The sequence below is a fragment of the Trinickia diaoshuihuensis genome, assembly GCF_003390925.1.
GTDB classification, from domain to species: Bacteria; Pseudomonadota; Gammaproteobacteria; order Burkholderiales; family Burkholderiaceae; genus Trinickia; species Trinickia diaoshuihuensis.
The window spans coordinates 284,735-449,171 of sequence record NZ_QUBS01000081.1; the positions used below are offsets into that span (position 1 = coordinate 284,735).

Here is a 164,437-nt window from a genome sequence, read left to right on the forward strand (position 1 = left end):
AAGCTCGCGCGCTTCCATCATTCTGGCGGGTGACAGCAGAGGGGTTTCGTCGCGCTTCATGTCCGTAATCGCATCCACAACACGGCTTATGTCCGTGATTACAGACAATACAGCATCGACGGAGGCCTGGTCAAGTCCGTAATGACGGACATTAAGCCGATAACGTCTATGATTGCGGACGTGCTGTCGCACGGTCCGTCCCTTCTTCGAGGCCGAGCCAGAAGTTGCAATGTGCGTCAATGAGGAGCTTTGGTTGCAAGCGCGTTACGGCAAGTGGGCAATGGCGACGGCGTTGCCGCGCAATCAAGTCATCAATAAATCTAAAGAATAACCCCCGCCAGCCGTTAAGCAGAAGCGGCGGATGCAAGCGAAAACCGAGGGCTCGCCCGCCGCTCGCGATTTTGCGTTAGTCACTCTAAGGAGACCAATTAATGAAGAAGCTTTTCCGGGCGCTGTTAATTTCCGCCGGCGTGGCGTTGGTTGCCACGGGTTGCGCATCGGGACCGCAGTACAAGGATGTCGCGTCCGCCATCCCGACGCTTGCCGCGGATCACGGCCGCATTTATTTCTTCCGCTCGGACAGCTTTGGCGGAGCGACGGTTCAGCCGGAGATCAAGCTCAACGATAAGGTCGTAGGCCGTTCGGTTCCGGGCGGATTCTTCTTTGTCGATGAAGAGCCGGGCGAATATACGGCCTCGACTACGACCGAAGTGAAGCGCGAGGTCAAGTTCGCGCTGCATGCTGGGGATACGAAATACGTGCGGACGTCCGTGAGCATGGGGCTGCTGGTCGGTCACGTCACGCCGACGCTCGATGACTCCGAAACGGCGCAGCAGGAAATCGAGACGTTGAAATACACGGGCACGCCGATCAGCACGGCGGCGAAGTAACCCGAAGTAAGCAAGACTGTGGCGGTGAGCGTTCGATGACCCTCGCTCACCGCCAAATCACCGGGCGTCACCACCCGGCTCACGATCCTAACGCTTAGCTCTTCGGCGCTACGTCGAAATCGAAGTACTTCTTCTCGATCTTCTTGTAGGTGCCGTCCTTCATGATGCCGTCGATCGCCTTGTCGACGTCCGCCTTCAGGTCGGTATCTTCCTTACGCAAGCCCATTGCCGCCGCGCCGCTCGGGATCGAGTCGCCCACTTGCTGGAATTGCGCGCCGCGCGGTTGCTTCAAGAAGCCCAGGTCGGCTTGCACCTTGTCTTGCAATGCCGCGTCGAGGCGGCCCGAGATCAAGTCTTGATAAACCTGGTCTTGGTTTTGATAGGGGACGACCTTCACACCCTTCGCTTCCCAGTTTTGCTTGGCGTAGGTTTCTTGAATCGTGCCTTGCTCGACGCCAACCGACTTACCCTTCAGCGAATCGGCAGACGGCAGCAGTCCCGAGCCCTTCTTCGCGACGAGCGCTGTCGGCGTATCGAACAGCGGCTTGGAGAAGGCGATCTGCTTTTCGCGCTCGGCGGTGATCGTCATCGACGACAGCACGCCGTCGAACTTCTTGGCCTTCAAACCCGGGATCATGCCGTCGAAGTCGTTTTCAACCCAAACGCACTTCGCATGCAGGCGCTTGCAGATTTCATTGCCGAGGTCGATGTCGAAGCCGACGAGCTTGCCGTCCGAGGCTTTCGATTCGAAGGGGGCGTAGCTCGCGTCGACACCGATACGAATTTGCTTCCAGTCTTTCGCTTGCGCCACACCGGCCGTTGCGGCAAGCGTGGCGATGGTCACGGCGGCTAACAATTTTTTCACGTTGACTCCTCGAGTGGTTCGATCCACCCCGATGCGGCAACTGTCGCATCGAGGCGCCGTTCTGCGCATCGCAGGCGGCCGGTGGTTATCCCAGGCTGCCGGAGGCCGGCAGCGCGGCGCACAGCATACCGCGCCAAAATAACGGCGCTGCTAGTAAAACACCGGATGGCGAGCCAATGCAACATCTCGAAAACCGCGCGGCACCGCATTGAGTCGTATACGCGACATTGCGTCGCCGGCGCGGAACGGTTAATCGAAGATCACTCGAACGTTGGTTTTGTGGCGTATTTCGAAGTAAATCAACGTGTTAAATCGCGATCGAACTCAAATGCCCATGCACAAATACTTGACGACGACGTATTCGTCGATGCCGTAGTGCGATCCCTCTCGTCCGAGCCCCGACTGCTTCACGCCGCCGAACGGTGCGACTTCGTTCGAGATGATGCCTGTATTGATGCCGACCATGCCGTATTCGAGCGCTTCCGCCACGCGCCATACGCGGCCGATGTCGCGGCTGTAGAAGTAGGCCGCCAAGCCGAATTCGGTGTCGTTGGCCAAGCGCACCACTTCGTCGTCGCTCGTGAACTTAAAGAGCGGGGCGACCGGGCCGAACGTCTCTTCCTTCGCGATCTTCATTTCCGACGTAACGCCGGTCAGAACGGTCGGTTCGAAGAAGTTATGGCCGAGCGCGTGCCGCTTACCGCCGATGGCGACGCGCGCACCCTTCGAGAGGGCATCGGCGATATGCGTTTCGACTTTCAGCAGCGCGGCCTCGTTGATGAGCGGCCCTTGCGTGACGCCGGGCTCGGTGCCGCGGCCGACCTTCAGTTGCTGCTCGACCGCCGCTTGCAGCTTGGCGGCGAACGCATCGTAGACCTTTTCGTGCACGTAGAAGCGGTTCGCGCAGACGCAGGTCTGACCGCTATTTCGGTACTTCGAGGCGATCGCCCCCGCGACGGCCGCGTCGAGGTCGGCATCGTCGAACACGATGAAGGGGGCATTGCCGCCGAGTTCGAGCGAAAGCTTTTTGACGGTCGGCGCGCATTGCGACATCAACAGCCGGCCGACACCCGTCGAACCCGTAAACGAGAGTTTGCGGACGAGGGCGTTGCTCGTCATTTCGGCGCCGATCGCTTTCGGATCGCCCGTGACGACGCTCAGCACGCCAGCCGGCACGCCGGCACGCTCGGCCAGCACCGCCAGCGCCAGCGCCGAGAGCGGGGTGGCCTCGGCTGGCTTGACGACGATCGGGCAGCCCGCCGCGAGCGCCGGCCCGACCTTGCGCGTGATCATCGCGGCGGGGAAATTCCACGGCGTGATGGCGGCGCACACGCCGATGGGTTCCTTGACGACGACGAGCCGCTTATCCGCCGTCGGGCTCGGAATCGTGTCGCCGTACACGCGCTTCGCTTCCTCGCCGAACCACTCGAGGAACGAGGCCGCATACTGAATCTCGCCTTTGGCCTCGGCAAGCGGCTTGCCTTGCTCGGCCGTCATGATCGCGGCGAGATCGTCGGCGTTGGCGATCATCAGGTCGAACCATTTGCGCAGCACGGCCGCGCGCGTTTTCGCCGGCTGCGCGCGCCATGCGCCCCAAGCGGCGTTGGCCGCTTCGATGGCGCCGCGCGTCTCCGCGGCGCCCATGAGGGGCACTTGCGCGAGCACGCGGCCCGTGGCCGGATTGCGTACTTCGAACGTCGCGCCGTTTCCGGCGTCTGCCCATTTGCCGGCGATGAATGCCTTCGTCGCGAGCAGCGAGGGGTCCTTCAGATCGATCGTTTCGATGTCCTGCATATCAACTCCAACGGCGTGAATCGAGTGTGCAAAAAAACGAGCTTACGCCATCGCGCCCACGCTTTCTTTCATCGCCTGTTCGAGCAGACCGAGCGCCTCGTCGAACACGGCCGTCTCGATGGTGAGAGGAAACAGGAAGCGAATGACGTTGCCGTAGGTACCGCACGCGAGCAACAGGAGGCCCAGTTCGAGCGCGCGTGCTTGCACGCGCTTGACGAACGCAGGGTCGGGCTTGCCTGTGCCGGGCTCGAGGAACTCGGCCGCAACCATCGCGCCCGGCCCGCGGACGTCGGCCAGTTGCGGAACGTCGGCGCGCAGCGCCTCCAGGCGGGCCTTGAGCTTATCGCCCAACTGCGTGCCGCGCTCGCACAGACCTTCCTCGTCGATCACGTCCAGCACCGCGTGTGCCGACGCCAGCGCCAGCGGATTGCCTGCATAGGTGCCGCCGAGCCCGCCCGGCGCCGCCGCATCCATCAAATCGGCCCGGCCGACGACGCCCGACAGCGGCATACCGCCCGCCAAGCTCTTGGCCATCGTGATCAGATCGGGGGCGACGTCGTAATGCTCCATCGCAAACAACTTGCCGGTGCGGGCGAAGCCGGTCTGCACTTCGTCGGCGATGAGGACGATGCCGTGCTCGTCGCAGATGCGGCGCAGACCGCGCACGAATTCAGGCGGCGCGACGTTAAAGCCGCCTTCGCCTTGCACGGGCTCGAAAATGATCGCGGCGACGCGGGCCGGTTCGATATCGGCTTTCAGCAACGTTTCGACGGCGGCAAGCGCGTCGGCGGTGGAGATGCCGTGCACGCGGTTCGGAAACGGGGCGTGATAAACGTCGGAGGGAAAGGGCCCGAAGCCGATCTTGTACGGCGCAACCTTGCCCGTGAGGGCCATGCCCATCAACGTGCGGCCGTGGAAGCCGCCCGCGAAGGCGATGACGCCCGGACGGCCCGTCGCGGCCCGCGCAATCTTCACGGCGTTTTCGACCGCCTCGGCTCCGGTCGTGAAAAAGGCCGTTTTCTTCGGATGAGCGATCGGCGCGCGGGCGTTGATCTTCTCGGCAAGCTCGACGTACGATGCGTACGGCACGATTTGATAGGCGGTGTGCGTGAAGCGCTCCAACTGCGCCTGAATGGCGGCCACGACGCGCGGATGCCGGTGCCCCGTGTTGACGACGGCGATGCCGGCGGCGAAATCGATGAAGCGGCGGCCCTCGATGTCCCACAACTCGGCGTTCTGGGCGCGCGCCGCGTAAAAATCGCACATGACGCCGACGCCGCGCGGGGTAGCGGCGTTTTTACGGGCCTGCAAATCGGAATTCTTCACGCTGTTCTCCTAGTCTCGCCGGATCGATGGGGCTTCGTCGGCGCTCGGTTCGGCCGACACGGTACGGCGACTATAGCCAGCTTTGGCTCTTAGCCTCAGAGCCATTTCTGCGAAGACGATGGAACCGCTTTGGGTCGCGGAACTCCTAGGCGCGGATCGTCTGAAAACGGCCTATATTGAGGAACACGTCCGCTTTGGCGGTACGACTTCTTCGATCGACGCTCGGGTTGCACGCGATGACCGCCTCTCTTCCCTCGTTGCCCGAGACCACGTTCCCCGAATACGAAGAGTTCAAGGCGATTCTCGACGCGGGCGGCCGGCGCCTCGCGGTGCGCATGGTTTCCCGCGTGAGCACGCGCGCGGGTGAGTTCCCCATCTACGTCGCCACGCTGGGCTCGCCCGATCCACAGGCGCCCGCGATCGGCTTTTTCGCGGGCATCCACGGCTTGGAGCGGATCGGCACCCAATTGCTGCTCGACTACATGCGGTGCCTCGTGGCGCGGCTCGAATGGGATGAACTCTTGCAAGACGAACTGCGCACGGTCCGGCTCGTATTCATGCCGATCGTCAATCCGGGCGGGATGTGGGCGATGACGCGCTCCAATCCGAACGGCGTCGATCTGATGCGTAATGCGCCGCAAAACGCGGAAGGCCGCGTGCCGTTTTTGGCGGGCGGCCAGCGCATCGGCGCTTGGCTGCCTTGGTACCGCGGCGCCAGCGGCGCGCCGATGGAGCTCGAAGCCGCGACGATGCTGCGCGTGGTCGAGGAAGAGTTGTTGTCGCGGCCGCTCAGTTTCGCGCTCGATTGCCATTCGGGCTACGGCTTTCGCGACAGCATCTGGTTCCCCTACGCGAAATCGACACGGCATATCGTGCATTTGCCGGAAATGTACGTGCTCAAGGCGATGTTCGAGCAAGCGCACCCGCACCACGGGTATCAGTTCGAGCCGCAAAGCATGCAATATCTCGCGCACGGCGACCTGTGGGACTACGCGTACGACAGACGGCGCGCGCCGTCGATCTTTCTGCCGTTGACGCTCGAACTCGGCTCCTGGTTGTGGGTCAAGAAGAATCCGTTGCAGATTTTGCGGCGCGAGGGGATGTTTCATCCGATCAAAGCCCACCGCACGGAACGTGTGCTGCGCCGTCATACGAACTTGCTCGACTTTCTCGCGCGCGCCGCCTACGCGTCGCAGCGGTGGCTTCCGTGCGGCGCGAGCCGCGACGTATTGATGACGCGCGCCGTAGAGCACTGGTACCGGAGGCCGCGGGCATGAGCGCCTGGATCTTGCTGCGGGGCCTCGCGCGCGAAGCGAGACATTGGGCACAACTGCCCGAGCGGCTGCGCTCGCGCGGTCTGAGCGGTGAGATCGTTTGCGCGGACTTGCCAGGCTGCGGCGAGTATGCGGATGAGCATGCCCCGGTCAGCCTCGCCGCGACCACGGATTTCGTGCGCGCACGGCTCGCCGCACGCGGGTATGCGCCGCCGTATCGCGTCATTGCTCTGTCGCTCGGGGCGATGGTGGCGGTCGATTGGGCGCAGCGTTTTCCGTTGGAGGTCGAGCGGCTCGTGCTCATCAATACGAGTTTGCGCCGCTACAACGACCCGTTTCAGCGGCTGCGCCCCAGCGCATGGCCGTTGCTTGCGCGCGCCGCCTTGTGCTGGCACGCACGCACGAGACGGCGTGCCGAATCGGCAATTCATACCCTGACGTGCCGGCGCGTGGACTCGCGCGAGGCCGACCTCGCCGCATGGAGCGCGATCTACGAAAGCGCGCCGCCGACCCGGCGCAATGCCTTTAGGCAAGTCGCGGCGGCGGCCCGTTTTCGCGGCGCCGCATCGGCCCCTTGCTGCCCGACGCTCGTGCTCGCCTCGCGCAACGACGCGCTCGTGCATCCCGCTTGCTCAGCGAAGTTGGCGGCGATATGGGGCGCGACGCTGATCGAGCATCCGTGGGCAGGGCACGATTTACCCCACGACGACTGCGCTTGGCTAGCGGACACCATCGCCGCATGGGCGGGGAATGCTTTGACTGTGGCGTTCCCCTCGCCGGCGCATCATCGCCCTCAAACGGCCGGGCCCATCCTAAACGCCGAGCATCGTCACCCGGAGGCAGCATGCCGTCGAAAAACGAAGAAGCCGTTGCTCATTTGCTCACGGACGTTGTCGAATATGCGCGCGGACGATGGTCCGAGCCCGCTTTTGGTCCAATCGAATCGTTTCTGACGTTTTACTACGAGCTCGTCGATGCGCAAGACCTGAAAAGCCGCGCGATTGCCGATCTCTACGGCGCCGCGATGGCGCATTGGCAAACGGCGCAGCGATTCGCGCCCGGCACGGCCGTGCTGCGCGTCTATAACCCCGTGCTCGACGAGCATGGCTGGCATTCCGATCACACCGTCATCGAAATCGTCAACGACGATATGCCGTTTCTCGTCGATTCGGTGACGATGGAGGTCAACCGCTGCGGCTTGACGCTGCATTCGGCCATCCATCCGGTCTACCGGGTGTGGCGCGACGCGCAAGGAGCGATTGCGCGGATCGAGCCGGGCGGGGCGCAAGATACGGAAGAAAGCGCGCCGAATCGGTCGCGGCTCGAATCGTTCATTCACTTCGAGATCGACCGTTGCAGCGAGGCGTCGAAACTGGCCGAGTTGCGCGCGAACATCGCGCGCGTGCTGGGCGACGTGCGCGCCGCCGTCGAGGATTGGCCGAAGATGCAGGCGGTGGCCAAGGAAACGATCAAGGGCCTGGCGGTGGGCAAAGGAGCCGAAGGGGGCGACGATGCCGCCGAAGCGCGCGCGTTCCTCGAATGGATGGTGGCCGACCATTTCACGTTTTTGGGCCTGCGCGATTATGCGCTGGTGCCGCACGAGGGGGGCTTCGCGCTGCGCGGCGTGGAGGGAACCGGTACGGGCATCTTGCGCGAAAGCCTGCGGCGCGCCGATGCGCCCGATCTCACGCCGTTGCCGCATGCGGCGGCGGCCATCATGGAGGAGGCTTCGCCAATCTTTTTGACGAAGGCCAACTCGCGCTCGACCGTGCACCGGCCGGGCTATCTCGACTACGTGGGCGTGAAGCTCTTTGGTCCCGATGGAAAATTGAGCGGCGAGCGCCGCATTCTGGGGTTGTACACGTCCACGGCTTATACGGGTTCGATCAACGATATTCCGATCGTGCGGCGTAAATGCGAAAACGTCATGCGGCGCGCGGGTTTCCTCGCGAAAGGCCATTTGCATAAATCGCTGGTGACGGTGCTCGAGCAATATCCGCGCGACGAGCTGTTTCAAGCGAACGAGGACGAACTGTACGACATCGGTCTCGGCATCTTGCGTCTGCAAGAGCATCAGCGTACGCGAATGTTCGTGCGGCGCGACCGCTTCGAGCGCTTCGTCTCGTGTCTGATCTTCGTCGCGCGCGAGAAATACAACACCGATCTGCGGCAACGAATCGCCAAACTCCTGGCCGATGCGTTCAACGGCACGAGCGTGGAGTTCACGCCGTTGCTCTCGGAGTCGCCGCTCGCTCGCATCCATATCGTCGTGCGGACGAATACGGGCGTGTTGCCCGATGTCGATACGCAAGAACTCGAAGCGCGGCTCGTACAAGCGACGCGCCGTTGGCAGGACGATCTCGCCGACGCGCTGCTCGAGCGCTTCGGCGAGGAGCAGGGCAATCGTCTGCTGCAGCGCTACGGCGATTCGTTTCCGGCCGGTTATCGCGAAGATTACGCGGCGCGCACGGCGGTGCGCGATATCGAGCTAATCGAAGCCGCGCATCGGAACGAGACGCTCTCGATGAACTTGTATCGGCCGATCGAGGCGGCTTCCCGGGCGTTTCGATTCAAGGTCTATCGCGCCGGGCAATCGATCGCGCTCTCGCGCAGCTTGCCGATGCTGGAACATTTGGGCGTACGCGTGGATGAGGAGCGGCCGTACCTTATCGAGCCCGCGGGTTCGATGCCGGCATGGGTGCACGACTTCGGCTTGGAACTGACCGACGATGTGGAATTCGACATCGAGCGCGTCAAGGCGCTGTTCGAACAGGCGTTCGCGCGCGTTTGGGGCGGCGAGGTCGAGAACGACGATTTCAATCGCCTCGTGTTGCGCGCTCAACTCGGCGCCCGCGAAGTGTCGATTGTGCGCGCCTATGCGAAGTACCTGCGCCAGGTGGGCTCGACCTTCAGCGACGCCTATATCGAACGCGCGGTGACAGGCAATCCGGCCCTCGCGAGAGGGCTCGTCGATTTGTTTCTCACGCGCTTCGATCCGGCGCTCGGACCCGAGCGCGCGGCGCGGACCGAAGCGTTGCTCAAGGGGATCGAGACGGCGCTCGATCAAGTGCCGAATCTCGACGAAGACCGCATCCTGCGGCAATTCCTCGGCGTCATCAACGCAACTATCCGCACCAACTATTTCCGTCGCGATCCGAACGGCGAGCCGCTGCCTTACCTTTCGTTCAAGCTCGACCCCTCGCGCGTGCCCGGCCTGCCGGAGCCGAAGCCGATGTTCGAGATCTGGGTCTATTCGCCGCGCGTCGAAGGCGTGCATTTGCGCGGCGGACGCGTCGCGCGCGGCGGTTTGCGCTGGTCCGACCGGCGTGAGGATTTCCGCACGGAAGTGCTGGGGCTGATGAAAGCCCAGATGGTCAAGAACACGGTCATCGTACCGGTGGGCTCGAAAGGCGGCTTCGTCGTCAAGAACCCGCCTGTTGGCGGCGATCGCGAAGCGCTCATGCGCGAGGGCATCGCCTGCTATCAGACGTTCTTGCGCGGCTTGCTCGACGTGACCGACAACCGCCAGGCCGGTGCGATCGTCGGACCGCCCGACGTCGTGCGTCACGATAGCGACGATCCCTATCTCGTCGTCGCGGCCGACAAGGGGACGGCAACGTTCTCCGATTACGCGAATGCGATCGCGCGCGAGTACGGTTTTTGGCTCGACGATGCATTCGCCTCGGGCGGCTCGGTCGGATACGACCACAAAAAGATGGGTATCACCGCACGTGGCGCATGGGAGTCCGTCAAACGCCACTTCCGGCAGATGGGCATCGATACGCAGACGACCGATTTCACCGTGGTCGGCATCGGCGATATGTCGGGCGACGTGTTCGGCAACGGGATGTTGCTGTCGCGCCATATCCGCCTCGTCGCCGCGTTCGATCATCGACATATCTTCCTCGACCCCGATCCGAATCCCGAAACGAGCTTTCTCGAGCGCGAGCGCCTGTTCGCACTTGAGCGTTCGAGCTGGGCCGACTATGATCCGGCGAAGATATCGCCGGGCGGCGGGGTCTACCCGCGCACGGCCAAGTCGATACCGGTCTCGCCAAGTATGCAGGCGGTGCTCGGCATCACTGCCGCTTCGCTGGCCCCGAGCGAACTCATTCGCGCGATCCTGCTCGCACCGGTGGACCTGCTCTACAACGGCGGCATCGGCACCTATGTCAAGGCGACGCGAGAAACGCACGCGCAGGCCGGCGATCGAACCAACGATGCCGTGCGTGTGAACGGCGCGCAACTGCGCGCGAAGGTCGTCGCCGAGGGCGGCAATTTGGGCCTGACTCAACTAGGCCGCATCGAATACGCACAGCAGGGCGGCCGAATCAACACCGACGCGATCGATAATTCCGCGGGCGTCGATTGCTCCGACCACGAAGTCAACATCAAAATCTTGCTCGGACTTGTCGTGGCCGATGGCGAAATGACGGAGAAGCAGCGCAACGCGTTGCTCGCGGAAATGACCGACGAGGTCGGATCGCTCGTGTTGCGCGACAACTATCAGCAGACGCAGGCGCTCGCGATAGGCGGCCGGTATGCCGCCGAGTCGTTCGAATCGGAGGTGCGGCTCATGCGCACGCTGGAGCGCGCCGGCCGCTTGAACCGCGCGATCGAGTTCCTGCCGAACGACGAGGATGTCGCCGAACGGCAAGCGGCCAAAGCCGGATTGACCTCGCCGGAGCGCGCGGTGCTGCTCGCTTACAGCAAGATGTGGCTCTACGACGCGCTGCTCGAATCCGATCTCCCCGAGGACCCGCTCGTCGCCGACATGTTGCGCGACTATTTCCCGAAACCGTTGCAGACGCGATTTGCCGATGCCGCGGCGCGCCACCCTCTGAAGCGTGAAATTCTGGCGACGCACGTGGCCAACGCGCTCGTCAACCGGGTCGGCTGCGCGTTCGTGCACCGGCTGCAAGAGGAGACCGACGCCGAGCCCGGCGATATCGTGCGAGCTTGCATGATGGCGCGGGACGTATTCGATATCGACGACATTTGGTGCAATATCGATGCCCTCGACAATCACGTGGCCGACGACGTCCAAGCCCGGATGTTCGTCGACGTGGCGCGGTTGATGGAGCGCGCGGCGCTTTGGTTCTTGCGGCAATTGCAAACCGAGCAGCGCGCTCGGGAAAGCGAGAACGTGCGCGCATTGATCGAGCGTTGCCGGGAGGCCGCGGCAAGGCTCGCGCCGCGTATGCCGTCGCTGTTGCCGAGCGTGGAGTTGCAGGCGCTCGACGAACGTCGTCAAGCGCTCGAACTGGCGGGCGTCGATTCGGAACTGGCCCGGCGTGTGGCCGGCGGCGAGATCTCGGTGGCCGTGCTCGACGTGGCGGAAGTGGCGTCGAACGTCGCCAAGCCGCTCGAACTCGTCGCGGGCGTGTACTTCGCGCTTGGCACGATGCTCGATTACGGGTTCATCGGCGAGCGCGCCAGTGCGCTGCCTACGCATACGCATTGGGACATGCTCGCCCGCGCGGCCGCGCTCGCCGAGTTGGCAAGGCTCAAGCGCGCACTGACAGTGAGTGCGCTGGCCCACGCACCCGAGCGGGCCGGCGCCGAGGCGATCGCCGCCGCGTGGCGCGATGAGCGCGCGCCGCAACTCGCGCGCTTTGCGCAGTTGATCGCCGAGCAGCGCGCATCGGGCGGGGCGAGCTTGTCGATGCTGCTCGTGCTGGTGCGTGAAATGACCGTACTGGAACGCGGATGAACATATCGACGAACGACCCGATGAACGGCCTATCCGAGGCCGCGAGCCAAGTGCCGCGCCTGACGAGCCTCTCCCACGGCGGCGGTTGCGGCTGCAAGATCGCCCCCGGCGTCTTGGCGCAATTGCTCGCGACGCAAGCGTTGCCGTCGCCAGCCGCCATGTTCCCCGATTTGCTCGTCGGCCGCGAAACGGCCGACGATGCGGCCGTCTACCGCCTCAATGACGAACAGGCGATCGTCGCGACGACGGATTTCTTCATGCCGATCGTCGACGATCCCTACGACTTCGGCCGGATTGCCGCGGCGAACGCACTCTCGGATTTGTATGCGATGGGTGCGCGGCCTCTGCTCGCGCTCGCGCTGGTCGGCATGCCGATCAACGTGTTGCCGCGCGAGACGATCGCCGCGATTTTGCGCGGCGGCGAAAGCGTCTGCGCGCAAGCGGGTATCCCGGTGGCGGGCGGTCATTCGATCGATTCGGTCGAGCCGATCTACGGACTCGCCGCGCTCGGCGTCGTGCATCCGGCGAACGTCAAGCGCAATAGCACGGCGCGCGTGGGCGATCGGCTCGTGCTCGGCAAGCCGCTCGGCGTCGGGGTTTTGTCGGCCGCGCTCAAGAAGGAGGTATTGGATCGCGCGGGCTACGCGGAGATGATCGACTCCACGACTCGCTTGAACCGCCCCGGTATCGCGCTATCCGGCATGCCGCAGGTCCACGCGCTGACCGATGTCACGGGCTTCGGACTGCTCGGTCACGCGTTGGAGCTTGCGCGCGGGGCGGGCGTCGGTATCCGTTTGCATTATCGCGACTTGCCCTGGCTCGCGGGCGTGCAGGCATTGGCTGCGCGCGGCATCGTCACCGGTGCCTCCGCTCGCAACTGGGCCTCGTACGCGGAGGAGATCGAGCTCGATCGCGATTTACCCGAAGTGGCACGCGCTTTGCTCACCGATCCCCAGACCTCGGGCGGCTTGCTCGCGGCGTGCGCGCCGGATGCGGTGGGTGACGTGCTCGCGTGTTTTCGCGCCGAGGGTTTTTCACGTGCCGCGGTGATCGGAGAGGTGATCGCAGGCGAGCCGCGCATCGTCGTGGCTTGACCCGCGGCGATCGGCGAGGGCACGCTGTCGGAATCGTTCGGTGAGAACGGAGTCAGATAAGGACGGCGCGCGCGGTGGCCGGTTGGCTGCATGCGCATCCTGTCATTGGCATTTCTTCCTCACGGCCCTATGCGTACATTGATCCTCGTCGTTCTTGCCTTTGTCTATTTGTGCGTTTCACCGGCTTATGCGGCTTCCGCGTCGGCTCCCGCCGCGGCGCAGCCCGTCTCCAATCCTTCCACGGTCGTCCTGACGCCGGATCAGGCCAAACATGCGCTGCAAGTGCTGGGCGACCCGAAGTCGCGCGCGCAAATGGAAGATACGCTGCGGGCCATCGCCGCCGCGGGCGCGCTTTCGATGCCGGCTGCCAGTACACCCGCTGCCGGTACGCCGGCCGCCGCATCGGGCGCCTCGGGCGTGTTGTCGGCGATCGCATCGAACGGGCTCGTGTCGCAGCTTTCGCATCAGGCAGTGCGCGCTATCCGTTCTACCGCGGTTTCGCTGCGTCATTCGGCTGGCGCGTTGCTCGACGTCCGTTCGGTGCGCGCCTGGTGGGGCTACGAGATCACGAGCACCCAGGGGCGCACGCAGTTGGAGCAACTGGCTTGGACGCTCGTGGCGACGTTCGTTCCGGCCTGGCTGGCCAGTTGGTTCTTCGCATGGGCGTTGCGCAAGCGTGTGACCGTCTTGGCGCTCGGTAAAGCCGAGGCCGAAGCAAGCGCGGACGCTCGAGGCGAGAGCGCGAATGCCCAGGCGGACGAGGAGGTGCGCACGCTGAACGCGAACGTGCCCGCGGCGAGCATCGACGAGCACGCCGTACGCGCGGCGCGCAATCAGCGCAACGCCGTGCACGCCGGCAAGCATTGGTCGCTCTTGCAACGTCTGCCCTATGCGTTGTTGCATACACTGTTGCAAGCCATTCCGCTCGCCGCGTTCGTCGGCGTGGCGATCGTCGCCATGTCGCTGCTGACCGACGACGGCACCCCCGAGGCGGATGTCGTCGAGACGCTCATCGAAATCTACGCGATCGCGCGCGCCGTGGTGCTGGCGAGCGGCTTTTTGTTCGCCGCCGATGCGCCGAGGCTGCGGATGTTGCCGCTCGGCGATAGCTGGGCCGCGTTCAGCGAAGGCTGGGTGTTGCGGCTCGTTATTGTGCTAGGCGTGGGCGTCGCTTTAGCCGAAACACCGGTCTCGCTCGGGCTCACGGCCGAGGCGCACCTCGGCATCGCCAAAGCCGTCGCACTCGTCGGGCACGTGATGATCGCGGTGTTGATCCTGCAGATCCGGCGCCCCGTCGCCGGTTGGATTCGATCGAAGTGCGCCACGTCCGGGCTCTTGCGCTTCTTTGCGAATTGGCTGGCCGATATCTGGGCGGCCGTGGCCGTTTTCATCGTTATGGCGCTATGGTTCATCTGGGCGCTCGACGTGCGCAACGGCTACCAAGCTCTGCTCGAGCACGGTGGGTTCTCGCTGTTGATTTTGGTCGGCGCGCGCGTTGTCGTGATCGTCACTTTCGGCGTATTGGGGCGTATCTTCAAGCCGCGCGACGGCGAGTCGCCGTCGATCGCGTTGCAGCGCGCTCAGCGCTACTATCCGTGGCTTCGGCGTTTCATCGGTCTCGTCATCGTGGCGGTGGCGGCCTCGCTTGTCTTGTGGGTATGGGACGTCCACGTATGGCGCATGTTTACGGGGAACTTCGTCGGCCGACGGTTGCTCTCGGCTGCCGTGACGATCGCCGTCGCGGGTTTTATCGCACTACTGGTTTGGGAATCCATCAACGTATCGATCGAGCGCCGGCTCCACCGTTGGACCGACGCCGGCGATCTCATGCGCGCCGCGCGCCTGCGCACGTTGCTGCCGATGTTGCGGACCGCGCTGTTCGTGGGTATCGCGCTCGTCGTCGGGCTGACGGGCTTGAGCGAGATCGGCGTCAATATCGGCCCGCTGCTCGCGGGCGCGAGTATTTTCGGCGTGGCGCTCGGCTTCGGTTCGCAAAAGCTCGTGCAGGATTTCATCACCGGCATGTTCTTGCTGATGGAAAACGCGATGCAGGTGGGCGATTGGGTGACGCTCGCGGGCGTATCGGGCACGGTCGAATATCTTTCCATCCGCACCGTGCGTTTGCGCGGGGGCGACGGCGCGCTCCATACCGTGCCGTTCAGTTCGGTCTCCACCGTGACGAACTCGAACCGGGGGCTCGGCAACGCGGCGGTCAAGGTCAGCATCGCCTACGGCGAGGACATCGAGCTGGCGAAGACGACGCTCGCCGAAATCGGCGCCGAGTTGCGCGCCGATCCGCAATTCAAGGACGGCATCGTCAGCGACTTCAGTTTCTGGGGCGTCGATCAGGTGGACGGCTCCATGATTACGCTCGTGGGCCAGCTTCAATGCCGCGACACGGCGCGGTGGCCGATTCAGCGGGAATTCAACCGGCGTATCGCCGAGCGCTTCCGCGAGCGCGGCATCGTGATCGCCAATCCGCTGCGCAATGTCCTCGTGCCGCCGCGAGAGGGGACTACGAAAGTGCATGACGTAGATCGCGCGCAAGCCGGGGAAAGCGAAAAGGCGCACGGCGATCCATCCGCCCCGAATGAGTGACGGCACGCCGGGCGTGCCTCTATACTGACGCGCGCGGTGCTCCCCGCACCTGCGTCAGCGAGCGGTTCTGTTAAACAAATCACGAAATCAAAGGAACGCCCATGCTTACTCGTACCATCCTCTCGATCGGCGCCATCGCGCTGACGGCTTGCGCGGCCACGGCCTCGAGCGCGCAAGACAACGATTCGGCTTTTGGCGCCGGCTACGGCTCGCATGGCCGGCACGTCAAGGTGATGATCATCTCGATGTTCGCGCCCGAAGGGCAGGTTTGGCTCGATCACCTTGGCCCGTGGGAGTCGATTCCCGTTGCCGGTCTGTCGCCCGACTATCCCGACGTTCACTGCAACAAGCAGGACGTTTGCGTGATGACGACGGGCATGGGTCATGCCAACGCCGCGGCGTCCACGATGGCATTGACGTTTTCTCCGCGCTTCGACCTGCGCCATACGTACTTTTTGATCGCCGGGATCGCAGGCATCGATCCGGCGCAAGGCACGATCGGCTCGGCAGCCTGGTCGAAATACCTCGTCGATTTCGGCATTCAGTGGGAACTCGATGGGCGCGAAATTCCCCCGGGCTGGAATACGGGCTACCTTGGGATCAATACGACGAACCCCAATCAAAAGCCGCCGCTCGACTACAAGACCGAGGTGTTTCAACTCAATGCGAAGCTGACCGATGCGGCTTACGCGCTATCGCGCAACGCCGTGCTGAGCGATAGCGCCCAAGCGCAAGCGGCGCGCGCGAAGTTCGGCTATGCGCCCGCGAATCAGCCGCCGGCCGTGATTCAGTGCGACACGTTGGCGGGCGATACCTGGTTCTCGGGCACGGACCTCGGCCAACGCGCGCGCGACTGGGTGAAAATCCTGACCGACGGCAAAGGCACCTACTGCACCACGCAGCAGGAAGATAACGCGACCTTCGAGGCTTTGACGCGCGCTGCCAATGCGCATCGCGTCGATCTGTCGCGCGTGGCCGACCTGCGTACCGGGTCCGACTTCGACCGTCCCTATGCGGGGCAGACGAGCGCCGACAACCTCTTGAACTACGCGGCGCAGGGCGGCTTCACGCCCGCGGTTCAGAACCTGTTCGCGGCCGGCAATCCGCTCGTGCAAGAGATTGCGACGCATTGGGGTGAGTGGCGAGACGGTGTGCCGCAACGCTAAGCGTGTCGTACGCGGCGGCGTATTGCCGCCGCGGTTCCAGTCGGTTTGTCCGGCAGCAGGTATCCCGTGTAGGAAAGGATCGCGCCGGTGTTGCCACTCTTGCGGAACGATTTCGCCCGACTGTTGCTGCTCCGTTCATGCGCCTCGTGACTGCGCTTCTCCCCGTGTTCGTCCTAGCGTTGGTCGCGGTTCTTAACGAGCGTCGAGCGGTCCCACATCGAACTACAAGAAAATCGCACTTATCTAGTGAGGAGATCAAGGTGGACAAGGGGAAATATGGCACCTTCTTCGCGAGTACTCTCGAGGAAGCAAAAATGCGCAACAATGGCGCGCTGATTTGGGGACCTTTCTTCGTGGATCAGGTTACGAAGGGTGGGCTGAGTAATGCAAACAATCTAAACTCGGAATACGGGGTGGTGGCGATCGTTAAATTCTGTGGTTTCATATTGGGTAACTTTCATAATGGATCCATGGTTGAGCGGCGCTATCTAATAGGAGAACAAGTAGTAACCGGAAATCACGCCGAGGACTGCTTCATGTCAGCTTGGGACGAGTTTGTCGAAACGAGGATTTACAAGGAAATAATAGCTCTCCAAAATAAAATGTCGATTGAAAGTGGTTGTGATCAGCCACCGTATATCACAATCAAGTTGTCCAGGTCGCCCTGCACGGAGTGCACGCAGAAGCTGATTAAATTCATAAAAAAGCAAGGGATTTCAATAAGATTGAAGATGCTGCAATTGTATTCGGGAGACGATGGCAAGCTCATCAATAGGTTGAATATTATCGGGTTGATGCGGCATGGCTATGCGGTGAAAGAATGGGCTGTTGCTAGCGAGAGAAAGGGGTACAGAGAGTTGACGAAGCGGAAACTCCCGCATGAAATGACTTATGCCACACTCATGTACGAGGCTGCGCGACTCGATAAAATTACCGATGAACTAGGGGCTGACGAGACGAGAGAGCCAACGCCGGATGAGGAATTGTTTCTGGAATTTCGTAGCTCTGTTCAGAATGCAAATTCTAATGTCTTAAAGGAAATTGAGGCTGCGTTGGAATTTTATTGTAACCCGCCATCAATAGCAAACATTCATAAGTCAAAGCGTAAAAAATATAAGGAGCTAATAAAGCACCTGGCGGTTCTTGAGCTTGATGATGACCTTGGCATTAAATCGCTATTAAGAGAAAAGCTTTTGATGCGCGACGAGCTTTACCTCATGGTAAAGACGAAGCCTTTCGATTTTTTACTTAAGCACGGCCCTCTTGGCGAGATTCCCATGGACGAGAAGCCCTAGCGAGTATCTATACTCGATAGGGCCGCGGGCGATGCAGATACAGCTATTCAACGGCTGGGGCGAAAGCAACTGCCGTTCAGGTCAAGGCGGCGTTGGCGCAGCGCTTACGGATTACCTACCCGCGTTACATAACCTGTTCTCGGCCGGCAATCCGCCCGTCCAGGAGATTGCGACGCATTGGGGAGAATGGCGAGACGGCGTGCCGCAGCGCTGAGCGTGTCGTACGCGGCGGCGGCATGTTGCCGCCGCGGTTCGAACGGCGTCCAGACGGGCGTGTCGCTATCCCAATGATCGAGCAAGGAAGGGGTTACGTCGAACATTTAGGACTCCTTATTGGAAGCGATGCGCGGTGACCGGTTTAGTTGCCGGCGCGAGCGAGTGCGACGCCCGTATTGCCTTGCTCGGTGAGCGCGACGCGAGCTGCTTGCGTTTCGCCGGCCAAGCTCAGATCGGGGTAGCTCTGCTTGTTCATCGAAGGCAGCGTGCCGTCGCGCCGGGCGGCGGCGACCTCGGCGCGCACTTCTTCACGCGTCTTGGTGCTCTTGCCGGCCCACGATTGATCTTGATACGAGCCGTTATGGCCGATACCGCCGTCGGCGAAGGCCGCGGTGCTGGCAAAAAGGGAAACGAAAAGGGCGGCTGCAAGGGTGCGCTTCATGATGTTGCTCCTGTTGTATCGAGTGCGTTGCCGGTGATCGGCGTCGCGGTAGGAGCAAATGTAGGCGCGTTCGATATCGGGATAAACCCGAGTTTTGCGAAATAATTTGTCGGGAAGGCGGAACAATCGATATTCGATGTTCCGCCGAGGACGTCAGACCACCCACTCCGTGAGGACCGGCGTATCGAGCGCCGGCGCGTTCTCGCGCTCTTCGGGCGTGCGCTTGCTGCAGACGGCGTCGAGGCTTTGACGGCCGCTCAGCAGCGGGCAGCGGTCGAATACTTCGGCCACCCAGTCCACGAACACGCGCACTTTCGGCGATAGGTGGCGGCTGTGCGGATACACCGTCGAAATCGGCATCGGCAACGGCTTCCACTCGGGCAGCACTTCCTTGAGCGCGCCCGAGCGCAGATGCGGCAACGCCATGTAGAGCGGTGCTTGAATGAGGCCGAAGCCCTCGATCGCGCACGTCAGATAGGCGTCGGCATCGTTCACGGACACGCACGCCGGCATTTTCACTTCGATTTCCTCGCCGTTCACGAGAAACGACCAATCGATGACGCGCCCCGTCCTACTCGAGAAGTAGTTGACGGCGTGATATTGGCTCAATTCTTCGAGCGTGCGCGGCTCTCCCGCGCGTGCGAGATATTCGGGGGACGCGCACGTGACGCACTCGAACAGGCCGATCCGCCGTGCGACGAGCGACGAATCTTGCAGCGCCCCCACGCGAATCACGCAATCGACCCCCTCTTGCAGCAGATCGACGGGCCGATCGGAGAAGCCCAGTTGCAGATCGATATCCGGGTAGCGCGTATGGAATTCGCACAACGATGGAATGACGATCGTGCGGCCGATGGAGCCCGGCATATCGACGCGCAGCTTCCCGCTCGGCTTTTTGCTGCCGTTTTGCAGGCTGCTTTCGGTTTCTTCGACGTCCGCTAGAATCCGCACGCAGCGCTCGTAATAAGCGGCGCCGTCGGGCGTGAGGCTCAAGCGGCGCGTCGTGCGGTGCATGAGGCGCACGCCGAGGTGCGACTCGAGGTTCTGAATGATCGTCGTGACGGACGCGCGCGGGAGATCGAGCGTTTCAGCAGCCTTCGTGAAACTGTTCGTGTCGACCACACGCGTGAATACCTGCATGGCCTGGAGGCGATCCATCTTCGTTCTCCAACTGAAGAATCAATGATTCACCGCTATTGTGCACTGACGCGCCATTCCGGACAGTCCCATCTAATGGGATCTATTGTTCGGGCGCGGTGAATTGTGTTGCCGGATTATAGGCATTTATCCGGAACTCTGCCGAACAGACAATTCGGGCATCGTGAAACTGTCGCGCCTTGCGCGTTTCGAACATGTCCACTACGCATTCCCGTGGTCTGACGGCCGGTTCGCCCTGGAGCGGGCAGCCGCTTCAGGTCGACGAAGCTCAGATCGCAGGCTATGAGAGCAATATTCAGGTACGGCTTTATCGCCGCGCCGGCGTAGGCTCATTGCCGGTCGTGCTTTATTTTCACGGCGGAGCTTTTGTCGGCGGATCGCTCGACGACGCCGAATTCGCCGCCCGGCATTTCGCGGAGCATTTACCTGTATTGGTCGTCTCGGTAGGCTATTCGCTCGCGCCCAAGCATCCGTTTCCCGCGGCGCTCGAAGACGCCTACCGCACCGCCCGCTGGGCCGCGGCGGCGGGCAAGTCGATCGGCGCGGACGGCAAGCGTTTGTTCGCCGCCGGCCATTGCGCGGGCGGCCATGTGGCCAACGGCCTCGCGTTCATGGCTCGCGACCGCGGCGACGTGCGCATCGGCGCGATCGCATTGTTTAGTCCCATGCTCGATCCGAGCATGACGTGCCTCGCGGACGAGCGCAAGGTCGAATCCGACATCTCGCCGCGGCAATGTTTGCTGAGCTACAAGGCGTATTTGCCGAAGGCGTCGCAGCGCATGCATCCGTACGCCGCGCCGCTCGAATCGGCGCGGCTCGCGGGATTGCCGCCCGCGTTTATCGCAACGGCGCGCAACGACGTTTTGCACGTCGAAGCCGAAACCTACGCCGCTCGCCTGATCGGCGCGGGCGTCCCGACGCAGGTCATGCGGTACCCGAATGCGACGCATGAACGAATCGCGTACGATCCGCAAGCTTTGCAAGATGCAGTCCGCTTTTTCGAGCGTCAGCTCCAGCCGCATGCTGTCACGGCCGGTTGATCTCGAACGTCATAGAACAAGTCATCACACCCCGGAGCCTCGACAATGACCAAGAAACCTTTTTCTCGTAATCGCATCGCCTACGCGGTCCTTGCCGTCGCAGCGGTTGCCGGTATCGGCGCCCTCAGCGCGATTCGCGTGAACGCGAGCGCGCCGGCGCAAGCGGCGCCGATGGAACCGGAAGTGGATGTCGCCACGGTGTTGAACCGTACCGTCACCGATTGGCAGACGTACTCGGGCCGGCTCGAGGCCGTCGATAGGGTGGACGTGCGTCCGCAAGTCTCCGGCACGATCGTGGCGGTCGAGTTCAAGGACGGTGCGCTCGTCAAGAAAGGGCAAACGCTGTTCGTGATCGATCCGCGTCCGTACGCGGCCGAAGTCGATCGCGCGAAGGCTCAGCTCGCTTCGGCCCAGGCGCACAACAGCTATGCGCAGACCGATTGGCAACGCGCGCAGCGCTTGATGGCCGACAACGCGATTGCCAAGCGCGACTACGACGAAAAGCAAAACACCGCGTTGCAGGCGGCCGCCGACGTGAAGGCGGCGCAGGCCGCGCTCGAAACGGCGCAGATCAACCTTGGCTACACGACGATCGTCGCGCCGGTCTCGGGACGCGTGTCGCGCGCCGAGATCACGGTGGGCAACGTCGTCTCGGCCGGTGCGAGCGCGGCGCCGTTGACCACGCTCGTGTCCGTCTCGCCGATCTACGCATCGTTCGACGTCGACGAACAGACCTACCTCAAGTACATCGGCCGCGTGCGTAACGGCGGCAATGTGCCGGTGGACCTCGGGCTCGCCGACGAAACCGGCTATTCGCGCAAGGGCGTCATCGCCTCCGTCGACAACCGGCTCGATACGTCGTCGGGCACGATCCGCGTACGCGGGCGCTTCGACAACGCCGACGGCACGCTCGTGCCGGGCTTGTACGCGCGCGTCAAGGTGGGCGGCGGCGAACCGCACCCGGCCCTGTTGATCGACGAAGCCGCGATCGGCACCGATCAGGACAAGAAGTATGTCCTCGTCGTCGATCCGAAGGGGCAGGTGGCGTACCGCGAAGTGAAGCTCGGCGCGGAACAAGGCAATTTGCGCGTCATCACGGCCGGCCTGGCAGCGGGCGAGCGCATCGTCGTGAACGGCATCCAGCGTGTCCGTCCGGGCGCGACGGTGCGCGCGCACATGGTGCCGATGACCGATGACCCGGCGGGCGGCGAAGGCGGTAATCCGACTGCCGACGCGGGCCGCGCTACCCAAGCGAAGAATTCCTGAGAATCGTGACTCAGATAGCGATATGAACATTTCTAAATTTTTTATCGACCGACCTATTTTCGCGGGGGTGCTCTCGGTCCTGATCCTGCTGGCCGGCGTGATTGCGCTGTTCCAGTTGCCGATCTCCGAGTACCCCGAAGTCGTGCCGCCGTCGGTCGTCGTCCACGCGCAGTATCCGGGCGCGAACCCGAAGGTGATCGCGGAGACCGTGGCCTCGCCGCTGGAGGAGCAGATCAACGGCGTCGAGAACATGCTCTACATGCAGGCGCAGGCGAACAGCGACGGCAATATGACGCTGACCGTCACGTTCAAGCTCGGCACCGATGCGGACAAGGCGCAGCAGCTCGTGCAAAACCGCGTGTCGCAAGCGTTGCCGCGTCTGCCCGACGACGTGCAGCGGCTTGGCGTCACGACGATCAAGAGCTCGCCCACGCTGACGATGGTCGTGCACTTGATCTCGCCGGACAACCGCTACGACATGACGTATCTGCGCAACTACGCGCTGCTCAACGTCAAGGACCGGTTGGAACGGATCTCGGGCGTCGGCGAAGTGCAACTGTGGGGTTCGGGCGACTACGCCATGCGCGTTTGGCTCGATCCGAACAAGCTCGCGCAGCGCAACCTGGCGGCGGCCGACGTCGTGAACGCCATTCGCGAGCAGAACGTGCAGGTGGCGGCCGGCGTGATCGGCGGCTCGCCGACGCTGCCGGGCGTGCCGTTGCAGTTGTCCGTCAATGCCCGCGGCCGCTTGCAGACCACGGAGCAGTTCGGCGCGATCGTCATCAAGACGGCGCCCGACGGCGCCGTCACGTATCTGCGCGATATCGCCCGCGTCGAGCTTGCCGCGTCCGAGTACGGCCTTCGCTCGCTGCTCGACAACAAGCCGGCCGTCGCGCTCGCCATCAACCAGCAACCCGGGGCGAACTCGCTCGCCATTTCGGATCAAGTCCGCAAGGACATGGCCGATTTGAAGAAGGACTTCCCGGCCGGCGTGGATTACAGCATCGTCTATGACCCGACGCAGTTCGTGCGTTCGAGTATCGAGGCCGTGATCCATACGCTGCTGGAAGCGATCGCGCTCGTCGTGATTGTGGTGATCGTGTTCTTGCAAACGTGGCGCGCATCGATCATTCCGCTCGTCGCGGTGCCCGTTTCGATCGTCGGCACGTTCTCGCTGCTGCTCGCGTTCGGTTTTTCGATCAATGCGTTGTCGCTGTTCGGGATGGTGCTGGCGATCGGGATCGTCGTGGACGATGCGATCGTCGTCGTGGAGAACGTCGAGCGCAACATCTCGGCGGGCTTGAGCGCGAGAGCGGCCACCTATCGAGCGATGCGCGAGGTGAGCGGACCGATTATCGCGATCGCGCTGACGCTCGTGGCCGTGTTCGTGCCGCTCGCGTTCATGAGCGGCCTGACCGGGCAGTTCTACAAGCAGTTCGCGATGACGATCGCGATCTCCACCGTGATCTCGGCGTTCAACTCGCTGACGCTTTCGCCGGCTCTGTGCGCGATCTTGCTGCGCGGTCACGATGCGCCTAAAGATTGGCTCACGCGAGCGATGGACCGTGTTTTCGGCGGTTTCTTCCGCGGCTTCAACAAGGTCTTCAAGCGCGGGTCGGAATCGTACGGCCGCGGCGTGACGGGCGTGCTCGGCCGCAAATCGCTGATGCTCGGGATCTACGCGGTACTGCTCGGCGCGACGGTGCTCGTCATGCACATCGTGCCGGGCGGATTCGTGCCGGCGCAAGACAAGGAGTATTTGATCGCCTTCGCGCAGTTGCCGAACGGCGCGACGCTCGATCGCAGCGAGCAGGTGATCCGCGACATGGGCGAGATCGCGATGCAGCAGCCCGGCGTCGAACACGCGGTGGCGTTCCCCGGCTTGTCGGTGAACGGCTTCACGAACAGCTCGAGCGCGGGCATCGTTTTCGTCACGCTCAAGCCGTTCAAGGAGCGCGGCTCTAGCGCGTTGTCGGCCGGTGCGATCGCGGGAGCGCTCAATCAGAAGTACGCGGGCATCAAGGGCGCGTTCGTTGCCGTGTTCCCGCCGCCGCCGGTGCTCGGCCTGGGTACGCTGGGCGGGTTCAAGATGCAAATCGAGGATCGCGGCGCGCTCGGCTACGCGCAACTCGACGCGGCGACGCAGGCGTTCATCAAGCGCGCGCAACAAGCGCCCGAGTTGGGTCCGCTGTTCACGAGCTATCAGATCAACGTGCCCCAGCTCAACGTCGATCTGGATCGCGTGAAGGCCAAGCAGCTCGGCGTGTCGGTGACGGACGTCTTCAACACGATGCAGATTTACCTGGGCTCGCTGTACGTCAACGACTTCAACCGCTTCGGGCGCGTGTATCAAGTGCGCGTGCAGGCCGATGCGCCGTTCCGCGCGCACCCGGACGACATCTTGCAGTTGAAGACGCGTAACGCCGCGGGCGACATGGTGCCGCTGTCCTCGCTCGTCACCGTTTCGCCGACGTTCGGCCCCGAGATGGTGGTGCGCTACAACGGCTACACCGCCGCCGACATCAACGGCGGTCCTGCGCCCGGTTATTCGTCGGGCCAAGCGCAGGGGGCAATCGAGCGCATCGCGAAGGAAGTGTTGCCGCGCGGCGTGAAGTTCGAGTGGACCGACCTGACGTATCAGCAAGTGCTGGCCGGCAACTCGGCGATCTGGGTGTTCCCGATCAGCGTGCTGCTCGTGTTCCTCGTGCTGGCCGCGCTGTACGAGAGTCTCACGCTGCCGCTCGCCGTCATCTTGATCGTGCCGATGAGCGTGCTGTCCGCGTTGGCCGGCGTATGGCTGTTGCGCAGCGACAACAACATCTTCACGCAGATCGGCTTGATGGTGCTGGTGGGCTTGGCATCGAAGAACGCGATTCTGATCGTCGAGTTCGCACGCGAACTCGAGCATGACGGACGCACGCCCGTTGCCGCGGCGATCGAGGCAAGCCGCCTGCGGCTGCGCCCGATCTTGATGACCTCGATCGCGTTCATCATGGGTGTGGTGCCGCTCGTGTTGTCCACAGGCGCCGGTTCCGAAATGCGCCATGCGATGGGTATCGCGGTGTTCTTCGGGATGTTGGGCGTGACGCTGTTCGGCCTCATGCTCACGCCGGTGTTCTACGTGGTGCTGCGGACGATGGCCGGCGGCAAGATCCATGTGGCAGGCAAGGACTCGCATAAGGAATCGGACCTCGAGCCCGAATTGACGGATGCTTGAGGCCAGGAGAAACATAAAGATGAAACGGTTTGATTCGGTTGCCGGCGCTTCGCGCCTTGCGCAGCGAGCCTTGGCGGGCGGGTTGTTGATGACGCTCGTGGCCGCGTGCTCGATGGGCCCGACCTACAAGCGCCCCGACGTCGATACGCCGGCCGCGTTCAAGGAAGCGCCGCTGCCCGCCTCCGAGGCGGGCACTTGGAAGAGCGCGGAGCCTTCGGAAGTGCTGGAGCGTGGCCAATGGTGGACGGTCTTCGGCGATGAGACGTTGAACAAGCTCGAAGACCAAGCGCTGGCGGAGAACCAGAACTTGAAGGCGGCCGCCGCCCGGTTGCGCGAATCGCGCGCCGCGCTCAACGCCGCTCGTTCGGCTTGGTTCCCGGAACTCGACGCGGGTTTCGGCCCGACGCGCGAGCGCGTTTCGCCCGCGTCGCAGGGGTTGCCGCAAAACGCCTATGTGCCGCCGATGACCCTCTGGCGCGCGCAAACGACGGTCTCGTACGAGGCGCCGCTGTTCGGCCGCGTGAGCGACAACGTCGCCGCCTCGCGCGCCGATTCGCAACAGCAAGAAGCGCTGTTCCGTTCCGTGCAGCTCGCGCTGCAAGGGGACGTGGCATCGAATTACTTTTCGCTGCGCGAACTCGATACGGAACTGGACCTGTATCGCAAGACGGTGCAGTCGCGTGAAGAAGGCCTGACGCTCGTCAAGCATCGCTACGATGCCGGCGAAGTCAGCGAGCTCGATCTGCAGCAAGCCACGAACTCGCTGGCGACGGCGCGCTCGGAAGCAGCCGGCGTCGAGCGGCAGCGCGCCGCCGCGGAACATGCGCTCGCCGTGTTGCTCGGCAAGCCGCCGGCGCAGTTCTCGTTCCCGCAGCAACCGCTCGTGCCCGTGCTCGCGCGCGTGCCGGCGGGTTTGCCTTCCGCGTTGCTCGAACGCCGTCCGGACATTTCGGCGGCGGAGCGGGCGATGGCGGCGGCTAATGCGCGCGTCGGTCTGGCGAAGTCGGCGTTCTTCCCGCAACTGAACGTGACGGGTGCTTTCGGCTATGAGTCGTCGGGCTTGAGCCAGTTGTTCCAGTGGTCGAGCCGTACGTTCTTGCTGGGCCCGTTCGCGGGTACGGCGCTGACGCTGCCGATTTTCGACGGCGGCCGCCGCAAGGCCGAACTTGCCCAGGCGCGCGCGCAATACGACGAACAGGTGGCGAACTATCGCTCCCAAGTGCTGACGGCATTCCGCGAGGTGGAAGATAGCTTGTCCGATCTGCGATTGCTCGACGATCAGATCCGCGCCCAGAACGATGCCGTGAATGCGGCCGCGCGCGCCCAGCATCTGTCGGAGGCGCAATACCGCGAAGGCCAGGTGAACTACCTCGACGTACTCGACAGTCAGCGCACGACGCTGCAGGCGCAGCGTCAGGCGAGTCAGTTGGCCGGGTCGCGGGCCGTGGCGACGGTCAATCTGATCCGCGCGCTCGGTGGCGGTTGGGGTGACGTCAAGCCGAACGATGCGCAGCAAGTGGCCAAGCAGTGAAGCAATGACGAAGTGAGGCAGTGCGCCGCTCCCGGAGCGTGGGGAGCGGCGCGTTTCGAATCGATAGGGCGGCCGGGCGCGCGCAGATCAAGTGGGCGACGGGCACCTGGTTCGTGCGCCGCGCGCGCACGAAGGATGCGAGGTAGAAGAGATGAACTCGACGGTCGTAGTGGAGGATGTCGCGCAAGGCGAGAGTTTCGAGCAATTCATGAGTTCGCTGCGGGATCCCGCGTTCGCGGCGCCGATCGTCTCGGCGCGGCGTTTCTCGGAAGCGCTGCATATCGACATGCAGACATTGGCGCGGCAAGCGGGCGTGCACCGCAACACGCTGAGCCGCACGCCGTCGTCCGAGAGCGTGCAGCGTTTTTTGCGCGAAGCGCTGCGCGTCATTCGCGCGGCCACCGATATTCACGGGTGCGTGAAGCAAGCGCTGTTTTGGTACCGCAATGAGCCGTTGTCGGAGTTCGAGTACAAGACGGCGGAACAACTGGTGGCGAGCGGACGGACGGAAGACTTGCTCAAGCACATCGTTGCGCAGGAAGTGCAGGCGGGCAGCTAGTCCGTCGAATCGAATCATCGCGTAAAAGATGAGGCGCCGGGAGCGAACAAATCGCGGTAGCCGCCATAGATCGTAAGCAGCATCGGCGGCAGTAGCGCGAGCGACGAGGCGAGCAGCGGCACCTGATGGGCCAGCAAGAGCGCATCGGCCACGGCGACCACGTAGATCAGCGTGGTGCGCCAGTTGCGCAAGGCGCCGTGCAAACTGGCTGCCATGGCGTCGAGCGGGCCCGCGTCGCGCAGCACGACCAAGGCGGGCGCGAACCAAGCCGCGGCCAGCGCGACGGTGAAGATCGGCAACGCGACGAGCGTCGCGATCGTGCCGCGCGGCCCCGGGCCGCCGTAACTGATCGACAGGTGATGCGGGCCGCTCGTGACGAACGACTTGAGAACCGATGCGTCGACGACGATGGCCGAGATCACATACCCGAGGACGATCAATGCCGCGGCGGTTACCCCGATCGCGAGCAGTGCGTAATGGTGTTGCGCGAGCGCGGCGATGAGATCGCGGGCCCTCGCGGGGCGTCCGATCCTCACGCGCTCTTGCGCGACCATCAGCATGCCGACGGCGAGCGGCGCGATCAGGACGATCGTGGGCCGAAGCAGCGGCACGTGCTTGCAGGCGAACGCGAATGCGGCGCAAGCGAGGAAGGTGCCGAGCCAGAGCATTGGCTGGATTCGAGCGGCGCGCCAACCGGTTTCTAGCCAATCGAAGATGTACATGGCGTCGAAGTGCAGGCCCTCGAGATGCGCGGGTTCGGGAGCGGGCCGCCGATGGGCGGTTTTGGAAACATCGGAGAGATAGTGCAGGCTCATGGCGATTCCTTTCTTTCGATGTTGCGTGAACGAGAAGGTTGAATAGGACTACTAACTAGTCAGCGGCCAGCCATGAAACGGCAACGACTGGTCCTGCTTGAATCGGTATTACAGGGTCTGTCCGTGTTCGTCGAGTCGGGCGGAAAGGGCGGAGATCTGGCGGCTCACATAGCGCGAGACGGCACGCCAGGTGAGTCGCGTCAGCCATATGCAGATCATCAGACCCAACGCACCGCCGATCAACAAGGCGAGCGCATAGCGCAACGTCATTGCCCCGAGCGACCATCCCATCGGCGCGACGATATGCACCATATCGTTATCGCTCTTGAGGGTGATTCCCTTATTCGGGTCGATCACGACCGAATCCGAACCGCTTTTGAGGGCGAGGCGGCTCGTATTGCCTTGCGCGTCTTGCTCGAATTGAACCCGCTCCGATCTGTCTCTATCGCGCACGTCCCATAGGAGCGTCTTGTCGTCGGTGTGGACGATCGAAACGGCCTTGCCGTCGTCGTCTTTGACCTCCATCGACTTCACTTCGCTCGTGGCGATACGGTATCGGTTATCGCCGGTTTTCGTCAGGAGCTTGTCGGTGCCGTTGCCTATCGCGACGATCTTCGTATCGCCGTCGCGGTTTTTGATTTCGAGCACGCCGTGACGTGTAACGATGGACGCCTTGCTGCCTTCGTCGAGCGCCAGCACGAAATGATCGCCATCCACTCTGACGGTGCCGAGATCGGGTGGCTGACCGTTCTCTTCGTCGCCTTCGCCGCTCGCCGTATTCGACGCCGAGTGCCCCGCTTCCCTGCTGACGTGGATGGAAGGCTTGTCGGCGAGTGGCCAGCCGAACATCTGATGACTGCCGACATAGACCGCGGCAAGAAGCCCTCCGACCGCGCATGCGCCCGAGACGACGTAGCCGACCGTCAGCAGCGCGAGATAAATGATGAACGGGACGAGCAAAATCAAATTGAGCAGGCCGAGCCCGGCGATCGAAGCGACGACGCGGGCCAGATTGCCGAACGAGCGGCGCGCTTGCCATTGACGGTAAGTGGCTTGCGCCTTGATCTCGCGCGCCAGTTTGTCCGGGTCGCCCAACGCGGAAATGACGTCCTCTTCTTTGCGTCCGGCCGCGATCGCGTCGCCGATATATTCGCGGTAATCGGCGACGATTTCCTCCACTTCCTGCCTGGGCAGGTTTCCCAAGCCTTGCCGCAAGCGTTGAATGAATGCGTCCTGCTTCATTGACGTTCCCCTTTGCCTTGTTCCATCCCGGGCCAGCCGAGCACACTGTTCACTTCGTCGACAAAATCGCGCCATTCCGCTTGCATTTCTTGCAAGCTGCGACGGCCCAGGTCCGTCAGCGTGTAGTACTTGCGCGGCGGCCCCGACGTGGATTCGACGAGATACGTCGAGACCCAAGCTTCCGCTTGCAGCCGGCGCATCAGCGGGTAGATCGTGCCTTCGCTGATCTCCATCGTTTGCGACAGCGTGGAGACGAGCTCGTAGGCGTAGCTGTCGCCGCGCGCGAGCACCGCCAGGACGCACATGTCGAGCGTGCCTTTCTTGAGTTGGGTCTTCATGCCGCGTTGCCGGATCGAGCGTGCCGGCCGTGCAGGGTGCTATGCATCGCAAGGTACTTTGTTTGACATGGTGCGAACTCTAGCAGGCAGTATTGTTTTATGCAAGGTACCGTGTGAAATAGAGGAGCGGGCCGCGCCGGCGGGGGCCGGCTCTTTCCCCGGCTCACCGGTAAAAGGCGGAAGGGGCGATGCCGAAGTGGCGCTTAAACATCGCGGCAAACGCGCTCTGGCTCGTGTAGCCGTGATCGAGGGCGACGGTAATGATCTTTTCGCCGTGCGCCAGACGCTCGAGCGCCAGGAACAGTCGCGCATGGCGGCGCCACCTTCCGAGCGTCATGCCCGTTTCGCGCTGAAAGGCGCGATGGAGCGAGCGCTCGGCCATCGACAGCTTGCGCGCCCACGAGGCGATTTCATGCGGGGCATCCGGCGCCTCGACGATCGCCTCGCATAATGCGCGCAAGCGGGCGTCGGTAGGCCAGGGCAGATACAGCGGGAGACGGTGGATCACCTTCAACTCGGCCAGCAGCAGGCGCATGAGCAAGTCGTCGCGGCTGCCCGGTGCGTAGTCGAGCGGTATCCGCACCGCATCCAGAATCAATTCGCGCAGCAGCGGGGGCACTTCGATCACGCAACTGCCGCGAGGCAAATCCGGCGCGGCACCCGGCTCGACGAAGACGGTGCGCATGCGCACGTTGCCGCTCATCCGCACCGTGTGCTCTAGCCCGGCGTCGAGCCAGACCGCCCGCGTCGGCGGCACGACCCAGCGGCCTTCCCGGGCTTCGATCGACATCACGCCCTCGACGGCATAGAGCAATTGCGCACGCCGGTGACGGTGCGTGGCGACGAATGCCCCATGCGGATAGTCGGCTGCAAGCGCGGCGACCGGCATCGGCGTGTCTTCGAATGGGACGTGAACGTCCGGGGCAGGCAGATGCGTCATCGAGTCGACCCGCGAATCGGCATGGCGACGGCAGGTGGCATTTTTGCGATAGATTCTGCCATTCTAGCGTCAGACAGACGGCATCGGCGTCGCGCATCCTCGTGGCTCGTCGAAACCCTGATTCCCTGAATCGCCGATAGATCGATCCGCCTCGGAGACCTCCATGCCCTTGTCATCTTTACGTGGCGCCCGTTACGCGCTGTTTCCCGTCATCGCCATCGCACTGTGGTCCGGCAACGTCGTCGTGTCGCGGTTATCCGCGCATACGATCCATCCGTATGCAATTACCTTCTGGCGCCTCGTGCTCGCCGTCGCGCTGATGAGCGTGTTCGTGCCCGTGGCGGCGTGGCGCAATCGGGCCGCGATTGCCCCGCAATTGCCGAAGCTGGCATTGCTTGGTTTCCTGGCGATGGCACTCTTTCAATGCTTGTCATACGAAGCCGCAAAGACGACGACGGCCGCGAATATGGCGGTCATGACCGCGCTCGTGCCGTTACTGACGATGCTCCTCGCCGTCGCGCTGCTCGGCGAGACGCCGACAGCGGGCATGGCGGCGGGCGGGGTGCTGTCTTTCTTGGGGCTGCTCTGGCTGATTACGGCCGGGCATCCGGGGACGTTGTTCGCGGGAGGCGTTCACATGGGCGACTTGCTGATGCTCTGCGCGAGCGGGGCATACGCCCTGTATGGCGTGTTGCTCAAGCGCTGGCATGTCGGCTTGCCGTCTTGGCAATCGACCTATTTCCAAGCGATCGCCGCGCTTTTGTTCATGCTCTTTCCGCTGTCGCGTCTCCCGCTTGCGCAGGTATGGCCCACGCGCGCGAGCTTGCCGCTCATTGCCTACGCCGGCTCGCTCGCATCGGTCGTACTGCCGTTCTTTTGGATGCAGGGGGTGAAGCTCCTCGGCCCCAGCCGGTGCAGCATTTATATGAATTTGCTGCCCGTCTTTACGGCGACGCTCGCCGTCGGCGCGCTCGGCGAACCTGTACATGCCTATCACCTCGTCGGCGGGGGCGTGGCGCTCGCCGGTGTCTTGCTCGCCCAGACGTGGCGCGCCCCGCTTGCGTTTCCGCGCGCGGGGCGGATCTCGTCTAGATGAGCGCGGCCTCTAACGACGGCCGCGCGATTCGGCTAAGACGCGTCGCAACTGAACCGATAGGTGTCGTCGAGTTTTTTGGGCAGCACGAGCGTGCGCAGATTGGCCGCGTGCGCCGCCGCGCATAGCGTGGCTTGCTCGCTCGCGGTGTGATACTTGTCCGCGTATTCGGCGTTCAGCACGGGCTTGTTGTCCCCGGTGAATGCGCCATAGTTGTCGCATTCGTTGCGCTCATTGCACTCCTCGTTGACGGCTAAATCGAACAACGGTTCGAGTTGCGCGATCTGATCCAGATCGTTTTTTAGCGCGACGGCGAGATTGCGCGCATGCGCCTCGTTCGCCAGGAACGTGTTGTAGTCGATCTGGTCTTGCGCGGTGAGCGGGAAGCCCGAGTTGTTTATATAGCCGTCGACGTTGTCGGGCTCGACGCCGTCGCATCCCTTCGATACGGCGAGATCGAGGCGTTGTTTCATGATCGAGCGGACATTGTCCGAGCGCACGTCGAGCCAGTTCTCGCCGACCCATTCGGGATCGAGCGGATTGCCCATATCGGTGCTCTTGAACTGGCCGAAATCGGGTCGCCAGTTTTCCGAGCTGCCTGCCGAGAAATAGCAGACGACCTTGCGGCCTGCATTGTGCAGCGATTGGATCGTCGCCGTATCCGTGTTGAAAAGATCGATGTCGTAGATCTTCACGTCATACGACGTATTGAGCTTCCCCTGCAATTGCCATTGCCATGTGTCGGATGCAACGGGCGTCCAGCGCGTCGTGGCGGCCTTGCGCTGTGCGGCGGCTGCCGCATGGCCGGACGCCGCATCGGATGAGCCGCCGCCGCAGGCTTGCAATAGCGCCGCGCATAGCACGAGCGCCGCGGCAACGGAAAGGGTGCGAGCAGTTTTCATCGAGACTTCTCCTTTTTTTCCGATCGCGCGGCAGATTGCCTTTCTCGATGCCGCACGACTGCGGTTAATGGAACGCGCTATCGTACAGGCGGCATGGGTACGCGTCCCGGAGAAGCACAAGACTTTACATTTACGCGCCGAGATCGTTTTTTCCGTGAGGCGGCGCATCGGGGTCGGTGTCGGGTACGACCTTGTCGTGCACGGGCTCGTACGGCCCTTGCTCCGGATGATCCTTGCCCTTCGGAGTGAGCGTTGTGTCCATGTTGCCGTGCGGGCGCTGCTCCACGCGCTCGGGCGTGACCTTCACGTCGCCGTCTTGTTGCTTGGCGCGGCGCGCGTCGGCCCGTTCGACGGGGTCTGCGGGTTCCTGGGATGGGCGATCGGTCATGGTTGCCTCGCGAAAATGAATGGGTCCGGCACCGGGAGATGCGGAGGATAGGGATTCGATCGCATGGACCATGCCGGAAACGCGCCTCGGGAGTGGCACTGATAAGCGCGCGGCTCGGTTCACGGTCGTCGGCTAATATGCTCGTTTGTTTCGGGTGCCCCAGCGCCCGAGGGTGGGCGGCCCATTCCCAGCCGAACGCCTGATTTCTCCCGCATTTGCTCGAAGGGACCCAAGCATGCTGATCAATTGCGCTGCCTACCAAGACGGCAAAAAACTAGCCGATATCGAAATCCATAAGATCAGCGATTACCTCGCCAAACCGGACTGCTTCGTTTGGGTTGCGTTGAAAGACCCCGAGCCGGGCGACCTCGAAACGATGAAGGAAGAGTTCGGGCTCCATGAGTTGGCCGTCGAGGACGTCCTGCATGGGCATCAGCATCCCAAGATCGAGGAGTACGGACAATCGCTGTTCGCGGTGCTGCATACGATCGAGATGGACGACGACGACGAGTTGCTGATCGGCGAAGTCGATGTCTTCGTGGGGCCCAACTACGTGCTCTCGGTGCGTAACAGGACGCGCCACGGCTTCCAGGAGGTGCGCGCGCGCTGCGAGCGCCAGCCCGATCTATTGCGCTCGGGCGCCGGTTTCGTGCTCTATGCGCTGATCGATAGTGTCGTCGATCGCTATTTCCCCATCTTGCAAGCGCTCGGGTCGAAGCTCGAGGAGATCGAAGATCGCATCTTCGAGAAGCACAGCTTGGCATCCTCGCGCGCGATCATCGAAGACTTGTATTCGCTCAAGCGCAGGCTGGTTACGCTGCAGCACCATATCGCGCCTTTGCTCGAAAGCGTGGGCAAGCTGACGGGCGGGCGCATTCCGCAAGTCTGCGTGGGGATGAGCGCCTATTTCCGCGACGTCTACGACCATCTCGAACGGATCGTGCGGACGATCGAGGGCCGCCGCGAAATGACGGTGACGGCCATTCAAGTCAATCTCGGCATGATCTCGCTCGCCGAGAACGAGGTGACGAAGCGTCTCGGCGCGTTTGCGGCGCTCTTTGCTGTGCCGACGATGATCGCCGGCATCTACGGGATGAACTTCCAAAGCATTCCCGAGCTCCATTACGCCTACGGGTATCCGATCTGCCTGGCGGCGATGCTCGCGATCGACGTGATTCTCTGGTGGCGGTTCAAGGCGGCGGGATGGCTTTGATGCATTCGCGCGCGTGGTTTAGTGCCCAATACCACCGAGGATGTCCGTCGCTTTATGGTCCGGGGGGACGCCGTCGATCACGATGACGTCGCCCGCGGAGTTTTCCGTGCGCAGCGATAGAATTTTTTGGTAGTCAGGCGAGCGATACCATTCGCGAGCACGGGCGAGGTCGGGAAAGGCAATCACGATCAAGTCTTCCGTCCAACGTCCTTCCAGGACTGTCCGCTCGCCGCCATGAATGATGAACTTTCCTTCGAACGGGGCGAGCGTATCGTCGATGCCTTCGAGATACGCTTTGATTTCGGGGCCTAGTTTGACGTCCCAAAGACGTGCGATCGCGTACGCAGCCATCCTCTTTCTCCTTTCGCTTGTGCTTGGCGGATCAACCGAACCGTTCGGGATCCTTCGGAGTCAGTTTGCTCGGTAGCGGTGCGCGCCTCAATTACCTGCCAGGTAATGAAATCGTCGCTCGCTCGAGGTCATTGCTCGGGCGACGGCGAGCGAAGGGATCCGTCAATGCGATGAGACGAACGCCGAATCGGCAAACGCTTCCGGAATGGCGAAGCTCGCTCTCATACGCTTCGTCTCCGCGGCCGGCGTCAAGCCGAACAGCCGCTTGAACTCCCTGCTGAACTGCGAGGGGCTCGTATAACCCACGGCATGGCTCGCGGCTTCCGCCGTCAAGTCTTGACGTACCATCAGCAGACGGGCCTGGTGCAGACGCGTCGTCTTCACGTACTGCATCGGCGATACCTGCGTGATCGCCTTGAAATGGCTGTGGAAACTCGGGACGCTCATTCCGGCTTCCCGCGCAAGTTGCGCGACGTCGAGCGATCCGGCATAGCCGGCGTGGATCAGGCGTAGCGATTTGCCTATCCTGCCGAATTGTCCACGCATCGCCAACGCCGCTCGCATCGAGCCGCCTTGCGGTCCGGTCAAGACTCGGAAATATAGCTCGCGCAAAAGGCTTGGACCGAGCACCGCCGCCTCTAAAGGCTCGCGCATCGCTTCCAAAAAGCGCAACACGGATCCCTGCATGGTTTCGTCCATCGGCGTCGACATCATGCTTTGCGGCGCTTGCGCCGATACGGCCGTGCGTTGGCCGTCGATTTGCGCGGTAAGCTCCGCCGCCATGGTGAAATCTAGGTGCAAATACAGTGCAAGCAAGGGACGCTCGCGCGTCGCATCGGTTTCCATGTTGAACGGCACCGGCACCGAAACGGCCAAGTAGTGACGTTCGTCGTAAAGATAGAGCCGATCGCCGAAGTAGCCACGTTTGCGCCCCTGGCAAACGATCACGATGCCGGGATCGTATAAAACCGGCGTCCGTGAAAGCGCGCGGTCCGAGCGCAAGATGCGCACGCTCGGCAATGGCGTGAGGTTGTAGCCTTCTTCGGGCGCCAAGTCGCGCAACAGCGCGACGATACGTCTTCCTTGGTCGCCGGCGGAGCCGGTTGACCGATGCCTCGGCGCGTGCTTCGTGCTCATAGTTTTATGCAAGAAAATCAGCGGAATTTGGCTTATTCAAGCTAGTTTACGAGATTAGTATGCATGCTCCTTTCGGTATTTAGGAGCCACTTCGATGTCATTCAATAAGATTTTGCTGATCACCGGCGTCAGCAGCGGCTTTGGCCGCGCACTGGCTCAAGAGGCGCTTGCGGCGGGACATAAAGTCGTCGGCACCGTCAGAAGCGCCGAGGCGAAGCGTGCGTTCGAATCGCTGTCGGACGGCGCCGCATTCGCTTATCTGCTGGACGTGACTGAATTCGATGCCATCGACGGAATCGTCGCGGAGATCGAGCGAAACGTGGGACCGATCGATGTCTTGGTCAATAACGCCGGGTACGGCCACGAAGGCGTTTTGGAAGAATCGCCGTTGGCGGAAATGCGCCGCCAGTTCGACGTCAATGTATTCGGCGCCGTGGCGATGATCAAAGCCGTGCTGCCCTTCATGCGCGAACGCCGGGCGGGCCACATCCTGAACATCACGTCGATGGGCGGCCATATCACCATGCCCGGGATCGCTTATTACTGCGGGAGTAAGTTCGCGCTGGAAGGGATCTCCGAAAGTTTAGCTAAGGAAGTGAGCCCATTCGGTATTGCAGTCACCGCGGTGGCACCCGGTTCGTTCCGCACCGACTGGGCGGGGCGGTCGATGACGAGGACACCTCGCTCGATCGCGGACTACGACGCGATCTTCGATCCGATCCGCAAAGCGCGCGAGGAAAAAAGCGGCAAGCAATTGGGCGATCCGCAAAAAGCGGCGCGTGCGATGCTTGCCGTCATCGATGCGGAGCATCCGCCCGTGCATCTATTGCTCGGCAGCGACGCGCTCGGGCTCGTGCGGGACAAGTTGTCGGACCTGTCCGACGAGATCCGCGCATGGGAGGCCGTCACGCTATCGACGGACGGCGGCGCGGTCTAAGAACAACGCCTAACGGCTTCGTGTCAGGCCGATTCGGCGACGATCTGCCGGATGGCCTGCTCGAATACTTCGGGCGGTTGGCCGCCGCTCACGAGATAGCGCCGGTTGAAGATGACGGACGGCACCGACTGGATGCCCATGGCCTGATATTCCTGCTCTTGCGCGCGAACCTCGTCGGCAAATCGATTGCTTTCGAGTACTTCGCGCGCCGCTGCGGCGTCGAGCCCAACAGCGCCTGCCGCTTCGACGAGAACGTCGTGATTGCCGGGGTCCTTGCCGTCGGTATGGTAGGCCTGCAGCAAGGCCTCCTTGAGCGCCACCTGTTTGCCTTCGATACCGGCCCAGTGAAGCAGCCGATGCGCATCGAACGTGTTGTAGACGCGTGTGCGCGAACCGAATTCGAAACCCACCGCCGCGCCGCGTTCGCGGATCATTGCCTGCGTTTCGGCAATCTGCTCCGGCGTGCGGCCGTATTTTTCGCCGAGGTATTCGATCACGTCCTGGCCGCCGGGCGTCATCGAGGGATTCAACTCGAACGGATGCATGACGATCTTGGCCTCGACCTCACCGTCGAGTCGCGCGAGCGCCTGTTGCAGCGACGAAAGCCCGATCGCACACCAGGGGCAGGCGACGTCGGAGACGAAATCGATTTGAATCGGTTGTGCTGTCATTGCCTTCTTCCGGAGAGGGTTTGGCGGGCTACTCAAGCGTGAGTCGGCCGATGCCGATATGGCCAAGCGTAACGCGAATGCCGGATCTTTGCAGGCGGGCATCCGAGGCATCGGCGCGCGCGCTCCCCGTGGCGCTTTTCTTGCCATTGCGAGCGAGCTCAGCGATTTCTTATCGTTTCCAGCAATCGGAATCCTTCGGGCCAATCGCCGAGACTGCTGACTGCATTCAGATGCCCCTTTGCCCCGGCGTCCGCAAGTTCGCTGCCCCACGTCTTCGCGCATGCACGCGCATAATCCGCGCTGCCGTAGGGGTCGTTTGTGCTCGACACGACAATGCTGGGGAAGGGCAACCGCGCTGCGGGAAGAGGCGCGAAGCCTGTCGCGGCCTCCCGAGGAAACGCTATCGATGCGGGATCGGGCACGGCGACCAGCAGCGCGCCCAGAACGGCTCGGGACGACTGCACCGCCCAATGCGCGACCGCGAGGCAGCCCAGGCTGTGCGCCACGATGACGGTTTGCGTGGCGTCTTGCGGGAGTTGCCGTTCTATGGCGGCCACCCAGTCATGGCATGCCACCTGATCCCAATCATCGACCGCTAGCCGTTGCCAATCGGGGTGCGCGGCTTGCCATAGGCTTTGCCAGTGCGACGGCCCTGAGTTGCCGATGCCGGGAACGATAAAAACGGGGGAACTCATTCGTCGAATCTCCATGAGCAAACGAGTGATGAGTGTAAAGGCACGAGAATTCGGGCAACATGGCAAATCGAATGAATTGACGGTCGAGTGCGATGGAATCGACGGAATTTCGAGGTGTTGACGAATGAAAGCAAAGTCCGTGGCGTTGGACCGGCTCGATTGGCGGATCCTGGAGGCGCTTCAGCGCAACGCGCGCATGACCAATACAGAGCTTGGCAAACTGATTGGCCTTTCGCAGCCGGCGGTAACGGCGCGCATCAAGCGGCTCGAGAAGGGCGGCGTCATCGAGGGTTACACGGCGCGTGTGAATCCCGGGCTCCTTGGCCGCGGTATCGGTGCGATGGTACGGATCAGGACCACGCATGCCGAGATCAAACGTTGCTTGCATGCGTTCGAGACGATGCCCGAAATCGTCGAGGCGCACCGGATCAGCGGCGAAGACTGTTTCATCGTGCGCATCGTGGTTGGAGAGATGGCCGAGCTTGAAGCCGCGATCGATTCGCTCGCGAGATTCGGTCCGGTTACGACGTCGGTCGTGCTGGCAAGTTATCCGCCGAAGCCCATCGCGCAAGCGTAGGCCGAATCGAGTCTGCAGCAATAAGATAGCCGGAGAAGCGCGTATGACCGTGGAGTCTGAAGACGTACTGACGGCACAACTCGCAGCACTCGCCAAAGAATCTTGCTGGTTCCGGCCGGCGCTCGTCGCCGTTCGCGATTTAGGCTTGTCGTCGTGGTGCATTGGGGCTGGCGCCGTTCGCAACCTCGTTTGGGATTGGCTCCATGGGTTTGACGATCGTTCCGCGCTGGCCGATATCGACGTGGCCTACTTCGATCCGATAGAGGTTGGCGCAGACCGAGATGCCGCGCTCGAACGTCAACTCCATGCTGTCTATCCGGGGTTGCGTTGGGATGTCAAAAACCAGGCAGGCGTACACCTATGGTACGAAGCGAAATTCGGGCATCCGGTGCGGCCTTTCGGATCGTTGCAAGACGCTGTTGCTTCATGGCCCGAGTTCGCGACATGCGTCGGCCTGGCGCTGCGTGCCGACGATTCGGTCGAGGTTGTCGCACCGCATGGATTGAGCGATCTCTTTGCGATGGTCGTTCGCCATAATCCGATGCGAGTGGGCGTCGAAACATTCCGCAAGCGCGTGCAGACGAAGCAGTATGGCGCGCGGTGGAGCCGGGTTACTGTTATTCCGAGTTAACTTTGATGAAGACACATCGCATTCATTGCTTTGGCCGTACCGATGAGAGCGGCAACCCTGCCATCGTGGTCGAAGGCGCTACGCTGACCGAGTCCGATAGGCACGCGTTCGCCCGCACGCAAGATGCGAGCGCGACGGTGTTCGTCGACTCGAACGCTGCGGGCGAGGTCCAGCTCGACTATTACTATCCGCACATGCGCAGCCCACTTTGTCTCCATGCGACGCTTGCGGCGAGCGCGGTGTTCTTCGGGCGCGATGCCGATGCGGGATCGATCCGGTTTGTCACGAGCGTTCATCGGCAGACGCTCGAAGTCGCACGCGTCGATGAAAACATCTTCATTGGCGCGAAGGCGCAGCCTTGCCCGGCGGTGACAGTGGGCCTAGCCGAAACGGGCGCGTTGCTGCGCATCGCAGCGGCGGACGTGGCCGGTATACGCGGGCCGGCATCGATCGGCAGTCCTAAGCTGCTCGTCGAGGTCGCGGATCGATCGTTGCTCGATTCCTTGCGTCCCGATCTCGCCGGTATTGCCCAGTGGAGCCGAACGCACGGCATTTCAGGCATCTATGCCTATTGCAGCGTGCGCGACGGCGTCTACGCGGGGCGGAACTTCAATCATCTCGAACCTCGTTTGGAGGATGCCGCAACTGGGGTGGCTGCCGGGGCGCTGGCGTTGGCGCTGGAGCGAAGCGTTACGTTGCTGCAAGGCGATGGGCTCGGCCGGCCGTGCACGCTCGTCGCGCGGTACGTAAATGGGGCGGTGCAGGTCGGAGGGCGCGCGGTTCGCGTCGCTGCCGATCGTGTCTTTATTGCTTGAGTGGATTCCAATGCAAGTATTTGTCGATGCGGATGCGTGCCCGGTGGTCGTTAAGGACATCTTGTTTCGCGCGGCGCGCCGCACCGAAGTGTGCGTCACCCTCGTGGCGAATCAGTATCTTCGTACGCCGCCCTCGCGCTTTATCAAGACGCTGCAAGTGCCGTCCGGTTTCGATGCCGCCGACGCGCGTATCGTCGAGTTGGTCGAGAAGGGTGACCTCGTGATTACGGCGGATATCCCGCTCGCGGCGGCGGCGCTCGATAAGGGCGCCTCGGTGCTCGATCCGCGCGGAAACTGGTTCACGCGTGAAAACATTCAAGAACGGCTGACGATGCGCGACGTCATGGATCAATTGCGCGCATCGGGCGTGGCGACGGGCGGACCGACGCCCTATACGCCGCAGGACGGCAAGACTTTTGCCGGTCAATTGGACCGATTTCTCGCGCGCAATGCGGCGCGCCCGGCTGCGGACGCCTCATAACCTGCCGTCAATCCTCCTCGCGTCGTTTGTCTTTCCCACATTCCAGGAGTCCCTCCCTCCCGGATCGACGGTACGGCTACCGCCAAATATTCGACTGATCTAACGTTGTCGATGCCGTTCCGTTCATACGATCCAACCGTTCCATTCGTCGCCTATCCGACGCAAAGGAGGAGATTATGTCGACCCTACCGAGGTTCTATCCCGAGATCATCGACGTCGCCGTGATGATCGATGGACCGCGCATTCTCTATCATCACGGGCCCAACAAAGCGCGCGATCACGTCGGCTTCAGTGATTACGTGCAACTCGGCCCGCATGGCGAGGGCGTCGGCTATGTCTACATGGTCTCCACTTGGTGGGACTCGCGAGGCGAGGGCGGTTCCGAGTTCCGCGTCTTCGGTAAGCCGGGGAATCGAATTCGGTGGCGAATTCAATCCCTCTCGATGGGCGGCGTCGCGGATGGGGTACCCGCCGATACCCATATGACGCCCGCACTAGCGGGCATGGGCCCGGAAGCCAAACCGGCCGTCGCGTATCGCCCCTTCATCAGAGGGTTCGTGATCAATAGCGGCGCGCAGAACATCACGCCTCCGAAGCAAGTGGTTGAGACCGTCAACAGTTGGCATGTCGATCCGTCGACCGGCAAAATCGCGCGCGCGCAATTGACGGATGTCTATTGGGAAGCCAAGGTTCTGCAAGAAGGACCGGTCGTCTACCACATGCCGTTCAATATCTTCTGCAACTGCAAGGACTGCAACGACGGTGACGATGACGGCGACGACGGTGGCCACGGCGGCGGGGGCGGGGGCGGTGACGGATGCGGCGGCTGGACGCACGATCCCTTCATCAACTGAGCCGGAGGATATCGGCGCCTCAGTCCTTCAAAAACAACTCATGCATCGGCGCAAAGTGCGCATAGAGCGGCAAAATAGCACCGCCCATCGCTCTCGCATCCGCGCCGATCGTGCCTTCGATCAACTGCGGTCTGACCATGCCCTCCCATTCGATCCGATCGAGTTCGCGCTGCGTGCGCCGAATGATTTCGCGCACGAGTTGACGGTCGATTTCGCCGTCGATCACGATCGCTTCCAAGTCGAGCAACGCCGTCGAAGCGGCGATCGTCATCGCAATGGCGGGGCAGGCTTCGTCGAGCCATCGTTCGGTGATGGCCCACACGTCGGCATTCAGCGCGCGATGATCGTGCGCCGCCGCCGCGGGCGCGCCCCTGGCGACGAACCGTTGCTCCAGCACGAACCCCGAAGCCGTATGCAGCAATTGCCGCGGAGCATGTCCGTTGCCCAGCGCCAGCGGCATCGAGCCCACCGCGCCCGCGTTGCCATGAGGGCCGCCATGCAAGCGCCCGTCGATCACGAGGCCGCCGCCGATGAAGGTGCCGACGAACAGGTACAGGAACGATCGGATTCCGCGCCCTTGGCCCATGACCAGCTCGGCGGCGCACGCGGCCGTGGTGTCCTTCGCGAATTCGACGGGCAGCCCGGTCAACGCCGCGATGCGCGCGCTGATGTCGATCGCGTTCCACGCCTCGAGCGCGGCGGGCGGCGCCCCTAGAAAATCTCGCCATCCGCCGAGCCAGAGCGGCGCGGCAACGCCGATGCCGACTACTTTGCTCGCGTGCGCGCCGAGCGTACCGGTCACGCGCGCGAGCTTGGTTTCGAGCGCCGGAAACAACATCTCGGGATCGGGATACGCGTATTCGAGCACGTCGCGCGTGCAGACGTGCCCCGTGAAATCCATGGCGAGCACGTCGAGGCTGCGCCGTCCCACTTTGATCCCGATCGTATACGCCCCTTCGGGGCGAAGCGCGATCGGTACCGAGGGCTGGCCGATGCGTCCGCGGACACGCGCTTGCTTCGCAAGCAGGCCGTCGTCGATGAGCCGATCGACGATCGTGGACACGCTTTGCATGCTCAGGCGCGTAAGACGGGCGACCTCGGCTTTAGGCAGCGGCCCGTGCAAGCGAATCGCCTGTAAGACGATGCGCTCGTTGAATTGGCGCATGCCGACTTGGTTCGACCCGACCGTCCTCGTGGCGTGCGGATGCGTTCGCGCGTTCATTTCGATGCATCCTCGCGCAAGGGCATGGATGGGTGCCGCGGCACGTGATGCGCGCCGCCCGTCGAGCGAGCCGTCATGCGATGGCCCTGACGTCGGCTTGCTTGGCGCCCGTCATGATCGCGACGGCATCGGACATATGAATGTCCTTCGTATTGACGAGCGCGGCGCGCCGCCCCAGCCGTTGGATATGGATGCGATCGGCGATTTCGAACACATGCGGCATGTTATGGCTGATGAGGATGACGGGCAGGCCGCGGTCGCGCACGCGCCGAATCAATTCCAGCACCATGTTGCCTTCCTTCACGCCGAGCGCGGCCGTCGGCTCGTCCAGGATGACGACGTGCCGGGCGAACGCCGCGCTGCGCGCCACCGCCACGCCCTGGCGCTGACCGCCCGAGAGCGTTTCGACCGCCTGCCGCATCGATCGAATGCCGATCTGCAGGTCTTTCATGTGCGAGGTGGCTTCCTCCAGCATGCGGCGCTTGTCGATCATTTTAAGCACCGAGCCGCGCCAGCCGGGCAGGCGCCGCTCCCGGCCCAGGAACAGGTTTTCCGCGATGGTCATGGCCGGAGCCACGGCCAGTTCCTGGTACACCGTTTCGATACCTTTTTCGCGCGCGTCGAGCGGGCTGCGAAATTTCACGGGGGCGCCGTCGAGCAGGATTTCACCCTCGTCGGGCACGGTCGCGCCCGAAAGCGCTTTGATCAGCGACGATTTGCCGGCGCCGTTATCGCCGATCACGGCGAGAATCTCGCCGGGCATGACTTCGAAATCACAGCCGTCGAGCGCGGTCACTTGTCCGTAGCGCTTCACGAGGCCGCGTGCTTGCAGCACGGGCGTCGCTGCGCGAGAGCTTGAGGTCGACATGACGTTTCCTTAGCGAATACGAGTGCGAGTACAAGTGCAAGTCCGAGTGCCGTTGCACGCGTGCGCCGCGATGCGGGTCGCGGCAAGCGCGCTTGCTCAGGCTTTGCGGTGCGTGAGTTTGTCGGCGGCCACGGCGAGAATCACGAGAATCCCGGTGATCAGCACTTGATAGACGGAGGAGACGCCGATGAGCGTGAGCCCGTTGCGGAACACGCCGACGATCAAAGCGCCGAGCAAGGTGCCCACCACCGATCCGCGTCCGCCGAACAGGCTCGTGCCGCCCAGCACGACTGCCGTAATGCTGTCGAGGTTGTCCGTCTGACCGGCTTGCGGGTCGCCCACGCCCGTGCGCGAGACCAGCAGCAGCGCCGCGATGCCGTAGATCATGCCCGAGAGCGAGTAGACCGTGAGCAAGATCCGCTGCGACGAGAGGCCCATGAGGCGCGCCGCTTCGGGGTTGTTGCCGAGCGCGTACAAGTGCCGGCCCGGCACGGTATTTTTGAGCACGAACCAAACGGCGAAGTACATGAAGAGCGCGAGCACCGTGCCGTACGTCACCTCGGCCGGCCCGACCCTGAACGTATTGCCGAAGAACATCATCGCATCGGGCAGGTTCGATATCGTCTCGGCATTCGAATAAAGCTGCGTCAACGCGAATGCGATGTTGAGCGTACCGAGCGTGACAATGAACGAGGGCAGTTTCACGCGCGTGACGAGCACGCCGTTCAGCAGACCGAACAGCGTACTGGCGCCGATGCCGCACAGGATGGCGAGCACGGGCGGCACGCCGAGCACGACCGCGAACTTCGTCATGATGATCGAGCCGAACGCCATCACCATGCCGCACGACAGATCGATGCCGGCGGTCAGCACGACGAGCGTTTGGCCGATGGCGATCACGCCGACGACGATCGTTTGCTGCAGGATCAGCGAGAAATTCTGAAACGAGAGGAAGCGATGACTCTGCGATACGAAGAAGGCACAAGCGGCGAGGAGGGCGATCAACGGACCGGCCTCGGCGAGGCTCGGCATGCGATGGCCGCGCGAATGAGGAACGGGGGCCGGCGCCAGCGGGCCGGCTGATTGAGTCGTCATGATGCGTCTTCTCCTACGATCGAAATGACTGACAGAGCCGGCGCGGGAGCGCACCCCCGCGCCGCGGCTGCTTATTGGCCCCAGCAGTTTTGCAGGCCGAACTTCGTATCCTTGCTGTCCACGCCCGGCATCGGCTTATCGGTAATCAACTCGACGCCCGTGTCGGTATAGCCGCTCACCTTTTTGCCGGTTTTCGCGTAATCGACGCCGGCGTCCACGCCGAGCGCGGCCATCTTGAGCGGGTACTGCTGCGCGGTCGCCGCGATCGCGCCGGCCTTGACGTTGCGTACGCCTTCGCAGCCGCCGTCGATCGATACGATCAGCACGTTCTTCTCTTTGCCCGCGGTTTGAAGCGCGCGATAGGCGCCGGCTGCCGCGGGTTCGTTGATCGTGTAGACGACGTTGATGTCGGGCGACTTTTGCAGGCAGTTCTCCATCGCCGCCTGCCCCTTCGACTGATCGCCGCGCGTATCTTGGCTGCAGACGATGCTCGGGTCGCCCGCCTTGACGCCGAAGCCTTTCAGGAACCCGTCGTGCCGCAAGATGCCGACGGAGATGCCGGGCGCGAGATCGAGCGTGGCGATCTTCGCCGGCTTGTTGCCGAGCGCCTTCTTGGCGTATTGGCCGATCAGCTCGCCGGCCTTGAAGTTGTTGGTGGCGAACAGGGCGTCCGTGGCGCTCTGCGGATCGGTCGGCGTATCGAGCGCGATCACCATGACGCCGGCGTCACGCGCTTTCTTGATCGACGGGACGATCGCCTTCGTATCGCTCGGTGTGATCAGGATCGCCTTCGCGCCGGCCGTCGTCATGTTTTCGAGCGCCGTCACTTGCGATGAATTGTCTCCGTCGAATCGGCCGGCGGCGGTCAGCAACTTTGCGCCGTCCTTCTGAGCAGCCCCTTGGGCACCTTGCTTCATCTTCACGAAAAACGGATTGGTGTCGGTCTTCGTGATCAGGCCGACGATCGGCTCGTCGGCGAGTGCGGCGCCGGCGCATAGAACCGAGGCAGCGGCGGCGCCGAGCATGAAGTGCCGGGCGGCGGCCAGACAGGGACGGGTTTTCATCGAACGCTCTCCTCCGGGTGATTGACAACGAATTGGCAGCACGTCGCTTCGGCTGCTCGATTAAATCAACTGCGTGGATTTAGTACAGCAGCGCGGGCGGCCGGAGTCAAGGACAGGGCTTCGGTGCAATGCGAGAAAGACAGGGCGGTATGAGGGCTTGGTGCGCCCGCCCCGGTGCGGGATGGAAAGCGATCGTGCAATGCAGCAACGAACGAAGCGGCTCAGGGAAAATCCCGAGTCGAACGCAGTGCGGTCCAGCGCTTAATCGGCTTTGTTTAGTGTTTATTTCGCCGGATCGCGAGCGCGGTCCCAAGGCGGGTCGTCGCCGAACGCCTCGACGAGGGAGTCCACGAAGCGGCGAACCCGCAGCGGAATATGACGCGAACTCGGATAGACGGCCTGCAGATCGAGGTCGGCCGCGCGATAGCGCGGCAGGACGGCGACGAGCGCGCCGCGGGCGAGGGCATCGCCGAACGCGAATGAGGGGCCGTAAGCTATCCCGCTTCCCGCCACCGCGGCGGCAACGAGGATCTGCATGTTGTTCGAGACGAGCCTGCAAGGGCCATCGAGCGTGTGGGCCCGGCCTTTCGTATCGTAGAGCGTCCAGTCTCCTGGCGAGACGGCGTCGCTGAACGCGAGCCGTTCGACGCGTGCCAGTGCGGCGGGGGTGCGCGGTGCGCCATGACGCCGCAAGAACGCCGGGGACGCGCACAGCATCATGCGGCAGCGCGCGATCCGCCGGGTAACGAGCGCCGGATCGGTCAACTTGCCGATGCGCAAGGCCACGTCGATGCCGCTGTCGAGGAGGTCGACGTAACGGTCGCCGAGGACGACTTCGACGTTGGCCTCGGGATGCTCGTTCAGGAAGCGGGCGACGACGTCGCCCAAATGCAGCGCGCCGAATGTCACGGGCGCCGCCACCCGCAATATTCCCCGAACCGTGCCATGGGAGGCGCTCGCTTCGCGATTCGCTTCGTCCACCGCTTCGAGGATCGATTTGCAGCGCAGGTAGTAGCCATGGCCGATATCGGTGAGCGCGAGCCGCCGCGTCGTACGCTGCAGCAGCCGCGCGCCGACCTGCGACTCCAATGCGGCGACATATTTGCCCGCCATCGCCGCCGAGATGCCGAAGCGGCGCGCCGCGGCGGCCAGGCTTCCTTCATCGACGGCGGCCACGAACAGGCCCATGCCGGTGAGTCGATCCATGCGGTCCTCCGGTCATTCGATCGCCGCGTTATCGATTCGCGGCGGAAAGGGGGACATTATCAACCGGTGGCGCGAAAGGCGAGCGAGCGTGCCTGACCGAACCGGTCAGGCGGCGGAATTCAAATGGAAAAACGATGGGGGAGGTGGGGCGGTCAAGCCGCGCGGGCGGGTTGCGCCGTCTCGGCGTTGTGTTTGGCAACGGCCGCACGCTTGGTCTTGCCCGCGCGCGACGGCGGCTGACAGGCTCCGCACACGACGTTGTGTTGCAGATCGTGCTTGTGCGCGACGAACTTGCCGCTGCAACGGCAGCACGGCGTGAGCTGCAAGATGTCGGCATCGAAGAAGCGTACGAGCGTCCACGCGCGCGTGAGATCGAGCACGGGTTCGGCATCGCTATGTTTGCAATGCTCGAGGTACAGGCGGTAGCCCTTGGTCAGCGCGTCCAAATGCGAGCAACCCGCTTCGTGCTTGAGGAACACGTACGTGTTGTAGAACAACGACGCGTGAATGTTCGCGAGCCACGTCATGTACCAGTCGGCCGAGAACGGCAACATCCCCTTCGGCGGCGATACGCCTTTGATTTCGCGATACAGGCGGATCATGCGATCGCGCGAGAGGGTCAACTCGCTTTCAAGCACCTGCATGCGCGCCCCGAGCTCGATGAGCGCGATGGCGCGGAACACTTCCTGGGCGTCTTCCGTGAGGCTCTTCTTCTGGACCATGGCGTAGCCTCGTCGTGTCACGCGAACTGCTCGGCCGGCTGGCTGGCGAGCAAAATCGCGGTGTGCGTGGCGGCCACTTCGGCATTTTTCGCGGTCTGCGTCAAAGCCGACAACATCGAGTGGTCGTTGAAGCGGAAGAAGCACAAGAGCTGATCGGAGGATGCCAGCTTCACGCTCTGCGCGAGCGAAAGCCCGGCCAGCAAATCGGCCAACTCCGACGACAGGCCAAGCCGGAACATGCCGATGGCCTTGTCCTCGCGCAGCATGCGCTGCGCGAGCATGATGTACGACAAATTAATTTCGCGGATAGAGTCCAGCGTTTCGCTGCTGCGGTCCATTTCTCACGTTTCCGAAGCCCCGTTGACCCAGTCCGGTATTTTCTACCGTGTAATTTTGTCGCTCGCGGGGACGACATCGTTTGCGCGACCCCGGTGCATTCTTTGATACAGGCAGTTACAACTTGTAACACCATGGGGGCCATTCTAAGAACCGCTTTTACCGAAATCAATCCCTTCCCAATAAAATGTAGGAAAAAAACACACGTAGGGTTTTCGGCAATTTTTTCATGCCGTTGTAACAAGAAAAGTTGACCGGTATCGATCAGCTCTTTTGCTTGCCGCAGGCAGCGGTGTGCCGTTCCCGCCTGCTATCCAGTGCGAGACGAAAACCAATAATGATGGTTAGGTAAGAATTCCCCATCCTGCCGGTCGGCCGATCGGCGTCCCGGTCAGGCATCATCCATGCAGACGCCACCACTGCGTGGCGAGGGGCCAGAGCAGCGTGATCCATGTTAGGGCGCAGGTAACGAGCGCGATGAGGACGGCCGCGCTGCCGCAATCCTTGGCTCGGCGCGACAGCTCGTGACGGTCGAGCGAGATGCGATCGACGACGGCCTCGATGGCCGAGTTTAGGAGTTCCACCAGTAGGACGAGCAGTACCGACCCGATCAGCATGACGCGTTCGACCGCGGTGACCGGCAGCAACACCGCGCAGGGCAGCAATACGACGGCTAACGCGACCTCTTGGCGAAACGCGCTTTCGGCCCGGAAGGTGGCGACGAGTCCGTCGTACGAATGTTTGAGCGCAAACAGGGCGCGCGTGATGCCGGTCCGCTTCGGGGGCGGTAACAGCGGGTTATGCGAGGAGGAGGGCTGCGATTTGCTTGGGCGGACCATCGGGCGTACCTATGATCGGTCGCGGGGGGTGCGGAACGCGCGGCCGATGTTGCTGAAAAGTGCGGCAAGTTTGTCACACTTATCTGCTATCCTAGGCGGTTTCGCGCAGCGAAACCCCGCAAAGCGTCGCCGACACCCCGAAGTTCAAGCGATTGTCGCAGGTCAAGGTTCGGACTATATAAGCGATGTATATCAATGAGCCCAAACGGGCGCGCGCGTGGTGGCTATCCATCGGCACGGGCCGCGGCCCTCGGCCGCATTGCGGGCCGCGCAAAGACAGCCGTCAATGCGGCGCCCCATCGTTCGGCTAGAAACGGTCCGTCAATGAAGAAATTCGCGCTATCGATTTACGTTTGTTCGGCTGTTTTGGCCGCCTGGCCGTCTAGTCCCTCGCTGCTTGCGGCTCCTCAGAGCGCCGCCTCATCCACGCCCGCCGCCCCGACCGCGTCTTCGTCCGCGGTCTTCAAATTCGCCACGCTCGGCGCCTATGAACCGCTTCATCTGCGCGGGCCCGACGATACGCGCACGATCAATGTCGGCGTCAGGCTCGATCGTGTCGTTACCGCGGCCACGTTGCGGCTGCGCTATACCTATTCCCCGGCGCTCGTCTTCCCGATTTCGCATCTGAAGGTGTCGATCAATGGCGAAGCCGTGGCGACGGTGCCGTTCGACAGCGAACACGCCGGGCAAATGATCACGCGCGATATCGCGCTGGACCCGCGCTTCTTGACGGACTTCAACCAGTTGAATGTCCAACTGATCGCGCACTACACGCTCGATCATTGCGAGGATCCCGACAACTCGGCGCTGTGGGCCGACATCAGCCCGAGCAGCGAAATCGTCCTCGATACTCAGCCGCTCAGACTGCCCGACGACCTGAGCTTGCTGCCCGCGCCTTTTTTCGATCGGCGCGATCCGCGGCAGTTGCGGTTGCCCTTCGTGCTGCCCGCCGCGCCCGACAATGCGACGCTTGAAAGCGCGGGTATCTTGGCCTCGTGGTTCGGCGAATTGGCCGACTACCGCCAGGCGCGTTTTACCGTCGCGACGGCGCTGCCCGCCGATGCCCATGCCGTCGTCGTCGGCACGCGCGAGCAGTTGCCGGCCGGATTGACCATGCCGGCGATCGACGGGCCGATGCTGATCATGGCCGACAACCCCGCCGCGCCCACCAAGAAGTTGCTGATCGTCACCGGCCGCACCGAAGCCGAGGTCAAACAAGCCGTGGACGCGCTCGTGCTCGGGAAAGCGGCGTTGACCGGCTCGCAAGCGAGCGTCGAGCATGTGGACATCGGGCCGCCGCGCAAGCCCTACGATGCGCCGCGCTGGTTGCCGATCGGGCGGCCGATTGCGTTCAAGCGCCTCGTCAACGATCCGAAACAACTGCAAGTGTCCGGCAGCCGCCCCGATGCGATTCGCCTGAATTTGCGCGTGCCGGCCGACTTGTATTCGTGGAGCGGACAGGGCGTGCCGCTCGATTTGAAGTACCGTTACACGGCGCCGACGGTGCAAAACAATTCGGCCCTGGCGATCTCGATCAACGATTTGCTCGTGAAGTCGTTGCGTTTGCCGCCGGCCGAGGACAAGGACGGCAAGGGCAGGCTGCAACTGCCGATCCTCGGCGGCACCGACGCGCGCACGGCCGACCTGCTCGATATCCCGGCGTTCCGGGTCGGCAGTGCGAATCAGCTTCAGTTGAAGTTCGACCTCGACTCGCAAAAGACGGGGCTGTGCCAAGGCGTTGCGCAAAATCCCGTTCGCGCCGCCGTCGATCCCGATTCGACGATCGATTTCTCGCATTTCGTGCACTACGCGCGGATGCCGAACCTCGCGTACTTCGCCAATAGCGGCTTTCCGTTTACGCGCTATGCCGATCTCGCGCAGACGGCCGTCGTCATGCCCGACCATCCGGCGCCGCAAGATGTCGAGACGCTGTTGACGGTACTCGGACACATGGGGCAGTGGACGGGCTTGCCCTCGCTGCGCGTGCAGGTGCTGCGCGCCGGGCAAGCCGCGAGTGTGCCGAACAAGGACTTGCTCGTCATCGGCGATAGCGGCTCGGGCGTGTTGCCGGCGGCTTGGCGTGCCGCATTGCCGCTCTCGATCGCTAGCGAGCCGAACGGGCAAGTCACGCGCACGGCGTTCTCGGTCAAGGAGTATTGGCGCGATGGCGTGCAGGTTCCCGAGGGCAGCGCGCGCCTCGGCGAGAGCGGCCCGATCGCGGCATTGCTCGGCTTCGAGTTGCCCAATAGCCACGGCCGCAGCGTCGTCGCCATGACCGGCACGTCGCCCGCGCGGCTCGGCGATCTGCTCGATGCGCTCCAGAAACCCGATCTCGTCGCGAAGCTGCAAGGCGACGTCGCGCTCGTCCAAGACGGGCGAATCGAAAGCATGCGCGTCGGCGATACCTATGTCGTCGGCTATGTACCGTGGTATGCGCAGATTTGGGGGCGTGCGATCCGGCATCCGGTTTTGCTCGGCGTGCTCGGCGCGATCGGCGGGTTGCTGCTCGCGATCGGCGCGTTTACCGCGTTGCAAGAATTGGCGGCGCGGCGCCGGGGGATCTGAACGATGGTGTCGATCGATCGGCATGGCACGCTCGGCAAAGCCCGGCGGTGGGCGCGCCGCGCCGCTACCGCCGGCCTTCTCGCGGGCTCGGCGGCCGCGGCGGCCGCGACGCCCGCGGCTTGTGCGCCTGACTGGCCGCGCTGGGACGAGTTCAAGCATGGTTTTTTGTCGGCGGACGGGCGTGTGGTGGACGTCGGTTCGGCCGACGAGCGCACGGTGTCCGAAGGGCAAGCCTATGCGTTGCTTTTCGCGCTGATCGCGAACGATCGCGCGACCTTCGACGAGGTCTTGCGCTGGACCGAGAACAACCTCGCGCAGGGCGACCTCACGAGTCACTTGCCCGCTTGGTTGTGGGGCCGCGACAAGGATGGCAGTTGGCATGTGCTCGACGCGAACGCGGCCTCGGACGCCGATCTGTGGATCGCCTACACGTTGTTGCAAGCGGGCCGGCTCTGGCATGAGCGCAGCTATACGGCGCGAGGCACCGTGCTTGCGCGGCATATCGTCGAGCAAGAAACGGCCACGTTGCCGGGTCTTGGTTTGACGCTGTTGCCCGGTCCGCAAGGCTTTCATCCGAACCCGGACGAATGGCGGATCAACCCGAGCTACATGCCGCTGCAGGTCATGCAAGGCCTTGCCGAAGCGCTGCCCGAGGACGCGCGGTGGAAGCGTTTGGCCGATTCGGCATCGGCTGTCGTGCTCGGTACGGCGCCGCAGGGGTTTGCGCCGGACTGGGCGCTTTACGGCGCGGGCCGCGGCTTCGGACCCGATACCGATACGCACGCGCAGGGCAGCTACGACGCGATTCGCGTTTACCTCTGGGCCGGGATGCTCGATCCCGCGCAGCCCGGCGCGAGTCAGGTGCTTGCGCGCCTGACGCCGTTCGCCGACTACATCGTCGAACACGGCGCGCCTTATGAGTCGATCGATACGACCAACGCTCAGGCCAAGCAGACGGGCAACAGCGGGTTCTCGGCGGCGGCGGTCCCGTTTTTGACGGCACTGGGTCGATCCGCCGCCGCCACGGCGCAAGCGGAACGCGTGCGGATGCTCGAAGCGCAGAACGCCCCCGGCTACTATTCCAGCGTGCTGACGCTGTTCGGCCTCGGCTGGCGCGACGGGCGCTATCGCTTCAAGGCCGATGGGGCGCTGGAGCTTCGTTGGCGAGCGGCATGCGCGAGCGAGGGACGATGACGGACCGCACGCGCTCGCGCGCAGGCAATTGGGTTCGCTGCGCCGTATTGGCCGCGCTGACCTGCTCGGCGGGCAGCGCGGCCGCGAGCGCCGAGACTCATGCGTCGGCGGCTGCCGCGCAACCGGCGACGCCCGAGGCGCGCCTGCTGGCGACGGCACGACTGTGGGCGGCGAAACACCGCGACGATCTCGCGTTGCAGGCCGTGCAAAAAGCGTTGCTGATCGCCCCCGACGATCCCGTGCTGCTCAGCGAAGCAGTGCGCATCGAGTTGCGCCTCGGCCAAGCGCAAGCGGCCGCCCAGGTGCTCGCGCGTTTGAAGGCGCGCCGGCCCGCGGCGGCGGCCACTTTGCAACTCGAGGACGAATACCGTTCCGCCACGAGCGGGCGGGGCGAGCTGGCGACGATTCGTTTGCTCGCCCGCAGCGGGCAGAGCGAGGAGGCGGTGCGCCGGTTGCAGGTGCTGTTTCCGCACGGTGCGCCGCCGGGCGCACTCGGTGCCGAGTACTACCGGATCTTGTCGGGTACGCCCGCCGGATACGCGCAGGCCATCGATGGCTTGCGCCGACGGGTGGCGGACGATCCGAGCGACACGGCGGCGGCGCTGACGCTCGTGGACCTGCTCAACGAGCGCGGCCCGACGCGGGCCGAAGCGAACCGGCTCGCCTGGTCGCTTGCGTTGCGCAAGGACGTGGACCATACCGAGGCGATGAACGCTTGGCGAAGCGTCTTGCAGTCGGCCGGCACGGACAGTGCGTATCTCGACGCCGTGCATGCCTATCTCGCGTTTGCGCCGGACGACAACGAGTTCAAAGACCGGGCGCAGACGCTCGACGCCCAGCGGCAGGCGCGCATCAAGCTCGAGCACGATCCCGACTATATCGCCGAGCAGCAGGGGCTCAAGGCGCTCGCGCGCGGCGATCTGCCCGCGGCCGACGCCTCGCTCGCTCGCGCCGCGAAGGCTCGATCGAACGACGCCGACGCGGTCGGCGCTCTGGGGCTCGTGCGGCTGCGACAAGGCCGGCACGACGAAGCGCGGGCGTTGTTCCTGCGCGCCGCGGCGCTCGCACCGGAGAACCGGTCGAAATGGGACGGTCTTGCGCGCACGTCGCTGGTCTGGGGCACGATTGCGAAGGGGCGCGAAGCGGCCGCGGCCGGCCGCCCGGCCGAAGCGCGCACGCAGGCGCAAGCCGCGCTCGCGCTCGACCCCGGCAACGCGCAAGCGAAGCAACTGTTGGCGGACGCTTGGCTCGCCGAGCGCAATTGGCCGGCTGCCGAGCCGTTGCTGCGCGAGTTGCTGGCGAACCGTCAATTGAATCTCGGCGCCGTCGAAGGGATGCAGACGCTCTTGCGCGAGACGGGGCGCGAGCACGAGATTTCCGGCCTGCTCGATGCGCTGAGCCAACGTTTCCGCGATGCGGCCGATCGGCAAGGCTTGGCCGGCTTGCGCGCGGACGCATTGACGCTTCAGGCCGAGCACCTCGTGGCGACCGGCAAGCTAGGGCCCGCGGCCGAGGACTACGAAAAAGCGCTGCGCCTCGCGCCCGACGCACCGTGGACTCGCTTCGCGCTTGCCCGTATTTATCGGGATCTAGGATTGCCTCAATTGGGGCGCGCCGTGATGGACGAAGGGCTCGATGCGCAAGCGTCGCCCGAAATGCGCTATGCGACCGCGCTTTATCGCAATTCGATCGACGACCTGAGCGGCGCGCAAACCGCGCTCGCGGGCATCGCTCCCGATGCGCGCACGCCGGGCATGCAAGCATTGGCGCGCAAGCTCGTTGCTCAGGCGGCGTTGCGCGAAGCCCGAACGGCGTTCGCGAACGACGACGGAGAGACGGCGCGGCGCGCGCTCGACACCGCGCGCGCCAACGGCAGCGACGACCCGTACGTGACCGCTTCGGTGGGTGCCGCGCTGATCGACGAGGGGCAACCCGAGCAAGGCCTCGCGCTGATGCGCGATTGGATGGCGAGCCATCCCCAAGAGACAGATGCCGACGTGAAACTTCGCTATGGCGACTTGCTCGGCAGCGCCGGACGCAACGACGCCTTAGCCGATTGGCTCGCGCGGTTGCGTCGCGAGCCGCATTTGACCGCGCAGCAAAACGCGCGGCTCGAAGATGAATCGCTGCGCCTGTTGCTGCGCGAAACCGATGCCGCGCTCGACGAACGGGATTTCCGCAAGGCGCGCCGCATCTTGACGCAGGCTAGCCCCGAGGGCAAACGCGACAAGCGATACGCGCTCGAGATGGCCGATCTCGAACGCGCGCAAGGCCACTATGGCGCCGCGCGCGCGGCGCTCGCACCTGTACTCGCGCAATCGCCCGACGATCCCGACGCGCGTCTGGCACTGGCCCGCGTGCTCGACGATAGCGGCCATCGATCGCAAGCCTTGGATATCGTCAGGTCCGTGCTCGAGACGGCGCCGCCCGACGATATCGATACCCGCCTCTCGGCCGCGCGCCGTTTGGCGGCGTTGCGTCGCCCGCGCGAGGCGCTCGCGCTGACGGATGCGTTGCGGCAAGCCTATCCCGACCGCCCCGACGTGACCGTCGAAGCGGGCCGCTTGGCGCAAGAGCTCGGCCGCTACGACGAAGCGGCGTCCCTGTTCCGGCGCTCGATGGCGCAAGAGCGGGCCGCCGGAGTGCTTTCCAGCGATCCGGCCGGCACGCCGGGGCAAGCGGCGATGGCCGATCTCGAACAGCGCCGCGATCCCGAGATCGAGGCCGGTTGGATTCCGGCGTTCAAAGCGGGCGATGCCGGTATTTCCGACTATCACGCGCAGCAGGTGCCGATCTACATCCAAGTGCCGTATCGCTACGAGGGGCATTTTTTCTTGCACCTGGACACGGTCCATCTCGACGCGGGTACGTTATCGATCACGGATCCGCCTTCGTATCCGGTGACCACGTTCGGGACGTATTCGGCATTCGCTCCACCCATCGATACGCCGGTCTATGTCACGCATCAGCAGGCGAGCGGCGTGGCGGTCGGAACCGGCTTCGTATCCGATGCTTGGCGCTTCGACTTCGGGACGACGCCGTTGGGCTTCCCGGTCCACTATCTCGTGGGGGGCGTGCGCTATCGCTTCGATGCGGGTCCGGGGAGTTTTTCGGTCAGCGCTTCGCGGCGGCCGCAAACGAGCAGCGAACTTTCCTATGCCGGACTGCGCGATCCGTGGACCAATGCGGTCTGGGGCGGCGTGCGGCGCGACGGCATCGACTTGCATACCGGCATCGACATCGGCCGCTCGAGCTGGTTTTCCGAACTCGGCGCGGGCGTGTTGACGGGCAAGCAAGTCGCGTCGAACCAGGAAGTGACGTTGCGCGCAGGGTTCACGACGCCCGTCTACCAAGGCCGCGACATGCGCGTGAGCGCGGGGCTCGTCGGCAACTTCTGGCACTACACGAACAACCTGCGCTTTTATACCTACGGCCAGGGGGGCTACTACAGTCCGCAGCGTTATACGTCGCTGGGCGTCCCCCTCGAGTGGTATGGCCGCCGCGGCGGCCTGACCTGGGATCTGACCGCCACGGTCGGCGCATCGAATTCCTACGAAAAGGATTCGCCGTATTACCCTAACGGACTGCCGAGTCCGCCGCCCGGCCTCTCTGGGCAAAATCCTGGCAGGAACCTCGTTTATTCGGGCGGATCCACGGCCGGGATGAGCCTCTCGTACGGCGTGAAGGGCGTGGTGCAGTACCGCTTCAACAACCGGCTCGTCGCCGGGCTCAGTTTCGATATCGACCATGCGCACGATTACGCGCCGAGTTCAGGGATGATCTACGTGCGATATTCGTTCGATGCCCGCAAGCCGGACACGAGCCTGTCGCCAAGGCCGGTCGGACTCTATTCGGATTATTAGGAACATGGAAGAAGGCAAGCAACCCGCGCCGCAGCGTGACGAGGTGCCACGGTCCGAAGGGGCGGACGCGGCTGCCGCGGGCTCGAACGTCAGCCGGGGGCTCGGCGTCTTGTTGCGCGACGCCGTCGGCGCCAGGGCTTCGACGGCTAGCCGGCTTGCGATCGAAGCGTTGCCCGACGAGGTCTCGCTGCTGGCGCCGGGCCACTTCTATGCGATTTATGCCAAGCCGCGCACGACGGCGTGCGACGCATTGATCTGGGGGACCGCGAAGGCCGCGCGTACCCGACACGTCACGATCGTGCTCTCGCGCACGCGCGGCCAAGCGGCGGCGCGGATGCGCGAATTGGGCTTCGGCACGGCTGGCGCCGCGAGCGGTTGGCCGCGCAATTTGAATGTGCTGGCCATGCCCGAAACCGCGCAAGCCGGCGAGGGCGCGGGCGCGGGCGCTTCCCTCGCGCCGCCGCCCGGGGCCCGCGTCGCATTCGCCCGCTTGTTCGGGGGGCTGCGGGCGCTCAAACGGTTCGGCTTCCGCCATAACGCGCTCTATTTGGTGGAAGGGGCGGAGCGCTGGCTGACATGGGGCGATCCCGATGCGCTCGCACGCGAGGCGGATCTGCTCGCGAACTGGTGCGCCGCGCGGCGGATCGCGCTCGTGTTGCTGCTCGATCCGTCGAAAATCGGCGGCGACGAAGGCGGTGATGCGACCACCGACGGTTTCATGAACGAAGAGCTCGCGCAGCAGCCGGGCTATCTGGAGTTTCACGGCGCTTGCGGCGGCGTGGCCCGGATGGGGCGCACGCACGGCGAGCTGCTGTGGCATGTCGAGTTCTGGCGCGCGGGGCGGGCCTTGGCCACCGGTGAGACGCGTGCGCTGCGCTTTACCGAGAATGGGCAGTTGAGCGTTGCGCCCGAGGTTGCGGAAAGCCAGGCGCAAACGGCGCTGCGGCTCGCGCGGGACGAATCGCGCGTGGTCGCGACGCGCGCGGTCGTGGGCAACGAAAACTGGGTACCGCCCGAATGGGAAATCGTCGACGACCAGCAAGCCGCGGTGGCGGCCTGCACGGGCGCGCAGGCCGCCACCGTCCTGCTCGATTTCCGCGATCGTTCCACCCTGGAGCCGCTGTGCGCGGCGGTACACACGCTGCGGCGCGAATGCGGCCGGGCATTGAAGATCGTCGTCGTCGAGCGTCGCGAGGCGCTGCGCCATCAATACGAGTTGCTGCTGCTCAGTCTCGGCGCCAACCTGATCGTCGGGCGCGAGTTGCCGTTCTCGCGCGTGCAGTCGCTGCTTCGCTCGCTGCAGGGACAACTCGATACGCGGCCCATTGCGCACGATTACCGCGCCGCATTGGCCGCGGCGCTGACCGACGAAGTGCGCGGCTATCTGCCGGTCGCGGCGTTTTGCGAACGTATCGAAGCCGTGCTTGCGCGGGGCGCCGTGCTCGATCTGCCTCACGTGCTCGCGAAGATCGCATTGCTGCCCGAGGTCGCGCATGCGCAAGCATTGCAGCATTGCGCGCCGCGCCGGGCGGGGGACGTGGCGACGGCGGACGCCGCGCATCTTTATGTGTTTTTGTTCGCGTGCCGGCTGCCCGATGCCGATATCGCTCTGGCCCATATTTTTACGGTGCCGGTCGAGCATCTGTCGGATCGCGTCGTCTACTTGGCCGAGGCCAGTATCGAGCGCGAGATCGCGGCGCTGGCCGAAGCGAACCGCCGTGCCCCGATCGCCGATTACAGCGATCTATTTCGTGCCGCGACGCCGGCGCCGCCGCATGAGCCGCGGCGCGGCGCGGCGGACGCGGCGGCGAGCCTCCCGGTATCGCCAAGCGATGCCGTATCCCAACTCGAAGCGGTCGAAAGCATGCTCGACAAGATCAATCGGGAAGGATCGCCGGCCCGCCGTCCGAAGCAGGCATCGGGCAACGGACCCGCCGCGGCCGCGGCGGCCGCGCAAGCACCCGCGCCGGGCGCGCCGATGCGCCGCCGCGCCGCGCAACCCTGGCCGATGCCGATGCGCGGCGAGGGAGATACGAAATGACGTTCTTCTTACTTCTTTGCTTCGCGGCCGGCATCGTCATTGCGGTACCCGTATGGATCGTCTCCCAGCGATTCGGGGCGCGCCGGGGATTGCAAGCCGCGCGCCGCTTCAACCCCGATGACGCCGTGCCTTGCGTGATCGAGCCCGTGGCGCTCAAAGGCCGCCTAATGCCCGATCTCGACGACGTGGACGGCGAATCGGCGCACGAGGAACAAGGAGAGGCGCGATGAAGACGGTTGCGCTCATATCGACGGTCGGCGGCGCCGGCAGGACGACCATGGCCGCCGCGCTGGCGGTGCTGCTCGCGCGACGCGGCCGCCCAGTCGCAGCCGCGGACCTGGATCCGCAAAACATGCTCGGCGCGCATCTCGGCCTCGATACGTTCGCTCGCGCGGGACTCGGTCAAGCGATGGCGGGACAGGGCGTGCCTTGGCAGGGCACGACGTGGCGCAATGCGGACGGCGTGTTGTTCGCGCCGCACGGAGAAACGACGCTCGCCGAGCGCACGGCCTATGAGGCGCGACTCGCGCGGGAGCCGCGCTGGCTCGCCGATGCGCTGGCGCGCATCGATTTTTCCGAGCGCGGCGTCGCGCTCGTCGATACCGCGCGCTTTCCGTCGCAGCAAGCGGCGCAGGCCGTGCGAGCAGCCGATTTGGTGCTATGCGTGACGCCACCCGAGCCGGCGGCTTGCGCGACGCTCGCGCGCTGCTTTCCGAGCTTGCGCCAAGCGGGCGCACTGGTGAAGGTCGTGGTCAATCGCCTGAACCCGGCGCGTGAAATGCAACGCGATGCGCTCGCATTGCTGCGCGCCGCGGTTGGCGACGCGCTCGAATTGGCGCATCGTGTCCATTTCGACGCCGCGATGCCCGAGTCGCTGGCTCGCGGCGCATGGCTTTTCGATGAAGCCCCGCATTCGCAGGCATCGCACGACTTGCACGGCCTCGCGAACTGGATCGACGCGTGGCTCGACGGCATTGTGGGCGTCGATACGGACGTCGATTCGGAGCAAGCGCGATGAAAGCGCGCATCTTCGGCGCATGGCGCGATGCCCGCATCCGCTTGATCGAGTGGGTCGCGCTCGGGCTCGGACTGCCCGCGCAACGTACGCCACTCGATTGGATCGTTCGGCTCGTCTTCAAGCCGCCGCCGGCCGGCCGGCCCGATTTGCCCAGACGCTGGGCGCGCGCGGCACTGCTCGGGCTCGCCGCGCATTGGGGCGTCCTCGATCCGCGCAGTTGGCGTTCATGGCTCTGGCGCGCGCTCGTGCGGCCGCCGCGGCCACGCGTGCAAACCGACGTGTCGCGCGCACGAGAGGCCTTCGATCGCATCGAACGCGTGTTGCTGCCGGTGGTGCTGGCCGTGCGCGGCGCATGGCGTCGTTTTGAGGCGCTCATCGCTCTGCTGCCGTGGCAGCGCTGGGGCGATGCGCTCGAGCGCGGGACCGAGCGCGTCGGCCACGTGCGCTGGCTGCTGCCCATACTCACCGTGGTGGGCGCCTTGCTTTGGATGGGCGTGGGGGCATCGCCGCTCCAGGCCGGCGGGCAAGTGGAGTTTTTTGCGTTGACGATCGCGGTTGCGCTCGTCGTACGCCGCTTCCCGGGGCGATTGCCCGTCCTGATTCTGGCGACGCTCTCGCTACTGGCGATGGGGCGCTACATCCTTTGGCGCGTGACCGAAACGCTGACGTTCAGAACGCCGATGGAGGCCATCGTCGGCTATGCGTTGTTTTCGGCCGAGATGTACACGTGGTTGATTATGACCTTCGGGTTGATCCAGACGGCATGGCCGCTCAATCGCACGATTGCGCGCTTGCCGAGCGATCCGTCCACGTGGCCGACGGTCGATATCTACATTCCGACCTACAACGAACCGCTCTCCGTCGTTCGACCCGCGGTATTCGCGGCGCAGGGCGTCGATTGGCCGTCGTCGAAATTGCGCGTCTATCTGCTCGACGACGGACGCCGTCCCGAGTTCGAAGCGTTCGCCCGCGAGGCCGGTATCGAGTATTTGACGCGTGCCGACAATCGCAATGCCAAGGCGGGCAACATCAACGCGGCGCTCAAGGTGACGCGGGGCGAATACATTGCGATTTTCGATTGCGACCACGTGCCCACGCGCTCGTTTTTGCAGATGACGATGGGCACGTTTCTGCGCGACCCGAAGTGCGCGATGGTGCAAACGCCGCACCACTTCTTCTCGCCCGATCCATTCGAGCGCAATCTGGGCACGTTCAACCGCGTGCCGAACGAGGGCAAGCTCTTCTATGGACTCGTGCAGGCCGGCAACGACCTGTGGAACGCGTCGTTCTTCTGCGGTTCGTGCGCGATCATCAAGCGTGGGCCGCTCGAAGCGGTGGGCGGCGTCGCCGTCGAGACGGTGACCGAGGATGCGCATACGGCTTTGCGACTGCATCGGCAAGGCTACACGACGGCCTATCTGCCGACGGTTCAAGCCGCGGGCCTCGCAACCGAAAGCTTGGCCGGCCACATCAAGCAACGCACGCGCTGGGCGCGCGGGATGGCGCAGATCTTTCGCATCGACAATCCGTTTCTCGGGCGAGGCCTCGGCTTTTTTCAGCGGCTCTGCTACGGCAACGCGATGATGCACTTCTTCTACGGCGTGCCGCGGTTGATTTTCCTCGTCATGCCGATGGCGTATCTGTTCTTCCAGCTCTATTTCATCAACGCGGCGGCCACGACGATCGCAAGCTACGTGCTCCCCTACATCTTCGTCTCCAACATCGCCAACTCGCGCATGCAGGGCCAATACCGGCACTCGTTCTGGGCCGAGGTGTACGAATCGGTTTTGGCTTGGTATATCGCTTTGCCCACGACGTTCGCGTTTTTCAGCCCGAAGCACGGCAAGTTCAACGTGACGGAGAAAGGCGGGCGCGTCGACGAAGGCTATTTCGATTGGAGCGTGTCCAAGCCGTATCTCGTCCTGCTCGGCTTGAATCTCGTGGCGTTCCTAGCTGGGGCCTACCGGCTCACGTTCAACGCGAACGGCGAGGGGCCGACGATTCTGATGAACATGGTTTGGACGATCTACAACCTCGCTTTGCTCGGCGCGGCCGTGAGCGTGGCGAGCGAGGCGAAACAGGTGCGCGTGACGCATCGCATCGCCATGCGCGTGCCCGCCACGCTGTTGCTGGCCGACGGCACCACGCTCGCCTGTATGACGAGCGACTATTCGACAGGCGGGCTCGGACTCGAATTGCCCGCGCAGGGAATGGCGTTCGATCGCGGGCAGACGCTGCATGTCACGCTGAGCCGCGGCGATCGTATCTTCCACTTCCCGGCTCGCGTGACGCGCGTCGCCGGTAGGCATTTGGGGCTGCAGTTCGAGGCGCTGACGCTCGAGCAGGAGCGGCAGTTCGTGCAGTGCACGTTCGGCCGCGCCGATGCCTGGCTGAGCGGCGAGGAGCGGCCCGAGGAAGATATGCCATTGGCGGGCTTCAAGGAGGTGATGCTGATGGGTGTCGAAGGGTATGCGCGCTTGGCGCAAGGGGCGATGCGTTCGGTGCGGTCGCTGCTCGCGCTCGACCGAGCCCGGTATTGAGCGCGATAAGGAAATCAGTTCATGACGTTTTGGAATCTTTATTTCATCCTAAAGCTGTATCTGTTCGCGACGGGGCACCTGAAGCCGCTATGGCTTGCCAACCTCGCGTTCGTTACGGCGCTGGCGTTGACGAGCCCGCTGCGGCGGCGCGTCTGGCGCATCGCGCGTTTTATCGTGGCGCTCGGCATCGGCGTGCCGCTCTTCTACTACGAGGCCATCGTGCCGCCGTTCTCGCGCGTCATCGAGGAGGCATCGGGTCTCGGATCGTTTACGGCCGGGTACTGGCTGGAGCTGGCCGGCCGCTTTCTGCCGCCGGCGCTCATCATCGCGGTCCTGGCCGTCGTACTCGGCCATTGGCTCGTGAACCGCTGGCTGCGCGTGGCGACGTTTGTCGTCATCGCATTGATTGCCGTACCGGTATGGCGTACGGCCAGCCTGGCGATCACGTCGGCGCAAAGCGCTTCGACAAGCGGCGCGCGCACGACTTCCGTCGTCGAACAGCCGCTCGACCATAACGCCGCGCTGGCGGCGTTCCGTACCGCGGAATCGCAACGTCAAGTCACGTTCGGCAAGCTGAGTGCCAATCCGAACGAACAGTTCGACGTGATCATCTTGCATATCTGCTCGTTGTCGTGGGACGACCTCGATGTCTCGAAGGCGCGCGAGAATCCGATGCTGAGCCACTTCGACTATCTGCTCACGAACTTCAGTACCGCGGCCAGTTATAGCGGCCCGGCCGCGATCCGCGTGTTACGAGCCAGTTGCGGGCAAGAGGCGCATGCGGACTTGTACAAGCCGGCGCCGCAGCAATGCTATTTGCTCAACGACTTGGCTCACGCCGGTTTTACGCCGCAGATTTTGATGAACCACGACGGGCACTTCGACAACTTCCTCGATTTGGCCAAGGAAAACGCGGATGTACAGGGCATTACCGTCGAATCGAACGCCAATGCCGCGGTCACGATGCACGCGTTCGACGGGTCGGTCGTGCACGACGACTATTCGACGTGGGCCAATTGGTACGCGCAGCGCGCGCAGACGCCCGGCCCCGTGGCGCTCTACTACAACACGATCAGCTTGCACGACGGCAATCGCGTGACCGGCAAGGAAAAGCTGACGAGTCTCGAGTCGTATCCCTATCGCGTCAATACGTTGATGAACGAGGTCGATCAATTGGCCGATCTCATCGCGAAGTCGGGCCGCCGCGCCGTCATCGTCTTCGTGCCCGAGCACGGCGCGGCGTTGCGCGGCGACGCCAACCAGGTTGCCGGGCTGCGCGAAATCCCCACCCCGCGTATCGTGCATGGCCCGGTCGGCGTGCGGATCGTCGGACTTCCGGGCGCGCACGGCCCGACCACCGTCATCGATACGCCCACGAGTTTCCTCGCGCTCGCGCAACTGCTGTCGAACCTGGTGTCGAATAGCCCGTTCAAGCCCGGCGTGGCGCTTTCGCAGTACGCAGCCGATCTGCCGCAAACGCAGATGGTCGGCGAAAACGAGGGGACCGTCACCATGAAGACAGCGGACGGCTACGCGGTGAAAACGCCGGACGGCGTATGGGTGAACCAAAAGTGACGATCGACGAGACGAACGGCCGAGGCTGGCCCATCAACGATATCGGCGGCCTCGCGCGCCACGTGCCCGAGGTCGATCCGAGCCGGTATTTCGACGAGCAGGCGCGTCTTGCCTACGAAGAAGCGCTCGTCAAATGGCCGGTGCTGGCGCGGTTGATGGGGCTCGCCGGCGACGGCGGCGAGCCGCAAGCCGGCGATCAGCGGGGCAATTCGGCCGATTCCACCGATTCCATCGATTCGGCCGGTCTCCAGTTTCCGTCGTCGGCGCGCTAACGCCATCGCGCTCGATGCCGACGAATTACGCGTCGACGATATCTTGCGCCGTGGGCGCCTCGGCGTCGCGCGTGACCTGCGCCACGAGCCGCTCCACCAGCCGGTCCACGTCGCGCTCCGCCGCCGCGATGGACTCATCGAGCCTCGCATCGCCGAACTCGTCGTATTCGATCGCGACGCAGTGCACGTCCTCGATCCCCATGTAGGCGAATGCCGTGGCCACGCTCGCTTCGACGTGATTGCGATGCGCCAGGCGCGGCGTATCGTAGCCGTAGTCGCCGCGCGAGCTTAAAAGCACGAGGCGCTTTCCTCGCCCCGCGAGCATCGGCCAGTACGGATCGCCCGCCCGGTTGCGATCGAAGCCGAATGTGCGGCCGACGCGAATGACGTTGTCGATGTAAGCCTTGAATGATGCGGGCGGCCCGAAGTTGTACATCGGCACGCCGGCTACAACGATGTCCGCCGCCAGCAACTCGTCGATGAGTGCATCGCTCGATGCCAGCACGGCGCGCATCGATGCGTCGCGCTCGGCCGGGGGGGTAAACGCGGCGCGGACCCACTCGCCGCTGACCGCGGCGGGCGGTGCGGCGGCCAAATCGCGGTACACCGTCGTCGCATCGGGCATCGATTCGCGCCAGCGCGCGACGAAACGCGCGGACAGGCGCCGCGTATGGGAACCATGCGGGTCGGTGCCGGACAGGCCGGCGCGGGCGCTCGAATCCAAATGAAGAATACGTGTCATGATGCTCGCTCGTGCTGAATGGATGGACGCATGCGAAACGTTGCCTCGCATCGGTCACGACTATACGAACGCGCGGTGCCGTGCGACAAACGAGGAATTTTCGTCGGCACACGCAAGAAAAACTCATCCGTCCGCGGCGATTGCAGCGCGGACGACGAATCGTTCACGAGCCTAACCGTTATGAGGAAGCTGCCGTCGTTGAACGCATTGCGTGCGTTCGAAGCCGTCGCGCGCCACATGAGCATGAAGCTGGCGGCGCAGGAGTTGGCGGTGACGCCGACAGCCGTCAGCCATCAAGTGCGCCAATTGGAAGAGACGATCGGCGCGCCGCTGTTCGAGCGGCGCGTGCGCTCGCTCGTCCTGACGCCGCAAGGCGCGGCGCTGTTGCCGGTGCTCTCGCAAGGCTTCGACGCATTCGAGGCGGCGCTCGGCGCGATCGCGCATGCGGCACCGCGCGAAACCGTCGCGATCAGCACGACGACGGCACTGGCCGCGTGCTGGCTGGCGCCCTGGATCGCATCGTTTTCCGCCTCGGCGGAGTTCGACCTGCGCATTCACTCGGCCGATACGACTGTGGCGATTCCCGGTGAACATGCCGACGTCGCGATTCGCTACGGAGCGGGCAGTTGGCCCGGACTCGTGGCCGAGCGGCTTTTCGACGATGCGTACGCGCCCGTCTGGCACCCGCGCTTGGGGCTGCGTCATCCGGACGATTTGCGCTCGCATCCGTTGATCCGCTCGGAGTGGCAGGCGAGCTTGCGCGATGTGCCCGATTGGACTGCCTGGGCGAATGCGGCCGGCCTGAAGCTCGGGCAGACGCGCGAACTGACGTTCTCCGACGAGTCGCATGCGATCGGAGCGGCTTTTGCGGGACAGGGCGTGGCGCTCGTCAATTTACCGCTCATCGAGCGCGAGTTGCGCAACGGCGATCTCGTGGCGCCGTTCGGCCCTATCCTGCACCGGTTTTCGTTCTGGCTCGTGTACCCGGATGCATCGAGCCGAAGCGGCAGTGCGCGCAAAATCGCCGCGGTGTGCGAATGGATACGCGCGCTGCCGCGACCGGACGTGCGCGGGCTATTTCGAGACCGCGAACAGCGTCAGGTTCATGAGCAGCTTGAACGCTTCGCCGAGCAGCACGGCGCCGGCGACGCCGGCGCACCAGAGGGCGAAGAACCATAGCCAGCGCGGTAGCGCGCCGCGCGGCTTAGTGATAGTGATGTTCGCCATGACGCACCTTTCCGCGGAAAACCCAGTAACCGAGCATCGTGTACGCGAGGATGATCGGCAAGATGACGACGGCGCCCGTCAGCGTGAAAGAGAGCGTGCGCTCGGGGGCCGCCGCTTGCCACAGCGTGACGGACGAGGGAATCGCATAAGGCCATAACGTGGCGAGCAGCCCCGCGTAGCCGACGACGACCAAGCCCATTGCAAGCAAGAACGGGCGCGTATGGTGACGCTCGCGCGCCGCGCGCCGCATGAAATACGCGCAGATCGCCACCAAGAACGGCGCGGGCAGCATGCGATGAAACCACTGTGCGCTGAACCAGCGAGCGGCAACGCCGGGCTCTTGCAACGGCGTCCAGATGCTGACGGCGACGATAAACGCGATCAGCACGAGCGTCAGCGGCCATACGAGCCGATGCAGGCGGCGCTGCAAATCGCCCTCGGTCTTTGCCACGAGCCAGCAGCACCCGAGCAGCGCGTAGGTGGCGACGACGCCGAGCCCGGTGAGCAGCCCGAACGGGGTGAGCCAGCCGAACGCATCGCCGGCGAACTCGCCGTTCGCAAGCGGAATGCCTTGCACGAACGCACCGAGCGATACCCCTTGGAAGAACGCCGCACCCGCGGATCCACCGATGAAGGCAAGGTCCCATAGATGCTTCGTGCGCGAGGCTTTGCCGCGGATTTCGAACGATACGCCGCGCAAGATCAAGCACGCGAGCATCGCGACGAGCGGCAGATACAGCGCCGACAGCACGGTCGCATAAACGAGCGGGAAGGCGCCGAACAGCGCGGCCCCGCCGAGCACGAGCCATGTTTCGTTGCCGTCCCAGACGGGGGCCACGGTGTTCATCATCAGATCGCGTTCGCGCTCGTCGGGGAAGAGCGGGAAAACGATGCCGATGCCGAGATCGAAGCCGTCCAAGACGACGTACAGCAGCAGGCCGAGCGCGATGATCGCGGCCCAGACGACGGTGAGATCCATGTTGATCCTCGAATGATGAATGTTCGATGGCGATGCGTGAATCGCTCAGACGGGAAGCGGTGCCGTGCGGCGGCCGCCCGAGCCGGCTTCGCGCGTATCCTCTCCGCCGTGGGCGATCTTCGGGCCCGCATGCATGAGCCGGAGCATGTAATAGACGCCCGTGCCGAACACGAGGAAGTACACGACGACGAAAGTCATCAGCGAGAGCCCGACTTGCTGGGCGGTGAGCGGCGAGACGGCCTGAGCCGTGCGCATGACGCCGTAGACGACCCACGGCTGACGGCCGACTTCGGTCGTGACCCAACCCGCGAGCAGCGTCACGAAACCGCTTGGCCCCATGAGGAGAGCGAACCGATGGAACCAGCGGGCGTCGTAAAGCCGGCCGCGCCGATCGAGCAGCCACGCGCCGACGGCCAACACGATCATCAAGATGCCGAGGCCCACCATCACGCGAAAGCTCCAGAACACGACCGTCGAATTCGGGCGTTCGTCGGGCGCAAACGACTTCAGGCCGCGGATTTCGCCGTCCCAACTATGCGTGAGCAAGAGGCTGCCCAGGTGCGGCACCGACAGCGCGTAGCGCGTCGTTTCGGCTTGCATGTCGGGTACGCCGAAGAGATTGAGCGCGGTGCCGTTCGTCTCGGTATCCCACAGCCCCTCGATGGCGGCGATTTTCGCGGGTTGGTGACGCAGCGTGTTCAGGCCGTGCTGATCGCCAACGAACGCTTGCAGCGGGGCAAGCGCCAGCAGCATCCACATCGCCATCGCGAACATCTTCTTGACGGCGGGATCGCGCCGGCCTTTCAGCAAATGCCATGCGCCCACCGCTCCGACGACGAGCGCCGCCACGAGAAAGGCCGCAAGCGTCATATGAACGAGACGATAGGGGAACGAGGGGTTGAAGACGATCTTGAACCAATCGACGGGAACGGCCTGGCCGTCGACGATCGCGAAGCCTTGCGGCGTTTGCATCCAACTGTTCGAGGCGAGAATCCAGAATGCGGACATCAGCGTGCCCACGGCCACGGTGAGCGTGGCGGCGAAGTGCGCGCGCGGGCCGACGCGGTTCCAGCCGAACAGCATGATGCCGAGAAAGCCGGCTTCGAGAAAGAACGCGGTCATCACCTCGTAGGTCAGCAATGCACCGGTGATCGGGCCCGCGAATTTGGAGAAGCTAGCCCAGTTCGTGCCGAACTCGTAGGCCATGACGACGCCCGATACGACGCCCATGCCGAAAGCGACGGCGAAGATCTTCGACCAGAACAGGCACAAATCCTTGTAATAGGCTTTGCCGGTTTTGAGCCACCGCCACTCGAGCACCGCGATGAAGCTCGCGAGCCCGATGCTCAGGGCGGGGAAGACGATATGAAACGAGACGGTAAAGGCAAATTGAATGCGCGCGAGATCGAAAGCGCTGAACGAAGACGTTTCCATAGCTGATACCTGATGCCGGTGACGAGCGACGCGCGCCGGCCGGTGTCGACGCGCACTGCATAAGCAGCCGGTCGCAAGCGTAGATCAGCGGAGGAAAAAATGCTGCACTGCGCGCAGGGCGCCTAAAGCGTGCCGCATGCGGCGATTTGCCGTATCGACAACGATTAACACCCTGACGGGCAAGCGAAAAATCGGTGCGCCGCAGCATCGGCGCGAAGCGGAGTGCGACGCAATGTGCGGCAATACACCGCGCGGACCGTCGCGCATCACTTGACCCATGTCGGCTGCGGCGAATGCGCTCCGGTGCTAGTGATTCACTCGGCCGGGCCTGGCGGCTCATGTCGGATTGCGGCTTACCCACGATATCGGCGCGGGCAAGCCAAACCGCCATGCCCGAGCATAGATATCCCGTTTTCCTGGTTGGGCTGTTTGACGGCGAGGTTGGCCGTCCGGCTGAGCCGCGCCGCCTGCTACAGCAGCGCAACGCCGCCTTGGCGCGGCTCGCATCGGCGCAGCGGGACGCCGGTGGACTTGGAGAGGACGACCAACTGCACGAAGCTGTTGACCGGCGCGAATGGAGCGAAAAAGGCGTCCATCACGTCGATGAACGCGCTGATGCTATTGCCCGAGAACGCCTGCTCGTCCACGGCTAGCATGATTTCGACGCCGCGCACGAGCGCGGGACACGGATCCATGACGATCCATTGCATCGTCGAGCGCGAGCCGATAAACGAGATGCCTTCGATCTGTCGGGCCGGCGCCGACGAGAGCGCGGCGTATTGGCGCAACAGCCGCTTGATTTCGTCGAGTCCTTCCGCGCTCAGCGACATCGCATGCGGCGTGAATTGCGAGATAAGACGCCACAGCGCGCCGTGACTTTGCTGGGCGCGGACGCTTTCCGTGGGGCGGCGTAGAAGGGCGAGCCGGCACGCCACCGAACCGCCCTCGATCATGAGGTCGCCGGCCGGCGAGCCGTACGGTAGGGTGGAAGGCAAGTTACGGTTCGTGCAGGTGACGTCCACGGCCACTTGCGGCACTGGGACGGCGGCCGGATGACCGTCGAGACCGACGAAGGCCAGCGTCGTGCGGCGAGCGTCGCGCTGCTGCGGGTCCTCGTCGGTGCGGGCGACCCAATACGGCCCGCCGGGCGCGCCGGCGCTGCCGTGCATGAGCCCGTGGAACGGCTGGAATGCGCCGGGGCCGGACGGCGACTGCTTTTCCGGATAGACGGCATCGATCGAATACACTTCGAAGTCGGACGTGCTCGTCGATTTCTGTACTTTGGGGGTGACGGCATACGCTTGCGTCAACGGATCGATCTTGATCGGTTCGGCCTTCGTCGCGAACAAGTTGACGATCGGCGTGCAAAAGAGCTTCAAGTGTTTCTCGCTCAATTGCGCCATGCGCTGCCCGGCCCATGACTCGTCGTGTACGCCCTCGATCGCGAGATACAGCGTCAGCGTCGTGCATGGCCCGGTCGCGGCCAGCATGGCGGCGGCATCGATATCGAGGAAATCGAACTTGTCGGGGAAGGCGAAGTACTCGCCGAGCAACCGGAATTGTGCGCTGGCCGGCTCGGCGTGTTCGACGAGCGCATCGTCTGCATCGAATCCCCCCGCTTTGACCGGAACGCATTCGAGCGTCGCCCAGCGCCCGTTGCCGTCGGCTTCGACGAAAGCTTTGGTGGCGCGCAGCAAGAGCGTATCGATCAGCGTCGTGACGATCTCACGCTGGCCATGTGCATGCAGGCGGATCGTCGGCGGCGCAATCGCATGGAGTCCCGCGCAGCCCGCGGCCTGAGCCAAGGTAATCGCAACGAGCCCTGATGTCTCGGGCGGCAGCGACGCATTGGCGGGGGCCACTGCGCTGCGCAGGTAGCGCGCGCTTTTGATGCGCATCGGAGCGAGCGTAACGTCGTAAGCCGTGCGAAAGCGGCACGGCCGGTCTTTCGTCACTAGGTCGGTGCCGCGAGCGATCGTGACCGGGCCCGACAAACCCTCGAACAGTCCTTCGATGTCGAACTCGACGATCGAACAAGACGGGAAAGGCCGCAAATAGTGCGGATACAGCGTCTGCAGCATCCCCTCGGTAAATTCCGGGTAGTCGTCGTCGAGGCGCGTATCGATGCGCGCGGCCAGCAAGGCGAACGACTGCAGCATCCGTTCGACGTGCGGATCGTCGGAATGCTCGCCCGACACGGCCAGCCGGGCGGCGATCTTCGGATAGCGCGTCGCGAACTCGTGCAACGAGCGGCGCAACATGGCGAGTTCACGTTCGTAATGCGGCAGCAGGTCTTCCATGGAAAATCCGAGTTTGAGAAAACGTGCCAATTTCCAGCCGCGGCATTGCGGCTATATCGGGCGACTCGAATATTACTACCGTTGGAAGCGCGAACCCGCCCGGCCGCGTGAGAAGCGCGGCCGGGCACGAAGCGGCGGTGAGGCGCGGCACTGAAACCGAATGCGCCGTTATTCGCCGGGTGCGTACAGATCGAGCAGTTTCAACGTGACGCCGTTGGTCCAGCCGAATCCGTCTTGCAGCGGATATTCTCCGCCGCCTCCGCCTCCCGCATTCGGGCCTTCGACAACGTATTTTTCAACGAGTTTTTGATCCGACGCATAAACCTGCTTTACGTCCGCCAGAAACCGCGTACCCACTTCTTTAGCGAATGAGCTGTCGCCGTAATGCTGCGCGCCCCTGAGCGTCAACCAATGCAGCGGCGCCCAGCCGTTCGGGGCGTCCCACTGCTGCCCGGTTTGGACAGTGGTCGTCGCCAAGCCGCGTGTCTGGAGCAATTGGGTTTCGAGCGTACGCAGCGTTGCATGCGCTCGGTTGGGCCACGCCGCGCGCACGAACAATGGGTACGCGGCCGCGGCCGATACCTTGCCGGTCAGCTTGCCGAGACGCCAATCGTAATCGCCGTAAAAGCCGCTCGGATTCCAAAGATATCGATTGATGGCGTAGGCGCGCCGCTCGGCTTTTTGAACGTAATCGGCCGTGCATCGGAAATCGAGCGACTGCGCGCACGCTTTGGCGATCGTTGCCTCCAGCGAAAACAGCAGGCTATTCAAGTCGATCGGAACGATCGACGTCGTGCGGATCGTCGAGAGCGTTTTGCCGTCGCCGAACCAGCGCGAGCTGAAGTCCCATCCCGATTCGGCGGCGGCGCGCAAGTCGCGATACACCTCCTTGGGATCGCGGCCGGGCGCTTGCTTGGCCGTCGCCACGTCTTCGGAGTAAGACTCGTCGCGCGGCGTATCGCGCTCGTCCCAATAGCGGTTCAACACCGTGCCGTCGTTCAATACCACGACATTGCGCGTGGCACCGCCGCGCGGCGTCGTCTCGGCGCCCTTCATCCAATAGGCGTATTCCTTCTTCAACTCGGGTAGGTATTTTTGGTAGGCGCGGTCTCCCTCGACCTTCGCGGCCAGTTGGACCATGAGCGCGAAAAACGGCGGCTGGGAACGGCTGAGGTAATAGGTACGATTGCCGTTCGGGATGTGTCCGAATTGGTCTATCTCGTAGGCGAAGTCGTCGAGCATATCGTCGACGAGGTCCTCACGCCCCGACTCCTGCAGGCCGAGCATCGTGAAATAGGTGTCCCAATAGTAGCCCTCGCGAAAGCGCCCGCCCGGCACCACATAGGGTTTCGGTAACGGGATCAGCGAGCTGTTCGGGGGGACATCGGCCGCGGTCGTCGTTCTCGTGAGCTTCGGCCAAAGCCAGTCGATGTGTTGACGCAGCGTCTGACCGCTCGGCGGTGTAATAACCGGCTCGCTCGGCAGCGTGAAATGCGCCAGCACGAATTGTTTGAGGTCGAAGCCGGGCTGATTTTTCGATTGTTCGTACTGCTGAACAATTGCCGCCGGATCGCTGTTGGGCACCGCATCCACGAACGTCTTTTGGTCGGGGAAGATTTGCTGCATTTGTACGGCGACGAATAGATCGCCATAGAGTTCGGACGGCGGGGGCGGCAAGGTTGCGGCCGCGGCCTCGGGCAACGGGGAGGCGGCGAGCCCGGCCAGCAGCATGAGACAGGCGAGACGCGACGTGCGCGTGCGCGCGGCGGCAAAACGCGGGCGGCGCGCGGGGGACGATTCGAACATGACTCCTCCATGAGATGGGATAGGTTCGTTCTTGGTCCCCTCGTTCTTGTGCGAATCGATGCGCTTGGCCGCGCGGCGGTTCGGCGATTTTGCCTCACCGGGAAATGAAAAGAAATCGATTGAAAAAATGAGCGCTGTAAAAGGCGTGGGATTTACTTCGGCTGATGCGCGATATGAACAGACAGTAACGTCTATCGCCGGCGGAGCAGTTTATTCGTCGGTTTTCGCATGCTCGGGGCGGGCAAAGAAACGGCGACGGCGTGCCGGTGCGGCAGGTCGTCGCATGCTTAGGTCTGATGAATCAACGACGGTTTTGGCGAGGTTGCTTGCGTAGGTCCTCACGCACGCGCTTCGTCACGAGCACGGGGAGGTAGTCGGTGATGCGGGCGCCGTCGCTGAAGGCCTGCCAGGTCTGCGACACCATCCGCGAAACGGTTTCGGGCGGGGCGCCTGTGTCGCTTGCAATGGATTGCACGAGGTCGTCCACGTTCGGTTGCGTCATATCGATCTCCGTGGTGAGCGCGCGGCGATCCTGTGCCCCGCACGCCTCTCGCTATTTAAGAGTGGTACGCGCGGCGTTGCCAATTGAATTCACCTATCGGTCCGACGAGGGCTCGTAGGCGCGCCGCGGCAGCCTGCCTGGCAAAACGGTGGGCATTGTTATTTATTATTAATCGACGATTTATCGAGTTGAAAATATATTGCGTCATGATTGACGGCTGCCATTCAAATCATTCGCGAATTCCGTAATGCTTTGCGCCACGATATCGGCGTGGCTGAGCAATACCCAATGCGCCGCATCGAGTTCGATGCGGCGGTGCGGGCCGAGCCATCGATCCAACCCTATCGATAGCGATGGTCCGACATAGCGGTCGCGCATCGGCACGATGAACTGAACGGGCGCATGGGCCGCGCGAGCGCGAGGTTTGCGGATCCGTTGGACGAAATTCGCGCGGTAGAGCCCGAGACCGTCGATGGCATTGCGAAGAAGGTCGGGGTCGGGCGTCGTCTTCAACCCTTCGGTTGCGCGTAGCCACGCAGGCCAAGTCGGTGCCCATAGCGCTCGCCACGCGAGTTCGGGCAATCGCGGCAACAGGAAGAAATAGATATAGCTCGATTGGAGCATCTGCCGCATGCTTTGAAGCAGCGCGCGAGCGGACTTCCATCGATCGCCCTCGCGCAGCAACACGCCGGCATAGTCGAGCGACGGCCCGGAGATCGAAGTGAACGAGACGATGCGCCCTTCGAACGCCGGGCTCGTGACGGCTTCCCAGCTTTGTACCGATCCCCAATCGTGGCCGACGAGATGAAACGGCCGCGTGCCGCAGGTCGCTTTAGTAACGGCGGCCAGATCGCCGGCCAACTGTTCGAGACGATAACCCGCAACCGTTCGCGGGGCCGACGACGCGCCCGCGCCGCGCACGTCATAGGCGATCACGCGGAAGCGCGCATCTAGCCGCGCACGCACGGCGTCCCAAACGCGCGCGGAATCGGGATAGCCGTGCACGAGTACGACGCACGGCGCATCCGGCGGCCCGCTCGCATAGACCGCAAGCGTCACGTCGCCGGAGCGAACCGTCGAGCGTTCCGTCACGCGCGGTGCAACCTCGTGGCGGGCTTCTACGATCATGCTTGCGTTTGAGACCGGGCGATCATGCGAGTTCGTACCGCGCGCGAACCGTCGCGCCCGCCGGCCGCTTCGACCGCCGCAACGACGGCATCGATACGCGCCAGATGTTTGCGATTGTCGTGATCCCAAGGATGGAAGCTAGGTTTGAAAAAACGCAGCCAATCGAGCGCGATATGGGGAAACACGCCACGCGGGCCGAACAGGAAGCGCACGAGGTTCCACACGCCGCGCACATGGCCGCCGCGGCGCCGGTCGGCGATCAGCAAGCGGACATGAAACCAGAACACGATCGTCCAGAACATCAGCGTGATCTGCAGCATGGCCCCGGCTCTGATCAAGTAGCGCTTCAGTCCCGGCCTGATCGCCGCGTTCCAGACGTCGAACGACACGGCCTTATGCTCCGTTTCCTCGAGCGCGTGCCATGTCCACAATTGCGCGTAGATGGGAACGTCGCTCGCGATCCGCGTATCGTCTTCGAGGACCATGCCGGCGAGCATCGCGGTGTAGTGTTCGAGCGCGACAGTTTGAGCGAGCTGGACCGAATGGGGCGCATTTCTACGGCCGAAATCGAGTAGCTTCACGACGTACTGCTCGAGCCGGGCGGCCGGAAGCCCCGCGGCCTCCAGCGCTTCGTTGTATTCGATATGCTCGCGCGTATGCATCGCTTCCTGTCCGATGAAGCCAAGCACTTGCTTCTTGAGCTCGGGATCGTCGATACGGTCGCGATAGTAGCGCACGCTGTCGATGAAATAACGTTCGCCGGCCGGAAACAGCAGCGATAGGGCGTTGAAGAAATGCGTCACATAGGACCCCGACGCGTGCCAGTCGCAAGCGCGCTCGGAGGGCAGGGGAAAACGCAAGTCGCGGCGGATGGGCATCGTCATGGCAGCTTGTTCTCCATGGTGGCGGCGTGCGCTTGCGCACTAGCGCGCTTTCGCGCGGCGCGGCTCAGACGCAATGCCGATCGAACGACGAGCGCTTGATAGGCTGACGGCAGCAGGCGCGCGAGCCAATCGGCAGCCCACGCGTCGCGTCCGATCAGTACGCGGCGCCGATTGCGGCGCACGCCGTCAAGAATCGCGCGGGCCGCCTGGTCCGCGCTCGTGATGAAAAGACGTTCGAAGTCTCGCCGGCCTTGCCGGTCATCTTCGATCAGAAAGCCGATCATATTCGATGAAATGCGGCTTCCGCGAGCGATGTTGGTTTTGATGCCGCCCGGATGAACGCAGGTCGCGGACACCCCGCATCGCAGAATGTCGAGTTCCTCGCGCAGCGATTCGGTAAAGCCGCGCACGGCGAACTTGGTCGCGTTATAGGCGCTCATGCCGGGCTGCGAGAACAAGCCGAACACGCTCGACGTATTGACGATATGGCCTTCGCCCGCGGCCTTCAAATACGGAAGAAACGCCTTGGTGCCATGCACGACGCCCCAGAAATTGATCGCGACGATCCATTCGAGGTCTTCGTACGCCATGCCTTCCACCGTACTGGAAAGTGCGACGCCCGCGTTGTTGAAGACGAGGTTTACGCGTCCGTGCTGCTCTTGCGCCGAACGCGCCCATGCGTACATCGCGGCGCGGTCCGCTACATCCACGACCGAGGTCGTGACGCGCAGCGCCGGCTCCTTCGACGCGCCGCCCGAGGACGCGGCGGCACGGGCCAAGGCCGCCGTCTCGGCAAGCGCGCGCTCGTCGACGTCGGCCAGCGCGAGATGACAGCCGTCCCGGGCCAGCGCCAACGCGAGCGCTCGGCCGATGCCGGAAGACGCGCCGGTAATGGCGGCAACTTTATCGTTGAACGTTTTCACGATGCGTGTCCTTAGGTCGGGTGGGCGGTCCGCGCGGCCCGGACATCGTTTCGATCGGTGGCGTCCAAGCCCGCTGGTCGATCGCTCGGCTCCGCATAGGCGAGATAGTCGGCCATGCGAAAGCGCCGCGTCGCTCGGCGAAAGCGCCAGGCGAATCCCGGCCAGAGCGTGGTGTTCTTGCCGGTCTTGGGATCGATGTACCAACTGTTGCATCCCCCGGTCGACCAGATCGCACGAGACAATTTGCGCTGAATCCGCTCGTTGTAGGCGCGCTCCACGCTGCCTCGCACTTCGATGGCCGCCGCGCGTTCGTCTTGCATGGCGCGCAAGGCACGCATGATGTATTCGACTTGCGATTCGATCATGAAGACCATCGAATGGTGACCGAGTCCCGTGTTCGGTCCCACGATCATGAAGAAGTTCGGAAATCCCGGCAGCGTCGTGCCGAGGTACGCATGTGCGCCGTCGCGCCATGCGTCGACGATGTCCACTGAGCCGCGACCCCGCACGAGACCGGGCGGAAACGGATCGGTGACGTGAAAGCCCGTGCCGTAAATCAGGCAATCCACGCGATGGAGCCGGCCGTCGCCGGTGACAGGCCCCTCGGGCGCGATTCGCACGATTTTATCGGTCACCACTTCCACGTTCGAACGAGCGAGGGCCGGGTAATAGTCGTTCGATATCAACACGCGTTTGCAGCCGATCGTGTAGTCGGGCTGAAGCGCTCGACGCAGTCCAGGGTCGTGTACTTGACGCCGCAAATGCCGTAGGGCGAGCTTTTGAACTTGCTTCATCAACGCGGGATGCACGGAGAACCCCAGTGCGCGCGACTCGAGTTGCCAATACAAACCGGTGCGGACGAGCTTTTGCGCGGCGGGAGAATGTTCGAACAGCCAGCGCTCCGCGCGCGTCACCGCGCGATCGGACTTCGGCATGATCCAAGGGGGCGTGCGTTGGAATAGCGACAAGCGCGCGACCTCGGGGGCGATTTGCGGCACGAATTGGATCGCGCTGGCGCCCGTGCCGATAACGGCAACGCGTTTGCCGTCGAGGCAATAAGCGTGGTCCCATTGCTGCGAATGAAACGCTTTGCCCTCGAACGTATCGATGCCCTCGATCTGAGGCAATGCGGCGCGCGAAAGTCCGCCCATCCCCGAGATCAATACGCGCGCGCGCAACCGCGTGCCGTCGGCGAAGCGCAGGCGCCAGCGGTGCGCCGCTTCGTCGAAGTCCGCCTGCCTGAGTTCCTTTCGAAAGCGCAGATGCGATGCGATACCGAAGCGCTCCGCGCACGCTCGCAAATAGGCGTGGATCTCGGGCTGCGGCGCGAACATGCGCGTCCAGCGCGGGTTCGGCGCGAAGGAAAACGAGTAGACGTGCGATTGCACGTCGCACGCACAGCCTGGATAGTGGTTGTCGCGCCACGTGCCGCCGATCGCATCGGCTTTTTCCATCACGACGAAGTCGTGCATGCCGGCTTGCTTGAGTCGAATGGCCATGCCGAGCCCGGCAAAACCCGATCCGATGATGGCAACGTCGACCGTCTCCATCCGCGCCCTCCCTGATTGGCGTCTATCGTTACATTGACCGATGTAAAGATACGACGCGCCGCGCTCCTCTTCAAGGACGCATTTAGACGCGAACTTCTATGAACGGCGGGCGGACAAGAGGGGGCCGCCGGTCAAGGGTTGCCGGCGGATTTCAAACGGCGAGCGACGCCCGTGCCGACTCCCGAACCGACTTACTCCCAGCGTTTGCGGCGTGAGCGCGGGGGAGCGGCGCGCGTGGCGCCCTCGATTCGCTTGTCGAGAATCGCCGATACGCGATCGGCCAAATACCCTTCGGAAGCCTCTTCGAGCGCGCGGTTCATTTCGCTCTCCACGAGCACCATCGCCAGCGGCCGCAAGCGCCAGATCGCATCGACGAGCGCCGGTACATCGGCGGGCGGCGGCAGGGCATCGGCGTCGTAGCGGTCGAGCCGCCGGACGACCAAATCCACGAGCGCTTTGGCCACTTGCTCGAAGTGCGGTCGCGAGAGGCGCACGGCTTCGAGCAGATCGGCGGCCGGCACGCCTTCTTTGACGAGCGCGGCGCCGGCATTGAGCACGGCGGGACTGCGCGCGACGAACTTCGTGCCTGACCGCTCCAGCAAACCGAGATTAAGTGCTTTAGCCAGCCGAGCAGGCGATACGTCGCCGAACAGTTTGGCCAGCGCGGCGAGCGAATAGGTTTCAGTTCGCTCATGCGACCAGCGCGAACCTATGGCGCTTTCCAGGCCGAGAATCGAGCGCAGGTCGTGGCCTTCCTCGATTGCTCGGATCAAATCCTGGATGTTCGCCAACGTGTACCCGCGCGCGAGCAGATGATTGATCAACGTCAGCCGCGCGACGTGCGTATCGTCGTAGACTGCGACGCGCCCGCGCTTGACCGGCGGCGAAAGTAATTCCCTATCCTGGTAAGCGCGAATATTGCGAACGGTTGTACCGGCGACGCGTGCGAGTTCGTCGACGGTGTATTCGTTCGGCTCGGAGGAGGGGGCGGTCGGCATGCGCGGATTGTAACTTGAGGTCACGGCGTTTCTGCTTCCTCGGACATTTCGCAGTTCCTTAGCGCCATCGGCGGGTTTTGAGCACGGTTATGGCTCGCTTTGGGATTTTCATCGTCGTAACTTAACGACGTGGTATCGTCCGCCCCGATTCCAGCCCCTACCTTGCACGAACACATGGGCTGCGACCGGATCTCGCATGCAACTTCCGCGAGGGTTAAACGGTCCGAGGTGCTGGCGTAAGTATCGATAGCGACAACAAAGGGTATGAACGGACTGATGAGACTCGAACAGATGACGGTCGTCGTCGTTGAAGACGACCCGTCTAGCAGAGAGTCGCTTGCGATGGTGCTCGAATCCGAGGGCGCGCGAGTCGTGGCTGCCGCCGATGCCGAGGAAGGCGTCGAGGCGGCGCTGAAAGTGGCGCCGGACGCCGTCGTGTGCGATATCGACTTGCCGATGATGGATGGTTTTTATCTGATCCAACGGCTGCGCGACGACGAAATCCGCAACGATCGCCCGCCCGCGGTGGCGGTGGCGCTCACGGGACATACGGACGAGGCCTACCGGCTGCGAAGCATCGGAGAAGGCTTTCATCACTTCATGAGAAAGCCGGCCGAACCCGAGCAACTCGTCTCGTTGCTCGCGGATGCCGTTGCCGCGCGAGCGCTCGGTTGATCTGCGACGCGCGCCGAGGTGGCTGAAGTTTTTGCAAAAGCGAATGTCAAAGTTGCTCTCGCAACGATAGACACGGATGCGAAGTTCGCTTGCATGGGCTAATTGGCTCAGGAATGCCGCGCGTCGCGCACGCGCGGCGGATGTCGCGCTCGCTTGCGTAAGCGCATGCATCATTCGGGCATGAGTTGTGCTTTTGTGTTTTCCCAGCGGCAACTAAATGTCGCATTTTTCAAAACGAAAACGCCGCCGACATGCGTCCGGATAGCTTCGCAAGCGACAACCACTCCTTATCCTCGCCCCCCGAACCGGTGGTGACGTCCGAGGAACGTCTGCGGATTCTGCTCGAATCCGTGCAGGACTACGCCATCTACTTGCTCGATACCGACGGCTGTATCGTCAGTTGGAACAGCGGTGCCGAGAAGATCAAGGGCTATACGGCGCAGGAGGTGCTGGGGAAACACTTCTCGATGTTCTATCCGCCCGACGACAGGAGGTGCTGGGGAAACACTTCTCGATGTTCTATCCGCCCGACGACGTCGCCAAGGGTACGCCCGAGGCCGAGCTGACCACCGCCGCGCGTACGGGCCGAGCGGAGGAGGAAGGCTGGCGCGTGCGCAAGGACGGCACGATGTTCTGGGCCAACGTCGTGATTCGAGCGGTCTATGCGTCCGATGGCGACGGCCGACGCTTGCGCGGTTTCGCGAAAGTCACGCGCGACATGACCGAACGCAAGCGGCTGCGCGAGCTCGAAGCCGCGAGCCAGCACATGAACGAATTTTTGGCCACGCTCGCGCACGAGTTGCGCAATCCGCTCGCGCCGGTCAGCAACGCACTGAGCGTCATGATGCTCGAGCCGCTCGTCAGCCCCACGTTGCGTCAGTGTCGTGACATGATCGACCGGCAAATCTCGCATTTGACGAGGCTCGTCGACGATTTGCTCGATGCCGGCCGCGTGACGACCGGCAAGGTCGCGTTGCGTTTGGAGCCGGTCGAGTTGTCCGATGTCGTCGTGCGCGCGATCGAGATGATTCGTCCGCATGTGGCGTTGCGTCAACAAGCGGTGGAAGTGCACGTGCCGCCGACGGGGATCATGGTGAACGGCGACAGCACGCGGCTCGTGCAAGTCGTGCAGGGACTGCTCAACAACGCCTCGAAGTTTTCCGAGCACGGCGGGCGTATCGGCGTCGAGATCGACAAGGTGGGCACGTTCGCGCGGGTGCGCGTGTCCGACGACGGCTGCGGCATCGAGGCCGCGGCGCTCGACTCGATCTTCGATTTATTCGTTCAAGCCGACAATCGATTCGAGCGCAAGGAAAGCGGGCTCGGTATCGGACTGACGTTATGCCGTTGGCTCGTGGAAATGCACGGCGGCTCGATCGAGGCGTCGAGCGAGGGCCTCGGGCGCGGCGCCACGTTTACCGTGCGGCTGCCGCTGTACGCGGTGCAAGGCGCCGCCAACGACGAAGGCATGCGCGGCAATGCGACGGAACGCGCCGAGTTGGGCGCCTTGGCGGTGCTCGTCGTCGACGACAACTGCGATTCGGCCGACAGCATGGCGATGTTGCTGCGCATGAAGGGACACCGCGTGCAAGTCGCGTACAGCGGTGCCCAGGCGCTGGACGCCGCCGAGCGCTCCGAGCGCATCGACGCCGCCCTCATCGATATCGCGATGCCGGGCGCCGACGGTTTCGCCGTTCTACGTCAGCTCAAACGCACGAAAGCGCTCGGCGATGCCTGCTTCGCGGCGATGACCGGTTTCGGTCAAGAGAGCGACGTCGCGCGTTCGCTCGATCAGGGCTTCGACTTACATCTGACCAAGCCCGTGCAATTGCCGCTGCTCGATACGTTGCTCGAGCGGGCGGGCGAGCGCCGGGCGCGGCCTTGATCTCGCGCGTGCCGCCGCTTGCGGCTCAACTCAAAGGCAGATCGATGTACTTCTTGAACGCGGCGCGTTGCGTAAGCCTTTGATACCAGCGCTCGAGGCTCGGCATCGGCGGGCGTTCGACGCCCGGCAGCCCGAACCAGCGCTTCGCGAATGCGCCAAGCACGATGTCGGCGATCGTGAAGCGGTCGCCTTCCGGATGAAAGCGCCCCTGCAGATGACCGTCGAGGATTTTCCAGCGCGCGATCAGCGTCTTCATGTTGGCCGCCAACGCTTCCATGTCGCGTTCTTCGGGCGGCGTGCGCACGAGGGCGATGAACACCGGACGCTCAGCGGGCGCCAAGGTCGAGAGCGACCAATCGAGCCAACGGTCGATACTCGCGCGCAGTTTGGGGTCGGCGGGGTAGAGCGAGCTCGACGCGCCGTATTGCATCGCTAGGTAGCGCAGGACCGAATTCGACTCCCACAGGACGAACGTGCCGTCCACGAGCGTCGGTATTTGGCCGTTGGGATTGAGTTCCCGATAGTCGGGGTCGTTGACGCGCCCGAACTGCAAGCCGGCATCGACGCGCTCGAAGGGGAGGCCCAGTTCATCGCAGCACCACAGCAACTTTTGCACGTTGACCGAGTTGGCTCGTCCCCAAATCTTCAGCATTTGATTTTTCCTCCGTAAGAAAGCGGCGCCGTCTAAAGCAAGCCGGCGCCGCGCGGTTTGTACAATACGCCGAATTCAGAACCTCAAAGCGAGGATTAACCCGCCATGGCACGCCTAATTCCCGACGATTGGAAGAACCTGGCCGCGACCGGCGCCGCCGAACGTGAGCGCGAAACTCTCGCGTTGCTCGAGCGCGCGCTGCCCGACGATTACACCGTGTATCACGGCGTGCATTGGACTCGCCTGAATCGGGCTTTCTCCGTATTCGGCGAAGCGGACTTCGTGGTGGTGAGCCCGGCGGGGCGCCTCATGCTGGTCGAACAAAAGGCCGGATTCCTGCGCGAGACGCCGAAGGGGCTCGTCAAGGTCTACCTGCAAACGGAGCGCAACGTCTCCATTCAGCTCGCCCGAACCGTCGAAAATCTGCACCGGCGGTTCACGGCGGCGTTCGGCGCCGGGACGTACTGTATCGAAGCGCTGCTGTTTTGTCCCGACTACATCGTCAAGAACGCCGCGATCGCGGGCGTACCGCCGGAGAGTATCGTCGACGCCACGCGCAAGGATCGCCTCGCCTCCGTCATCTTGGCGGCGCTGCCCGCCGACGAACCGAAGCTGCCCTGCGCGCAGAAAATCCACCATTTCTTGGCCGACGAATTGGCATTGACGCCCGATACGAGCGCGCTCGTCGGGCAAGCGGGCACGCTCGTTACGCGCCTGTCCGGGGGCTTGGCAACGTGGGCCCGCAAGCTCGCGTTCTCGCCATTTCGGCTACGCGTGATCGGCACGGCGGGTTCGGGTAAGACGCAATTGGCCGTGCAAGTCATGAAGGACGCGGCGGCGAACGGAAAGCGGGCCTTATATGTCTGCTTCAATCGGCCCCTGGCCGACCACATCGCCCGGGTGGCTCCGGAGGGCGTACGCGTCGCCAATTACCATCAGTTGTGTGATTGGGTGGCGCGCGACGTCGGAGCCGTGCAGGATTTCCGCGCACCCGACGTGTTCGGCCGGCTGGAGGCCGCGTTCGCCGATGCGCCAGTCGGGCAGCGCTGGCAGTTCGACGTGTTGATCGTGGACGAAGGGCAGGATTTCCAGGAATCGTGGGTGCAAGCGCTGTCGCGCCTCGTCCGGCCGGAGGGCGCATGGTGGTGGCTGGAGGACCCGCTGCAAAATCTCTACATGCGCGAACCGGTGGCGTTGCCGGGATGGACGGTGCTGACCGAGACGACGAATTACCGCAGCCCCCGCGACATCTTGGATTTCGTGCGAGAGAAGGTTGGCGCGGCGGTGCCGCATGCGTCCGGACTCACCGCGGGCAGTCCGTTCGACGGATCGCAAATATCGTTCATGACCTACGAGGGCGCCCAGGACGAAGCGGTCATCGACGCCACCAAGCGCGCCATCACCCAGGCGCTGTCATTGGGGTTCCGCAAGCAGGACATCGCCGTGCTTTCGTTCCGCGGCCGCGAGGGCTCGACGCTGACGGGTCTCGAGCATTTGGGCCCCCATCGGCTACGCAGCTTCACGGGCAAATACGATTTGTTCGGCAATCCTGAATATCGCGACGGCGACGTGTTGCTCGAATCGATCTATCGTTTCAAGGGGCAGTCGGCGCCATGCGTCGTATTGTCGGAGGTCGACTTCGAGACGTTCGACGAGCGCGCTGCCCGCAAACTCTTCGTCGGGGCCACGCGGGCCACCATGAAGCTCATCGTCGTCGCCTCGCGCCGCGCCGGCGGCTTGCTGGACGTCTCGGCTTGAGAAAGCACGCGCGGGCGCGGGCGGCCCGCGGTCATCTTGCGCGGACGATCGCGATAGTTTCGCGATAAATCGTGATGGCCGACGTGATGGCCGAAAACGTTTTCATGACGATCTGATAATTCATTGCGACTGATTTAGGCGTACGGGCTAATGATGCATTGCGGAATTGATCTTGATCAAAAAAATCGGGCGTTCTCCGTTATATCGTTGGTGTTTTCCCGTGCCCTTGCAATAGGGTGGATTTTAAAATCGCGCTCCTCCGCGCTCCTCCGCGCTGCACAAGGGGTGCGGCGTAATGACCGGGAGCCTGAAAAGTACGATTGTTGCATTTAGAAGTCGATCCGCCCCCGTAAATATTGGAAAACGATTTAGATTCAAGCGATGGTTCTGAGTCGGAAATTCGGCTCCATGTTTTCCCTAAAATCGCTTGTAGAATATTTATTCTATTGTTAGTCTGTCGTTGACCTCGATGCAGTGAAGAGGCAATGAAAGCGCAAACGGTTTTTCTGTTTCCGTTCCGTTTGCTACCGCACGATTCGCTGACTGTCCCCGGTTGGACGGTTCAATGCTTTGCGACGGAGTACACATGTCGACGGCCACCCCTGACCTAGTTGATCAATTTTGCGTAGGCGATGTCGTGACGCTGAAGGCGGGCGGTTCACGTATGACGGTCACGGCGGTTTCCAACGACGCCGTGCTATGCCAATGGTTCGACGAGCACGGGGAGTTCCGGCAAGAGACGTTCGTGCGCGAAGCGCTGGGACGCGAGCCGCGCTCGATTCCGCCCGGCCTCGTTCACGTTCGCCTTTATGCCGCCGCGATGGCCGGCTCCGTGGCGGCCGGCATACCGTTCGTCGAGGCGGCGCTGAAGTCCGCGCTTTGATGCGCGCGCCGGTGGCGGCGCGCCGGGCGATTACCGGCGGACACCGTCCTGCTTGGCTGCGCGCCGATCGATTCGCGCCATCAGGGCGGTCGAGAAAGCCGTCATTCGCGTGAGCTTGCGCTTGGCCGTCACTTCACGCGCCAAGCTCGCCGGCGGATTCGGCACATGCGCCCAATAGAGCGCGAGGAGCCAGCCGACGACGGTCCATCCCATGCATGCGTTGAAGAGCGCGAGCGTCAGGACGTCGTGGCGTTTGCGATGGTCCGCGATGATGGCCGGCAAGAAATAGATCGCCAGCGCAAACACCACCTCGACGACCTGTAGGGCAATTCGATCCAACATGATGGTTGCCTCGAAGGTGGGGTAGGACCGATTGTCGCGCGTTCCGTCCTTTTTTGCTCGAAGGCACGCTAGCTGCTCGCCCGGCTCGGTTCGGCCTTTACGTTTCCGGTTCAGCGCGTCACAAATCGGGACTATCATGTGCGCTTTGACTGCCACAGCCGACCGCCATGACTGCCCTTGATGCGAAGCAGCAAAACGCCGCGTCGATCGACCGCCCCGCATTGACCGAGTTCGTCGAGCGCAAATGGAACGACGAGATCGTTCACGCATTGACGGATTACATCGCGATTCCCGCTAAGAGCCCGGCGTTCGACGCCGATTGGGATAAGCACGGATACCTCGAACGGGTCGTTGCCGATGCTGCCGCATGGGCGCAGTCTCAGCGCGTGCGGGGGCTCAAGCTCGAGATCGTGCGCTTGCCCGGACGCACGCCGGTCATCTTCTTCGAAACGCCGGCCACGCGTTCGGGAAGTACCGATACCGTCGTGTTATACGGCCACCTCGACAAACAGCCGGAATTCGACGGCTGGCGCCGGGATCTCGGGCCGTGGACGCCGAAGCTCGAAGACGGCAAATTGTACGGGCGCGGCGGCGCCGACGACGGCTACGCGATTTACGCGAGCGTGTGCGCGCTGGCGGCGCTCGACGCGCAGGGCATCGACCGGCCCCGTTGCGTCGGTCTCATCGAGACGTGCGAGGAATCGGGCAGCTACGATCTGCTCCCTTATGTCGATGCGCTGCGCGATCGGCTCGGGAACGTCGGACTCGTGGTATGTCTCGATTCGGGCGCGGGCAACTACGACCAGCTTTGGCTGACCACGTCGCTACGAGGTCTCGTAGGTGGCTCTCTCGAAGTGCAGGTGCTCGACGAGGGCGTTCACTCGGGCAGCTTCGGCGGCATCGTCCCGTCGAGCTTCCGTATCATGCGGCAACTGTTCGAACGGCTCGAGGATTCGGCGACGGGGAGGCTGTTGCCGTCCGCGTTTCACTGCGAGATTCCGGCGAGCCGCTTGGCCGAGGCGCGCGCCACCGCCGATATTCTTGGCGACGAAGTCTGGAAGGTGTCGCCCTGGGCTTGCGGGCAAGACGGCAAGCCTGTCTTACCGGTGACGACCGATCCCTGCGAAGCGTTGCTCAACGCGACTTGGCGGCCCTCGCTGTCGGTGACGGGGGCGCAAGGGCTGCCGCCGCTCGAGAGCGCGGGCAACGTGCTGCGGCCGCGCACGGCGTTCAAGCTCTCGCTGCGCGTGCCGGCTCTCGTGGACGCGGCGCGCGCCGTCTCCGATCTGAAAGCGTTGCTCGAACTCGATCCGCCCTACAACGCCAAAGTCACGTTCAAGCCCGAGCCGGCCGCGGACGGGTGGAACGCGCCCGAGCTCGCGCCATGGCTCGCGACGGCCGTCAACGACGCATCGCGCGACTACTTCGGCGCCGATTGTGCGTTCATCGGCCAGGGCGGCACGATTCCGTTGATGAACGTATTGCAGCAGGGTTTCCCGAAATCGCAATTCGTTGTCTGCGGCGTGTTGGGCCCGAAGTCGAACGCGCACGGTCCGAACGAGTTTCTCCATGTTCCGTACGCGAAGAAGCTGACCGCGGCCATGGCGCAAGTGATTGCCGCCGCGCCTTGAATCGACCTTGTTCGCAAGCGGGCGCCGCGCGGCGCCCGCCGAGTCCCCCCCGCGACACGCAAATTAGCTGGTAACAACGGAGGAGTTCGACGTGGCGATATTGATTTTGGGCTTGCTCATTTTCATCGGCGTGCACTCGATACGGCTCGTCTCGCCCTCCTGGCGCGATGCCCGGATTGCGCGCTTCGGCGAACAAGGGTGGAAGGGCATCTATTCGGTCGCATCGCTCGTCGGATTCGTGTTGATCGTCTGGGGCTACGGCGTGGCGCGGCGTACCCCGCACCTGTTGTGGGTGCCGCCCGCCGGCATTCGCCATTTGACCGCGCTTCTCGTTGCCGTTGCATTTATATTGATCGCCGCGGCTTATGTTCCGGGAAATCGAATCAAGCGGGCCATTGGGCATCCGATGATGGCGGGCACCGCGATGTGGGGGCTCGGCCACCTTCTCGCGAACGGGACGCTCAACGCGATCGTCCTGTTCGGGGTTTTCCTCGTTTGGGGCACGGCCGGCGTGGTGATCTCCCGTGGCCGCGATCGCGCGGCGGGCGTGCGGTATCCGGCCGGCAGCGTGTCGGGGGACGCCAAGGCCGTGCTCGCCGGCCTCATCGCGTGGGCGCTCTTCGCGTTCGTGCTGCATCGCTGGCTGATCGGAATGAGCCCGCTCGCGTAGACGCGTCACCTACGCTTCACGCTTGAGCGACCGATCAGTCGATCACCCGGTCACTCGGTCATTCGGTCGCGAGCAGCGCTTGCGCGACCTCGCGGGGCGCCGACCCGACGGCCAATTCCGGCGTGCCGTGCCATTGCGCGCAACGGGCGAGCGCGCGGCGCATATCCGTGAGCAGCGATGCGCTCACGCGCACGCCCGGCTCGAGATGGACGGCTTTCAATTCGAAGATGCCCTGGGCGCGATGCGCCTTCGCGTCGACGCGTCCAATCAATCGCCCTCGATGCAGGATCGGCAGACAAAAGTAACCGTACTTGCGCTTGGCGGCCGGCGTATAGCATTCGATGGCGTAATCGAAGTCGAAGAGCGTCGAGGCGCGCTTGCGGTCCCACACCACCGGGTCGAATGGCGAGAGGACGGTGGTTACGGTGGAGCGCAGGCGGCCTTGCGCGGCGTCGTCGATCAGCGGGACCAGTTCGGCCGAAACGAAGGCGTCGTCCTTCCAACCGTCGACGCGCACCGGCACGGCTTCGCCGGCATCGGCCAACGCATGCAGTTCGGCCGTGTACTTGCGGCGCTCGATGCGGTAGTAATCGGCGATCCAATCGGCGCGCGCCACCCCGAGCGCGCGGCAGGTTCGCGCGACGAGCGTCGGCAGCACGCTGGCGGCCTTGGGCAGATCGCGCTTGTCGTCCCAATCGGGCAGCACCCGTTGCGCTACATCGTAGACGCGATGGAAATTGCGGCGCTCCGCGACCATCAGATGCCCGAGCGTAAATAGCACTTCGAGATGGCGCTTTTCCGGCTTCCAATCCCACCAACCGTTGCCGCGTCCCTCTGCGCGCTCGAAGTCGGCCGCACGAACGGGACCGTTTTCGCGCACGTGAGCCAGCAGCCGATCGATATCCTCTTGATGACGCCGGTGCCATTCGGCCGCGTATTTCCATCCCATCTTGCTCGGGTCGAGCATGCGGTGACGCATGAGGCCGTAGTCCTCGATCGGAATGAAGCACGCTTCATGCGACCAGTACTCGAACAGACGGCCCTCCGCCAATAGTTCGTCGAGCCATTGCGGCGCATAGGGGCCGATTCTGCTGAACAGGACGAGATAGGGGCTACGGGCCACGACATGAATTGTGTCGATCTGCAATTGCCCCATCCGTTCAATGGCGGCCAGGACGTCTTGTTTGACCGCTTTGCGGCGGGGCGGAGCAAGCAACCCTTGGGCGGCGAGATGAAGCGTGCGAGCGGCGGCAACGGACAGCGTGAGCATCTGTGGCGGATCGTTTTGGACTTGATCCAGGAGCGTACACCGGCTTTCGAAGATCGTGTGCGACGCCATGCGAAGCGCGATTCGAGCGCCCGTTCGAAGCATCGGCGCTAGACTGCCCCGAACCGAACGGTTAGGCGCAAAAAGCGAACGGGGATATGAAATGAGCTTGCACGAAGTGAAAGCACTACTTTTCGACGTGTTCGGAACGGTGGTCGATTGGCGGGGCGGAGTAGCGCGCGATGCGGCATCTTTTCTTTCCGAGTATGGCCGCGAGGGTGCGGATCCGTTCGCGTTCGCCGATGCATGGCGCCGCCGCTATTCGCCGGCGATGGAAGAAGTGCGCAGCGGGCGGCGCCCCTTCACACGGCTGGACGTGTTGCATCGTGAGAACCTCGAGGCCGTGCTGCCCGAGTTCGGCATCGATGCGGCGCGTGTGCCGGCCGAGGCGCTCGACGCGCTGAACCTCGCTTGGCACAGGCTCGATCCGTGGCCCGATTCGGTGCCGGGCCTCGCGCGGCTCAAGGCGCGCTATATGATCGCGCCGCTCTCGAATGCGAACATCCGGCTGATGCTCGATATGAGCAAGCGCGCGCAATTGCCTTGGGATGCGATTCTCGGCGCCGAAGTCGCCCAAGCCTATAAACCGACCGCGCAATCGTACTTGCGCACCGTCGAAATACTTGCGCTGCGTCCCGATGAGGTTTGCCTGGTGGCGGCCCACAATGGCGATTTGGCCGCGGCGCGCGGATGCGGATTGAAGACCGCATTCGTCGCTCGCCCAACCGAACATGGTCCCGCTCAAACGACGGATCTCGCCGCCGAGCAAGCGTGGGATGTCGTGGCACGCGACTTTATCGACTTAGCCGCGCAACTGGGGGCGTGACGCCGTCGCCGCTAGTGCTGGTGCGGCCGTGGGAAAAGCGGATAAGTCAGCAGTGCGACGCATCCCGCCACGAGCCACACGAACGACCACGAACTGGCGGCCAGCAAATGCGGCAGCAAAAACGGCACGAGGAACATCCCCGCATAGACGAGCGCGTTGGCCATGCCGAGTGCCGTACCGGCGCGGGCGGGGCCCGCGAGCGTGGCGAGTTCGGCGTAGGCGACGCCATGCCATGCGGACACGCACACACCCGCGAAAACGATCAATCCGACCACCAACGCAATCGATACCGCGTGTCCCAACGCCACGGCCGCTGACAGGGCGCAGAACGAGGCGGCCGCGACGAGGGTCGAGCCGCGCAGGTAGCCGCGGCGATTACCGCGACGGTCGGTATGACGCCCGCTCCACAGCCGCATGACGATCGCGCCGGCTTGCAGCGCGGCCATCGTGGCGCTGATCCCGGCGATGCCGAGATGGCCGAAGTCGTGCAAAAAGACGGTGGCGAACGTGAGCACGGCCAACTGCGGCATGCATAACACGCCGATGCCGAGCGCCACGCGCCAGATCCCGATGTCGCGCAGCGGCGTTCGCTGCGGCGCGAGGGTGGCGCCCGCGGCGGCGGCTGCATGAGGCGGCTCATGCAGCCAAACGATGGCAAGCGCCGCGGGCACCGCGCACAGCAACGCCAATGCGCTGTACACGGCGGCGAAGCCGTGCGCCGAGGCAAGCCATGGCAATAACGATGCGCCGATGCCCCCGCCGAGCGGTACGGCGGTTTGCCGGATGCTCATCGCGATGCCGCGCTCGCCTTCCTTGAACCAACTCATGATCGCGCGGCCGCTGGAGCCGTTGACGCTGCCGCCGAGTAAGCCCACCCAAGCCAAGGCGATAACGAGCAGCGGCAACGCGGGAACCGAGGCGGCCGACGGCACCATGAATAGCGCCATCGACAACAGCGCGAGCGCGGTTGCGAGCAGGCCCGCGATCAGAACGGGCCGGTCGCCGAATCGATCGGTGGCGACGCCCCACGGAAGCTCAGACAACGCAATGCCGAGGCCGGTGGCGCCGAGGGCGATCCCGAGTTGGGCGTTCCCGAGGTGGTACCCCGTGCGCATCCAGACCGCCGTGGTAGGAATCCCGGCCGCAGCGGCCGAAAATCCCGCGTTCGCCGCGACGCCGACGCCCAGCACCTTCCAGCGATGCGCGGCGCCGAACGTCTTGCGCGGCGCCTTGACGAGGTATTGCGTATCCATCCTTGAACTCCCATGAGTTTGACGGATGCAGTCTCGCACCCTATGATCATCCTGAAAATCGGATAATTTGAAATCGATCATCCGGAAATTCGGGACGATCGGGAGCGAGGGAATGAGTCAAACCAACTTCGACGTGGCCGCGTTGCGCAGCTTTGTCACGGGAATGGATTTGGGCAGCTTCGCCAAGGCTGCCGACCGAGTTGGGCGCTCCACGTCCGCGGTGAGCGCGCAGATCAGAAAGCTCGAAGAGCAAGTGGGGGCGCCGCTCTTTCGCAAAGCGGGCCGGGGCCTAGGGTTGACCGATGCCGGCGAGGTCATGCTGCGCTACGCGCGACGGCTCGTCGAGTTGAACGACGAGGCGGTCTTCGCGGCGCGCGGGACCGATCTCGAAGGGTGGGTGCGGCTCGGATTGCAAGAGGACTTCGCCGAATCGGTGTTGCCCGGCGTGCTGGGCCGATTCGCCCGAGCGCACCCGAAAGTGCGCATCGAGGCGCGTGTGGGGCGCAACGCCGATTTGACGGCGCGGCTCGATGCGGGCGAGCTCGATCTTGCATTGGTGTGGGACGACCGCGACGTGTCGGTGCAAGCGCGGCGGGCCGCCGGTCGAAGCGTGGAAGTGGCCAAGCCCCCGATGCGGTGGATCGGATCCGAGGCCTTGCAGTGGTCTCCCGGCGGCGAGGAACCGTTGCCGCTCGTGTTGTTCGACGGCGCTTGCATGGTCTGCTCGCTGGCGACCGACGCGCTCGATCGCGCGGGGATTGCCTGGCGCGTCGCGATGACTAGCCCGAGCCTCGCCGGCTTATGGGCCGCGGCCGCCGCGGGGCTCGGCATCACCGTGCGCACGCCGCATGGACTGCCCGCGTCCGTTCGCACGCTCGAGCCGGGCGAGTACGGCTTGCCGGCTTTGCCGTCGCTGGGATTGACGCTGCTGCGCGCGTCGAGCACGGCGCCGCCGCCCGTCGAGCAATTGGCGGCAATCGTCGTCGAGGCGGTGCGCGGCTATGCAAGCGCCGACGGCACGCAGGGCGTCGCGGCCTGAACGATCGACGCGGGCGGCTCGTCTACCCGCGCGTGCCTCTTGCAATTTCATCGCCGGCATCGGGGGCGAGCCGGCGCGTAATGGGAATCGAGCCGAGCGAACATAGGCCGACGACCAGGAACGACGGCCAGAAGTCGGACCATTGGGCATGGGTATGACCATGCAGCGCGCGTGCGATCTGCAAGACGATCCCGCCCACGGTCACCCCGAGGCCGAGCGACATCTGCTGGACGACGCTGCCGAGGCTCGTGGCGCGTCCGACGTCTTGGCTCCCGATTTCCGCATAGATCATCGAATTGAGGCTCGTGAACTGCAGGGCCGGGAAGAACCCCCCTAGCAGCACGACGAGCCAGATTATCCAGAGCGGGGTTCCCGGAAAAAACGTGCCGTAAGCCGCGATCGCGATGCCCGAGAAGACGGCGTTATAGATGAGCACTGTCCGGAAGCCGAAGGCGCGCAACACCGGAGAGGTCAGCGAGCGCATGAACATACTGCCGAACGCCGAGGCGCAGGTAATCGCGCCTGATTGAAACGCCGACATGCCGAGCCCTTCCTGCAAGGCCAGCGGCAACAAAAAGGGCACGGCGCCGAGCCCGATCCGAAACATCGATCCGCCGAGCACGCTCGCGCGAAAGGTCGGCACGGCGAGCAGCTTCAAGTCGAGGACCGGCCGCGGAGCGCGCTGCGCATGGAGCACGTACAAGGCGAGCAGCAGCGCGCCTGTCACGCACATCTCGTAGGCTGTGCGATCGGAGACGAGATCGCTGCCGATCAGCGAAAGACCGAGCAGCAATAACGATGCGCCGCTTGCGGAGAGCAGGAACCCGAGCCAGTCGAGCGGCCCGGGATGCGGTTCGTGCGTGTTGACGATATAGCGGTTCGTCAGATAGATGCCGAGAATACCGACGGGGACATTGACGAAGAAGATCAAGCGCCAGTGCAGATAGGTGGTAATGAAGCCGCCGAGCAGCGGCGCCGCGGCCGGCGCGAACATCGCGGGCAGACTTAGGTAGTTCATCGCGCGCACGAACTCGGTCTTGGGCACCGCGCGAAAGATGATGATTCGTCCGACCGGCACCATCATCGCCCCGCCGATCCCTTGCAGAAAGCGCGCGAGCGTGAAGACGTGCAGCGAATGGGCGAAACCGCAAAGGATGGAGCCGGCGACGAAGATGCCGATGGCCGTTCGAAACACCGTTCGCGCGCCGAAGCGGTCGGCGAGCCAGCCGCAGATGGGGATGAACACGCCGAGGCCCAGAACATAGCTCGTGATCGCCACCTTCAACGCCACCGGGTCGCTACCGAAATCGCGGGCCATCGACGGCAACGCGGTGACGATGATATTTCCGTCGACGGACTCCATGAACATGGCGCAGGCCACGATCAGCGGGGCGATAAAGGCTTTGATGGCAAGCGGCATGGACAAGCGGCGCTGCTAACTTCGAGGCATGGGCGAGGACGCGAAGCGTCGATTATGCGCCGAGTTTGGCGATCTTGCCTGGCCTTGCGTAGCCGTTGTTGCGTGCGCAACGAAAAGCCGGCCCGGCGGCGAGGCCGGGCCGGCCGCACCGCTCTTTAATGCGCGAACGAATGGCTGTTGATATACGACGCCAGGTTCGAGATGATGAAGCTGCCCCAGCCGGTCGGATAGTCCCAACCCTTCGCGGCCTTATACCCGTACCCCTGGTAGCCGTTGTTGCCGGAGATCACGTCATGCACGAGCGTCGGCGTCGATTTCACCGCGCTGTAGATACTCGAGGCGGGGAAACCCAGCGAGTTCGAATGCGCCGATTCCAACCGCGCCCACAATCCGACGAAGATCGGCGACGACAAGCTCGTGCCGCCGATCTGTTGGATCTGGCCGTAGTTGTAGACGAGCGCGCCCGAGCCTTGGGCGGCATCGAACGAGATATCGGGCACGGCGCGCCCGGTCGGCGTCGGGCTGACGCTCAGCGAACTCTGCCACGAAGGCCTCGATTCGACTTGGCTGATGCCGCCCGTCGAGGCCCATAGCTTGCCGTTGCCGTCGAGCCCTTCGTTCCACACGGTTTCGCTCGCCCACGCGCCGCTCGACGTGTAGAGCGTCGTGCCGCCGACCGAAATGACGTTCGGCGACGAGGCCGGCCACGAGATCGAGTAGGTGCTGCCGTCCGGATAGCCGCGGTTGTTGCATTCGTAGGCGCCTTCATCGCCCGAGGACACCGAGAACGTTTGCCCTTGCGCGACCGCCGTTGCGAAGATCTGATCCTCGGCGGCGACCGTGCCGTCCGCTTGCGCGTCGGTTTCGCACCAGCCCAGCGAAACGTTGATAACCTTCGCCGTGTTGTCGCTGACGGCTTGGTTGAACGCTTGCGTCAAGCCCGTGTTGCCGGAGGCGCTCTGGTCCGCTTCATAGAACAGCAACTGACTCACGGCGCCGCCCGCGGCCCCCACGACGTCTTGGCTATCGAGGTCCCATTCGCCTTGGCCCTCCTGGTCGTCGCTGTAGTCGCCGTTCGGATCGCCCGTTTGCACGGCCGAAACGTTCACGGTGGGCAGGTTGTTCGCCTGAGTGAACTGATTCAAGTCCTGCGTCGCTTGATACGCCCCGCCGATCGTGATGATGCCGACCGCGGTCTTCGAAGCCGTGGGCAGGCTCGTGGCGCCGTAGATTTTCGGCCATTCGGTCGGATAGTGGCCCGTCTCCGTGCCCGTGGCGAACGTCTTCGCTTGCGTCCGGGGACCTCTGACGGCCATCGTATGCGCGCGCGTCACGTTTTGCAGCCCGAGCACGGACAGGACGGTGCCGCCCAGTTCTTCAGGCACCTCGGCGGGCGCCGAATTGGCGAAGACCGTGCGCTCGCCCTTGCGGAAATGAACGAGCGGGGTGTTGAACGCCGTCTTGACCGATCCGGCCGTACCGTCGGCGGAAACCAAGAGCCGATTCTTCGAGACGCGGATATTGACGAAGCCGCTCTTGCGCAGGTACGCGACGACCTTTTGCACTTCGGCTTCGGTCGGTGCGTAGTCGGCAAGGAACTGCTTCTGCGTCAGGAAGTGATGGTACTGACTGTTGCCCTGCTCGTTGACGGCCAAACCAAGCGCCTTCAATCGGCTGAGGTTGCGCACGCGCAGGCTGACGACCACGTGTGCCGCTTCGCCCGCAGTCGCCTGTGCTTCAGGCGCCGCCGCGAACGTGCGCATCTGCGCCGGCGTGAGAAATGCCTTCGTTTCCGTCCCGACCCAGGTCGTGGGAGTGCTGGCCGCGTGAACCGGCAACGCGGCGACGACGAGCGGCAGTGCGAGCGCCGCGGTTTTGCAAATAGCTGGTACCGACCCCTTCGATTTAACTGTCGACTTCAATTTGAGCTCCTAGGATTGCAACGCCAAGAGACGCCATATCCGCGGGATAGCGGTGAGTCAACGGATTCAAAATTTGCTGCCGTCTCGAGCCATCGTTTCGATTGTGGAGTTAATAAAAACGCTCAACAATTTATTGAGCATTAATAACCTAACAAGCCAAAAAGGTGGCCGTGTAGCTGTTAGGAGTGGTAGTGGAAATGATGGTCTGTATGTGCTGCGAGCGCCTTGCGCTGTCTGGTCTAGGTCCGCCGACCCAAGCGGAGCCGATCCCGCTTGGTGCCGGTATATCGATTCTATAAATCGATATAAAAATATTTCGATTGATCGCTCCGGTATTTGCTTGTCGATTTCATTGCGATGCTGGTTGGCTTATCTTTAGTATTACCATTTCAAGAATATGGTGTCCGGCTTGTAATTTGCTTTTTCGTCTTTTTGCTCATGGCCGATCCGCATCATCGTAAAATCGGCCCAAATCGCGCTTGAGCGCGTGCAGCGCCGTATCGTCGAGGTAGATCATGTGACCTGTCGCGTAGTAGGTCGTGTGGACGTTCCCGCGTAGCGACGGCGGCAGGCCCATGTGAGAGAGGTCGTACTCGGTTGCAAAAAAGGGCGTGGCGAGATCGAAGTAGCCGTTTGCCGACAGGACCTTCAGATGGGGGTTTTGGCGTAGCGCTTGGGCGAGATCGGCCGCCGCGTAAGGCACCTCGAGCGATTCGCCCCACCACGCATGATGCTTCCAGTTCCAACTGTCGAGCACTTGGTCGTTGAAGACCCGGTAGGCGGTATCGCTCGTATAGCGTAGATCGCGTGCCAAATGCTCGTGAAAGGCCGCGTTGAACGCGCTCGAGATGTATTTTTCCGAAGGATCGTAGTCCGGCGACGAGGCGTCCTCGTCATAATCGATTCCCTCGAAGCGGCTGTCGTACCGCCCCAGGCTGCGCGCTTGACCGAGCAACAGTTGTTTGCGGAAATGTCCGGGCGACACGCGCAGCCGCGCCCTGACGACATAGGCGGCGTCGAGCCCCGTGTACAGGGCGATACGCGCGGCGATCGCGTCGCGTTCTTCATCGGGCAAGGCATCGCCTTTGGCGAGCGCGGCGGCGTACGGTCCTTGCGCGAAGTCGCGAACCTCGTCCAAGAAAGCGCTTAGATCGGCGGGCTTGGGCGCGCCGAGCTTGTCGTGGTACCAAGCCGTCGCGGCGAACGAGGGCAGGTAGCGGACATACATCAGATCGAGCCCCGGTGCGTGCATGCCCGAATTGAGCACGGACGAAAGCAGTACCACCCCGTTCAGCGAGATCTCGTGTTGTCCTAGGCGGTAGGCCAGCATGGCCGCACGCGCGGTGCCGTACGATTCCCCGATCAAGTATTTCGGCGAATTCCAGCGGTCGTTGACGGTCAGATAGCGGTCGATGAATCGGACGAAGGCATCGAGGTCGCCGTCCACACTCCAAAAATGCTTGCTGTTACCGTTGCCGGCGAACCGCGAAAACCCCGTGCCGACGGCGTCGACGAACACGAGATCCGTCTTGTCGAGCAACGAATCGGGATTGTCGGCCAGCGCATACGGCGCGGGCGGGGTCGCGCTCGGGCTCGACGTATGGACCCGCTTCGGGCCGAAAGAACCCATCAGCAAGAAGACGCTCGCGGCGCCCGGGCCCCCGTTGAATAGGAACGTGACCGGGCGCTTGGCGCTCGCTTCGCGCGAGCGTTCGCTAAGGCCGCTTGCCGTGTAAGCCACATAAAAGACGCTTGCCTCGGGCTGGCCTTTGTCGTCGCGCAGTACGAGGGTGCCCGCACGCGCCTGATAATCGAGCCGGCGGCCGTCCAGGCGCAGCGCGTGCTTCGTGACGACCGAGGTCTCGCGCGGCTCCGGCACGCTGTCCGCTGCCTGCACCGCGGAGGAAGGCTGCGGCGCACTCGCCGCCCTCTGTTCCGGCTCGGCTTGGGCATGGCCGGCGGCATACGCCTGCCCGCTCGGTCCCATCAGCAGCGCGAGGGTCATGGCGGCCGTCGTGGCCTTGACTAGGCACATCCGGGGCGGGAAGAGGGTAAAAGGCACGTGCATGGCCGCTCCTGGGGCGGGTGAACTTAGATAACATGTCGGCGACCGACACTCTCATGGCAAAGGCGTTTTCTCATGCCCATCTTCCCGCTGGCCACGAACGATTCCGCCGATGGAAAACGCAGACAACGCATCGCGACGCTGCTGCTCTACACGTTGCTCGTGGCGGTTGCGCTGTGGGTCATTCGCTCGTTCATTCCGTCGATCGTCTGGGCACTCGTGATCGCCATCGTCATCTGGCCATTGTTGCAGCGGTTGAGTTCCCCCAAGCAAAGTCCGGTTCGCGCGAGCGCCATCGCTTTCACGCTAACCACCGTCGTCGGCTTGTTCGTCGTGCTGCCGATCGTCGGCATCTTCACTCAGGTGCTGCATGAGACGCATCACCTCATGCAGTGGCTCACCGATATCGAGCAAAACGGTATCGCCGAACCCGGCTTCTTGAGGCAGATGCCGTTCGGCAAGCAGATCGCCGACTGGTGGCAGGCAAACCTCGCGCTTCCGTTGCAAGGATCGCCGGCCATGCAGGAACTGCGCGGCGGCCATGTCGCCACGGCGGGGCGCCAGTTCGGCAAACTCGCCGTGCGCGGCGTCGTGCATTTCGGCTTTATGCTGCTCACGCTGTTCGTCGTCTTGCGCACGGGCCCTCGTGCATCGGAACAAATCGGCAAAGCCGTGCGGCGCGTTTTCGGCGCCGACGGGACGCATTTGGCCACACGAATGGCCGCGGCCGTGCGCGGCACCGTGACGGGGCTGGTGGTGGTCGGTTTCGGCGAGGGGTTGCTGATAGGCATCGCCTATGTCGCCGCGGGCCTGCCGCACGCGGCCGAACTCGGGCTCGTGACGGCCGTCGCCGCGATGCTGCCGTTTTGCGCCCCGATCGCCTTCGGGCTCGCGGCGCTATGGTTGTTCGTGCATGGGCAGATGGCCGGGGCCGTTGCCGTATTGGCGACAGGCAGCGTCGTCGTATTTCTGGCCGAACATTTCGTGCGGCCGGGACTCATCGGCAGCACCACCCGGTTGCCGTTCCTGCTCGTCTTGTTCGGCATCCTCGGCGGAGCGGAGACGTTCGGCCTCGTCGGCCTGTTCATCGGTCCCGCATTGATGACCGTCCTGACGGTGCTGTGGCGCGAGGCGCTGCGCTGAAGCAGGGTTACGCGCTTGGCACGCGTTTGGAACGCCAAGCGCGTTATCGGGCCCGCCGCGCCGGGCGGGCTGAGGCGCAGCGTCTCAGACCTTCTCCGGCACCGGATTCCTGAAGCTCACATTGAGCAGATTCCACGCGGTGATCGAAATAATGACGAATCCCAGTTCCGCGATCTCTTCATCGGAAAAATGCCGGCGCAAGCGAGCGAAGGCCTCGTCGCTCGGGTCGGTGTGCGGTACGTTCGTGACGAGTTCCGCCCATTCGAGCGCGGCCCGTTCGCGTTCGTCGAAAAATGGCGCTTCGCGCCACCCGGCGACGGCATTCAAATGCCGAGGATCGGCCTCGCTTTTGATGAGATCGCGCCAATGCATGTCGATGCAATAGGCGCAGCCGTTGATTTGAGAAACGCGCAACTGGACGAGATCGATGAGGCGATGCCCGAGCAGGTCGCGGCGCAAGCCCGTCGAAAGCTGATACAGATGACGAAACGCCGAGGGCGCGAGTTGCGGATAGTTGATACGAGCGGTCAGAGTCATGGCATTGCCCTTCGATTGAAAGCGGAACGCCGCCCCATGCGGTGTCCTTGCATGGCAAGACGAGAACTTTCGCTTGCCTGTGACAGGGTTCGCCGCTTTTTTATTGCGCGGGTTGCTGCGGCACGCCCTTGAGCTTGTCGGGATTACGTATCGCGTAGATGCCGACGATGCGCTCGCCGTCCGTCGCAAAGGCCATGGCCGATTCGAGCTTGCCGTCCAGATAGCGCAGCAAGCCCGGTTCGCCGTTGATGAGCGCATGGCGGTAGACCAATTGCGGTCCGTTGCGCCGGGCCGTGACCCAGAAGAGATTGGCGATACGGAAGGCGCCGTGCAGCATCTTGAGGACGGCCGGCACCTTGCCGCCGCCGTCGCCCACGAGCTCGACGTCTTCGGCCAAGAGCGCTTGGATGGCGTCGCGCTCGCCGGAGCTCGCCGCGCGAATGAATTTCTCGACGACGCGCCGGTGCGCTTCGCGCGGGACGTCGAAACGCGCGCGCGTGCGCTGCACGCGTTCCGACGCGCGATGGACCATCTGGCGGCACGCAGCCTCGGTTTTGCCGAGCAGGGCCGCGATCTCGTCGTAATCGTGATCGAATACCTGACGCAGTAAAAAAGCGGCCCTTTCCTCGGCCGATAGGCGTTCCAGCACCCAGAGCAAGGCAATCGAAAGATCGCTCGCCAATTCGGCGGCCGTTTCGGGCGTGCGTTCGTCGCTCGCCTCGACGAGCGGCTCGGGCAACCACCATCCAACGTAGGCTTCGCGCTCGGCCTTCGCGGCACGCAACCGGTCGATCGAGAGCCGCGTGACGACGGTGACGAGCCAGGCCTCGGCCGAGCGCACCGCCGAACGATCGGTGTCGTGCTGCCAGCGCAGCCAGGCATCCTGAAGGACGTCTTCGGCGTCGGCGCGCGTACCGAGCATGCGGTAGGCGATCGAAAACAGTCGGGGCCGAAGCGCCGCGAACGGGTCGGATTCGGTGGGAGGGCGGGCGGGATCGGTCGTCATATCGGTCGCGGCTATCGGCGTGGAAGTACTGAACGAACCTTAGACGCGGTGCCCCGCCGTCTTGTGACAGATCCCTTCGCGATGACGGCTAGCCGCGGCTCGGCATCGTCAAGCCGAATTCTCGGGCAAGGATCTCGGGAAGCTCGTTCGATGTCACGGTACGCTTTTCGGTGCGGCCGTGCGAGACGATTTTGAAGCTGTCGCCGCCCAAGATCTTGCGTCCGGTCTCCGTCATCAGCACGGCCACGGTCATTCGTACGAAGATCGCATCGGGATGCGTCGAATTCAGGTAATTGGCCGGCGCGAAATCGATCCATTCCTGCGGCGAAAGGTCGAACGCGTATTGGTTCGTCCACTGCCCGTCGACCTTGGCTTGAAGCAAGTAAAAACCGTCCTCGCCCAGGCTGAGCTTGAACGTGTCGTCGTCCTGAGCCACTTCCACGTCCAAGGCCGACAGCGACATCGGCGCGCGAATCCCGTAGCTGCCGAAGCCGAGGTCGCAGAGCCAGCGCTCGCCGCCCAGGGAGAGAACGAGGCCCATGTGCGTGCGGGGCCGGCGCGCCGGGTAAAACATCGGTCGCGCGGCGACGAACTGATAGTCGATGCCGAGCGATTCCAACGCCATCGCGAACAACCCATTGACCTCGTAGCAATAGCCGCCGCGCTTGCGGCCGACGATCTTTTCGACGATTTCTTCCGGTACGAGCGATACGATCTTGCCTGCCTGCACGTCGAGATTTTCGAATGGGACGGAGAACAATTGACGCCGCATCATGCGAGCGACGGTGTCGAAATCGGCCTTCGGGGTTCCCGTGAAGTCGATACGGTCGAGGTACTCCGCAAGGGAGAAATTATCGGCGTGCATAGGTGTGGCCAGTCCTTCCAAACAGATAGTGAGTAGTCGTCGCAACGAAGCGCGTTTCGTCTCTCGTCGATCAGGCTCGCCGCAGGTATTGCGCGGCGATCGAGACGGCCTCTTGCACGGCCGCCGCGTCCACGTCGAGATGGGTGACCCAGCGTTGGCGCGTGGAACCGTAGGTCGATACGACGCCGATGCCGTGCCCCGCGAGATGCGTCGCGAAAGCCGGTGCAATGGAGGCCTCGACGTCCACGAAGACGATGTTCGTATCGGGCTCGGAGACGGTGAGACCGGGCAGCTCGGCCAAGCCCTTCGCCAACGTTTTTGCGTTCGCGTGATCCTGCGCCAGCCGCTCGATGTTGTGCTCGAGCGCGTAAAGGCCCGCCGCGGCAAGGATGCCCGCCTGCCGCATGCCGCCGCCGAGCATTTTGCGCAAGCGGCGCGCGCGCGCAATCGCGGCTTTCGATCCGACGAGGACCGAGCCGACGGGCGCGCCTAGGCCTTTGGAAAGGCAGACCGATACCGTGTCGAACGGCTGTGCGAGCGTTGCGGCCGGCACGCCGAGCGCGACGGCCGCGTTCATGAGCCGCGCGCCGTCGAGATGGCAAGCGAGCCCGTGGCGCTTCGCCAACGCGGTTGCCGCCTGCACGTACTCGGTGGGCAGGATCTTGCCGCCGATCGTGTTTTCGAGCGCCAGCAAGCGAGTGCGCGCGAAATGCGGATCGTCGGGTTTGATCGCCGCTTCGATGGCGGCGAGCGCCAGCGTGCCGTCCGCGGCATTGTCGAGCGGCTGCGGCTGAATGCTGCCGAGCACGGCGGCGCCGCCGGCCTCCCAGCGGTAGCAGTGGGCCTGTTGACCGACGATGTATTCGTCGCCGCGCTCGCAATGCGTCATCAGCGCGATCAGGTTCGACTGCGTGCCCGACGGCACGAACAGGCCCGCTTCCTTGCCGATCAGCTCGGCCACGCGCGACTCGAGCCGCTTCACGGTCGGGTCGTCGCCGAATACGTCGTCGCCTACCTCGGCCGCCGCCATCGCGGCGCGCATGGCGGCGCTGGGGCGCGTGACGGTGTCGCTGCGAAAGTCGTACTTGAGTGTCGTTGTTTCCACGTTCGATCTCCTATCCCGAAGCGCTGCGAAAGTGTGCTCATGATGGCACGACCTGGAGCCTGTCCCTATACACAACAGGGCCGAATCTGTTACATAACAGATTTTTCCGTTTCCCTTGCGTTGGCGCCATGGACTTTCCCGATCAGCCCGTTCCTCTGTATCTCCAACTAGCGGAGCGGCTGCTCGACGCGATCGACCAGGCCGCGATGGAGGAGGGCACGCGGCTGCCGTCCGTGCGCACGCTCGCCGCGCAGCATGCGATGAGCGTATCGACGGCGCTCCAAGCGCTGCGCTGGCTGGAGACACGGGGGCATATCGAAGCGCGGCCTAGGTCCGGGTATTTCGTCGCGAAGCGCTCCAAGCGCGGCAAGCGCGCGAACGGAGCGGCCGGTACGGCCGGCGCGCGAGGGGCAGGCGCGAGCCGATGGGCGCGGCCGATGCCGGAACTCGACGCGCAAGCGCGCGATCATTTGGCGATCGCTGGGGCGCCCGCCGCGGTGCGGCTCGATTTGGCTTCCGCCGAAACGGCGCTGTATCCGGTCGACCGGTTCAGCGTGTTGTTGCGCCGGCTGGCCTACCAGCACCGCGACCTCGTCGGCTCGCATGTGCGCGGCACCGGCTACCCTGCGTTGCGCGCCCAGATCGCGCGGCAGGCCATGCAGTACGCCTGCGAACTCGATCCTGACGAACTGGTCGTGACAAACGGATGCGTCGAAGCCTTGAATCTCGCATTGCGCGCGGTGGCTCGGCCGGGCGACCTCATTGCCGTCGAGTCGCCAACTTATTTCGTCCTCCTGCAAATGCTGCGTGCGCTCGAAATGCCCATCCATCCGGTGCCGGCCACCGCGGATCACGGTATCGACGTCGATGCGCTCAAGGCGGACCTCGATCGCGGTGTTCCGATCAAAGCGGTGGTCACGGTTGCCAACTGCAACAACCCGCTCGGCAGCGTACCGAGCGACGCGCGCAAGCGCGCGCTCGTCGCGCTGCTGCGCGAGCACGACATACCGCTGATCGAGGACGATATTTTCGGCGATCTGTGCTTCGGGCAGACGCGGCCGCGCCCCGTGCGCGCGTTCGACGAAGCGCATGGAAACGTATTGCTTTGCGGCGGGTTTTCGAAGAGCCTGTGCCCGGGGTTGCGGCTGGGGTGGATCGCGGGCGGGCGTTATACCGAGCGCGTCAAGGCGCTGAAGTACACGACGAGCATGGCGACGGCCGAGCTTCAGCAAGCGGCCGTCGCGGAGTTGCTCGCCACGGGCGGATACGCGTTGCATTTGCGGCGCTTGAAAGCGGCGCTGCGAAACCAGCATAAAGCGCTGCGCGAAGCCGTGTTGCGGCATTTCCCGGCGGGGACCGAGGTGACCGAGCCGGCCGGCGGCCTCGTCTTATGGGCGAAGCTGCCCGCCTTCGACGGCCAGCCCCGCAGTACGCGCACGCTATTCGAACGAGCGCGAGCCGAAGGCATCAGCTTCGCGCCGGGTCATTTGTTCGGCGAGGGTGCCGCATTCGACGATTGTTTGCGCTTGAACGCGGGCAATCGTTGGACCAGTGAACTGGACGCCGCGGTGCGGCGCCTCGGGGAGTTGGCGATGCGGGCCGAACGTTCAGCGCATTAACGAATCGAACGCGCCCAACAACCGGTCGATGTCCGCCGCGTTTATCTCGCCCATGGTGGAGATGCGAAAGAGTTGCTTCGATAGGTCGCCTTGCCCGGCGTAGATGACGAAGCCCTGCCGTTTCAGCCCGTCGTGCAGCGTTTCGTAGCCGATCCCAGCAGGCAGCGCATACGAGCGCAGCACGACCGACGATTGCTCGGCGGGGAGAATGGAAGCAATCCCGCGTGAGGCAAGGCCGCTGCGTACTTGCTCGGCCAACGCCGCGTAGCGCGCATGCCGCGCCCGAAGGCCGCCTTGTTCGTCGAATTCGCGCAGGGCTTCGACGAGCGCGTAATACGCATGCACGGACGGCGTAAACGGCGTGCCGCGCTGCGCTTGCAGCTTGGCCAGGCGCGCCAGATCGAGGTAGTAAGTACGGCTCGCCGCTTGTTCGAGCGCTTCGCGCCGCGCCACGACGAACGCCGCCCCCGGCACGCCGTGCAGGCACTTGTTGGCGGTGGCCGCGACCGCGGCAACGTTCGCTTCGTCGAAATCGATCGCCTCGGCCCCGAAGCTGCTGACCCCATCGACGAGCAAGCGCGCGCCGTGCGCGCGGCACAACGCGCCGATCCGAGCGAGGTCGTTCAGGCGCCCCGTCGTCGTTTCGTGATGCACGATCGCCACGTGCGAAAACGGCCCGTTCGCATCGAGGCACGCTTCGATGCGCGCGAGATCGGGCGCCTGCATCCAATCGTGCAACACGCTTTCATATGCGATGCCGTACTGCTTCGCGATGTTCGTGATGCGCTCGCCGTACACGCCGTTTTGCACGACGAGCAATTTGCCTTGCCGCGGCACGAGCGACGCGATCATGCTTTCGACGGCGCCCGTTCCCGACGCCGTCATGAGAACGGCCGACCAATCCCGGGCATCGAGTTCGTACACGCTCAGCAAGCGCGCCCGCGCTTCATCCTGCAGGTCGTAAAACTCGCTCTCGCGATGGCACAGATCGGGCTGCAGCAAGCTTTGCCGGACGCGATCGGACAAGGTCACCGGGCCGGGGTTCAGCAACAGCGTTTTCATCGTGACGGATCCTTAAACCGCGCCGATATGGCGCATCAATCGTGCTTTGACTTCGACGGGCGAAATCGTGGGGCGGGGCAGGCCGTCGGGTGTGCCGCGCCGAATCGCAAGCCGGGCGAAGCGCGGGCCGCTGCGCGCGCCGTCGTTCGCACCGCCCTCGAAAAGCGCATCGACGAGCGATAGGTCATCGCCTTCGATGGCCGAAGCATAGCCGCATGCCGCCGCAACGCCGGCAAAGGAGACGTGGGGCGACACCGTTGCTTGGCCGCCTGTCGAATCGTGTGCGCCGTTATCGAGCAACAAATGCGTGAGATTCGCGGGGCCGTACGCGCCGAGCGTGGCGAATGCGCCCATTCGCATCAGCGCCGCGCCGTCGCCGTCGATCGCGACGACATGCAAGTCCGGCCGTGCGAGCGCGAGGCCGAGCGCGAGCGGCGTCACGCATCCCATGGAACCGACCATATAAAGCTGATTCGGCCGATCGTCGAGGGCGTACAGTTCGCGTCCGCAAAAGCCTGTCGATGCGAGTACCACGGTGGAGCGAAGCGGCGTGTGCGCGATCACGCGTTCAAGCGCATCGCGCCGCGACGGCAAGCCGTCTTGCGGCGCGCCGCGCCAATCCGATCGCGCCGCGCAGGCGCCGCTGCGCGCGGCGGCGCGATCGTCGAGCGCATACGGCGACACGCTGCCCTTTTGCATGACGAGCGCATACGGGCGGCCGGTCTTGTCCATATGCTCGACGGCGCGCGCGAGCGCGGGCTCGATCGCCTCGACATCGCGCGGGAACGGCTCCCAGGGGATCTCCATCGTTTCGAGCAGCGCGGGCGTGATCGGCCCCATAAGCGCGTGTTGCGGTTCGTCGGCGCCCCCGGGCTCGCCGCGCCACGTAACGATCAGAAGCTGGGGCAGCCGAAATGTCCACGTGAGCGAGGTCAGCGGGCTGACGGCATTGCCGAGCCCCGAGTTCTGCATCATCGTGATGCCGCGCGCGCCGTCGCGTGCGCCCAACGCCACACCGGCGATCAGTGCGACGGCATCGCCTTCGTTGGCCGCGCTGACGTAGTGCAGCGACGGATCTTGCAGCACGTAGTTGATGAACGGCGTCAGAAACGAGCAGGGCACACCCGCATACCACGTGAATCCGCGGCTGCGGGCCGCTTCGACGAATTGCGCGGCTTCGATCATGCGGTTCCACCGTTCGTGTTGCGCCCCACGGCGAACGGCGTTTGCGCATGCGCGAAGTCGCCGGCACGCCGGAAATCCTCGAGGTCGTTCACGCCGCACCAATGACCGTGCACATACTGCACCTCGATCGTCTCTCCCGCATCGATGAGCGCGTTGAGCAGCGCGGGCACATCGAGCGAGTCGAAATCGGGCTGCCGCCGCAGCTCGGCGAGCATCGCACGCATGCGCTCGACGCCGTGCCCCCGAACGCTGAGCAGTCCTATCCACCGGCCGTCGGGCGGCGCCGCGCCCGGCTTGCCGCTGTGGATGCGCTGAAGCAAGGTCTTGCGTCCGAACAGCGCGCGATCGTCGGGTGCGGAGCAATAGGCGAAATCGCGCACGCTCTGATTCGATGCATGCGGTTGCGACGAATCGACGACGACCGTAAACGGCGCATCGCTTTCGGCGAGATCGCGCAGGATATAGCTGCGAAAGAGCAAGTCCCCGTACGAGAGCACCGTATCGGCCGTCAATCGGCCCGCATCGACCGCGCACGCGAGCGAGGCAAGCTCGCCGGTCTGCGCATGCGCCTCGTTGACGACCAGCTTGATCCCGGCGGCGTCGATCGCGTCGGCGCGATAGCCGCCGACCACGGTAATGTCGTTGACGCCTTGCTTTTTGAACGCATCGACGAGCCAACGCAGCAACGGCTTGCCGGCCACGGGCAGCATGACCTTGGGCCGCTCGGCCGTGACCGCTTCGAGGCCGCGGCCGCGGCTTGCGGCCAGCACGATCGCGGCGCCCGGTTTGCGCGCGGCCGAGAGATAAACGCGTTCGGCCGCCGCGTATTCGTCGGCATCTTGCAAGCGGAAGATTTCCTCCACGCTGGCGATGCGGTCTTCGACGTTCACGAGCGTCTCGCTATCGTGGATTTCCTTCGCGACGGCCTGCATCGACGAGGCGGCGGCGCGCACGAGATGGTTCGCCCAAATGACGGTGCTGATGCCGGCTGTGCGGAACACCTCGGTCGGCGTGCTGTAGTACTTCGTCGGAACGATGACGAGCGGCGCCCGGCCCGCCCACTCACGCGCGAATGCCAGGATTTCGTCCGGACGCGAGAGCTTGCTGTGGATCAAAATAGCGTCTGCGCCGGCCTGGCGATACGCCTCGGCGCGTTCGAGCGCTTCTTGCAATCCCCAACCGGCGATCAACGCTTCGACGCGCGCGACGATCGAAAAGCTTGCCTCCGACTGCGAATCCTTGCCCGCCTTGATCTTGCCGCAGAATTCGTCCACGTCGGCTAGCGGTTGGCGTTCGCCGCCGATGAAGCTGTTCGTCTTCGGGAATTGCTTGTCCTCGATACAGACGCCGGCGATGCCGCGCTGTTCGAGCTTGCGTACGAGGCGGCGCACGTTATTGAAATTGCCGTAACCCGTATCGCCGTCGAGCAGAATCGGCAGATCGCTCGCGTCGGCCATGAATTCGAGCGTGTCGACGACTTGCGTCCAACTGGCCTCGTTATTGTCGCGCACGCCGTATTGCGCGGAAATGGCGAGACCCGATGCCCAGATGCCTTTGAAGCCGGCCTCGCGCACGATCCGCGCGGACAATCCGTTGTGGGCCTCCATCAAGAATTCGAGCTCGTCGCTGACGAGCATCTCGCGCAGCCGCTCAAACCGCGAGCGCGCGCCGGTACCGGATTCGTATGCGCTCATCGTGCGACTCCCGCGGGTTGGGTCAGGCGCGGCAGCACGTCGGTCTCCGCGCGCGCAACGTCGCCCGGAAAGTCGATTTCGATCCACGGCAGCCCCGTGACGTCGGCCACGTCGTAATGACGGCCGCCCTCGAGCAGCAGGTCGCGCACCGCTTCCTCGTGCGGCATGTTTTGCCGGCCGCTCGCCACGTATCCGGCGACGATCTGCGCCAGCCTGCGCGCGGTTTCCTCGCGAAACCGGAAGAAGCCGACCGATTCGCCGATCGTGTCGTATTGCAGCCCGACGGCTAGCTGCTTGCGCAATTCCACGGGCACCCCTTGCTTCAGGCAAAGCTTCACCGGCTCGTCGCCCGTTTCGAAATCGCGGTCGATCAGCAGCCGGTCCGTGCTCGGTCCGGCCACGAGCGCCCGCAAGATGGCTTCGTCGTACAGGACGTCGGCGTCCATCAGCAGCACGTCGCCGCCGCGCGTGAGCGCATCGGCCATCGTATGAACGGTCAGCACGCTACCGAGGTCGTAGCGTTCGTTCAAGACGACCGCAGGCCGCGGCTGCCATTCGATGCGATCGAGTTCGGCTTCGATCTGCTCCGGCTGGAACCCCAGCGCGAGCTCGACGTCCGTCACGCCGAGCGCGCGCAGCGCACGCAAATGGCGCTCGAGCAGCGTCACGCCTTGAAAGCGCAACAAGCACTTCGGGAATTGCTGTTGCGGCGGTTGCTGTAGGCGCAGGCCGAGGCCCGCGGCGAGAATGATCGCTCGCATGTTCTTCTTCTCCTAGCAAGAGCCGATCGGCGCGACGGCCAACTCACGCGTCAATCGGCAAGGGGCAAGCCGGGCGTGCGCCGGCGTCGCCAATCTCTTTCACTCCACTGCAAATAGAGCAGGCCCGGCAGGCCGAGCGCCAACTCGCGCGCGCGCTTCGCCAACGATAGCGCGAGCGCCGCGTCGGGCGTAATGCCGACGACATGCGCAAGCAACAAGTAGCCGCCTTCCTGCGCGCCGAGCGATCCCGGGATCGCGAAGGCGGCGCCGCGTATCGCCTGGCCCACGCTTTCGAGCAGCAAAGCATCGAGCCAGTTCACGGGGTGGCCGATGAAGCGCAGCGCGAGCCATACTTCGCCGATGCCCAGGAACCATCCACCGAGGCTCAGCGCGAAGGTGGCGGCGATCCGCCCGCGGCGGCGATACAGCGCGCGCACGGCGCGATCGATGGCGTCGGCGCCCGCGGCCGATGCCATCGCGCCGTGCGGACCGAAGAGCTTGCCGAGCAAGCGCGAAAAGCGGCCGAACAACCCGCGCTGCTGGGCATAGTAGAACGCCCCGACCGCAACGGCTAGCACACCGCTCGCGCCGAGCGCAGCAAGATGCAGCGCATGGACGGAAGCCGCGCCGCGCTCGCCCGCGAAAGCCGCGAACGCCACCAATCCGACGAGGGCGAAGGCGATTTGCGCGACCGACTGGACCGTCGTCGAAACGGTGACGGCGGCCGCGGCATCGTGCATCGCGAGCCCTCTTTGCGCGAGATGACGCGCCATCAGTACCGGCCCGCCGATTTGGCCGGCCGGCAATAAGCTGTTGACGGATTCGCCTACCCATCTCGCGCGCAGCGCGTTGAAAAAGGAGGCGGGGCCCTCGATCAGCACGGCAATGGCGGCCGCATCGATTATGAGCGGTACGACATGAAAAACCGCGACGAGCGCGAGCCCCCAGCCGGCCGTCGCGAGCGCCGCGGCGACGGCGCCCGCGCCCTGCCAGGCAAGCAATGCGACGAAAACCGCGGCACCGAGGGATAACAGAAGCGCGGCGGTGCGCGTCATGCGGTATCCGGGCTCGCGGACGGCCCGCGCTCGGCGCGAGGCGCGCGAAAGACCTGGCGGAATCCGAAATAGGCGATGGCGTCTTTCATGTTCGACACGAACCGGCGCCAGGGGCGCATGCGCGCGTCCGTCACGTATTCGAACGTCAGCGATACGCGCATTTCACCGGCTTTCGACGGCGTGATTCGGTGGCGCAGCTTGTCGCCGTCGAACAGCACGATCGAACCCGGCGGATACTGGATCGAACCCGCCACCGCTTGAGCGCCGGGCGTGCGCGTATGCAATTCGTAATCGAGACGGCACGACGAATCGTCGATTACGCCGATGAGCAGCGTGTAGCGCCGGCCTTCGTAGTAGGACGTGTCGTAATGCCAGCCGATGTGGTCGCCCTCGCGCGTGTAGTAATAGAGCGCGTAGGCGTGCGGATCGTCGTCGGGCGAGGGCAATAGCTTGTCGCCCGTGATCGTTTCGAGCCAATCGATGAGCGCGCGCGAGCGATACAGCTCGGCGATCCGCGGCGCCAGCCGATCGATCGTATGGCGGCTGACGCTGCCGCCTTGTTTATGGCCGGGTAAATAATTGCGATTGACGGCCGGCAGCAAGGCTCGCGCGCTATCGGCGAGGTAGGACGTCAGCTCTCGCGGCAGGAAGGTATCGAGGTAAAGAAAGGCGCCTTGTTCGACGAATTGCTGGCGCAACGCCTTCCGATCGAGGCCCTGGATGGGCGCGCTCAGCGCTTGTTCCACCGGCGAGATACCGGCCGGCTGCGCGGATGGCGGCACGCCGCCGTCTTGAACGCGCGCATTCACCGCGACACCCATGCTTCGCCGGCTTGCCGCTGCGGACGCGCGCGGCGCACGACGCGCCGGTAGTCGATCGATACCCACAGCGCAAACACGGGGGCGCCGATCGATGCGGCCACGAGAAACGGTTCGATTTCGCGGGTGAGGGTGACGAGCGGCAACAAATAAAGGACGTCTTCGGTTTCGAAGCCCGCCGCCGATGCTTGCTGCGTGCCGGCCTTACCCGCCATCGATTCGATCCGCATGCGCAGATAGAAGATCAGCGCAACCGCGATACCGGCGATCGCCCCGAGCCAGGTGGGCTGCGAAAGCGCGTGATCGCCGTGCATGGCCGCGACGCCCAAACCCATGCAAACGAACAATGCGATTGTCACGAAGGCATCGCTCGCCAAGTCGTAAAAGTGGCCGAACTTACTCGATTTGCCGCTGATACGGGCTAATTCGCCGTCCGTATGGTCGATAAAGTTGGACAGGACGATCAGTAGCGCACCCAAGTTGGTTGCTGTGAATCCGCCCCGCGCGAGCGCGGCCGCACCGGCGATGCCGACGGCGAGCCGGACCGTGGTGAGGTGATTCGGCGTGACGCGCGACGCCTTGAGCGGGGTGACGAGATGGCGAGCGAGCCGGGCGTCCCATGTTCTTGGCATGGGCGCGATGGCGCGATTGGAAGATTCGGCGCTTTTGTCCATCCGCAGAAATATATACGCTTTTACGGGGCCGTGCTCTCAAGCTCGACATACGGGGCATTCTAGCGGCTCGTCCGCCGGGCGCGAGCAATGTTACCGGCGACTCGCCGCGAAACGCGGTAAAGTCCCGCGCGTTCGTCTAAATTGGATTCGGCACGCTGCGTGCAGGGCAGCAAGCCCAATCGATTCTCGCAACCGGCCATCTTGCCCGGGCGCCACCGTCACTATGAACCGTTTTGCCTTTTCTATTGCTACCGCCATCGTTTTTGTCACCGGCGCTTCGAGCGCGCCCGCGTTCGCGACATCGCTCGACGAACCGCTGCATTGCGACCGGCCCGCGCGCGAATTCGTCGGGGCGTTGGAATCGCAAGGCCTCATCGATCCCCATCCCACGCATGTCGAAGCCAATTCGATCAATGCGTTCAACCCCACTCGCAACGCGGATTTGACGGCCTTCGGCTTTCACGTCTTCGCGATCGTCGGCTATCAGAAAGGCGATCCGATGTTCCATAAAGGCGACGGCAAGCCGCTCGCGGATTCGGCGTACGGCGCCGTCGTGCTGGGTTCGACCGATAGCGTCCAAGCGGCGGTCAGAGCGGGCGGCAGTTCGGCGATCGTCCATCATGTCGGGCCGTTCGTGACCGCGATTTTTTGTCAGGACGATGCAGGCAAGCCGGCCGATCAATAATGGGTCTTCGTATTCGGCTTCATTTCCCGGCAATTTGTTCTAAGGGTTAAACCGGCTTGTGCATCATTTTTGCCGGAGACGGCGTATCTAGGAAAACGATTCAGTTGGCAATATGCAACGATGCCGCGCCGGTGTGCGGCGCGGGATGGACTTGCCGACACGCTCGTGCAACCATCCTGTCCATCGCGTCGCAGTGAGTCGCGACGAAGAGTGCGAGGAAGGCCTAGCGCGATCCTATCGCCGATAAAAAGCAGCCGGGCGCGGCCCGGTTAAAGAACCTTTCTAATTCACTTGCCGGCTTGGAGCACTAGATGAAAAAGCACCTTATTTCGCTCGCCGTGTTGGGGGCGTTCGCTGCGCCCGCGTTCGCGCAGTCGAGCGTGACGTTGTATGGCTTGATCGACGAAGGTTTCAACTACACCAACAACGTGCAGGGCAGCCACAATTACGAACTTGCGAGCGGCTACGCCCAGGGTAGCCGTTGGGGCTTGAAGGGCTCGGAGGATCTCGGCAACGGCCTGAAGGCGGTCTTCCAACTCGAAAACGGTTTCGACGTCAACACGGGCCGCTTGAACCAAGGCGGCCGCATGTTCGGCCGGCAAGCGTACGTCGGCTTGTCGAGCGAAGCCGGGACGGTCACGCTGGGCCGTCAATACGATGCGCTCGTCGACTATCTCGCGCCTACCACGGGTAACGGCAATTGGGGCGGTTATTTGCTGTCTCACCCGTTCGACAACGACAATACGGACAATTCGTTCCGCGTCAATAATACGATCAAATACGCGAGCCCCGACTACGCCGGCTTTCAATTCGGCGGTACGTATAGTTTCAGTAACGATCCGGGCTTTTCGAACAACCGGCAATATAGCCTCGGCGGTCAATACCAGCGTGGCGGCTTGCTCGTTGCCGCGGCTTATTTGCAGGCGAACAATCCTGGGGTGACGGCGGGTGGGGCGATCGCGACGAACGACGCGAACTTCGTTTCGTCGCGCTTGCGCGTGTTCGGCGGCGGTATCAACTATACGTTCGGGCCTGCTACCGCCGGCTTCGTCTATACGAATACGAATATCAGCAACCCGACGGGCAACAACTCGTATTTCACGAGCGCCGACTCCCTGCTGCCCACGACGGGGCCGCTCGCCGGCGCCACGGTCAATACCCTGAAGTTCCAGAACTTCGAAGTCAACGGCAAGTATCAACTTTCGCCGGCGCTGTATGTCGGCGCGCAGTACATCTATACGATGGAAAATTACGACACGACGCTCGGCGGCGTGAAGCCGAAGATCCATACGTTCGGGCTGATGGTCGACTACAACCTCTCGAAGCGCACCGACGTGTACATCCAGGGCGCGTTCCAGAAGGTAGCGGGCGACAGCACCGGCTCTTCGCTCGATCACGCGTTGATTCCGGGCGCCGACGACTTGTCGAGCACCTCGAAGCAGGCCGTGGCGCGCGTGGGGATTCGGCACAAGTTCTAATTCGACGGAAAGCATCTAGACAGACTGATCGGCGGCGCGTTGGGGCGTCGCCGGTTTTTTGTATCGGCCCATCCGATGCCTGTGCGCGGATGGGCTTTTTTATTGTCCGCGGTAGTGTGCTCGCGCGCATTGCCGGCGTGGCGCGCAACTTGCATCGCGGCGTATTCTGACTGGCGGCTGCACGCAAAACATCGAACGATAAGGAGGCATAGGAAAATCATGGCCAATCCGCAAGAACTCGCCGCGCGGTTGCTCCAAGCGCGCCGCACGCATACGCCGATCGACCCGGTGTCGGTCGAGACCTGCAAGCCGGAGCATGCCGACGAGGCGTATCTCGTGCAGCAACTGGTGGTTGCCGAAATGGGCGGGTGCGCCGGGTACAAGATCGGCGCGGGCTCGCCGACGGCCGTGCCGACGTGTGCGCCGTTACCGGCGACGAGAGTCTTCGGCGCAGCGGCAGGCATCCGGGCCGGCGATTATGCCCGCATCGGGCTCGAACTCGAAATCGCTTTCAGCTTTGCCGACGATGTGGACCATCGGCTGTCCGAGCAGGCGGAGGAGGTGATCGACGCGATCGATACGATGTCGGTCGTCGCCGAGATCGTCGATAGCCGCTTCGATTCATGGCCTAACGTGGACCCGCTGCTTCAACTCGCCGACTTCCAGAACAACGGAGCATTGGTGATCGGCGATACGCGTCCATACGATCGCCATTTCGATTTCAGCGCGCCGCATGTGAGTTTTTACTGCGGCAACCACGAGATTTATCAAGGCGTTGCACGCCATCCGGCGGGCGATCCGCGGCGCTTGATCGCGTGGCTCGTGGCACGTACGCTCGAGACGGGTCATTCGATTCCCGCCCGCACGATGCTGACGACCGGCTCTTATACGCCATTTTATGTGGCGACAGGGCCGGGTGTCGTGCGGGGGAAGATCGAAGGGTTCGGCAACATCGAGTTCGAAATCAAGTAGCGGCCCTTCGCGTTCAAGGTGCGCGGCTTTCGTCTTACTCGCGCACCAAGCCTGCCGTCGCGGGTGGTCTCGATGCTTGCGGCTGCACGTGCTGAGCCGAGAGCGCGCGGCGCAGCCATTTCCTGCCGGGCAGTTCAATGAGCCGATGCGTCCAATGGCTGACCACGAGCAGCATCGCGAGCAATACGATCAGTTGCATGAGCGGCGAGCCGGCTAGTGCGCCGCTTGCCTTGCGAGCGAGCGATAGGCCCTCCATCGGGAAGCGTTGCACCATGTAGAGGCAGTATGAAATCTCGCCCAAATAGACGATCGGGCGGAGCGCCAGTATAGGCGCGAGAAAATCCGCATGCGACGACAAGGCGAAGATCAGCAGGGCGAGGCCCGCAACGGTCACGGTATCGCGTTCGAGGAAGACGCCGAGCGCGATCACGCCGATCGCGGCGAGGCCCAAGACCCGCGGCAGTGGGGCGAATCCCGAGCCGCGGCGCAGCCGGCATAACAATACGCCCGCGTAGAACTCTGGAATCAGTCGCGCGAGTCCTCCCGGCAACGAGAGTGCCGTGTCGGAGCGCCACTCGAGCAACGCTAGCGCGCCGGCCGGGACCAAAAGCAGCGCGCCGGCGACGAGCCGGTTGCGCGCGGGAGCCAATGCGACGAAGAGCGGGAAGAACACATAGGCGAACCATTCCGCGCTGACCGACCAGGCTACATCGTTCCAACCGGTCACGAATTTGAACGACCAAGCATTGAGTAACACCACATTCGCGGCGAGCGCCGGATAGGTGTTTTGCGCGGTGCCGATGAGATGCTTATGGAAAACGAATTGCCTGATGAAGACCAAGCCGATGGCACCCAGTAGCGTCACGAAATGGACCGGGTAGATGCGGGCAAACCGCGCGCCGATGAATGCCCGATAGTCGAGCGGTCTGCCATTGGCGTAGTTGTACGCGAGAATGAAGCCGCTAAGAATGAAGAACCCATCGACGCCTAGATATCCGTGATCGAACACGGCGAAGCGGGTGCCGAAATCGATGAATGCGCCGTTCTCGAAGGGAAAGAACAGATGGCGGGTAACTACCCAAAGCGCAAGAAAAGCACGTAGTCCTGTCAGTTGATCGATTTGTCCAACATTGCTGTCTCGATTCATTGGCGGATCCCTGTTTCGGTTAATTGCCGATTCGAGAGCCGCAACCGACAACGCATGTCAGCGTCGCGTCACCACGTGTGCGTATACCCTCGATTGCTAGGCTGTCCGCCAATAATGGCCGAGGATGGTTCTGCGCGTTCAGGAGAATGACAGCGCGATCTTGCCAATCTATCGTCTATTTACGTCGAGACCGAGCATTACCGGCTTAATAAAAGAGGAATGAAAGAAAATCCATGCCTAATTCGGACCGTGCCGATATGCAAGGCGAGTGCCCTGAGCGAGTGAATCACACGCGATCTCGCATGCGCCGTTGTACGAATTCCACGAGCCGGTCATTGGCGAACGACGACGCGGCGAGCACGGCCACGTCCGGATAGGCGGCTTGGACGATATCGGTCGAGACGCGGCCCGGCGGCGCTTCGACGAGCAGCGTGGCCCCGCGTTCGATAAGCGCCGTGAGCGCGTCGAACCATCGCACGGCGTGGCACATATTAGTGGCGAGATCTTCGCGAATGTCCTCGCCCCGGTATAGGGCGCGCGCACGCCGGTTGCCGATATAAAGCTGCTTCGGCGTTTGCACCGGTATCCCAGCGGCATGATCGATCAGCTTCTCGGAGGCTTCGCTCAGGAGTTCGCAATGCGAAGGCACGCTTACTGCCAGCCGCTTCGCGCGATGCGCGCCCGCCGCGGTTGCTCGTTCGTTGAATGCGTCCAGCGCGGCGTCGGATCCGGCCACGACGATCTGCCGCGGTGCGTTGACGTTCGCCACGTAGACGCGTGCGCTTGGGTCCTCGGCATTCGGATCGATCAACGCTTCCACTTGCGCTTCGGCCAATCCCTCGATGGCCGATAGGCCGTATCCGCTCGGATAGGCTCGCTCCATCAACTCGGCGCGCATCTTCACCATGCGCAGTGCGTCGGCGAACGCGATTGCGCCGCAGCCGACCGCCGCGGGATAGGCACCCACCGATAGGCCCGCGTGCGCTTGCGCTTCTATGCCGCTTTCGGCAAGCCGTCGCGCGATCGCCACGCCCGCGACGACGAGCGAGATCTGAACGGCGACACTCGATTGCAGTGCCTCGCTCGAATCGAGACCGGCGACGTCGAGCGAGAGCGTATCGGATGCTTCCTCTATCGTCGACGCGACGGCGGAGTGCTCGGGCAATCGATGCAGAAAGCCGGGGGTTTGCGCGCCTTGGCCGGGGTAGACGAGGCAGAGCATCAACTGGCCACCTCGTGTGAAAGCGCACAATCGATGTTCCATGGATTCTCGACAAGACGAGGGCCGTTCGTCGAGCGGGCCATCACGCGCGGCTTGCCTTGCGCCCATTCAGCCAGTGCGATGCCTCCCGCCGGCGTCTCGAGTTGCGCGTCGATGCGCAGGCCGAGGTCGGATTCCAATGCCGTCAATCGTTCGCGTAGCACGAGCGCATCCCCGCGATCGAGCGGCGATGGCGTACGTATCAGCAGATCGAGATCGCTCGCCGCCGTGACAGTCCGTTGCGCCGTGGCGAGCTCGAATCCGACGCTGCCCGTGGGTCCCCAGACGAGCGCATCGAACAGGGAGCTTTCGGCGATTTCGCGCAATGCGACAAACGCCTTCAGCGCCGCGCTCTGCGCGCAGGGCTTGCGTTCGAGCAACTGCTCGGGGGCGTACGCGGACATAATCAAATCGCGCGCCAGGAAGGCCCCGTATCGATGCGACCGCGTAGCGCCGCGAAAGCCGACGGGGACGACACCCTCGGGCGCTTGCGCTCGTCGCACGACAGCGTACGGCGCGAGCGCGAATGCGTCGAGGAGCCACGCCGGCGCATCGGCCATCGGCGGCAAAGCACGAAGCCGTACTAAATCATGCGCTTCGAACGTCATCGCTTCGTGCATGCCGCGCTTGCTCATCTCGTCTCGCGCCCGTCAATCCGCATCCCATTGCTGCGCTAGACGTCGCCGCACTTCGATGGATGCCGCGCGAGTCGCGCGCGCCGTGTCCGATTCGAGCCGCCGCGACAGCTCGCGCGAGCCACCGCGAGCCGATGCCACGGCGGCCGCGAGCGCGGCGCGTACGCGGGCGACGTGCGCGTCGCTCGGGGCATCCGCATCGACGCCCTCGATCAGTTCGTCGAGCAAGCCCAGTTTCGCGAAACCGCCTTTGAGCGAATACGACATCGGCGTGATCGTTTCTCCAAGCGCGTCGAGCGCCTCGACGCAGCGTCGCGTGACGCGTGCCGCCGCTTCCTTGCCCATCGCGTGGACCATCGTGCCCGGCGCATCGAGCGCGAGGATGCGATCGGCCTGATAGCCATGGGCGAGGAATGCGCCCGACATAGCGGGCCCAACGATCAACGCGATGACCGGGTGACCCGCGAGACGGGCCGATGCGTAGGCATCGACCGCCGCGGCGCACGCGAGGTGAATGCCGAGCATTTCCTCGCGGTAACCGTATGCTTGACTCTTGACGTCCACGATCGCAATGATGGGCCGTTTCGCAACTGCCTGCGCGTCGGCACTCACGACCTCGCGCACCGCACGCGCGAGACGCCAGCCTTGCTCGAGCCCGATGACGTTATCGCGTGCCCGCGGAAAGCGGTTCGCGGTATCGGGCACGACGGCGATAAATCGGGCAGGCTCGCCGTCGAGCGCGGCGTCGGCATGGCGGACGGGCGCGTGCGTCGACGCGGCGCCCGCGAGCGCGCGCAGCCAGCGTTCGCCACGGGAAAGGAAAATCGTGTCGTTCATTCGGATTCCTTAGCGATCGTCGCCTGCCTGGCCGATGCCCGCGGGCGTAGGGCCGAACAGCGCGCGCATCTCGCCGGGCGAGACGGTATCGGGATTGACGCGTTCGAGCAGCGCGAGATAATGATCGACCGCTTGCGTGCGATGGATCGGGGGCACGCCCGCCGCGAAGGCGCTTTGCACGGCGGCGCGAATCTCGCCTGCGTCGTCGTCGGCGAGATGATCGGCGAGCCCTGTCGCAACGCGCTGCTCGCCGCCGATCAGTTGCCAAATGCGGCGCCGGTCGCTCGCGTCGAGTTCTTCGATACCCGCCTCTTGTTCGATCACTTCGGGCCCGTTCATGCCGAGGCGGCCTTGCCGCGTCATGACCAAGCGCGTGCACAGCGCAGCCGCGAGCGACATCCCGCCGAAGCAGCCGACCATCCCGGCGATGACGCCGACGACGGGCACGTGCTGCCGAAGCGCGACGATGGCGGACTGGATTTCGGCGATGACGGCAAGACCGAGATTCGCTTCCTGCAACCGGACGCCGCCCGTTTCGAAGACGATCACGGGGCGGACGATCTTGCCGCGTTCGCAATCGCGCAGCGCAAGCTCGAGCGCCGCCGCGATCTTGCTGCCCGACACCTCCCCAATGCTTCCACCTTGGAACGCGGATTCGATCGCGCAGACGACCGATGCGTGTCCGTCGATCGTCCCGCGCGCGATGATGGCGCCATCGTCCGCCTGACAGACGATGCCTTGCAGCGGCAACCAGGGCGAGGTGAGCCGATCGAACGGGCCCAGCAATTCGCGGAAGGTGCCGGCGTCGAGCAGGCGCCGCGCCCGCTCGCGCGCCGTCAGTTCGATAAAGCTCTCGCGCGCGACGAAAGGCGCTGCCTGGGCTGGCTCGAGCGTGCTCATGCGCCGGCCCCCAGTGCGCTGTCGGAAAGCTCGGCGGCCTCGGCTAGACGTAGCGCGACCACGCCCGGCGTGGCGCCGAAATCGTTGATTTCGATCGAGGCCGCCCCGTCGTAACGCGTGAAGAACCGTTCGAGGACGCTTTGCCAAATATGCGCATACCCGTCCACGCTCGTATGAACCACCACGCGCGCTTGCATCGCATCGCTGGGCTGAAGCAGGACTTCGAGATCGCCGGAACCAACGACGCCCACGTGAGCGCGCGCGGCAGCCTTGCGGCGCGCGGGGAAGTCGAACGTTAGATGCTCCATCTTGGGTTTCCGTTGTCGGCGCCCGCGGGCGCCAGCCTGTCGATGAAAAGCGTCGCCGCGAGCAAATCGGCGGCGCCGCCAGGGGATGCATTGAGAGCAAGCAGATCCGATTCGAGCCGGGCAAAGGCGGCTTGCCCTTGCGGGGTCGAACTGCCGCCCAGCGATAAGACGGCTTGCGCGCCGTGCTTCGCGGCGGCCAGCGCGGGCGGGCCGGCTCGATGCAGGAGGCAGGTATCGTCGAGCTTCGTCATGATCGCGAGCAGGGCGTCGATCCGCGCCGCGCTTTCGGTGACCCCCCGCCGGCGCGCGGCACGCAGTGCCGGCAGCCCGACGTGTAACGCATGCGGAAAGCCTTCTTGCGCCTCGCGCCGCGCGCCCCCTACGCCGTAGCGCGCCCGTACGCGCGAACCGTTGCTGTCGGCGACCGGCGCCCCGTGATCGGGAAAGCAAGCGATTTGCGCACCGATCGTACAAATCGATTCGGCGATGGATCGTTGCGGCTGCGCTGTTTCCGCGTGGATCGTTGCGCCCGCAACCAATAGGCCGATAATCCAAATGGCCCCGCGGTGCGCGTTACTGCCTTGCGTGGCATTGAGCATCGCCGCTTCGCCCGCGCGGCCGATGGCGCCTAGCTCCGCGCGCAAAGCCGCCGAGGGACGCATGCCCCGCGCCGCGCGCGAGAGCGCGGCGAAGGTCGGCTCTAGCGCCCGGGCGGAGCGTTCCATCAAGGCGAGGTTCAGATCGCGATGCGCGCCGTTGCCGCGTCGATCGACGAGGGCCGGCTTCGGCGTGGCGTGTGCCTCCTCGATCAATGCATCGGTGGCGAGACGCCCGAGCCGCTTGGCGCGATCGTCGATCGGCTTCGCTTCTTCTCGCTTTAGCGTGCAACCGGCTCGCGTGGACATCGTCACCAGCTCCTGAAGCGAGCCGGCGGCGCATAAAGACCACCCGACCATGAGACGAGATCGTCGATGCTGCGCGCGGCCAGCAAGGAGCGCTTCGCTTGCGCGCGCCGGATGCCCAGGTCTTCGGGGTAGGCGACGATGCCGCGCCGCCGCAGCTCTGTCGTGCGCTCGGGCTTCGCTCGCAAGCCGATGGGCGTGACCCCGGCAACGGCCGCGAGTGCGGCGCGCCGTTCCTCGATGCCTTCAGCTTTATGCAGATAGGCGATGCCTTCCTCGGTGACGACGTGGCTTACGTCGTCACCGTAAATCATCACGGGGGCGATCGGCATGGCGCTCTTATTGCCGACGGCAATGGCATCGAGTTCGTCGATGAACGTGGGTTCTCCGCCTTTCTTGTACGTTTCGGCAAGCTGGACGACGAGCTTATGTCCACGCGAAATGGGCCCCGTGTCCTGCTTCGCCAGCTTGAGCCATGCTTCGCTCGCGTGACGCCGTCCGCGCGGATCGTGGCCCATGTTCGGCGCGCCGCCGAAACCGGCGAGGCGTCCGCGCGTCACCGTGGACGAATTCGCATCCGCATCCAGTTGTAGCGTCGAACCTATGAATAGGTCTACGCCGTATTGGCCCGCCAATTGGCACAGCACGCGGTTCGAGCGCAAGCTGCCGTCGCGGCCCGTGAAAAACACATCGGGCCGGGCGGCGATATAGGCCTCCATGCCCACCTCGCTGCCGAAGCAATGAATGCTGTCGACCCATCCCGATTCGATCGCGGGAATCAACGTGGGATGCGGATTGAGCGTCCAGTTCGTGCAGATCTTTCCCTTGAGCCCTAGCTCGGCGCCGTAGGTCGGAAGAATCAATTCGATGGCGGCGGTGTCGAAGCCGATGCCGTGATTGAGCGAGGTGACGCCGTACGGTTCGTAGATGCCGCGGATGACCATCATCGCGGTCAGCACCTGCAAGTCGCCGATATGGCGCGGGTCGCGCGTGAACAGCGGCTCGACGGCGAATGGGCGGTCGGCTTGCACGACGACGTCCACCCACGAACCGGGGATATCGACGCGCGGCAACGTATCGACGATTTCGTTCACTTGCACGATGACGATGCCGTGCCGGAATGCGGCGGCTTCGGCGATGGTCGGCGTGTCTTCCGTATTCGGTCCCGTGTATAGGTTGCCGTGCCTGTCCGCTTTCTCGGCGCACAGCAGCGCGACGCGAGGCGTCAAGTCCACGAACATGCGCGCGTACAGCTCGACGTACGTATAGATCGAGCCGATTTCGAGCAGGCCGTCCTCGAGCAATTGCGCCACGCGCAGACTTTGCGGCCCCGCGAACGAGAAATCGACTTTGCGGGCGATGCCGCGCTCGAACAGCGTCAGATGCTCGGGCCGGCTGATGCTGGAGATCAGCAGATGAATGTCGTGGACGATGCCGGGATCGACGCGGGCGAGCGAGCGTGACAGGAAGTCGGCTTGCTTTTGGTTATCGCCTTCGAGTGCGACGCGATCGCCGGGATGGATCAATGCTTGGAGCGCGTCGACGATACGCTCCCGGGGCAGGATGCCGTCTTCGAGCCAGGGCGCCACCGCCGCGAGGCGACGCGCTTTCTCGTCGCGCAGGCTCGTCCAACTGCGGCGCAGCGGGTGTTCCGTTACGGAGTTCATCGGGCGAAACGACTCCTATGTTCGAGGCTTGAAACGACGATGGATCTGTCTATCCGTTGCCGCGGCCGGCGCGCTTTTTCGGCGCGAACATGCCGGCCTGCGGGACCGGCGTCTTGCCGCGTTTGCGCGTGGCGCCGCTGGGCGCGGCGGCCGGCTCGCTCAGCAGGCGGTAAAGCAACTCCCCCGTGCCGAGCAAATGGTCGGCGATCAGCTTTTGCGCGGCGGCGACCTCTTTGCGTCGCACGAGGCGCATCAACTGGCCATGCTCGTCGTCGGACACGCGCTTATGTTCGGGCAGGCCGAATTTCACGCGCAAATACCGTTCGCCGCGCCGATGCAGCGTGCCGATCATCTCCAGCAACTGAGGCCGGCCGGCGGGGGCGTAAAGCCCCATATGAAATGCCTCGTTGCGTGCCACATAGAGCGCGGGATCGCGTTCGAGTTCCGCCGCTTCATAGAGCGCCTGTACTTCGCGCAACGTTTCCTCGGTGTGCTGGGGGATGGCCAGGGTGAGCGCAAGCCCTTCGAGCGCCGCGCGGATTTCATAGATCTCGCGCGCCTCGAAGGCCGAGAGCGGGGCGACGGTGGCGCCCTTGTGCATTTCGACCTTCGCCCATCCTTCGCTTTCCAATTGACGCAGCGCTTCGCGCACCGGAATGGCGCTGACCGAAAAATGCCGGGCCACGGCGTCTTGCCGGAGTGGCGCGCCGGGCGGCAAGCGGCCGTCCACGATCGCCGCGCGCAGCGCGTCGGCCACCATGCGGGACGCGCTCGTGCGCGGCGCGACGTCCACCGCGGCGAGCGGCAGCGCCTGGGCGGGGCCGGCATCTAGGGGAAAACGATCCATTGCATCGGTCATGATGCTCGATATTATATACAAAATATTAGATTTGAAATCGGGCAAACCCGAGGCACATCGGGTCCGCGAAGGCGGGGGCGCAGGTTTCGGCCGCGTGCTCGCGCAGTCATGAGAAGTCAGTAGTCCTAACCGCTTCACCGGAGGAGTCAGATGAGTTCGATGACAGACACAGCGCGCGCCGCCCGACGGCGTACGCCGCTAAACCGCTCGCAGATCGCGGGCTTTTGGGGAGCGTGGGCGGGATGGACGCTCGACGGCATGGATTCGTTCATCTATGCGCTCGTGTTGACGCCGGCGCTGACAGAGTTGTTGCCGCGCTCGGGCTACGCGGCAACGCCGGCGAACGTGGGGTTGGCCGGATCGATTCTCTTTGCGCTCTTCTTGGTGGGGTGGGGCCTGTCGTTCATTTGGGGGCCGCTTGCCGACCGGTTCGGGCGCACGAAGGTTTTGGCGGGAACGATTTTCACGTTCGCGATCTTCACGGGTCTTGCCGCGACGGCGCATAGCGTCTACGAATTGGGCATCTATCGCTTCCTGGCCGGCGTCGGGATCGGCGGCGAATGGGCGTTGGCGGGGACGTACGTCGCCGAAGCGTGGCCCGAGGACCGTCGAAAAATGGGCGCGGGGTATTTGCAGACGGGCTATTACGCGGGATTCTTTCTCGCTGCCGCGCTCAATTACACAGTCGGCGTGCATTTCGGCTGGCGGGCGATGTTTTTGACGGGGGCGGTACCGGTCGTCATCGCGATTCTCGTGCTCTTGCGCGTAAAGGAGCCGGAGAAATGGAAGAACGCCGAGGCCCGCGTGGTCCATGCGAAACCGCTGGCCGAGATATTGGGGCCTGGGTATCGGCGCCGCACATGGGTAGCCTGCGCCTTGTTGACGATTGCGATCGTCGGTTTGTGGGCGGGCGCCGTCTATGAGCCGTCGGCCGTGATTCAGCTTGCCATGAAGTCCGGGATGGACAAGGCCGGCGCGATCAAGACGGCCTCGCTGGCCACCGGGCTGCTCTCGATCGGTACGATCCTCGGATGTTTGGCCCTGCCGCCGCTGGCCGAACGCATCGGGCGCAAGAAGACGTTGGCGGTGTACTTTGCCGGGATGGCCGCATCGATCATCGGCAGCTTCGGCTGGGCGTTTTATTTGCCGAACGGGCTCGCGCCGTTCATCGCTTGGTTGTTCGCGCTCGGCTTTTTCGGCGGCAATTTCGCTTTGTTTAGCTTGTGGTTGCCGGAGCAGTTCGAAACGCGTGTTCGCGCGACGGCATTCGCGTTTTGCACTTCGTTCGGCCGGTTCATCGGCGCCGGGGTGAATTTCCTGCTCGGCGCCGCCGTGCTGCATACCCATACGCTGGGGCTGCCGGTCGCACTGACCGCCGTTGCGTTCGTGGTCGGGTTGTTCATTATCCCGTTCGCGCCGGAGACGCGGGGAGAGGTCCTGCCGCAGTGAGGGTGGGCCGACGCAGAGCGAGATTCACGTGCGCCGGTTGTGCCGGTGCACGTGTCGGTAAGAAGCGTAAAACCTTAGGTCACAATTCGTTGCGGTCGGCCTGTTCTTGCTCGCCGCGCCCGTCGGGCGCGAAATCCGCCCCGAAGTTGGCGAGGTTGTCTAGGGCTCGATCCAACGTCCGAGGCTCGGGGCGAACGCCAATCTCGCCGCCTATTTGCCCGAACTCCAGGGTAGGGGCGGCTGGGGCGTTTGCAGGTTGCGACTGGTCCTTGTTCGGACGGCGGCGTGTATGCATCGCGAATCGGCCTATGGCGCGTGCTAAATGTAGCTGGGACCGTCAATCATGCAATGTAAATGCAGGTCTGTACACAAGCATCATCGACCCGCTATCCGCGCTTCCATCCCATTGTTCCGCGCTTGCCACCAGAACTTGCTCACCCGCAGGTTCGGATCCGTGATCGCCAGGTAGGTCGTGCTCCACAGTTGCGCGGCGTTCGCTTCGGTCGCATCCGCGCTATGCGTGCCGAATGCTTCGGCCTGATACGCGCCGTTCGCATACGACCACGTCCACATTTCCGATGCGCGCATATCCGATGCATTCGATATGACCTGCCAAATCCTCAAGCGCGCGTTGGTCAGCAAGGTACGGACGTCGGCCGGCAAATCCTGCCGAGCCAGTTGCCGATCGAGCCCGGCGACCCACATCGCCTGCTGCCAAGACCACACGACGGTGCCGTGATAAGCCGCATTGGTAAAGCGCGGCCAGAGCGACGCGTCGGCATAGGCCGGATTGGCGACGAGCATGCCCGCATCGGTCACGAGGCCGACCGGAAACGGCTGAACGGCAGCCGTGACGATACGCGTCAGAACGTCGGACGACGGCGTGCCCAATAGCAGCGCGAAGCCGCCGTCGGAGTTCATCACCGGAATGGGGTTGCCCTGAGCGTCGAGCGACACAGCATAGAACGAAGTGGTCGAACTCGGCAGGGTGCCGGCCGGCACGCCCGTCTGCGCGGCATAGGTCGGTACGGCCGTCGCGGCTTGCGAGGCCGGCACGGATACCTCGAACAGTGCCCCCGCGGCGGATTCCCATACGGATGCCTGCTGCGCCGCATCGGCGAGCGCCGTGCGCTGGTCGCTCGTGAGGTAAGGGTCGAGCAGCCCGCTGGCGACGAACCGGCTCGCGGCGCGTAGCGCGGCCGGAACGAGCACCGCGTTGACGTCGTAGGGATAGACGCCGCCCGCCAGACCATCGGTGCTATCGCGCCAGTTGCCGACGATTTGTCCCGCGCGCAAATGAATCAAGTTCGATGCGATGCTTTGCTGCGAGAACGCGCGGGCGGTGTCGGCGACGTGCACGAGATTCGTGACGAAGCGGCTGCCGTTCGTTTGCCCGCCGTCTTCGGTCTGCGCAAGATACGCGGCCGCACGCGCGGCGCCGCGCGGGTCGTCGATCAGCCAAGCGGCCATGACCGGCGCGAGCAGGTAGTCGCCGTCGATCATTTTGTAGTCGTAAGTCGGCGTCGCATCGTTGCCGCGGCCATTCTTTTCGTTGTCGATGACGGCGAACTCGCCGATGCCTTCTTCGTGCGCGACGATGCCGTCGGGCGAGAGGCGGCTCAATACCGCGGTGAGCCCGGCTTCGATGGCCGGGGGCTGCAAGACCGGCATCAGCATCCGCACCGAGATCAGCGTATCGCGACCGAAGTAGGTGTCGTACTGCCAAGATCCCGCGAGCAGCTTGTCGTCGTAGCTCAGGAATTCGACGACGTTTTGGCTCTGGGTATCGGGATTGACCGTGTTGTTGAACAAGTCGGCATGCGTAATCGGCGTAAGCGGCGTTTCTCCGGTGTAGGAGAGAACGTTCAAATGCAAACTGCCGCTGCCGTTCGCGGCTTTAAGGACGAGTGCGCCCGTCGCATCGGTACTGACGGTGCCGCCGCCCGTGACTTGCACGGTCATCTCGTACCCGGCGGCGCCATCGGCGCGGTCGCGTTGCCAATGAATCACGTTGCCCGACACCGTGGGTTGGGTTTGCACGGCGGCTGGAGCGGGATACCCGCCGTTGAAGTCGCGCATGAAGCGCACCGAAGTCAGCAATGCGCCGCGCAGCGTGAGCTGCGGGACGTCGACCGAGACATTGGCCGCGATCCCATAGAGCGCTCGGCCGCGACTGTCGTGATCGACGACGGGCGATATCGCTGTATCGAGACTCCAGTTGACGGGCTGCGCGGTATCTTGGAACCAGAGGCCCGTGCCGCTGTTTCCGGCGGGGAATACGACGAGCAATCGGGGCTTTGTCGAAGACCGCATCAACAGATGCGCGGCCACGTTGCCTTGCCGGAAAAACTCGTTGGTTTGCCCGCCCGCCTGCATTTCGAAGGAAAGGGTTTCGCCGCTGATGGGAACGCTGCTGTCACTACTGCCGCCGGAACAGCCCGCTATCAAGCTAGTCAGGCCAATCAGCAAGCACAAAACGCGAGTCGCAACGGTTTCCTTCACGTGTGCCTCCATTTCTCTCGAGATATCGGTGTTTTAGTTAGCCCCGTGGCCGCGCCGGCGTGGATTGGATTTGGCTTTTATGCCGCGATCGCGACGGGGAAGAGAGCAATTACAATGCCCGCTATTGCAGCGGGCGAGAGAGAGGCTATTTGGAAGGCGAGTCTGAAGCGGATGAGATGACGATTCGGAATGGGAGGGCGTGAGCCCCCCAACGCTTAACTAGCCGGATTTTCCTCGGCCGGCGGCGGCGTGGCGCCGCTTGGCATGCCCAGAATCGTTATCTGAAAGATCCGCGTGGCGGCGAGCGACTCCAGGCTCGGATCTTCGGGAACGCGAAGCAATAGCGGAAAAATCACCGAGCCGCCGATGACCGCCCGGCGGCTATTGTCGGCCGGACGCATGCCCCATATGTCCTGATAAACAACCGGGACGGTATGTCCATTGCGGCTCGTATTGCCTAAATAAAGCATGACGTGTCCGCCGATATAGATCAGCGTACGCATCGGCTTGCCGTGCGCCATCAAATAATCGAGCCGCTGCGCGGGCGATTCGCTCGAGAGGTCTGTCATATCGCCGGCGGTCATCTGTGCCGACGAATGCCGCGGCAACCAGACGCCGAATGCCGCGAAGATGCTCTGCAATTCGGAAGAGCAATCGTTATAAAAATTCATGTTGCCCCAGCCGTAGGGGCGGCCGATCAACGACTTGATCAACGATGCCAAGTGGCGCGGGGTGGCGGCGATCGGCGCCGGAGCCACCGCGGCATCGGGTAGTTGAGCTTCGCGGATGAGCGCTCGACCGTCGGCATCGCGGGCGGGAACGAGCACGGTATAAAGCCGAGCAGCAGCGGATGCCTGCGCCGTTGCGCTGCGCGCGAGCGGCAATAGCGTGCCCGTTGTCGCGTTGAAACGGAATACGCCGGCCGTATCGTTGACGCCTACCGAAGCCGTCACCACCACGCCCCAGCCGTTGCTCGGGCGCAGTGCCCAGGCTGAAATAAACGCATCGTCCACCGAGCCGACGCCGCTCGCTCGCACCCAGCCTTGGACGTCGGGCGTCTGCACATAATCCCATGCGCCGTCCACGCTACGGCCGAGCACGTAAAGCGGCGTGCCGGGCCGCACCGACGAGATCTGCAAGTTATCGAAGGGGTACCCTTGACCCGCGAGCGCGTGCGAATAGAACGACGGATCCATCGTCGGCAATTCGCGCACCAGCAGCGCATCGGTTGCGATTGCGCGGGCGCTCGGTCGATAGCTTGGCGCTTGCCCGAATTGCTGCAAATTCATATTGCGCTCGATGTCGTCGATCCACCGAGCCGGGTGTGGCAGATAGTTTTGCCCATAGCCGATCGTCTGCGGTGACTTGCCCTCGTTGTCGTAGACGCCGATGCGGCGTAACTGAAGGTCGACGATATCGGCGCCGCCTTGGCGATAGAGACGCGTGGCGATGTACGCCGGATTCCACGGGGACGCGTCGTGCTCGCCGGTTCCGAAATACCGAGCCAGATAGGCGTTCCATTGCGCTTGCTGCTCTGCCGCGCTTAAAAATGGGGAGTCGTACGCGGCGCTCGCGGGGTCGATCCAATGGTCGACCTCCTGATCGTAGTTCGCCATCGGAAACGCTCCGATGGGATCGACATACGCAGGCTGAGCGGCGGGTGGATTCGATACTGCGCATGCGCTCAGTGCGAGCACGAGCGAGACAAGCGCGGCGCGAATGGAAAGCGTGCGCGCCGGCGGAACGGCAAGAGCGGGCATAAATAAAACCGTGCGTCGAAAAAGGTGTGACGCGAATATGATAATGCGTGCCGCGAACGAGTCGCATAAGCTTATGCCGATTCCTCGCGCGGCAAGCCGACGCGGCGCAGCAGCGTCATAGGCCCCATTGCGCGCACCGCCTCCATGTCCTGAGCCGTTTTCACGAACAGCGAACCTGCGAAACCGAGTGCATTCACCGCGATTCCGTCAACCTGCTCGGCGCTTCGAGGTACGAGCAGCATCCACTTCGGCGTCAACAGCAAGTTGTAGGGGGCTGATTGATGGGCACGGCCGGCCACGTCGATTGCGCCGAGCCCAACGGTGTGAAGCAACGCGCGATACCGCTCGCGGGCCTGCTCGGGCATCTCCGATCCCGATCCCGGCGTAAGCCGCGTGAAGGCGTGCTCGAACGGCAGTCCGGGCAATCTGACGATCGCCGATTCGTTTGCCGTGGCGTCGATCAGGGTGTCGATCGGAATAGCCTCGCCCCCATCGCCGAGCGGCAGCGGCACGATCTGTAAATGCTTGTGCGGTTGGCTCGCGCCGGCATCGCGTCCGCCGTTATAAAACCCGAGCCCATCGAACTCATTCAAGCAAGCAAACCAGGCCGCGAAATCGTCGAGATCGAGCAGCGCTTCCTGCGGCACGAACTCGCGTGTGACGATCAGCAGGTGGTGATCGATGACATTGAACTTATTGAGCAGCGCGAAATGAGTGGGCGAGACGTCCGCGACGAACAGGTCCGGGTCGTGCGGCAGGAACGGATCGACGCATGCGCCGGTCGAACGCTTCGTTGCGGCGGGTTTGCGCATCAAACTCGACACTTGCCTGACGACGAAACGAATGCCGGCGTCATCGAGTGTCGTTTGAGTCGTCTCGATCGGGCATAGCGCGCCGCAAGCGAGGGCATGAGCGGTTCGGCGGGCGAGCGTGGTCCAGAGTGTGCCGCGTTGAAACGAATTGCTTGTCATTGTCGGGTAGAGCAGCCGGAGCAGGCGATATCGGCATTGTGGCGCAAATGCGCTCAATGCGAGTCGGCACCTCGAATCGGCGCCTCTTTAGACAAAGTCCTCAATGGATTTCAGCGCGTTGGAACCGGTACGATTTCCGATGGTTGGGCGGCGGAGCGCCAGTCGAGCGACAGTGCGCCGCAAGCCACCATTTTTGTGGGGGGCGTGCGCGGAAAAAAGCGGTTGCGTCCGCGAGAGGTTGTTCTAGACTGCACTGCCGTGCGAGGACGTTTCAGCGGAACCGATAAGAACGCGACAGGTATCAGGGAGAAAGCGATGAACATTCGGCTGGCGCACACCCGCTCGCCGTGGGCGACGCTCGTCTTGCAAGACATGACGGTCAGTTCGCCGAGTAGCCGTCTTTACCGTAACGGGCGGCAGCAAGTGGAATTGACCGTGCGGCTGCGCGCGCTCGACGCGAAGGGGCAGTGCGTCGCATTGAGCGACGAGCAGCGTGACAGCATCCGGCTGATCGACTACGACAGCGGCCAGCCGCTGCCGGACGTGCCGCCGTCGGGCGAGGTCGCGCAGGGGTGGGGAGCGACTCGCGTGCGCAACGAGTACGCATTTTTTCCGGCCGCCGGCGGGCGCGAGCGGGCGGCGCCGCGGACAAAGGCGACGGGCGACGAGTCGATCGTCTGGTATGTGCAAACGGCCGATACGCGTCCGAGACGGATCGGCTGCCGAGTGCAAAGCGGCGCGACGCCGGCGGCCGGCCCCGGGGTTTCCGCGCCCTTCGTGCGATTGGAGCCGGAGCGGCTACCGGCACAAGACTTCGCGCGGTCGGTCGAGTATCGCTGTGAGCGCGAGAGCGCGTTCCCGCGCAGCGTCGGGCGCGGCCATCCCGTGCGCGACGTGGACTACTACTACTGCAGCGTCTATGTCGACGGACAGCGCTTAGCACTCCTATCGTTCGATGTCATGCCCGCCAGCCTGATGCAGTGCGACGACGCGCAGGCGCCCGGCGCGACGTTCGCCTTTACGGGCTTTGCCGCACCGGGCGCGAGATCGATTCGCTATGCCTTGCCCTCCACGCTCGATGCGCTCCGGCATCGAATCGTCGCGCGGCCTCGGGCGGGCGAGGGCGTCATCGTGCTCGTGCAAAGCGAAGCGGGCGGTGCCGATGGTATCGCGCGGCTTCCTTGGACCTCATGCGACATCGACGCGATCGACGAGTTCGGCACCTCGCACGCGATGCGCGTCACCTTGGAGCGGGCGGGCGCTTGTCGAACGCTCGTCTTGTCGCGGCGGTGATTCGAACGGTTGTGTCCGCCGCGCTATTCTCCGAACAGACTGTGAATGTCCTTTGCGTCGTCGGTGTCGGACAAGTTGTATTCGGCTCGCACCGCCTGCACCACCTCATCGACGAATCGATCGTATCCGACCGCGTTGCCGAAATGCTTCATCGTCCAATTGCAGCCGCTCGCATCGGGCTCTTGCTTTTGCGGGCGCGGCACGCGGATCTTGACGCCGTCTTCGACGATCTCATGAATACGATGAAGACGGCGGCTGACTTCGTCTTGTAGACGGGAAGCATTCAGGCTCTTGCGGATCATGGCGCCCCCTATGGCTCGCTGTTACATGAGCCGTGACTATGCCATGGATCGACTTTGCCGCGCTCCGGGGACCGGGCCACGCATGTACGCCGGTTCAATTGACCAAAACCGGCGGCACGTAGGCGCCGTAATACGAAGGGGTTCCGCCGCCCCCCGGTCCGACGTTGGTCGGAAGGTAGTTGACGATGAAGTGGCCTTCGATGTACGGGTTGGCGCCGTTGACCGACTTATCGATCTCGAACGGTGCGAACGCGACGATGGGTTGGTTCGAACCGGTCGAGACGCTGGCGACGACGGGCAATAGGACTTGGACCGGCGTGCTCACGGAGTTGTAAATCGAGTTCTTCGTGCCGGTATCGATCCATGTGTTGCTCCCGATACTGAGCGTGGTCGGGTTGCCGTTCGTGATGAGATTGATCACGGTTTGCGTATCGTTGGCGACGGTATCGAAAGTCGTCCACTGCCCGTAATAGCAACTGCCGGTGTGATATGCCGAGCCGATTTTCACGTCGTAGGGTTGCCCTGTCGAGGGATCGATCGTCGGCTGGCCCGTGCTGGAGTTCCAATAGATGCCGAGCATGCACTGCGTGATCGCGGTCGGGAATAGAGACCCCGGCTTGGCGACGCCCGGCAGAGCGATCGCCGCGACCGCCGTCGCGCTGACGTCGATCGTCTTCGTTCCGATGAGCCCCGCGAAATAGGTTTGGAGCGAGCCGCCGTTCGATCCGGCCGCACGGCTCACCGTGACTTGTATAGCCGGCAACTCGTTCGAGTTCGGCGTGATCGTCGTGGACTGCATGCCGGCGGGCGAGCCCGTAATGCTCCAATACCCGGTGGTGACGGTCCCTGTGCTGAGCGCTTGGCCGTCCGCGTAATTGAGTGCGATCGCGGCGTTCGCCTTCGATGTCGCATTGGCCCAGGTGGTCGGCGTGTTCGTCCATTTGAGCTGCCCGGCCCCGGCCAAGGCGGCCGCATCCGCGGCGTTTTGCAACTCGTTGCGTACGACGAGCGCACGCCCGATGTCCACCGACAGCGCGATAAACCCCATCATGACGAACATAAATAGCGCGACATAAATCGCGATCGAGCCGCGTTGCCGGCCCACGAGCCTGGCGAGTTGAGCATCGTTGCGCATGGTTTTCCCCCGGTCCATCTTATGAAGTGCACGCCGGCTTCCCGGCTCATTCGTAGTTCATCGTCGTTGTCGCGTTCATCGTCAGCAGGCTCGGCATCGGATCGACGAAGGCGTTCATGCCGAGGCTCGTGTACGCGTACGTGACGGTGACCGTGAGCGGATTGCCCGACGTCGTACCCGAAGGATGACTGACGGTGACGGTCGGCGTAGGCGTGCCGCCGAGCGAAATGAGGTAAGTCGAACAGTAGTTCGTCGCCACGGTTTGGATTTGCGCGTTCGTCAGTTGCGGCGACGCGTAAATGATTCCGGCACGCGCGGCCTCGCGGCTGGCATTGGTGATGACCGCCTTGTCGTACAGCGCAATCGAAAACTCGACGATGCCGAACGTAATGACGAGCAGCAGCGGCAGCAGCAGCGCGAACTCGACGACCGCGCTGCCGTTTTGATGCCTGCGCTGCACGCGCCGGCGGCGGGCCGGCCCGTATTCGCGGCGCATAGCACTAGACCCGGTTTGGGTCCGTAGACGATTGTTCATGATTCCCCCGGTTTACTGCGCGATAGCCCTATTGCCGCGATGGCGTGCCACGCGAGGCGTTCCGTTCGATCGACGGAGTCGCATCTGGGAGGCGGGCACCCATGCCTCGGTTTGCAAGCGGTTGCGCGCTACGTTTTAGCGAAAAGCGCGCCATGGCGACGGGTGCCGCGCCGGCGCTAGCGGTGCAGGCTCGGCATGCGATCGGAACCGGTCATTTCCGACCGGGTTGTCGCAACGGCAATACAGATTGAGGGCTCTTCGGGCGCGGATCGAGACATCGGCCGATGCGCTCCGCTAGCCGCAGCTAGGCGCGACGGGCCTTCCGGCGTATGCGGTTTGCTCCGCGCGGCTCCTCGGTCGGCGCGATTTGTTTCGTCGATGAAACGGATGGTGCGATAGCCCACACGGCAATGCGGCCGCGAGTTTTCTCGGGGATACCTCTTGAAATCCCGCCGGCCGCCGCTATTTTTCGTCGTGCTCGGACAGCAGGTCGTTCCTGGTTGCTGGTCCGGAAACCTTACAGGGAAAAATCATGAGCGACTTCCTATTCGGAAACTTCGGCAGCGATCTGTTCCGTGAATTCGATCGCCTCCAACAGCATATGTCGACGCTGCGGGGCGGCTTTCCCACGAGTCTGCGTTCGGCCCAAAGTTTCTTCCCGCCGATCAATGTCGGCACGACCGACGATTCCATCGAGATCGTCGTCTTCGCGCCGGGCTTCGAGGCCTCGCAATTCGATGTCTCCATCGATAAGGGCATTTTGACGATTGCCGGCGAGCGCAAGCGACCCCAAGCGGCGACGAGCGAGGACACGCGTTCGTATGCGCGCGAGCGTTTCATGGGCGCGTTTAGGCGCGTGGTCGAGCTGCCGCAAAACGCGAATCCCGATGACGTACAGGCGAAATACGTCGACGGTTGCCTCTCGATTCGTATCGGCAAACGCGAGTCCTCGAAGCCGCGCAGCGTCACCGTCCAGTAATTGATCGATTAGGCGAAGGAGCAAACCATGAGCAACGAAAGCGAACTGACGCCGCGCGACGCGGGCACGCTAAACCCCCGCGACGCCGGCGTGCGCCGTGCGGCGCTCGTCCCGGCCGTCGATATCGTCGAAGACAAAAGCGGCGTGACTGTATGGGCCGATTTGCCCGGCGTGCCGAAAGACAAGCTGGAAGTGAAAGTGCAAGACGGCAACCTCTCGATCGAAGGTGAAGCCGTGGTGCCGATGCCGGAGGGCCTGAACGTGACGCATCTGGAAGTGCGCGCGCCGCGCTATGCGCGCGCGTTCTCGATCAGTTCCGACCTCGATACGTCGAAGATCGACGCGAGCTTGCAAGACGGCGTGTTGACACTGCGTATCCCGCGTCGCGAAGCGGCGCTCCCGCGCCGGATCGAAGTCAGGGCCGGTTGAACCGCCTTCACGCGTGTGCGCGGCGACGCGCTGCCGGTGGAATCTCGCCGGCGGCGCGTCGCGCTCGGCCTCAAAAGATCAACGGAATCAGCCGATACCGAACGGCCTTGCGATAGCAGCGATACGCCATGTCCGTTTCCAGGATCCGTTCTTCCCGAACGATGCGGCCCATCTGCAGCGCCAACTGAGCGACGTGCACCGACAGATTGAACAGCGAAAAGTTGGACAGCAGAAAGCCGATATCCGTCACGAAGTAACCGAGATACATAGGATGCCGAACGACCCGGTAAGCGCCATGCGAGACGACGCCCCGGTTCGCGGGAAGCACGCCGAACGAGCGGCTGAGCGAAATCTTCGCGAACAGTTGCCAGGCGATGCCGGCGACCTGAAGCGAGGCGCCCACCATCTCGGGCAGGAATTGAATGCCCGGGTTCAAGTTGTAGGCCATGCACCCGTACGTGCCGCCTAAAGAAAAGAGCAACGACGTGGGGCGCCAGTCACGCCGCACGGGCGTGCGCGACACCACCGCCAAGCCCGTCGTGAAGCAACTCTCGACGACGATCAAAAGCAGCGTGACGCGCGTCGGCGCGGCGAGCCATTGCTTGATGGCGACGACCGCGAACAGGCCGAACACCATGACCGTGACGGCGCGCAGCAACAGATCCGCCACGACGTGCCGGTCGATAACCGGCATATTCGCCATCGATTCTTGATCGATCGAACTCATTTAACCCGCTCCCATGTGGCTCATCGTCGGCAAGAGCTGACGATAGATTTGAATGGCCGCCGGCCCGACGAGTACGACGATCAGCGTCGGGAAGATAAAAAAGATCAAGGGGAACAGCAGTTTGAGGGCGACCTTCGCGGCTTGCTCCTCGGCCTTCATGCGCCGTTTCGTGCGCATGCTGTCGGTATAGACGCGTAGCGAATCGCCGATACTCGTGCCGAAACGATCGGCTTGAATCAGCATGGTCGTCAGCGTGTCGATGTCTTCCACCCCCGTTCTGGCCGCCAGGTTGCGCAAGGCTTTTTCGCGGCCTGCGCCGGCACGCAGTTCCAGCAGCACCAGTTCGAGTTCGGTCGTCATGGTCGGGCTCTTCGAACCGAGTTCCTCGGTCACGCGCAGCATGGCCGCATCGAGACCGAGCCCCGCTTCCACGCACACAGTCATCAAATCGACGGCATCGGGCAGCGCCTCGACGATCGCGCGTTGGCGGCGCGTCGTCAGTTGCGACAGCACGAGGTTCGGCGCGTAGAACCCGAGGGCGGAGGCTGCGAGCAAGATGAACAGGGCGTCGAGCGTGTGCCCCGCGGAAAATCTCGGCGCCGCGAAGGCGAGCGAAATGGCGGGCAGCGCGAGCGCGAGCAGGGTTTTAGCGGCGAAGTAATAGGCGGGAGCGGCCTTGCCGCGAAAACCGGCGTGCATGAAGCGAAGGCGTAGCGCCGAGCGGTCCCAGTCGTCGTCCTTCGGTTGCGAAAGCTTGGCGACGCGCTCAGATACCTCGGCGATCCGCTGGCCCCATTTGCCCTCCGGCGTACTGTCGAGACTCCCCGCGCCGCCGCTTGTGCCGGCCGCCGCACCGGCGAGCGGCATCGACAGGTCTTGGATGCGCCGCTTCAACGGATCGGGGCGCAGCAATTGCAACGCTCGCAGCACGGTGCCGAAGACGACGAGGAACATCCCCGCGAGCAAGACGATTTGTTCGATTCTCATGATCGGTCCTTGAGAGTTCTGACGATCAGACGCGAATCCGCACGATCTTTCGCATCCACAAAATCCCGATCGCCATCATGCCGAGGCAGACGCCCGCGAGTTTCTCCGCGGCGGGATCGGTCCAAAAGATCCGCATGAAGCCCGGGCTCAGCACGGACAGCACGCCGATGACGACGAACGGCAACAACGCGAGGATCCAGGCGGAGAGCCGGCCCTCGGCGGAGAGCGCCCGAATCTTGCCGAACAGCTTCAGGCGCTCGCGGATGATGAAGCCGATGTTGCCGAGAATCTCCGCGAGATTGCCGCCCGATTCGCGTTGAATGAGCACGGCGATGACGAAGTAGCGTAGATCGTCGATCGGCACGCGCTCGGTTAGGTTGTACAGGGCCTTGTTCATCGAAACGCCGAAATTGATTTCGTCGAAGACGATCCGAAACTCGGCGCCGAGCGGATCGGCAAGTTCCTCGGCCAGCATGCCGAGCGCGCTCGCGAACGAGTGGCCGGCGCGCAATGCGCGTGCGATCAGATCGGCCGCGTCGGGCAACTGCCGTTCGAGTTGCTTCAGGCGTTGGTTACGCTTGCGGCGCACGTAGAACCAAGGCATCGTGGCGAACTCGCAGACGGCGGCGACCTTAAAGAGCACGGCAAGATGAAACAACGAGGCGAGGGCCAGACCGAGGGCGGCGAAACAGAGCGAGTAGCCCAGGAATCGGCCCACGGTCGCCGACATGCCGGCCTGCTTGAGCGTACGATCGATCGTGTGTACGCCCGGCATGTCCGTCAACACGCGCACGAGCCAGCGCGAATCGCTGAGCTTGTGTTCCTTGAGGATCGAGAGCGGCGGCGCGCCGGCCGTGCCGGGTGCCGAACCCAGGCCGATACGCGCGGCAATCCGTTTCGCCTCGCGGCCATGGCGGCTGACCCAGAACAGATAGAGGCTCTCGATGCAGAGCACCGTCGCTAAAAAGAGCAAGACGGCGAAGCCGAGAAACGTCGTATTCATGGCGCTCTCCTTGCGTCACGCGTCGAACCGGCGCGATGGGTCGAACAGATCGTCGGGCAGCGCCACGCCGAATGCCGCGAGCCGCTCGCAAAACTTCGGGCGCACGCCGGTCGCGCAGAAGTAGCCGGTGATCTTGCCGTCCGCGTTCACGCCCGTGCGCTTGAACGTATAGATCTCCTGCATGTTGACGACGTCGCCCTCCATGCCCGTGATCTCCTGCACGCTCATGAGGCGGCGCGTGCCGTCGGTCAGGCGCGCGGCTTGGACAACGACGTCGATCGCCGACGAAATCTGTTGCCGCATCGCTTTGATCGGCAGCGAAAAGCCCGCCATCGCGACCATGTTCTCGAGGCGCGTCAACGCATCGCGCGGGGTGTTCGCATGCAGCGTGGCCATCGAACCTTCGTGGCCCGTGTTCATCGCGTGCAGCATGTCGAGCGCCTCCGCTCCGCGCACTTCGCCGAGCACGATTCGATCGGGCCGCATCCGCAGCGCATTGCGCACGAGCGCGCGTTGCGGAATCTCGCCTTTGCCCTCGATGTTCGGCGGGCGCGTTTCCAAGCGCAGCACATGCGGTTGGCGCAATTGCAGTTCGGCGGCATCTTCGATCGTGACGATGCGCTCGTCGGCCGGAATGAAACCCGACATCAAGTTGAGCAGCGTCGTCTTGCCGCTGCCGGTGCCACCCGAAATCAAGATGTTCAGCTTGGCCTTGCTCATCGCTTCGAACATCCGTGCGATCGAAGGCGTGAACGTCCGGTTGCGGATCATGTCCTCCACCGTCAATGGATTGACGGCGAAGCGGCGGATCGAGACGAGCGGTCCGTCGATCGCGGAAGGCGGGATGATCGCGTTGACGCGTGAGCCGTCGGGCAAACGTGCATCGACCATCGGCGTCGATTCGTCGATGTGGCGGCCGACGCGCGAGACGATGCGCTCGATGATTTTCATCAGATGGGCATCGTCGAAGAACGTGATGTCGGTCAATTCGAGTCTGCCGCGCCGCTCGATGTAGACCTGCCGCCAGGTATTGACGAGAATGTCGCTCACGGCGGGATCGGCGAGCAGCGGCTCCAGGGGTCCGAGGCCGAACATTTCGTTGTGCACGTCTTGCGCGAGCCGCCGCCGTTCGGCCTCGTTCAGCGGAATCTTTTCTTCCTCGACGATGCGTTCCACGAGCTGGCCGAGTTCGCGCGCGGCCTGCTCGGGCGTCAAGCGCTGCAATTTGTCCAACTCGACGCGTTCGATGATCGTCTGATGCACGTGCATCTTCAACTGCTGGTAGGCTTGCCCGCCACCGCGCGCCTCGCTCGTGCCCGGTAGGGCCGCGGCGGGCGTATCGAAAGCGACTACGCCGCTTTGCATCATCAATTGCTCACGCAAGGACATGGCTGTCTCCGCGATAGGTCATAGGTTCAGGATTCGGCCTTCAGCGCCCGCATGGGCGCCGCCGCCGGTTTGGACGCGAACAGGCGTGAAAACATGCTCGTCGACGCTTCGGGCTGCTCGGGCCAGAGGATGTCGGCCAACGCGTCGATGCCTCGTGCGAGCGGGCTCGCTTTGGCTACTTCCAGCAGGGGCGTGCCTTGCTCGACCGCCTCGCCCGCATGCTTTTCATCGCGGGCGAGCCGGTGTGCCACGCGCAGGCCGAGTGCTTGTTCGAGCGTGGCGATATCGACGGTCGCGCTCTTGTCGTACTCGTTGATCAAGACGCGCAGTTTCGCCCCCGGGTACCCCAGCTCGCGCAAGATGTCGACGAGCCGGCGGCCCGTATGCAGGTGAGGGATGCTTTGGCGCAGCACCACGCCGATGTCGCTGCTGCGATCGAGCGCAAGCATCGATACGGGATCGACGGATCGCCCCAGGTCGACGATTACCGCATCGTAGCGAGGCATCACGAGCGAAAAAAGCCGCTCGACTTGTGCCGGCCTCACGTCGGTGGCCTTGACCGGATCGCACGATCCGGCCAGTACGTCGAGGTTCGGATGCACGTGCATGGCGCAAGTTTCGAAAAACGCGCCGTCGAGCCGTTCGGCTTGAGAGCAGACATCGACGAGCGTCGAGGCGGGCGGCTTGTCCGCCAGCATCAAGTGCGCGTCGCCGAACTGGCGGCTCAAGTCGATCAGCAACGTGCGCTTGCCGCGTTCGCGCGCAAGCGCATAGGCGAGATTGACGGCGATGAAGGTCGTGCCGCTTCCGCCGCGCGGTGAAACGAACGACAGCATGCGGCTGTCGCGGCCCGTGCCCGCCGACTTCTTTTGAGCGATGAGCGCTAACTCGCTAGCGAACGAGGCGTCGTCGATCGGCCAGGACAGCACGTGGCGCACACCGGCCCGCATGGCTGCCACGAGCCAGTCTTGCGACAGCGACGGCGTGACGAGCAGGCAACTGAGCCTCGGCGTGGAGGCGGCGATCGCCTCGACCGCGGCCAGATCGCGCTGCGCGAGATGCACGTCGTCGATGATGAGCAGATCGGCCTTCTGCGCGCTTTCCCGATGTTCGCCAAGTCGCGACGCCCCGGCGCGAATCGTACGCAAGCGGTGACCGGCGTTTTCCTGGGTGACGAGAGCGGCGATCCGGCCCGCGCGCTCCTCGTCCGACGAGATCAACAGAATGTCGAGCATGGCATTACCTCGTGTTACCGCTGGGCGGCGTTGGGCGTATCGTGGCGGCGCGCGTCAGTTGCCTGAGCTGTTGGAGCTGCCTACGCCGATCGTGAGCACGTTGACCGGCGGGGGCGGCGTCAGGAACGACTTGCCGTAGTTTTGCTGCGCGGCCGTGGCCGCGGTTCCATCGACGCCGGCCACCGGGTCCTCGTTGGCCGACGCGTTCGGATTGAGCGTCTGCATGGCCGTGACGGCGCGCACCGAGTTGCCGTAGGTGCGGTCCCAAACCGGGGTGGAGCTGAGGCAACCGTTGAGGGTTGCGCAGCCGGCCGCGATGAGCGCGAGGCGCGCGGCGATATGTTGGATCTTCATCTCGATCTCCGATGTCTTGGATCGTGTCTGGGCGGCGCGTCAGTGCACGGCCGGTTGCGTGTGGTCGTCGGCAAGCTTGGCCGGCGCATCGGGCAGCGGCGTGGCCACCGGATCGGCCGTGGCGACGGGCTGCGCGCTGGCGTCGGGCGTCGTCTTCGCGTCGGGCGATGGGGTGGTGTCCGGCTGCGCCGCCGCGGCGGGCACGGCGGGGGCCGACGGCGCGGGCAAGGCGCTGACCGGGGCTGCCGGAGCGCTCGGTGCCGGCGCGCTCGGCTTGGCCGGCGCGTGGCCTTCCATGTTGCCCGTGGCATAGATGCCGGCCTCGCTGACCTGCCCGAAATGGTCGGTCGGCAGCGGATAGTTCGCGGGCAGCGGTTTCGCCAGATGCGGCGTGACGACGAAGACGAGTTCGGTCTTATCGTTCTGGTAGTTCGTGCTGCGCGCGAGCGCACCGAGAATCGGCAACTCGCCCACGCCCGGAATCGCCTTGATGGTGCCGGTGATGTTGTCCTTGAGCAGGCCGCCGATCGCGAAGCTCTGACCGTCCATGAGCTGCACGGTCGTGGATGCGCGGCGCGTCGTAATGAGCGGCAGGATCGACGTGTTGTTGCTGTTCGATGCCGTCACGGTGACGCCCGTCGGCGAGAGCTCGGACACCTCCGGTGCCACTTTCAGGTTGATCCGGCCGTTTTCGAGGACCGTCGGCGTGAACACGAGACCGATGCCGAAACGCTCTTCTTGCAGGATGATCGTCTGTGAGCCATTCGCGTTATTGCTTTGCGGAACGGGGATGAAGACTTTGCCGCCCGCGAGGAAGCTCGCTTCCTGACCGCTGATGGCCATGAGCGTCGGTTGCGCGAGCATCTTGACGAGTTGGTCGTCGTGCTCCGCGTCGAGCAGCAAGCGCAGCGGCTTGTTGTTCGACTTCGCGATCGACAGCGCGCTCATGCCTCCCGAGAGAAAATCGGCAAGCAGGCCGACGTTCCAACTGCCGAATGCGCCCTGAAGATTCGGCATCGCACCGAGTTCGTTGATCAGCGTCTTCGACACCTCGGCGACCTTCACCTCCAGCATGACCTGTTGCGGCGCGGCGATATGCATCATATCGATGATGTGCAGGGGCGTCGGGCCTGCCGACGTCGGGGCCGGCGCCGGCGCTGGCGCGGCGGCGGCCAACGCGGTGCCGTTGTGCGCTTGGCTCGCGAGCGGCGTCACCGGACGCTGGGCGAACGCATTGGCCAGTTCGAGGATGCGCTGCGCTTTGACGGCGTCGGAGACGGTGCCCGTCAGCACGATCGTATCGGCGGCCACTTGAATCTTGACGCCGGTTTCCCCCGGCATGAGCTGGGCGATGGCCTGCTGCAGCCCGCTGGTGTCGGCCCCCACGACGACGTCGATGATGCTGCACGAACCGCTGCGTCCTTGCACGATCATGTTGGTCGAACCGATGTCGGACCCGAGCAGGTACAACGTGCGCGGCGAGACGAGCATCGCTTGGACGACCGAGGGGTTGCCGACGGTGCGCGCATGCACGGGCTCCGGCAGTGCGACCATCGTCGATTTGCCGAGCGGAACGACGACGGAGGTATGCATCGCCACCTCGCCCACGCAATTCGGGCCGTGTTCGGCGAACGGCATGGCGTGCGTCGCGGCTTGAGGCGCCGCGGCGGCGGCCGCGGCTGCCGCCGCGGGCTGCGCTTGCACGTGCGTCATCATGCTGAAGAACAGCGCGCCGGCGATGCCGCACACACGCGTCTTCGAAAAGCGTACGCCGGAAAGCGGATGGGCTGACGCGCGGTTGCGGCGCGATGCCCGGCTGAGGCGTTCGGATTGAGTCTTCATGTCGTTCCCCCGGTGATGCAATAAGTGATGCCAATTTCGCTTGTAGGCCGCAGCTTGTAGACCGCGTTAAGTTCGGCGGCGCGCGTTATCGAGTCGTTACGGTCCTTCGTTCGCCGCATGCCGGCGCTGGTCGGTGAGCCGGCAGCGCGAACGAACCTTCAATCGGCGGTTAAAAACATTCCTGCGTATTGCTCGAGCCGTCGATCACGTGCACGCAGTCTCGCGGCGCGGCTTCGCGATGCACAGCGACCTTCACGGGTGCCGGACGCGCCGGCGCCGGTGCCGGCGGTTGCGGCAGCTTGAGCAGCGAGGCTCGCGTGGCGCCGTCCGTATTCGGATCTTTGGGATCTACTTGGTTGCGCAGCACGAGCGAGAGCGTGCCGATGCTGCGGGCAAGGTCGATCTTTTCGGCCTGCTCGGGCGTCACTTGCAGCGTGACGGCATCGACGACTTTCGGTTTCGTTTCGTCGCGGCCGGCTTCTTGTGCGACGGCGAGAACGAGAATGTGTTCGAGGACGATCTTCGAAATCTTTTGGTCGGTCTGCGTCTGCACGCTCGCGTCTTTCTGCGTGTTGACGATGATGTCGACGTAGTTGCCCGGCAGCGCGAACCCCGCCACGCCGATGACGTCATTCACGCGCACGGTGATCGCCCGTTTGCCGGGATCGATGACGGCCGACAAGCCTCCCGTCGAGCCTTGCGGGGAGAGTTTCGCCTCCAAGATCGGCTCGCCGCGCATGGCGGTTTCCTTCAGGACGCGGCCGTCCACCTTGCCGACGTCGTGGAAGGCGCCGGGCGGCACGCTGCCCGAGGGCCAGTCGATCGTTTTGATGAACTCGGGCGAGATGCGCTGCCCGAGGTCGATATCGGCGGTTGCTACGACCACTTTGGTCGTGGCGTTCGAGTTTTGCGCCATCATCCAACGCGATGCGAAGACGACGGCGGTCAATCCGGCCGCGGCGGCAATTAGAAGCATCATCAATGCGCGAAGGTTTTTCATGTCGTTCACCTATCGGTTGCTTCTCAGCGCGACCGGCATTCCAAGGTGCCGGAGCAGCGCGTCGAGGCGGCGTATATCAAGCGTTTCCCGTGCGGCATCGCCGCGTCGTATTGGCATCAAAGCTCGGGGGAGTCATGCAACGAGGCCGTGGCCCGCGTCGCTCGCGCGTACGTTTCGTACGCGCCGCGCGGTGCGGCTTCGTTTGGCGCGACCGCGCGAGGCGGTTCGTTCGACGTTCTTGCTCATTGCACTTCCCCCGATTAAGCCCGCCGCTCGGCGAGCGATATAACGGGGCAACCGTTCTCGCGTGTCTTCGCACGCATGAGCTGCTGCCCTTGCACGTCCGCGTCATCCTCCCCGCGCGCGGCTTCTCTTTCTCCATGTCGTCTCGGCTTCTGAACCGGCGCATCGCGCGCGGTTCGGCCTCGATCGACCCTCCCGGCCCTCGGCTAGTCGAATGGCTAGCTCATCTCCTCTTCGGCTTACGCTACGCGTTGACCGCGATGGCGATCACCGAGCCGATCGCGATCGCAATGCCGTAGGGCAGCGAACCGACCGCGGACTCGACGGCAGGCCTCGCGCGCTCGCGCTGCGGCGTGTCGTCGGCCGACATCGTGATTAGGATCGACATCGCGCTTGCCACGCCCCTGCGTAATCTGCGCTTTTGCAACAACGCGACGAACGCGATCACGCCGCCCGCCACCGTCGCCGCCATGACCGCCTCGAGCGCGCCGCGCGGCCCGAGCAGGGCGCCGACGGCGGCCATCAGCTTGACGTCGCCCGCGCCGAGCATCCGAATCAAATACCCGGGCACGAACAGCAAGCCCCCCGTCAATGCGCCGGTCAACCACCACATCGGGCCGATCGGCAAGCCGTTCGCGACGATCTCGATGGGCAGCGCGGCGATCAACGCCGTCGCCACGAGCCAGTTCGGGATGCGGCGCGCATGAAGGTCGTACGACATAGCCACGACGACGAGCGCCACGACGCACGGGCCGGTTGGAAAGAGGATGGTGTTCATTGCATTCCCCGTTCTTCGCTATGACGTGTATTTGTTTGAAAAGGCGCTTCGCAACTTGTCTTCCGCGATGCTGCCGCAGCCGGTTCATGCCGCGAAGCGCGTGAGGCCATCGTCACGGTGCGGCGATATTGCTGAGCGCGGTGCTGACGTATCCGTACACCGTGTTCAGATTCGTACCGATCAGCGTGACGGCGGTCACGATCGCCACTGCGATCAGTCCGGCCAGCAATCCGTATTCGATGGCCGCCGCGCCTTCTTCAAGACGCAGGAATCGCTCAAGGTTGCTCATGGTTTTCCCCGGTAAATGAGATCAGGCGAAGTCTCGAGTGCGGTGAGGCGCTCGAGACCGTCGATCCGAGCTCAGGGGGCTTTGACGCCGGACAAGGCGGTCTGGACGTAACCGAACACCGTATTCAGGTTGGTGCCGATCAGCGTGACCGTGGTGATGATGGCGACCGAGATCAGACCGGCCAGCAGACCGTATTCGATTGCGGCCGCACCGTCTTCTTCGCGCAGGAAACGTTGAAACTTGCTCATAATTGCCCCCGATGGAGAGGTTGAAATCAACCAAAAGCCGCGGCCTTTCGATGAATAACCGCGGCATACTTAGCCGGCCTCGCAGCCGGCCACCTGGGCGGGGCATCTCGCTCGCATGTCCGCATCGCTCGCATAGCGGCGCGACGGCCCCGTCGCTTCTCCGGCCTCGGGGCTCGCGTGCCATGTCGCTCGCCCTTGACCAAAGTTCGTTGCCGCAATCGGGATGACGTCTGCAATTGCGGCGAATTCGATTGCGGGGCATTAAGGCAATGGCTGTGCCATCGGGCCGCAAACCATTGCGCGGCAAGGAAACGCGCAACGCGTTGCGAGGTTTTTGGCGGGTTTGGACAGGGGGATGTTTCGTTGCTGAAACATTAGGGCTGACGATAAACGGCTCGGACGGCAAGAGATCGAACGCACGTTCGGGACTGGAAACCCGATTGCCGCATTGCAGCGAGCGTATTGTCCAGCCTCGCGGAGCCGGCCGCCGGGGTTATGCAAGTGGAAGAATTGGGCGAGCGGATCGGGCCAAAAATAGGTGCGTCGCGGTTGTCTCATTGGTGAGACTGCCTCTGCCGGGCGCCCAACCGGCGAGCCTGGAGGGGCCATCATCGCGGAAATGAGGGTCTCCTAACACTCGGCGGTAAGAAATACTGCGACTCCGTATTCGGCCCGATGGCGTTTTTTCCTATAGTAATTCGTAAGCTTCGGCGCTATGTTGCATTGCATAACGAAATAAAAGCGCGGGCCGGTATCGGACGCGACGCCGTCAGAGAGATTCCGAGATGGGGGTGTGTTTTCGGTACGACGTTTCGACCGAGGCAACCGAGCGTCGTATTAGATTCATGCCAATGCGTGATGGCTGGCAACGCCGCAATAGACGGCGTGCCTACGCGGTTTCGATCGGTAAGCATATGCGGCGCGACGCCGCATAAAAACTGATCGAGATCAAAAATGGCTTCGATTCGCGGGGATAGGCTGACTGAGGAAACTCGCGTATCGATACGGGGGCAATACATGAGTACTGGTTTTCATCCGCTGCGCGCGGAACGCACTGTTCTTCTCGTCTCACTCAAGCCGGACACGGAGAGTGTCGATTGGCTCGTGTCGGCGGGCTGGCATGTGGTCCACGCAAAAACGCCGCAGCAGGTGCAGCGGACGCTCGAACGTGGAGCGATCCACGTCGGCCTCGTGCAATTGCCCGCGGATTGCAATTCGCAGCAGCTTGCGGAACTCGAGTCCTGCATCTCGCATAACGACGTGGCGTGGATTGCGGAAGTGCGTCCCGGGCAGGCCGAAGATCCGCCTGTGCGCCGCTTCATCCTTGACTTCTGCTTCGATTTCGTGACGCTGCCTTGCAACGACGAACGGTTGACGATCCTGATGGGACACGCTGACGGCCTGTGGTCGTTGCGCGATACGGCCAGCCGCGCGAAACCGGCGGTGGTCAATAGCGCGATGATCGGCCAATGCGAGGCGATGCAGCAACTGAATCGCGGCGTCGACAAGTGCGCGCGCAATGAGGCGCCCGTTTTCGTCGCGGGCGAATCGGGCACGGGAAAGGAATTGACGGCGCGGGCCATTCACGATCGCTCCACGCGCGGCAAGGCGCCGTTCGTCGCGATCAATTGCGCGGCGATTCCCCCGTCTCTATTGCAATCGGAATTGTTCGGCCATGAGCGCGGCGCGTTCACGGGAGCGTTGCAACGCAAGATCGGCCGCATCGAGGCGGCCGACGGCGGCACGCTTTTTCTCGACGAGATCGGCGACATGCCCCACGAATGCCAGGCCGTGCTCTTGCGATTCTTGCAGGAAGGCACGATCGAGCGGCTCGGCGGCTCGGGGCCAATCAAGGTCGACGTCCGCATCGTTTCGGCGACGCATGTCGATTTGATGGCGGCGATTCAAGCGGGCCGCTTCCGGATGGACCTTTATCATCGCCTGTGCGTCTTGCGTCTGGACGAGCCGCCGTTGCGCCAGCGCGGCGGCGATATCAAACTGCTCGCCCAGCATGCGCTCGAACTGTATCGCCGCGATGGCGCCCGTAAGATTCGCGGATTTTCGAGCGATGCGATCTCGGCGATGTTCAACTATAGCTGGCCCGGCAACGTACGCGAGCTGATCAACTGCGTGCGACGCGCGGTCGTGATGGCCGAGGGGCGTTTCATTACCGCCTCGGACTTGGGCTTGCCCGGTATGGAGGCCAAAGCCGGGCGGACCCTCGCCGAGATTCGCTGCGATGCGGAGCGAGCCGCCGTGAGAGACGCGCTTGCGCGTCATGCTTACAGTTTGTCGAGCGCCGCGATCGAACTCGGTATCTCTCGCGCCACGTTGTATCGGCTGTTGAACTCGAGCGGGCTGCGCGACGAATCGCCCTCGCAGCGCCATCCGCGTGCGGGTTCCGAGTGCGAGCGCGCGGGCGATGCAAGCCGCCACGGCGTCGAGCAAATGGCGCCTTAGCGATCGGCCCGGCAAGCGCGGCTCCGATCCGCGCTTGGAAATCCGGGCCGCAGCGCATATTCTGACCTTCGATGTCCGCGCGCGGTGGTGCCGCTAATGCACTTGGCGCGCGCTGTCTTTTCCACGGACAAGGAGGTTCGAATTCATGACGCGTGCCGTCGATTCCTTCATCATTCTCATCGCGCGTTTGGCGCTGTCTGTATTGTTTCTATGGTCGGGGGTGATGAAGGTGCTCGGCTACGGCGCGTTCGTCGGCTACCTGCAGGCCAAGGGCGTGCCGTTCGTGCAGATCGCGGCGCCCATTGCGACGGCCGTCGAAGTGATCGGTGGCCTCATGCTCGTAGCCGGTTTTCTGATTCGTCCGCTCGGCTTCGTCATGGCCGTTTATACGGTCGCTACCGCGGTACTGGGCCACGATTTCTGGAACGTCGCGAACGCGGCGCTCGAACACGACATGGTGATTCACTTTTGGAAAAATGTCGGCATCGCCGGTGGCTTCTTGCTGCTCATGGTGACCGGGGCGGGCGGCGCGAGCATCGATGCGGCGCGCGCGCCCCGAAGGCCTTCGCTATAGCCGGGCCGCTTCGCGGCCTCGCCTCGACATCTCGCGCACGATCTTTGCTTGCTCGATCTCGAGAACGTGCGTGTGAACGGAGGGCCCGCGGATGATTCAAAGCTTCGAGCAGCAAATCGACGGACGCACCATGCACTTTTGCGCGAGCTTGGGCGAGGGAGAGTCCAAGCATCGAGTGATCATCAGCCGTGACGATTCCGCCGAGACATTGGTGATTTTCGACGCGTCGGGCTTGATCGGTTCGCTCAAAGCGGACCTGGCCGCGCCCGAACAATTGATTTCAGATGCGATACGCAAGGCCCTCGACGAGGGGCTCATCGAGCGCGCCATCGATACCGGCGCCGTTCAAAACGCAACGCTTTAGCGGTGACGAGGCGAGCCGAACGGAACCGGCCGACGCTCGCACGGGCGGGGTGATCGCCTCGGGGCTATCGCTCGGTGTTTGCGCGCTCCGTTTCGCTGTCCGTGCCTTCGCGCGTGTGAGCGGCCGGATGAACGAGGCTCGCGAGCCATAGCCCGGCGAGGAGCAGAGCGGCGGCGACCGCCGCCGAGATGCGCGTGCCCGAGACGACGGACGCTGTACCGGCACCGCTCGCCAGCGCGCCGAATGCGGCGACGCCGACCGCACCGCCGGCTTGGCGCGCGGTGTTGAGCAATGCCGATGCCGTGCCGGCGCGCTTGTGCTCGACCGAGGCGAGAACGGCCGTCGTCATTGCCGGTACGGCTAGGCCCATGCCGGCCGGGATCAATAGAAACGGCGCCAGCATCGCAAGGAACGGTGTGTCGGCGCGCGTGAAATGCAGCAGCGCATAGCCGAGCGCGCCGATGGCGGCGCCGATCATCATCGGCCGGCGCGGGCCGTAGCGCGCCACGACCCATCCGCTGGCAACGTTGGAAATCAAGAAGCCGCCGGTGAGCGGCAGGAATGCGAGACCGGCCTGCAGCGCCGACTCTCCACGCACGCGCTGCAAGAACAGACTCAGCACGAATACGGTGCCGTAATAGGCCATATTCACGCAAACCCCGAACGCCACCGCCGCGCTGAACGTTTTGTCGCGCAACAGCGAGAGCGGGACCATCGGCGCCCGGCTGCGCGCTTCCACCGCCACGAATGCGAGCGCCGCCAACACCGATGCGATCAGCGCGCCGACGATGAGCGGATGGCTCGGGCCCAGGGGGCGCAGCTCGATCACCGCGCCCGTGAATGCCGTCAACGCCACGATCGCAATGGCCTGTCCGGGCAAATCGATGCCCACTTGCGCGCGAGGTGTCGGCGCGCCGTCGTCCTGGCGCTTCGGGATCCACATGAACGTGGCGACGAGTCCGGCCAGGCAGATCGGCACGTTGACGAGAAAGATGCTGCGCCAGCCCCACGTTGCGATCAGAATGCCTCCGAGCACCGGCCCGGCGGCGATCGAAATGGAGCCGGATGCCGTCCATAGGCCAACGGCGCGTGCCCGCAAATGCGGATCGTGGCGGCACGCTCGATTGAGCAACGCGAGCGAATTGGGGAGCATGGCAGCCGCGCTGATGCCTTGTATCGCACGCGCGGCGACGAGCGCCGCCGCATTGGGTGCGACACCGCAAGCGAGCGAGGCGAGCGCGAACAGTGCGAGACCGGCCGCGAACAAGCGCCGTGCCCCGTAGCGATCACCCAAGATACCCGCCGAAAGCATCAACACGGCGAACGCAAGCGTATAGGCATCGACGATCCATTGCAGAACCGACACGGGCGCCTGCAATTGCGAGCCGATGTTCGGCAACGCGATGTTGACGATCGTCACGTCCAATTGCGTGACGACGAATGCCACGCTGACGGTCGCAAGCACGCGCGCGACCGTGGGCGTGAAGGGAGCGGGGGCTTGGATCGAGTTCATGCCGACGATGCTAACAGCATGCCCGCATCGATGTTTCGTGGTCTGATGAAATATGGATGCCGGGGCGGGAAACGCATTCGCCGCGACTTATCGGCGATTTCGAAATAAGAAATTATCAAAATATCAACTGCGCTATCACGGACGGCGGCGAATTCAGTGTGCGCCGCCTGACACTTTCATTCGATTTGATCGCGCGAAAACGCGCTTAACCGTGCATGCTGATAACGCAGGGTAACGAGTGATGCGCGAACCCCCTTCGCCTCATTCGTCCCGTGCTGATCAAACTTGAGAACGCTCCCCGCGATGTTCCCCCGAGCATCGTGGCGGCGCGGCACGTCCAAAACCCGTTCGCCGCCGAGGCCGCGCGCGGACGAATAAGGAGTTGGCTATGCCTGTTCACCACATCGACCCCCGCCCTCGGAGAATCGTTCCGATTGCGATGGCTGCGCTTTTATCGATCGCGTTTTGCGCGGATTCAGGCGCGCAAACATCCAGTCCCGCCACCGGTTATAAAGTGCCGCCGCGGCCGATCCTCTCCGGCAACGTGAAAATTCAGCCGGGCATGTCGAAGAAGGATTGGAACGATGCCTACAAGGAAACGGGACGTCCCAAGTTTGAATTGAATACCGTCAAACGCGTAGGCGGCACGGTCGAGCGCAACTAGGAGACTGAAGATGAAAAAGATCATCTTGATCGTTGCGCTGTTGGCGGGGTTCGCTCAATTGACGCTGCCCGGCACCGCCCGCGCGCAAGCGACGACCGCAAGCACGTTGATCTTGTACGACAACCCGCAAAACGACCCGTTTTCGAAGCTCGGGTTGATGTACTCGATCATGCTGCGCAACCTGCTGGGACATTTCAATACCACGGTGACGATCGAACCGGTGCAGAACTACACCGCCGGCCAAATCAACGCCACGACCGCTACTTTCTATATCGGCGACTACTACAACAACCCGCTGCCGGCCGCGTTCCTCAGCGACGTGATGACCGCGAAAAATACCGTGGTGTGGTTCAAGTACAACTTATGGGAAGTGGCTTGGAATTCCGCGTACACATTCACGCAGACGTACGGCATCAACTTCCTCGGCTTGGCGGGGCTGAACGCGCAACCTTCTTCGAGCAATCCCTCACCGGGTTTCTACGATACGGTCAGCTATAAGAACATGTCGATGGTGAAGTACTACGCTTACGATGCCTCGACGGGCACCGTCAGTGCCGATCCGGACATGGGCTTGACGTCGGTTGCGAATGCGGCACTGGCGCAATCGCTGGTCACGATCACGAACAGCAAGACAGGCGCCACGGCTCCCTACGTGATCCGTTCCGGAAAATTCTGGTACTTCGCCGACATGCCGTTCTCGTATATCGGCCCGACCGACCGGTACCTCGTCATCTGCGACATGCTGCACGACATCCTCAATACGGGCGCTCCCGTCAATCATCGCGCGCTCGTGCGGCTCGAGGACCTCGACGCCTTTACGACGACGAGTTCGATGAAGCAACTGACCGACTATCTATATAGCTTGCGGATCCCGTTCACGATGGCCACGATTCCGCTTTATACGGATCCGAACGGCTACTACAACGGCGGCGTGCCCGAAACGATTCATCTTGCGCAAGCCACGGGGTTGAAGTCGGCGCTCAACTATGCGCTGCCGCGCGGCGGCTCGATCATCGTGCACGGTTATACGCACCAATACGATTCGACGCCGAACGTTCAAAACGCCGTGTCGGGCAACGACTATGAATTCTGGTACGCGGTGCAGAACCGGCCCGTGGACGAGGATTCGCAGCAATGGGCCCAAGGACGGATGCAAGGCGGCGTGGCCGAATTCACCAATAACGGCTACAAGGTGGCGGGTTGGGGCGCACCTCAATATCAGATGTCGCCGCTGGCTTCGCAAGCCGCGGCCGCGCAATTCCCCAGCACCTTCCAGCGCGCCGTGTACTACACCGCCACCAATCCGCAGATCGGAACCGGTGCGGCCAACCAAGATTTCTCCGCCGGTCAGTTCTTCCCGTACATCATCAATCGGGACTACTACGGGGAGCGAATCGTGCCGGAGAACTTGGGCAGCATCCAGTACAACATTTGCAATATCGATCCGTTCTCGTGCATCAGCTATACATGGCAGCAAGTGTTGACCAATGCGCAATACGCACTCGTCGTGCGTGACGGATTCGCTTCGTTCTTCTTCCACCCGTACTGGCTCGAGCCGAGTTTAGGCGTGCCCGCGATGAGCGACTTCAAGAGCCTGGTCTCGGGCATCGGAAAGCTCGGTTACACGTGGGTGGACGGTACGACAGCCAAGTAATCGGAGGACTTGACTTGGGTCATGAGCGCGTCCTGGGCGGCGCGCTCGTCCGGCCGCTATGAGGTGGCTCACACAGACTTCACCAACGCCGATCTTCTACTGTCTCGTTGCAAGCATTTTGCAAGTACGCAAAAGGCACCGGCGAGTGCGAGCGCGGATAAGGCGCTTTGCGGTCCTGGTGACGTGAAGAACGGCACAGCCAAATCAGCGGGGAAGCAATGAAGAAGGTTTTAACGGTATTCGGTACGCGGCCTGAAGCCATCAAGATGGCGCCGCTCGTGAGAGCCCTGGCCGAGGAGCCGGGCATCGACGCGAAGGTATGCGTCACGGCTCAACATCGGCAAATGCTCGACCAAGTGCTCGAGCTTTTCGATATCGTGCCCGACTACGATCTCGATTTAATGCGCGAAGGGCAAACGCTGGGCGATTTGACGTCGGGCATCTTGCAGTCGATCGGCAAGGTCTACGACGATTGGCAACCCGACGCCGTCCTCGTGCACGGCGATACGACGACGACGCTCGCGGCGAGCCTGGCGGCGTTCTATCGTTACATTCCCGTGGGCCACGTCGAGGCGGGGCTGCGCACCGGCAACGTCTGGTCGCCTTGGCCGGAGGAGTTGAACCGGCGCGTGACCGATGCCGTTTCGTCGTGGCTGTTCGCGCCGACCGAGCAAGCCAAACACAATTTGTTCAGCGAAGGTGCCCCGGCCTCGCAGGTGATTTTGACAGGCAATACGGTCATCGATGCGTTGCTCAGAGTGAAGCACAAGCTCGACGAGAATGCCCTGCTCGCCGACTCGATCGCCGCGCGTTATCCGTTTCTCGATCCGTCGCGCCGTTTGATCTTGGTGACCGGACATCGCAGAGAAAGCTTCGGCGAACCGTTCAAGCAATTTTGCGAAGCACTCAAGCAAATCTCGCTCAAATACGACGACGTGCAACTCGTGTATCCGGTCCACCTGAACCCGAACGTCCGCACGCCCGTCAACGCCGTCTTGCGCGACGAGCCGAACGTGCATCTGATCGATCCGCAGGACTACTTGCCGTTCGTCTATTTGATGTCCAAGGCGTACTTGATCATTACCGACTCGGGCGGCATTCAAGAGGAAGCGCCGGCGCTCGGCAAACCGGTGCTCGTCACGCGTGAGACGACCGAGCGCCCGGAGGCGGTGCGCGCGGGCACTGCCCGGCTCGTGGGGACGCATACGGAGCGCATCGTGTCCGAAGTGAGCCATCTGCTCGACGATCGCAGTCAATACGTCGCGATGGCCCATGCGACGAATCCATACGGAGACGGGCATGCGAGCGAGCGCATCGTGGATGCGTTGCTGACGGTTCCCGTGACGTTCGCGTCGATGAGCCATCTAGCTGCTCCATCGCTGCCGCTGCATAACGCCATCGCTTCGGGACTTCAAGCGCTGCGCTCCGCCTGAGCGCCGGAGGGATCGGTATTCGACTGGTTAATCAGTGTGGGGCGACGCACGGTGTCGGGCCGGTACCCGACGCACCATATTCGTGTGGCGATTGAAAAGCGGCTATACGCAAAATGCACGATATATCGGTTTGGGGTTCCTACCTTCAAGTGTTGAACGCCGTCGCCATGGCGACGGCGATCATCATCTTCATTAGCACCGTAGACGATCTGTTTCTCGACGGTTTTTACTGGATATTCGAAATAAAGCGGATGTTGCGCAGGGAGTCGAACGCGAGCGTCGACGCACAGGCGCTGCGCGCGCTCGATGAGCAGTATTTGGCCATCATGGTGCCCGCATGGAAGGAATACGACGTCATCGCAAAGATGATCGAGAACACGCTCGCAACGATGGAGTACGAACGCTACATCATCTTCGCCGGCACCTATCACAACGATGCCGAGACGACCGCCGAAGTGGAGCGCATGGTGCGCCGCCATCCGGGGCGCGTCGTGCGCGCGACGGTGCTGAACGACGGTCCCACCTGCAAGGCCGATTGTCTTAATTGGATCATCGGCGCGATTCGCCGCTACGAGAGCGCCCACCACATTCAGTTTGCGGGCGTGATCATGCACGACTGCGAGGACGTGATCCATCCGATCGAGTTGAAGTACTTCAACTATGCGATCGTCGATCACGACCTCGTGCAGTTGCCCGTACTGTCGTTGCCCCGAAAGTGGAATGAGTTCGTTGCCGGCACGTACATGGACGATTTCAGCGAAACGCACCAAAAAGACATTCCGTCGCGCCAGCTATTGACGGGAATCGTGCCCGGGGCCGGCGTCGCCTCGTGCTATAGCCGGCGTGCGATCGAGGCGGTATCGGCCGAACGCGGCGGCAACCCGTTCAATACGTCGACGCTGACCGAGGACTACGACTTCAGTTTCCGGCTGCGCGAGCTAGGCATGAAGGAAATGTTCGCGCGTTTTCCGATTGCCGACGTCGTACGCGAGCAGGTCCGCCGGCAGCGCAAACGCATGGCGACGAGGCTCAATCTGCTGGCGACGCGCGAGTACTTTCCGAGCACGCTGCGCACGGCCTACCGGCAACGCACACGCTGGATCCTGGGCATTTCCTTCCAGGGATGGCAGCAATTGGGTTGGAAGGGCAGTTGGCGTGACCGGTACATGTTCTTCCGCGATCGCAAAGGGATGGTCACGTCGATCGTCTCGATCGTCGCTTACGGCGTGCTCGCGAACTATCTGACGGTTGCGCTCGTGCGCGCCGCGGGATGGGCGCCGCTCGGCGAGCCGGGGGAAGGGCTGGTCGGCGGATCGCTCGCGCCGCTGTTGGCGGTCAACAGCGTCATGCTGGCGCTGCGTTTGGGAGAGCGGTTCTATTTCGTCGCCAAGCTCAACGGCGCGCTGCAAGGTGCGCTGTCGATGCCGCGCCTATTCGTCAACAACCTCATCAATTTCATGGCCGTGTGCCGCGCGTGGCGCATCTTCGTCAATCACTTGATTACCGGAAAGCCGATCGCGTGGGACAAAACGAGCCACACCTACTTGTCGAACGATCAGATGGGCAAGGCGCGGCGCAAGCTCGGCGAGATCCTGATCGAGTGGGGCGTGGTGAGCTCCGCGCAAATCGAGGCGTGCCTCGCGCGGCAAGCGCAATGCGGCAAGCGTCTCGGCGAGCTTCTGCTCGAGGCGGGCCATGTCGGCAGCGAGCTCCTTGCCGATGCGCTGGCCGAGCAGGCGGAGTTGCCGCGCGTGAGTTTGGCCAACGTGGCGGCCGGCCATTTCAAGGCCGCCTTCGCACTCGAACTACAACAAACGTACCGGGCCGTGCCGTTTTCGACAGCGGATGACGGAACGTTGAACGTCGCGGTCGGATGCCCCCTCACGGAAGACGAGCGAGAGACCGTCAAGCGTGCGGCGGGCTGCAACGTCGCCTACTTCGTGGCGAGCGATGCCGAGATATCGAGCGAACTCGCACGTCATGTGCGGCGCCCGGATCTCGATCGCGCGGCAAGCGGTGCCGCGCTCGCGCCGCGCGTGGCCCAGTAGGTCCAACCGGGGGAATGAAGATGAAACGAGCACGAACGGCGCGTGCAAGGCGCCTGCCGGCGCTTGCGAGGACCCGTGGTCTTGCGGCTTTCGCCGTCCTCGCGCTCCATGCGGCTGGGGCATGGGCCGGCGCTCAGGCGCTGACGCCGCGCGCGTATCGGCTTGCCGATGCGGCGTACAAGGCCATTGCGGCGGGCGATCTTGCGCAGGCCGAAGGCTACGCCTCGCGCGCGCTCAAGGCGCAGCCGTCGAACTTGCAGTTGGGCCTGCTGCTGCTGGACGTCTATGTGCGCGAGGGAAAGATCGAGGAGGCCGACCGGCAAGCGCAGGCGTTGCGCGCGCGTTATCCCGATGACGGCGCGGTGTTGGCGCAACACGGCTTCCTGCAGCAAAAGCAGCAGCGCTACGATGAGGCCGCGGCGGATTTCTCGGCGGCACTCGAACGAGGCACATGGGACGACGCTCAGCAGCGCAATCTTCGGCTGGCCTGGGCCGACAGCGCATTGGCGGCGCACGAGCCCGAGCAAGCCGAGAAGGCGCTCAAGCCGCTCGAAGGCGACCCCGATGCCGGTATCGAACTGCGCATCGCTCAACTTCGTCTACGCAACGGCGATCGCAAGGGCGCGTTGGCCGCGGCGCAATTGGCGCAGGCGCATGCGGCGACGGACGATGATCGAAAGAGCGCGGCGGCATTGATCGACTTCGCGCAGCAGCCGGAACCGGATCCGAAGAACGAGGAGGCGCAAAAGACGCTGCAGCATGCCTACGATCTGCTTCGCGAAAACAAGGACGGCGAGGCGCTCGGCGCATTTGAGCAGGGCTTCGCGCTCGGTGGCGCCAAGGCGGACAACTACGCCGATGCCGGTTACGCGGCCAAGCGTCTAGGGCAAAACGACGAGGCCGTGAAAATGTTCGAGGCGAGCTTGGACGCCGACGAGCACGACCACGCATTCGACGACCAACGGCGCTTCGGCTATCGTCGCGAGGTGCAGCAACTCGAGCGTAGTTGGGGCTTTGTCGTCAGCTTGCCGTATCAGGTGTCGGCCTTCTCGTATCAAGGTACGGTCAGCGTCTTGCAGCCGGGCATCGAAGCCTACTGGCAGCCGCCGAAAATCGGCTTTCGCAACGGTCGTATCTTGCAGTTCTTCGTTCGCGGCTACGGGACGGCATACGACGGTTCGGGCAACGTGACCGGCGCGCCTACGTTGCAAGGTTCGATCGGTGCGCGCTATAAGCCGCTCGTCGATCAGAACCTCGTGTTGAGCGCCGAGCGGCTCGTGCGTTTGGGCAGCCAATCGCAAAACGATTGGCTTGCGCGATTGGGCTACTCATCGGAGGCCGGCAACGATTTGCGCGTGACCGAACCGAGCTGGCGAGCGTGGCAAGTCTATGCGGAAGCCGACTATTTTCTTCACCAAGGCCGTTACATTTTGTATTCTCAGTTACGGTACGGACACACGTGGGCGTTGTCTAAAATCAACGATCACCTGACCGTTTATCCCCATCTTGCGTTCATCCTGGATTACGACAGCAAGGAGCGGAACCAAACGGCGATGAGCGTCGGCCCCGGCGTGCAGTTCCGCTTCTGGTTCCGCGAAGGCCGATACAGCGCCCCGGCCAGCTACGCCGACTTGACCGTGCAGTACCACGTTCCGCTGACGTCGGCCGCGCGCGCCCGCGGCTTGGCCGTCCAATTGACGCTGTGGTACTGATCGGGACGGCACATTGGAGGCACGCCATGAGACGGTTTTCGCGATGTCGCGGCCAGGCCCGATGGGCACTGCTGGGCGCCGCGTGCGCCGTGACCGCGCTTACCGCCTCATGCGCCGACATGTCGGTCGACAGTCGCGCGCAGGGCATCGTCTGGCAGGTCGATAACGCCACGGCCAACCCTTCGGGCGATTGGCATCTGCTCGGTGTGCGTGAATTGCTCGTGCAATGGATCGTCGTGGACGATACGGCATTCGTGCCGGACACCGGCTTGCCCACGGCCGCTAACCTTCCCGATTGGGCACGCATCGGTCGCGAACCGTGGGCGCGCAGCGTCATTCTTGGTTTGGCGGGCGATGCCGACGAAAAGCGCGCACGGGAGAACGTCGAAAAACTGGCGCGCGAGTCAGCGCGCATCTCGCATATCGCGTTGCCGTTGCATATCGCCGGTTACTACTTTCCCGTCGAAGTCGATCCGACTTGGACCGATGCGCCGAAGCTCGCCGCACTCTTGCAGACGCTGCCGCGTCCTTTGTGGATTTCCGTCTACGATCGATCGAACGTCGGCGGACAGGCGCTGGCCGATTGGTTGACCGCTTGGCTGCCGCGCGATGTCGGCGTGTTTTTCCAAGACGGTTGCGGGGTGTATGCGCGCGGGCCGCAGGTCGCCCGAGCCTATTTGGATGTGCTTGCCGAGCGGTTAGGCCCGGATCGCGTGCGCGTCATCGCCGAGGCATTTCGCCCGAGCGAGCACGGCGGCTTCCGTGCGGCGAGCGCCGGCGAGTTGCGTGCGCAACTCGCGGCGTATCGCGGGTACCGCGCCTACCTGTTCGACGGACCGCATTACGTGTCGAACGAGCTTGCGCGGACCTTGGCGCCCCGCGCCGCGGCGCGGCTCGGGGCGAGCCCTTGATGACGGCGGCGCGTCACGACGGAGCTTTCAGCGTGATGATGGTGTTGCGCAACAACTGGAAGTACTGGCTGGTCGAGTAGGGCAGCATTTGTTCGACGTAATTCCACCAGAAGAAGCCGCCGATAAACTTCGGATCGGCCATCGTGCCCGCCATCGGATAGTAGGTCTTGATCAGGTTCGACTGAACCGACCACGGCGCGGACGTGCTCGACGTACCGATTTCGCCGAAGCCGACCTTGGCATTCGGGAACAGGCTTTCGAGCTTCGCGAAATCGTTCTTCCACGACGGACTCAGTCCCGGGCAATCCTGATACGGGTAGTAGCTGAAGAGGGCGTAATCGGCGCCGTTACGCACGGTCGACGACAGGAATTGCGTCGGCCAGGTGCGCCAATTGTCCATCGGCAACTGCCAGCAATTGTTGCCGGCCGGATCCTGGTTGTAGTACACGGTCACGGCGACTTTGCCGCCGGCACCCTTCACTACGTTGTAGGCCGATTGAACCATCTGCCCGATTTGCTGTTCTTCCGTCGTGGCTGTCGACGTCGGGCCGTTCGGGTCGTTACGCAGCCACTCGCCGTTGATCTCGTTCGCAATCTCCCAAACGTCCACATTGGCGCCGAGCGTCGAGACGAGCTCTTGCGCGCGGGCCGTATAGGTCGACAGATCCGTCGGGAAATAATACGAATCATAGATTTCGCCCATCACGTAGGCGTATTGATGCAGCTTGACGATGTACGGGTAGTAATCGGCTGCCGTCGTGCCCGGATCGAACACGACGCGAACGGTCGGCCGATAGGGAAGATTTTGCAAAGAAGCGATGATCGCGTTGAACTGCGTCAGATCGTCGAGCGTCACGCCGTAGACCGGGGTTTTCAGTGTTTCGACCTGCGCGTGCGCGGATTGCGCGAAAGGCACGAACATCGCGCAGCTAACGAGCGCCGAAGCGGCTAGTTTGGAGAAGGATTTAAATCGTCTGAACGTCACGAGTCTTCCTCGAGGTGGGCTGAAGGAAGCGCGATGTTACATGGAAATAAATACCAATTATCCGAAGATAGCGCTATATTCGTGTGAGGAACGGCGCATTGGATCGGTTGTGCGTACAACGATTGACAGGCGAAAAACGCACGTCCGAGCGGCGTTTAAAGCCGAGGTTTTGGCGCTCGTCCGATGCCGCGCGAGCGTAGGCGAGCGGCACGAACGGCCGCTCGCGCAGGCGATGCTTAAAGCTTCGGCAATGGGGGCCGAGATTCGATAGCATTCCTAATCAATCGCTCTACCGCATTGCGTTCTTCACCGGCGAGCGGCAGGCGCGGCGGACGAACGGGTTCGGTGCCGAGACCGACGATCGCTTCGGCGAGCTTGATGTTCTGGACGAGCTTGGTCGAGACGTCGAGCGCGAGCAGCGGCGCGAACCAGCGATAGATCGTGCGCGCTTCCTCGATGCGCCCCGCTTGCAGCAGGCGATAAATCGCAACCGTTTCGTGCGGGAACGCACAGACGAGCCCCGCGACCCAGCCGTGGGCGCCCATCAAGATCGCCTCCATGGCGAGGTTGTCGACGCCGCAGAAGATCGCATAGCGTTCGCCTACCGCGTTGATCAAATCGGTCACGCGCCGCACGTCGCCGCACGATTCCTTGATGGCGACGAGCTTCGGTTCGTCGGCGACTTCCTTGAACATCTCGGGCGTCATATCGACGCCATAGGCGAGCGGATTGTTGTAGACCATGATCGGCAGCGGGCTGGCTTTGGCGACCATGCGGAAATGATTGATCGTCTCGCGGCGATCGGACAGATACCGCAGCCCCGGCAGTACCATGTAACCGGCGGCGCCGTGCTTTGCGCCGCGCTCGGCTTGGCGGCAGCCTTCGAGCGTGCTGTCCTCGGCGATCGTCAGCAAGACGGGCACGCGGCCGCGTGCGGCATCGACGGCGATGTCGAGCACCTGGAGCTTTTCGTCGAGCGAGAGCGTGGACGCTTCGCCGAGCGAGCCGCAGACGATGATGCCGTCCACGCCGGCATCGATTTGCGCTTCGATGTTTTTCTGGGTCCAAGCGCGGTCTATGCTGAAATCTTCGTGAAACTTCGTCGTGACGGCGGGCATGACGCCTTGCCAGACTGGTGCCATTTCAATTCTCCGGAAGCGGTCGATAAGAACGATGCGAGGGCAGTGTAGGCCGGGGCACCCGTGCCGTCTTGCGCCGTTCGCGCATCGGTGGTGACGATTTCGGCATAGCGTGCCGAGCCGCACCGCAATGTGCCGAAATCGGCATGTCGAGCGCGCACCGTCGCCAAGACGCGGGGCGCGCCCGTTCCTACCATTAGCCGCATGAAAACCATCGACATCATCGATTCCCATACAGGCGGTGAGCCCACGCGTCTCGTGATCGCGGGCGGTCCCGATCTGGGGAGCGGCCCGCTCGCCGAGCGGCTTGAAATCTTGCGCACGCGTCATGACGATTGGCGCGCGAGCGTCGTGACCGAGCCGCGCGGTTCCGACGTGGTCGTGGGTGCGTTGCTGTGCGAGCCGTTCGATCCCGCGTGCGCGGCGGGCGTGATTTTCTTCAATAACGTCGGCTATCTCGGCATGTGCGGACATGGCACGATCGGACTCGTCGCCTCGCTGGCGCATATGGGACGGCTCTCGCCGGGCCGGCATCTCATCGAGACGCCCGTCGGCGTCGTGCAGGCCACGCTGAACGAGGACGGCACGGTGTCGGTGCGCAACGTACCTGCCTACCGGTATCGGCGCGACGTCGCGGTGGACGTGCCAGGCGTCGGGCGAGTCGTCGGCGATATCGCGTGGGGCGGCAATTGGTTTTTCCTCGTCGCCGATCATGGGCGCGTGCTCGATCCCGCACGTATCGGCGAATTGACGCGGTACACGCATGAGATTCGCGAGGCGCTGATCGCGCGGAACATCACCGGTGCGGATGGTGCGCTCATCGATCACATCGAACTATTCGCGCCGGCCGAGGCACCCGGTATCGATAGCCGCAATTTCGTGTTGTGCCCCGGCGATGCCTACGACCGTTCTCCATGCGGCACGGGTACGAGCGCGAAACTCGCTTGTCTTGCCGCCGACGGCAAGTTGGCGCCGGACGCGGTATGGCGCCAGCAAAGCATCGTCGGCAGCGTGTTCGAAGGGCGCTACGTGCCGGTCGAGTCGACCGGGGGCGAGTCGCCTTCGATCGTTCCGACGATCACCGGCCGGGCCCACGTGATGGCGGAGGGCAAGCTGATCTTCGAAGCGGACGATCCGTTCGCGGCGGGTATCCCGGGTACGCGTCCGTTATGAGCCGCGACGCCGTCGTCATCGGCGCTGGGATCGTCGGCGCGGCGTGCGCCGCGGAGCTGGCCGCCCAGGGCTTGCGCGTGGAGGTGTTGGAGGCGGCCGGTATCGGCGGCGGCGCGACGGCGGCCGGCATGGGCCATATCGTCGTCATGAACGACTCGCCGGCGGAACTCGCACTGAGCGCATATTCGCGCGAACTCTGGCTCGCCCTCGCCCCTTCGCTGCGCGCTTCCGACGCGTTCGCGCGCTGCGGCACGCTATGGGTCGCGGCGGACGCGGAGGAGTTCGCCGCCGCCCGTTCGCTGCAGAGCGCGTTTTCGGGCGGCGGGGTGCGATCGCAACTGTTGGACGCGGCGGCGTTGCGCGAGTGCGAGCCGTCGCTGGCGGCGCCGATGGCCGGAGGTTTGCTGGTCGAAGACGATGCGATCGTCTATGCACCGCGTGCCGCACAATGGCTCCTCGAGCATTCGTTAGGAGCCCGGAATATCGCGCTGCGTCGAGACTGCGAGGTGTCGGCGCTCACGCAAGGCGGCGTTCGCCTCGCCAATGGCGAAATCGTCGAGGCCGACTTGATCGTCGTCGCCAACGGCTTATCGGCGCAGCGGTTCTTGCCTGGACTGCCGATCGTGCCCAAGAAAGGGCATCTGCTGATTGCCGACCGCTATCCCGGCTACCTTCATCATCAAGTGCTCGAGCTCGGATACATCAAGAGCGCTCATCAGACCCGCGGTGCATCGGTCGCATTCAATGCCCAACCGAGACCGACGGGGCAAATCCTGCTCGGTTCGTCACGCCAGTTCGATACGCTCGATGCTGCCGTCGAATGGTCGGTGCTGGCGAGCATGCTTCAGCGAGCGGCGCGTTATCTGCCGGGGCTGCCGTCGATGAACGCGATCCGCGCGTGGACCGGTTTCCGTGCGGCGAGCCCCGATGGGTTGCCGATCATCGGACCCGCCGGCGACACCCTGCCGGGCGTCTGGGTCGCCGCCGGTCACGAGGGACTCGGCGTCACGACCTCGCTCGCGACGGGCAAACTGCTGGCGGCGCAAATTTTCGGTACCCGCGCGGCGATCGACGTGACGCCCTACCGGGTTGAGCGTTTCGCGGTGGAGCGCGGCGATGGGGCGTGAAACGGCGAGCCGTGCGAGCGAGTCCGTCGTCGTCGTGATCGACGGCGCCCCATTTGCGGTGAAGCCCGATACGACGGTGGCCGCCGCGCTCGTGTTGCGTTACGGCGTGCGCGGCACTCGCCGCTCGGTGAGCGGCCAGCCGCGTGCCGCACTGTGCGGCATGGGCGTGTGTCAGGAGTGCAGAGTGATAGTCGATGAGCGGGCGCATGTCCTCGCGTGTCAAACCCTTTGCCGGAACGGGATGACCGTCCATACGGAAGCGTCGAACTCATGAGAGCGAATTTCGATGTCGTCGTGGTCGGAGCGGGTCCGGCCGGCCTCAGTGCGGCGCGTGCCGCTGCATCGGGCGGGCTGTCGGTCGCCGTCATCGACGACAATCCGCGGGCGGGCGGACAAATCTGGCGTCAAGGCTCGCATGCGGGGATACCTCGTGCATTGAGCCGAATACTCGACGATCTGATTAGTTGTCCTAATGTTAAACGCTATCAGGCGACGCGTGTGTCGGTGCCGGGACGCGCGCGAGAGATCATCGTCGACTCGGAGGAACACGGCGGCGTTGCAGTGTCGTTCACCCGGCTTGTCATTGCCACGGGTGCGCGCGAGCGCTTGCTGCCGTTCGACGGATGGACGTTGCCGGGCGTCACCGGCGCGGGCGGTCTCCAAGCCTTGATCAAAGGCGGTATGCCGGTTCGGGGCGAGCGAGTGGTCTTGGCGGGAAGCGGACCGTTGCTCATCGCCGCGCTCGCGACCGCGCGCGCGGCGGGAGCGCATGTCGTCGCGGTGGTCGAGCAAGCGCCGTGGCGCACGATCTTGCCGTTCGGTTTGTCGCTGGCGGCCACCCCCTCGAAGCTTTGGCAAGCGATGCGATTGACGCGCGGATTCGCGGGCACTCGCTACTGGACCGATAGCGTGTTGACGCAGGCGCGCGGCAGCGATCGCGTGGAGGCTGCGGTCGTTCGCCGGCACGGACGCGACGTGACGCTCGAGTGCGATCGCGTGGCCAGCGGATACGGTCTCGTGCCCAACGTGTCGCTGGCGCAGATGCTCGGATGCGCGCTCGAGGCGGGAGCGGTGACGGTGGACGATCTTCAACGCACGTCGGTGCAAGACGTATGGGCGGCGGGAGAGTGCACGGGCATCGGCGGGATGGAACTGGCCCGGGCCGAAGGGCGGATCGCCGGGCTCGCCGCGAGCGGCCGGCCGGTACCGGCCGCACTGCTGCGCGAGCGCGAGCATTGGCGCGGCTTCGCGCGGCGCGTCGCGCGCGCGTTCGAGCTCGGCGCGCATGCGTGCGTACCGCCGGGCGCGGAGACGATCGTTTGCCGGTGCGAGGACGTCACGTTCGGCGAAATATCGACCCATGCGAGCTGGCGCGAGGCGAAGCTGCATACCCGCTGCGGGATGGGACCGTGCCAGGGGCGTATCTGCGGCACAGCCCTCCAGACCTACTTCGGATGGCGCGCCGCGATGCCGCGCCCGCCGCTCGCGCCTACTCGCATCGGCGCATTGCTCGAGGCGCAGGAGCCGGACGATGCTCCCCTATAATCGAGGCGCTTCGCGCGGCGCATTCCTGCCGCGCGGCCTTTAGCGCCTCGCCCACCATGCCACCGACGATTCCCTTGCCGCAAATGCCCGCCGCCGAAACGCTCGCCGATATGCTGCCGTATTACGCGCAGCTCGAACCGGTGCTCGATGCGTTGCCCGACCTGGTCTTCTTCGTGAAGGATCAAGATGCGCGCTACGCGCTCGTCAATCGGACATTGGCCACGCGTTGCGGCTGTCAGGACAAGCGCGGCATCGTCGGCAAGACCACCGAGGAAGTGTTTCCGTCGCGCTTCGGCGCAGCGTATATGGAGCAAGACCAGTCGATCATCAACGGCGGCGCCCCGATGATCGACCAGTTGGAATTGCATCTCTATCCCGGTCGGCAACCGGGATGGTGCTTGACCTCGAAGGTGCCGCTGCGCAACAGCGCGGGGCGCGTCGTCGGTATCGCCGGCGCCTCGCGCGATCTGAAAGCGAACGAGCGCACGCATCCGGCCTATTCGAAGCTGGCCGAGGTGGTTCAGTACATCCAAGAAAACTACGTCCAGCCGCTGAACCTAACGCATCTTGCACAGATGGCAGGCATGTCCGTTGCTCAATTGGAACGCTACTTTCACAAGGTCTTTCATTTGACGCCGCGCCAAGTGCTGCTGAAGACGCGGTTGGACGCGGCAACGGCAATGCTTGCATCGAACGACAAGGTGACCGATGTGGCAGCCTTGTGCGGCTACACCGATCACAGCGCGTTCACGCGGCAGTTCAAAGCGACGGTCGGCGTGACGCCGAGCGAATACCGGATGTTGCTGCACGGCGCCGCGTCGCGATGAATGCTTGCATGCGGCGGCTGGCATGAAATGAATGGACCTTGCGTGGCGAAAGGGCGTCGGAACCGATTGGCAACTAACCCCGAACTTCTGGCCGATAAGGCCGGATCGAAATGGCCGCTTAGGCTTGACGCATGAAAGACGCTAGCCGATAGTGGGCCACTGGTTCGATTCGATCAACGATCATGGACAAGCTTTTTTATCGAATCGAGCGGTTAATCGCGCTCGCAGCGGCGAGCGCTCATTCGAAGCGAGGCGCACCGTCTGCTTCGTCCGTACGGTAGGAGTACGGACATGCGCGATCAAACCGCTCGCGAGGCGAAATTCCCGGTGGCATGTGCCCGATGCGGCGGCCGGATTTCGGAACCTGTGGCTTTCTGCCCGCACTGCGGTGCCCATGCGCGTTTCGCGCTGGCCGGCACCGCGTCTCCTATCGAACCCACGCAACGCGCCGAGAGCGTCCGGTCCGAGCCGCGTGCTCGCAGCGCGGCGGTGCAAGGACGATTCGGCGCGCCGGCCGACGATTTCGAAGGTGACTTGGACCCGCCGTGGCCGGGGCGGCCCACGCCGTTGTTCGCATCGCCCGACGGCGACCCGTACGGCGGCTTGCGCGCACCTGCCTTTCGCGGGTCTCGGCAATGGGGATTCAAAGGCGGCACGGCGCTCGTCGTCGCGGGATTCATCGTCCTCTACGGCGGTGCGGTGGCGATTCATCGATATGATGGCGCCGCGCCGTTGCCGCAGCCGAGCGCATCGAAATCGGTGGAGGGCGTGATCGCGCCGAGCGGTGCGGACGAGTCCAACGCGGCGCTGCCGGTAACTAACGGCACTAACGGGACCGGTGCGGCTAACGCGCCTAATGTGGCCGACAGCGCGCGGCCCGCGCCGCCGCCCACGCCCGCGGCGGCGGCACCGGCGCCC

Annotated in this window: 146 protein-coding genes and 1 pseudogene (1 of these 147 only partly in view); 65 read left to right on the forward strand and 82 right to left on the reverse strand. The window is 63.7% G+C overall.

What is annotated here, in order from left to right; genetic code table 11:
* Window positions 1-60, reverse strand: the beginning of a protein-coding gene (locus DXT59_RS19565; RefSeq protein WP_116138516.1) for a helix-turn-helix domain-containing protein. The gene continues 282 nt to the left of window position 1, outside the view; only the first 60 of its 342 coding nucleotides appear in the window; it begins with the start codon at window positions 58-60; the stop codon falls past the left edge of the window.
* Window positions 61-431: 371 nt separating this feature from the next.
* On the opposite strand from DXT59_RS19565, the gene DXT59_RS19570 reads away from it, so the two are divergent.
* A complete protein-coding gene (locus DXT59_RS19570) occupies window positions 432-890 on the forward strand; it encodes a DUF2846 domain-containing protein (protein WP_116138517.1) in 459 nt (152 codons plus the stop codon).
* Between the two features lie 94 nt (window positions 891-984).
* Here the strand turns inward: DXT59_RS19570 and DXT59_RS19575 are convergent, their stop codons facing one another.
* The 3 genes from DXT59_RS19575 to DXT59_RS19585 form a co-directional block, all read right to left on the reverse strand.
* Window positions 985-1,755 carry an ABC transporter substrate-binding protein gene (locus DXT59_RS19575; RefSeq protein WP_116138518.1) on the reverse strand — a complete coding sequence of 257 codons (771 nt, stop codon included), beginning with the start codon at window positions 1,753-1,755 and terminating at the stop codon, window positions 985-987.
* 324 nt (window positions 1,756-2,079) lie between these two features.
* Window positions 2,080-3,549 carry an NAD-dependent succinate-semialdehyde dehydrogenase gene (locus DXT59_RS19580; protein WP_116138519.1) on the reverse strand — a complete coding sequence of 490 codons (1,470 nt, stop codon included), beginning with the start codon at window positions 3,547-3,549 and terminating at the stop codon, window positions 2,080-2,082.
* A 42-nt stretch (window positions 3,550-3,591) separates the two neighbouring features.
* On the reverse strand, window positions 3,592-4,875 hold the full coding sequence (locus DXT59_RS19585; protein WP_116138520.1) for a 4-aminobutyrate--2-oxoglutarate transaminase: 1,284 nt from the start codon (window positions 4,873-4,875) through the stop codon (window positions 3,592-3,594).
* Between the two features lie 236 nt (window positions 4,876-5,111).
* Between DXT59_RS19585 and DXT59_RS19590 the strand changes: the two genes are divergently transcribed.
* The 8 genes from DXT59_RS19590 (at window position 5,112) to DXT59_RS30975 (ending at window position 18,229) form a co-directional block, all read left to right on the forward strand.
* Window positions 5,112-6,152: a M14 family zinc carboxypeptidase gene (locus DXT59_RS19590; protein ID WP_116138521.1), complete on the forward strand. Its 1,041-nt coding sequence runs from the start codon at window positions 5,112-5,114 to the stop codon at window positions 6,150-6,152.
* Entirely contained in the window at window positions 6,149-7,102 is a 954-nt protein-coding gene (locus DXT59_RS19595; RefSeq protein WP_116138522.1) for an alpha/beta fold hydrolase, read from the forward strand. The genes DXT59_RS19590 and DXT59_RS19595 overlap by 4 nt, the downstream gene beginning before the upstream one ends.
* Window positions 6,994-11,862, forward strand: a complete 4,869-nt coding sequence (locus DXT59_RS19600; protein ID WP_116138523.1) for an NAD-glutamate dehydrogenase — start codon at window positions 6,994-6,996, stop codon at window positions 11,860-11,862. Before DXT59_RS19595 ends, DXT59_RS19600 begins: the two co-directional genes overlap by 109 nt.
* A 20-nt stretch (window positions 11,863-11,882) precedes the next feature.
* On the forward strand, window positions 11,883-12,956 hold the full coding sequence (gene selD / locus DXT59_RS19605) for a selenide, water dikinase SelD (RefSeq protein WP_116138665.1): 1,074 nt from the start codon (window positions 11,883-11,885) through the stop codon (window positions 12,954-12,956).
* A 129-nt stretch (window positions 12,957-13,085) separates the two neighbouring features.
* The gene (locus DXT59_RS19610) at window positions 13,086-15,554 is read left to right on the forward strand and encodes a mechanosensitive ion channel family protein (RefSeq protein ID WP_116138524.1); all 2,469 of its coding nucleotides are present in this window, start codon (window positions 13,086-13,088) and stop codon (window positions 15,552-15,554) included.
* A gap of 101 nt (window positions 15,555-15,655) precedes the next feature.
* Entirely contained in the window at window positions 15,656-16,720 is a 1,065-nt protein-coding gene (locus DXT59_RS19615; protein WP_116138525.1) for a purine-nucleoside phosphorylase, read from the forward strand.
* Window positions 16,721-16,980: 260 nt separating this feature from the next.
* Complete coding sequence (locus DXT59_RS19620) at window positions 16,981-18,015, forward strand: APOBEC family cytidine deaminase (protein ID WP_162878160.1); 1,035 nt, start codon at window positions 16,981-16,983, stop codon at window positions 18,013-18,015.
* Between the two features lie 31 nt (window positions 18,016-18,046).
* Window positions 18,047-18,229, forward strand: coding sequence for a hypothetical protein (locus DXT59_RS30975; RefSeq protein WP_205417456.1), 183 nt, complete (start codon window positions 18,047-18,049; stop codon window positions 18,227-18,229).
* 144 nt (window positions 18,230-18,373) lie between these two features.
* On the opposite strand, the gene DXT59_RS19630 is transcribed toward DXT59_RS30975, so the two are convergent.
* Window positions 18,374-18,673, reverse strand: a complete 300-nt coding sequence (locus DXT59_RS19630) for a DUF4148 domain-containing protein (RefSeq protein ID WP_116138666.1) — start codon at window positions 18,671-18,673, stop codon at window positions 18,374-18,376.
* A gap of 153 nt (window positions 18,674-18,826) precedes the next feature.
* Entirely contained in the window at window positions 18,827-19,831 is a 1,005-nt protein-coding gene (locus DXT59_RS19635) for a LysR family transcriptional regulator (RefSeq protein WP_116138528.1), read from the reverse strand.
* A 194-nt stretch (window positions 19,832-20,025) separates the two neighbouring features.
* Between DXT59_RS19635 and DXT59_RS19640 the strand changes: the two genes are divergently transcribed.
* The 5 genes from DXT59_RS19640 (at window position 20,026) to DXT59_RS19660 (ending at window position 27,444) form a co-directional block, all read left to right on the forward strand.
* Complete coding sequence (locus DXT59_RS19640) at window positions 20,026-20,871, forward strand: alpha/beta hydrolase (RefSeq protein ID WP_116138529.1); 846 nt, start codon at window positions 20,026-20,028, stop codon at window positions 20,869-20,871.
* Between the two features lie 45 nt (window positions 20,872-20,916).
* The gene (locus tag DXT59_RS19645) at window positions 20,917-22,137 is read left to right on the forward strand and encodes an efflux RND transporter periplasmic adaptor subunit (protein ID WP_116138530.1); all 1,221 of its coding nucleotides are present in this window, start codon (window positions 20,917-20,919) and stop codon (window positions 22,135-22,137) included.
* A 22-nt stretch (window positions 22,138-22,159) separates the two neighbouring features.
* On the forward strand, window positions 22,160-25,354 hold the full coding sequence (locus DXT59_RS19650) for an efflux RND transporter permease subunit (protein WP_116138531.1): 3,195 nt from the start codon (window positions 22,160-22,162) through the stop codon (window positions 25,352-25,354).
* 19 nt (window positions 25,355-25,373) lie between these two features.
* The gene (locus DXT59_RS19655) at window positions 25,374-26,885 is read left to right on the forward strand and encodes an efflux transporter outer membrane subunit (RefSeq protein ID WP_116138532.1); all 1,512 of its coding nucleotides are present in this window, start codon (window positions 25,374-25,376) and stop codon (window positions 26,883-26,885) included.
* Window positions 26,886-27,036: 151 nt separating this feature from the next.
* On the forward strand, window positions 27,037-27,444 hold the full coding sequence (locus DXT59_RS19660; protein ID WP_116138667.1) for a DUF2384 domain-containing protein: 408 nt from the start codon (window positions 27,037-27,039) through the stop codon (window positions 27,442-27,444).
* A 14-nt stretch (window positions 27,445-27,458) separates the two neighbouring features.
* Here DXT59_RS19660 and DXT59_RS19665 read toward each other — a convergent pair whose 3' ends face one another.
* From DXT59_RS19665 to DXT59_RS19680, 4 genes are all read right to left on the reverse strand, one after another.
* Window positions 27,459-28,259, reverse strand: a complete 801-nt coding sequence (locus tag DXT59_RS19665) for a BPSS1780 family membrane protein (RefSeq protein WP_116138533.1) — start codon at window positions 28,257-28,259, stop codon at window positions 27,459-27,461.
* Between the two features lie 108 nt (window positions 28,260-28,367).
* Window positions 28,368-29,501, reverse strand: coding sequence for a DUF1700 domain-containing protein (locus DXT59_RS19670; RefSeq protein WP_162878161.1), 1,134 nt, complete (start codon window positions 29,499-29,501; stop codon window positions 28,368-28,370).
* Window positions 29,498-29,839 (reverse strand): PadR family transcriptional regulator, encoded by a 342-nt coding sequence (locus DXT59_RS19675; RefSeq protein ID WP_116138535.1) that lies wholly within the window; start codon window positions 29,837-29,839, stop codon window positions 29,498-29,500. The genes DXT59_RS19670 and DXT59_RS19675 overlap by 4 nt, the downstream gene beginning before the upstream one ends.
* A 163-nt stretch (window positions 29,840-30,002) precedes the next feature.
* Entirely contained in the window at window positions 30,003-30,779 is a 777-nt protein-coding gene (locus tag DXT59_RS19680) for an AraC family transcriptional regulator (RefSeq protein WP_240324586.1), read from the reverse strand.
* A gap of 163 nt (window positions 30,780-30,942) precedes the next feature.
* Here DXT59_RS19680 and DXT59_RS19685 point away from each other — a divergent pair, with 163 nt between their 5' ends.
* Window positions 30,943-31,875, forward strand: coding sequence for a DMT family transporter (locus DXT59_RS19685; protein WP_116138536.1), 933 nt, complete (start codon window positions 30,943-30,945; stop codon window positions 31,873-31,875).
* Window positions 31,876-31,907: 32 nt separating this feature from the next.
* On the opposite strand, the gene DXT59_RS19690 is transcribed toward DXT59_RS19685, so the two are convergent.
* Both DXT59_RS19690 and DXT59_RS19695 read right to left on the reverse strand, forming a co-directional pair.
* Window positions 31,908-32,774: an endo alpha-1,4 polygalactosaminidase gene (locus DXT59_RS19690; RefSeq protein WP_116138537.1), complete on the reverse strand. Its 867-nt coding sequence runs from the start codon at window positions 32,772-32,774 to the stop codon at window positions 31,908-31,910.
* 130 nt (window positions 32,775-32,904) lie between these two features.
* Window positions 32,905-33,162 (reverse strand): hypothetical protein, encoded by a 258-nt coding sequence (locus DXT59_RS19695; protein WP_116138538.1) that lies wholly within the window; start codon window positions 33,160-33,162, stop codon window positions 32,905-32,907.
* A gap of 235 nt (window positions 33,163-33,397) precedes the next feature.
* Here DXT59_RS19695 and corA point away from each other — a divergent pair, with 235 nt between their 5' ends.
* Window positions 33,398-34,375 carry a magnesium/cobalt transporter CorA gene (corA, locus tag DXT59_RS19700; protein WP_116138539.1) on the forward strand — a complete coding sequence of 326 codons (978 nt, stop codon included), beginning with the start codon at window positions 33,398-33,400 and terminating at the stop codon, window positions 34,373-34,375.
* Between the two features lie 18 nt (window positions 34,376-34,393).
* Here the strand turns inward: corA and DXT59_RS19705 are convergent, their stop codons facing one another.
* Window positions 34,394-34,726: a DUF1330 domain-containing protein gene (locus DXT59_RS19705; protein ID WP_116138540.1), complete on the reverse strand. Its 333-nt coding sequence runs from the start codon at window positions 34,724-34,726 to the stop codon at window positions 34,394-34,396.
* 162 nt (window positions 34,727-34,888) lie between these two features.
* Window positions 34,889-35,863 (reverse strand): AraC family transcriptional regulator, encoded by a 975-nt coding sequence (locus DXT59_RS19710; protein WP_116138541.1) that lies wholly within the window; start codon window positions 35,861-35,863, stop codon window positions 34,889-34,891.
* A 94-nt stretch (window positions 35,864-35,957) separates the two neighbouring features.
* Between DXT59_RS19710 and DXT59_RS19715 the strand changes: the two genes are divergently transcribed.
* Window positions 35,958-36,800, forward strand: a complete 843-nt coding sequence (locus DXT59_RS19715) for an oxidoreductase (protein ID WP_116138542.1) — start codon at window positions 35,958-35,960, stop codon at window positions 36,798-36,800.
* A gap of 23 nt (window positions 36,801-36,823) precedes the next feature.
* On the opposite strand, the gene DXT59_RS19720 is transcribed toward DXT59_RS19715, so the two are convergent.
* On the reverse strand, window positions 36,824-37,471 hold the full coding sequence (locus tag DXT59_RS19720; RefSeq protein ID WP_116138543.1) for a DsbA family oxidoreductase: 648 nt from the start codon (window positions 37,469-37,471) through the stop codon (window positions 36,824-36,826).
* A 158-nt stretch (window positions 37,472-37,629) separates the two neighbouring features.
* Complete coding sequence (locus DXT59_RS19725) at window positions 37,630-38,166, reverse strand: RBBP9/YdeN family alpha/beta hydrolase (RefSeq protein ID WP_116138544.1); 537 nt, start codon at window positions 38,164-38,166, stop codon at window positions 37,630-37,632.
* 124 nt (window positions 38,167-38,290) lie between these two features.
* On the opposite strand from DXT59_RS19725, the gene DXT59_RS19730 reads away from it, so the two are divergent.
* The 5 genes from DXT59_RS19730 (at window position 38,291) to DXT59_RS19750 (ending at window position 41,524) form a co-directional block, all read left to right on the forward strand.
* Window positions 38,291-38,743: an Lrp/AsnC family transcriptional regulator gene (locus tag DXT59_RS19730; RefSeq protein WP_116138545.1), complete on the forward strand. Its 453-nt coding sequence runs from the start codon at window positions 38,291-38,293 to the stop codon at window positions 38,741-38,743.
* 43 nt (window positions 38,744-38,786) lie between these two features.
* Window positions 38,787-39,374 (forward strand): nucleotidyltransferase family protein, encoded by a 588-nt coding sequence (locus DXT59_RS19735; RefSeq protein WP_116138546.1) that lies wholly within the window; start codon window positions 38,787-38,789, stop codon window positions 39,372-39,374.
* A 5-nt stretch (window positions 39,375-39,379) separates the two neighbouring features.
* Window positions 39,380-40,189: a PhzF family phenazine biosynthesis protein gene (locus DXT59_RS19740; RefSeq protein WP_116138547.1), complete on the forward strand. Its 810-nt coding sequence runs from the start codon at window positions 39,380-39,382 to the stop codon at window positions 40,187-40,189.
* Between the two features lie 10 nt (window positions 40,190-40,199).
* Window positions 40,200-40,670 carry a YaiI/YqxD family protein gene (locus DXT59_RS19745; protein ID WP_116138548.1) on the forward strand — a complete coding sequence of 157 codons (471 nt, stop codon included), beginning with the start codon at window positions 40,200-40,202 and terminating at the stop codon, window positions 40,668-40,670.
* 176 nt (window positions 40,671-40,846) lie between these two features.
* Window positions 40,847-41,524, forward strand: coding sequence for an AidA/PixA family protein (locus DXT59_RS19750; protein ID WP_116138549.1), 678 nt, complete (start codon window positions 40,847-40,849; stop codon window positions 41,522-41,524).
* 19 nt (window positions 41,525-41,543) lie between these two features.
* On the opposite strand, the gene DXT59_RS19755 is transcribed toward DXT59_RS19750, so the two are convergent.
* The 8 genes from DXT59_RS19755 to DXT59_RS19790 all read right to left on the reverse strand — a co-directional run bounded on the left by DXT59_RS19755 (window position 41,544) and on the right by DXT59_RS19790 (window position 48,876).
* Complete coding sequence (locus tag DXT59_RS19755) at window positions 41,544-42,746, reverse strand: ROK family transcriptional regulator (protein ID WP_116138550.1); 1,203 nt, start codon at window positions 42,744-42,746, stop codon at window positions 41,544-41,546.
* A 73-nt stretch (window positions 42,747-42,819) separates the two neighbouring features.
* Window positions 42,820-43,614, reverse strand: a complete 795-nt coding sequence (locus DXT59_RS19760; protein ID WP_116138551.1) for an ATP-binding cassette domain-containing protein — start codon at window positions 43,612-43,614, stop codon at window positions 42,820-42,822.
* Window positions 43,615-43,710: 96 nt separating this feature from the next.
* Window positions 43,711-44,646, reverse strand: coding sequence for an ABC transporter permease (locus DXT59_RS19765; protein WP_116138669.1), 936 nt, complete (start codon window positions 44,644-44,646; stop codon window positions 43,711-43,713).
* Between the two features lie 134 nt (window positions 44,647-44,780).
* On the reverse strand, window positions 44,781-45,773 hold the full coding sequence (locus tag DXT59_RS19770; protein ID WP_116138552.1) for a sugar ABC transporter substrate-binding protein: 993 nt from the start codon (window positions 45,771-45,773) through the stop codon (window positions 44,781-44,783).
* 282 nt (window positions 45,774-46,055) lie between these two features.
* Window positions 46,056-46,979: a LysR family transcriptional regulator gene (locus DXT59_RS19775; RefSeq protein WP_116138553.1), complete on the reverse strand. Its 924-nt coding sequence runs from the start codon at window positions 46,977-46,979 to the stop codon at window positions 46,056-46,058.
* A gap of 152 nt (window positions 46,980-47,131) precedes the next feature.
* Window positions 47,132-47,701, reverse strand: coding sequence for a flagellar transcriptional regulator FlhC (gene flhC, locus DXT59_RS19780; RefSeq protein ID WP_116138554.1), 570 nt, complete (start codon window positions 47,699-47,701; stop codon window positions 47,132-47,134).
* A gap of 17 nt (window positions 47,702-47,718) precedes the next feature.
* Window positions 47,719-48,039: a flagellar transcriptional regulator FlhD gene (gene flhD, locus DXT59_RS19785; RefSeq protein ID WP_102648920.1), complete on the reverse strand. Its 321-nt coding sequence runs from the start codon at window positions 48,037-48,039 to the stop codon at window positions 47,719-47,721.
* A 396-nt stretch (window positions 48,040-48,435) separates the two neighbouring features.
* On the reverse strand, window positions 48,436-48,876 hold the full coding sequence (locus DXT59_RS19790) for a diacylglycerol kinase (protein ID WP_116138555.1): 441 nt from the start codon (window positions 48,874-48,876) through the stop codon (window positions 48,436-48,438).
* A 324-nt stretch (window positions 48,877-49,200) separates the two neighbouring features.
* Here DXT59_RS19790 and bcsB point away from each other — a divergent pair, with 324 nt between their 5' ends.
* The 9 genes and pseudogenes from bcsB to DXT59_RS31600 all read left to right on the forward strand — a co-directional run.
* Window positions 49,201-51,441 (forward strand): cellulose biosynthesis cyclic di-GMP-binding regulatory protein BcsB, encoded by a 2,241-nt coding sequence (gene bcsB, locus DXT59_RS19795; RefSeq protein WP_116138556.1) that lies wholly within the window; start codon window positions 49,201-49,203, stop codon window positions 51,439-51,441.
* Between the two features lie 3 nt (window positions 51,442-51,444).
* Window positions 51,445-52,635: a cellulose synthase complex periplasmic endoglucanase BcsZ gene (gene bcsZ / locus DXT59_RS19800; RefSeq protein WP_116138557.1), complete on the forward strand. Its 1,191-nt coding sequence runs from the start codon at window positions 51,445-51,447 to the stop codon at window positions 52,633-52,635.
* Entirely contained in the window at window positions 52,632-56,498 is a 3,867-nt protein-coding gene (locus DXT59_RS19805) for a cellulose synthase subunit BcsC-related outer membrane protein (protein ID WP_116138670.1), read from the forward strand. The genes bcsZ and DXT59_RS19805 overlap by 4 nt, the downstream gene beginning before the upstream one ends.
* A gap of 4 nt (window positions 56,499-56,502) precedes the next feature.
* Entirely contained in the window at window positions 56,503-58,539 is a 2,037-nt protein-coding gene (bcsE, locus tag DXT59_RS19810) for a cellulose biosynthesis protein BcsE (protein WP_116138558.1), read from the forward strand.
* Window positions 58,536-58,769: a hypothetical protein gene (locus DXT59_RS19815; protein ID WP_116138559.1), complete on the forward strand. Its 234-nt coding sequence runs from the start codon at window positions 58,536-58,538 to the stop codon at window positions 58,767-58,769. The genes bcsE and DXT59_RS19815 overlap by 4 nt, the downstream gene beginning before the upstream one ends.
* Window positions 58,766-59,557 carry a cellulose biosynthesis protein BcsQ gene (bcsQ, locus tag DXT59_RS19820; protein WP_116138560.1) on the forward strand — a complete coding sequence of 264 codons (792 nt, stop codon included), beginning with the start codon at window positions 58,766-58,768 and terminating at the stop codon, window positions 59,555-59,557. The genes DXT59_RS19815 and bcsQ overlap by 4 nt, the downstream gene beginning before the upstream one ends.
* The gene (bcsA, locus tag DXT59_RS19825; protein WP_116138561.1) at window positions 59,554-62,097 is read left to right on the forward strand and encodes a UDP-forming cellulose synthase catalytic subunit; all 2,544 of its coding nucleotides are present in this window, start codon (window positions 59,554-59,556) and stop codon (window positions 62,095-62,097) included. The genes bcsQ and bcsA overlap by 4 nt, the downstream gene beginning before the upstream one ends.
* Before the next feature lie 21 nt (window positions 62,098-62,118).
* Complete coding sequence (gene bcsG, locus DXT59_RS19830) at window positions 62,119-63,672, forward strand: cellulose biosynthesis protein BcsG (protein WP_116138562.1); 1,554 nt, start codon at window positions 62,119-62,121, stop codon at window positions 63,670-63,672.
* Window positions 63,654-63,839, forward strand: a pseudogene (locus DXT59_RS31600) (hypothetical protein); the annotation flags it as partial. The gene bcsG and the pseudogene DXT59_RS31600, both read left to right, overlap by 19 nt.
* A 130-nt stretch (window positions 63,840-63,969) precedes the next feature.
* On the opposite strand, the gene DXT59_RS19840 reads toward DXT59_RS31600, so the two are convergent.
* Window positions 63,970-64,686, reverse strand: coding sequence for an FMN-dependent NADH-azoreductase (locus tag DXT59_RS19840; RefSeq protein ID WP_116138563.1), 717 nt, complete (start codon window positions 64,684-64,686; stop codon window positions 63,970-63,972).
* A gap of 180 nt (window positions 64,687-64,866) precedes the next feature.
* Here DXT59_RS19840 and DXT59_RS19845 point away from each other — a divergent pair, with 180 nt between their 5' ends.
* Window positions 64,867-65,865, forward strand: coding sequence for a LysR substrate-binding domain-containing protein (locus DXT59_RS19845; RefSeq protein WP_116138671.1), 999 nt, complete (start codon window positions 64,867-64,869; stop codon window positions 65,863-65,865).
* A gap of 25 nt (window positions 65,866-65,890) precedes the next feature.
* On the opposite strand, the gene cydB is transcribed toward DXT59_RS19845, so the two are convergent.
* The 10 genes from cydB to DXT59_RS19900 all read right to left on the reverse strand — a co-directional run bounded on the left by cydB (window position 65,891) and on the right by DXT59_RS19900 (window position 78,417).
* The gene (gene cydB, locus DXT59_RS19850) at window positions 65,891-66,892 is read right to left on the reverse strand and encodes a cytochrome d ubiquinol oxidase subunit II (protein WP_116138564.1); all 1,002 of its coding nucleotides are present in this window, start codon (window positions 66,890-66,892) and stop codon (window positions 65,891-65,893) included.
* Window positions 66,893-66,937: 45 nt separating this feature from the next.
* Window positions 66,938-68,326, reverse strand: a complete 1,389-nt coding sequence (locus DXT59_RS19855) for a cytochrome ubiquinol oxidase subunit I (protein ID WP_116138565.1) — start codon at window positions 68,324-68,326, stop codon at window positions 66,938-66,940.
* Window positions 68,327-68,796: 470 nt separating this feature from the next.
* Complete coding sequence (gene tssF / locus DXT59_RS19865; RefSeq protein WP_116138567.1) at window positions 68,797-70,626, reverse strand: type VI secretion system baseplate subunit TssF; 1,830 nt, start codon at window positions 70,624-70,626, stop codon at window positions 68,797-68,799.
* Between the two features lie 168 nt (window positions 70,627-70,794).
* Window positions 70,795-72,432, reverse strand: a complete 1,638-nt coding sequence (treA, locus tag DXT59_RS19870) for an alpha,alpha-trehalase TreA (protein ID WP_116138568.1) — start codon at window positions 72,430-72,432, stop codon at window positions 70,795-70,797.
* Between the two features lie 301 nt (window positions 72,433-72,733).
* Window positions 72,734-72,934, reverse strand: a complete 201-nt coding sequence (locus DXT59_RS19875; protein ID WP_116138569.1) for a DUF3562 domain-containing protein — start codon at window positions 72,932-72,934, stop codon at window positions 72,734-72,736.
* A gap of 204 nt (window positions 72,935-73,138) precedes the next feature.
* A complete protein-coding gene (locus tag DXT59_RS19880; protein WP_116138570.1) occupies window positions 73,139-74,062 on the reverse strand; it encodes an alpha/beta fold hydrolase in 924 nt (307 codons plus the stop codon).
* Window positions 74,059-74,946: a metal-dependent hydrolase gene (locus DXT59_RS19885; protein ID WP_205417450.1), complete on the reverse strand. Its 888-nt coding sequence runs from the start codon at window positions 74,944-74,946 to the stop codon at window positions 74,059-74,061. Before DXT59_RS19885 ends, DXT59_RS19880 begins: the two co-directional genes overlap by 4 nt.
* Window positions 74,943-75,869, reverse strand: coding sequence for an SDR family NAD(P)-dependent oxidoreductase (locus DXT59_RS19890; protein WP_116138571.1), 927 nt, complete (start codon window positions 75,867-75,869; stop codon window positions 74,943-74,945). Before DXT59_RS19890 ends, DXT59_RS19885 begins: the two co-directional genes overlap by 4 nt.
* A gap of 11 nt (window positions 75,870-75,880) precedes the next feature.
* Window positions 75,881-77,419: a flavin-containing monooxygenase gene (locus DXT59_RS19895; RefSeq protein WP_116138572.1), complete on the reverse strand. Its 1,539-nt coding sequence runs from the start codon at window positions 77,417-77,419 to the stop codon at window positions 75,881-75,883.
* A gap of 191 nt (window positions 77,420-77,610) precedes the next feature.
* Complete coding sequence (locus tag DXT59_RS19900; RefSeq protein ID WP_116138573.1) at window positions 77,611-78,417, reverse strand: MerR family transcriptional regulator; 807 nt, start codon at window positions 78,415-78,417, stop codon at window positions 77,611-77,613.
* A 264-nt stretch (window positions 78,418-78,681) separates the two neighbouring features.
* On the opposite strand from DXT59_RS19900, the gene DXT59_RS19905 reads away from it, so the two are divergent.
* From DXT59_RS19905 to DXT59_RS31465, 3 genes are all read left to right on the forward strand, one after another.
* Window positions 78,682-79,092 carry a response regulator gene (locus DXT59_RS19905; protein WP_240324588.1) on the forward strand — a complete coding sequence of 137 codons (411 nt, stop codon included), beginning with the start codon at window positions 78,682-78,684 and terminating at the stop codon, window positions 79,090-79,092.
* Window positions 79,093-79,343: 251 nt separating this feature from the next.
* On the forward strand, window positions 79,344-79,658 hold the full coding sequence (locus DXT59_RS31605) for a PAS domain S-box protein (protein WP_205417451.1): 315 nt from the start codon (window positions 79,344-79,346) through the stop codon (window positions 79,656-79,658).
* Window positions 79,607-80,977, forward strand: a complete 1,371-nt coding sequence (locus DXT59_RS31465) for a hybrid sensor histidine kinase/response regulator (RefSeq protein WP_205417452.1) — start codon at window positions 79,607-79,609, stop codon at window positions 80,975-80,977. Before DXT59_RS31605 ends, DXT59_RS31465 begins: the two co-directional genes overlap by 52 nt.
* Before the next feature lie 25 nt (window positions 80,978-81,002).
* On the opposite strand, the gene DXT59_RS19920 is transcribed toward DXT59_RS31465, so the two are convergent.
* Complete coding sequence (locus tag DXT59_RS19920) at window positions 81,003-81,629, reverse strand: glutathione S-transferase family protein (protein WP_116138574.1); 627 nt, start codon at window positions 81,627-81,629, stop codon at window positions 81,003-81,005.
* Between the two features lie 105 nt (window positions 81,630-81,734).
* Here DXT59_RS19920 and DXT59_RS19925 point away from each other — a divergent pair, with 105 nt between their 5' ends.
* Together DXT59_RS19925 and DXT59_RS19930 are read left to right on the forward strand one after the other, a co-directional pair.
* The gene (locus tag DXT59_RS19925) at window positions 81,735-83,387 is read left to right on the forward strand and encodes an ATP-binding domain-containing protein (protein WP_116138575.1); all 1,653 of its coding nucleotides are present in this window, start codon (window positions 81,735-81,737) and stop codon (window positions 83,385-83,387) included.
* A gap of 586 nt (window positions 83,388-83,973) precedes the next feature.
* A complete protein-coding gene (locus DXT59_RS19930) occupies window positions 83,974-84,270 on the forward strand; it encodes a YodC family protein (protein ID WP_116138576.1) in 297 nt (98 codons plus the stop codon).
* Between the two features lie 30 nt (window positions 84,271-84,300).
* On the opposite strand, the gene DXT59_RS19935 is transcribed toward DXT59_RS19930, so the two are convergent.
* Window positions 84,301-84,612 carry a superinfection immunity protein gene (locus tag DXT59_RS19935; protein ID WP_116138577.1) on the reverse strand — a complete coding sequence of 104 codons (312 nt, stop codon included), beginning with the start codon at window positions 84,610-84,612 and terminating at the stop codon, window positions 84,301-84,303.
* 167 nt (window positions 84,613-84,779) lie between these two features.
* Here DXT59_RS19935 and DXT59_RS19940 point away from each other — a divergent pair, with 167 nt between their 5' ends.
* Both DXT59_RS19940 and DXT59_RS19945 read left to right on the forward strand, forming a co-directional pair.
* Window positions 84,780-86,243 (forward strand): M20 family metallopeptidase, encoded by a 1,464-nt coding sequence (locus DXT59_RS19940; protein ID WP_116138578.1) that lies wholly within the window; start codon window positions 84,780-84,782, stop codon window positions 86,241-86,243.
* A 91-nt stretch (window positions 86,244-86,334) separates the two neighbouring features.
* Window positions 86,335-86,913 (forward strand): NnrU family protein, encoded by a 579-nt coding sequence (locus DXT59_RS19945; RefSeq protein WP_116138579.1) that lies wholly within the window; start codon window positions 86,335-86,337, stop codon window positions 86,911-86,913.
* A gap of 58 nt (window positions 86,914-86,971) precedes the next feature.
* On the opposite strand, the gene DXT59_RS19950 is transcribed toward DXT59_RS19945, so the two are convergent.
* Complete coding sequence (locus DXT59_RS19950; protein ID WP_116138674.1) at window positions 86,972-88,183, reverse strand: winged helix-turn-helix domain-containing protein; 1,212 nt, start codon at window positions 88,181-88,183, stop codon at window positions 86,972-86,974.
* A gap of 160 nt (window positions 88,184-88,343) precedes the next feature.
* Between DXT59_RS19950 and DXT59_RS19955 the strand changes: the two genes are divergently transcribed.
* Entirely contained in the window at window positions 88,344-89,066 is a 723-nt protein-coding gene (locus tag DXT59_RS19955) for a haloacid dehalogenase type II (RefSeq protein WP_116138580.1), read from the forward strand.
* Between the two features lie 11 nt (window positions 89,067-89,077).
* Here DXT59_RS19955 and DXT59_RS19960 read toward each other — a convergent pair whose 3' ends face one another.
* Entirely contained in the window at window positions 89,078-90,319 is a 1,242-nt protein-coding gene (locus DXT59_RS19960; protein ID WP_116138581.1) for an MFS transporter, read from the reverse strand.
* A 112-nt stretch (window positions 90,320-90,431) separates the two neighbouring features.
* On the opposite strand from DXT59_RS19960, the gene DXT59_RS19965 reads away from it, so the two are divergent.
* On the forward strand, window positions 90,432-91,358 hold the full coding sequence (locus DXT59_RS19965; RefSeq protein ID WP_116138582.1) for a LysR substrate-binding domain-containing protein: 927 nt from the start codon (window positions 90,432-90,434) through the stop codon (window positions 91,356-91,358).
* Between the two features lie 22 nt (window positions 91,359-91,380).
* On the opposite strand, the gene DXT59_RS19970 is transcribed toward DXT59_RS19965, so the two are convergent.
* From DXT59_RS19970 to DXT59_RS19980, 3 genes are all read right to left on the reverse strand, one after another.
* Complete coding sequence (locus tag DXT59_RS19970; protein WP_116138583.1) at window positions 91,381-92,778, reverse strand: MFS transporter; 1,398 nt, start codon at window positions 92,776-92,778, stop codon at window positions 91,381-91,383.
* Between the two features lie 155 nt (window positions 92,779-92,933).
* The gene (locus DXT59_RS19975) at window positions 92,934-94,700 is read right to left on the reverse strand and encodes a S53 family peptidase (RefSeq protein WP_116138584.1); all 1,767 of its coding nucleotides are present in this window, start codon (window positions 94,698-94,700) and stop codon (window positions 92,934-92,936) included.
* A 436-nt stretch (window positions 94,701-95,136) separates the two neighbouring features.
* Window positions 95,137-96,768 carry a S10 family peptidase gene (locus DXT59_RS19980; RefSeq protein ID WP_116138585.1) on the reverse strand — a complete coding sequence of 544 codons (1,632 nt, stop codon included), beginning with the start codon at window positions 96,766-96,768 and terminating at the stop codon, window positions 95,137-95,139.
* 72 nt (window positions 96,769-96,840) lie between these two features.
* On the opposite strand from DXT59_RS19980, the gene DXT59_RS19985 reads away from it, so the two are divergent.
* The gene (locus DXT59_RS19985) at window positions 96,841-97,908 is read left to right on the forward strand and encodes an AI-2E family transporter (RefSeq protein WP_116138586.1); all 1,068 of its coding nucleotides are present in this window, start codon (window positions 96,841-96,843) and stop codon (window positions 97,906-97,908) included.
* 84 nt (window positions 97,909-97,992) lie between these two features.
* Here DXT59_RS19985 and DXT59_RS19990 read toward each other — a convergent pair whose 3' ends face one another.
* The 4 genes from DXT59_RS19990 to ltaE form a co-directional block, all read right to left on the reverse strand.
* Window positions 97,993-98,445, reverse strand: coding sequence for a carboxymuconolactone decarboxylase family protein (locus DXT59_RS19990; protein WP_116138587.1), 453 nt, complete (start codon window positions 98,443-98,445; stop codon window positions 97,993-97,995).
* 100 nt (window positions 98,446-98,545) lie between these two features.
* Window positions 98,546-99,451 (reverse strand): RNA polymerase sigma-70 factor, encoded by a 906-nt coding sequence (locus DXT59_RS19995; protein WP_116138588.1) that lies wholly within the window; start codon window positions 99,449-99,451, stop codon window positions 98,546-98,548.
* A gap of 88 nt (window positions 99,452-99,539) precedes the next feature.
* Window positions 99,540-100,316, reverse strand: a complete 777-nt coding sequence (locus DXT59_RS20000; RefSeq protein WP_116138589.1) for an arylamine N-acetyltransferase family protein — start codon at window positions 100,314-100,316, stop codon at window positions 99,540-99,542.
* Between the two features lie 70 nt (window positions 100,317-100,386).
* A complete protein-coding gene (gene ltaE / locus DXT59_RS20005) occupies window positions 100,387-101,421 on the reverse strand; it encodes a low-specificity L-threonine aldolase (protein WP_116138590.1) in 1,035 nt (344 codons plus the stop codon).
* 128 nt (window positions 101,422-101,549) lie between these two features.
* Here ltaE and DXT59_RS20010 point away from each other — a divergent pair, with 128 nt between their 5' ends.
* Window positions 101,550-103,040 carry an aminotransferase-like domain-containing protein gene (locus DXT59_RS20010; RefSeq protein WP_116138591.1) on the forward strand — a complete coding sequence of 497 codons (1,491 nt, stop codon included), beginning with the start codon at window positions 101,550-101,552 and terminating at the stop codon, window positions 103,038-103,040.
* On the opposite strand, the gene DXT59_RS20015 is transcribed toward DXT59_RS20010, so the two are convergent.
* The 7 genes from DXT59_RS20015 to DXT59_RS20045 are packed head-to-tail and all read right to left on the reverse strand — an operon-like array spanning window position 103,029 to window position 110,289.
* A complete protein-coding gene (locus DXT59_RS20015) occupies window positions 103,029-104,102 on the reverse strand; it encodes a 2-aminoethylphosphonate aminotransferase (protein WP_116138592.1) in 1,074 nt (357 codons plus the stop codon). The genes DXT59_RS20010 and DXT59_RS20015 overlap by 12 nt on opposite strands.
* Before the next feature lie 12 nt (window positions 104,103-104,114).
* Window positions 104,115-105,287 (reverse strand): phosphonopyruvate decarboxylase, encoded by a 1,173-nt coding sequence (gene aepY, locus DXT59_RS20020; RefSeq protein WP_116138593.1) that lies wholly within the window; start codon window positions 105,285-105,287, stop codon window positions 104,115-104,117.
* A complete protein-coding gene (aepX, locus tag DXT59_RS20025) occupies window positions 105,284-106,981 on the reverse strand; it encodes a phosphoenolpyruvate mutase (protein WP_116138594.1) in 1,698 nt (565 codons plus the stop codon). The genes aepY and aepX overlap by 4 nt, the downstream gene beginning before the upstream one ends.
* Window positions 106,978-107,742, reverse strand: coding sequence for a phosphocholine cytidylyltransferase family protein (locus DXT59_RS20030; RefSeq protein WP_116138595.1), 765 nt, complete (start codon window positions 107,740-107,742; stop codon window positions 106,978-106,980). Before DXT59_RS20030 ends, aepX begins: the two co-directional genes overlap by 4 nt.
* A gap of 50 nt (window positions 107,743-107,792) precedes the next feature.
* Entirely contained in the window at window positions 107,793-108,797 is a 1,005-nt protein-coding gene (locus tag DXT59_RS20035; RefSeq protein WP_116138596.1) for a lysylphosphatidylglycerol synthase domain-containing protein, read from the reverse strand.
* Window positions 108,794-109,618, reverse strand: a complete 825-nt coding sequence (locus tag DXT59_RS20040; protein ID WP_240324589.1) for a HalD/BesD family halogenase — start codon at window positions 109,616-109,618, stop codon at window positions 108,794-108,796. The genes DXT59_RS20035 and DXT59_RS20040 overlap by 4 nt, the downstream gene beginning before the upstream one ends.
* A complete protein-coding gene (locus DXT59_RS20045; protein WP_116138597.1) occupies window positions 109,603-110,289 on the reverse strand; it encodes a CDP-alcohol phosphatidyltransferase family protein in 687 nt (228 codons plus the stop codon). The genes DXT59_RS20040 and DXT59_RS20045 overlap by 16 nt, the downstream gene beginning before the upstream one ends.
* Window positions 110,290-110,512: 223 nt before the next feature.
* Here DXT59_RS20045 and DXT59_RS20050 point away from each other — a divergent pair, with 223 nt between their 5' ends.
* From DXT59_RS20050 to DXT59_RS20060, 3 genes are all read left to right on the forward strand, one after another.
* Window positions 110,513-110,974, forward strand: a complete 462-nt coding sequence (locus DXT59_RS20050; RefSeq protein ID WP_116138598.1) for a hypothetical protein — start codon at window positions 110,513-110,515, stop codon at window positions 110,972-110,974.
* A 311-nt stretch (window positions 110,975-111,285) separates the two neighbouring features.
* On the forward strand, window positions 111,286-112,452 hold the full coding sequence (locus DXT59_RS20055; protein WP_116138599.1) for a porin: 1,167 nt from the start codon (window positions 111,286-111,288) through the stop codon (window positions 112,450-112,452).
* A 219-nt stretch (window positions 112,453-112,671) separates the two neighbouring features.
* The gene (locus DXT59_RS20060) at window positions 112,672-113,424 is read left to right on the forward strand and encodes a 2-keto-4-pentenoate hydratase (protein ID WP_116138600.1); all 753 of its coding nucleotides are present in this window, start codon (window positions 112,672-112,674) and stop codon (window positions 113,422-113,424) included.
* A gap of 34 nt (window positions 113,425-113,458) precedes the next feature.
* On the opposite strand, the gene DXT59_RS20065 is transcribed toward DXT59_RS20060, so the two are convergent.
* From DXT59_RS20065 to DXT59_RS20105, 9 genes are all read right to left on the reverse strand, one after another.
* A complete protein-coding gene (locus tag DXT59_RS20065; RefSeq protein WP_116138601.1) occupies window positions 113,459-114,571 on the reverse strand; it encodes an acyltransferase family protein in 1,113 nt (370 codons plus the stop codon).
* Window positions 114,572-114,857: 286 nt separating this feature from the next.
* Window positions 114,858-115,793 carry a malonate decarboxylase subunit epsilon gene (gene mdcH / locus DXT59_RS20070; RefSeq protein ID WP_116138602.1) on the reverse strand — a complete coding sequence of 312 codons (936 nt, stop codon included), beginning with the start codon at window positions 115,791-115,793 and terminating at the stop codon, window positions 114,858-114,860.
* Window positions 115,793-116,467, reverse strand: coding sequence for a malonate decarboxylase holo-ACP synthase (locus DXT59_RS20075; protein WP_116138603.1), 675 nt, complete (start codon window positions 116,465-116,467; stop codon window positions 115,793-115,795). The genes mdcH and DXT59_RS20075 overlap by 1 nt, the downstream gene beginning before the upstream one ends.
* A gap of 15 nt (window positions 116,468-116,482) precedes the next feature.
* Window positions 116,483-117,304, reverse strand: coding sequence for a biotin-independent malonate decarboxylase subunit gamma (mdcE, locus tag DXT59_RS20080; RefSeq protein WP_116138604.1), 822 nt, complete (start codon window positions 117,302-117,304; stop codon window positions 116,483-116,485).
* Between the two features lie 9 nt (window positions 117,305-117,313).
* Window positions 117,314-118,204: a biotin-independent malonate decarboxylase subunit beta gene (locus DXT59_RS20085; RefSeq protein ID WP_116138605.1), complete on the reverse strand. Its 891-nt coding sequence runs from the start codon at window positions 118,202-118,204 to the stop codon at window positions 117,314-117,316.
* Window positions 118,201-118,512 carry a malonate decarboxylase subunit delta gene (locus DXT59_RS20090; protein ID WP_116138606.1) on the reverse strand — a complete coding sequence of 104 codons (312 nt, stop codon included), beginning with the start codon at window positions 118,510-118,512 and terminating at the stop codon, window positions 118,201-118,203. Before DXT59_RS20090 ends, DXT59_RS20085 begins: the two co-directional genes overlap by 4 nt.
* The gene (locus DXT59_RS20095; RefSeq protein ID WP_116138676.1) at window positions 118,500-119,417 is read right to left on the reverse strand and encodes a triphosphoribosyl-dephospho-CoA synthase; all 918 of its coding nucleotides are present in this window, start codon (window positions 119,415-119,417) and stop codon (window positions 118,500-118,502) included. The genes DXT59_RS20090 and DXT59_RS20095 overlap by 13 nt, the downstream gene beginning before the upstream one ends.
* 2 nt (window positions 119,418-119,419) lie before the next feature.
* Complete coding sequence (gene mdcA, locus DXT59_RS20100) at window positions 119,420-121,081, reverse strand: malonate decarboxylase subunit alpha (protein ID WP_116138607.1); 1,662 nt, start codon at window positions 121,079-121,081, stop codon at window positions 119,420-119,422.
* A gap of 49 nt (window positions 121,082-121,130) precedes the next feature.
* Entirely contained in the window at window positions 121,131-121,940 is an 810-nt protein-coding gene (locus DXT59_RS20105; RefSeq protein WP_116138608.1) for a GntR family transcriptional regulator, read from the reverse strand.
* A gap of 150 nt (window positions 121,941-122,090) precedes the next feature.
* Here DXT59_RS20105 and DXT59_RS20110 point away from each other — a divergent pair, with 150 nt between their 5' ends.
* Window positions 122,091-123,389 carry an MFS transporter gene (locus tag DXT59_RS20110; protein WP_116138609.1) on the forward strand — a complete coding sequence of 433 codons (1,299 nt, stop codon included), beginning with the start codon at window positions 122,091-122,093 and terminating at the stop codon, window positions 123,387-123,389.
* A 375-nt stretch (window positions 123,390-123,764) separates the two neighbouring features.
* Here DXT59_RS20110 and DXT59_RS20120 read toward each other — a convergent pair whose 3' ends face one another.
* The 3 genes from DXT59_RS20120 to DXT59_RS20130 all read right to left on the reverse strand — a co-directional run bounded on the left by DXT59_RS20120 (window position 123,765) and on the right by DXT59_RS20130 (window position 128,622).
* Window positions 123,765-125,903, reverse strand: coding sequence for a hypothetical protein (locus DXT59_RS20120; protein ID WP_116138611.1), 2,139 nt, complete (start codon window positions 125,901-125,903; stop codon window positions 123,765-123,767).
* Window positions 125,904-126,106: 203 nt separating this feature from the next.
* Window positions 126,107-127,651 (reverse strand): SH3 domain-containing C40 family peptidase, encoded by a 1,545-nt coding sequence (locus DXT59_RS20125; RefSeq protein WP_116138612.1) that lies wholly within the window; start codon window positions 127,649-127,651, stop codon window positions 126,107-126,109.
* 71 nt (window positions 127,652-127,722) lie between these two features.
* Window positions 127,723-128,622 carry an ATP adenylyltransferase family protein gene (locus tag DXT59_RS20130; protein ID WP_116138613.1) on the reverse strand — a complete coding sequence of 300 codons (900 nt, stop codon included), beginning with the start codon at window positions 128,620-128,622 and terminating at the stop codon, window positions 127,723-127,725.
* A gap of 315 nt (window positions 128,623-128,937) precedes the next feature.
* Between DXT59_RS20130 and DXT59_RS20135 the strand changes: the two genes are divergently transcribed.
* Window positions 128,938-129,915 carry a hypothetical protein gene (locus tag DXT59_RS20135; RefSeq protein WP_116138614.1) on the forward strand — a complete coding sequence of 326 codons (978 nt, stop codon included), beginning with the start codon at window positions 128,938-128,940 and terminating at the stop codon, window positions 129,913-129,915.
* A gap of 23 nt (window positions 129,916-129,938) precedes the next feature.
* Here DXT59_RS20135 and DXT59_RS20140 read toward each other — a convergent pair whose 3' ends face one another.
* The 3 genes from DXT59_RS20140 to DXT59_RS20150 form a co-directional block, all read right to left on the reverse strand.
* Entirely contained in the window at window positions 129,939-130,217 is a 279-nt protein-coding gene (locus tag DXT59_RS20140) for a hypothetical protein (RefSeq protein ID WP_116138615.1), read from the reverse strand.
* Window positions 130,218-130,311: 94 nt separating this feature from the next.
* Window positions 130,312-131,352, reverse strand: coding sequence for a TadG family pilus assembly protein (locus tag DXT59_RS20145; RefSeq protein ID WP_116138677.1), 1,041 nt, complete (start codon window positions 131,350-131,352; stop codon window positions 130,312-130,314).
* 46 nt (window positions 131,353-131,398) lie between these two features.
* On the reverse strand, window positions 131,399-131,887 hold the full coding sequence (locus tag DXT59_RS20150; protein ID WP_116138616.1) for a TadE/TadG family type IV pilus assembly protein: 489 nt from the start codon (window positions 131,885-131,887) through the stop codon (window positions 131,399-131,401).
* A 532-nt stretch (window positions 131,888-132,419) separates the two neighbouring features.
* Between DXT59_RS20150 and DXT59_RS20155 the strand changes: the two genes are divergently transcribed.
* The gene (locus tag DXT59_RS20155; RefSeq protein ID WP_116138617.1) at window positions 132,420-132,866 is read left to right on the forward strand and encodes an Hsp20/alpha crystallin family protein; all 447 of its coding nucleotides are present in this window, start codon (window positions 132,420-132,422) and stop codon (window positions 132,864-132,866) included.
* A 27-nt stretch (window positions 132,867-132,893) separates the two neighbouring features.
* Window positions 132,894-133,295: an Hsp20/alpha crystallin family protein gene (locus DXT59_RS20160; protein ID WP_116138618.1), complete on the forward strand. Its 402-nt coding sequence runs from the start codon at window positions 132,894-132,896 to the stop codon at window positions 133,293-133,295.
* 70 nt (window positions 133,296-133,365) lie between these two features.
* Here DXT59_RS20160 and DXT59_RS20165 read toward each other — a convergent pair whose 3' ends face one another.
* From DXT59_RS20165 to DXT59_RS20220, 11 genes are all read right to left on the reverse strand, one after another.
* Window positions 133,366-134,022, reverse strand: coding sequence for a methyltransferase family protein (locus tag DXT59_RS20165; RefSeq protein WP_116138619.1), 657 nt, complete (start codon window positions 134,020-134,022; stop codon window positions 133,366-133,368).
* On the reverse strand, window positions 134,023-135,009 hold the full coding sequence (locus DXT59_RS20170) for a type II secretion system F family protein (RefSeq protein WP_116138620.1): 987 nt from the start codon (window positions 135,007-135,009) through the stop codon (window positions 134,023-134,025).
* Between the two features lie 25 nt (window positions 135,010-135,034).
* On the reverse strand, window positions 135,035-136,012 hold the full coding sequence (locus DXT59_RS20175) for a type II secretion system F family protein (protein ID WP_116138621.1): 978 nt from the start codon (window positions 136,010-136,012) through the stop codon (window positions 135,035-135,037).
* A 15-nt stretch (window positions 136,013-136,027) separates the two neighbouring features.
* On the reverse strand, window positions 136,028-137,401 hold the full coding sequence (locus tag DXT59_RS20180; RefSeq protein WP_116138622.1) for a TadA family conjugal transfer-associated ATPase: 1,374 nt from the start codon (window positions 137,399-137,401) through the stop codon (window positions 136,028-136,030).
* Between the two features lie 26 nt (window positions 137,402-137,427).
* A complete protein-coding gene (locus DXT59_RS20185; RefSeq protein ID WP_116138623.1) occupies window positions 137,428-138,636 on the reverse strand; it encodes a CpaE/TadZ family protein in 1,209 nt (402 codons plus the stop codon).
* Between the two features lie 54 nt (window positions 138,637-138,690).
* The gene (locus tag DXT59_RS20190; protein ID WP_116138624.1) at window positions 138,691-138,990 is read right to left on the reverse strand and encodes a hypothetical protein; all 300 of its coding nucleotides are present in this window, start codon (window positions 138,988-138,990) and stop codon (window positions 138,691-138,693) included.
* 39 nt (window positions 138,991-139,029) lie between these two features.
* Window positions 139,030-140,832: a type II and III secretion system protein family protein gene (locus DXT59_RS20195; RefSeq protein ID WP_116138625.1), complete on the reverse strand. Its 1,803-nt coding sequence runs from the start codon at window positions 140,830-140,832 to the stop codon at window positions 139,030-139,032.
* A gap of 169 nt (window positions 140,833-141,001) precedes the next feature.
* Window positions 141,002-141,832: a Flp pilus assembly protein CpaB gene (cpaB, locus tag DXT59_RS20200; protein ID WP_116138626.1), complete on the reverse strand. Its 831-nt coding sequence runs from the start codon at window positions 141,830-141,832 to the stop codon at window positions 141,002-141,004.
* Between the two features lie 487 nt (window positions 141,833-142,319).
* Entirely contained in the window at window positions 142,320-142,853 is a 534-nt protein-coding gene (locus DXT59_RS20210) for an A24 family peptidase (protein WP_116138628.1), read from the reverse strand.
* A 112-nt stretch (window positions 142,854-142,965) separates the two neighbouring features.
* On the reverse strand, window positions 142,966-143,142 hold the full coding sequence (locus DXT59_RS20215) for a Flp family type IVb pilin (protein WP_116138629.1): 177 nt from the start codon (window positions 143,140-143,142) through the stop codon (window positions 142,966-142,968).
* Window positions 143,143-143,213: 71 nt separating this feature from the next.
* Entirely contained in the window at window positions 143,214-143,390 is a 177-nt protein-coding gene (locus DXT59_RS20220) for a Flp family type IVb pilin (protein ID WP_420823402.1), read from the reverse strand.
* A gap of 1,017 nt (window positions 143,391-144,407) precedes the next feature.
* On the opposite strand from DXT59_RS20220, the gene DXT59_RS20225 reads away from it, so the two are divergent.
* The 3 genes from DXT59_RS20225 (at window position 144,408) to DXT59_RS20235 (ending at window position 146,788) form a co-directional block, all read left to right on the forward strand.
* Entirely contained in the window at window positions 144,408-145,850 is a 1,443-nt protein-coding gene (locus DXT59_RS20225) for a sigma-54 dependent transcriptional regulator (protein ID WP_116138630.1), read from the forward strand.
* A gap of 145 nt (window positions 145,851-145,995) precedes the next feature.
* Window positions 145,996-146,424, forward strand: coding sequence for a DoxX family protein (locus DXT59_RS20230; RefSeq protein WP_116138631.1), 429 nt, complete (start codon window positions 145,996-145,998; stop codon window positions 146,422-146,424).
* 91 nt (window positions 146,425-146,515) lie between these two features.
* Entirely contained in the window at window positions 146,516-146,788 is a 273-nt protein-coding gene (locus DXT59_RS20235) for a hypothetical protein (protein ID WP_116138632.1), read from the forward strand.
* Between the two features lie 64 nt (window positions 146,789-146,852).
* On the opposite strand, the gene DXT59_RS20240 is transcribed toward DXT59_RS20235, so the two are convergent.
* Window positions 146,853-148,301 carry an MFS transporter gene (locus DXT59_RS20240; RefSeq protein ID WP_116138633.1) on the reverse strand — a complete coding sequence of 483 codons (1,449 nt, stop codon included), beginning with the start codon at window positions 148,299-148,301 and terminating at the stop codon, window positions 146,853-146,855.
* A gap of 439 nt (window positions 148,302-148,740) precedes the next feature.
* Between DXT59_RS20240 and DXT59_RS20245 the strand changes: the two genes are divergently transcribed.
* From DXT59_RS20245 to DXT59_RS20270, 6 genes are all read left to right on the forward strand, one after another.
* Complete coding sequence (locus DXT59_RS20245; RefSeq protein WP_116138634.1) at window positions 148,741-148,965, forward strand: hypothetical protein; 225 nt, start codon at window positions 148,741-148,743, stop codon at window positions 148,963-148,965.
* A gap of 10 nt (window positions 148,966-148,975) precedes the next feature.
* Window positions 148,976-150,619: a DUF2334 domain-containing protein gene (locus DXT59_RS20250; protein WP_116138635.1), complete on the forward strand. Its 1,644-nt coding sequence runs from the start codon at window positions 148,976-148,978 to the stop codon at window positions 150,617-150,619.
* A 218-nt stretch (window positions 150,620-150,837) separates the two neighbouring features.
* On the forward strand, window positions 150,838-152,052 hold the full coding sequence (gene wecB, locus DXT59_RS20255; protein WP_116138636.1) for a non-hydrolyzing UDP-N-acetylglucosamine 2-epimerase: 1,215 nt from the start codon (window positions 150,838-150,840) through the stop codon (window positions 152,050-152,052).
* A gap of 113 nt (window positions 152,053-152,165) precedes the next feature.
* Window positions 152,166-154,100, forward strand: coding sequence for a glycosyl transferase family protein (locus tag DXT59_RS20260; protein ID WP_116138637.1), 1,935 nt, complete (start codon window positions 152,166-152,168; stop codon window positions 154,098-154,100).
* A 20-nt stretch (window positions 154,101-154,120) separates the two neighbouring features.
* Complete coding sequence (locus tag DXT59_RS20265; protein WP_116138679.1) at window positions 154,121-155,812, forward strand: NfrA family protein; 1,692 nt, start codon at window positions 154,121-154,123, stop codon at window positions 155,810-155,812.
* A gap of 26 nt (window positions 155,813-155,838) precedes the next feature.
* Entirely contained in the window at window positions 155,839-156,723 is an 885-nt protein-coding gene (locus tag DXT59_RS20270; protein WP_116138638.1) for an alpha-amylase family protein, read from the forward strand.
* A gap of 13 nt (window positions 156,724-156,736) precedes the next feature.
* On the opposite strand, the gene DXT59_RS20275 is transcribed toward DXT59_RS20270, so the two are convergent.
* Together DXT59_RS20275 and DXT59_RS20280 are read right to left on the reverse strand one after the other, a co-directional pair.
* Entirely contained in the window at window positions 156,737-157,645 is a 909-nt protein-coding gene (locus DXT59_RS20275; RefSeq protein ID WP_205417454.1) for a hypothetical protein, read from the reverse strand.
* A gap of 299 nt (window positions 157,646-157,944) precedes the next feature.
* Window positions 157,945-158,850: a dihydrodipicolinate synthase family protein gene (locus DXT59_RS20280; RefSeq protein WP_116138640.1), complete on the reverse strand. Its 906-nt coding sequence runs from the start codon at window positions 158,848-158,850 to the stop codon at window positions 157,945-157,947.
* A gap of 192 nt (window positions 158,851-159,042) precedes the next feature.
* Between DXT59_RS20280 and DXT59_RS20285 the strand changes: the two genes are divergently transcribed.
* From DXT59_RS20285 to DXT59_RS20310, 6 genes are all read left to right on the forward strand, one after another.
* Window positions 159,043-160,020 (forward strand): 4-hydroxyproline epimerase, encoded by a 978-nt coding sequence (locus DXT59_RS20285; RefSeq protein WP_116138680.1) that lies wholly within the window; start codon window positions 159,043-159,045, stop codon window positions 160,018-160,020.
* A complete protein-coding gene (locus tag DXT59_RS20290; protein ID WP_116138641.1) occupies window positions 160,017-161,147 on the forward strand; it encodes an NAD(P)/FAD-dependent oxidoreductase in 1,131 nt (376 codons plus the stop codon). Before DXT59_RS20285 ends, DXT59_RS20290 begins: the two co-directional genes overlap by 4 nt.
* The gene (locus DXT59_RS20295; protein WP_116138642.1) at window positions 161,137-161,421 is read left to right on the forward strand and encodes a (2Fe-2S)-binding protein; all 285 of its coding nucleotides are present in this window, start codon (window positions 161,137-161,139) and stop codon (window positions 161,419-161,421) included. The genes DXT59_RS20290 and DXT59_RS20295 overlap by 11 nt, the downstream gene beginning before the upstream one ends.
* Window positions 161,418-162,692 (forward strand): NAD(P)/FAD-dependent oxidoreductase, encoded by a 1,275-nt coding sequence (locus DXT59_RS20300; RefSeq protein ID WP_116138643.1) that lies wholly within the window; start codon window positions 161,418-161,420, stop codon window positions 162,690-162,692. The genes DXT59_RS20295 and DXT59_RS20300 overlap by 4 nt, the downstream gene beginning before the upstream one ends.
* Before the next feature lie 56 nt (window positions 162,693-162,748).
* Window positions 162,749-163,519 carry an AraC family transcriptional regulator gene (locus DXT59_RS20305; RefSeq protein WP_116138644.1) on the forward strand — a complete coding sequence of 257 codons (771 nt, stop codon included), beginning with the start codon at window positions 162,749-162,751 and terminating at the stop codon, window positions 163,517-163,519.
* A 291-nt stretch (window positions 163,520-163,810) separates the two neighbouring features.
* Window positions 163,811-164,437: hypothetical protein (locus DXT59_RS20310; protein ID WP_420823403.1), on the forward strand; the 627-nt coding region annotated here is incomplete at its 3' end.

Bases quoted from the DNA above. Each gene is read 5' to 3' on its own strand.
- aepY (WP_116138593.1), bottom strand. From the start codon at position 105,287: ATGATCGAAGCCGCGCAATTCGTCGAAGCGGCCCGCAGCCGCGGATTC.
- DXT59_RS19875 (WP_116138569.1), bottom strand. From the start codon at position 72,934: ATGACGCAACCGAACGTGGACGACCTCGTGCAATCCATTGCAAGCGAC.
- DXT59_RS20175 (WP_116138621.1), bottom strand. From the start codon at position 136,012: ATGAATACGACGTTTCTCGGCTTCGCCGTCTTGCTCTTTTTAGCGACG.
- DXT59_RS20105 (WP_116138608.1), bottom strand. From the start codon at position 121,940: ATGACCGATGCAATGGATCGTTTTCCCCTAGATGCCGGCCCCGCCCAG.
- DXT59_RS20145 (WP_116138677.1), bottom strand. From the start codon at position 131,352: ATGCGCAACGATGCTCAACTCGCCAGGCTCGTGGGCCGGCAACGCGGC.
- DXT59_RS20210 (WP_116138628.1), bottom strand. From the start codon at position 142,853: ATGAACACCATCCTCTTTCCAACCGGCCCGTGCGTCGTGGCGCTCGTC.
- DXT59_RS30975 (WP_205417456.1), top strand. From the start codon at position 18,047: ATGCAGATACAGCTATTCAACGGCTGGGGCGAAAGCAACTGCCGTTCA.
- DXT59_RS19725 (WP_116138544.1), bottom strand. From the start codon at position 38,166: ATGAGTTCCCCCGTTTTTATCGTTCCCGGCATCGGCAACTCAGGGCCG.
- DXT59_RS19930 (WP_116138576.1), top strand. From the start codon at position 83,974: ATGTCGACGGCCACCCCTGACCTAGTTGATCAATTTTGCGTAGGCGAT.
- DXT59_RS20180 (WP_116138622.1), bottom strand. From the start codon at position 137,401: ATGTCCTTGCGTGAGCAATTGATGATGCAAAGCGGCGTAGTCGCTTTC.
- treA (WP_116138568.1), bottom strand. From the start codon at position 72,432: ATGTTCGAATCGTCCCCCGCGCGCCGCCCGCGTTTTGCCGCCGCGCGC.
- DXT59_RS20290 (WP_116138641.1), top strand. From the start codon at position 160,017: ATGAGCCGCGACGCCGTCGTCATCGGCGCTGGGATCGTCGGCGCGGCG.
- DXT59_RS20225 (WP_116138630.1), top strand. From the start codon at position 144,408: ATGAGTACTGGTTTTCATCCGCTGCGCGCGGAACGCACTGTTCTTCTC.
- DXT59_RS19895 (WP_116138572.1), bottom strand. From the start codon at position 77,419: ATGGAGACGGTCGACGTTGCCATCATCGGATCGGGTTTTGCCGGGCTC.
- DXT59_RS20140 (WP_116138615.1), bottom strand. From the start codon at position 130,217: ATGATCCGCAAGAGCCTGAATGCTTCCCGTCTACAAGACGAAGTCAGC.
- DXT59_RS19640 (WP_116138529.1), top strand. From the start codon at position 20,026: ATGTCCACTACGCATTCCCGTGGTCTGACGGCCGGTTCGCCCTGGAGC.
- DXT59_RS19650 (WP_116138531.1), top strand. From the start codon at position 22,160: ATGAACATTTCTAAATTTTTTATCGACCGACCTATTTTCGCGGGGGTG.
- DXT59_RS19675 (WP_116138535.1), bottom strand. From the start codon at position 29,839: ATGAAGACCCAACTCAAGAAAGGCACGCTCGACATGTGCGTCCTGGCG.
- DXT59_RS19940 (WP_116138578.1), top strand. From the start codon at position 84,780: ATGACTGCCCTTGATGCGAAGCAGCAAAACGCCGCGTCGATCGACCGC.
- DXT59_RS19635 (WP_116138528.1), bottom strand. From the start codon at position 19,831: ATGGATCGCCTCCAGGCCATGCAGGTATTCACGCGTGTGGTCGACACG.
- DXT59_RS19805 (WP_116138670.1), top strand. From the start codon at position 52,632: ATGACGGACCGCACGCGCTCGCGCGCAGGCAATTGGGTTCGCTGCGCC.
- DXT59_RS20270 (WP_116138638.1), top strand. From the start codon at position 155,839: ATGAGACGGTTTTCGCGATGTCGCGGCCAGGCCCGATGGGCACTGCTG.
- DXT59_RS19595 (WP_116138522.1), top strand. From the start codon at position 6,149: ATGAGCGCCTGGATCTTGCTGCGGGGCCTCGCGCGCGAAGCGAGACAT.
- DXT59_RS20280 (WP_116138640.1), bottom strand. From the start codon at position 158,850: ATGGCACCAGTCTGGCAAGGCGTCATGCCCGCCGTCACGACGAAGTTT.
- DXT59_RS20055 (WP_116138599.1), top strand. From the start codon at position 111,286: ATGAAAAAGCACCTTATTTCGCTCGCCGTGTTGGGGGCGTTCGCTGCG.
- DXT59_RS20160 (WP_116138618.1), top strand. From the start codon at position 132,894: ATGAGCAACGAAAGCGAACTGACGCCGCGCGACGCGGGCACGCTAAAC.
- DXT59_RS20165 (WP_116138619.1), bottom strand. From the start codon at position 134,022: ATGAGTTCGATCGATCAAGAATCGATGGCGAATATGCCGGTTATCGAC.
- DXT59_RS19740 (WP_116138547.1), top strand. From the start codon at position 39,380: ATGAAGACACATCGCATTCATTGCTTTGGCCGTACCGATGAGAGCGGC.
- DXT59_RS19925 (WP_116138575.1), top strand. From the start codon at position 81,735: ATGGCACGCCTAATTCCCGACGATTGGAAGAACCTGGCCGCGACCGGC.
- bcsZ (WP_116138557.1), top strand. From the start codon at position 51,445: ATGGTGTCGATCGATCGGCATGGCACGCTCGGCAAAGCCCGGCGGTGG.
- DXT59_RS19615 (WP_116138525.1), top strand. From the start codon at position 15,656: ATGCTTACTCGTACCATCCTCTCGATCGGCGCCATCGCGCTGACGGCT.
- DXT59_RS20040 (WP_240324589.1), bottom strand. From the start codon at position 109,618: ATGGGTGTCGCGGTGAATGCGCGCGTTCAAGACGGCGGCGTGCCGCCA.
- DXT59_RS20305 (WP_116138644.1), top strand. From the start codon at position 162,749: ATGCCACCGACGATTCCCTTGCCGCAAATGCCCGCCGCCGAAACGCTC.
- DXT59_RS20170 (WP_116138620.1), bottom strand. From the start codon at position 135,009: ATGAGAATCGAACAAATCGTCTTGCTCGCGGGGATGTTCCTCGTCGTC.
- DXT59_RS20050 (WP_116138598.1), top strand. From the start codon at position 110,513: ATGAACCGTTTTGCCTTTTCTATTGCTACCGCCATCGTTTTTGTCACC.
- DXT59_RS20085 (WP_116138605.1), bottom strand. From the start codon at position 118,204: ATGAGCACGCTCGAGCCAGCCCAGGCAGCGCCTTTCGTCGCGCGCGAG.
- bcsQ (WP_116138560.1), top strand. From the start codon at position 58,766: ATGAAGACGGTTGCGCTCATATCGACGGTCGGCGGCGCCGGCAGGACG.
- DXT59_RS19660 (WP_116138667.1), top strand. From the start codon at position 27,037: ATGAACTCGACGGTCGTAGTGGAGGATGTCGCGCAAGGCGAGAGTTTC.
- DXT59_RS19880 (WP_116138570.1), bottom strand. From the start codon at position 74,062: ATGATCGTAGAAGCCCGCCACGAGGTTGCACCGCGCGTGACGGAACGC.
- DXT59_RS19845 (WP_116138671.1), top strand. From the start codon at position 64,867: ATGAGGAAGCTGCCGTCGTTGAACGCATTGCGTGCGTTCGAAGCCGTC.
- DXT59_RS20240 (WP_116138633.1), bottom strand. From the start codon at position 148,301: ATGAACTCGATCCAAGCCCCCGCTCCCTTCACGCCCACGGTCGCGCGC.
- DXT59_RS20220 (WP_420823402.1), bottom strand. From the start codon at position 143,390: ATGAGCAAGTTTCAACGTTTCCTGCGCGAAGAAGACGGTGCGGCCGCA.
- DXT59_RS19900 (WP_116138573.1), bottom strand. From the start codon at position 78,417: ATGCCGACCGCCCCCTCCTCCGAGCCGAACGAATACACCGTCGACGAA.
- DXT59_RS19590 (WP_116138521.1), top strand. From the start codon at position 5,112: ATGACCGCCTCTCTTCCCTCGTTGCCCGAGACCACGTTCCCCGAATAC.
- DXT59_RS19580 (WP_116138519.1), bottom strand. From the start codon at position 3,549: ATGCAGGACATCGAAACGATCGATCTGAAGGACCCCTCGCTGCTCGCG.
- DXT59_RS20230 (WP_116138631.1), top strand. From the start codon at position 145,996: ATGACGCGTGCCGTCGATTCCTTCATCATTCTCATCGCGCGTTTGGCG.
- DXT59_RS20125 (WP_116138612.1), bottom strand. From the start codon at position 127,651: ATGCCCGCTCTTGCCGTTCCGCCGGCGCGCACGCTTTCCATTCGCGCC.
- DXT59_RS19695 (WP_116138538.1), bottom strand. From the start codon at position 33,162: ATGACCGATCGCCCATCCCAGGAACCCGCAGACCCCGTCGAACGGGCC.
- DXT59_RS19730 (WP_116138545.1), top strand. From the start codon at position 38,291: ATGAAAGCAAAGTCCGTGGCGTTGGACCGGCTCGATTGGCGGATCCTG.
- DXT59_RS19710 (WP_116138541.1), bottom strand. From the start codon at position 35,863: ATGAGCACGAAGCACGCGCCGAGGCATCGGTCAACCGGCTCCGCCGGC.
- DXT59_RS20155 (WP_116138617.1), top strand. From the start codon at position 132,420: ATGAGCGACTTCCTATTCGGAAACTTCGGCAGCGATCTGTTCCGTGAA.
- DXT59_RS20130 (WP_116138613.1), bottom strand. From the start codon at position 128,622: ATGACAAGCAATTCGTTTCAACGCGGCACACTCTGGACCACGCTCGCC.
- DXT59_RS19955 (WP_116138580.1), top strand. From the start codon at position 88,344: ATGAGCTTGCACGAAGTGAAAGCACTACTTTTCGACGTGTTCGGAACG.
- DXT59_RS19755 (WP_116138550.1), bottom strand. From the start codon at position 42,746: ATGAACGCGCGAACGCATCCGCACGCCACGAGGACGGTCGGGTCGAAC.
- DXT59_RS19935 (WP_116138577.1), bottom strand. From the start codon at position 84,612: ATGTTGGATCGAATTGCCCTACAGGTCGTCGAGGTGGTGTTTGCGCTG.
- bcsA (WP_116138561.1), top strand. From the start codon at position 59,554: ATGAAAGCGCGCATCTTCGGCGCATGGCGCGATGCCCGCATCCGCTTG.
- DXT59_RS19980 (WP_116138585.1), bottom strand. From the start codon at position 96,768: ATGCACGTGCCTTTTACCCTCTTCCCGCCCCGGATGTGCCTAGTCAAG.
- bcsE (WP_116138558.1), top strand. From the start codon at position 56,503: ATGGAAGAAGGCAAGCAACCCGCGCCGCAGCGTGACGAGGTGCCACGG.
- mdcA (WP_116138607.1), bottom strand. From the start codon at position 121,081: ATGAACTCCGTAACGGAACACCCGCTGCGCCGCAGTTGGACGAGCCTG.
- aepX (WP_116138594.1), bottom strand. From the start codon at position 106,981: ATGAGCGCATACGAATCCGGTACCGGCGCGCGCTCGCGGTTTGAGCGG.
- DXT59_RS19885 (WP_205417450.1), bottom strand. From the start codon at position 74,946: ATGACGATGCCCATCCGCCGCGACTTGCGTTTTCCCCTGCCCTCCGAG.
- flhC (WP_116138554.1), bottom strand. From the start codon at position 47,701: ATGGTCCAGAAGAAGAGCCTCACGGAAGACGCCCAGGAAGTGTTCCGC.
- DXT59_RS19985 (WP_116138586.1), top strand. From the start codon at position 96,841: ATGCCCATCTTCCCGCTGGCCACGAACGATTCCGCCGATGGAAAACGC.
- DXT59_RS19720 (WP_116138543.1), bottom strand. From the start codon at position 37,471: ATGACAGCACAACCGATTCAAATCGATTTCGTCTCCGACGTCGCCTGC.
- DXT59_RS20120 (WP_116138611.1), bottom strand. From the start codon at position 125,903: ATGGAGGCACACGTGAAGGAAACCGTTGCGACTCGCGTTTTGTGCTTG.
- DXT59_RS20135 (WP_116138614.1), top strand. From the start codon at position 128,938: ATGAACATTCGGCTGGCGCACACCCGCTCGCCGTGGGCGACGCTCGTC.
- DXT59_RS19715 (WP_116138542.1), top strand. From the start codon at position 35,958: ATGTCATTCAATAAGATTTTGCTGATCACCGGCGTCAGCAGCGGCTTT.
- DXT59_RS19970 (WP_116138583.1), bottom strand. From the start codon at position 92,778: ATGCCGCTTGCCATCAAAGCCTTTATCGCCCCGCTGATCGTGGCCTGC.
- DXT59_RS19645 (WP_116138530.1), top strand. From the start codon at position 20,917: ATGACCAAGAAACCTTTTTCTCGTAATCGCATCGCCTACGCGGTCCTT.
- DXT59_RS20300 (WP_116138643.1), top strand. From the start codon at position 161,418: ATGAGAGCGAATTTCGATGTCGTCGTGGTCGGAGCGGGTCCGGCCGGC.
- DXT59_RS19760 (WP_116138551.1), bottom strand. From the start codon at position 43,614: ATGTCGACCTCAAGCTCTCGCGCAGCGACGCCCGTGCTGCAAGCACGC.
- DXT59_RS20150 (WP_116138616.1), bottom strand. From the start codon at position 131,887: ATGAACAATCGTCTACGGACCCAAACCGGGTCTAGTGCTATGCGCCGC.
- DXT59_RS20260 (WP_116138637.1), top strand. From the start codon at position 152,166: ATGCACGATATATCGGTTTGGGGTTCCTACCTTCAAGTGTTGAACGCC.
- mdcH (WP_116138602.1), bottom strand. From the start codon at position 115,793: ATGCTCTGCCTCGTCTACCCCGGCCAAGGCGCGCAAACCCCCGGCTTT.
- flhD (WP_102648920.1), bottom strand. From the start codon at position 48,039: ATGGACCGCAGCAGCGAAACGCTGGACTCTATCCGCGAAATTAATTTG.
- cpaB (WP_116138626.1), bottom strand. From the start codon at position 141,832: ATGAAAAACCTTCGCGCATTGATGATGCTTCTAATTGCCGCCGCGGCC.
- DXT59_RS20000 (WP_116138589.1), bottom strand. From the start codon at position 100,316: ATGCACGCCGATAATTTCTCCCTTGCGGAGTACCTCGACCGTATCGAC.
- DXT59_RS19610 (WP_116138524.1), top strand. From the start codon at position 13,086: ATGCGTACATTGATCCTCGTCGTTCTTGCCTTTGTCTATTTGTGCGTT.
- DXT59_RS20195 (WP_116138625.1), bottom strand. From the start codon at position 140,832: ATGAAGACTCAATCCGAACGCCTCAGCCGGGCATCGCGCCGCAACCGC.
- DXT59_RS19995 (WP_116138588.1), bottom strand. From the start codon at position 99,451: ATGACGACCGATCCCGCCCGCCCTCCCACCGAATCCGACCCGTTCGCG.
- corA (WP_116138539.1), top strand. From the start codon at position 33,398: ATGCTGATCAATTGCGCTGCCTACCAAGACGGCAAAAAACTAGCCGAT.
- DXT59_RS19705 (WP_116138540.1), bottom strand. From the start codon at position 34,726: ATGGCTGCGTACGCGATCGCACGTCTTTGGGACGTCAAACTAGGCCCC.
- DXT59_RS19745 (WP_116138548.1), top strand. From the start codon at position 40,200: ATGCAAGTATTTGTCGATGCGGATGCGTGCCCGGTGGTCGTTAAGGAC.
- DXT59_RS20090 (WP_116138606.1), bottom strand. From the start codon at position 118,512: ATGGAGCATCTAACGTTCGACTTCCCCGCGCGCCGCAAGGCTGCCGCG.
- DXT59_RS19950 (WP_116138674.1), bottom strand. From the start codon at position 88,183: ATGCTCACGCTGTCCGTTGCCGCCGCTCGCACGCTTCATCTCGCCGCC.
- DXT59_RS19630 (WP_116138666.1), bottom strand. From the start codon at position 18,673: ATGAAGCGCACCCTTGCAGCCGCCCTTTTCGTTTCCCTTTTTGCCAGC.
- DXT59_RS19655 (WP_116138532.1), top strand. From the start codon at position 25,374: ATGAAACGGTTTGATTCGGTTGCCGGCGCTTCGCGCCTTGCGCAGCGA.
- DXT59_RS19960 (WP_116138581.1), bottom strand. From the start codon at position 90,319: ATGGATACGCAATACCTCGTCAAGGCGCCGCGCAAGACGTTCGGCGCC.
- DXT59_RS20045 (WP_116138597.1), bottom strand. From the start codon at position 110,289: ATGGACAAAAGCGCCGAATCTTCCAATCGCGCCATCGCGCCCATGCCA.
- DXT59_RS31465 (WP_205417452.1), top strand. From the start codon at position 79,607: ATGTTCTATCCGCCCGACGACGTCGCCAAGGGTACGCCCGAGGCCGAG.
- DXT59_RS19690 (WP_116138537.1), bottom strand. From the start codon at position 32,774: ATGAAAACTGCTCGCACCCTTTCCGTTGCCGCGGCGCTCGTGCTATGC.
- DXT59_RS19920 (WP_116138574.1), bottom strand. From the start codon at position 81,629: ATGCTGAAGATTTGGGGACGAGCCAACTCGGTCAACGTGCAAAAGTTG.
- DXT59_RS20060 (WP_116138600.1), top strand. From the start codon at position 112,672: ATGGCCAATCCGCAAGAACTCGCCGCGCGGTTGCTCCAAGCGCGCCGC.
- DXT59_RS19790 (WP_116138555.1), bottom strand. From the start codon at position 48,876: ATGGTCCGCCCAAGCAAATCGCAGCCCTCCTCCTCGCATAACCCGCTG.
- DXT59_RS20095 (WP_116138676.1), bottom strand. From the start codon at position 119,417: ATGTCCACGCGAGCCGGTTGCACGCTAAAGCGAGAAGAAGCGAAGCCG.
- DXT59_RS20185 (WP_116138623.1), bottom strand. From the start codon at position 138,636: ATGCTCGACATTCTGTTGATCTCGTCGGACGAGGAGCGCGCGGGCCGG.
- DXT59_RS20015 (WP_116138592.1), bottom strand. From the start codon at position 104,102: ATGAAAACGCTGTTGCTGAACCCCGGCCCGGTGACCTTGTCCGATCGC.
- DXT59_RS19815 (WP_116138559.1), top strand. From the start codon at position 58,536: ATGACGTTCTTCTTACTTCTTTGCTTCGCGGCCGGCATCGTCATTGCG.
- DXT59_RS19905 (WP_240324588.1), top strand. From the start codon at position 78,682: ATGAACGGACTGATGAGACTCGAACAGATGACGGTCGTCGTCGTTGAA.
- DXT59_RS19840 (WP_116138563.1), bottom strand. From the start codon at position 64,686: ATGACACGTATTCTTCATTTGGATTCGAGCGCCCGCGCCGGCCTGTCC.
- DXT59_RS19990 (WP_116138587.1), bottom strand. From the start codon at position 98,445: ATGACTCTGACCGCTCGTATCAACTATCCGCAACTCGCGCCCTCGGCG.
- DXT59_RS20065 (WP_116138601.1), bottom strand. From the start codon at position 114,571: ATGAATCGAGACAGCAATGTTGGACAAATCGATCAACTGACAGGACTA.
- DXT59_RS20275 (WP_205417454.1), bottom strand. From the start codon at position 157,645: ATGTTCGTGCCTTTCGCGCAATCCGCGCACGCGCAGGTCGAAACACTG.
- DXT59_RS19735 (WP_116138546.1), top strand. From the start codon at position 38,787: ATGACCGTGGAGTCTGAAGACGTACTGACGGCACAACTCGCAGCACTC.
- bcsG (WP_116138562.1), top strand. From the start codon at position 62,119: ATGACGTTTTGGAATCTTTATTTCATCCTAAAGCTGTATCTGTTCGCG.
- DXT59_RS19965 (WP_116138582.1), top strand. From the start codon at position 90,432: ATGAGTCAAACCAACTTCGACGTGGCCGCGTTGCGCAGCTTTGTCACG.
- tssF (WP_116138567.1), bottom strand. From the start codon at position 70,626: ATGGAAGACCTGCTGCCGCATTACGAACGTGAACTCGCCATGTTGCGC.
- mdcE (WP_116138604.1), bottom strand. From the start codon at position 117,304: ATGAACGACACGATTTTCCTTTCCCGTGGCGAACGCTGGCTGCGCGCG.
- DXT59_RS20245 (WP_116138634.1), top strand. From the start codon at position 148,741: ATGGCTGCGCTTTTATCGATCGCGTTTTGCGCGGATTCAGGCGCGCAA.
- DXT59_RS20295 (WP_116138642.1), top strand. From the start codon at position 161,137: ATGGGGCGTGAAACGGCGAGCCGTGCGAGCGAGTCCGTCGTCGTCGTG.
- DXT59_RS19570 (WP_116138517.1), top strand. From the start codon at position 432: ATGAAGAAGCTTTTCCGGGCGCTGTTAATTTCCGCCGGCGTGGCGTTG.
- DXT59_RS19775 (WP_116138553.1), bottom strand. From the start codon at position 46,979: ATGGATCGACTCACCGGCATGGGCCTGTTCGTGGCCGCCGTCGATGAA.
- DXT59_RS20265 (WP_116138679.1), top strand. From the start codon at position 154,121: ATGAAACGAGCACGAACGGCGCGTGCAAGGCGCCTGCCGGCGCTTGCG.
- DXT59_RS19600 (WP_116138523.1), top strand. From the start codon at position 6,994: ATGCCGTCGAAAAACGAAGAAGCCGTTGCTCATTTGCTCACGGACGTT.
- DXT59_RS20075 (WP_116138603.1), bottom strand. From the start codon at position 116,467: ATGAGCAAGCGCGGCATGCACGAAGCGATGACGTTCGAAGCGCATGAT.
- DXT59_RS20235 (WP_116138632.1), top strand. From the start codon at position 146,516: ATGATTCAAAGCTTCGAGCAGCAAATCGACGGACGCACCATGCACTTT.
- DXT59_RS20035 (WP_116138596.1), bottom strand. From the start codon at position 108,797: ATGACGCGCACCGCCGCGCTTCTGTTATCCCTCGGTGCCGCGGTTTTC.
- DXT59_RS19855 (WP_116138565.1), bottom strand. From the start codon at position 68,326: ATGGAAACGTCTTCGTTCAGCGCTTTCGATCTCGCGCGCATTCAATTT.
- bcsB (WP_116138556.1), top strand. From the start codon at position 49,201: ATGAAGAAATTCGCGCTATCGATTTACGTTTGTTCGGCTGTTTTGGCC.
- DXT59_RS20190 (WP_116138624.1), bottom strand. From the start codon at position 138,990: ATGAAGATCCAACATATCGCCGCGCGCCTCGCGCTCATCGCGGCCGGC.
- DXT59_RS20215 (WP_116138629.1), bottom strand. From the start codon at position 143,142: ATGAGCAACCTTGAGCGATTCCTGCGTCTTGAAGAAGGCGCGGCGGCC.
- DXT59_RS19765 (WP_116138669.1), bottom strand. From the start codon at position 44,646: ATGCCGAGCCTCGCCGAGGCCGGTCCGTTGATCGCCCTCCTCGCCGCT.
- selD (WP_116138665.1), top strand. From the start codon at position 11,883: ATGAACGGCCTATCCGAGGCCGCGAGCCAAGTGCCGCGCCTGACGAGC.
- cydB (WP_116138564.1), bottom strand. From the start codon at position 66,892: ATGGATCTCACCGTCGTCTGGGCCGCGATCATCGCGCTCGGCCTGCTG.
- wecB (WP_116138636.1), top strand. From the start codon at position 150,838: ATGAAGAAGGTTTTAACGGTATTCGGTACGCGGCCTGAAGCCATCAAG.
- DXT59_RS19770 (WP_116138552.1), bottom strand. From the start codon at position 45,773: ATGAAAACCCGTCCCTGTCTGGCCGCCGCCCGGCACTTCATGCTCGGC.
- DXT59_RS20010 (WP_116138591.1), top strand. From the start codon at position 101,550: ATGGACTTTCCCGATCAGCCCGTTCCTCTGTATCTCCAACTAGCGGAG.
- DXT59_RS20030 (WP_116138595.1), bottom strand. From the start codon at position 107,742: ATGCGAGCGATCATTCTCGCCGCGGGCCTCGGCCTGCGCCTACAGCAA.
- DXT59_RS31605 (WP_205417451.1), top strand. From the start codon at position 79,344: ATGCGTCCGGATAGCTTCGCAAGCGACAACCACTCCTTATCCTCGCCC.
- DXT59_RS20250 (WP_116138635.1), top strand. From the start codon at position 148,976: ATGAAAAAGATCATCTTGATCGTTGCGCTGTTGGCGGGGTTCGCTCAA.
- DXT59_RS19750 (WP_116138549.1), top strand. From the start codon at position 40,847: ATGTCGACCCTACCGAGGTTCTATCCCGAGATCATCGACGTCGCCGTG.
- DXT59_RS19665 (WP_116138533.1), bottom strand. From the start codon at position 28,259: ATGAGCCTGCACTATCTCTCCGATGTTTCCAAAACCGCCCATCGGCGG.
- DXT59_RS20110 (WP_116138609.1), top strand. From the start codon at position 122,091: ATGAGTTCGATGACAGACACAGCGCGCGCCGCCCGACGGCGTACGCCG.
- DXT59_RS19685 (WP_116138536.1), top strand. From the start codon at position 30,943: ATGCCCTTGTCATCTTTACGTGGCGCCCGTTACGCGCTGTTTCCCGTC.
- DXT59_RS19680 (WP_240324586.1), bottom strand. From the start codon at position 30,779: ATGACGCATCTGCCTGCCCCGGACGTTCACGTCCCATTCGAAGACACG.
- DXT59_RS19670 (WP_162878161.1), bottom strand. From the start codon at position 29,501: ATGAAGCAGGACGCATTCATTCAACGCTTGCGGCAAGGCTTGGGAAAC.